The following is a 222,624-nucleotide window of genomic DNA, read 5'->3' on the forward strand; positions in this document are numbered from 1 at the left end:
CCCCTGCGGGGCCATCCTTGACACGGCCAGACGCCAGAGCTCCGATCCACCAAGGGTTTAAGGGGAGGCTCCATCCGCCGGGGCGGGTGGAGCCTCAAAAACTAAGTATCAACATACAATTCCACATGAGCACTCGATGAATATACACTTTCCTAAAGGACACAGCGGTTGGGGTTATTTTGACGAAGGACATATAATTGAATCTATAGAATACACAGATGGCCCGTACGTTCGCAATATTCCATATCCTTGCCACACCGAATTTCAACATGTTGCCGCAATGATGATCGGTCATTTCATGATTGAATTTGCGGGACTTGAGCGGAAAGTTCATGACGCCTTAATTCAAGCAATGCACCCCGATGACGACAGGTTAATACCAAATAATTTTTCAGCCGAACTCGAAATGTTTAGAAAATTGTTTGATGTCTTTCCAAAAGAAAGAGATGTGATTGATAAATTAATTCTAGATATTAAATCTTTGATTGACGACAGAAACGCCTTGGTGCACGCCAGTTTGAGCCCATTCTCCGAGCGAGAACATTTGCTTGAAGTTTCAAAATGGAATGGAAATTTCATGAAACAACCTGACAGGGCTGGAAATTTCATTCTACACGAAAGACGAACGTACACATTCGAGCAAATGAAAACTCTTATCTTTGAAACGCACCGCCTCACTCAGCAGGTGGGGGTATGCAAAGAGCGTCGCTTGCCGACCGCTATTAAACTGGCTCGCCCATCATCTGAGCCCATCTCACCCCAGCCCCGCTAAACCCGCCCCCACCCTTTCCCCATTCCCCCGCCGCCCCAAAGCGCCTAGGTAAGGCTCACCCTGAGCATAACGGGGAAGCATCCGAGACCGGACGAAGGCGATGGACGACGCGGGCATGAGCTTGCAGGCGACGATGACGGCGATGGGTCAGGCGGCTCGGCAAGGGGCCAACGCCCTGCGCGTGGCCACGCCCGCCCAGCGCACCGCCGCCCTCCACGCCATGGCCGCCGCCATCCGCGCCGACGCCGAGGCGATCCTCGCCGCCAACGCCCGCGACCTGGACAAGGCCGGCGCCGGCGGCCTGACCGCGCCGATGGTCGAGCGGCTGATGCTGAACCCCGCCCGCCTGGAGGGCGTGGCCGCCGGGGTCGAGGCCGTGGCCGCCATTCCCGATCCCCTGGGCGTGGAGACCGCCCGCTGGACCCGTCCCAACGGCCTGGACATCGCCCGGGTGCGCACGCCCATCGGGGTGATCGCCATGATCTTCGAGAGCCGGCCCAACGTCACCGCCGACGCCGCCGCCCTGTGCGTGCGCTCGGGCAATGCGGTGATCCTGCGCGGCGGTTCGGAGTGCATCCATTCCAACCTCGCCATCCACGCCGCCATCGCCAAGGGGCTGAAGGCGGCCGGGATCTCGACCGACGCGGTGCAGATCGTCCGCACGCCCGACCGCGACGCCGTGGGCGCCATCCTGTCGGGTCTGAATCGCACCATCGACCTGATCATCCCCCGGGGCGGCAAGAGCCTGGTGGCTCGCGTGCAGCAGGAGGCCCGGGTGGCCGTGCTGGGCCACCTGGAAGGTCTCAATCACGTCTTCGTCCACGCCGCCGCCGATCCCAAGAAGGCCGTCGAGGTGGTGCTGAACGCCAAGATGCGCCGCGTCTCGGTCTGCGGCTCGGCCGAGACCCTGCTGGTGGACCGCGCGGCGGCCGGCAAGCTGTTGCCGCCGATCGCCGACGCCCTGATCAAGGCCGGCTGCGAGCTGCGTGGCGACGGCCCCTCGCGCGCCATCGAGCCGTCGATGAAGGCCGCCGTCGAGGCCGACTGGTCGACCGAATATCTGGCGCCGGTGATCTCGGTGGCCGTGGTGGACGGGGTGGAGGGCGCGGCCGCCCACATCGCCGCCTACGGCTCGGGCCACACCGACGCGATCCTCACCGAGGACGCCGCGGCGGCCGACCGGTTCATCGCCCTGGTCGACAGCGCCATCGTGCTGGTCAACGCCTCGACCCAGTTCGCCGACGGCGGCGAGTTCGGCTTCGGGGCCGAGATCGGCATCGCCACCGACAAACTCCATGCCCGCGGCCCGGTCGGGGCCGAGCAACTGACGACGTTCAAGTATGTGGTTCGCGGGACCGGCCAGACTCGTCCCTGAGGCCGGTCGGCCTGCTGCGCAGCGGCTGGGGCTCCACCTGGAGCCCGGCATGCGCGTGGGGCTGTTCGGCGGCAGCTTCAACCCGGCGCACGAGGGCCACGCCCACGTGGCCGAGACCGCCCTGCATCGCCTGGAGCTGGACAAGGTGATCTGGCTGGTCTCGCCGCAGAACCCGCTGAAATCCTCGCACGAGACCAAGCCCCTGGCCGAGCGCATGGCCGGCGCGCGGCGGTGGGCGCGGGGGTCGGACATGATCGTGTCGGACGCCGAGACGCGGCTGGGATCGCAGTACACCATCGACACCCTGCGCGTGCTGCGGGCCCGCTATCCGCGCGTGAAGTTCGTCTGGATCATGGGCGCCGACAGCCTGGCCACCTTCCACCGCTGGCGCGGCTGGACCCAGATCATGCGCGAGGTCCCCGTGGCGGTGATCTCGCGGCCCTGGATCGCGCTGAAGGCCCGCACCTCGCCCGCCGCCCGCCGCTTCGCCTGGGCCCGCCGGCCGGCCAGCGCCGCCGCCATCCTGGCCGACGCCATGGCCCCGGCGTGGGTCTATCTGACGGGACCGCTGAACTACGCCTCGTCGACGGCGCTGCGGAAGCGGCAGGCGAAGGGGTAGAGGCGCCCCCTCGCGCTTTCATTTTTATTCGCCCGTCATTCCCGCCCTTGTGGCGGGAACCCCTCTGCCCGCCGCAGGTGCGTGAGGGTGGCGCGCTGGCGCGCCAAGGCATTTCACTTGCGAGCTGAAGCAGGGGTTCCCGCCACAAGGGCGGGAATGACGGGCGTTATTGAATTAGTCCGACGGTTGATCCACCCGCCGCCGCATATCGGCGTAGGCCGCCGCGATCAGCGCGGCCAGCGTCGGCTCGTCCACCGCCTGGCCCCACCTCAGCTTGACGTGCCGCATGCGTTTGCCGGTTCCTTCCAGCAGGCCCGCCGGGTCCGGCAGGGACGCGCCCTCGAAGAAGCCGACGGCGGCGTGGGCGGAAAGGGCGTCGACATAGGCGAAGGCCGCGTCCTGGACGCAGGCCGTCGGGCGACCGTCGTGCAGCAGTTCGCGCACGTCGCCGCCGCTGTCCCGCAGACGCTCGAACCAGGGCCGGATCATCAGGCGCAACGGGTCGTCGGACCGGGCCAGCCAGGCCTCCACCTCGGCGTCGCGGCGGACGGCGGCGGGAAATCGGAAGAGCGCGCTCCCCCCCTCACAGTGCCAGCTTGGCCGGTCGTGTCGAGGTGGGGCGAGGCTTAGAATCGCCCGCGACCACGAACCCCCTCATCTTTTCGAGTCTTCCGTGCTATGGGAGCTATTGCGCGAACCCCATCAAGGAGCATTTCCGCTGCGTAGCGACCCGGCGCCCACGGCGCACGAGGGAACGGTTTCCCCCGAAACCTCGACCAACGAATCCGAGCTGGACCTGAGTATCAAGGCCCTCGAAACCCTGATCCTGAACCGTCTCGACGACGACAAGGCCCAGGACATCGTCCACATCGACCTGACGGACAAGAGCTCGGTCGCCGACAGCCTGATCGTGGCGTCCGGCCGTTCGCACCGTCACGTCGGCGCTCTGGCCGATCACATCATCCGGGCCCTCAAGGAAAACGGCTTCGGCAAGGCGCGGGTCGAAGGCCTGCCGCACTGCGACTGGGTGCTGATCGACGCCGGCGACGTGGTGGTCCACCTGTTCCGCCCCGAAGTGCGCTCGTTCTACAACATCGAGAAGATCTGGGCCGTCGACGCGCCGCACCGGATGGCCTCGAACTAAGGCCTGTGTCCCCCGCGCACGGCGGGGGATGACGCCATGAAGATCACCCTCCTCACCGTCGGAAAGCTCGGCCGCATGGTCGAGGCGCAGCTGGCCGTGGACTATGCGTCCCGCGCCACCGCCTCGGGCCGCGCCCTGGCGCTCGGCCCGGTCGAGATCGTCGAGGTCGAGGCCCGCAAGCCCGGCAAGGCGGCCGAGGCCGAGGTGCTGCGTCCGCACCTGGAGGGCGCCTATGTCATCGCCTGCGACGAGCACGGCAAGGTGAGGAAAAGCCGCGCCTTCGCCGAGCACGTCGGCCGGCTGCGCGACGACGGCCATCGCAAGATCGTGTTCCTGATCGGCGGGGCCGACGGCCTGGATCCCTCCATCCTGTCGGCCGCCGACGAGACCCTGGCCTTCGGACCCCAGACCTGGCCCCACGCCCTGGCCCGGGCGATGCTGGCCGAGCAGGTCTATCGCGCCGTCACCATCCTGGCGGGCTCGCCCTATCATCGCGATTAGGCGGCCGGACGCCCCCTCCGTCGGGCTTCGCCCGCCACCTCCCCCGTTTCACGGGTGAGGAGAAGTTCAGCGCGGCTCCCTCCTCACCCGCATCGCGGGGGAGGTGGCGCGCTGCGCAGCAGCGTGACGGAGGGGGCGTCCCGCCGCTTGTGGCCACATCGGGATAAGGGCATTCATCCTCCCATGTCGCGCCGCGTCGTCCTGATCACCGCCAGCCTCCTGGTTGCCCTGCTGGGCGCCGGCGGCTTCGTCGCGGCTCAGGTCAGCCAGCGCGCCAAGGATCAGCAGGCCGCCGCCGACACCCGCCGCGAGATCGTCGACCTGCGCGGCGAGCTGGACGCCCTGGGCCGCCAGCGGATCGACGCGGGCGACGGCGTGGCCGAGAAGCGCGCCCGGCTGGAGGCCCTGCACCAGCGGGAATCGGCCCTGGTGGCCGAGCTGGGCCGTGACCGGGGCCAGCTGGCCCGGCTGCTTTCCGCCCTGCAGCTCTTCCGCCGCAACCCGCCGCCCGCCCTGCTGGTCAGTCCCGGCGACGCCCGCGACGCGGTGCGAGCCGCCATCCTGATCCGCGCCATGACGCCAGAGCTGCAGGCCCGGGCCGACGGCTACGCCCGCCAGGCCCGCGCCGTGGCCGCCACCCGTCGCGAGGCCGCCGCCGCGTCCGAGGAACTGTTCACCGCCGAAAGCCTGGTGGCCGACCGCCGGGGCGACCTGGAGCGGATGATCGTCGAGAAGACCCAGCTCGAGCGCGCCTACGCCCAGGAGGCCCTGACCGGCGACGACCAGGCCACCCTGGGAACCCTGACCGACGGCCTGGCGCCCAAGGCCGCCACCGGCCCGCTGGTCCTGACCTCTCCCGCCCCCGGCCCCCTGCTGCGCCGCTTCGGCGCGGCCATGCCGGCCGGCGGTCGCGCCGCCGGCCTGACGATCAGCACGGAAAAGGGTCACGCCGTGGCCAGTCCCGCCGCCGCCGTGGTCGAATATGCCGGGCCGCTGAACGGCTGGGGCGTGGTCTTGATCCTGCGCGCCCAAGGCGCCTACCCTGGCGGCGCCTACCATCTGGTGCTGGCGGGCCTGGACCAGGTTTCCGTCGGCGCCGGACAATCTGTCGCACCCGGCGCGACGGTTGGCCGGATGGCGAACCAGGGTTCTTCGGAGCCAGAACTCTATTTCGAGGTCCGCGAGGACGGTGCGCCGGTCGATCCGGAGCGCTGGTTGAAACAGGGATCGCGGTAAACGGCTTTTTCAGCGATGATGGCCGTGAAATGAACAAAGGCTCCGCCTAAGTATCGGGCGAAGCGACACGTTTAGATGCGACGCCTCGCGTCGCCAGGGAGCCTTTCAGGCCACATGCGCAAGTACCTGCTCATCGGTGTTTCGGCCTTCGTCCTCGGCGCGGGGACCATGGCCTATGTCAGCCCCATCGCCCAGGCCAACAGCACGGCGGCCGGCCAGAACTACAAGATGCTGGAGCTGTTCGGCGACGTGATCCAGATCGTCGACAACCAGTACGTCACCGAGGTCGACAACAAGAAGCTGATCGAGGCGGCGCTGGACGGCATGCTGACCAGCCTGGACCCGCATTCGGGCTATCTGGACGCCGACGCCTACGAGGACATGAACGACACCACCCACGGCGAGTACGGCGGGCTGGGCATCGAGGTCACCAGCGAGGACGGCGTGGTCAAGGTGATCTCGCCGATGGACGGCACGCCCGCCTCGCGGGCCGGCATCCAGGCCGGCGACTACATCACCGCCGTCAACGGCCAGTCGGTGCTGGGCCTGACGGTCAACGAGGCGGTCAAGCAGATGCGCGGCGAGGCCGGCCAGGCCGTGACCCTGACCATCGCCCGCGAGAAGACCGACCCGTTCGACGTCAAGCTGGTGCGCGAGGTGATCACCCCCAAGGCCGCCATCGCCCGCATGGAAGGCGACTACGGCTATGTGCGCCTGCCCGGCTTCAGCGAGAAGTCGACCTCGGCCCTCGAAACGTCGATCAACGACCTGAAGGCCAAGAACCCGCAGATGAAGGGCATGATCCTGGACCTGCGCAACAATCCCGGCGGCCTGCTGGACCAGGCCCGCAGCGTGGCCGACCTGTTCCTGGACGGCGGCGAGGTGGTCAGCCAGCGCGGCCGCGGCCCGCGCGACATCCAGCGCCTGAACGCCACCCCCGGCGACATCCTGGGCGGCATGAAGCTGGTCGTCCTGATCAACCAGGGCTCGGCCTCGGCGGCTGAAATCGTCGCCGGCGCCCTGCAGGACCGCCACCGGGCCGAGCTGGTGGGCATCACCAGCTTCGGCAAGGGGTCGGTCCAGAGCCTGATCCCGCTCAGCGGCGGCGCCGACGGCGCGGTCAAGCTGACCACGGCGCGCTACTACACCCCGTCGGGCCGCTCGATCCAGAAGACCGGCATCGCGCCGGACCTGGAAGTGGCCCAGACCCGCGAACAGGCCCAGGACATCGCCAACCGCGTGTGGTTCAGCGAGGCCAGCTTCAAGAACGCCCTGAACGCCGACGAAGGCAAGAACCGCCAGGGCGCCCACACCCCGGCCGAGGCCCCGCCGGCGGGCTTCGACGACAAGAAGGGCGACTTCCAGCTGCAGCGCGCCATCGCCGTGCTTCAGGCCGGTTCGGTCGCCGCCGTGCCGAAGCTGCCCAAGCCCGCCGCCAAGATCGCCGAAGTCACCGCCAAGGCCGCCGCGGCCAGCGGCAAGGGACCGGTGGAGAAGAAGTAGGACGAAATCCAGTCTTCCCTCCCCTTTATGGGGAGGGTGGACGCGAAGCGGACGGGTGGGGTCTGCTGACTCATCAAGCCCCACCCGACCCCTTCGGGGCCACCCTCCCCATAAAGGGGAGGGAATTCTGGATCTCCCGACCAATCCGTCGCACCCTTCATTAACCATATATTCGGCGCTTGCCCGCTAATCCCGGGGCATGGCCGTGACCTTCTCCCGCAAGCCCGCCTATAGCGCCGCCGCGCCCGCGCTCGGCCGGGGCGAGCGCACGTGGCGCGACAAGGTGCTGGCGGCCGCCGCCAATCCCTATATCGGCGCCAGCGCCGCGGCCCTGCTGTTCCTGTTGAGCCTGGGCCTGCTGATCCTGCTGACCGGCGATCCCAACAAGGGCTCGCCCCTGATCCGCGTGCCGCTGGAGAAGATCGGCGCCACCCACAACGTGCCCGAAGGCTGGCGCGCGGCCCTGCATCCCGAGAGCGACAAGGAAGCCCCGCTGCTGCCCGGCGTGCTGGACCTTTCCAAGCTGCCGTTCATCAGCCACGCCGAACCCGCGCCCGACGAGAACGCCGCCCTGGCCGCCGCGCCGCCGGTCGCCTCGGCCACCGGCCCCCTGCCCGCCGCGCCCATCGCCGGCCTCTACATGCCCGGTCCCGGCGGCGGGGTGCTGCCCACCATCGCCGCCGACGGCCGCACGCCCGCCGAGGCCTATGCCCGCCCGTTCACCGCCGACGGCCGCCCCAAGGTGTCGGTGATCATCGGCGGCTTGGGCCTGAACCCCCAGACCACCCGCGCGGCCATCGAGACCCTGCCGCCCGAGATCACCCTGTCGTTCGCCCCCTCGGCCGAAGGCCTGCAGGGCTGGATCGACCTAGCCCGCAACCACGGCCACGAGGTGTTGCTGGAAGCCCCCATGGAGCCGGTCGACTATCCGGCCAACGATCCGGGTCCCTACACCCTGATCACCGCCAACCGGCCGGAAGACACGGTCCACAAGATGGAATGGCTGATGTCGCGGGCCACCGGCTATTTCGGCCTGACCAACTATCTGGGCTCCAAGTTCGTCACCAGCGACACGGCCATGACCACCTTCACCCTGGCCCTGAAGAACCGGGGTCTGGCCTTCATCGACGACGGCCAGGCGTCCTTGCGGGGCGGTCCGATCCCCCGCGCCTCGGCCGACCGGATCATCGACGACGAACTGTCGGCCGGCTCGATCGACGGCCAGCTGAAGATGCTGGAGGCCGGCGCCGCCGGTCGCGGCCAGGCCCTGGGCTCGGGCTTCGCCTATCCGGTGACGATCAACCAGGTGCGCCTGTGGGCGGCCGGCCTGTCGGCGAGGGGCTTGCAACTGGCCCCCGCCTCGGCCATGGCCAAGCGATGAGCGCCGAAAAGACCGTCGACTATCCCGATCATCGTCCCAATGTCGGCGTGGTGCTGTTCCACCCGGACGGCCGCGTGTGGCTGGGAAAACGGCACAACCAGCCGCCCCCCTATAACTGGCAATTTCCGCAAGGCGGAGTCGACGACGGCGAGGATCTGCTGGTCGCGGCGCGCCGCGAGCTGGCCGAAGAGACCGGCGTCACCTCCGTCGACTATCTGGGCCGCACCGAGGGCTGGCTGATCTACGACTTCCCCGCCGATTTCGCCGGTTCGAAAAAGGCCCGTGGATTCAAGGGCCAGAAGCAGGTCTGGTTCGCTTTCCGCTTCACCGGCGACGAAAGCGAGATCGATCTGGAGGCCGACGCCCACGTCGAGTTCGACGCCTGGAAATGGGGCGCTCTCGACGAAACGCCCGAACTGATCGTACCCTTCAAACGCGCGGTATACGAACAGGTCGTTTCCGCGTTCGGTGGGTACGCGCGCGGGAGCTGATCTCGGGCGCTGGGGAGCACGGAATGGCGGACACGATCCTGCTGATCCACGGCTACGGTTGCGCCGGCGACGTGTGGGATCCCATGGCCGCGCGGCTGCGGGCCGAGGGCTACCGCGTCGTTGCGCCGACCATCCGCTCGGCCGTCCGCACGGTCGACGGCCCCCGGGCGGGCCTGGCCGGCCTGACCCTGGCCGACTACGTCGCCGAGATGAGCGCCCTGGCCCAGACCCTGGCCAAGGAGGACGGCGGCAGGAAGCCGATCGTCTTCGGCCATTCCATGGGCGGGCTGATCGCTCAGAAGATCGCCGAGGCCGGCCACGCCGACCGCCTGGTGCTGTTCGCCCCCGCCTCGCCGGCCGACGCCCGCGGCAAGCCCAAGCTCTCGCCCGTCTTCACCTTCCTCAACATGGCCCTGAAGTCCAAGCCCGAGACCCGGGCGGGCAAGATGTGGAAGCAGGGTTTCAAGTTCGGCGTCATGACCGCCGTGCCCGCCGCGCGCCACGACGCGCTGTACGCCACCATGGTCTACGACAGCGGACAGGTGCTGGCCGACCTGGCCTGGCCGCACAAGGATCCGAACAAGACCGCCCACGTGGACGCCACGAAAGTGACCGTTCCCGTGCTGGTCCTGGCCGGCGCTCTGGATCGCACCACGCCTCTCGAGGACGTGCGCCTCGTCGGCCGGAAGTACCCGGCCGCCGACCTCAAGATCTACCCCAACAACGCCCATTACCTGATAGACGAGCCAAACACGATGAGCATTCTCGACGACGTGATCGCCTGGCTGACGGGCAAGCCGAAAGCCGCTCCGGCCCCGACGCCGGCGCCCACGCCCGCCCCGGCGCCCGCGCCCGAACCGGTGAAGGCCGCCGAGCCCGCCCCGGCTCCGACGCCCGCTCCGGCTCCGGCTCCGGTCGAACCCGCGCCGGCTCCGGTCGCCGAGGCCGCTCCGAAGGCGCCGGCCAAGGCCCCGGCGAAGGCCCCCGCCAAGGCAAAGGCTGCTGCGGCTCCGAAGGCCGCTCCCAAGGCCGCCAAGGCCGCCGCGCCTAAGCCGGCCGCCAAGCCGCCGGTCGCGGCGATCACGCCCGAGCCGAAGGGTCCCAAGACCGCCGCCAAGGCGCCCGCGAAGGCCCCGGCGAAGGCCAAGGCCGCCGACAAGCCGGTCGACCAGTTCGGCCCCGGAACGAAGGGTCCCAAGCCCACGGCCAAGGCCGCTGCCGCGCCGAAGGCCGCCCCCGCTCCGAAGGTCGCCAAGGCGGCCGCGCCCGCCAAGACGGCTCCGGCGAAGGCCGCCACCCCGAAGCCCGCGCCCGCGAAGGCCGCTCCGGCCGCCAAGGCCCCCCCTCCCGCCAAGGCGAAGGCCGCGCCCGCTCCGAAGGCGGCGCCGGCCCCGAAGGTCGCCAAGGCGGAAGCCAAGCCCGCCGCCAAGCCCAAGGCGGCCGCTCCGGCGCCCAAGGCCGCTCCGGCCGCTCCGGCCGCCAAGCCGAAGGCCGAGGCCAAGCCCGCCGCGACCAAGGCGCCCGCCAAGACCGCCGCGCCGAAAGCCGCCGCGCCCAAGCCGGCGCCCAAGCCCAAGGCTGAAGCCGACAAGGCCCCAGCCAAGGCGGCGGCCGCCAAGCCCGCTCCGAAAGCGACCAAGGCGGCCCCTGCGGCAAAGTCGACCGCCAAATCTTCGCCATCGGCCAAGAAGAGCGTGTAGTCTGAAGGTTCGGCGTCCTGGCCGAACCAGTGGATGAGACGCGCGTGAGCAGTCCGGTGATCATGGTGCACGGCGCCTTCTGCGGCGGCTGGACGTTCGATACGTTCCGTCGACCGTTCGAAGCCGCCGGGCACGTCGTCCAGACTCCGGACCTGGTGGGTCATGGCGACGGCGCCCTGGTCGCCGGCCGCTCGATGGTCGACTACGCCAAGCAGATCGCGGCCCTGTGCAAGGCTTGCGAGACGCCGCCGGTGCTGATCGGCCATTCGATGGGCGGGCTGGTGGCCCAGATGGCCGCCGCCCGCGCCCCGGTCTCGCGGCTGATCCTGCTGGCCCCCTCCCCGCCCTGGGGCGTCTCGGGCTCGACCATCGAGGAGGCGGTCTCGGCCGTCAGCCTCTACGCCCTGGGCCCCTACTGGCTGCAGGCCATCGAGCCCGACTACGCCGTGGTGCGCCGCTATAGCCTGGACCGCCTGCCCCGCGACCAGCGCAAGGCCCTCTACGCCCGTATGACAGCCGAGAGCGGCCGGGCGCTGTGGGAGACCCTCAACTGGTTCATGGACCCGTTCATGACCACCAGCGCCGGCCCTGTCGGCGTGCCGACCCTGGCCATCGCCGGCGGCCAGGACGTGGTCCACCCGCCCGCCACCGTCCGCCAGACCGCCGCCCGCCTGGGCGGGGCCTGCGAGGTCTTCCCCCAGATGAGCCACTGGCTGCCGGGCGAACCGGGCTGGGAAGCCGTGGCCGAGGCCTGCCTGGACTTCATCGCCGAGGAAGGCCGCGCGGCGGCCTGAGCAAAACTCCGCTCATCCCGGCGAATGCCGGGACCCAGATCCCATAGCGGTGCGGATGACTGGATGAGCGTCGAGCCTTTGGCGTGAGCCCAGAGCCATTCCATCTGGGTCCCGGCATTCGCCGGGATTAGCGGATGGGTTAGGGCGCCGGGCTGAACAGCTTCAGCCCCAGGATACCCGCCACGATCAGGGCCAGGCAGACCAGTCGCCCCGCCGTGGCCGGCTCCTTGAACACGATCATGCCCACGACCGCCGCCCCGACCGCGCCGACGCCGGTCCAGACCGCATAGGCCGTGCCCAGCGGCAGCGACTTCACCGCCCAGCCCAGCAGGCCCAGCGACGTGACGAAGCAGATCCCGGTCAGCAGGGTGGGTATGGGGCGGGTGAAGCCGTGCGTGTATTTCAGGCCCACGGCCCAGCCGATCTCGAACAGACCGGCGACGAAAAGAGCGATCCAGGCCATGACGACCTCCCACAACACAATCGTGGGGTCGTCCCCGGAAAAGGCAAAAGGCGCGGGGTCGTCCCCGCGCCTTCCCTAGATAGCGTCCCGAAACCGGAGGGCAAGCCTCCGGCGAAGGGGCTTAGCGGCTGGTGGTGCTGTAGAGCACCTGGGCCTGCTCGTAGTTCTTGCCCACCGAGGTGTCGTCCAGCTTCTTCAGGCGCATGTAGACCAGGCCCGCGTGGCCGTCGGCCCAGGCGTCGTCCCACGAGACGGTGAAGCGCTTGTAGTCGCTGCCGATGGTCTGGTCGTTGCGGATCAGGCGCAGCTGCGGCTTGTTCTCCCAGGTCGCCCAGTCGTGCAGGGCGGTGGCCAGGGCCTGGGCCTGCTCGGTGGTCTGGGCGTACTGGATGGTGACGGTGCAGACGTTCTTGTTCGAGCCGGGGTTGTCGACGGCGATCTGGTACGGCTTGCCCGCGTCGGCGACCCACTGTTCCTTCTTCTTCTTCATGCCCGCGGCCTTGGTCAGGGCCACGATGTCGCCGCCGGCCACGGCCGGCTTGCAGACCTTGTCCATGATGCTCAGCAGCTGCAGCGAGAAGGGGTCGGTCGAGGGCGGCGGACGGACCGGCGCCACATAGGCCGGCTCGGTCCCAGCGGGGGGCGCGGCCACGGTCGGCGCGGCCTGGTCGGCGGGCGCGGGGGTCTGGGCGGCCGGATCGGCGGCCGGAGCCGGAGCGGCGGCGGCGGGCGCGGCCGGAGGAGTGGTCGTCTCCTGGGCGACGGCGGCGGTCGAAACCGCACCGAAGGCGATCAGGCTGGCGAGCGCAAGGCGCATGATGGAGTTATCCCCGTTAGGCAAGAGGTCGGCATTAAAACCGACAGGCGTTCCCTCGCAACCCTTATGGTGGCCGATTGCGGCCGAGATTGGGTCACAGGTGTAATTTTTCGCGCGACGGGGTGCGGCGTGACGCCTCGGGGGCGAAAAGCGAGGCTGGCCCAGACGCGAAACGGCCCGGGCGCTTGCGCGTCCGGGCCGTCGAGCTCGATGACGATGGAAGCGGTTTTAAGCCGCCTCGACCGCGTGTTCGGCCAGGATGGTGAAGCCGTCGGGGCCGACGTCGGCGAAGCCGCCCTGGATGTCGAACACCCGCACGGTCGAACCGTCGCGGACCGTGACCTTGCCTTCGCGCAGGGTGGTCATGAACGGCGCGTGGTTCGGCAGGACGCCGAAGTCGCCTTCCGTGCCCGGCGCGTCGACCTGGTCGACCTCCGCGGAGAACAGTTCGCGCTCGGGCGCGACGAGGGAGAAGTGAAGCTTGGCCATCAGTCGTGTGTCTCCACGGCGCCCAGGGCCGCTTCGATGTCTTCGTCGGTCTGGATCTCGGTCCCGCAGAACGGGCAGAAGCGGATGGTGGTCAGGACCGTGCCGGACTCGCCATTCTCTTCCCGGTGACCCAGGTTGAGGAGGATCAGACCGCTGTCATGCTCGATGAGGGAAGCCTCGGGGTCCGGGGACACCGCCTCTTCCAGCTCCTCGCAGCAGAAACCGACCTGATCCTCGAAGTCGGTCATCAGGCTTCAGCCGCCAGCTTTTCAGCCTTGGCGACGGCTTCCTCGATCGGGCCGACCATGTAGAAGGCGCCTTCCGGCAGGTGGTCGTACTCGCCGTCCACGATGCCCTTGAACGAGCGGATGGTGTCCTTCAGCTGGACGAAGGCGCCCGGCGTGTTGGTGAACTGCTCGGCCACGTGGAACGGCTGGCTCAGGAAGCGCTGGATCTTACGGGCGCGGGCGACCGTCAGCTTGTCCTCTTCCGACAGCTCGTCCATGCCCAGGATGGCGATGATGTCCTTCAGGGCCTTGTACTGCTGCAGCACTTCCTGGACCGAGCGGGCCACGTTGTAGTGCTCTTCGCCGATGACCAGCGGGTCCATGATCCGCGAGGTCGAGTCCAGCGGATCGACGGCGGGGAAGATGGCCTGGGCGGCGATGTCGCGCGACAGAACGGTGGTGGCGTCCAAGTGGGCGAACGAGGCGGCGGGCGCCGGGTCGGTCAGGTCGTCGGCGGGCACGTAGATGGCCTGGACCGAGGTGATCGAGCCCTTGTTGGTCGAGGTGATGCGCTCCTGCAGGTTGCCCATCTCGGTGGCCAGGGTGGGCTGATAGCCCACGGCCGAGGGGATACGGCCCAGCAGAGCCGACACTTCGGCGCCGGCTTGGGTGAAGCGGAAGATGTTGTCGACGAACAGCAGCACGTCCTTGCCCTCTTCGTCACGGAAGTATTCCGCGATCGACAGGCCGGTCAGGGCGACGCGGGCGCGGGCGCCCGGGGGTTCGTTCATCTGGCCGTAGACCAGGGCGCAGCGGCTGCCTTCGGTCGAGCCGTTGTTGGCCTTCGGGTCGACGTTGACGTTCGACTCGATCATCTCGTGATAGAGGTCGTTGCCTTCGCGGGTGCGTTCGCCCACGCCGGCCAGAACCGAGTAACCGCCGTAAGCCTTGGCGATGTTGTTGATCAGTTCCTGCATGGTCACGGTCTTGCCGACGCCGGCGCCGCCGAACAGGCCGATCTTGCCGCCCTTGGTGTAGGGGCACATCAGGTCGATGACCTTGATGCCCGTGACCAGCACTTCAGCGGTGTTGGTCTGCTCGGCGAAGGTCGGGGCGTCGCGGTGGATCGGGCGCGACAGGTCCGACTGGATCGGGCCCTGCTCGTCGATCGGCTCGCCGATGACGTTCATGATGCGGCCCAGGGTGCCCGGACCGACCGGAACGCGGATGGCTTCGCCGGTGTCGCGCACGGCCTGGCCGCGGACGAGGCCTTCGGTGGCGTCCATGGCGATGGCGCGGACGGTGTTCTGGCCCAGGTGCTGGGCGACTTCGAACACCAGGCGCTGGCCCGAAGCCTGGTTGACGGTTTCCAGGGCGTTCAGGATCGCCGGCAGCGGGCCTTCGAACTCGACGTCGACGACGGCGCCGATGACCTGGACCAGCTTGCCGGTGGCGGCGCCGATGGTGGCGGCGGCCTTCGGAGCCGAAGCCTTGGCGGCGGCCGGAGCCTTCGGAGCGGCCGGCTTCTTGGCGGCGGGAGCCTTGGGAGCAGCAGCGGCCTTGGGAGCGGCGGCAGCCTTCGGAGCGGCGGGCTTCGCGGCGGCCGGCTTGGCGGCGGCGGGAGCCTTAGCGGGAGTCTTGGCCATGGCGTTCAGGGTCTTTCGTGCGTCTTCTGCGGGCGTTTTATGGTTGCGGTGTCAGGATCAGACGGCTTCGGCGCCGGAGATGATCTCGATCAGCTCCTTGGTGATCTGGGCCTGACGGGAACGGTTGTACTCGAGGGTGTAGCGCTTGATCATGTCGCCGGCGTTGCGCGTGGCGTTGTCCATCGCCGTCATCTGGCTGGCGTAGAAGCCGGCCATGTTGTCGAGCAGGGCCGACAGGATCTGGACCGTCAGGTTGCGCGGCAGCAGGGTCTCGAGGATTTCCTCTTCCGAGGGTTCGTACTCGTAGACCGCGGCCGGACCCGACGAGGCTTCGGCGCCCTCGACCACGGCCGGGATCAGCTGCAGCGCGGTCGGGACCTGCTGCACCACCGAACGGAAGCGGCTGTAGAACAGGGTGACCACGTCGACGTCGCCGGCTTCGTAGAGCTTGGTGACGACGTCGGCGATCGGCTGGGCGACCGACAGGGTGAACTGGCGGTAGGCCGACAGGTCGAAGTTCTCGACGATGCGGTCGCTGTAGAGGCGACGCAGCTGGGCCGTGGACTTCTTGCCGACGCAGACGATCTTCACGTCCTTGCCCTGGGCGATCAGGCTGTCGATCCGCTCGCGCGCGGCGCGGACGATCGACGAGGTGAAGCCCCCGGCCAGACCCCGGTCGGCGGCGGCGACGATGATCAGGTGACGATCATCGCGGCCCGTGCCGGCCAGCAGGGCCGGAGCCCCGTCGCCGGACACGCCGGCGGCGAGGTTGGCGATCACGTTCGACAGCCGGCGCGCGTAGGGGCGCGCGGCTTCGGCCGCGTCCTGGCTGCGGCGGAGCTTGGCCGCCGCCACCATCTGCATCGCTTTCGTGATCTTTTGCGTCGCTTTGACGCTCGAGATCCGATTGCGCATTTCCTTCAAGCTGGCCATTCGGCGCTACTCTCTCCGAGCGTTCCGAGGGGGCTTAGGCGAAGGTCGACGAGAAGCTGTCGAGCACGCTCTTCAGAGTGCCTTCCAGGTCCTTGTCGAGGGCCTTCTTGGTGCGGATGCCGTCCAGCAGATCCTTGTGCTGGCTGTGCAGACGGGCCAGGAACTCGGTCTCGAAGCGGCGAACCGACGAGGTCGGGATCTTGTCCAGATAGCCGCGCGTGCCGGCGTAGATCACGCAGACCTGCTCTTCGACCGACTGCGGCGCGTATTGCGGCTGCTTCAGCAGCTCGGTCAGGCGTTCGCCGCGGGCCAGCATCTTCTGGGTCGAGGCGTCCAGGTCCGAGCCGAACTTGGCGAAGGCGGCCATTTCGCGATACTGGGCCAGCTCGCCCTTAATCGGACCGGCGACTTGCTTCATGGCCTTGATCTGGGCCGACGAGCCGACGCGCGACACCGAGATGCCGACGTTCACGGCCGGGCGGATGCCCTGGTAGAACAGGTCGGTTTCCAGGAAGATCTGGCCGTCGGTGATCGAGATCACGTTGGTCGGGATGTAGGCCGACACGTCGTTGGCCTGGGTTTCGATGATCGGCAGAGCCGTCAGCGAGCCCGAACCGTTGTCTTCGTTCAGCTTCGCGGCGCGTTCCAGCAGGCGCGAGTGCAGATAGAAGACGTCGCCCGGATAGGCTTCGCGGCCCGGCGGGCGGCGCAGCAGCAGCGACATCTGACGATAGGCGACGGCCTGCTTGGACAGGTCGTCATAGATGATCAGGCCGTGCAGGCCGTTGTCGCGGAACCACTCGCCCATGGCGCAGCCCGAGAACGGGGCCAGGTACTGCAGCGGGGCCGGCTCCGAGGCCGAGGCCACGACGACGATGGTGTATTCTAGGGCGCCGTGCTCTTCGAGCGTCTTGACGATCTGGGCGACGGTCGAGCGCTTCTGGCCGATGGCGACGTAGACGCAGTAGAGCTTGGCGCTCTCGTCCTTGCCGGCGTTGGCGGCCTTCTGGTTCAGGATGGTGTCGATGGCGACGGCGGTCTTGCCGGTCTGACGGTCACCGATGATCAGTTCGCGCTGGCCGCGGCCGACGGGGATCAGGGTGTCGATCGACTTCAGGCCGGTCTGCACGGGCTCGTGCACCGACTTGCGCGGGATGATGCCCGGGGCCTTCACGTCGACGCGGCGACGCTCGGTGTATTGGATCGGGCCCTTGCCGTCGATCGGCTCGCCCAGCGGGTTGACGACGCGGCCCAGCAGGCCACGGCCGACCGGCACGTCGACGATCTCGCCCAGACGACGCACTTCGTCGCCTTCCTTGATGGCCTGGTCCTGGCCGAAGATCACGGCGCCGACGTTGTCGCGCTCGAGGTTCAGGGCCATGCCCTTCACGCCGGCCTTGGGGAATTCGACCATCTCGCCGGCCTGGACGTTGTCCAGACCGTAGATGCGGGCGATGCCGTCACCGACGGACAGCACCTGGCCGACGTCGGACACGGCGGCTTCTTCGCCGAAATTGGCGATCTGCGACTTGAGGATGGCCGAAATCTCGGCGGCGCGGATGTCCATGGCTGTCTTGGGCTCTCTGCGTTTTTATCTTTGAGGCGGCTTATACGCTTAGGCGCGCTTCAGGGCGAATTTCAGGGAATCGAGCTTCGAACGGAGCGAAGCATCGAACAGGCGGGATCCGACGCGCACCTTGATGCCGCCCAGGATGGACGGGTCGACGCGGGTCGAGAGTTCGGGGGTCTTGCCGACGGCGGTGGCGACAGCGGCCGACACGCCCTTCAGCTGGGCGGCGGTCAGGGCCTTGGCGGTGACGACCTCGGCGGTGACGACGCCGCGATGGGCGGCCGACAGCTCGACGAAGGCGCCGATGGCGCCCAGCAGGTCGCCGGCGCGGCCGTTGCTGGCGACGAGGCCGAGGAACTTGGCGGTCAGCAGCTGGAACTTGGCCTTGGCGGCCACGGCGGTCAGGCCCTTGGCCTTGTCTTCCGCGGAGAACGCAGGGCTCTCGATCAGGCGGCGCAGGTCGGCGCTTTCGGCCACCATGCTCCGCAGCGATTTCAGGTCGGCTTCGACCTTGGTCAGCTGGTTGCTCTCGATCGTCAGTTCGAACAGGGACTGCGCATAGCGCTGACCCGCATCCGTCGCCTTGGTTTCGTCCGCCACTTGTTCCGCCCGGTGCGTTGCAATCGCCGCGAACGAGAAGTTTAACCCCCATCCCGGCTTAAAGGCTTGAGCGCGCTTTAGAAAAGCGCATGGACAGGCGGCGCTGACGCGCTGCCCTGTCCGAAGCCGCGCGCCTGATAACACGCAGCCTTCGCAGTCGCAACCAAGGCCAATGCGTAAGGAAGCGCGGCTTTTGGCGAATTTAGGGCTGAACGGCCGCCGCTCTGCGGAAGACCGCGGAGGCGATGGCCACCGGGCTTCCGTCCGCGGCCCGAACCTCGGCCTGGGCGAAGACCAGGCTGCGGGTCGAGCGCTCGATCCAGGCCTTGGCTTCAAGACCGGACCCGCCCCCCGCGCCGTAGTCGACGGTCATCGACGTGGGGACGGCGTCGGCCCCGGCGATCTGGCGCAGGGCGTCTTCCAAGAGGGCGGCGACGGAGTTGGTCATGGTCGATGCTTAATCCGTGGCCTGAAAAAGAAAAAGGGCGGCGGGACCGGCCCGCCGCCCCATCAGGCGAATGCTCGAGGAAACAGCCGGACGGGGCGCGAGACCCCTAAGCGTCCGGGTACTAAAGAGCCGCTACTTCGCGGCCGTCTGGACCGCCGCCTTCGCCGAGGCGTTGCAGCGGGTCAGGTCGTCGGCGTCCAGCGACTTGGTCTCGCCGCCGAAAGCGGCCACGCGGCCGACTTCCTTGGCGAGGGCCTTGCACGAGACGGCGGTCAGGGCCCGCGACGGGGCGGCGGCCGAAACGCATTCGGCGCCTTCGCAGACGAAGACCGCGCCGCCGGCGACGACCTTGGTCTTGGCGGCCAGCGGGTTTTCCAGGGCGACGGCGATGCGGCCATCGGCCAGGGCGGCGCCGCCGAGCAGGCAGGTGGAGAGAGCGGCGACAGCCGCCAGGGATTGGAGCTTCATAAGAGAGCCCTCCAGCGAGTACAGGGAGTTTGAAGATCGAAGATCGGCGAAAAGCTGTACTGGGCGCCCTGACCCGGGGATGTCGGCACCGGTATCCCCACCGATGCTTCGGATCAGAACTAAGCACTGCTTAGATATCAGCGTTCAGAAATAGCGCAAGCGGATTTTATTTCGCATGAGCATTTTTTAATGAAACGGGCATCTCGCCAATGCCCCACACGCTCGGTCTGGAGATGGGAGCGCCGATCGCCCCGGACAAGTTGGAGACCGGCGTTACGGCGGGGCGATATCGCCGAGGCGATCGCGCCCGCGCGGCCCTAAAGCCCCAGGATCGAGTCGATCCGGCTTTCGGCCTTGGCGTGGATCTGGCGTTCCTGGACCATGCCGTCCAGGCGCGCGTAGCGGCCGTCCTTGCCGACCTTGCGGCGGATGCCGTCGGCATTGACCAGGGCCGCCGGCTTGTCGCCGTCCATGACCTTGCCCATGATCGCAGCCAGCACGCCGCCGATCAGGGCCACCCCGATCGGTCCGGCCGCGTCCAGCCAGGTCTCGCCGAAGATCGCCTGCAGGCGCTCGATCAGCAGTTCGCGATTGGGCTGCTTTTCGATCAGGCCGATGAAGAAGCGCACCCCGGCCTCGACGCCGCCCACCAGGGACACGGCGATGACCACGCCCAGCCATCGCGGCTTGGCGTAGAGCCCGAGCACGGCTCCCAGGATTGCGCAGACGGCCATCACGATCATGGATCCTGCCTAGCGCATACGGGTGATCATCCGATTAAGAAAACCCCGTTCCCTCGCGGCACGGTTGGCGACCGCTCGGCCCCGGGCGCATGCTGGCCGCAAGGCTCACAGAAGCTTGCAAGGGAGACGCGGCCATGGACTTCAGCCTGCCGTCGGAACTGACCGCCTATCTGGCGACCCTCGACGCCTTCATCGTCAAAGAGATCGCCCCGCTCCAGGCCGAGCACGACAACGAGCGCTTCTTCGACCACCGCCGCGAATGGGCCCGCACCGACTGGGACGCCGGCGGCCTGCCCCGGCGCGAGTGGGAGGAGCTCTTGGCCAAGGCCCGGGGGATCGCCGACGCCGCCGGCCACTACCGCTTCGCCCTGCCGAAAGACTACGGCGGCCAGGACGGCTCCAACCTCTGGATGGCGGTGATCCGCGAGCACCTGGCCGCCAAAGGGCTGGGCCTGTTCAACGACCTGCAGAACGAGCACTCGATCGTCGGCAACAATCCGTTCGTGCTGATGGTCCGCGACTTCGGCCGGCCCGACCAGCAGCACCTGATCGGCGACATGCTGGACCGCCACGCCTTCCGCCCGACCTTCGGCCTGACCGAGCCCCATCACGGCTCGGACGCCACCTTCATGGAGACCCGGGCCGTGCGCGAGGAACGCCACGGCCAGGCGGGCTGGCGGATCGACGGCGAGAAGATGTGGACCACCGGCATGCACGCGGCCACCCACTGCTGCCTGTTCGCCCGCACCAGCGGCGAGGACGGCGATGCGCGGGGCATCACCTGCTTCCTCGTGCCCGCCCACGCCCCGGGGGTGAAGATCGAGGAATACCTCTGGACCTTCAACATGCCCACCGACCACCCCCGGGTCAGCTTCACCAACGTCTGGGTGCCGGACGAGGCGATGTTCGGCGCCGAGGGCGGGGGCCTGTCTCTCGCCCAGCACTTCGTGCACGAGAACCGCATCCGCCAGGCGGCCTCCAGCCTGGGGGCTGCGGTCTACTGCATAGAAGAGAGCATCAAGTACGCGCGCGCGCGCAAGCCGTTCGGCAAGGCCCTGGCCGAAAACCAGGCCATCCAGTTCCCCATCGTCGAGCTGTCCACCCAGGCCGAGATGCTGCGCCTGCTGATCCGCAAGACCGCCTGGGAGATGGACCAGATGACCAAGGTCGAGGTGGAAAAGCGCCTCTCCGACAAGGTCTCCATGTGCAACTACTGGGCTAACCGCCTGTGCTGCGAGGCCGCCGACCGGGCCATGCAGGTGCACGGGGGCCTTGGCTATTCGCGCCACAAGCCGTTCGAGCACATCTACCGCCACCACCGCCGCTACCGGATCACCGAGGGCAGCGAGGAGATCCAGATGCGCAAGGTCGCCGCCTGGCTGTTCGGCTATGTGGGACCCCGCAAGGCGGCGTTCGCGGAGCTGTAGGATCGGGGACACGCCGCAAGGGCGCGTCCCCGCTCGCGCCCCAACCCTGCCGTTTACGGGATGACAAATGCGCGCATTGCGAGAGAATGCGCGCCCAGGTCGTCATCGTGTTTGCGCCGGCGCGCCGCTGGCCCTTAGTGTGCTTCGACGACTGAACGGCTTTACGCCCGGATCCAATCAGGCCCGAAGGGACTTCATGCGGATGCTCAGAACCCTCACCCGTCTCGCCCCCGTCCTCGCCGTGAGCCTGTTCCTGGCCGGCTGCGGGATCAACACCATCCCCACCCAGGACGAGGCGACCAAGACCGCCTGGGCCGAGGTGCAGAACCAGTATCAGCGCCGCGCCGACCTGATCCCCAACCTGGTCAATACGGTGAAGGGCTATGCGGCCCAGGAGAAGGGCGTGCTGGTCGAGGTCACCCAGGCCCGCGCCAGCGCCACCCAGGTCAAGGTCGACGCCTCGACCATCACCGACCCCGCCCAGTTCCAGCAGTACGCCGCCGCCCAGGACAAGCTGTCGGGCGTGCTGGGCCGGCTGATGATGATCCAGGAGAGCTATCCGGACCTGAAGTCGAACCAGAACTTCATGGCCCTGCAGAGCCAGCTGGAAGGCACCGAGAACCGGATCACCATCGCCCGGCGCGACTACAACCAGACCGCCCAGGTCTACAACACCACTCTGCGGACCTTCCCCAGCATCATCTGGGCCAAGACCCTGTACGGCTCGCAGAAGCCCGCCCAGCTGTTCCAGGCCACGGCCGACGCCCAGTCGGCGCCGACCGTGAACTTCGACGCCCCGGCGGCGCACTAGGGTGAGCCTGGCCGCCGCCTCCTCTCTCCTCCCCCGTGCAACGGGGGAGGTGGCGCGACGCCATCGGCGTCGTGACGGAGGGGGCGTCCCGGCCGCCGCACGACGCCCCCTCCGTCATGTCGCGTATCCGCGCCATGCCACCTCCCCCGTTGCACGGGTGAGGAGTTGGGTGCTGGCGACGCTGGTCTTGTTCTTCGCCCTCCCGGCCCTGGCCGCCGGCCCGACCTTCCCGCCGCTGACCGGTCGGGTGGTCGATGACGCGAACATCCTGTCGCCCCAGGTCGAGACCGACCTGACGGCCAAGCTGGAAAACCTGGAGAAGACCACCGGCCGCCAGGTGGTGGTGGCCACCGTGCCGGACCTCCAGGGCTACGAGATCGAGGACTACGGCTACCAGCTGGGCCGCACCTGGGGCATCGGCCAGAAGGGGACCAACACCGGCGCCATCCTCTTGGTCGCCCCCAACGAGCGCAAGGTGCGCATCGAAGTCGGCTACGGCCTGGAGCCGATCCTGACCGACGCCCTGTCCAGCGTGATCATCCAGACGGTCGTACTGCCGAAATTCAAGGCCGGCGACCTGGAAGGCGGGGTCACGGCGGGGACCGACGCCGTCATCCAGCAGCTGTCCCTGCCCGACGAGGAAGCCAAGGCCAAGGCGCAGCAGGCCTTCCACGTCGCCGAGGACGCCAAGCCCGAGGCTCCCTCGCCCATCTTCGCCCTGATCGTGATCATCGTGATCATCGTCATCCTCAGCCAGATCTTCGGTCGGCGCGGGCGTCGCGGCGGCCTGGGCTCGGCCCTGCCCTGGATCATCCTGAACGGCATGCTGAGCGGCGGGCGAGGCGGCGGCGGCGGATGGGGAAGCGGCGGCGGCGGAGGCGGCGGCTTCTCGGGCGGCGGCGGGTCGTTCGGCGGCGGCGGATCTTCGGGGAGTTGGTGATGAAGACGATTTCCCAGGCCGACCGCGACCGCATCGCCCAGGCCGTGGCCGACGCCGAGAAAACCACCGCCGGCGAGATCCACTGCGTGCTGGCCCCCGAGGTGGGCGGCGACCGCGAGGACGCCATGGCCTGGGGCGCGGCCGCGGCCCTGGTCCTGCCGCCCATCGCCCTGTTCCTGGGCCTGGACCTGCAACGACCGACGCCGGGCTGGCCCCTGACCGAGTGGCAGGCGGCCCACGGCGCGGTAGCCGAGCTGGCGGCGCACGCGGCGGTGTCCAACTACATCGCCCTGCAGGCCCTGGTGTTCATCATCACCGCCCTGGTGGTGTCGATCCCGCCGATCCGCCGCCTGATCACCCCGCGACCGCTGAAGGCCGCGCGGGTCAAGCGGGCCGCCACCGCCCACTTCCTGGCCCAGGGCCTGCACCTGACGTCGGGTCGCACGGGCGTGCTGATCTTCGCCGCCCTGGCCGAGCACCGGGTCGAGGTGATCGCCGACGAGGGCATCCACGCCGCCGCCCCCACGGCGGTGTGGGACGAGGTGGTGGCCGACATGGTCGCGGGCCTCAAGAGCGGCCGCATCGCCGACGGCTTCGTGGCCGCCGTGGGCCGGGCCGGCGCCGTGCTGGCCGCCCACGTCCCGCCGCGTCCCGGCGACGTCAACGAGCTGCCCGACGGCCTGACCGTGCTGCCGCGCTAGAGGGGGCGGTTCGACGCCGACGCGCGTTCTAGGCGTGACGCCAGGAGGATCCCCATGAGCGACCCGACCGACTTCACCGCCTTCCTCGAGCAGCGCCGCCGCGTGGCCCAGGCCTATGTCAACGGCGACGCCGGCCCGCTGGGCGAGATCGCCGCCCAGGCCAATCCGGCCACTTTCTTCCCGCCGCACGGCGGGCGCGAGCAGGGCGCCGGCCACGTCACCGCCGTCAATGCGCGCGGCGCGCGCGGCTTCGCCCCCGGCGGCGAGACCACGCTGGAGATCCTGCACAGCCAGGCCGACGGCGAGCTGGCCTATTGGACCGGCCTGCAGCACGCCACGGTGCGCCTGGCGGGCAAGACCGAACCCGTCGAGATGCACCTGCGGATCACCGAGATCTTCCGCCGCGAGGACGGCGACTGGAAGATGATCCACCGCCACGCCGACGCCCTGGCCGAGGCGGCGGGCAAGTAGCCGCACGGCCGGGGACATGCCCTTGGGCGTGTCCCCATGTTCAGGCGCGGAGCTTGCGGTTGGGGACACGCCCATGGGCATGTCCCCGGTCGCTTTCCCGGTCGGTTCCTAGAACGACTTGCGGACCGTCACCCCGATCGTGCGGGGCTGGCCGATCGAGTAGCCCAGGCGCGCCCGACCGCCGCGCTCGCGGTCGAACGACAACAGGGCGTTCTCGTCGAACAGGTTGTTGGCGTAGACGATCACGTCCAGCCCGTCCTGCATCTGCAGGCCGGCGCTGAGATTGACGATCTCGTAGCTGGGCAGCTGCAGGTCCAGGACCGTGGGATTGTTACCCGAAGCCCCGCCGAACGGCAGGCCCGAGACGAAGGAGCGCGGATTGTTCTCCTGGTCGCTGGCCTGGGTGTAGCGGCTGCCCACGTGCTGGACCGAAGCGGTGATGTAGCCGTCCATGGTGGCCGACAGGTTCCGGGTATAGGTGGCGTTGATCGAGATCTGGAACTTGGGCACCGAGGGCAGGCGGTTGCCGTCCCGGATGCCGCCGATCACCGCGCCCGTGCCGTCCTTGACCGTGGAGTCGAACTGGGCCTCCAGCAGGCTGCCCGACACGCCGATCTCCAGGCCGGGCGCCGGGTGGGCGGTCAGCTCGCCTTCCACGCCCATGGTGTGGGCCTTGGGCACGTTGAACACCACGCGCGACGAGCACGAGCCGGCGTCCAGGGTGGTCTGCAGGTTCTTGATGTCGGTGTAGAACACCGCGCCGTTGAACGAGACGCCGCCGAAGCGCGACTTCACCCCGCCCTCGTAGTTCCACAGGGTCTCGTCGTCGTACTTCTGGTAGCCGCCGAAGATCGCCGCGTCCTGCGGGGTGCACAGCGGGATGTTCAGCGGGTCGTTGACCCCGCCCAGCCGGAAGCCCTTCGACGCCTGGGCGTTGAAGGTCATGCTCGGGCTGGCCTTGTAGCTGAGCAGCACCCGGGGGGTGAAACCGTCCGACGAGGTCTTGTCGGTCTGGTTGTCGCCGTTGGCGAACAGGCCGCCGGACTTGAACTGGCGGGTTTCGCTGAAGTCGTAATAGCGGCCGCCGGCGGTGATGGTCAGCTTGTCGATCTCGTAGCTGGCCTCGCCGAACACCGCCTTCTGCTTGATGTCGTAGGGCAGGTAGGCGTTGTAGGGCGAATTGGCCGGGAAGCCGTTGGCCACCGCCGCCGAGGTGCCCGCGCCCAGGGTGGCGTCGGTATAGGCGTCGTAGCCGGGGGTCGGCAGGCGCTGGTTATAGACCCGGTCGACCTTGGAGTAGAATCCGCCGACCACCCATTGGAACGGGCCGTCGGTGTCGGAGGCCAGACGCAGTTCCTGGGTGAATTGTTCGAGGTCGGTGGTGTCGACCAGCTTGGACGGCAGGGTCACGGCGGCGGCCGGGAAGCCCAGGTCCACCGAGACGCTGCCGGTCAGGGCGCTGGCGTCGCGGTTCACGGCGATCTTGCGGTCGATATAGCTGGTCACCGAGGTCAGATCGACGCCGTCGAAGCCGAACGAGGCGGTCAGGTCGCCCAGGAAGGTCTTGTCGCCGAAGCTCTCGTCCAGCAGCAGGTACTGCTGGCGCTCGCCCAGGGTGATGGCCGGGCGGGTGGTGGTGAACGGGTTGGCGAACAGGTTGAAGGCTTCCTGGCGATTGAAGCCGCCGGCCTTGATCTCCTGATAGACCACGCGCGGGGTGATCTTGATGTCGTCGGTCGGCTGGAACAGCAGCGCGGCGCGGGCCCCGCGGCGCGAGCCGTCGTTGACGTTGTTCTTGCGCGTGCCGCCTTCACCCAGGGCGTCGACGAAGCCGGCATATTCGGTGTCGTAGCCCACCACCCGCAGGGCGGCCTTGTCGCCCAGGGGCAGGTTGATCACGCCCTTGAGGTAGCCGCCGACATCGTCCTCGTCGACGGTGTTGAGATTGGCCTCGACCATGCCCTCGAACTTCTCGAGCTTGGGCTGCTTGGTGATGTAGCGGATCGTGCCGCCCACCGAGCCCGAGCCGAACAGCGTGCCCTGCGGGCCGCGCAGGGTCTCCACCCGGTTCAGGTCGAACAGGTCGATGTCGGGCGTGAACAGCGACAGCGAGATCACCGACTCGTCGAGATAGACCCCGACCTGCTCCTTCACGCCCGGCTGGTCGCGCACCACCTGGCCGGCCGAGACGCCGCGCACCGACACCTGGCTCTGGCCGGGACCCAGGTTCTGGATCGTCAGGCCCGCCACGTTGCGCGACAGGTCCTCCAGCGTCACCGCGCCGGACTTCTGGATGTCGGCCTCGGTCTGGGCGTTGATCGAGAACGGGATGCTCAGGATGGTGGCGTCGCGCTTGGTGGCGGTGACGATGATCTCCTCGACGGCGTCGGCCTTGTCCTGGGCCGAGGCGGCCACGGGGGCGGCCAGCAACGAGATCGCGGAAAGCGAAGTGGCGGCCAGCAGGGCGCGGCGCGCACGGGGGCGCTGGGTCTCTAGGCGCATGAATTCCTCCCAAACTCTTTTTCTAGTGGCTCTTTGATTTTCAGTGTTCGGCCACAACTGGAGCGTTCTTTGCGTCCACGGCTGAAGTCAATGTCAATCCAGCACGCCGCGCCCTGGCTGGTCGCCTTTCCATCAAGGCGTGGGATGCGGGCAACAATGCACCGCTTGTCTTGCGAAGATCGGGCAATCTTCACCCCGCGCGCGGGCTCTTTTTGCGGACGTTTACGCTTGGGGAAACGAAAGTCTCCGCCCAGGCCCGCCGGCGCCCACGTCGCTTTACGTGCGCGTGATCTTTCCCGCGCGGAAATCCCGGTCTAGGGTGCCGGCAATTCAAACTAACGTTTTAATGGGGAGTGCGCCCAATGCGCGAAGCGGTCATCGTCTCTTACGCCCGGACGGGCCTGGCCAAGTCCAATCGCGGCGGGTTCAACAACACCCACGGCGCGGCCATGGCCGGCCACGCCATCCAGCACGCCGTGTCGCGCGCCGGCCTGGACGGCGCCGAGGTCGAGGACGTCGTCCTGGGCTGCGGCGGCCCCGAAGGCGCCACCGGCATGAACGTGGCCCGCAACGCCGCCATCTGGGCCGGCCTGCCGGTCACCACCTCGGGCCAGACCGTCAACCGCTTCTGCTCCTCGGGCCTGCAGGCCATCGCCACGGCCGCCAACTACGTGCGCAACGACGGCGCGCCGGTCGCTGTCGGCGGCGGGGTGGAGTCGATCTCCCTGGTCCAGGGCGGCGGTCACATGAACCGCTTCCACCTGACCGAGGAGAAGCTGCTGAAGGAAAAGCCGGCGCTGTGGATGGCGATGATCGACACCGCCGACATCGTGGCCAAGCGCTACAACGTCGCCCGCGACTATCAGGACGAATATTCGCTGCGCAGCCAGCAGCGCATCGCCGCGGCCCAGGCCGCCGGCCTGTTCGACAACGAGATCGTGCCGATGGCCACCAAGATGAAGGTGGTCAACAAGGAGACCAAGGAAGAGAGCCTGGTCGACTACGTGGTCAGCAAGGACGAGTGCAATCGTCCGGAAACCACCCTGGAGGGCCTGGCCAAGCTTGAGCCCGTCAAGGGTCCGGGCAACTTCGTCACCGCCGGCAACGCCAGCCAGCTGTCGGACGGCGCGGCCGCCGTGGTGGTGATGGAGGCCAAGGAGGCCGCCAAGCGGGGCCTGGAGCCGCTGGGCCTGTTCAAGGGTTTCGCCATCGCCGGCTGCGAGCCTGACGAAATGGGCATCGGCCCGGTCTTCGCCGTGCCGCGCCTGCTGGAACGCCACGGCCTGAAGGTCGACGACATCGACCTGTGGGAGCTGAACGAGGCCTTCGCCAGCCAGTGCCTCTACAGCCGCGACCGCCTGGGCATCGATCCGGAGAAGTTCAACGTCAACGGCGGCTCCATCGCCATCGGCCACCCCTTCGGCATGACCGGCGCCCGCTGCGCCGGCCACCTGCTGCTGGAAGGCAAGCGCCGCAAGGCCAAGCTGGGCGTGGTGACCATGTGCATCGGCGGCGGCATGGGCGCGGCGGGTCTGTTCGAGATCTTCTGACGCGGCCGGGGACAGGCACATGTGCCTGTCCCCGATCGGGATCGGTAAGCTGAAACTTACTTGATGAGCCCCTGAATCCTGAATGGATTCAGGGGTTTTTCGTGTCTTCATGCCACGTCGCACAACCCAAAGATTGCCGCGAATTAATCACAACCCGGCTTGAGCTCCCAGGGAACGCCGTTATCTACGCCGCTCCACAACGCCCCTCGGCGCCAGACAGAAGACCAAGACCATGAGCGCCAAGGCCCTCTTCCCTCTCCTCGCCGTGCTGTCGGCGGTCATCGGCATGATGCTGCCCGTCCCCGATCGCGGGGTCGCGCCGACCCGGTCGATGATCGAGACCCTCGAGATCGGCTAGCGCCCCTCTTGAACGTCGGTAAACCGCAACCATCTTTGTTACCAATCAACCCACCCTCGGCGACGTCTCGCCGAACCAGGACCACCGCCATGGCTTCCGCCACCAAGGCTCTCTTCGCCCTCGCCGCCGTCGCCGCCGTCTCCATCGGCCTGCTGCTGCCCGTCCCGAACGCCGGACGGCAGGACCTGAACGCGCGCGGGCACTACGAGCTGATGGACGTGGGCAACTAAGCGCCCCAACCCCCACCGCCCGTCATCCTCGGACTTGTTCCGAGGACCCCTGTTTCAGCCAAGAAGAAAGAAGATCCGTAGAGCGGAGCGCTCGCGGGTTTCCGCCCAATCGCGGCGTCAGCGGACCGAGGGATCCTCGGAACAAGTCCGAGGATGACGGGTGGGAGGGGACGAGCGGGCGGGCTCTACGGCCTCGGCTGGCTGGCCAGTTCGGCCGGCGTCGCCGCGCAGCCCTTCAGCGCCTGGCCATCCACGGTCGCCTCGGCGCGATAGCCGTAGCGACGCTCCGACATGCCGTCCGAGCACGGCTCGGGGTCCAGCCGGAAGGTCAGGGTCCCGGCGCGCCACACGCCAGCGTCGCCATCGACCTTCACCCCGGGATTGGCGGCGGCCACGTCCGCCTGGCCCGCTCGCGACAGGACCAGGCCATCGGCCCGGATCTTCCCGCCCCAGAACGGCTCGGTTCCCACAAGGTCGAAGTCGCCGGAGAAGTCCGGTCCCGGCGGGGCCGAGGCCGGGGCGTCGGCCGGCGGCGGCGTGGCCCCCTCCGAGGCCCCCATCGGCGCCTCCCCGCACGCGACGAGCAGCAGCAGCGAACAGACGAGGGCGGCGGATCGAAGCATGGCGGGCGCTATCCTTGGCGTGGCGGCTCACGCTAGACTCGCCCGCGATGAATCGGAACGCCCCCCCTCCCAAGAATGGGCCCACCTTCTACGAGTTCTTCGCCGGCGGCGGGATGGCGCGCCTGGGGTTGGGCGAGACCTGGACCTGCGCCTTCGCCAACGACTTCGATCCGGTCAAGGCCGCCACCTATCGCGACAACTTCGCCGACGCAGCGGATCACTTCCACGAGGGCGACGTCTGGAAGGTCGCGCCCGCCGACCTGCCGGGCAAGGCGGACCTGGCCTGGGCGTCCAGCCCCTGCCAGGACTTCAGCCTGGCCGGCGCCCGGGCGGGACTGCAGGGCGGCCGTTCCTCGGCCTTCTTCGGTTTCTGGAAGCTGATGGAGGCCCTGTCCGCCGAGGGGCGCGGCCCCGACACCGTGGTGGTCGAGAACGTGGTGGGCCTGCTCACCTCGCACGGCGGCGCCGACTTCACCGCCCTGTGCCGCGCCCTGGCGGGCCAAGGCTATCGCTTCGGCGCCCTGGAGATCGACGCGGCCCGCTTCGTGCCGCAGTCGCGGCCCCGCGTCTTCGTGATCGCCACTCGCCTGCCGATCGACGATCTCGCCGGTCCCAGCCCCTTCCAGACCCGCGCCGTGCGCGAGGCCCACGCCCGCCTGCCCGCCGAGCTGAAAGCGCTGTGGACCTGGTGGGGCCTGGACGCCCCGCCGGCCCGCAACGCCGACCTCTCCGCCCAGCTCGAACCCGACGACCAGGTCGCCTGGCGCGCCGACCAGGACACCCAGGCGCTGCTGGCTCTGATGGCCCCCGCCCACCGCGCTGCGGTCGAGGCCCGCGTGCAAAGCGGCGAGCGCGCGGTCGGCGCCGTCTTCCGGCGGATGCGCGGCGGCGAGCAGCGGGCCGAGGTGCGGTTCGACGGCCTGGCCGGGTGCCTGCGCACCCCGCGCGGCGGCTCCTCGCGCCAGACCCTGCTGGTGATCGACAAGGGCCGGGTGCGCTCGCGCCTGCTGGGTCCGCGCGAGGGCGCTCGCCTGATGGGCCTGCCCGACGGCTATCGCCTGCCCAAGAGCGCCACGGCCGGCCTGCACGTGATCGGCGACGGCGTGGCCGCCCCAGTGGTGCGCTGGCTTTCCGAGCGGCTGCTGACTCCGCTCAGCTCGAGGAAATCTACGCCGCTCGCCGCCGAATGAGCCGCTGACACGCCAAACCCCACGGCCTAAGGTGGATTAAGGCCTTGAGGCCAGACCATCACACCCAAGCGAGACTTCCCATGGACGACGCCTCCTCGATCTACGACGCCGCGCGGTTCAAGCGCAGCGGGCGCGGCAAGATCTACGACTCGATCCTCGACACGGTGGGCGACACCCCGCTGGTCCGCCTGCCCCACCTGACCGCCGAGCTGAAGCCCAAGGGCACGGTCGTGGCCAAGCTGGAGTTCTTCAACCCGCTGGCCTCGGTCAAGGACCGCATCGGCGTGGCCATGGTCGAGTACATGGAAGCCAAGGGCGTCCTGAAGCCCGGCGGCACTATCGTCGAGCCCACCAGCGGCAACACCGGCATCGCCCTGGCCTTCGTGGCCGCCGCCAAGGGCTACAAGCTGACCCTGGTCATGCCGGAAAGCATGTCGATCGAGCGCCGCAAGATGCTGCTGCTGCTCGGCGCCAAGCTGGAGCTGACCCCGGCCGAGAAGGGCATGCGCGGAGCCGTGGCCCGGGCCCAGGAGATCATCGAGGCCACCCCCGGCGCGGTCATGCCCCAGCAGTTCGAGAACACCGCCAACCCCCTGATCCACCGTGTCTCGACGGCCGAGGAGATCTGGAACGACACCGCCGGCGCCGTGGACGCCGTGGTCTCGGGCGTGGGCACCGGCGGCACCATCACGGGCGTCGGCCAGGTGCTGAAGGCCCGCAAGCCGGGCCTCAAGATGGTGGCGGTCGAGCCCGAAGCCTCGCCGGTGCTGTCGGGCGGCGCGCCCGGCCCGCACAAGATCCAGGGCATCGGCGCCGGCTTCGTGCCGGGCATCCTGGATCGCGGCGTGATCGACGAGATCGTCCAGGTCAGCAACGACGACAGCTTCGCCATGGCCCGCAAGGCGGCCGCCAGCGAGGGCCTGACCGTCGGCATCAGCTCGGGCGCGGCCCTGACCGCCGCCTTCGACCTGGCCCTGCGCGACGAATATGCCGGCAAGCTGATCGTGGCGATCATCCCCAGCTTCGCCGAGCGCTACCTGTCGACGGCCCTGTTCGAAGGGCTCTAGTCCGGCGCGGGGGCATGAAGGTCGGGATCGTCGGCTGCGGCGTGGGCGGCATGGCCTCGGCCATCGCCCTGGCGCGCGCCGGCCACGCCGTCACCCTGCTGGAGGCCTTCGAGGCCCCGCGCCCGCTGGGCTCGGGCCTGCTGCTTCAGCCGACGGGCCTGGCGGCCCTGCGCGCCCTGAAGTTGGACGAGCAGGTCCGCGCCGCCGGGGCGGTGATCGGCCGGCTGGACGGCGTCGACAGCCGCGGCCGCAAGGTCATGGACCTGGACTACAATCACTGGAAGCCGGGCGGTCACGGAATCGGCATCCACCGCGGCGTGCTGTTCCAGACCCTGCACGACGCCCTGCCCGGCGCGGGGGTCGAGGTGGTGACGGGGGCCAGGATCGTCCGGGTCGAAAACCCCGCCCGCCCCGTCCTGCACGACGAACGCGGCCGGTCCTGGGGACCTTTCGACCTGGCGGTGATCGCCGACGGTTCGGCCTCGCCGCTGCGGCCGCTTCTGCGTCCCAAGGCGCGGGCGCCGGTCTATCCGTGGGGCGCGGTCTGGACCCACGTGGCCGATCCGGAGGACCGCTTCGGCGGCGCCTTGCGGCAGGTCTATCACCGGGCCGAGGTGATGGTCGGCGCCCTGCCGGTCGGCCGCGATCCGGAGGGCCGCTCGGCCACGGGACTGGCGATGTTCTGGTCGGTCCCCGTGGCCGGGCTCGACGCCTTCCTGGCCGGTGACTTCGCCGCCTGGCGGGACGAGCGCCTCAAGCCGCTATGGTCAGACCTGGCCGCCCTGCTGGCCGACCGCGACGACTGGAGCGGTTTCTCCCGCGCCCTCTATCGCGACGTCTCGGTGGGGCGCTGGAACCACGGCGCCTGCACCCTGCTGGGCGACGCGGCCCACGGCACCAGCCCGCAACTGGGCCAGGGCGCGAACCTGGCCCTGGTCGACGCGGTCGAGCTGGCCGAGCGCCTGGGCCGCGACAGCCGTCCGGTCGCCGTCTCGGTGAAGGCCTGGCAGGCCGACCGCCGCCGCCACACCGCCCTCTACCAAGCAGCCTCCAAGGCCCTGACGCCGCTCTTCCAATCGCACGGCGGCTTCTGGTCGGGGGTGCGCGACTGGCTGTTCACCCCGATGTCGGGCCTGCCCGGCGCGCGGCATGTAGCCGCCCGCTTGCTGACCGGAACCCTGCGCCTGGGCCGCTTCCCGCGCGTTACACGGCCATGACGCCCCCTAAGAGCACAGATGTCTACGACAGCGCCAAGCGCTCGGCGGTGATGGCGCGGGTCAAGAGCACCGGCACCAAGCCCGAGCTGCTGATCCGCAAGATCCTGACGCAGCTGGGCGCCCGCTACCGCCTGCACCGCAAGGACCTGCCCGGCTCGCCCGACGTGGCGATGCCCGGTCGGCGGCTGGCGATCTTCGTCCACGGCTGCTTCTGGCACGGCCATGACTGCGCGCGGGGTTCACGGGTGCCCAAGGCCAACCGCGACTACTGGCTGGCCAAGGTGGCGCGGAACACGGCGCGGGACGCCCGGAACGTGGCGGACCTGACGGCCGCCGGCTGGCGGGTGGAGACGGTGTGGGAGTGTGAGATGAAGGATCGGGAGGGGTTGAGGGGGAGGTTATCCGCGCTGCTCGACGAGACTCCACGCTTGCCCCCACCTGGCGGCTTCGCCGCCTGTCCGCCCCCATAGGGGGCGGAGCTTCCTCGCGCTGAACCTCGCCACCGGGGCTCTTCCCCCTATGGGGGAAGACGACCGCGAAGCGGTCCGTAGGGGGCAAGTGTCCGGTCGCCCTAAGCCGCCACCCGCTTCACGCCCGCCGGCAGCACCTCGCTCAGCGCCGCGTGCAGCTGGCTGGGATCTATCGGCTTGGCGACGTGGGCGTTCATGCCGGCCGCGTGGCAGGCTTCCCAGTCCTTGGGGGTGGCCGAGGCGGTGACCGCGATCACCGGGATGTCGCGGTTGGGACCCTCGGCGGCGCGCAGCTGGCGGGTGGCGTCGCGGCCGTCCATGCCGGGCATGTAGACGTCCATCAGCATCACGTCGAAGACCTCGGAATGCAGAAGCTCCAAGGCCCGCTCGCCGGACTCCGCCAGGGTGGGCTGGATGCCGAACGACTGCAGCACCAGTTCGATGGCCCGGCGGTTGACCACGTGGTCGTCGACCACCAGCACCCGCGCCCCCTCGATGGCCGCCCCGCCGACGACGTCCTCGGGGGCCTCGGCGGCCGCGACCTGGATCGCGAGCCGGAAGCGCGCGCCCTTGCCGGGCGTGCTGGTCACGGTCAGGTCCCCGCCCATCAGCCGGGCCAGCTCGCGGCTGATCACCAGGCCCAGGCCCGAGCCGCCGTGCTCGCGCACCACGCTGGAGGCCAGCTGGTCGAACGGGGTGAAAAGGCGCGACAGCTGCTCGTCGCTCAGGCCCGGCCCGGTGTCGGCGACCACCGCCTCCAGCACCAGGTGATCGCCCTCTTCGCGCGCGCTGAGCCGCACGGTGACCGCGCCCTGGACAGTGAACTTGATGGCGTTGGACAGCAGGTTGTTGAGCACCTGGCGCAGACGCATGGAATCGCCCGCCACCCAGCGGGGAAGATGGGCCGCGCCCTCGACCCGCAGGCGCAGGCCCTTCTTCTGGGCGTCCGGACGCCACAGGCGCAGGGTGTCGGCCATGGCCTGGCGCAGGTCGAACGGGGTGCGCTCGACCGCCATGCGCCCGGCGTCCAGGCGCGACAGGTCCAGAAGGTCGTTGAGCAGGGTGCGCATCATGGCCCCCGCGTCGCCGATCAGGGCCGCGTGGGTCTTGGAGGCCAGGTCCGGCACCTCGCTGTGCAGCCGGGCCGCCCCGGCCAGTATGGCGCTGATCGGAGTGCGCAGCTCGTGGCTGATCATGGCCACGAAGGCGGACTTGGCGGCGACGGCCTCCTCGGCCTCGTGGCGGCGGCGCTCGGCCTCCTCCTTGGCGGCGGCCTCGGCGGCCAGGGCGCGCTCCAGGGTGCGACCGGCCACCGTCACGGAGATGACCAGCAGCAGAATACCCAGCCACAGGGCGTCGGCCAGGCGCGCGCCCGGATTGTTGGCCCGGGCGATGAACGGCACGATCATCAGATAGATCACGTGCGGAGCCGCCGCCGAGATCGTCGCCGACCTCAGGCTGGAATTGACGATGATGACGTTGAGCAGGGCCCCGGCCAGCAGCAGGCCGCCCAGGGTCGGGGCGAAGCGCTCGTGCGAGGCGAACAAGGGCAGCGACAGAAAGCCGAAGATGGCCGAGGTGATCACCGGCATGGTCGCCACGGCGGCGCGCAGGACCCGGCTGCGGCGCGTCGGCGGCTGGCGCACCAGCGCCTGGATCAGCGACAGCTCCAGCACCTGGGCCGCCGCATAGGCGCCCGCCCAGACCCAGGTCCACCACATGCCGATGAAGACGTGCAGCATCAGGGCGATGGCGACAGTGGCCAGGACGCGCAGATACAGGTTGCCGCGACGCGCGATCGCGGCCCTCACCTCGCCCGACTGTTCCTTGGTGTCGTCCACGCCGCCCCCGGAAGCGCCCGGCCCCCGCCAGACGCGACAGCCCCATAGCATGAAATGCTTTGGCTAAGAGGGGGTGAAAGAACGCGATTCGTTCGCGTCTTCGTCGTCAGGGTACGGCCAAGACGTACCCCGGATGACCAGCGAAACGGGCATTTTGCGCCATTGGGCATGGCCAAGCTGGGATTCGTGATCACGAATTGCCCCATCGTACCGGCGGTCAGCCCGGGGGCGGCGGCCCCAGGGCGCGCGTCAGCGACAACGAGTCGCAGCCCGCCACGGCGATGATCTTCAGCCGCGCCCCGGCCCCGGACACGACGCTCACGGACGATTTTGGAACGCCCAGGGCCTTGGCCAGCAAGGCGATCAGGGCGGCGTTGGCCGCGCCCTCCACCGGCGGAGCGGCGACCCGAACCTTCAGATAGGGCCGCCCGTCGCCGTCCGTCGCCCAACCGTCGATGGCCTCGCGCCCGCCGCGCGGGGTGAGGCGCACGGCCAGGCGCGCGGCCTCGGCCATCGGATCAGTAATAGCCGCCGGACAGGCCCAGCAGGGTGCGTTGCAGGGCCGGCAGCAGGATGCTCTGCACGCCGGTGATGATCAGCAGCACGACGATGGGGCTGATGTCGACGCCGCCCAGCGGCGGGATGATCCGGCGGAACGGTCGCAGCACCGGATCGGTCACCCGGTCCAGGAACGTGCTGATCTGGTAGACCGCCCGATTGCGCAGATTGATGATGTCGAACGCCACCAGCCAGCTCAGCACGGCCGAGATGATGATCGCCCACCACAGCAGGCTCAGCAGCCCGCCTAGGATGAAGAAGACGAAGTTGATGATGGCGGCCATGAGCTTCCTGTCCGATTGTCCCGCTTCTTGCCGCGCCTTGTCGCCCCTGGCAAGCCAAGGCCGCCAGATCGGCCAACCGGGCGCTTGACGCGGTCGCCGCCCCAAAGTATCTCCGCGCTTCCTTGGGGCCGTAGCTCAGATGGTAGAGCGCCTCGTTCGCAATGAGGAGGTCAGGGGTTCGATTCCCCTCGGCTCCACCAAGGACCTCCAAAAACAAGCGCTTGGCTTCGGCGACCCTATCCGCGACAGCCGGAAGAAGCGCCGATAAGCGCTGGATAAGCGCCCGTCTCGCACTCCGCGAATGGTCGCCAGGCGGTCAGTCCACCGCGGTCAGCGACTGAACCTGGGCGCCCTGGCCCTCGAAGACCAGCGTTCTGGTCAGTCCGCCCCGGCGAATATTCACCTGGTTCACCTGGTCCGGATAGACATCGGCGAACATGCTGGCCTTGATGTCGATCTCGCCGAACACGTCAGGCGCGGGAATCTGGCCGGCATAGACCATGCGGACCTCGTCGGCGCCCAGGGTCATGTCCTTCAGGACAAGGGGCACGCCGGCGCCCTTCACCGCCACCGCGAACCGCGCGCCGATATAGGCCGTCAGCGCCTTGACCGCGTCCGGATCGTCCAGACTGGTCTGGGCGTCGGGCGCGATCTCGGCCAGGGCCGGCTCGGTGTCGTGGGTCTGGAACCGGTGGCTGACGGTGACGGCGCCGGTGCGGGCGTCGAGCTCGACGACGCTCAAGGCGCTGTGGCCCCGGTGCGCGGCCGCCGGAACCGGCGAGAGCAGAGCTCCCGCCGTCAGGGCGAAAACGACCGCGCGCCGGGACGGATCGGTCACTTGTCGTCCTTCTTGTCGTCGCCGTCCTTCTTGGGCGGATTGGGCAGGGTCGTGAGACCGCCCGGCTCGATCTTCAGATCGGCGTCCTTCATCCGGTTGGAGCCTTCCGGCGGCTTGCTGATCTTCAGCGTCGTGGGCGTGATCGCGCCCGCATAGACATTGTTGCCGCGATCGGCGTCGGCGGTCTCCCACATCGGGTCCAGCTCCGCGCCCTTGACCTGCTTGGGCGAGACATACTGCCAGGTCACGGTCTTGGGGTTCTTGCGCCAGATCTCGGCCGGGATGCGGATCGTCTCGGTCGTGCCGTCGGTGTAGTCCAGCTTCAAGATCACCGGCATCACCAGGCCACCGATATTGCTGAAGGTGAAGCGGTAGAAGTTGTCTTTCACCGCCTGGGCTTCGGCGTCTTCCGGTTCCAGATCGTCGCGCGCCGACTTGGCCTTCTTGCGAGCGCTGTCGGTGACCAGGAATTCGTCGGTCTGCGTATAGAAGTCGCGGGTCTTGGGATCGCGCTCGACCACCGTCTGGCCCTTGTTGCGGCTGACGGTCAGGGAGGCGGGCTCCTTCTCGCGCTCGGTCCGGCGGGTGGCGGATTCCAGCTCCGGATCGCCGCTGTCGAGACGGCCCTGGGTCACCTTGTCCAAGGCGATGTCGACGTGGTCGGTCGAGTAGAACCAGCCGCGCCAGAACCAGTCCAGATCGACGCCCGACGACTCTTCCATGGTGCGGAAGAAGTCGTACGGCGTGGGGTGCTTGAAGCGCCAGCGGTTGGAATATTCCTTGAACGCGCGGTCGAACAGCTCGCGGCCCATCACGGTCTCGCGCAGGATCACCAGGGCGGTGGCGGGCTTGCCGTAGCCGTTGGCGCCGAACTGCAGCACCGAGTCCGACTGGGTCATCAGCGGCACCTGGTCCTGGCTGACCATGTACTCGACGATGTCCTTGGGCTCGCCGCGGCGCGAGGGGAACTTGGCGTCCCACTGCTTCTCGGCCTGGAATTGGAGGAAGGTGTTGATGCCCTCGTCCATCCAGGTCCACTGGCGCTCGTCGGAATTGACGATCATCGGGAAGTAGTTGTGGCCGACCTCGTGGATGACCACGCCGATCAGGCCGTTCTTGGCGCGGTCGGTATAGGTCAGGGCGCCGGTCTTCTTGTCCTTCACCGGACGGCCGCCGTTGAAGGCGACCATCGGATATTCCATGCCGCCCTGCGGGCCGTTGATCGACTGGGCGACGGGGTAGGGATAGGCGAAGGTGAAGTCCGAATAGACCTTCAGGGTGTGGGCGATGGATTTGGTCGAATAGGCGTCCCACAGCGGCCGGGCTTCCTTGGGGAAGAACGACATGGCCATGACCAGCGGATATTCGGCCTTCGGATCGGCCTGCTTCACGCCCTGGGCGTCCCAGATGAACTTGCGCGACGAGGCCCAGCCGAAGTCGCGGACGTTCTTGGCCTTGAACACCCAGGTCTTTTCGCCGCCGGCCTTGGTCTTCTCCGCCGCGGCGGCCTCTTCGGGCGTCACCACATAGACCGGCTCGCTGGCCGTGCGGGCCTTGGCCAGGCGCTCGCGCTGGGCGGCGCTCAGCACCGCGCCGGCGTTCTGCAGCTCGCCCGTCGCCGAGACCACGTGGTCGGACGGCACGGTGAGGGCGACGTTGTAGTCGCCGAACTCCAGGGTGAATTCGCCGCTGCTGAGGAAGGCCTTGTTGTGCCAGCCCTCGTAGTCGGAATAGACGGCCAGACGCGGGAACCACTGCGAGATCTCGAAGATGCAGTTGCCGTCCTCGTCCTTGGCGGTGAAGCACTCGTAGCCGCTGCGGCCGCCGATGATCTTGGTCTCGATGATCGGGAACGACCATTCGATGCTGATCCTGGCCTCGCCGCCGTTGGCGCGCACGGCCTGGGGCAGGTCGACCCGCAGCAGGCTGTCGACCACGGTGAACTTCAGCGGACGGCCCTGGGCGTCCTTCACCGACTTGATCGTGAAGCCGCCTTCCCACTCCTGGTAGCGCTTGGCGCGCCGCACCTGGCCCAGGCTGATGCCGTCGCCCGACACCGTCTCGGTCATGTGGCTGATCGAGTCGCGCTTGAAGTCGTTCTGGTCGAGCAGCAGCCACAGATAGGGCAGGTCGTCGGGCGAGTTGTTGCGATAGTTGATCGTGCCCTTGCCGACGATCTGGCGGCCCGGCTCGTCCAGCCGCGCGGAGATGTCGTAGTCGACCTTCTGCTGCCAGTAGCGATAGCCCGGCGCGCCCGAGGCGTTGCGATAGTCGGTGGGGGTGGGCCAGTCCTCGCCTTCCAGCTGGCGGAACTTGTCCTCGAACGCGCCCTTGGTCTGGCGGATGGCGTCGGCGTGCGCGCCAGTCGCGCCCAGGGCAGCGGCGATCGCGCCGACCACGGCGTAACGAAGTGAATTCTTAAGCAAGGCAGCCCCCGATTTACTCGGGCGGGACATTATCGAAACTGTCGCGATTGGCGAGAGCGTCAAAAATTTTTACCCGACTTCCGGCCTTTCGCTCACAAATCGAGCTTCACGCCCACGCGAAAGGCGCGCGGTTCGACCGGGTGGAAGTGGAGGTCCTCCACGCCGCCGGCCGCCTCGCCCGGCAGGCGCGAGGCGTAGAAATAGGCGATGTCGTCACGCTTGGAGCCGGTCAGGTTCAGGCCTTCGACCATCAGGCTGAAGCGGTCGAACTTCTGAACGAACAGGCCGTTGACCAGGACGGTCGGGCGCGAACGGACGCTGTTGTCCTCCACCAGGGCCGCCGATCCCAGCCGACGATAGGTCAGGGAGAGGGTCGAGGCCCGGCCCAGCGACCAGGTGGCGCCGGCGCTCAGCACCGTCCCGACGGCGTTGGGAATGCGGTCGCCATCGGGCGGATCGCCGGCGAACCGCGCCCTGGTGGCGGCGTAGGAGGCCGTCAGGTTCAGCCGCGCGGTGGGCCGCCAGTCGGCCAGGGCCTCGAACCCCAGCCGGCGGGTGGCGCCGCTGGCCTCGGTGAAGCCGGCGTCGCCGACATAGACCAGTTCGGAATCGACCTTCAGCGCCCAGACGGCGGCCGTCAGGGTCAGGCCGTCGGCCCGCCAGCGCGAACCCAATTCGCCGCCGGTCGCGGCCGACAGCAGCGGCGCGCGATCGGCCGGCTGGCCGCTGACCGGATCGACGGCGATCACCGCACCCCGCGCGTCGTTGGAATGGAACCCGCGTCCGGCGTCGGCATAGAGCTCGAACCGCCGCGACACCCGCCAGGCCAGGGCCAGCTTGGGGCTGACCAGGGCGTCGGACACCCGGCCCGAATTGCGCGGATCGCCGGCCTTGACGTCCGCGACCATCAGGTCGGCGCGCAGGCCCAGGGTCGTATCGACCGGGCCCAGGCGACGCGAGGCCTCGCCCCAGCCGGCCAGCGACCACTGGGTCAGGGCGTCCTGGCGCACCGTCTGGCGTCGGACCCGGGCCGTGGTGCGGTAGAGGCCGACGGTCCCGATGTCGTCCACCCGCGCCGAACCACCCGTTCTCAAGGTCCAGCCACCGGGCTGGGCGCTCCAACGCTTGGTGATCGAGCCGCCATAGATCCAGCGGTCGTCGGCCTGCTCGAACTGGTCGCCATTGACCGGGTCATCGAGGAAATAGGTGAAGTTCGACCACAGGTTCAGCTTGTAGCGCTGGACATAGACGACGCTGTCCAGGCCCCGCAGCAGGTCGCGGCGGCGGGCCGAAAGCATGTAGCGCGCGGTCTTGCCGCCGTCGGTGGCGTCCACCGCGTCGAGGCGGCCCAGGGTTCCGTCCTCCACCGCCCGCAGCGGAATCTGGTCCGTGGCGTTCCAGCGCGCGTCATAGGCCAGGGCCGTGACCGACCAGCCGCCCACCACGGCGCGGCCCAGCAGGTTGACCTTGCGCAGGTCTTCCGGCGTCGCCCACGGGCCTTGCGAGGTGCTCACGTCGGCGGCGACGATGGCCTTGTCGGTCAGTTCCTTGGCGCCGAGCAGGCGATAGGCCTGGTTCTGGCCGATCCAGGCCTGCAAGCCGTCGCCGTGCAGGTGGTCGGCGGTCTCGAACGCCACCGCCCCGGCCGTGGCGAAGTCGCCGTTCTGGGCCGAGTAAGGCCCCTTGCGAAACGCGATGTCGTGGACGAATTCCGGCGTCAGCAGGTTCAGGTCCAGATAGCCCTGGCCATGGCCGTGCGAGGGCAGGTTCAGCGGCGCCCCGTCCAGCGAGGCGGCCAGGTCCGTGCCGTGGTCCAGGTTGAAGCCGCGCAGGAAATACTGGTTGGCCTTGCCGGCTCCGGAGTGCTGGGTGGCGGCCAGGCCGGGCACCACTTCCAGCAGCTCGCCGGGGCGCAGCAGCGGCCGTACGGCGAAGTCGCTATAGGCCACGCGGCCCTCGCTGGCCGACATCGCCTGGCCCAGGTCGTCGGCGCGCCGCCCCCAGACCGAAACGGCCTCGACCTCCTGGGCGCGCGCCGTCCCGGCCAGGGCCAGAAGGACGACCGCCCACGGCGCGACGGCGCCCCATCCAGAGTTAGATCCCATCGACGCGGCGGTCCCCCGACTTGGCTCAAGCTTCCTACTAGAAACTGACGAATCCGCACAACGTGGGATTGGGGCCTCCGATTGCAGCGCCCCTAGCGCCGGCGGCTCGAAGCGCCGTCGCCGGCGCGCGTGACGCGTCGCGAAATCGCGCCTGTGTGAAACCCATCGGGGGTCGTCTTCTGTTGTAGACGCGAGGGGCGCGCTCCTTTAGCCGCTAGCCTGCAACCGACGATGGAGGACGACGCGATGCTGAAGGACACCCAGAGGGCGCGGCCGACCATCACCGCCGATGGCGACATGATCCGCGAGAACGTGATCGACGGCCTGCGTTTCAAGGAAGTGCGCAACGTGGTGGCTCGCAACGGCGTGGTCACCGAGCTGTGGCGGCCCGAATGGTGGGGCGAGGACACCCGGCCCAAGCACGTGGTCTACGCCACCCTGGCGGCCTTCTCCGAGACCAACTGGCATTGCCACGGCCGGCAGAACGACCTGCTGTTCGTGGTGCGCGGCCTGATCAAGCTGGCCTTCTACGACGGCCGCGAGGACTCGCCCACCTACAAGACCCTGAACGTCATCCCGTTCAGCGCCGCCCGCCCCACCCTGATCCATGTGCCCTGCGGCATCTGGCACGCCCTGAAGAACCTGGACGGGTCGGAGTCGGCCTACGTGACCATGAACGACGCCCCGTTCAACTACGACGAGCCGGACGACTACAAGCGCCCGCCGGGCGACACGGCCCTGCCCCGTCCTTTCTGAATCACGCCCCTTCTGAGTCGAACATCCTTCCAGTGCCCTATCCTTTCGTCCTGACCGCCATCACCCGCGACCCGGCCCTGGCGGCGCTTTGCGACGCGGCCGGCGTCGACCGCATCGGCGTGGACATCGAGCGCCTGGGCAAGACCGACCGCCAGGGCCACGTGCCCAACGCCCGAATCTCCGACCACGAGCTCACGCACCTGCGCGACCTGGGCCGTGTCGTGCGCAACGCCGTCCTGTTCGCCCGCCTCAACCCGCTGCACGACGGCAGCGGGGACGAGATCGACCAGGCCCTGGACGCCGGGGCCAGGGCGCTGATGCTGCCCTTCTTCCACACGGCGGGCGAGGTCGAGCGGTTCGTGCGGCTTGTCGACGGCCGGGCCGAGGTGAGCCTGCTGCTGGAAACCATCGCCGCCGTCGTGCGCTTGCACGAGGTCCTGGCCGTGGACGGCGTCGGCGAGATCATCATCGGCATGAACGACATGAGCCTGTCCTGCGGCCTGCCGGACCTGCTGGAGCTGCACGGCTCCGACCTCCTGGACCACATCGCCGGCCAGATCCGGGCCAAGGGCGTGCCGTTCGGCTTCGGGGGCCTGGGCCGGGCCGGCGACGAGGACCTGCCCCTGCCGTCCGACATGGTGATCGCCCTGCACCCGCGCCTGGGCTCGACCCGGGCCTGGCTGTCGCGCTCGTTCTTCGGCGCCGATCCCACGGTCGGCGACATCGCCGCTGAGGTGACCGCCCTGCGGGAACGTCTGAGCTATTGGGCCGACCGCTCGCCCCAGGATCGCCTGGAGCAGCGCGACGCCCTGCGCCGACGTCTGACCGCCCTGCGAGGAACCGCATGAACGGCCCCGCCTACATCACCTATTTCGACCAGCGCTACCTGGCCCGGGCCCTGGTGATGCTGCGCTCGCTGCGGCGGGCCGACCCGCTGTCGATGATCTTTCCGCTGTGCCTGGACCGCCTGACCTACGAGACGGTGGCGGGCCTGCGCGACCCCAATATCGTGCCGATCGCCCACGAGGAGGTCCTGGCCTTCGAGCCCCGCCTGAACGAGCGCGCCGACCGCCCGCGCGGGGCCTTCTACGCCACCCACAAGCCCGTGCTGCCGCGCTACGTCATGGCCCGCTGGCCGGAAGTGACGCGGGTGACCCACGTGGACGCCGACACCCACTTCCACAGCTCGCCCGCCCCGATCTTCGCCGAGGCGCCGCAGGCCTCGATCCTGGTCTCGCCGCACCGCTATCCGGAGGGCCGCGACTGGTCGGCCTATTACGGGCGGTTCAACGCCGGCCTGATCTCGTGGCGCAACGACGACACGGCCAAGGCGTGCCTGGCCGAATATCTGGAGCAGTGCCTGGACCGGGTCGAGCCGAACGAGCAGGACGGCCACTTCATGAACCAGGGCTACCTGACGGCCTGGCCGCAGACCTATCCCGACGTCCACGTCATCCAGCATCCGGGGGCCAATCTCGGCCCCTGGAACGTGCTGAACCACACCCTGCGCAACCGGCGGATCGACGGCCGAGACGTGGTCAGCGTCGACGGCCAGCCGCTGATCTTCTTCCACTTCAGCCGGATGTTCCGCGATCCCGACGGCTTTTGGCGCACCGACTTCCTGGAGTTCGGCGAGGCCAACCTGGCCGTCGCGCTGCTGAAGATCTACCAGCCCTATTTCCGCGAGGTCGACGACCAGATGGCGCAGCTGGCGCGGATCGGCATGGCGCCCCTGCAGGTCGAGCGGCCCGACAATCTGGACGACTGCTTCTATCTGACCTGACCGGCGGCTGGACAAGCCCCGCGCGGCGCCGGACGTTCGCCCCCTGGGAACGGAGGGCGGCGTCTTGCGCAACGGAAAACGACGGGTGTGGGCGACGGCCCTCGGAGCGCTTTGCCTGTCAGCGTCGGGCGCCCAGGCCCTGGCCGCCGCGCCGGCCGGCGACCTGGCCCGCCAGAAGGCGACGGCCGCGCGGGTCCAGATCGTCCGCGACGACTGGGGCATCGCCCACGTCCACGGCAAGAGCGACGCCGACGCGGTGTTCGGCATGATCTACGCCCAGGCCGAGGACGACTTCCCGCGCATCGAGGCCAACTACCTGACCAATCTGGGCCGCACCGCCGAGGCCGAGGGCGAGAAGGCGATCTGGCAAGACCTGCGAATGCGGCTGTTCGTCGATCCCGCCGACCTCCAGGCCCGCTACGCCAAGAGCCCCGCCTGGCTGAAGGCCCTGATGACCGCCTGGGCCGACGGGCTGAACTACTATCTGGCCACCCATCCGCAGGTGAAGCCCAGGGTGCTGACCCGCTTCGAGCCGTGGATGGCGCTTTCCTTCACCGAGGGCAGCATCGGCGGCGATGTCGAGCGGATCTCGCTGGGCGAGCTGGAGGCCTTCTACGGCAAGCCGCAATTGCAGGCCTCGGCCGAGGTCAAGGCGCGGGAGTTCGCGGAGGCCATCGCGTTCCGTGAACCGACCGGCTCGAACGGCTTCGCCATCGCTCCATCCAACACCAAGGACGGCCACGCCCTGCTGTTGATCAACCCGCACACCTCGTTCTTCTTCCGGTCCGAGCAGCAGGTGACCAGCGACGCGGGACTGAACGCCTACGGCGCGGCGACCTGGGGGCAGTTCTTCATCTACCAGGGCTTCAACGCCCATGCCGGCTGGATGCACACCTCCAGCACGGTCGACGTGGTCGACGAGTTCGCCGAGACGGTGTCGCGCAAGGACGGCGCGCTTTTCTACAAGTACGGCGCCGACATCAAGCCGGTGGAAACCAAGACCGTCGAGATCGCCTATCGCCGGCCCGATGGAACGCTGGGGACGCGGACCTTCACGACCTACCGCACCCACCACGGCCCGATCGTGCGGGCGGCGGACGGCAAGTGGGTGGCCTTCGCCATGATGTACAAGCCGGTGGAGGCGCTGGAGCAGTCGTTCCTGCGCACCAAGGCGACCGACTATGCCGGCTTCCTGAAGGTCGCCGAGCTGAAGGCCAATTCGTCGAACAACACCCTGTTCGCCGACGACAAGGGCGAGGTGGCCTATCTGCATCCGCAGTTCATCCCGAAGCGCGACGACCGCTTCGACTACACCAGGCCGGTCGACGGGTCGGACCCGGCCACCGACTGGAAGGGCCTGCACGCCCTCTCCGAAGCGCCGCACCTGAAGAACCCGCCTAACGGCTGGCTGATGAACACCAACAACTGGCCCTATTCGGCGGCCGGTCCCTACAGCCCTAAGCCGGCCGACTATCCGCGCTACATGGACAGCGTCGGCGAGACGCCGCGCGGGGTCCACGCCACCCGGGTGCTGTCGGCCCGCAAGGACTTCACCCTGCCCACCCTGATCGCGGCGGCGTACGATCCGTACCTGACCGCCTTCGCCGACCTGATCCCGACCCTGTCGAAAGCCTATGACGAGACGCCCGACGGCGATCCGCTCAAGGCGCGTCTGGGCGCCCAGGTCGCGGCGCTGAAGGCCTGGGACCTGACGTGGTCGGAGGGCTCGACGGAGACCTCGCTGGCGGTGTTCTGGGGCGAGGCCCTGTGGGCCAAGTCCGCCGCCGAGGCCAAGAAGGCGGGCGTGTCGGTCTACACGTACATGGCCGAGCGCACGACCCCGACCCAGAAGCTGGCGGCCCTGGCCGAGGCCTCCGACCGCCTGGCGGCCGACTTCGGCGACTGGCGGACGCCCTGGGGCCAGATCAACCGCTTCCAGCGCAACGACGGGGCCATCGTCCAGACCTTCGACGACGCCAAGCCCTCGATCCCCGTGCCCTTCGCCTCGGGCCAGTGGGGCTCGCTGGCCTCGTTCGGGGCCAAGCGCTATCCGGGCACGAAGCGGTACTACGGGACCAGCGGCAACAGCTTCGTGGCCGTGGTCGAGTTCGGCCCGCGCGTGAAGGCGATGGCGGTCTCGGCGGGTGGCGAGAGCGGCGATCCGGCGTCGAAGCACTTCGCCGACCAGGCCGAGCGCTACGCCAAGGGCGACCTGCGGCCGGTGTACTTCTATCCGGACGAGCTGAAGGGTCACGTGGAGCGGACCTACCGGCCGGGCCTCCCTCTCCCATAGGGAGAGGGTTGGGGTGAGGGGTTACGGTGTCCGACGGAGGGCCGGCACGCCGTCAAGCCTCGTAACCCCTCACCCTCCCGTCGCTTCGCGACGGGTCCCTCCCTCTCCCTCTGGGAGAGGGCGCACAACAAAAAAGCCCCGCCGTCGCCGGCGGGGCTCTTCGTTTCGTCGGGCCGTGAACGCTTAAGCGTCGCGGCGGTCGCGCTTGGCCAGGACGCGCAGGCGCAGGGCGTTGAGCTTGATGAAGCCGCCGGCGTCGCGGTGATCGTAGGCCACCTTGCCCTCCTCGAAGGTGACCAGGTCCTGGTCGTACAGCGAGTACGGGCTGGTGCGGCCGATGACGGTGACGTTGCCCTTGTAGAGCTTCACGCGCACCTGGCCGGAAACCTTCTGCTGGCTGTAGTCGATGGCCGCCTGCAGCATCTCGCGCTCCGGCGTGAACCAGAATCCGTTGTAGACCAGCTCGGCGTACTTCGGCATCAGCTCGTCCTTCAGGTGCATCGCGCCCCGATCCAGGGTGATGGACTCGATGCCGCGGTGGGCGGCCAGGAGGATCGTGCCGCCCGGGGTCTCGTAGACGCCGCGCGACTTCATGCCCACGAAGCGGTTCTCGACCAGGTCCAGGCGCCCGACGCCGTTGTCGCGACCCAGTTCGTTCAGCTTGGTCAGCAGGGCGGCGGGCGACAGCGCAACGCCGTCGATGCCGACGGGGTCGCCCTTCTCGAAGTCGATGGTGATGATCGTCGGTTTGTCGGGCGCATCCTCCGGCGCGATCGTGCGCATGTGGACGAACTCGGGGGCCTCGACCGCCGGATCCTCCAGGACCTTACCTTCCGACGAGCTGTGCAGCAGGTTGGCGTCGACGCTGAACGGGGCTTCGCCGCGCTTGTCCTTGGCGATCTGGATCTGGTGCTTCTCGGCGAAGTCCAGCAGGGCCTCGCGGGACTTGAAGTCCCACTCGCGCCACGGGGCGATCACGTGGATGTCGGGCTCGAGGCCGTAATAGCCGAGCTCGAAGCGGACCTGGTCGTTGCCCTTGCCGGTCGCGCCGTGGCTGACGGCGTCGGCGCCCATCTTGCGGGCGATCTCGATCTGCTTCTTGGCGATCAGCGGACGGGCGATCGAGGTGCCCAGCAGGTACTGGCCCTCGTAGACCGTGTTGGCGCGGAACATCGGGAACACGAAGTCGCGGACGAACTCCTCGCGCACGTCCTCGATGAAGATGTTCTCGGGTTTCACGCCGGCCGCCAGGGCCTTGGCGCGGGCCGGCTCGATCTCTTCGCCCTGGCCCAGGTCGGCGGTGAAGGTGATGACCTCCGCGCCGTATTCGGTCTGCAGCCACTTGAGGATGATCGAGGTGTCGAGACCGCCCGAATAGGCGAGCACGACCTTCTTCACGGGCTTGGCGGCCATGAGCGGGGTCCTTCCGAGAAACACAAAGTCGCGGGTGTCCTCCGTCGGAGAAACACCGGGTCGCGCGGCGTTTAGCGCGGTTTTGCGACCATTGAAACGCTAGTGAGCGCTAAAGCTTGATCTGGCCTTCCTCGGCCAGCTGGTTCAGGGCGCGGCGCACCTGGGTCAGGTGCACGACGGCGAAGATCGCCGCCAGGATCGCCCGCACGCACAGCAGGATCACCGCCCACTCGGTCTCCTGCGGCCGACGGCTCTCGACCAGCAGCCACAGGCTCAGCAGGAAGGCGAAGGTGGGAACCGAGGCCAGGGCCACCGCGCGCGGCGCCCGCCACAGGGTCTTGCCCGACGGCGCCCATACCATCGGCACCAGCACGTCCCGCACCTTGCCCCAGGCCATGCGCGAGGCGCCGGCCATGATCGACAGGGCCAGCAGCCAGAGGACGTCGCCGATGACGCCGAGGACGTTCATCTAGACGGTCACCTGGGCGCCCAGCTCGACCACGCGGCCGGGCGGGATCTTGAAGAAGTCGGTGGGGTTTGTGGCGTTCTTCATCAGGAAGATGAAGATCCGGTCCTGCCACAGCGGCATGCCGCTGTTGGCCGACGGCACGATCGAGCGGCGCCCCAGGAAGAAGCTGGTGGCCATGATGTCGAACTTCACCCCCTGCTGCTTGCGCAGTATGGCCAGGGCCTTGGGCACGTTCGGGCTTTCCATGAAGCCGTAGAAGATCTCGACCTTCTTGAAGTCGGCGTTGATCGGCGTGGCGCGGACCCGGTCCTCGTCGGCGACGCGCGGCGTTTCGGCGGTGCGGACGGTCAGCACCACGTTGCGCTCGTGCAGCACCTTGTTGTGCTTGAGGTTGTGCATCAGGGCGACCGGGGTCATGTCCGGGTCTGAGGTCAGGAAGATCGCCGTGCCGGGGGCGCGGTGGGGGGCGCGGGCCCGCAGGATCTCCATCAGGTCGACCAGGGGCACCGAGTCGCGACGGGTCTTGTCGGTCAGGATCTGGGCGCCGCGCGTCCAGGTCCACATGATCAGCACCAGCACCGCGCCGAACACCAGCGGCAGCCAGGCGCCGTCCGGGATCTTCAGGGCGTTGGAGGCGATGAACACCAGGTCGATCATGGCCAGGGGCACCAGCAGGGCGGCGGTCTGCCAGAGGCTCCACTTCCACACCAGGCGCAGCACCACATAGGCCAGCAGGGTGTCGACGAACATCGCCCCGGTCACGGCGATGCCGTAGGCCGAAGCCAGCTTGTGCGAGCTCTGGAACATGACCAGCAGCACCAAGACGCCGATCAGCAGGAAGGTGTTGACCGCCGGGACGTAGATCTGGCCGGCCTGGGTCTCGGACGTGCGCTTGATGTCCAGGCGCGGCAGCAGGCCCAGTTGCACCGCCTGCTGGGTCATGGAGAAGGCGCCGGTGATCACCGCCTGGCTGGCGATGACCGTGGCGGCCGTGGCCATCAGCAGCACGGGCCAGTAGGCGAAGGTCGGGACCATGTCCCAGAACGGATTGTGCCGCGAAGCCGGGTGGTCCAGCACCATCGAGCCCTGGCCCAGATAGTTCAGGGCCAGGCAGGGGAAGGCCAGGTAGAGCCAAGCCGCCTGGATGGGCTTCTTCCCGAAGTGGCCCATGTCGGCGTAGAGCGCCTCGGCGCCGGTCACCGCCAGGAAGACGCTGCCCAGGATCACGAAGCCCAGGAAGCCGTTCTCCAACAGGAAGCGCACGCCGTACCAGGGATTGACGGCGCGGAAGATCGACAGGTCGTCGACCAGGTGGAACAGGCCCAGCGCGCCCAGGATCAGGAACCAGGCGGCCATGACCGGCCCGAACAGCGAGGCCATGCGGTGGGTGCCCTTGGCCTGGACCAGGAACAGGGCCACCAGGATGCCGGCCGAGATCGGCAGGATGTAGGGCGTCAGGGCGTGGCCGACATGCGGCGCGTCCTTCATGCCCTCGACCGCCGAAAGCACCGATATCGCCGGAGTGATGATGCCGTCGCCGTAGAACAGGGCCGCGCCGATCACGCCCAGGAAGAACACGGCCATCGAGCGCTTGCCCGCCGCCTTGCCCAGGGCCTTCTGCGCCAGGGCCATCAGGGCCAGGGTGCCGCCCTCGCCCTTGTTGTCGGCCCGCATGAAGAAGATGACGTACTTGATCGTCACGAACAGGGTCAGGGTCCACAGGACCAGCGACACCACGCCCAGGACCGCGTGCTCGGTGGCCGTGGTGCTGCGCGAATGGGCCAGGGCCTCGCGCATGGCGTAGAGCGGGCTGGTGCCGATATCGCCGAACACGACGCCCACGGCGCCGAGGGCGAGCGCCAGGAAACCGTGACCCTTCAGATCATGGCCGGCTTGCGGAGGGACGTCACAGGGAGCGGTGTTGGGGGCGGCGCTTTGGGAAGCGGGCGCGCCAGAGGCTTCGGAAGCCATTCAATCCCTCCGGGGTCGCCCTCGCAAAACGCGGTGCGGAGCCCCATATCGATCAAGCGGGGCGCGATACACCCAATCCTCGTCCGGTTCAATCGCGACCTGAACCGGTATAACGACGATACTTTTCGCCCGCGGCGGTTTTTCGCCGCGCCACTTTTCGATTGAACGCGCGAGCTACGCCCTTAGGGTCTTGCCACAGAAAAATGTCCGACAGTCAGAAATTCCCCGTCGCGGCCCACGCCCTGGCCTATCTGGCGCACAAGGACGCCTTTTCGGCGGACCGCGCCGTGGCCAGCGCCGAGCTCGCCGCCTCTGTCCCGACCAATCCGGTCGTGGTGCGGCGCGTGACCGCCATGCTGGGCAAGGCCGGGCTGATCGGCGCGCGCGCCGGGGCCAACGGCGGCGCCTGGCTGCTGAAGGCGCCCGAGGCCATTACCCTCGACGTCGTGCTGCGGGCCGTGAACGGCTGCGCCCACCTGGGCGTCGCGCCCAAGGGCGTGAAGGGCTGCCCGGTGGGCGAGAAAATCCCCGACGCCGTGCGTGGCGCGATGATCGCCGCCGACACCGCCGTGGCCGAACGGCTGTCCCAGATCACCGTGGCGGACCTGCTGAACGGCGCGTCTGTCGAGGCGGCGGCTTAGGAGCCTACTCCGCCGCCTGCGCCGCCAGCCGCTGCGAGCGCACGTCCAGCGCGGCCACCACCCAGATCAGGAACCCGCCCAGGGCCAGGGCCGCGCCGACATAGCCGGTCGAGGTCCAGCCCCAACCGGCGGCGATGGCCAGGCCGCCCAGCCACGGGCCCAGGGCGTTGGCGAAGTTGAAGGCCGAGTGGTTGAGAGCCGCCGCCAGGGTCTGGGCGTCGCCGGCCACGTCCATCAGCCGAGTCTGCAGCACCGCGCCCAGGCCGCCGCCGCAACCGATCAGGAAGACGACGGGCATCAGGGTCCACAGGCTGCCCGTGGCCGCCGGATAGAGGGCCAAGGCCGCCACGCTCCACAGCAGCACCCCGCCGATGGCCGGCATCTGGGCGCGGTCGGCGGCCCAGCCGCAGACCAGGGTGCCTGCCGTCATGCCCGCCCCGAACACCGCCAGCACCACCGGCAGGGCGGCCGAGGCGTGGGTCACCTCGCGCATGGTCGAGGCCAGATAGGTGTAGACGCAGAACATGCCGCCGAAGCCGATGGCCCCGATGCCCAGGGTCAGCCACACCCGGCCCTTGCCCAGGGCGCCCAGCTCGCGCAGCGGGCTGGCCCCGGCGTCGGCCGGCGCGCGAGGGGCGAAGAGGTAGACCGACGTCGCGGTCAGGGCGGCCAGCACGGCCACGATCACGAAGCCCCAGCGCCAGCCGATCCACTGGCCGACCAGATTGGCCATGGGCACCCCGACGATGGTGGCCACGGTCAGGCCGATCATCACCATGGCCACCGACTGGGCCCTTCGCTCCGGAGGCGCGACGCTGGCGGCGACCAGGGCCGCGACGCCGAAATAGGCGCCGTGCGGCAGGCCGCTGAAGAACCGGAAAGCCAGCATCCAGCCGAAGGTCGGCGCCATGGCGCTGAGCAGGTTGCCCACGGCGAACACCGCCATCAGGGCCACCAGGATGATCCGGCGCGGCAGGCGGGCGGCGGCCACGGCGATCACCGGCGCCCCCACCACCACGCCCAGGGCATAGGCGCTGATCGCGTGGCCGGCGGTGGGGGCGTCGACGCCCAGGCCGGCGGCGAAGTCGGGCAGCAGGCTCATCGAGGCGAACTCGGTGGTGCCGATCGCGAACCCGCCCAGGGCCAGGGCCGCCAGCACCAGGCCCGGCGCGTGGACCTTTTCCTGGACGACGTCGTCGGGAACGGGGGCCGTGGTCATGATCGCCGCCTTCTGGGTTTACGCACGCCGCAGGACGGACGCGGACACGCCTGCGCGGCGCGCCTTGGATTCATGCTGTTTGCTTGGTTCCTTGCCACATAAGGAATTGACAACGTTGTCACAAGGGGCATGCGAGCAACAGTCGCCACATTCCTCCGTTCGCCCAAGGACCGCTCCACCGCCGCTGAATCGGCTTGCAGAATAACTGCACCAACTTCTGTTGCGGATACCCCTGGAAAGTCGCCGAGCCGACCATACGTAATCGTCACGGTTTCAGTTTCGAAACCGACCAATGATTTTCAGGGCTCACGACAATGACCAAGGTCGCCATCGTTTATCACTCGGGCTACGGCCACACCGCCGTCCTGGCCGAAAAGGTCGCCGAAGGCGTCCGCGACGCCGGCCAGACCCCGATCCTGCTGCACATCGAAAACGCCGCCCAGGACTTCGCGCCGATCATCGACCAGATCAGCGGGGCCGACGCGGTCGTGTTCGGCGCGCCGACCTACATGGGCGACGTCTCGGGCGTGTTCAAAGTGTTCGCCGACGCCTCGTCCAGCGCCTTCTTCACCGGCGCCTGGAAGGACAAGCTGGCGGCGGGCTTCACCAACTCGCACAGCTTCTCGGGCGACAAGGCCCATGCCCTGGGCAGCCTCGCCATCCTGGCCGCCCAGCACGGCATGAACTGGATCAACCTGGGCCTGGCCCCGCCGAACGTGACCGCCGCCGAACGCGGCCCGGACACCATCAACCGGGTCGGCTCGTTCATCGGCCTGGCCGCCCAGTCCGACAACGCCTCGCCGGAGATCACCCCGCCGGCCGGCGACCGCGAGACCGCCCGCCTCCTGGGCGTGCGCGTGGCCGAAGCCGCCGTCCGCTGGACGCGCGGCGCCCAGCCGGCCCTCGAAGAAGCGGCCTAAACCGTCGCCGGGTCCTTCGCTGTCCCCCAGGGCGGAGGACCCGGCCCGCGGCGCTCCGGCGCCGCCCGAGGGGGCGCTTGAGCCCGAGCGCCCCCTCCCCTCTTTTCAGGGCTGAGCTGGACGCCCCCTCCGTCCGCTTCGCGGCCACCTCCCCCGTTCCACGGGGGAGGTGAGGTCGCCTCGGAGCCCTCCTCACCCGCGAAGCGGGGGAGGTGGCATGGCGCGGATACGCGACATGACGGAGGGGGCGTCCCGGCCCGCGCCTTGAACCAAATCACGGGCCGTGCTCGACTCCAGCGAAGTTTCGCTCTCTCGCTGGACCTCCGCATGGCCCGCCGTCTCGCCCTGATCACCGGCGCCTCCGCCGGCATCGGGGCCGCCTTCGCCCGCATCTACGCCAGCCACGGCTACGACGTGGCCCTGACCGCGCGGCGGCTGGACCGTCTGGAAAGCCTGGCCGCGGAGATCCGCCTGCGCTTCGGCGTCGAGGCCTATCCGATCGCCGCCGACCTGGCGCAGCCTGAAGCCGTGGACGCCGTGCTGGCGGCCGTCGAGGCCGAGGGCCGGGTGGTGGACGCCCTGGTCAACAACGCCGGCTACGGCCTGCCCGGCGCCTACGCCGCCACCCAGTGGACCGACCAGGCCGCCTTCCTGCAGGTGCTGCTGGTCTCGGTTTGCGGCCTGACCCACAAGGTGCTGCCGGGCATGGTCGAGCGTGGCTTCGGCCGCATCGTCAACGTCGCCTCCCTGGCGGGCCTGGCCCCCGGCGCGGCCGGCCACACCCTCTATGCGGCGACCAAGAGCTTCCTGGTGAAGTTCTCCCAGAGCCTGCACCTGGAGAACCAGGCCACCGGCGTCCACGTCTCGGCCCTGGCCCCCGGCTTCACCTATTCGGAGTTCCATGACGCCAACGGCACCCGCGCCCAGGTCAGCCAGTCGATCCCGTCCTGGCTATGGCTGGGCGCCGACGAGGTGGCGGCCGCCGGCTACGAGGCCGCCGAGGCCAACCGCGCCGTCTGCGTGCCCGGCTCGCCCAACAAGGCCATCGCGGTCTTCGCCAAGCTGATCCCCGACGACTGGGCGCTGGCCCTGATGGCCAGCCAGGGATCGCGGTTCAGGAAAATCTGACGCCTAGCGGTGATCCGCGTACGGCGCCTTGGCGTCCTGGCGGACCAGACCCTTGGTGGCGTCGCCCACCCCGATCAGCACGAACTGCACGGCCAGGGCGCAGAGGATCAGGCCCAGCACCCGCACCACGATGCTCATGCCGATGCGGCCCAGCACCTTGCTGATGATCGGCGAGGCCCAGAAGGTGGCGACCAGCACCACCGCCACCGCCGCGATCACCGCGCAGCCCACGGCCATGCCCGCCAGGCCGAAGCCCTTGGCCTCGCTGGCGTAGATGATCACCGTCGAGATCGCGCCCGGCCCGATCAGCAGCGGCATGGCGAACGGCACGATCAACCGCTCGAACCGCTGCTTGGCGTAAACCCGCGCCGACTGGCCCTCGATGCCCTCGGCCGCGTCGGCGAACATGGTGGTGAAGTCGTCGCGCACCATGTCCAGGCCCAGGATGAACAGGATGATGCCGCCGGCGATGCGGAAGGCCGGCATCGAGATGCCGAAGAACTCCAGCAGGCTGACGCCGGTGAAGAAGAAGAAGATCAGGAAGGCGGCCACGAACAGGCCGATATAGACCGCCACCATCCGCCGTCCGGCCGCAGCCGCGCCCAGGGTGGCGGCGGCGAACAGCGGCACGTTGCCGATCGGGTCGATCAGGGCGAACAGGGCGACGAAGAAGTTGACGGCGAGCTCGGCCTGGCTCATTCGGGGGACTTAGCCTTCAATTCGCGCGGAGACGCACCCTTCTTAGGGTGATGCGGTCGCACGCGCCACACCCGGAGCTTCGCCATGAACGCCGATCCGCGCCTGATCCTGCCGCTCGACCTGCCCAGCACCGCCGAAGCCCGCCAGATGGTCGAGACCCTGGGCGACGCGGTGTCGTTCTACAAGATCGGCCTGGAGCTGCTGGCCACCGACGGCATGGCCCTGGCGCGCGAACTGAAGGGCGAGGGCAAGCAGATTTTCCTCGATTGGAAGCTGCACGACATCGGCGCCACCGTGGAGCGCTCGGCCCGGGTGCTGGCGGGCGCCGGCTGCGACCTGCTGACCGTCCACGCCGAGCCGCAGGTGATGCAGGCCGCCGTGAAGGCCAAGGCCGGCTCGGACCTGAAGATCCTGGCCGTCACCGTTCTGACCAGCTTGACCGACGCCGACCTGATCGAGATGGGCTACGCCTTCTCGGCCCGCGATCTCGTCGCCCGCCGCATCCGCCAGGCGGTGGAGTGCGGAGTCGACGGCATCGTCTCCTCGCCGCAGGAAGCCGCCCTGGCCCGCGAGATCGCCGGTCCGGACTTCCTGGTGGTGACGCCGGGCGTGCGCCCCTTCTGGGCCGCCAAGAACGACCAGGCCCGCGCCGCCACCCCCGCCGACGCCCTGAAGGCCGGCGCCAGCCACCTGGTCTGCGGCCGCCCGATCACGGCGGCCAACGATCCGCGCGAAGCAGCGCTCAAGGTGGCGGCGGAGATGGCGGGGGTTTAGGTCAAAATCCCTCTCCCCTTGCGGGAGAGGGTGGCCTCCGAAGGAGGTCGGGTGAGGGGTCGCACGGGCCTTTCCGATAGGCCTATCAACCCCTCATCCGTCGGCTGCGCCGACACCTTCTCCCGCAAGGGGAGAAGGAAGACGATCAGAAATCCACCGCCAGGCCCTTGCGCTCCCAGTCGCCGAATCGGGTCGGTTCGGGGCCTTCGCGGCCGCCTTCTTCGGTGGGCAGGGCGGCGGCCTGTTCGGCGGCATGACGCGCGGCGGCTTCTTCCAGGGCGCGGCGAGCGGCCGGGGTCAGGGGCTTGTCGGGGGCCGCGCCGGGCGGCAGGTCGGTCTCGGACATGGCCCTCACATAACAGTCTTCGCGCCAAAAAGCTTGCGCTCGACCGCGCCTTTGGGGCACGGCGAGGCGGTGACTCAGGAACTCAACGACGGCCTCCCGGCCCGGGAAGGCGCCCTGGCCCTCGTCGAAGCCGCGCTTTCGCGGCGCGGGGGCCTGGACGAAGCCGCCTCGGCCAACACCTTCCGCTTTCTCGAACCGAGGGAGCGCGCCTTCGCGCGCGCCCTGGCCATGGCCACCCTGCGCCATCTGGGCCCCATCGACCGGGCCCTGGCCGGCAAGCTGACCCGCGAGCCGCCGCCCCGGGTCCGGAACCTGCTGCGCCTGGGCGCCACCCAGGCCTTCTTCCTGGAGGTGCCGGCCTTCGCCGCCGTGGCCACCAGCGTCGAGCTGGCGGGGGCGCACAAGGCCAGCCGGCCGTTCAAGGGCCTGGTCAACGCGGTGCTGCGCGGCCTCCTGCGCGACGGCGCGCCCTCGGCCGAGCCCGAGGCCCTGGCCCCGCCGTGGCTCTACGCCCGCTGGGCCGGCGCCTGGGGCAAGGAGACGGCCGACGCCGTCGCCGCCCAGATCGCCTTCGAGCCCGCCACCGACCTCTCCTGCAAGCCCGACGCCGACGCGGCGGTGCTGGCCGAGGCCCTGGAAGCCGAGATCCTGGTCGGCGGCACCTTGCGCACCCAACGCCGGGGCGACGTCTCCACCTGGCCCGCCTTCGAGGACGGGACCTGGTGGGTGCAGGACGCCGCCGCCGCCATCCCCGCCCGCCTGCTGGACCTCAAGGCCGGCGAGACGGCTCTCGACCTCTGCGCCGCGCCCGGCGGCAAGACGATGCAGATGGTCTCGGCCGGCGCGGCCACCGTCGCCGTCGACCGCTCGGCCGCCCGCCTTCAACGCGTGACCGAGAACCTGGCGCGCCTGGGCCTTAGCGCCGAGGTGATCGCCGCCGACGCCGGCGCCTGGAACGACGCGCGGACCTTCGACGCGGTGCTGCTGGACGCCCCCTGCTCGGCCACCGGCACCTTCCGCCGCCATCCCGACGTGCTGTGGGCCGCCCGCCCCGGCGACGTGGCCAGCCTCGCCGCCGTCCAGAGCCGGCTGCTGGACAGCGCCGCCGACCGCCTCAAGTCCGGCGGCCGCCTGGTCTATTGCGTCTGCTCTCTGGAGCCCGAAGAGGGCGAGGCCCAGGTCGAGGCCTTCCTGGCCCGCCGCCCGGACATCCGCCTGGACGCCATCGCCCCGGAGGAGGGCGGCGCCCCCGCCGCCAGCCTGACGCCGCGCGGGACCCTGCGCCTGCTGCCCCACCACCGCGCGGGCGGCCAGGACGGCTTCTTCGCCGCGCGCTTCATCAAGGCCTGACGGCGAACAACTCGACCGATGAGGTGTTTTAGTCAGGAAGCCGACCGTCACCGCCCGCGTTCGCTTGTGGCGCGAGCCTTTGACAGCTAAGCCAGGACACCATGACCGCGCCGCTGATCGCCCCCTCCATCCTCGCCTCCGACTTCGCCAAGCTGGGCGAAGAGGTCGCCGCCATCCAGGCGGCCGGCGCCGACTGGGTGCATGTGGACGTGATGGACGGCCATTTCGTGCCCAACATCACCCTGGGTCCCGACATCGTCAAAGCCATCCGGCCGCACGCCACGATCCCGTTCGACGTGCACCTGATGATCAGCCCGGCCGATCCGTACCTGGAAGCCTTCCGGGCGGCCGGGGCCGACCACATCACCATCCATCCGGAAGCCGGCCCGCACCTGCACCGCTCCTTGAAGCGCATCCGCGAACTGGGGGCCAAGGCGGGGGTGGTGTTCAACCCCTCCACCGGTCTCGACCACGTCGAGTGGATCCTCGAGGACGTCGACCTGCTGCTGGTCATGTCGGTGAACCCCGGCTTCGGCGGCCAGAGCTTCATTCCCGGCCAGCTGCGCAAGGTCGAGGCCCTGCGCAACATGGTCGACAAGGCCGGCCTCGACATCATCATCGAGGTCGACGGCGGGGTCACCCCGGTCACGGCCCCGCAGTGCGTGGCGGCGGGGGCCACGGCCCTGGTCGCCGGCTCGGCGGTGTTCAAGGGCGGGCCTTCCGCCTATGCCGACAACATCCGCGCCCTGAAGGGCGGCTGATCGATCGGCATGGACGGGGCTCCCGCGACAGCTTCCGCCCGTAAGTCCCCCGCCCTGGCCGGCGGCCCCAAGCCTATTGGCCGCAAGGCGCCCAAGGGGCTGTTCCTCAAGGCCCTGGGCGCGTCGATCAAGAGCAACCTCGAGCGCGAATGGTTCGGCTCGCCGCCGCATCGCGCCGCCATCAGCCGTCCGCGCCCGGTGGGTCTGGCCGTCCGTCCGCACGACCCCCGCCCCGTCGATCCCGAGCGCGGCCGCCAGCTGCTGGACGGGGTGCTGATCCTGGACGGCGGCGCCCTGCGGCTGGGCGAGACCGGCGATCCGTTCGACCAGCCCAGTCCCAGCCGGCAGTTCGCCACCGCCCTGCATAGCTTCGACTGGCTGCCGCACCTGCTGGCCGCCGGCCCCGGCTGGGCCCGCCTGGCCCTGCGCCTGCTGCAGGACTGGCGGCGGGTGTTCGGAACCTGGAACGCGTTTTCGTGGAGCGGCGAGCGTCTGGAGCGCCGCACCTTCCACCTGGCCTGCGCCGCCCGGGCCCTGTCGCCCGAGGCCTCCGACGCCGAAATCTCGGCCATGGCGCTCGACATCGCCCGGGGCGCCCGCCAGCTGCTCAAGGCCTCCGACGCGCCCGACCGCCGGCTGGAGCGCGCCGTGGTGGTGGCCCTCGCCGGCTGCGCCCTGACCGGCAAGGCCAGCGACCGCCTGATGGCCCAGGGCCTCAAGCGGGTGGCGGCCGAGCTGGACGCGATCGTCCTGGCCGACGGCGGCCACGCCAGCCGCTCGCCCGAGGCGGGGCTGGAGCTGTTGTTCGACCTGCTGACCCTCGACGACGCCCTGGGCCAGCGCGGCCGTCCGGCGCCCGAGGGCCTGGGCCGCGCCATCGACCGACTGAGCTCGGCGACCCGGTTCTTCACCCTGGCCGACGGCGCCCTGGCGGCCTTCCAAGGCGGCGAGGCGGTCGAGCCGCGCCGCGTGGCCGCCGCGCTCGCCCACGACGAGGCCGGTCCGCGCCCGCCGCAAAGCGCCCCGCACGTCGGCTATCAGAAGATGCAGGGCGGCAGCATCCAGGTGATGGCCGACGCCGGCCCGCCGGCCGTGGGCGTGCTCAGCGTCGCGGCCTGCGCCCAGCCGGCCGCGGTCGAGATCGTCTGCGGCAAGGACCGGCTGATCACCAGTTGCGGCTGGAGCCCCGAAGCCACCGGCGCCAACGCCTTCCGCCTGTCGGACGCGGCCTCGACCGTATCGGTGGGCGACGGCTCGGCCGGGCGGCCGCTGTCGGGCTGGCGGTCCGAGGCCCTGGGCCCCTGGCTGATCGACGGCGCGGCCTCGGTCGAGGTCAAGCGCCACGACGCCGACACCGGGGTATGGCTGGACGTGATCCACGACGGCTGGCGACGCCTGGGCCTGACCCACGCGCGGCGCCTCTATCTCGACCTCAAGGCCGACGAGCTGCGCGGCGAGGACAGCCTGCTGCCCATCGGCGCGGCCAAGGACGACGGCCCGCGCCGCTATCTGCCGTTCACGATCAGCTTCCACCTGCATCCCGACGCTCGCGCCTCCCTGGCCCGCGACGGCAAGAGCGTGCTGATCAAGGGGCCGTCGAACGTGGGCTGGTGGCTGCGCAACGACGCCGTCGACGTCAGCATCACGCCTTCGACCCATTTCGAGCACGGACACGCCCGGCGGGCGGGCGCCATCGTGCTCAAGAGCCAGGTACGCCCCGAGAAGGGCGCCAAGATCCGCTGGAAGCTGGCCCGGGCGGCGGACCACTAGGTTCCGCCCCCTGCGACATTAGGTCCCATGTGGTGGTCCGACCCACGGAATTCACAGCCATCGGCGCGTCCTGTAGCTCTCTTCGACCGCGTCGGCTGGAGGGAGGGGCGATGACGAGCCTTTCCGCGCTGCAGCCGATCCTGCGGACCGCCATCGATCCGGTGGTGGTGCTGGACCTGGCCGGCACGATCCTGGACTGGAACGCCCGCGCCGAGACCGCCTTCGGCTGGTCCCGCGACGAGGTGGTGGGCCAGAACCTCATCGACCTCCTGGCCCCCGCCCCGCGCCGCGAGGCTTATCGCCAGATCCTGCTGAACCGCTTCGCCCTGGCCGAGCCGCCGCTCAAGCGCCAGGGCTCGCAGCTGATGGGCGTGCGGCGCGACGGAGTCGAGATCCCCATCGAGATGTCGCTGGCCGCCTTCGGCGAGCCGGAAGAGACCGTCTATCTGGGCTTCATCCGCGACGTCACCGACCGGCTGGAGATCCATGAGCGGCTGCGCGAGAGCGAGCAGCGCTTCCGGGCCATGGCCGATTCCGCGCCCGCCCCGGTCTGGATGACGGCGGCCGAGGGCGGCGTCACCTTCGCCAACGAGGCCTTCGCCGCCTTCGCCGGGGTGCGGCCCGACCAGCTGCTGGGCGACGCCTGGATCGGCCTGATCCACCCCGACGACATCCCCGGCGTCGCCGCCAGGCGCGCCGCGGCGCGCGAGGGCCCGGACGCCTACGGCTTCGAGGCCCGCTTCCTGTGCGGCGACGGGGTCTATCGCTGGATGGTGGCCAACGCCCGGCCGCAGATCGACGCCCACGGCCACTTCCAGGGCTATATCGGCATGGCCATGGACATGACCGAGACCAAGACGGCCGAGGCCCGCCAGCGGCTGCTGATCAACGAGCTGAACCACCGGGTGAAGAACACCCTGGCCTCGATCCAGTCCATCGCCCGCCAGACCCTGCGGCCGGACGAGACGCCGGTGCATGTGCGCGAACGGCTGATCGACCGCCTGCTGGCCATGTCGGCGGCCCACGACGTCCTGACCCGCGAGAGCTGGGAGGGGGCGGGGCTGGAAGAGATCGTCCGCCAGGGCCTGGCGCCGTTCGTCGACGACCAGGACTCGGTGCGCATCGCCGTCGGCGGCCCGCCCCTGCGGGTGGGCGCCAGCACGGCCCTGTCGCTGGCCCTGGCCATGCACGAACTGGCCACCAACGCGGTCAAGTACGGCGCCCTGTCGACGCCCGAGGGCCGGGTGACCATCGCCTGGGAAGCGGAGGGCGAGCACGCCATCCAGACGTGGACCGAACGCGACGGCCCGCCCGTGACGCCGCCCAACCGCAAGGGCTTTGGGACGCGACTGCTGGACCGGGGGCTGTCGGCGGACCTGGGCGGCCAGCCGAAGCTGAGCTTCGAGGCCGAGGGGGTGCGGGCGGTGCTGCCGGTGAGACTGGGGTAGCTCACCCACTTGCCCCCACCTGACCGCTGCGCGGTCTGTCCGCCCCCGTAGGGGGCGGAGGACGGAAAGCGCGCGCCCTCTTCCCCCTCCGGGGGAAGACGACCGCGAAGCGGTCCGTAGGGGGCAAGTGATCGCCGCACGACCGACCGCAATTGACTCCCCCGCCCGCCCCCGTATTTTCCGCGCCGTTCGCGTGACTGGCGCTAGTGATGGGCAACCATCGGGGAGCGCGAACCTCATATGCCGCGCGCCTGGGCTCCCACACTGTTCTGAAAAGACCTCACAGGAGTCCGCCGTGCCCGCCGCCCCAGACTATCCGTCCGCCCCCGATCTCGTCGTCCCCAAGCGCGCCCTGCTGTCGGTCTCCGACAAGACGGGCCTGGTCGAGGCGGCCAAGGTCCTGCACGAGGCGGGCGTCGAGCTGGTTTCGACCGGCGGCACCAAGGCCGCCATCGCCGCGGCCGGCCTGCCGGTCAAGGACGTGTCGGACCTGACGGGCTTTCCCGAGATGATGGACGGCCGGGTCAAGACCCTGCACCCCATCGTCCACGGGGGCCTGCTGGGCGTGCGCGACGCGCCCGAGCACAAGCAGGCCATGGCCGACCACGGCATCGGCGGCATCGATATCCTCTACGTGAACCTCTATCCGTTCGAGGCCACGGTCGCCAAAGGCGGCAGCTACGCCGAGTGCGTCGAGAACATCGACATCGGCGGCCCGGCCATGATCCGCTCGGCGGCCAAGAACCACGGCTATGTCGCCGTCTGCACCGACCCGGCGGACCTGGCCGAGGTGCTGGAGGCCCTGAAGGCCGGCGGCGCGACTTCGTTGGAACTTCGCCAGACGCTGGCGGCCCGCGCCTATGCCCGCACGGCGGCCTATGACGCGGCGATCTCCAGCTGGTTCGCCGCCCAACTGGGGCAGGACTTCCCGGCCCGCAAGGCCATCGCCGGCGAACTGCGCCAGGTCATGCGCTACGGCGAGAACCCGCACCAGAAGGCGGCCTTCTACACCTTCCCCAATCCGCGTCCGGGCGTGGCGACGGCCAAGCAGCTGCAGGGCAAGGAACTCAGCTACAACAACATCAACGACACCGACGCGGCCTTCGAGCTGATCGCCGAGTTCGACCCGGCCCAGGGCCCAGCCGTGGCGATCATCAAGCACGCCAACCCCTGCGGCGTGGCCGTGGGCGCCACCCAGCGTGAGGCCTATGAGCGGGCCCTGGCCTGCGACCCCACCAGCGCCTTCGGCGGCATCGTGGCGGTCAACAGCCGCCTGACCCGCGAAGCGGCCTTGGCAATGGTCGAGATCTTCACCGAGGTGGTGATCGCCCCGGAAGCCGACGACGACGCCGTCGAGGTGTTCGCCGCCAAGAAGAACCTGCGCCTGCTGGTCACCGGCGGTCTGCCCGACGCCCTGTCGACCGGCGACACCTTCAAGAGCGTGGCCGGCGGTTTCCTGGTGCAATCCCGCGACGACGCTCGGATCAAGGCCTCGGACCTGAAAATCGTCACCAAGCGTCAGCCGACGGACGAAGAGGTGCGCGACATGCTGTTCGCCTTCACCGTGGGCAAGCACGTCAAGTCCAACGCCATCGTCTATGCCCGCGCCGGCCAGACCCTGGGCGTCGGCGCCGGCCAGATGAACCGCAAGGACTCGGCCCGCATCGCCGCCCTGCGCGCCGCCGATTTCGGCCTGGACCTGAAGGGCTGCGCCTGCGCCTCGGAGGCCTTCTTCCCGTTCGCCGACGGCCTGATCCAGGCGGCCGAAGCGGGCGCCACGGCGATCATCCAGCCGGGCGGCTCGATGCGCGACCCCGAGGTGATCGAGGCCGCCGACAAGCTGGGCCTGACCATGGCCTTCACCGGCGTGCGGGTGTTCCGCCACTAGAGCGAAGATCGGCGGGCGCGCCTGTGCTAGCTAGGGCGCCCGCCGATCCACGAAGCAGTCCCGATGTTTTCCAAGCCCCGCTCAGACCTCGTTCCCAACACCGCCGCCTATGAGAACGAGCCCCTGGTCAAGGCCACCGGCTTTCGGGAATACGACGCGCGCTGGCTGTTCGGGCCCGAGATCAACCTGCTGGGCGTGCAGGCCCTGGGCCTGGGCCTGGGGACCTATATCCACGAGCTGGGTCAGTCGAAGATCGTGGTCGGCCACGACTTCCGCGGCTATTCGCTGTCGATCAAGCAGGCCCTGACCCTGGGCCTGATCGCGGCGGGCTGCGAGGTGCACGACATCGGCCTGGCCCTGTCGCCCACCGCCTATTTCGCCCAGTTCGACCTGGACATCCCCTGCGTGGCCATGGTCACCGCCAGCCACAACGAGAACGGCTGGACCGGCGTGAAGATGGGCGCCCAGAAGCCCCTGACCTTCGGTCCCGACGAGATGGGCCGACTGAAGGAGATCGTCCTGGGCGGCGCCTTCGTCGAGCGCGACGGCGGCAAGCTGATCCGCGTGGAGGACGAGGCCGAGCGCTACATCGCCGACGTGGCCAAGCGCGCCCGGATCACCCGTCCCCTCAAGGTCATCGCCGCCTGCGGCAACGGCACCGCCGGGGCCTTCGCGGTCGAGGGGCTGACCCGCATGGGCGTCAGCGACGTGATCGGCATGGACACCGAGCTCGACTACACCTTCCCCAAATACAATCCGAACCCGGAAGACGCGGTGATGCTGCACGCCATGGCCGAGGCGGTGCGCGAGCACGGCGCGGACCTGGCCTTCGGCTTCGACGGCGACGGCGACCGCTGCGGCGTGGTCGACGACGAGGGCGAGGAAATCTTCGCCGACAAGATCGGCCTGATGCTGGCCCGCGACCTGGCCCCGCTGAACCCGGGCGCGACCTTCGTGGTCGACGTGAAGTCCACCGGCCTCTACGCCACCGACCCGATCCTGGCGGCCCACGGCTGCAAGACGGTCTACTGGAAGACCGGCCACAGCTACATCAAGCGCAAGAGCGCCGAGCTGGGCGCCCTGGCCGGCTTCGAGAAGAGCGGCCACTTCTTCATGAACGGCGATCTGGGCTACGGCTACGACTGCGGCCTGACCGCCGCGGCCGCCATCCTGGCCATGCTGGACCGCAATCCGGGCGTGAAACTGTCGGACATGCGCAAGGCCCTGCCGGTGGCCTTCACCTCCCTGACCATGAGCCCCCACTGCGCCGACGAGGTGAAGTACGGCGTCGTCGCCGAGGTGGTGCAGGAATACCAAGACCTGTTCGCCGCCGGCGGATCGATCCTGGGACGGAAGATCGTCGAGGTGATCACGGTCAATGGCGTGCGGGTCCACCTGGAGGACGGCTCCTGGGTCCTGGTCCGCGCCTCGTCCAACAAGCCCGAGGTGGTGGTGGTGGTCGAAAGCACCCGGTCCGAGGACGACATGCGCGCCCTGTTTCGCCAGGAGGTGAAGCCCCGCCTGGAAGGTCGGGTGGGCCGGTACAACCAGGAAATCTAGGCGTCGCCGGTCGTCGCCCCTATCTCCGATCCTTGAACCGTCAGTCGGGAGATCGACCGCCATGCTCAGCGCCGACTGGGGAGCCCAGCTCGCCGCCGCCTCCAAGGTGTTCAAGCCTGCGGGACCCGGCCCCTTTCCGGTGGCGCCGATCCTGCACGGCTGCGGGGGCAAGACCCCGTTCCTGGAGGCCTATGCCCAGGTCGCGGTCGAGGCGGGCTGGGCGGCCGTGGTGGTCGACAGCTTCGCCCCGCGCGGCATCTCGCCCCTGCGGGCCAAGCTGACGGTCTGCACGGGCGCCACCCTGCACGGCCTGCGCCGGTCGGGCGACATCTTCGCCATGCTGGCCTGGCTGGAAACGCAAGACTGGGCCGACGCTGGACGGGTGTTCCTGGCCGGCTGGAGCCACGGCGGCTGGTCGATCATGGACGGCTTTGCGATCGGCGACGGCGCGGCCCGGGCCACCGGCGTGACCGACGCCGACCCGGCCAGGCTGCGCGAGCGGGTCAAGGGCGCGCTGCTGGTCTATCCCTTCGCCTATTTCCCCTCCCTGACCGGCCGCCGAGGCTGGGGAGCGGGCGTCCTGCCGCCGGTCTATTCGGTGCTGGCCGGCAAGGACCAGGTGGTGGGCTGGAAGTCGCCCCAGGCGGCGCTGGAGCGACTGCGGCGCGACGGCCTGGCGGTGGACACCGTCTTCCATCCCGACGCCACCCACACCTACGACGACGACCGCGCCAACGACCCGCGCGCCCGCTACCGGCCCGACCTGTTCGCCCAGACCCGCGACTATTTCGCCAAGGCCCTGGCGTCGGTCGGCGCCTGAGACTCGCGCTCAACGCGCATTTCTCTTGCATAGATTGCAATGAAGATCGACGCATGCCAGGGTCGCGGCGCGTTGCCGGAGGTTCCCATGAAGCTGGCGCCGATCGCGCGGGCCGCCCTGGTCCTGACCCTGCTGTCGCCCCTGGCGGTGCTGCCCGCCTGCGCGCCGGTCTCGCCGCCGTTCAATCCGGCGGTCCAGAGCAACACCGCCGCCCTGAAGACCGACACCCTGGCCCTGCTGGACAAGGCCGGCGACTTCTATGCCGGGCACGCCGCCGAGGTCGACGCCCTGAACGCCCGCCTCGACGGGGCCGCGACGGTGGCGGCCAGCACGCCGCAGAACGCCCTGGCCGCCAAGCAGTGGGACCTGCTGCGCGATCCCGACCGCGCGCTGTGGGGCGGCACGATCAAGCTCTGGAAAACCCAGAACACCCTGGGCCTGGCGTTCCGCGAAGAGAAGAAGATCCAGATCCGTCGGGCCTTCGACTACATCCTGTGCCTGGAGGCCAACAAGCAGCAGGCCCAGTCCTGCGGCGCGATGCAGGGAGGCGGGGCGTGAGCCAGTTCGACGACTTCGTCGCGGCCGCCAAGGCCAACCTCACGGTGCTGGGCAAGGACAGCTTCGAGGGCTATTCGGCCCAGGTGAAGGCCTTGGCCCAGGACGCCCTCGACAAGGCCAAGATCAATCTCGCGCGCTGGACCGGCCAGCTGGCCGCCGGACAACTGACCAGGGCCGAGTTCGAGAACCTGGTCCGGGGCGAGACCGACCTGACCGAGATCGCCGGCTATACGGCCGCCGGCATGAGCCTGGCCGAGGCCCAGCGCCTGCGCGACGCGGTCACCCTGACGGTGATCGACACCGCGCTCGACACCTTCCTGAATCCGGCCCCGCCGCCGCCCTAGACCGCGACCGCCACCTTGGCCGGCTCGCGGCGCAGGGGCATGGGTCCGCGATAGGCCAGGCGCCACAGCCACTCCAGCGGCCCCATGGTGAACCGCGCCATCCACCAGCGCGACCACAGAATCTGCAGCAGCCAGATCACCGCCACGGCCGCCGCCAGGAACGGCCGGTCGACCTTGCCGTAGAGGCTTGGGCCCCGACCGCCGTACAGCAGCACGGTCATCAGGATCGACTGGGTCAGGTAGTTGGTGAAGGCCATCTGGCCCACCGGGGCCAGGATCGCCGGGATCGCCTTCCAGATCCGCGACCGCGCCGCCAGCACCATCAGCCCCACATAGCCCAGGCTGACCACCGGGGCGGTGGCGCTCTGCAGCCAGCGGGCCAGGCTGCGGATCGGCCAGCCGTGGTCGGGCAGCACGGTGTAGAGGGTCTCGGCCAGGCCCACGATCACCAGGGCGCCGAGGCCCGTCCCGACCAGGGCCTGGTAGACGCCGACCGACACCTTGCCGGTCAGGACGCCCAGCTTGTAGAGCCCCATGCCGACCAGCATCAGCGACAGCACCAGGATCGGCCAGGTCTGGGGCCAGTGGGCGAAGGACTCGAAGATCCAGGTCCCGTAGTCCTTGGCGTTCTGGACGAAGGACTGGCTGAAACCGCCCTGGTACTGGACGGTGTCGGCGTGGATGCTCGCCAGGAACTCGGCCATCTTCGCCGGCGGCGGATCGCCCCCGCCCTCGGCCGCGTGCTTGAGCATGGTCCAGGCGTTCCAGCCCGACAGCCCCAGGTGCAGGCCGATCCCCGCCTGCAGCAGCCGCTTGGCCGGCCAGCCGCGCGCCCAGATCGCCAGCAGGCCGACGATGGCGTAGGTGTTGAGCACGTCGCCCTGCCAGATGACGAAGCCGTGGAACAGGCCGATGGCCAGCAGGCTGACCAGGCGCAGGACCAGGATCTTCTGGCGCTCGCCGTCTCCGCCTTCGCCGCCCACCAGCAGGATCGAGGCGCCGAACAGCATGGCGAACATCGAATAGAACTTCTGCTGGAAGAACACCTGGGTGACCCACCACACCGCCACAGAGGCCGGGGCCATGCCGGGCGGCCACAGGGTCAGGCTGGTGGCCACCGAATGGGGCTCGGCGGAGATCGGGATGTTGCACAGAAGGATGCCCAGCACCGCCAGGCCCCGCAGCGAATCCAGCAGAACGATCCGATCCTTGGTCATGTACGCCCTCCCCCAACTGTAACCGGCGGCGATCCTGAACCGTGTCGCCGCCGACGACAACCCAGGGTTAGGCAGCTTCGGGTCCCTGGCGCGGCACGCGGGCCAGGACCACGGCGCCGGCCGCCAGGAACAGGGCCGAGACGGCCACGGCGATGCGCTGGTCGCCGACCAGGCGCGTGCCCACGGCGATGACCAGCGGGGCCATGAAGGCCGTCGCCTTGCCCGACAGGGCGTAGAGCCCGAACCACCGCCCGGTCTCGCCGGCCGGGGCCAGCTCGGCCATCCAGGCCCGCAGGGATGCCTGGGCCGGTCCGAAGGTCAGGCCCACGAACAGCGAAAAGCCCAGGAACGCCCGCTCGGGCAAGCTGGAGAACAGGGGCGCGCCCTCGACGGGCGGGGCCACCTTGATCACGAAGGCCAGGGTGTCGCGGCCCACCAGGCCGATGCCGAACGCCCCGAACAGCACCACGCCCGAGGCGATCAGCACCGTGGTCTTGGAGCCCAGCTTCTGGTCGACCCGGCCGCCGACGAAGGTGCCGATCCCGGCGAAGACGGTCAGGGCGATGGCGTAGAGGCCAAGCTGGGTGGTGGTCCAGCCGAACATGCCGGCGGCCAGCACGCCGCCGAAGGCTATGAAGCTGGAAATGCCGTCGCCAACCAGCATCCGGCCGATCAGGAAACGCAGCATCCACGGACGGCGCGGCAGAGAGCGGATCGTCGTCCACAGCTCGGCCAGCGGCTTGTGGCCGGCGATCTTGGGCGGCTGGGGCGCGACCAGGATCAGCGGCCAGGCGAAGACCAGGAACCAGACGGCGACCAGCGGCCCCACGATGCGGTCGGGCTCGTGCAGGGCCTTGGACAGACCCAGCATCGGGACCTTGGGCAGGGAGAAGCACAGCAGCACCACGAACAGGGTGATCAGCGCCCCGCAATAGGCCAGGGCCCAGGCCGTGCCCGACAACCGCCCCAGCTGGCCCGGTTTGGCGACCAGGGGCAGCAGGGCGTTCATCACCGAGGCGCTGAGCTCGGCCGCCACCCCGGCCACCACCAGGCAGACCAGGATCGGCAGGACGCGGCCCGCGTCGCCGGGCGTGGCCAGCCACAGGGCGGCGCTGGCCAGGACGAACGGAACCGACAGACCGATCAACCAGGCGCGCGGATTGCGCCGGGCGTCCAGGCTGGCCCCGACCAGCGGGCTGAACACGGCGATCATCAGGCCAGAGATCGCCCCGGCATAGCCCAGCAGGCTCTGCCCCCGCGCGGCGTCGCCGACGAAGCCGGCGGCGAAATAGGGGGTGAAGATGAAGGTGGCGATCAGCGCCCAATACGGCTGCTGGGCCCACTCGTAGAGCGCCCACGCCACCCGCTGCCGATCACCCTTGTCCATGTACGCGTCCCCCAAACCGGAGACGCTTATAACGATCCTTCTCCCCTTGCGGGAGAAGGTGTCGGCGCAAGCCGACGGATGAGGGGTCGCACGAACGAAAACCGCCGCGACCGGCCTTTCGGCTGATCGCGGCGGACAGGTCTTTCAACCCCTCACCCGACCCCGCTTCGCGGGGCCACCCTCTCCCGCAAGGGGAGAGGGATTTACGTCGCGCTCGCCAGGCCCCGCAGCGCCGCGTTGGCGATGGTCAGCTTGGCGAAGGTCCAGCCGCCGCCGGCCTGTTCGATGTCCTCGACCGTGCGCTTGGCGGCGCGGACGGCGTCGGGGCGCAGGGCGCTCCAGGAGGTCACCGCCGCCTTGGCCGAGACCTCGTCGTCGCCGGCCTGGGCGTTGGCGGCGAACTTCAGGACCGTCTGGGTGATGGCGGTCTGCTCGCCCAGCATGTCCTCGATCAGCCGGCGCACGGCCAGGCGCTCGAAGGCGTCGCCGCCGACGAACGAACCGGCAGCCGAGCGCAGGCGGTCGAAGCCGTAGGCCGCGCCCACCTGGTGATAGAGCCGCGCCACGTTCTCGACCGACCAGCTGGAGGCGTTGCCCAGGTCGACCAGATCGGCGGCCGTGGTCAGGGGCTGCAGCGCCGCCACCGCCTGGGCCAGGGCCTCGGGCGCGCCGTCGGCCACATAGGCCTTGGTCCGCTTGGCCGTGGTCTTCTGCTCGAACGGCGACAGGATCGACACGCCCAGGGCCGACAGCGCCTTGACCGACGGACCGTAGGCCTCGACCAGGGCCTTGACGGTTAGCTTGTCCTTGAACGCCCGACGGGCCAGCCAGAAGGTCAGGCTGCGCTGGGCGTAGGCCAGGGCCTTGTAGAGCGCCAGCTGGCCGCCGGCCGAGGCCTTGCCGTCCAGGGCCGAGACCTGGTCCCACAGGGCGTCGACGCCCAGGATCTCGCGGGCGGCGGCGAAGGCGATGACCAGGGCGGTCGTGTCGCAGCCGGCGGCGGCCTTCAGGCGGCTCGGGAAGGTCGGGCCGCACATGTTGATCATCTGGTTGTCGAGGACGGTGGCGATGATCTCGCGCTTCAGCCGGTGCTGCTGCATGGCGTCGGCATATTGGCCCAGGGCCGGCGGGAAATAGCCCTTCAGCGTCGCCTCGAACCACGGATCATCGGGCGCCTGGGAGGCGACGATGTCGTCGAACAGATCGATCTTGCCATAGGCCAGCAGCACGGCCAGTTCCGGCCGGGTCAGACCCTTGCCGGCCTGGGCGCGCTCGGCGAGAGCCGCCGCTTCCGGCAGCCCCTCGACGCGGCGATCCAGCCGCCCCTTGGCTTCCAGCCCGGCCATGAACTGGGCGTGGGAGCTGACCTCCGACACCGCGTCGCTCTCCATCAGCGACAGGGCCAGGGTCTGGTCGTAATTGTCGGCCAGGACGTGGCCGGCCACGTCGTCGGTCATGGTCGGCAGGAGCTTGTTGCGGCCCTCGCGATCCAGCTTGCCGCCGCGCTCCAGGATCCCGGTCAGGATCTTGATGTTGACCTCGTGGTCGGAGCTGTCGACCCCGGCCGAGTTGTCGATGGCGTCGGTGTTGATGTGGCCGCTCGCTTGAGCGAACTCGATCCGGCCGGCCTGGGTGACGCCGAGGTTCGCGCCCTCGCCGATCACCTTGACCCGCAGGTCCACGCCGTTGACGCGGATGGCGTCGTTGGCCTTGTCGCCGGCCTCGGCGTGGCTCTCGGTCCTGGCCTTCACATAGTTGCCGATGCCGCCGAAATAGAGGAGCTCGGCGCGGGCCTTGAGGATGGCGGTCAGCACCTCGCTCGGCGCGGCCGTCTCGCCCTTCAGGTCCAGCATGGCCCGCACCTCAGCCGACAGCGGGATCTGCTTGAGCGTGCGCGGGAACACCCCGCCGCCCTTGGAGATCAGGCCCTTGTCGTAGTCGTCCCAGGACGAGCGCGGCAGGCGGAACATCCGCTCGCGCTCGGCCCACGACTTGGCCACGTCCGGATCGGGGTCCAGGAAGATGTGGCGATGGTCGAAGGCAGCCAAGAGCTTGATCTGCTTGGACAGCAGCATGCCGTTGCCGAACACGTCGCCCGACATGTCACCCACGCCCACCACGGTGAAGGGCTCGGCCTGGATGTCCTTGCCCAGCTCGCGGAAGTGGCGCTTGACCGCCTCCCAGGCGCCCCGGGCGGTGATGCCCATCACCTTGTGGTCGTAGCCCACCGAACCGCCCGAGGCGAAGGCGTCGCCCAGCCAGAAGCCGTAGGACTCGGCCACGCCGTTGGCGATGTCGGAGAAGGTGGCCGTGCCCTTGTCGGCAGCGACGACCAGATAGGGGTCCTCGCCGTCATGCACCACCACGCCGGTCGGCGGGACGATGCGGTTGTCGGCGTCGATATTGTCGGTGATGTCCAGCAGGCCCGACAGGAAGGTCTTGTAGGCGCGGATGGCCTCGGCCTGGATGGCGTCGCGGTCGCCGCCGCGCGGCAGGTTCTTCGGATAGAAGCCGCCCTTGGAGCCGACCGGCACGATCACCGCGTTCTTGACCTGCTGGGCCTTCACCAGCCCCAGCACCTCGGTGCGGAAGTCGTCGCGGCGGTCCGACCAGCGCAGGCCGCCGCGCGCCACGGGACCGAAGCGCAGATGCACGCCCTCGACGTGCGGGGCCGAGACATAGATCTCGCGATAGGGCTTGGGGGCCGGCAGGTCCTCCAGCTCGCGCGAGGCGATCTTGTAGCTGATGTAGGGCTTGGGTTCGCCGTCGGGACCGACCTGGAAGAAGTTGGTCCGCTGGATGGCGCCGACCAGGGCGGCGATGCGGCGCAGGACGCGGTCGGCGTCCAGGCTTTCCACCGCCTGGAGGGCATCATTGATGCCGGCCTCGACGGCCTTGGCCTGCTCTTCGCGCGCGTTCAGGTCGGCGTGGACGGCCGGGTCGAACTTGATGCGGAACAGGTCGAGGATCAGGCGGGTGACGCCGGGATTGTCCGACAGGGCCTGCTCCTGCACGCCCTGGCTGGGGTCCAGGCCCGTCTGCTGGCGATAGCGGGCCAGGGCGCGGACCAGGGCGGCCTCGCGCCAGCCCACGCCCAGTTCCAGCACCAGGCGGTTGAAGCCGTCGCTCTCGGCCCGGCCGGTCCAGATGGCCACGAAGGCGGCCTCGAAGGCGGTCTTGATGTCGCCGAACGACAGGTGCTCGCCACGCTCGTCGCGCAGGGTGAATTCGTGGACCCAGACCTTGGGATGGCTGGTGTCCGAGGGCGTCAGCTTGAAGCCGTCCTCGATCAGGGCCTTCAGCCCCATGTGCTCCAGGATCGGCAGCACGTCGGCCAGGGGCGCGGCGGCGTCGGGGCGATAGAGCTTGAAGCGGAAGGTCAGCTTGTCGTCGTCGGCGTGGCGGAAGGCGCGGACCCGCACGGGCTCGCCCTGGGCCAGGTCGTCGACCACGGCGAGGTCGGCCAGGGCCTCGGCGGCGTCGTACTGGTCGCGATAGCCGGGCGGGAAGGCGCCCTGCCAGCGGGCCAGGGTCTGGGCCACGCGGCCCGGCGCCCCGCCGTCGCGAACGGCCGCCTCGAAGCGGTCGTCCCAGGTGCGGGCGGTCTCGGCGACGGCGGCTTCCAGGGCGGCCAGGTCCGGATCGCCGTGCTGGCCGGGCGTGACGCCCAGCACGTAGTGCACGCGGGCCAGGGGGGCGTCGGAGAAGCTGGGATAATAGGCGCTGACCCGGCCCTGATAGGCGTCGGCCAGGATCTTGCCGGCCCGCTCGCGCACGCCGCTGTCGTAGCGCTCGCGCGGCACGAACATCAGCACCGAGATGAAGCGGTCGAACGGGTCCTTGCGGGCGAACAGCCGCACGCGTGGCCGGTCGTAGAGGTGCAGCACCCCCAGGGCCATGGACAGCAGTTCGTCCTCGGAGATCTGGAACAGCTCGTCGCGCGGCCAGGTCTCCAGGATGTTGCGCAGCCGCTTGCCGCTGTGGCCTTCCGGATCCTTGCCGGCCTCGCTCAGCACGTGCGCGACCTTGCGGCGGATCACCGGCACCTCGTGAGCGGGGGTCTCGTAGGCCTCGGCGGTGAACAGGCCCACGAAGCGGACCTCGCCCGAGGGCTTGCCGTCGGCGCCGTACCGGCGCACCCCGACATAGTCCATGTAGCCCCGGCGGTGGACCTTGGAGCGCAGGTTCGACTTGGCCACCACCAGGGGCGCGCCCAGCAGCAGGTGGTCCCGGACCTGGGGCGACAGGATCGCCGGCTCGCTGCCCCGGCGCAGCACGGTCAGGGTCTGGTCGCGCAGCACGCCCAGGCTGCCCTCGGGCTGGTACAGCGGCTCCTCGGCCGCGTAGCCGCCGTCCGGCGTGCGGGGATAGTCGTAGACGCGCGCGCCCAGGAAGACGAAGCGGTCGCCCTCCAGCCAGTCCAGGAACGCCAGGCCCTCGGCGCGCTCGGCTTCGGGGATCGCCACGGGCGAGGCGCGCAGCTCGTCGATCGTGCGGTGGATCAGGGCCTTCATGGCGTCGAAGTCGTCGACCGCCAGCTGGACGTCGGCCAGGGCGTCGCGGACGGCGGCCAGCAGGGCCGCCTCGCGGTCCTCGCCCACCGGGGCCAGATAGACCTGGATCATCGAGCGGCCGTCGACCACCGGGTGGAACATGGCCCGCACCGAGAAGCCCTGCTCGGCGATGGCGCCCATGATGCTGTCGACCAGGAACGGACGGTCGGGCTGGACGATCTCCAGCAGGTCGCTCTTCAGGTCGGCCCCGTCCGCCCGAACGGCGTGGCGGATGCGGATGGAGAGGGGCTCCGAAGCCGTCTCGCCGAAGCGCCAGAACTCGGCCAGGGCGTGGGCGATGTCGGCGGGATCGAAGCCGGGCAGTTCCTCGGCCGACCAGTCTTCCTGGGCCTGGGCGGCGAACCGGGCCTGGGCTTCGGTGAGCGTCCCCTGCCCCAGGGCCGCGCCGAAGGCCGTGATCAGACCGTCGGATTGAGCCGTTGCCGCCTTGGGGTCAAGTTTTTCACCGACCATGGGATTTCCTCGCGAATTTTTGGCGACAACCTAGCCCTTTCAGGCCTGGTTTCAACCGAGACCTGGGAATACGGCGGAATATCTTACCGAGAAAATTCGAGGCCCGGACGCGGGAGCCGCCAGGCTCCGGACGCGGAAGCGCCGCCGGTTGGGGGGAAAACCGGCGGCGCGGGCCCGCCGGGGGGCGACGGGCGGTTCCGCATCGGACGCTCCAGAAAATCGGTCTGCGTCGCGCGGGGTCGGCGCGGGGGACCGCCGACAGGATCTAGATAGGAAGGCCATTTGGGATTTTAAGCCCCCTAGCCCGCGTTCTGTCGCGAAGGCGACTTTTTCTTCGCCGCGGCCGATTTCGACGCCCCGGGCGCCTTGCGGTCCAGGCCGTTGCCGCTGGGATCGCCGTCCTCCGACAGCATGATGGCGATCCAGCGGGTGCCCTCGAACTGGGCCATGATCAGCATCAGGGCCACGGTCAGGGGCGTGGACAGGAACATGCCCGTCACCCCCCACAGCGCGCCCCAGACGGCGAGGGACAGCAGCACCACCGTGGGGTCGATGTTCAGGCTGTCGCCCTGCATGCGCGGATAGATGACGTTGCCGACCACGAAGAAGATCAGCTCCAGCGCGCCGAACAGGATCAGGGCCGGCCAGAAGGTGTCGGGGAACTGCACCAAGGCGAACAGCGGCGGCAGGATGCAGCCGACCGCGCCGCCGATGATCGGGATATAGGCGGCCACGAAGATCAGGAAGGCCCAGAACAGGGCGTTGTCCAGACGCAGCAGCATCATCACCACCCAGGCGGCGACGGCGATCATCAAGCCGGTGACGGTCTGGATCCACAGGTACTGCTCCACCCCGTTGCGGATGCGCTGGAACAGCTGCATGGCCCCGTCGCGCTCGGCATGATGCGGATAGAGCGCGACGATCTTGCGATTGAAGCCCCGCCGCGAGGCGATGATGAAGCCCAGATAGATCAGCACCAGCACCGCGTTGGAGGCGAAGTTCTGCAGGCTCTGGGCCGCCGCGCCCGCGTACTTGCTGGGATTGAGCTGGTTGATCAGGTCTCCGATGGTCGGCGCCACCTTGATACCGACCAGCGAGGCGACCTTGGCGATCACCTCGTTCAGGCGCGGGGCGTATTCGCGCATCTGCAGCACGAAGCTCGTGCCATTGGCCGTCACCACCCAGACCGACCCGGCGAAGATGGCGATCGACAGGAAGATGGCGGCGGGCAGGGCCAGGGCCTTGGGGAAGCGCGGCAAGCGCTCGACCAGCACCCGGGCGAAGCTGTCGATCATCACCGCCAGGAACACCGCCATGGCCAGGGGGGTGAGGATGCCGCGCATCCAGTAGAGGGCGGCGGCGCCGAGGATGACCGCGATGAACACCAAGGCGTTGCGGCCGGTGATCGACGGAGACACGGTCATGGGCGAAATCTCTTTCTCGCGGCGTTCGTAAAAGACTGGCGCCACATTGACCGCGCCGATTGGCGCGGCGCAAGGCCAGGGCTAGGCTTAAGCCCCCAATGTGAAGGACGTTGCGTATGACCCTGGCGATCGGCGAAGGCGAAATCCTGCTCGGTGCTGGCGAAGGCCCCGTGGTTCAGCGGCTGGACCGCTCCAACCGGCACGGCGTTGTGGCCGGAGCGACCGGCACGGGCAAGACCGTGACCCTGCAGGTCATGGCCCAGGCCTTCGCCGACGCGGGCGTTCCGGTGTTCGCCGCCGACGTGAAGGGCGACCTGTCGGGCATGGCCATGGTCGGAACGCCCAACGAGAAGATGCAGGCCCGCGCCACCGCCATGGGCCTGACCCTGACGCCCTCGGCCCCGCCGGTGGTGTTCTGGGACCTGTTCGGCCAGAAGGGCCACCCGATCCGGGCCACCATCTCGGAAATGGGTCCCGTCCTGCTGTCGCGCCTCCTGGAACTGAACGACGTGCAGGAGGGCGTGCTGACCGTCGTCTTCCACGTCGCCGACCAGGACGGCCTGCTGCTGCTGGACCTGAAGGACCTGCAGGCGGCCCTGAAATACGTCTCCGACCACGCCGCCGAGATCGGCACCCAGTACGGCAACGTCGCCCCCGCCACCATCGGCGCGATCCAGCGCAAGCTACTGACCCTGCAGAGCCAGGGCGCCGACCACTTCTTCGGCGAGCCGGCCCTGAAGCTGGCCGACATCATGCGGACGGACGTCGCCGGGCGCGGCTATGTGAACCTGCTGGCCGCCGACCGGCTGATCCAGTCGCCCAAGCTCTATTCGACCTTCCTGCTGTGGCTGCTGTCGGAGATGTTCGAGGAGCTGCCCGAGGTGGGCGATCCGGATCGTCCCAAGCTGGTGTTCTTCTTCGACGAAGCCCACCTGCTGTTCAACGACGCGCCCAAGCCGCTGCTGGAGAAGATCGAGCAGGTCGTGCGGCTGATCCGGTCCAAGGGCGTGGGCATCTATTTCGTCACCCAGAACCCGGCCGACATCCCCGACGCGGTGCTGGGCCAGCTGGGCGCCCGGGTGCAGCACGCCCTGCGCGCCTACACCCCCGCCGACCAGAAGGGGCTGAAGGCCGCTGCCCAGTCGTTCCGCGCCAATCCCGCCTTCGACACGGCCGAGACCATCCAGGCCCTGGGCGTGGGCGAGGCCCTGATCTCGACCCTGGACGAGAAGGGCGCGCCCTGCGTGGTGCAGAAGACCACGATCCGCCCGCCGGCCTCGCGCCTGGGTCCGCTGACGCCAGAGGAGCGCGCGAGCCTGATGACCAAGAGCCCGGTCGCCGGCCTCTACGATCAGACCCTGGACCGCGAGTCCGCCTACGAGGTGCTTCAGGGCCGCGCCGCCCAGGCCCAGCAGCAGGCCAGCCAGGCCGCCGCCAGCGCCGAGGCCGAGCGCCAGCGCGCGGCGGCCGAGAAGGTGCGTCAGCGGGAAGAGGCGCGGGAAACACGGGCCGCGCCCCGGGCGCGCGCCTCGGGCGGCCGCCAGACCATGGTCGAGGCCTTCGCCGTCACCCTGGTCCGCACGGTCGCCAGCCAGGCCGGCCGCGAGATCATGCGCGGCCTGCTGGGCGGGATGTCGCGGCGGCGGTAGGGGGCCTTAAGCCGCCTTGCGGCGGCGCGGCTTCTTGGCGGCGGGCTCGGGGTCGGCCTGCGCCACCGGAGCCCATTTGACCGCCGCCTCGCTGGCCAGGGTCCAGGCCGACAGGGTGTCGACCGGGGCCGGACGGCCGATCGCATAGCCCTGCAGCTCGGCGCAGTTCTCGCCGCGCAGGAAGTCGATCTGCTCCTGGGTCTCGACGCCCTCGGCCACGACCGGGATCTCCAGGCTGCGGCCCAGGCCCAGCACGGCGCGCACGATCACGGTGGCGCGGTCGTGGCGGTGGATGTTCTCCACGAAGCTCTTGTCGATCTTGATCTTGTCGAACGGGAACGACTGCAGGGTCGACAGCGACGAGAAGCCGGTGCCGAAGTCGTCCATGGCGATCCGCACGCCCAGGGCCTTCAGGCGGCGCAGATTGTCCAGCGCGCGCTGATAGTCCTTGAACAGGGCGCTCTCGGTGATCTCCAGCTCCAGGCGCTTGGGCGACAGGCCGGTCTGGACCAGGACCTCGTGCACCAGGGTCGGCAGGTTGGGCTGGTTCAGCTGCAGCGGCGACAGGTTCACCGCGATGCGCAGCGGACGCTCCCAGGTGGCCGCGTCGGCGCAGGCGCGACGCAGGACCCACTCGCCCAGCTGGGTGATCAGGCCGCTTTCCTCGGCGACCGGGATGAACTCCAGCGGCGGGACCATGCCGCGCACCGGATGCTTCCAGCGCACCAGGGCCTCGAAACCGCAGACGTCGCCGTCGGCCGCCTTGGCCAGCGGCTGGTAGTAGACCACCAGCTCTTCGTCGATGATGGCCTGGCGCAGCTCGCGGGCCATGGTGCGACGCTCGCGAATCGACTCGTCCATCTCGCGCTTGAAGAAGCGATAGGCGCCGCGACCGCTTTCCTTGGCGCGGTAGAGGGCCATGTCGGCGTTGGCCAAGAGGGCCTCGGCCGTGCGGCCGTCGTCGGGGAACAGCGAGACGCCCAGGCTGGCGCCCATGGCCAGCTCCTGGCCTTCGTAGGCGGCCGGGGCCGACAGGGCCTCCAGCAGGCGGCCGGCCAGTTCGGCGGCGGCGGCGGGCTGGTCGCCGGCGGCCACCTGCACCACGATGAACTCGTCGCCGCCCAGGCGCGCGGCGAAGGACGGGGCCGTCAGGCTGTCCTGCAGGCGACGGGCGGTCTCCACCAGCAGGGCGTCGCCCGCCAGGTGACCGTGCAGGTCGTTGGCTTCCTTGAAGTGGTCCAGGTCGATGCAGATCAGCGACAGGCTCTCGCCCGAGGCCTCGACGCGGTCGAGGGCCGCGGCCAGGCGGACCTGCAGCGAATTGCGGTTGGGTAGGCCGGTCAGGCCGTCATGTTCGGCCAGGTAGCGGATCTTCTCCTCGGCCGAGCGGCGCTCGCGCAGGTCGCGCACGGCCAGCACGGTCAGGCCCGAGGTCTCCTGGCGGGCGCCGTCGTCCATCAGGCGCGAGAACACCTCCACCGGGATGGCGCGACCGCCGTCGGTGGGCTGCAGCACGCCCTCGCGGCGCTCGCCCTCGCGGGCCGCGCCTTTGTCGTCGAAGGTCAGCAACTGGCTCAGCGGCGTGCGCAGCAGGGCTTCCAGCTCGGTTCCGGCCAGCTCGCAGAAGGCGGCGTTGGCGTCGTTGATGCGGCCGTCCTGGATCACCACGATGCCTTCGTAGGCGGCGTTGGCCAGGCGGCGGATGCGGTCCAGGGCCGAGCGGCTGGTCGAGGACTCGATGGCCACCGCGCCCAGGCCGCCCAGGATGATCATGCCGGTGATCGAGGTCACGGCCAGGGTCAGTATGGCGCCCGACAGCATCTGGTCGGGCACGTTGATCGACGGATCGGGAACGATGGTGATCGCGCCCATGCCGATGAAGTGCAGGGCGCAGACGCCCAGGGTCAGGATCAGGCCGCCGCCGACCTGCTTGAGCAGGCTGCGGGCGCGCCCGGCGATCTGCAGGGCCGCGGCCGCGCCGATCACGCCCAGCAGCACCGACGAGGCGATGGTGGCCTGTTCCCACTGCACGAAGCCCTGGGTCACGAAGGCCGACATGCCGGTGTAGTGCATGGCCGCGATGCCCATGCCCAGGATCAGGCCGCCGGCGAAGTCGTTGGTGCGGCTGCGCTGGGCCGAGGCCACGGCGAAGCCGCCGGCCATGAACATCACCGCGATCATCAGCGACAGCAGGGTGCCCGAGGGGCTGTAGCCGGTCTTCAGGCCCGGGGTGTAGGCGACCATGGCGATGAAGTGGGTGGCCCAGACGCCCGATCCGGACACCAGGCCCGTCAGCAGCAGCCATGCGGCCCGCACCACCCCCTTGGCCCCGCGCATGCGCGAGTAGAGGCGGAACGCCGTGAAGCAGGCGGCGAAGCAGATCAGTCCGGCGACGACGACCAGACGAAGATCATGCTCCGTCGTCAGGCAGGTCAAAACCTTCAGCACGCACAGGCCCCCCAGGGAAATCCTGCTATCAATACCGGGGAAGATGCAAAAAAAGCGTTTCTCCGAAAACGCGTTATCCGGGTACGGATTTCCGGGTGCGATTTTACGCCCGGAACGGCGGTCTCAGGACGCCGCGCTCAGGGCCTTGCGCCGCGAGAGTTGGTGCTCGCGCCAGCTGATGAGCAGGGTCGAGGCCACCACCACCGCCGCCCCGGCCAGCACCGCCGGACTGGGCGTCTCGTGGAACAGCACCAGGCCCGCCACCACCGCGAACACCAGGCGGGTATAGTCGATGGGCGCCATCACCGCCGCCTCGCCCGCCTCCATGCCCTTGATGTAGCAGGCCTGGGTCAGGGTGCCGATCACGCCCATCAGGGCCAGCAGACCCAGGTCCGGCCAGGTGGGCCAGCGCCAGACGAACAGGGCCGGCGGGATCGCGAACACCAGGCCCAGGCCCGCGGCGTAGACCAGCAGGGTGAACGGCGAATGGTCGCGGGTCATCACCTTCATGCCGGTGATGGTCAGGGCGAACAGCAGGGCCGAGGCCAGGGCGGCGGCCTGGGGCCAGCCCAGCCAGTGAGCCGCGCCGCCCGCGCCCGGCTTCAGCATGATCAGCACGCCCAGGAAGCCGACCAGGGCCGCGCCGATCCGCAAGGGTCCGATAGGCTCGCGCAGCACCACCGCCGCCAGAGGCACCAGCCACAGGGTGCGGGTGAACGACAGGGCGTTGGCGTCGGCCAGGGGCAGTTCCTGATAGGCGTAGAACCCCAGGATCATGGCCAGCACCCCGGCGCTGGAGCGGAAGATCAGGATGCCCGGCCGGGTGGTGCGCAGGGCGCCGCGCCAGTCGCGGGCCACCAGGGGCAGCAGAACTATGGCCCCCGCCAGTTGCCGATAAAAAGTCTGCAGGGCGGCGGGATAGCCCGCCCCCAGAAACTTGATCAGGGTGGTCATGGCGGTGAACAGCACAGCCGAGGCCAGCATCCACAGCGCGCCGCGCAGGTTGGGCGTCAGGCGCGCCGCCAGACTCATGAAATCCGCCTCATTGCGCCTGCGAAGCGATCATCGCCGCCCGCATCTGCTCGGCCTGCTCGGGCGTGATGCCCATGGCCGCCAGCAGGGGCGACGGCGCGTTGGGATCCCAGGCGCTGCGGATGCCGATGGTCAGCCCGCCGTCGACCACGATGTGCGTGCCGGTGACGAACTCGGAATCGTCGCTGGCGAAATAGAGGGCGGCGCGGGCGATGTCCTCGGGCAGGCCGGCCTTGGGGATCGGCTGGATCTTGGGTCCGACCTCGGCGACGCGGGCGGCCATCTGGTCGGCGACCTCGCGCGGCAGGCCCATGGAGGCGCCGAAGATGGAGGTGGCGATCAGGCCCGGACAGATGGCGTTGACCCGGATCTTCTGGGGCGACAGCTCGGCCGCCGCGCACCGGGTCAGGTGGATCACCGCCGCCTTGGCCGTCGAATAGGCCAGGGGCCCGAAGCCCGCCTGCAGGCCGGCGATGGAGGCGGTGTTGATCACGCTGCCGCCGCCGCGTTCGACCATCAGCGGCAGGGCGTGCTTCATGCCCAGCACCGGGCCGCGCAGCAGCAGGGCGAAGGTGGCGTCCCAGCCCTCGGCGGTCATGTCGGCCAGGCCGTTGGGCGCGCCGCCGTGGCCGGCGTTGTTGAACAGGATGTCCAGACCCCCGAAGGCCTCCTGGGCCAGCTCGACGGCCGCGGCGATCTGGCTTTCGTGGGTGACGTCGCAGGGGGCGAAGCGGACCTTGTCGGGGAAACGCTTCTCCAGCATCTGGCCCTTCTCGGCCTGGACGTCGGCGGCCACCACGCTGGCGCCCTGGCTGACGAACAGCTCGACCGCGCCCAGGCCGATGCCCGAACAGCCGCCGGTGATCACCGCGACCTTGCCTTCCAGACGTCCCGTCATGCGCCGCTCCCTTGGGTCCGGCGCGGCCTCTGGGATCGGGCGGCTGCTCGGACACGGCCATCCTGGCGCGGCGAAGCGCCCGTGGCTAGGGATAAGTGAACAGCGTTCAGGCTTCCTGGCGGGCCGGCGACGGCGCGAAGCGGCTGGCCGCCAGGGTGAACAGCAGCCAGACCGCGCAGGGCAGCAGCACCACCGCCCAGGCCAGCACCAGGCCGACCAGGCCGAAGACGGCCGCGACCCGTTGGGCCACGTTGGGTCGCTCGCCCCTGTCGGCCGGCGACCGCGATTTGATGTTCAGGCTCATCGTTGTCCCCCCAGACCGTCAGAGCGCGTCAGATCCGTGGCCCGTGCATATTCGGCGCCAACGGGCTTGGGATTCTTGCGGGCCTCCGCCTGGCGGGCGATGGCGCGTCGCAGGTCGTGGAAGGCCGGCCCCATCAGGTGCCAGGGCTCCACGCAGTAGCGGGTGAACAGCCGCTGGGGATCGACCACCAGGCGGAACAGCCACTCCATGCCCACCTGGCCCATCCAGCGGGGCGCGGGGCGCTGGACGCCGGCCTCGTAGTCGAAGGCGCCGCCGACCGTGAAGGTCACGCAGGGACCCAGCTTGGGCTGGTTCTCCAGGACCCAGACCTCCTGGCGCGGCATGCCCATGCCCACCAGCACGATGTCGGGCTTGTAGGCGTTGATGGCCTCGATCACCGCCTGGTTCTCGTCCGAGCCCGACGTGACGTCGAAATAGCCGTGATGCGTCTGGATCTGGGCGCCCGGCCAGTCGGCCTGGATGCGCGTGGTCGCCTTCTCGCCGACGCCCGGGGCGCCGCCGACGAAGAACACCTTCCAGTTCTCCTTGATCGCCCGCTCCCAGAAGGCGTCGCGCCAGTCCAGATAGGTGCAGCGGTGGAACCGGCGGCTGGCCCGGCCCACGATGCGGGCCCAGAAGATCAGCGGCACGGAATCCACCTCGATCAGGTCGGACTTGCGGAAGAACTCGGCGATCTTCTCGTCGCGACGGATCAGGTACAGGCTGTGCAGATTGTGGTTGGCGACCACGGCGCTTTCGCGCGCGGCGATCTTGCGGGCCACGAAGTGAAAGACTTCCTCGGGACGCACCAGGTCCATAGACCCGCCCAGCACTTGCACACGCTCTTCCGGGCGCCTGTTCTGACGAAAGTTTTGACGCACCTCTGGAGAGAATGCGTCTCTCGCTGGGAGAAACATCTGACCGTGCTCCGACGACTGGCGCACAGGTCTAGAGGAATAGGCTTAGCTCTTTGCCAAAAAGGATGATTAGCGGGACTTAACCTTGAATTCCGTTATTCAACATTCATTCACCATCTAACCTTCTGGAGAGTCATGCGGATCGCCGAGATGGCGATAGTCTTGCGTAAACCATGACGATCCGCATGCGCCCCGATGTCGCGCTCTATTCGTTGACGACCACGACCTTGCCCATGGCCTTGCGGCTGGCGAGATGGGCGATGGCGTCGCCGGCCTTGGCCAGGGGGAAGCGTTCCGACACGTAGGGCTTGATCTTGCCGGCCGCGTAGAGGTCCATCAGCTCGCGCACGTTCTGGGCGTGGCCGGCCGGATCGCGCGCCACCGCCGCGCCCCAGAACACCCCGACGATGTCGCAGGACTTCAGCAGGGTCAGGTTCAGCGGGATCTTCGGAATGCCCGACGGGAAGCCGATCACCAGGAAGCGGCCGCCCCAGCCGGCGGCGCGGATGGTGGCTTCCGAATAGTCGCCGCCGACCGCGTCATAGGCCACGTCCCAGCCGTTGGGGCCGCAGGCGCCCTTGATCAGCTCGGCCAGGGCCTTCTGACCGTCCTTGTCGAACGGGCCGCGCGGATAGACCACCCCGGCGTCGGCGCCGTGCTTGATGGCCAGGTCCACCTTCTCCTGGCTGGAGCAGGCGGCGATCACCCGCGCTCCGGCCGCCTTGCCCAGCTCGACCGCCGCCAGGCCCACCCCGCCGGCCGCGCCCAGCACCAGCAGGGTCTCGCCGGCCTTCAGCCCGCCGCGATCCTTCAGGGCGTAATAGGAGGTGCCGTAGGTCAGGATGAAGGCGGCGGCCTCGTCGAAGGGCATGGCGTCGGGGATCGGGGTGCAGCGCGCCGGGTCGATCAGCAGCTTCTGCGCCATGCCGCCCCAGCCCGTCGAGGCCAGCACCCGCTGGCCCACCTTCAGGTCGGTGACGCCCTCGCCCACCGCCTCGATCACGCCGGAGACCTCGCCACCGGGGGCGAACGGGCGCTGGGGCTTGAACTGGTACTTGTCCTCGATGATCAGCACGTCGGGGTAGTTCACCCCGCACGCCTTGACGTCGATCACCACCTGGCCCGGGCCGGCCACGGGATCGGGCAGGTCCTCCAGCACCAGGGTCTCGGGTCCGCCGACCGCATTGCTGAGCACCGCCTTCATCTCGCCTCTCCCGTCTTTTGTCTTTAAGAGCGCCGGACGCTAGCGCAGGCCGACCGGCCAAGGAAGCAGAATGTCAAACAAACGTTTTACTCTCGCCCTGCACGGCGGCGCCGGGGCCAAGCGCGGCCATGACTACGCCGTCGAGATCGCCCACATGCGCGGCTTGGTCGAGGCGGCGCGCGACCGTCTGGCCGCCGGGGCCGGGGCCCTGGACGTGGCGGTCGAGACCGTGGTCGCCCTGGAGGCCAGCGGCCTCTACATCGCCGGCAAGGGCGCCTCGCCCAACGCCGACGGCGAATACGAGCTGGACGCCAGCCTGATGGACGGCGCCACCCTGCGCGCGGGATCGGTGGCGGCCCTGCAGGGCTTCGAGAGCCCGATCCTGGCCGCCCGCGCGGTGATGGAGAAGACCCCGCACGTGATGCTGGCCGGCGAGGGCGCCATGGCCTTCGCCCGCGAGCAGGGCCTCAAGGCGATTTCCGATCCCGCGTCGTGGTTCACCCACGCCGGGGCCTTCGAGGACAATACGGCGGCCGTCCTGCCCACCGGCACGGTCGGCTGCGTGGTCCGCGACGGCGAGGGGCGTCTGGCGGCGGCCACCTCGACCGCCGGGGTGTTCGGCAAGCTGCCGGGCCGGGTGGGCGACAGTCCGATCATCGGGGCCGGCGCCTGGGCCGACGGCCATGCGGCGGTGTCGTGCACCGGCCAGGGCGAATATTTCATCCGCACCGCCGTCGCCGCCCAGATCGCCCACCGGGTGCGGTTCGGCGGCGAGAGCCTGGAGGCCGCCGCCCAGGCCGCGATCCAGGGCGTGGCCGACCTCGGCGGCCATGGCGGCCTGGTCGCGGTGGACCGCGACGGCCATGTCGCCATGCCCTTCGCCTCCAGCGGCCTCAAGCGCGCGGCCCTGCTGCCCGACGGTACGATCGTCGCCGAGGCCTTATAGGCCGGGCAAAGCTTCACATCCCCGCGCTAGAACCCGCTGCCTCGCCTGAAGGCAGACGGCTCGATTTCCCTCACGGCAGGGCGGCGGGCGTTGAACGGCAAACCGGCGATCGATAAGGGTAACCGCATGCATGAACACGCTGGGCGCCGCGCCCGACCCGAAGACCTCGTCGACCTGGCCGCCCTGACCCGCGCCTATTACGACGTCCACCCCGATCTCTCGAACGTCGGCCATCGCGTCGCCTTCGGCACCTCCGGACACCGAGGCTCCAGCCTGGACGCGGCCTTCAACGAAGACCACATCCTGGCCGTCGCCCAGGCCATCGTGGAATATCGCGCCGCCCAAGGGATTAACGGTCCGGTCTTCGTCGGCCGCGACACCCACGGCCTGTCCGAGCCCGCCTGGCGCACGACGCTGGAGGTGCTGGTCGCCAATGGGGTCGAGACCCTGATCGACTCGCGCGACGGCTTCACCCCGACCCCGGCGGTGTCGCACGCGATCCTCGCCCACAACCGCCAGCATCCCGGCCAGGCCGACGGCATCCTGCTGACCCCGTCGCACAACCCGCCCCGCGATGGCGGCATCAAGTACAACCCCCCGTCCGGCGGACCGGCCGGCGGCGAGGCCACCTCGGTGATCGCCGCGCGGGCCAACCAGTTGCTGGAAGGCGGGCTGAAGGACGTCAAGCGCATCCCGTTCGAGCGGGCCCTGGCCGGCGCCGGGCGCTACGACTTCCTGGCCCATTATGTCGACGACCTGCCGGCCATCCTGGACCTGGACGTCATCCGCGCCGCCGGCGTGAAGATCGGGGCCGACCCGCTGGGCGGCGCCGCCGTCGACTACTGGGGCGAGATCGCCACCCGCCACAGGCTGGACCTGACGGTGGTCGACGGCACGGTCGATCCCTGCTGGGCCTTCATGCCGCTCGACACCGACGGCAAGATCCGCATGGACTGCTCCTCGCCCTCGGCCATGGCCAATCTGATCAACGCCATGAAGGGCGGCGCGGGCTACGACGTGGCCACCGGCAACGACGCCGACGCCGACCGGCACGGGATCGTCACCCCGGACGGCGGGCTGATGAACCCCAACCACTACCTGGCCGCCGCGATCGCCTATCTGTTCGCCAACCGCCCCGCCTGGAGCGCCGACGTCGCCGTGGGCAAGACCCTGGTGTCGTCCTCGATGATCGACCGCGTGGTGGCGGGCCTGGGCCGCCGCCTGCTGGAAGTGCCGGTCGGCTTCAAGCACTTCGTGCCCGGCCTGCTGGACGGCAGCGTCGGTTTCGGCGGCGAGGAATCGGCCGGGGCCTCGTTCCTGCGCCGCGACGGCACCGTCTGGACCACCGACAAGGACGGCCTGCTGCTGGCCCTGCTGGCCGCCGAGATCCAGGGCAAGACCGGCCAAAGCGCCAGCCAGCTCTACAAGGGGCTCACCGACCAGTACGGCGCGCCCGCCTATGCCCGCGTCGACGCTCCGGCCAACCGCGAGCAGAAGGCGCGCCTGGGCAAGCTCAGCCCCAGCGACGTGACCGCCACGGAACTGGCCGGCGAGCCGATCATCGCCACCCTGACCACCGCTCCGGGCAACGGCGAGGCGATCGGCGGGCTGAAGGTGACGACCCAGAACGCCTGGTTCGCCGCCCGCCCCTCGGGCACCGAGGACGTCTACAAGATCTACGCCGAATCGTTCCTGGGCCCCGACCACCTCAAGCAGGTGCAGGCCGAGGCGCGCGAGGTGGTGGCCGGGGCGCTGAAGGGCTAGGCGCGACGCTCTGTCGCAATCTGCGGTGGCGAATGCGAGGCCTGGCTTAACGGGTCGGTGACGCGGAGACGGCTTGATGAGTCCATGCTCAGCAACCTTTCCGTCCCGAACAAGCTCCTGGCGGCCTTCGCCGCGATGATCGCCATCTGCGGCGTCGCCAGCGGCGTCGTGGCGCTGGACCTAGTGTCCCTGCAGAAGGCCACCCGGCTGACCGACGAGTCCATGGCCCTGACCATGGCCAGCAGCCGCATGCAGGCGGCCGCCCTGGAGCAGCAGAACGCCATCCACGGCTATGTGGCCTCGGGCGAGGACGACTATGTCGGCCGCTTCGAGGCGGCCGAGGCCAAGTTCCAGGCCGACATCGCCGACCTCCAGAAGGCCGACGCCCGGGGCGACTATGCCGAGGCCGCCCGCAAGCTGGCCGACGCCAAGGCCCTGTTCGAGCAGGAAGCCCAGATGCTGATCGACATGTCGGCGACGCCCGAGGGCCGGGCCGCCGCCGGCGCCCAGGTGTCGACCACCGCCCAGCTGACCAACATCCGCCAGATCCTCAAGGAGATCGAAGCCCAGGAAGCCAAGGAAGAAGCCATGCGCTCGGCCAGCCGCCAGCGGGCCTTCGTGCGCACCTATATGGGCATCTTCGTGGGCGGAGTGCTGGCCCTGCTGGCTTCGCTGGCGCTGTCGGCGATCCTGAACAAGGCCCTGGGCCGTCCGGTCACCGCCCTGACCGGGGTGATGACCCGCCTGGCCGCCGGCGACAACACCGTCACCGTGCCCGACACCGCGCGCCGCGACGAGATCGGCGCCATGGCCAAGGCCGTGCTGACCTTCAAGGACGCCGCCATCGAGAAACTGCGCGTCGAGCAGCAGGTCGCCGACGAACGCGCCCGGGCCGAGGCCGCCCGCCAGGCCGCCGAGACCGAGCGCGCCGCTGTCCAGGCCGAGCAGCAGGCGGTGATGGAGATCGTCGCCGGCGGCCTGACCCGCCTGGCCCAGGGCGACCTGACCTACCGCGTCGACCAGCGCTTCCCGCCCGCCTACGAGCGCCTGCAGACCGACTTCAACGCCGCCATCGCCCAGATGGAGGACGCCATGCGCGTCATCGTCCAGGCCGCCGGCGGCATCGGCGCGGGCTCGGACGAGATCGCCACCGCCGCCGACGACCTGTCGCGGCGCAGCGAGCGCCAGGCCGCCAGCCTGGAGGAAACCGCCGCCGCCCTCGACCAGATCACCGCCACCGTCCGGCGCTCGTCGGCGGGCGCCGCCGAAGCCGCCAAGGTGGTGGCCTCGGCCCGCGCCGAGGCCCACCACACCACCGACGTCGTCCAGAACGCCGTCGCGGCCATGAACCAGATCGAGAAGTCGTCGCAGGAGATCAGCCAGATCGTGGGCGTGATCGACGAGATCGCCTTCCAGACCAACCTCCTGGCCCTCAACGCCGGGGTCGAGGCCGCGCGGGCCGGCGATTCCGGCAAGGGCTTCGCCGTCGTCGCCCAGGAAGTGCGGGCTCTGGCCCAGCGCTCGGCCGAGGCGGCGCGCGAGATCAAGGCCCTGATCTCGTCCTCCACCCGCCAGGTGGGCGACGGCGTCGCCATGGTCGGCCAGACGGGCCAGGCCCTCCAGGCCATCGTCGCCAAGGTGGGCGAGATCGACGGCCTGGTCGGCGAGATCGCCGCCTCGGCCTCGGAGCAGTCGGCGGGCCTGGGCCAGGTCAACGCCGCCATCAACCAGATGGACCAGACCGTCCAGCAGAACGCGGCCATGGTCGAGGAATCCACCGCCGCCAGCCACTCCCTGAAGGTCGAGGTCGGCGGCCTGGTCGACATGATCGGCCGGTTCCAGGTGAGCGGGACGGAAGGCCGGACGAGCGGCCGGCGGGTGCGGGCGGCCTGACGCAAGAGGAATGAAACTCCACGCATCCCTCTAAAGCGACGAGACCTCGCCTCCAGGGTTTGAGGAGAAGCCGAGCCTTCGTATGGTCCGGCCATGAAACACCGTCTGGCAGACCCCGTTCGACGCGACTACTGGTACGCCTTCGGCGCCACCGCTGTGTTCATGATCATCTGGGCCCTGTCGCCCATAGGTGACTTGGCCAATGGCCTTGCCGGTCGCGTGAACCCCGAACTGGCGAACTGGGCTTGGCCTATTGCAGGACTTTCCTTCTTTTGGCTGGTGCGGTTGTACCTTCGCTTGGCCCGCAAGCGACCATGGTCAGGCATGAGGACGGCCAATCGCTCTCCTGAACAGGTCGCCAGCTTTCTGAGAGGTTTCTTGGAAGGAACCAGTGGGGAATGGGACTGGGATGGGTTCGAGAGCACACCCATCACCGACCCGAAACTCGATTGGATCCGTAAAAGAGCAGCCGCTGCGGGACCGCCAGAGCCAGATCTGGACGTTCTTCGCGAACTCCTGGCCGAGGCCGAAGCCATCGCGCTTCAACGGGTCGTTACCTAGGTTCGTCCAGGTCCGCACATCCCCGTACCCAAAACCTAGCCACCGTCGTCACTTCCCCCTATACCGCCCGCCATGTTTGAAGGTCTCTCCCCCCTCGCCCGCGACGCTCGCGCCTGGCCGTTCGAGCAGGCGCGCGCCCTGCTCGCCCGTGTCCTGCGCCTGCGTCTGTCCGACGCCGAACGCGATCTCGCCGCCACGCTGATCAACAGCGGCAAGGCCGACGAAGCCGTGAAGACCTTCCCCGCCCTGGCCAAACCGGTGATCCTGGAGACGGGCTACGGCCCCTCGGGCCTGCCGCACCTGGGCACCTTCGGCGAGGTGGCGCGCACGACCATGGTGCGCAACGCCTTCCGCGCCCTGACGGACGACGCCATCCCCACGCGCCTGATCGCCTTCAGCGACGACATGGACGGCCTGCGCAAGGTTCCCGACAACATCGAGAACAAGCAGCCGCTGATCGAGGACCTGGGCAAGCCGCTGACCGTGGTCCGCGACCCGTTCGGCACCCATGACAGCTTCGGCGCCCACAACAACGCCCGCCTTCGCGCGTTCCTGGACGGCTTCGGCTTTGAGTACGAGTTCGTCTCGTCGACGCAGTGCTACAAGGGCGGCCTGTTCGACGCGACCCTGCTGACGGCCCTGGACCGCTTCGACGCCATCCAGAAGGTGATGCTGCCCACCCTGGGCGAAGAGCGCCGCGCTTCGTACTCGCCGTTCCTGCCGATCAGCCCCTCGACGGGCAAGGTGTTGCAGGTCCCCACGCTGGAGCGCAACGTCGAGAAGGGCACGATCGTCTTCCAGGACGAGGACGGATCGAAGGTCGAGGTCCCGGTCACCGGCGGCCACGTGAAGATGCAGTGGAAGCCCGACTGGGCCATGCGCTGGACCGCCCTGGGCGTCGACTACGAGATGAGCGGCAAGGACCTGATCGACTCGGTCAAGGCCAGCGCCCAGATCTGCAAGGCGCTGGGCGGGGTTCCGCCCGAGGGCTTCAACTACGAGCTCTTCCTCGACGAAAACTCGCAGAAGATCTCCAAGTCCAAGGGCAACGGCCTGTCGATGGAGGACTGGCTGCGCTACGGCGCGCCGGAGAGCCTGTCGTACTACATGTTCCAGAGCCCCAAGTCGGCCAAGAAGCTCTATTTCGACGTCATCCCCAAGGCGACGGACGAATATCTGCAGCAGCTGGACGCCTATCAGAAGCAGGAGCCGGCCAAGCAGCTGGACAACCCGGTGTGGTCGGTCCACTCGGGCCGCCCGCCGCAGTACGGCTCGCCGGTGTCGTTCAGCCTGATGCTGAACCTGGTCTCGGCCGCCAACGCCTCGGACAAGGCGATCCTGTGGGGCTTCCTGTCGCGCTACATCCCGGGCGCGACGCCGGAAAGCCAGCCGCTGCTGGACCGCCTGGCCGGTTACGCGACCAACTACTACGACGACTTCGTCAAACCGACGAAGGCGTTCCGCGCCCCTGACGATAAGGAGCGCGCGGCCATCGTCGACCTGCTGGCGCGCCTGAAGGCCCTGCCCAGCGACTGCCAGGACGCCGAGTTGATCCAGAACGAGGTGTTCGCGGTCGGCAAGGATCACGGCTTCGACCCGCTGCGCGCCTGGTTCCAGGCGCTGTACGAAGTGTTGCTGGGCCAGAGCCAGGGTCCGCGCTTCGGCTCGTTCGCGGCGATCTTCGGCCTGGACCGCACCACGGCCTTGATCGAGGAAAAGCTAGGCTGACGCCCGCTCGGTGAGCGGGCCCGCCGAAAATGTCGCGGCCTTGCCTCGTCCCGCATTGACGGCGAAGGGCCGGGCGTCCATTCGCCGCTTGGGGCAGTAGGGGACCTGACACCTTGGGCGACACCATTCTCGTGACGGGCGGCGCCGGCTATATCGGTTCGCACACCTGTCTTCGCCTCGCCGAGGCCGGGTTCACGCCCGTGGTCTACGACAATCTGTCCAACGGCTGGGAAAGCTTCGCTCAGTGGGGGCCGCTGGAGGTGGGCGACGTCCGCGACGCCGCGCGCCTGGACGAAGCGTTCGCCCGCCATCGCCCGATCGCCGTGGTCCATTTCGCCGCCCTGAGCGACGTGGGGCTGTCGGCCAAGCATCCCGGCGCCTTCTACGACAACAATGTCGGCGGCTCGACGGCGCTGATCGAGGCCGCGCGGCGGGCCGGGGTCGACAAGCTGGTGTTCTCCTCGACCTGCGCCACCTATGGCGACCCGGTGCGCCAGCCGATGGACGAGACCCATCCGCAGAACCCGCTCAGCCCCTACGGCCAGAGCAAGCTGATGGTCGAGCAGATCCTGGCCGACATGGAGCGCCGCGTCGGCTTCCGCTCGGTGGTGCTACGCTTCTTCAACGCCGCCGGGGCCGACCCCGAGGGGCGGATCGGCGAGAAGCACGAGCCGGAGACCCACGCCATCCCCCTGGCCATCGCCGCCGCCCGGGGCGAGCGCGACAAGTTCATGCTGTTCGGCCAGGACTACGACACCCGCGACGGCACCTGCGTGCGCGACTATGTCCACGTGCTGGACCTGGCCGACGCCCACGTGCTGGCGGTGCGCTGGCTGCTGGACGGCCATGCCGGCGCGGCCTTCAACCTGGGCACAGGCACGGGGGCCACGGTGCGCGAACTGGTCGCCGCCATCGAGCGCCGCTCGGGCCGCCCCTTCCCGCTGGAGCCGGCGCCGCGCCGCGAGGGCGACGCCCCCAGCCTGGTGGCCGACAACACCAAGGCCCGCGACCTGCTGGGCTGGACACCGCGCTACGGCCTGGACGAGATCATCGATCACGCCTGGGCCTGGCACGCCGGCGGCGCCCAGACGCTGAAGCGCTGATCCCAAACGGGGTATGGGCGCCCGCGACAGCATGTCGCTAGAGATGAACGAAAGCTGAATTGGCGGTTAAGGGTCTGTCCGCACTTCTGTGTCTAGTCTGTGACGATCAGAACCAAGGTTAGTCTCATGGCTTGCTTCACTCTTCGTCCCACGGACCGTTCGGAATTCGACTCGTTGCTCGGCGAACTGGCGTCCCAGTTCCCCGCCGCCCATGTCGAAGCCGCCCACAACGACAACTGGGCGTCCTATCGCGTCGACATCTCGTGCGACGCCCCGTGGGAAGGCGACCTGACCGCCTGGCTTCAGGCCAAGCACGCCGACTGCCCGCGCACCTAGGGACGATCCGCCCGGCTTGCGGGCCGGCCTCTACTGGCTGGCCCAGAGGATCCGGGCGATCCACTCCACCTCGGCCAGGTCCAGCACCCGGTCGCGGCCGTCGCGGTTCAGCGAGGCCAGCTCGACGCTGCGGGCCGTGACCCGCGCCAGCTCCTTGACCAGCAGCTCGCCGCCCGTGGTGCGCACCACCACCCGGTCGCCCCGGCGCGGTTCCACCGCCGGCGACACCAGCAGACGGTCGCCATCGCGGAAAACCGGCGCCAGATCGTCGCCCGAGATCTCCAGGGCATAGAGCCCCGCCTCCCCCGTCCCCGGAAAATCGATGGCGTCCCAGTCGGTCCCGACCGGCGCGCCGCTGTCGTCGAACACCCCCTCGGCGCCGGCCTGGGCGAAGCCGATCAGCGGCACGGCGCGCGGGGTGGGCGGGCGCACCCGCTCGGTCAGGGCCGCGAACTCCGAAAAGCCCACGCCCGTGGCTTCCAGCACCTTGGCCAGGCTCTCGGTCGAGGGCCAGCGCGGCCGCGAGTCGCCTTCGCCGCGTTTCGAACGATTGAAGCTGGTGGGATCCAGGCCCGCCATCTTGGCCATGGCCGACGGCGTCATGTCGAACCGCTTGGCCAGGGCGTCGATCGCCGTCCAGATCTCGGTGTGCGACAGTGACGACATGGCGGCCCGCCTCCTGGTCGTGATCCCGGAAAATAAGCCTAAGCCCTAGGAATGTAAACCTACACGCTTATAGCCAAGTTGACGTTTACGTAAGCGTTGACGTCAGAATGTCGCGGGCATAGGGTGATCGCCGATAACCAACCGGCCCGTCCGCGAAGAAGTCGGGCCTGCCCAGGGAGGGTTCGAATGTTGGCTGACCTGCGACGACCGGAGCGGACCTTTACGATCCGCCAGCTGTGCAACGAATTCAAAGCCACGCCCCGCGCGCTGCGCTTCTACGAGGACAAGGGCCTGCTGACGCCGGCCCGCGAAGGCCTCAACCGCGTCTATTCCCACAAGGACCGCGTCCGCCTGCAGCTGATCCTGCGCGGCAAGCGCGTGGGCCTGTCGCTGTCGGAAATCCGCGAACTGCTGGACCTCTATGACGAGAACGACGACGGCGCGGCCCAGATGGCCCGGTCGCTGAAGAAGTTCCGCGAGCGCGCCAACGCGCTGGAGCAGCAGCGCGAGGACATCGACGGCGCCCTGATCGAACTGCGCGAAGCCTGCGCGCGCCTGGAGCGCCGCCTGGCCGAGATCCGCCCCGACCTGCTGCCCCGCGCCGCCGACTACGACCAGATGCTGCGCGCCCGTCTCGACGGTCACGCGGACGCCGCGCTCGGCAAGTAGACCTTACATTCCGCTCGTTTCGCGCAAGACCGCCGAGACGAGCGGAGCCTTTCCCTTTTCCTTCCAGACGCCTGACCAGGACCGTTTCATGACCTACCAGCCGCCCGTTCGCGAACACGCCTTCCTCCTGCGCGACGTGCTCAACATCGACCAGCACGGCAACCTGCCGGGCTTCTCCGACGCGCCGTTCGAGACCGTCGAGCAGATCCTCGAGGCCGCCGCCCAGTTCACCGGCGAGGTCCTGGCCCCGCTGAACCCCGTCGGCGACAAGCAGGGCTGCGTCTGGAACAGCGACTTCACGGTCAAGACGCCGGACGGCTTCAAGGAAGCCTACAAGCAGCTGTGCGAGGGCGGCTGGACGGGCCTGGGTTCGGACCCGGCCTACGGCGGCCAGGGCCTGCCCCACGTCGTCAACCTGGCCTTCAGCGAGATGTCGAGCTCGGCCAACATGGCCTTCTCGATGTATCCGGGCCTGGCCCACGGCGCCTATTCGGCCATCCACACGGGCGGCACCGACGCCCAGAAGGAAACCTACCTGCCCAAGATGATCACGGGCGAGTGGACCGGCACCATGAACCTGACCGAGCCGCACTGCGGCACGGACCTGGGCCTGCTGCGCACCAAGGCCGTCCCGGTCGGCGACGGCAGCTACAAGATCACCGGCCAGAAGATCTGGATCAGCGCCGGCGAGCACGACATGTCGGACAACATCGTCCACCTGGTGCTGGCCCGCATCGAGGGCGCCCCGGCCGGCGTGAAGGGCATCAGCCTGTTCATCGTGCCCAAGTTCTTCCCCAAGGAAGACGGCTCGGTCGGCGCCCGCAACGAAGGCGTCAAGTGCGTGGGCCTGGAAGAGAAGATGGGCATCCACGGCAACGCCACCTGCGTGATGCAGTACGACGACGCCGTCGGCTATCTGATCGGCGAAGAGAACAGCGGCCTGAAGCTGATGTTCGTGATGATGAACGAGGCCCGCCTGGGCGTCGGCCTGCAGGGCATCGCCCAGGCCGAGGCCGCCTACCAGGCCGCCGCCGCCTTCGCCAAGGACCGCCTGCAAGGTCGCTCGCTGACTGGCCCGAAGAACCCCGACGGCCCGGCCGACCCGATCCTGGTGCACCCCGACGTGCGCCGCATGCTGCTGCAGTCCAAGGCCTTCATCGAGGGCGGCCGCGCGTTCCTGTTCTGGACCGCCCTGCACGGCGACCTGGCCCACCACCACCCCGACGAGGCGGTGCGCACCAAGGCCGAGGACTACATGGGCCTGATGACCCCGGTCCTGAAGGGCTACCTGACCGACAAGGGCTTCCAGGTCTGTTCGGACGCCATGCAGGTGCACGGCGGCAGCGGCTTCACCGAGCACTTCCCGGCCAGCCAGTACCTGCGCGACGTCCGCATCGCCCTGATCTACGAGGGCACCAACGGCGTCCAGGCCCTGGACCTGGTGGGCCGCAAGCTGGCCGCCAAGGGCGGTCGCGGCGTGATGACCTTCTTCCAGGAAGTCGACCAGTTCATCGGCGAGAACGACGGCGACACCGAGCTGAAGCCGTTCCTCGACGCCCTGGCCGGGGCCAAGGCCCAGCTGCAGGACGGCACCATGTGGCTGATGCAGAACGGCCTGCAGAACCCCGACAACGCCGGCGCGGCCTCGACCGATTACATGCACCTCTTCGGCCTGACGGGCCTGGCCTACATGTGGGCCCTGATGGTCAAGGCGGCCAACGCCAAGATCGCCGCCGGCTCGACCGACCCGTTCTTCACGACCAAGATCGTCACGGCGAAATTTTTCGTCGAGCGCATCTTGCCTGACGCAGGGGCGCATCTGGCCAAGTTGAAGACGGGTTCGGCGACCCTGATGGCGCTGCCCGCGGAGGCCTTCTGATCATGGGCGTGCTCAACGTCGAAAAGCCGGCCTTCATGGCCGAAGAGGACATCGCGATCTTCGAGGACGCGGTCGGCAAGTTCTTCGACGAGCACGCCCCTGAAAGCGTGGTGGCGACGTGGCGCAAGAACCACGTCGTCGACCGTGACATGTGGACCAAGGCCGGGGCGGCGGGCCTCCTCGGCCTTTCCACGCCCGAGCAATACGGCGGGGCCGGCGGCGACTATCGCCACGAGGTCGTGCTGATGGAGCAGCTGGGCCTGAAGGGCGTCGACGGCTTCGGCGCCAGCCTGCACAACGCCATCGTCATGCCGTACATCTTCGAATACGGCACCGAGGAACAGAAGCAGCGCTGGCTGCCGCGCCTGGCCACCGGCGAGCTGGTCGGCGCCATCGCCATGACCGAGCCGGGCGCGGGTTCCGACCTGCAGGGGATCAAGTCCTCGGCCAAGCAGGTCGGCAACCAGTACGTGATCAACGGCTCCAAGACCTTCATCACCAACGGCCAGACCGCCAATCTGATCATCGTCGTGGTCAAGACCGACCCGACCGCCGGCGCGCGCGGCACCAGCCTGATCGTCGTCGAGACCGACGGCGCCGAAGGCTTCGAGCGCGGCCGCAACCTCGACAAGCTGGGCCACGAGGCCCAGGACACGTCGGAGCTGTTCTTCAACGACGTGAAGGTGCCGACCGAGAACCTGCTGGGGACCGACGAGGGCCAGGGCTTCTTCCAGCTGATGGGCCAGCTGCCGCAGGAGCGGCTGAACATCGCCGTCCAGGGCATGGCCACCATCGAGCGGGCGCTGGCGCTGACCCTCGACTACGTCAAGCAGCGCAAGGCGTTCGGCAAGGCGATCATCGACTTCCAGAACACCCAGTTCGTGCTGGCCGAATGCAAGACCGAGGCGACCGTCGCCAAGGTGTTCGTCAACCACTGCATCGAGCAGCACCTGGCCAAGAAGCTGGACGCCGCCACCGCCTCGATGGCCAAGTACTGGGTCTCGGATCTGGAGAACAAGATCGTCGACCGCTGCCTGCAGCTGTTCGGCGGCTACGGCTTCATGAACGAATATCCGATCGCCCGGATGTATCGCGACAGCCGCGTGCAGCGCATCTACGGCGGCACCAACGAGATCATGAAGCTGCTGATCGCGCGGACGCTCTAGGCATGATGATCGAAGCCGCCTTCGCCCTGTGCCTGACCAACACGACCGACGCGGCCGTGCTGGGACAGGTGCGCGACGGCCGCTTCAAGACCACCTCGGCCAAGCTGTCGGGGACCAGCCTGACCTACCGCGAGCCGGTCGCCCAGACCGCCTTCCCGAAGGTTGAGGCCGGCCAGACCGCCTGCGCCGAGGTCGCCGCCGACCTGGTGAAGCCCCAGCTGATCGTCTGGTCAGCCCGGCCTACCCACTTGCTGCTCAACGGTCGCGAGGACGACGCGACCTGCCGCCTACCCAAGACCCTTCCGGCCGGCCGCAAGGTCGCCTTCGCCTATCGCAAGGGCCTGCTGGGCAAGGGCCAATGCAGGGAGATCCGCTGATGCCGCTCCTCGTCGCCCCGCCGCCGCCCGCACTGGTCGCCGTATCGACGGCCCCAGCGTCCGACGCACGCTCGGCCGTGGTCTGCGTACGCGCCGGCGGGCCGCGCCCGCTGTTCTTCAACGGCAAGCTGGTTCCCAAGCGCCCCGGCGCGTCGCCGCCCCCGGGCGCCTTCGAGACACCGCTGAAGGCCGGCGCCGAGCTGTGCCAGAACCTGCTGCGCTCGAAGATCGCCGACTGGACCCTGAGCGTGACCACGCCGGGCTTCAAGGCCTGCCCGCTGCCCGCGCCCGAGTTCGGCTATCGCATCACATACACGGCCAAGGTCTCGGCCCGGGGCGTCAGCTGTCCCCAGAGCGCCCGCGCGCCCATCGGCAGCTGGAAATGAACCCGCCCCTACGCCTTGTTGACGCTGTTGGCCTTGATCTGGGCCGCGCCGCGCGCGTCCAGGTCCTGGCGCGTGGCCATCAGGCTGAGCGGCCCGTCCAGGGTGGCGTTGACCGCGTCCATGCCCGGCGCGGCCACGCCCGGCTTGCGGGCGATCAGGTAGCGCAGGCTCAGGCGCTCGTTGTCGGCGGCGTCGGGCTGGGTGCCGTGCAGGGTGCAGGCATGCCACATGGCCGCGTAGCCGGTCTTGCCGGTCAGCAGGTGCTGGCGGGTCTGGACCTCGTGGCCGCGCCCGTCGCGGTACAGCCAGCCGGCCGCCCCTTCTTCGTTGGAAGTCTTGGTCAGGTCGTGCGGGAACAGCGTCCCGCCCAGCTTGTGGCTGTCCTCCAGCAGGAACAGCGGGGCGTCGTGCGTGCCGACGTCGTGCAGATAGACGTAGAGGGTGATGAAGTCGGCTTCCCGGTCCTTGTAGTCGATCAGGTCCTGGTGGAAGTCGATGCCGTAGAAATAGGTGATGTCGCGGAACGGCGGCCTCACATAGGCGCCCAGGTTGTTGACCGGGTTGCCGACGATGCGGGTCTTCAGCCAGTCGGGCACCACGCTGGCCGGCACGCCGCAGATCAGCTTCTTGAGCAGGATCTCGTAGCCGTCGCCCAGCAAGGCGGTCAGGGCCGAGACGATGGCCGGGTCCTTCTCGACGAAGGCCAGGTCGTCCTCGAAACGCTCCAGCAGGTTCCGGCCGGGCGCGGGGTTCACCCCTATATATTGCGGGTCGGCGTCGAACTCGGCTTCCGACAGGAACAGGTCCGCATCGAACGTGCGAAGGTTTCGGATCTTGGCCAGCAGCGCACTCGCCGCCGCCGGGTCCACGCCCTCGCCGAACACATGATAGCCGCGCGCGATGAAGTCGCCCACCACCGGGTGGTTCGTCTCCGTCGAGCGCTCCGCTGCCGTCATCGTCCTGATCTCCAAACCCCCGGAATCAGACGCCTCTTTGGTTAACGAACCATCCAAGCCTACGCAGGAAGGAGCCATACAATGGCCGACGCTTACATCTTCGACGCCGTGCGCACGCCGCGCGGCAAGGGCAAGAAGGACGGATCTCTGCACGAGATCACCGCCCTGTCCCTGGCCAGCCAGGTCCTGGAGTCGATCCGCGACCGCAACAACCTCGACACCTCGTATGTCGACGACGTCGTGCTGGGCTGCGTCTCGCCGGTGGGCGAGCAGGGCGCCGACATCGCCCGCACCGCCGTCCTGACCGCCGACTACGCCGAGAGCGTCGCCGGCGTGCAGATCAACCGTTTCTGCGCCTCGGGCCTGGAAGCGGTGAACATGGCCGCGGCCAAGGTCGCCTCGGGTGAAGCCCAGCTGACCATCGGCGGCGGCGTCGAGAGCATGAGCCGCGTGCCCATGGCCAGCGACGGCGGCGCCTGGCCGACCGACCCTTCCTCGGCCTTCAAGACCTACTTCGCCCCGCAGGGCATCTCGGCCGACCTGATCGCCTCGGTCTACGGCTTCAGCCGCGACGACGTCGACGCCTATGCCGTGGAAAGCCAGAAGCGCGCCGCGGCCGCCTGGGCCGACAACCGCTTCGCCAAGTCGGTGATCGGCGTGAAGGACCAGCTGGGCCTGACCATCCTGGCCCATGACGAGACCGTGCGTGGGAACACCACCATGCAGACCCTGGCCTCGCTGAACCCCTCGTTCCAGGGCATGGGCGACATGGCGTTCGACGCCGTGGTCACCCAGCGCTACCCGCAGATCGAGAAGGTCAACCACGTCCACCACGCCGGCAACAGCTCGGGCATCGTGGACGGCGCCGCCGGCGTCCTGATCGGCACCAAGGAAATGGGCGAGGCCCTGGGCCTGAAGGCCCGCGCCCGCATCAAGGGCGCCGCCTCCATCGGTTCGGAGCCCTCGATCATGCTGACCGGCCCGTCGCTGGTCACCGAGAAGCTGCTCAAGAAGCTGGGCATGGAGGTCAAGGATATCGACCTCTACGAACTGAACGAAGCCTTCGCGGCCGTCGTCCTGCGCATGATGCAGGCGCTGGACATCCCGCACGACAAGATGAACGTGAACGGCGGCGCCATCGCCATGGGCCACCCGTTGGGCGCCACCGGCGCGATGATCCTGGGCACCATGGTCGACGAGCTGGAGCGCTCGGACAAGGAAACCGCCCTGATCACCCTGTGCGTCGGCGCCGGCATGGGCACCGCCACGGTCATCGAACGCGTCTAAGATCTGAGGAATAGAGACATGGAAAACTTCAAGATCGAAGTCGACGGCGACGGTATCGCCCTGGTCACCTTCGACGTGCCCGGCCGCACGATGAACACCCTGACCGCCGCGGTCATCAAGGAAGTCGGCGAAGTCGCCGAGACCCTGAAGTCCGACGCCGGCATCAAGGGCGCGGTCATCACCTCGGGCAAGACGACCGGCTTCTGCGCCGGCGCCGACCTAGGCGAACTGGGCGGCAGCGGCGGCCTGGGCGGCGCCAGCGCCGGCGGCGAAGAGGGCCTGAAGGCCGCCTTTGAACTGGGCTTCGCGCTCAACAAGGCGTTCCGCGCCATCGAGACCTGCGGCAAGCCCGTGGCCGCGGCCATCAACGGCCTGGCCATGGGCGGCGGCCTGGAGATCACCCTGGCCTGCCACTACCGCGTCGTGGCCGACAATCCGAAGATCCAGCTGGCCCTGCCGGAAGCCAAGGTCGGCCTGCTGCCGGGCGCCGGCGGCACCCAGCGTCTGCCGCGCCTGATCGGCGTGATGGCCGCCGCCCCGTACCTGCTGGAAGGCAAGTCGATGAAGCCGGCCGAGGCCCTGGCCCTGAAGGTCGTGCACGAGGTCGTCCCCGCCGATCAACTGATCGAAGCGGCCAAGACCTGGGTCAAGACCAAGGGCGACCCGGTCGCCCCGTGGGACAAGAAGGACTTCAAGATCCCCGGCGGCGGCCCCTACACGGCCAGCGGCAGCCAGGTGTTCGTGATGGGCAACGCCATGCTGCGCAAGCAGACCTACGGCAACTATCCGGCCCAGCTGAACATCATGAAGGCCGTCTATGAAGGCCTGCAGGTGCCGTTCGACGCCGCCCTACGGATCGAGACCCGCTACTTCCTCAAGACGATGATGTCGCCCCAGGCCAAGGGCATGATCCGCACCCTGTTCCTCAGCCTGCAAGAGCTGGGCAAGGGCGCGGGCCGTCCGGCCGGCGTGCCGCACTACGACGTCAAGAAGGTGTCCGTGCTGGGCGCCGGCATGATGGGCGCGGGCATCGCCTATGTCCAAGCCATGGCCGGCATCGAGACCGTGCTGATCGACCAGACGCAGGAAGCCGCCGACAAGGGCAAGGGCTACGCCGAGGGCCTGGTCAAGAAGGCCGTCTCGCGCGGCAAGCTGACCCAGGAGAAGGGCGACGCCATCCTGGCGCTGATCCACCCGACGTCGGACTACGCCAACGTCAAGGGTTCGGACCTGGTCGTCGAGGCCGTGTTCGAGAACCGCGAAGTGAAGGCCGCCGTCACCAAGCTGGCCGAAGCCCAACTGGCCGACACCGCCGTGTTCGGTTCCAACACCTCGACCCTGCCGATCACCGGCCTGGCCGAAGCCTCGATCCGTCCGGAAAGCTTCATCGGCATCCACTTCTTCTCGCCGGTCGACAAGATGGGCCTGGTCGAGATCATCCTCGGCGAAAAGACCGACGAGGCGACCATCGCCAAGTCGATCGACTACGTGCTGAAGATCAAGAAGACCCCGATCGTGGTCAACGACAGCCGCGGCTTCTACACCAGCCGCTGCTTCGGCACCTTCGTGCAGGAAGGCATGGAACTGCTGGCCGACGGCTACGCCCCGGCCATCATCGACAATGTCGGCCGGGCCACCGGCATGCCCCGCGGTCCTCTGGAGATGCACGACGACGTCGCGCTGGACCTCTCCTACAAGATCGCCCAGCAGACCAAGAAGGACCTCGGCGACAAGTACGAGGAGCGCCCCTTCACCACGATCATCGAGAAGATGGTCGAGGGCGAGGGCCGCTACGGCCGCAAGAACGGCAAGGGCTTCTACGACTATCCCGAAAGCGGCCCCAAGGTGCTGTGGAAGGGTCTGGGCGAGCTGGCCCCGGTGAAGATCGACTCGGTCGACAAGGCCGGCATCGAGGAAATCCGCACCCGCCTGCTGTATCGCCAGGCCGTGGAGGCCGCGCGCTGCTTCGAGGAAAACGTGATTACCGATCCGCGTGAAGCCGATGTCGGCGCCATCCTGGGTTGGGGCTTCGCGCCCTGGACCGGCGGCCCCATCAGCCTGATCGACGGCGTCGGCGCCGCGAAATTCGTCGAAGTCTGCGACAGATTGGCGCAGCAATACGGTACGCGTTTCGCCCCGCCGCAGCTGCTGCGCGACATGGCCGCCAAGGGCGAGACCTTCTACGGCCGCTTCGGCGCCAAGGAAAAGGCCGCCGCCTAGGGCCGGTCGGGCCGGGGGCGCTCGCGCCTCCGGCTTTTCGCCAAACCTAAGCGGTTGATTCGAAAAGACTTCGATTCTGGAGGTCCATTTCGTGGACCGAAGGGATCGAGGATCGTCGAGCGAACCACACGGACGGGCCTGGCGGCGACGCCGGGCCCGTTTGCCGTTCAACCTCCTTTTTTCTCAAGGGGTTGCGGCGTAAGCGTTACTGTAAGGATCGGCGCTTATAGGATATGATCCTGTCAACTGGGGGTCGATCACAACGCCGCCGGCCAAACCCGCCGCTTAGCGCGACGGGGCCGAGTAGCTTTCAGCCGCGCCACTTGGGGGCAATGGGCGCGGCGCCTGTTCAAATCGCTTTTCTGACCGGAGCGCGCGTTCGCACGACGCCGCGCCCGTCGGGAACGCTTGCGCCAAGTCGGGGACTGCTTTGACATCGACCGAGATACGGACACGCCAGCCCGGGAGGCCCTTCGAGACGATCACCGCCCGCGCGGCGCGACGTCTCGGCGAAGGCCTGCTGTCGATCGCCGCCCGGCTCGAGACGACCGGGTCCCAGCGTATCGCCATCCTGATCCATGACCTGCGCGGTGGCGGCGCCGAACGCGTGACGTTGAACCTGGTGAGCGGCATGCTGGCGGCCGGACGCGAGGTCGACCTCGTGCTGGTCCGCGCCCAGGGCGCCTACATGAAAAATGTCCCGCCCGGCGCGCGGCTTGTGAACCTGAACAAGTCCAACGTTTTCAAAGCCGTTCCGGCGCTTGTAGGTTATCTGCGCCGGGAGCGCCCGCGCGCGCTGCTGTCCAGCCTGACCCATGTCAATGTCGCGGCCCTGATCGCCAAGGCCTTCGCCGGCGGCGCCACGCGGGTCGCCGTCACGGAGCATAACCAGATCAGCATCAAGGCCGCCGCGCCCAAGTCCCTGCGCAGCCGGCTGGTCTATTGGTCCGTGCCCCATCTCTACAGCCGCGCAGACCAGGTCATCGCCGTGTCGAATGGCGTGGCCGACAACGTCGCTCAGTTCGCCGAACTGGGGAACGGCCAGGTCAAGTGCATCTACAACCCCGTGTACGGCCAGCGATTGGCGGACGCCGCCGTCGCGCCGGTGGACCATCCCTGGTTTCAGGCCGGCCAGGCGCCGGTGATCGTCGCGGCCGGGCGCCTGCATCCGCAGAAGGGCTTCGACGTTCTGCTGAAGGCCTTCGCGATCATCCGCCAAACCACGCCCTGCAAGCTGGTCGTCATGGGCGAGGGCGAGGAGCGCGAGAGCCTCCAGGCCCTCGCCGGCGATCTGTCGATCGCCGATGACGTCTCGCTCATCGGCTTCGTGCAGAACCCCTACGCGATGATGACCGGCGCCTCGGTCTTCGTGCTGAGCTCACGCTGGGAGGGCCTGCCGACGGTGCTGCTGGAGGCCCTGGCTTGCGGCGTGCCGGTGGTGGCCACCGATTGTCCGAGCGGCCCGAGCGAAATCCTCGACGCGGGGCGGCACGGCATTCTGACGCCCGTCGAGGATCCGCAAGCCTTGGCGGCCGGCATCCTCGACGCCTTGAAGCAGCCGAGAGGCCGCGGCGTCGACCGGGCCAGGGCGTTCAGCACCGAGGCGGCGACCGCCGCCTATCTGGAAGTTCTCGAAGCCCCCTGACGACAGGGCTCCAGAACCCTTACGCCGCGCCCGAGGCCAGGCTTCGCGCCCGGCGCATGCCGTTGATCCACCGCCGGGCCGGCTGCTCGATGAAATAGAAGCTGGCCAGGCCGAAGACCACCGCCAGGGCCAGCAGGGCCAGGGTCGGGAACTGGCCGCGCAGCTTGTAGAACGGCTGCTGCCACAGATAGAGCGAGAACGACCACAGCCCGATCCGCACAAGGACCGGATGCTCCAGCACCAACCGCACGAAGCGCGGCGCATGCTCGATCGTCGCCACCGACACGGCCAGGCACGCCGCGCCCAGGCTGTACTTCACCACGTCGGGCACGGGATTGGTGCTGAGGACCAGGCCCGCCAGGCCCGCCACGATGGGCAGCCAGCCCGGCGCGCGGGTCCCGCGCAGGTGCAGATAGGCCGCCGCGCCCGACAGGATCGAGGCCACCCGCACGTCGGTGCGCCAGTAGACCTCGTAATAGGACCCGCCCAGGGCGGTCTGGACCATGCCGTTGATCATGCACGCGACGGCCAGTCCCACGATCAGCCACTTCACGTCCCAGGTCGCCCGCCGGGTGACGAAGGCCAGCAAGCCCAGCAGCACATAGGCCCACTCCTCGACGCACAGCGACCAGACGTGGTCGTAGATCGGCAGCAGCAGGCCCGGCCCGCCCAGATAGTTGATGGTGAAGGTCAGGGCGGCCACGATGTGCAGCAGGTCCACCTTCAGCAGGCCCGTCGCCCCGAAGATCGCGGCCGCGGCCAGGACGAACACGAACAAGGCCGGCCAGATCCGCGCCACGCGCCGCTTGAAGAATTCCGGCAGCGGGAAGCGCTCGACGAACAGGATCTCGGCCATCAGCCGGCCGCTGAGGACGAAGAACAGCTCGACGCCGAAGCGTCCGACCTGAAGCCCCGGCGTGCCCACATAGTGGCCCAGGAACACGGCCAGAATCGCCACGCCCCGCCAGCCGTCAAGGAACAGCAGCCGTTCACGGCCGTGAACGGTCGGCGTCGCCACTACAAACTCGGCCATGCCCTCAAATCCCTACGGCGTAGCCCCCGAGGGAGGAGGGACATTGGTTTGGGGCGACTTTGCGGCAGCTTGACCATGAAAGCCGCCTCGGGCCACGCGCCGGCCTGGGTATTGGCCGATCGGCTTGCTACAATCGCTCAAACCCTTTGCACGCTTGGGAGACGACATGAGCACGACGCGGTACGGCCTGGCTTTGACGGTCGTCGGCATGGTGGCCTTCGCCCTGGCCGGCTGCGGCGACCCCGCCCCCGACGCTCCGGCCTCGAGCGCCCCGACAGCGACCGCCGCGACCGCCACCACCGAACTGGGCGACCCGGTCACCAGCGCCGTGCTGGGCTCGGCCGAGCGCGCCATCCAGGGTCGTCATCCGGGCGCGGTGATCGTCCTGGCCGAGACAGCGATCAGCAAGACCACGGCCGAGCGCACGGTCTGCGGCCGCTATATCGCCGTCAAGCACAGCTGGCAGGGCCGCCGGTACTTCATCGCCAGCCCCGCCGAGCTGGCCGTGGTGGAAAACACCTCCCGGCGCTGGAAGGACACCTGCGAGGGCGCCGAGCCTATTCCCGGGGCCCTGACCGGCTCGGCCGTCGAGACCGCCGTCCAGGCCGCCGTCGCCCAGGCGCAATCCTAAGCCCCGCGCGGCGTCCGCGTGCGGACGCATGCCCGTTGGGCATCCTCGGTTTTGTCGGGTCCGGCGAGATCGTGGACGGTTGACCCTGTCATGAAGCCCCCATTAGGTTGGCGCCGCTTCGGCAGGGGATTGTGATGCTTTTCAATTCGAACGAATTTCTGTTCGTTTTCTTGCCGATTACCTACGCGATTTACCATTTCGCTCGGAAATACGCCGCGGGATCACTGTGCTTCGCCTTCCTGGCGGTGGCTTCGATTGTCTTCTACGCGATCAGCGACGTCCGCCATCTCTGGCTGTTCCTGGTCTCGATCCTGGTCAACTTCCTGTTCGGACGGCAATTGCTGTCCAAGCCCTCGCGCGCCCTGGTCACGGCCGGGCTCGTCTTCAATCTGGGCCTGCTGGCGGTGTTCAAATACGCCAACTTCGCCGTGGACCAGCTGAACCTCTTCGGCCTGAGCCTGCCCGAACCCAACATCGTGCTGCCGGTCGGCGTCTCGTTCTTCACCTTCACCCAGATCGCCTTCCTGGTGGACGCCTACAAGGGCAAGGTCCGCGAGCTGGACCTGACCCGCTACGGCCTGTTCGTCTCGTTCTTCCCCCACCTGATCGCCGGCCCGATCATCCACCACGCCGAGATGATGCCGCAATTCGAGAGCCGCCGGCGCCTGAACCTGTCGCGCTGGACCGCCATCGGCCTGATGCTGATGGCCGTGGGCCTGATGAAGAAGCTGCTGCTGGCCGACAAGGTGGCCGAGCTGTCCTCGCCGATCTTCGCGGCGGCCGCCAGCGGCGAGACCGTCCACTTCTTCCAGGCCTGGACGGCGACCCTGGCCTACACCTTCCAGATCTATTTCGACTTCTCGGCCTATTCGGAGATGGCCATCGGCCTGTCGCTGATGCTGGGCGTGCGCCTGCCGGCCAATTTCAACTCGCCCTACAAGTCGGTGAGCATCGTCGATTTCTGGCGGCGCTGGCACATGACCCTGTCGCGCTTCCTGCGCGACTACCTCTACATCCCGCTGGGCGGCAACCGGAACGGCAAGTTCGCCCGCTATCGGAACCTGATGCTCACCATGCTGCTGGGCGGCCTTTGGCACGGTGCGGGCTGGACCTTCGCCCTGTGGGGCGCGTTGCACGGCGGCTATCTGGTGATCAACCACCTGTGGAACGGCTCGCGCCCGGCCGACAAGCGCAAGCTGCCGTTCGGCCTGGGTCCGATCCTGACCTTCTTCGCGGTGATGATGGCCTGGGTGCCCTTCCGCGCCGAGAGCATGGCCGCCACCAAGACGATGTTCGCGGCGATGTTCGGCTTCAACGGCCTGGGCCTGCCGCTGGAGGTGCGGGGCCTGGCCAAGCATCTGCACCTGGACCTGACCCGGTTCGGCGTCACCTACTTCGCCGAGAACGACCGGATGATCTACTACACCAACTGGGCCTGGCTGCTGCTGGCCGCGGCCATCGCCTTCCTGGCCCCCAACGCCCTGCAGCTGACGCGCCGCTTCAATCCGGCCCTGGATTCGTCCGAGCTGCGCGAGACCTGGGGCCCGAAGCTGGCCCGGGTGGCGACCTGGCGTCCCGGCCTGTGGTCGGGGATCGCCGTCGGCGCGGCCATCTTCGTGGCCGTGAAGATCATCAATTCGGCCGCCTCGACCGAATTCCTCTACTTCCAGTTCTAGAAGCCCAGGCATGCGCAATCTTTCCAAGGCACGATCGGTCTACGCCAAGTTCCTGGTCGGCGCGGGGGTGGGCTTCGTGGGCCTGGCCCTGATCTGCACGGGACTGTTCGCCGCCCAGCTGGGCCGCCCGACCAAGGAGGGCGCCCAGCGCTGCGCCGTGGTCCAGGCCAAGCAGGACATCGCCGTCGCCGAGACCCGGCCCAAGATCCTGCTGATCGGCGGGTCGGGCGTGCACCAGGGCATCGGCGCCGACCTGATGTCGGCCCGCCTGAACAAGCCGGTGATCAACCTGGGGGCGTTCGCCGGCCTGACCGCCGACGAGCTGCTGTATCGCGCCAAGCAGTCGGCCCGCCCCGGCGACGCCGTGGTCCTGGCCCTGGAATACAAGTACTACAGCGGCCGCATGCCCTCGACCGTCGCGGTCGACTTCGCCATGACCTGCGGCGTGCCCTATTTCGAGCAGCTGCCGCTGCCGCAGAAGATCCAGTACATGATCGCCACCCCGGTCACCCGCCTGTGGGACGTGCTGCGGCACAAGCAGGGCGAGGATCTGGTCGCTCGCGCCCGCGCCCGGATGACGCCCAACGGCGACCGCCGGCGCGACCGGTCCGTCTTCGCGGCCCAGAGCAAGGCCTTGCACGAGCGGGTGTCGCTGTATCGGCCGATGTTCATCCGGGTCGACCAGAAGGGTCCCGAGGCCCAGGCCATCGCCAACTTCGTGACCTGGGCCAAGCAGCACGACGTCTGCGTGGTGGCCACCTGGCCCAACACCATCGGTTTCGCGTCCTACGCCGACGATCCGGCCTTCGACCAGATCCGCGCCCAGTACGCCGCCATCGACGTGCAGGTGATCGGCAAGCCCCAGGACGCCATGCTCGACGCGGGAATGTTCTATGACACCCAGTATCACCTCGATATTCCGGGCATCGAACAACGGACGCACCATTTCGTCGATGTTCTTCAGTCCACGCCCATTAACGATTCAACCTGTCGTGGTCGACTATAGGACCTGCTAACCGGCGCCGTAGAGCGATCCGGGAATGTCGAAATCTTGGGCTCGAAGCATCGTGGCGCCTGAATCAGGATTTTTCGCTTTGTTCCTCGGCTCCAGACCTTCATAAGCGACAATAGTGAGGGCGCGGCCGAGTGGGAAATGGGCCAACCGTCGTCACAATAGGGGTGGATACGCAAGCTAGGGTCTCGGCGACGAACCGCCGCCGGGCAACCAGGTCCGATCGCGCAACCGGTCCCCGGCGCGCGAGCGGCGAATGGTCTGTGTGTGGCGCGGCCCGACGGATCCGATCCGTTCGCTGGCGGCAAGATAGGTGATGAGACAGTAACGCCGATGACCACCGTGACCTCCGCCTCCCGCCCCCTCGACTTCGCCACCGTGCCGATCGGCGGCTTCCACACGGTGATCGCCACCGCCACCCAGTTCGCCGACCGCATGACCGCCGACTGCCTGGCCGCCCGCGCCGCGCGCGCCGCCGGCGCGCCGGTGCTGCCCAAGCTGGCCTTCTCGTCCAACGGCCAGGGCGTGTCCCTGGCCGGGGCGGATCCCGAGTTCCACGGCGTGATGAACGAAGCCGACTTCGTGCACGCCGACGGCATGTCGGTGGTGTTCGCTTCGCGCCTGCCCGGCCGGGCGCGCCTGCCCGAACGCATCGCCACCACCGACTTCTTCCACGACGCCGCCGAGGCGGCGATGAAGGCCGGGCTCAGCTTCTACATCCTGGGCGGCTCCGAAGAGCAGAACCGCACCGCCTACGACGCCATCCAGAAGCTGTATCCGACCCTGCGCCTGGCCGGCCGCCGCAACGGCTATTTCCGCCGCGACGAGGACGCCGCCGTCTGCGCCGAGATCGTCGCCTCCGGCGCCGACGTGCTGTGGGTGGGCCTGGGCAAGCCGCTTCAGGAGCGCTGGTCGGTGGCCAACCGCGAACGCCTGGCCGGCGTGGGCTGGCTGAAGACCTGCGGCGGCCTCTACGCCTTCCTCGCCGGCGAAGCCGTCCGCGCCCCGGCCTGGGCCCAGGCCGCCGGCCTGGAATGGGCCTGGCGGATGCTGCAGGAGCCCGGCCGTCTCGCCTGGCGGTATCTGGTCACCAACCCCCACGCCATGTACCTGATGCTCACGGCCCCGCCGCCCCGGCCGAAGGCAGAGACCAAGGGTCAATGTTAGAGAAAGCGTCGCGTCCGGTGTCCTCAGCGGTAACCTCCTCCAAGATCGCGGTCCTGCTGCACGACCTGCGCGGCGGCGGCGCCGAGCGCGTCACGCTCAAGCTGGTCAAGGGCATGCTGGCCGCCGGTCGCGAAGTCGACGTTGTCCTGGTCCAGGCCAAGGGCGAGTATCTGGACCTGATCCCCAAGGGCGCGCGCCTGGTCGACCTGAACCGCCCGCGCGTTCTGGACGCCGTCTCCGCCCTGGCCCGCTATCTGAAGGAAGAGCGGCCCCGGGCCCTGCTGGCCTCGCTGACCCACGTCAACATCCTGGCGGTGCTGGCCAAGCTGGTCTCGCGGTCGCCGACCCGCGTGGTGATCAGCGAGCGCAACCAGATCAGCCTGAAGGTCGCGACGGCCAAGGGCCTGCGCGAGAAGCTGACCTTCTTCATGGTCCCGGCGCTCTACCGCCTGGCCGACGACATCGTGGCGGTGTCCAAGGGCGTCGCCGAGGACCTGGAGCGCTACGCCCGCTTCAAGCCGGGCCGGGTCAAGGCCATCTACAACCCCGTCTACGACCAGAGCATGAGCCTGGCCGCGGCCGAGACCCCCGCCCACCCCTGGATGGCGCCGGGCGCTCCGCCGGTGGTGCTGTCGGCCGGCCGGCTGAACCAGCAGAAGGGCTTCGACGTCCTGATCGACGCCTTCGCCCAGGTGCGCCAGACCGCGCCCGTCCGGCTGGTGATCATCGGCGAGGGCGACGAGCGCGTCGCCCTGCAGAACCGCATCGACGCCCTGGGCCTGAAGGAACACGCCGACCTCGCCGGCTTCACCTCCAACCCCTATGCGATGATGTCGCGCGCGGCGGTCTACGCCCTCAGCTCGCGCTTCGAGGGCCTGCCGGGCGCCCTGCTGGAGGCCATGGCCTGCGGCACGCCGGTGGTCGCCACCGACTGCCCCAGCGGTCCCGACGAGATCCTGGAAGGCGGCCGCTACGGCGGGCTGGTGCCGGTGAACGACGCCCAGGCCCTGGCGGCCAGCATCGTCAAGGCGCTGGACGAGCCGCGCGGCCGAGGCCTGGCCCGCGCCCAGGCCTTCACCGTGGAAGCCTCGACCAACACCTATCTCTCCGTCCTGGAAGGCGCATGATCCCCGACCACGACACCGGGCGCCAGGGCGCGCGCGTGAACGACGCCGGGCCGCGCGCCCGGTCGGAGACCCCGTATGCGTAGTCCCCAGCCCACCGTCACCCGGTACGGCGCCGAGCGCGGCCCCGAATTCTACTACACCATCCTGGCCCTGCTGCTGCTGGCGGGCGCGATGGTGCCGGTGTTCACCGACCTGACGGGAAGCCGCAACGAGAGCTTCACCGACTCCAACCCCTACAAGCTGATGTCGACGATCGCGACCTTCGCGATCGCCCTGGGCCTGCTGGTGCGGCGGCTGGACGCCACCCGGCGCGTGCTCAGCGACAACATGCTGGTGCTGTGCCTCTTCCTGCTGCCGGTCGTCTCGGTGTGCTGGAGCGTTGACCCGGGCGTGTCGTTCCGCCGCTCGTTCGCCCACTTCCTGACCGGCGCCTTCTGCATCTATCTGCGGGTGACGTTCACGCCCCAGCAGCTGATGCGGCGCTTCATGATCGTGCTGCTGATCGCCGGGATCTGCAGTCTGCTCTACGTGGTCCTGGTGCCCTCGCACGGCATCCACCACGACATCGCCAACCCGGGAGCCTGGAAAGGCGTCTACGGCCACAAGAACTCGCTGGGCCGGGCCTGCGGCCTCAGCATCCTGATCGCCACCCTGTTCACCACCGAGAAGCGGTCCGACACCTATCTGCGCTACGCCCTGCTGGCGGTGGCCGGGGTGCTGCTGATCTTCTCGCAGTCGCGCACCAACTGGCTGATCCTGATGGCCTCGGCCTGCGTGATCCCGCTGCTGGACTTCCTGCGCAACGCCCGGGTCTCGCTGGGCATCCGCCTGACGGTCGTGCTGGTGGCCAGCGCCGTGCTGTTCTTCGCGATCACCGTCGGCGGCGACATGCTGCTGCACTCGCTGGGCCGCGACGCCACCTTCTCGGGCCGCACCACCCTGTGGCGCGGCGTGGAGACCATCGTCGTCGACAACTATCTGGAGCTGGGAGCCGGCTACGGCGCCTTCTTCACCGAGGCCGGGGCCGTCTACAAGCTGGCGCCCTATCTCGCCTACTGGACGATGATCCCCGACCACGCCCACAGCGGCTACATCAACACCTTCGCGGATCTGGGCCTGCTGGGCGTCGGCTTCCTGGCCTTCTTCCTGGTCAGCACCATCGTGCTGCTGATCCGCCGGATCGTGACCGAGCCCGACAACAAGATCTGGCGGGCCTATTTCGTCATCGTCTTCGCCTTCATCGTCTTCAACTTCAGCGAAACGGTGGCCTTCCGGCACAGCGACTTCGCCTGGGCCCTGGTGATCATGGCCCACCTCTACGCCACCCCCACCCGCGTCCGCGCCGCCGCCAAGAACTGGCGGGTCCGGATGGTCCCCGCCCGCTCGAACCCGCACATCGGCTAGGCCAGCGACATGACCTCGTCCTCCCTCTCGATCGGCTTTCCCTATGTCGGCGACCAGATGGGCGGCAGCAGCATCTCCTCGCTGCTGCTGGTCCGCGCCCTGATCGCGCGCGGCCACAAGGTCTACGCCCTGGTGCACGGCGAAGGGGTGATGAAGGACGCCTGCGTCGAGGCCGGGATGCGGATCGTGTCGCTGCCGCCGCTGTCGTCGGTGGCCACTGACGACCGCCCCGACCGCTGGCGGCCCCACCACCTGACGGCGGTGCCGAAGCTGGCCCTGGCCCTGCGCTCGCACGGCCTGGACCTGGTGCACGTCAACGACCTGGCCAGCCTGCGGGCCTGGGCCCCGGCCGCCGCCCTGGCGGGTCTGCCGCTGATCACCCACTGGCGCAGCAACTACAAGAAAAGCCTGTCGGTCGACATCGGCCTGCGGCTGTCGACCAAGGTCATCGCCATCGCTCGCTACAACCAGGCCGCCCTGCCAGCCTGGGCCCAGGCCAAGTCGGTGGTCGAGTACAATCCGGTCATCGAGTCCTATGACGATGCGGCCCGCGCCGAAGCGCGCGCCCGGATCCGCGACCAGCTGGGCCTGGACGACAAGACCAAGGTCATCGGCGTGTTCGGCGCCCACACCGTGCGCAAGCGCACCCACGTGCTGGCCGACGTGCTGCACGCCCTGCCCGACATCGACGGCGCGCCCGTCGTCGGCCTGGCCTGCGGCAAGAAGGCCGAGCCCTACGACCAGATCCTGGACCAGAAGATCGCCGAATACGGCCTGGAAGAGCGGCTGATCCGCCCCGGCTTCGTGACCCCGTCGGGCGACTGGATGGCCGCCTGCGACGTGGTCCTGGCCCCCGCCGAGCGCGAACCCTTCGGCCGCACCGCCTTCGAGGCCGCCCAGGCCGGCGCGCCCATCGTGATGTCGTCCGACAGCGGCGTGGCCGAACTGATCCAGGACGGCGTCGACGGCTATCTGGTGGCGCCCACCGACGTACCGCTGTGGATCGAGCGCTCGGCGACCCTGCTGCGCGATCCGGGCCTGGCCGCGACCATGGCGGCCACGGCGCGCAGCGGCCTTGGCCAATACGCGCCGGCCCCGCACGCCGAGCGCATCGAGAAGATCTACCGCGCCGTTCTCGGCCGATGAAACGGCCCCAGGGACATGACCCGCATGGCTGACCCCGCCGCTCAAATGGTCTCCAAGCCGCTGAAGATCGTGTGCGTGGCCTCGTTCCTGAACGTGGCGGGCGCGCCCGAGGCGATCCTGCGCCTGGGCCGGCAGCTGCGCCGTCGCGGCCACGCGGTCGAGAACTGGTTCCTCTACAAGAAGGGCGAGGTCCCGCTGGATCCGCGCTTTGACCGGATCCTGAAAGACACCCCCCGCCCCAGCCCGCTGCAGTATGCGGGCCTGTTCCTGAAGCTGGTGGCCGACCTGCGCCGCGAGAAGCCGGACGTGGTGGTGGCCTTCCTGCCGCTGGCCAATGTGATGGCCTTGACCGCCGCCCGCCTGGCCGGCGTGCGCGTGGCCGTCGCCTCCCAGCGTTCGCCCGGTGACACCTACGGCAGGATCATGCGGATCATGGACCGCGCCCTGGGCTCCATCGGCGTGTTCAGCCGCGTGGTCTGCGTGTCCGAGGCGGTCGAGCAGTCGTTCTCGACCTATCCCAAGCCCTATCGCGACCGGCTGTGCGTCGTGCACAACGGCATCGAGTGGACGCCCTCGACCCTGACCCGCGAGGCCGCCCGCGCCCGGTTCGACCTGCCGGTCGAGGGGCTGATCGTGGCGTCGGCCGGCCGGCTGTCGCCGCAGAAGAACTATCCCCTGCTGCTGGACGCCCTGGCCCAGGCGCCGGGCGTCACGGCGGTGATCGCCGGCGAGGGCGAGTTGCGCGAGGCCCTGGCCGACCAGGCCCGCGACCTGGGGATCACTGATCGCGTCCGCTTCCTGGGCGCCATCGCCCGCGCCGACATTCCCGACCTGCTGCGCGCCGCCGACGTCTTCGTGCAGACCTCGCTGTTCGAGGGCCAGAGCAACGCCCTGCTGGAAGCCATGAACGAGGGCATGCCGACCCTGGTGGCCGACATCCCCGAGCAGCGCGAGACCCTGACCGACGCCCGCACCGGCGAGGTGGTGGGCGAGTTGGCGCCGATCGGCCAGCCCGAGGCCTGGGCCCGGGTGCTGGTCGGGCTGCGCGACGACCCGGCCCGCCGCGCGGCCCTGGCCGCCGCCGCCAAGGCCCTGGTCGATAGACAATTCACCGTCGATCGCATGATCGCCGGCTTCGAGGCGGCCATGACGCCCCGTTCCGCGGCGCGCCCCGCGCCGCCCTCGTCCCAACCTGTAGAAGCGCTCGACCCATGAATCTGAAGAAGCAATTCATCTCGGGCTCGTTCTGGGTGATCGTCGGGCGCGGCTCCTCGAACTTCATGAGCTTCCTGGTGTTCGCCGTCATCGCCCGCTTCCTGGGGCCGGCCGACTTCGGCCTGGTGGCGTTCGCCGCGATCTTCATCGACATCTCGCGCGCCCTGGCGCTGTCGGGCATTCCCCAGGCCCTGATCCGGGGCGAGGAATGGGACGAGAAGGTCGCCTCCACGGCCTTCTGGCTGAACATCATCTTCTCGGTGCTGCTGGCCCTGATCCTGGCCGGCGCCGTCGGGCCGGTGCTGGGGCATTTCTACGGCCAGCAGATCGCCATCGTCATCGCTGTGCTGTCTCTGACCTTCGTCATCGAGTCGGTCAGCGCCGTGCACGAGGCCAAGCTGCGCCGCCAGTTCGGCTATCGCGCCCTGGCCAACCGCTCGCTGGTCGGCACCATCGCCGGCGGCGTGGTCGGCATCGGCATGGCCGTGACGGGCTTCGGCATCTGGGCGCTGGTCGGCAGCCGCCTGGCCAATTCGATCATCCAGTCGATCACCCTGTGGGCGACCGTGCGCTGGAACCCGCGCTTCACCTTCTCCAAGCAGCACGCCGGCGAGCTGATGTCCTACGGCGCCCACCTGGGCAGCTCGGCCATCCTCGGCAAGCTGAACCTCAAAACCGCCGAGATCGTCATCGGGGTGTTCGCCAACACCGTGGGCGTGGGCCTCTACCGCGTGGGCTCGCGCACCGTCACCATGATCAACGACGCCGTGGTGGCCCCGCTGCAGACCACGGCCCTGTCGGCCCTGTCGCGCGCCAACGAGCGCGGCAACCTGGCCAGCGCCTATCTGCGGATCATCAAGTCCTGCGGCCTGTTCGCCTTCCCGGTCTATCTGGGCACGGCGGTGATCGCGCCCGACTTCACCACCATCTTCTTCGGCGCCCGCTGGGCCAGCAGCGGCACGATCATGTCGATGCTGGCCATCGGCGGCGCGGCCCAGACGGTGCTGGCCTTCACCCACCCGGCCCTGGTGGCCGTGGGCCGCACGCGCTTCGTGTTCCTCAACAGCCTGTTCAACATGGCGATCAACGTCGCCATCGCCCTGATCATGGTCCGCTGGGGCGCCGAGGCCGTGGCGCTGGGCTACAGCATCCGCGCCTATGTGGCCATTCCGTTCGCCCTGTTCTTCCTGCGCAAGGCGCTGGAGCTGGAGCCCATGGACGTGTTCAAGGGCATCTTCCCCACCTTCTTCGCCGGGGTGGTGATGGCCGGCCTGCTGTACGTGGCGCGCGAGCACCTGCTGCAGCACCTGCACCCCATGCCCCGCATGCTGGCCATGGTCGCGGCGGGCGGCCTGATCTACACCGCCACCCTGTGGGTGGTGGGCCGCAAGTTCGTGCTGGAGATCAAGGACGAGGTCCAGCCGCTGCTGGCGGGCTTCCTCAACAAGAAGAAGAAGGCGCCCGTCACGGCCGGCGAATGACCTTCGCGTCCCTGACCGCGAGGCCATAAAACGGACGAACCGACCAGGGAACGTCGAGACGGGCTGAAGGGGGCGTGTTTGGACAAGGCGCGTTCATGAGCACTCCGGCATCCCGTCTCGGTCGCCTGGTCGCGGTCCTGCTATGCGGCGCATCGGGACTGGCCGGGACCGCCTTCGCCCAGTCGGATCCGCCCGCGCCCGTTCCTGCGAGTGAGCCGGTCGTCGCCGGGGCCTCGACCAAGGGGGGCCTCGTCCCCGACACCCGGATCGTCCATGTCGTCAATCTGCACGACGACGGCCCCGGCTCGCTGCGCGAGGCGTTGGACCTGAAGGGTCCCCGGGTGATCGTCTTCGACGTGGGGGGCGCCATCGCGCTGAAGAGCGATCTCAAGCTCCACGAGCCCTATGTCACCCTCGCCGGCCAGACCGCCCCGGCCCCGGGTATCAGCCTGTGGGGCGGGCCGCTGCGCATCCGCACCCACGACGTGGTGATCCAGCACATCGCCGTGCGCTCGGGTCCCGCGGACACCGCCAAGATCAACGGCAACCGCGACGCCATCAGCATCGACGGCAATTCCAAGTCCGGCGAGGCCAACCACTCCTACCAGGTGCGGCTGGAGAACGTCAGCGCCAGCTGGTCGGTCGACGAGGCCATGAGCCTTTGGTACCCCACCACCCGCGACGTCACCGTCCGCCACAGCATCGTCGCCGAGGCCCTCAGCAACGCCGGGCACCCCAAGGGCAAGCACTCGATGGGCCTGTTGATCGGGGCCAATGTCCAGGCCGTGGCGATCACGGGCAACCTGCTGGCCAGCAACATGTTCCGCAACCCCGTGGTGGGAAAGGGAACCTCGGCCTTCGTGGCCAACAACTACATCGTCAATCCCGGCCAGAACGCCATCCACTTCTACGGCCGGGGGTCGGAAGCTCCCACCCGCGCCACCGTGATCAACAATGTCGTGGAGGCCGGCCCCGACACCAAGAAGACCATCTCCGGCGTGCTGGTCCCCATGGGACTGAAGGGCGAGGACGCGGACGACCAGGTGTTCGTCGACGGCAACCTGACCGAGCTCGGCCCCCGGGGGCAGGCGGTCAAGACCGGCCCCGGCCTGACCCCGGCGGAACAGCCCCCTGTCCGGAGCCTGGACTGGACCCTGAACCCGGCCGACACGGTCAAGGCCGACGTCCTGCGCTACGCCGGCGCGCGACCGGCCGACCGCGACCCGACCGATCGGCGGCTGATCGCCCAGATCCAGGCCGGCGAGGAGCGGATCGTCGACCGCCCGCCCGAGACCGGAAACTTCAAGACCGTGAAGCGGCGCGTGGCCAGGGTTCCGCGCGATCCCCTGGCCGCCGGCCCCGACGGGCGCACGCGGCTGGAAGTGTGGCTCTGCGACCAGCACTTCGCCGTCGGCGGCGCACCGTCGCAGGACTGCCCAGTACGCTAACTTGGCCGCTAGACCGCCGGCTGCGCCTGACGCTGACGGGCCGCCTCGGTCCGGCGACGCCAGACCTCGCTGAAGAAGCTCATCAGGCGGCGCTCCACCAGCACGTGGACGGCGTAGCCGCCGGCGATCATCAGGGCGACCAGGATCGGATAATAGACGATCGTCGCCAGCGGCGAGGCCAGGTGCAGCTTGAGGAACACCTTGTCGACGATCCAGCCCACCAGCCAGTGGACCAGATAGATCGAGTAGGACGCATCGCCCAGGGCGGTCAGCAGGCGTCCGCCGGGCGTCGCCTGGGGTCCGGCGCCGCCGGCCGTCACCAGGCCGAAGACGATGGCGCCGCACAGCACGCCGGCCAGCAGGACCTGACCGGTCAGCACGTCCATCGTCGCGGCGAAAGCCGGCACGACCAGGCCGCCGGTGAACAGCACCACCGTGGCGACCGCCGAGAGGGCCAGGCCCCATCGTGGCCGCCAGCGCTGGCTGAGGAAATAGACGGCCGCGCCGACCGCGAACTCGAAATAGCGCGGGCTGAGATACGGCGCCGCATAGCCCTGGGCGGTGAACACCCCGGTGTTGTTCATCACGATCAGGGCGGCCCAGAGCCCGATCAGGGCCCAGCCGATCCGCTTGCTGAGGATCAGCAGCGAGAAGATCGCGTAGAACGACACCTCGAAAACCAGGGTCCAGGCCACGCCGATGACCTGGCCGTTGGGGACATTGGGCAGCAGGAAGAAGCAGCGGATCAGGCTGGCCGGATCGCGCGCGGTGCCGTCGCCGGCGCTGGGCACAACGAAGTACAGCGGGATCACCAGGGCGAACAGGATCCAGTACAGCGGATAGATCCGCGTGGCCCGGCGATAGGCGTAGCGCGCCAGGGCGGCGGGCCGGCCGATGTCGGCGGCATGGATGTAGAAGATGATGAAGCCGCTGATCACGAAGAACAGGTCCACGCCCAGCTTGCCGAACTGGAAGACGTGGAAGCCCGTCAGGCTCTCGGCGTGCTTGGCCACCCGCTCGGAGGCGTGGAAGCAGCACACCGAGATAGCCGCGATCGCCCGGCCGCACTGCAGCCAGTCGAGCTTCTGACGCTCCGACTTGGCCGGCGCGGAGACGAGGGTCGGCGTTTCTTCAACCATCCTGCCCTCGCTCCATCCGTTCCCTGGCCGCCCCCGACCTCATCCTATCGACCGTGGAAGGTCGGCCACCACTCGGCGAACCGCCCCAGGCCTTCCTTCAGCTTCACCTTGGGCTTGTAGCCGGTCAGGGCGTTGAGCTTGGAAACGTCGGCATAGGTGGCGGTGACGTCGCCCGGCTGCATGGGACGCATGATCTTGACCGCCTCGCGGCCGATGGCGGCCTCCAGGGTGGTGATCATGTCCATCAGGCCGACCGGATCGTTGTCGCCGATATTGTAGATCTCGTGACCGCCACGGGCCGGAGGATTGTCCAGAATCCCGACGATTCCGTCGACGATGTCGTCGATATAGGTGAAGTCGCGGGCCATCTTGCCCTCGCCATAGACCTCGATGGGCTCGCCCTTGAGGATCTTCTGGGTGAAGCCGTAATAGGCCATGTCGGGGCGGCCCCACGGACCGTAGACCGTGAAGAACCGCAGGCCCGACATCGGGAAGCCGTAGAGCTTGGCGTAGCTGATGCTCATCAGCTCGTTGGCGCGCTTGGTGGCCGCGTACAGCGACACCGGCGCGTCGACCGGATCGGTCTCCTTGAAGCCCGCGCCCTCACCGGCGCCCAGGGACTGGGGCCGGTCGCCATAGACCGAGCTGGACGAGGCGTAGACCAGGTGGGTCACGCCGTTGTGCCGCGCGGCCTCCAGGATCGACAGGTGGCCGGCCAGGTTGGAGCGCTGGTAGGCGAACGGATTGTCGATCGAGTAGCGAACCCCGGCCTGGGCGGCCAGGTGCACGATGCGCTTGGCGCCGCTGGAGCGGACCAGCTCCAGCACCGCCTCGGCGTCGGCGATGTCCATGCGGACCATGGTGAACCCCGGCCGCCCGTCGAGACGGGCGGCGCGGGCGGCTTTCAGGGCCGGGTCGTAATAGTCGTTGAAGACATCGACGCCGATCACGGTCTCGCCACGGTCGAGCAGGCGCTCGGCCACGTGCATGCCGACGAAACCGGCTGCGCCGGTGACGATTACCGGCCCGTCGCTCATGCGCCCCGCCCGATCGAGGCGTAGGTGAAGCCGGCGCGGACCATTTCGGCGGGCTTGTAGACGTTGCGCAGGTCAACCACGACCGGAGCCTTCAGCAGGCTCTTCAGGCGGGTCAGGTCCAGGGCGCGGAACTGGTCCCACTCGGTGATGATCAGCAGGACGTCGGCGCCTTCGGCCGCCTCATAGGGGCCGCCGACGAACGTGACGTCCGGCATCATGTGCGACGCTTCCTTGGCGCCTTCCGGATCGAAAGCCTTGACCGTGGCGCCCTTGGCGATCAGCGCCGGCAGGATATCCAGGCTGGGCGCGTCGCGCATGTCGTCGGTGTTGGGCTTGAAGGTCACGCCCAGCACGCCGACGGTCTTGCCCGACAGGTCGTCGGAGCCGAGCACGGCGGCGACCTTCTCGGCCATGGCCTTCTTGCGCGAGTCGTTCACCGTGACGGTGGTCTCGATCAGCTTGGTGGGCGCGCCGTACTGCTGGGCCGTGCGCACCAGGGCGATCGTGTCCTTGGGGAAGCACGAACCGCCGTAGCCGGGGCCGGCGTTCAGGAACTTGCCGCCGATCCGCTTGTCCAGACCGATGCCGCGAGCGACCTGCTGCACGTCGGCGCCGACCTTTTCGCAGAGGTCGGCCATCTCGTTGATGAAGGTGATCTTCATCGCCAGGAAGGCGTTGGCCGCGTACTTGATCAGCTCGCTGGTGCGGCGGCCGGTGAAGATGATCGGCGTCTCGTTCAGCGACAGCGGGCGGTAGAGCTCGCGCATCACCGCCTGGGCGCGTTCGTCGTCGGTGCCGACCACCACGCGGTCGGGACGCTTGAAGTCCTCGATCGCCGCGCCTTCGCGCAGGAACTCGGGGTTGGAGACCACCGCGAACTGGGCGTCGGGACGGACCTTCTTGATGATGGCCTCGACCTCGTCGCCGGTGCCGACCGGCACGGTCGACTTGGTGACCACGACGGTGAAGCCCTCGATCAGGCCGGCGATCTCCTCGGCGGCCGCGTAGACGTAGGAGAGGTCGGCATGGCCGTCGCCCCGGCGGGTGGGCGTGCCCACGGCGATGAACACCGCGTCGGCTTCCTTGATGGCCTGGGCGCCTTCGAGGGTGAAGAACAGCCGGCCTTCGCGCACGTTGCGCGCCACCAGGTCGTCCAGGCCCGGCTCGAAGATCGGGATCTCACCCTTCTCCAGCCGCTCGATCTTGCTCGGATCCTTGTCGATACAGGTCACCACGTGACCGAAATCGGCGAAACACGCCCCAGACACCAGGCCGACATAGCCCGTGCCGATCATCGCTACGCGCATAGTATCCCCACTTTTAAAGACCCCCGCCCAATGCAGCGGGACAAAAACAGTCGCGAACCTAGTCGCTTAAATCGACGGCGCGAGGCAACCGGGAACCGCTCGAAACCGAGCGGGCTCTGGCGGCCCAGGTTGAAGCGCCGTGGGTTTAGGCGGGTCGGCCCAGTTGAAGTGCAGACGCGAGAAATCGCGTCCGGGCGGCTAGAAGAACCGTTCGCCGATGCGAATGGTGTCGCCAGGCGCGACGGTGGTCGAAGGCGAAAGCTGAGTTTTCGTCTCCGTGCTTTCACCGTTGCGCTTGATGAAGACCTTGCTCTTGTCGGCCCGGTAGGTGTAGCCGCCGGCGGTCGCCACGGCGTTCAACACGGTCAGGCCCGACGTATAGGGATAGGTGCCCGGCTTGGTCACCTCGCCCAGGATGTAGAACGGACGGAAGCCCAGAACCTCGGCGCTGACGCGCGGCTCCTTGAGGTAGCCGTCGCTGAGCGCCTTCTGCACGGCTTCCTGGAACTGGCCGACGGTCAGGCCCGCGGCCTTGACCTCGCCGACCAGCGGCAGGGAGACCAGGCCAGAGCCCGTCACGAAGAATTCGCCGGAGAGATCGGGCTCGCCATAGACGGTGACCCGCACCTTGTCGCCGGAACCCAGGCGGTAATCCAGCTCGGAGATCACCGACTCGGGCGCGCCGGGCGCCGCGTAGGTGGGCGCCGGAGGCGGCGGCGCATCCTGAGCCAGGGCGGGCGCGGCCATCAGGCCGATAAGAGCCGCGCACAACGACGACGCGAACACATTCCAGAAAGGTCGAGCCATAGTCATCGGTTAAGAGTTCTCAAGATTACATCAGTCCCTATAGAGCGATGTCATGACATGGGTATGTGACGACGACAAGGCGAAGCGCTACCCGAGGTGAGACTTTCGCGCCTGAAGCACAACGGGCGGACTCTCGGTCAAACGAACGGCGGTCAATACGCCCGTCGCATAGGCGCCTGTGTCGATATTGATGCGATCTTTCCCCAGGAACGGCTCGGCGTCCGGCGTGTGGCCGTGCACCACCACGCAGCCCAGGCGGTGCGGCAGACTGAGGAAGTCGTTGCGGATCCACATCAGATCCTCGGGCTCCTGCTGCTCCCACGGCACGCCCGGCCGCACGCCGGCGTGGACGAACAGGTAGTCGCCATATCGCGCCGACAGCTCCAGCCCTTTGAGGAACGCCAGGTGCTCCGCGGGCAGGGCCTCGCGGAACTGGGCCTGGACAACGCGCCAGCTTTCGGGGTCTCCGCGCCCCGGCGGGCGAACCACGCCGTAGGAGGCCAGGGTCTCGCCGCCGCCGAACTCGACCCAGGCGGGCCCCGCCTCCGACGACTCCAGGAACGACAATAGAGTCTGTTCGTGATTGCCCATCAGGACGCGCAGCTCGAAGCCGCTTCTGCGGTCGGCCGCCGACTTCAGGGCGATCAGCCGATCGATGACGCCCTTCGACGCCGGACCGCGGTCTATATAGTCGCCCACGAAGATCAGCACCGGCAGCTCGCCCCGGCCCTGGCCGGCCACGTCGCGCGCGATGGCGTCCAGCAGCATGTCCAGCAGCTCCAGCTGACCATGCACGTCGCCCACCGCATAGATCAGCCGACCGCCCGTGGACACGGCGGCGGAACTGGCCGCGGAGCGAGCCTTGGGACGGAGAAAGTTGAAGCGCATCACCTGGCCAATCGGCGCCGTCGGGCGCCAGCGTTCGACGGCGGCAACTTGCCCCACCCCTTCGCGCCAATCAACCGCCGCCGTGGCCGTTAAGGATAAATAAACCTCGTCGATAAATCTACAATTTACGTAAATACAAAGTCGTTCATTAATCAATAACAGACAAATAACCAAAGAACTTTTACTAGTTATTACCACATCTTTTGAGCCGATATTCAGGCGTTAATTGCATTTTGGTCTCGCATTCAACAGCGAGACTTCCATGTTCACCCGTCGCCAGCTAGTTACTATCGTTAGCGCGACCGCAGCTCTGCTGAGCAGCACGGCGGCTTATGCGGGCTCGCGTCCCTTCATGCCTCAGGGCGGCGCCATGGCGCCCCCGCCCGGCTTCACCGACCTCTGCGAGCGCGGCGGGATCCCCTGCGGATCGCTGCAGGCGGTCGCGGCCTCGGCGGAACTGGCCGCGACCGACGCGGTCCAGGTCACCTCGTCGATCGGCGGCGCCTCGTCGTTCCCGCAGCTGGCGCGCGCGCAGCGGGCCGAGGCCCAGGTCCAGCCGCACGGCGGCCTCCAGGCCTATCGTCCGGAGATCGCCGAGGACTTCGTCACGGCCGAGCGCCGGATCGTGGCGGCGTTCGAAACGACCGCCCCGGAAGCGCCCGCCACGGTCGCCGCTCCCACGGTCCTGGCCGTCGCGGACGAGAACCCCATGCTGCGCCAGGCGCAGATGAAGATGATCAACGCGGTCAATCGCGACGTGAACCGCGAGGTCCGCAAGGCCACCGACTTCGATCTCTACGGCATGCCCGAGTACTGGTCGCTGCCGCGCGTCATCAACGGCAAGATGTACGGCGACTGCGAGGACTACGCCCTGGAGAAGCGCCGCCGGCTGATCGAGGCCGGGGTTCCGGCCAAGGCCCTGTCGATGGCCGTCGCCGTCACCGCGCGCGGCGAGACCCACGCCGTCCTGATCGTGCGCTTCGAGTCCGGCGACTGGGTGCTGGATAACCTGACCCCCTGGGCCACGCCCTGGGAAGAGCTGAACTACACCTGGATCCAGCGCCAGGTCGCCGAAACCGGCGCGTGGGTGTCGATCAGCTGATCCGGTCCGGATCCGAAACGGACAACGCCCAAATAAAAGGCCCCCGCGACTTGGTCGCGGGGGCTTTTTCTCGTTGGGACCCGGGCAAGGCATGGAAACCGGACAAAGAAAACGCCGCCCCGAAGGGCGGCGCATGTCAGGTCCGAAAGTCTGAAGGCTTGGGCTAGAACGCCAGGCGGACCAGGGCCACCAGGCCTGACCAGCAGGCGCCGGCGACCATCGCGGTCAGCATCCAGCCCGCCAGGCGGGGCAGACGGCGCGAGGCGCGCGCCGTGGCGGCGCGGGGCGCGGGGATCAGTGAAACGTTGGCCTGAATGGTGGACATGGGGGTCGCTCCTCTGAACTTGGAGCTTAGATCACGAGCCCTAACCCTGGCCTAACGAACGTGATTTACGCATCTTCATCATAATCTATGGTTAAGCTGAGGTTTATATGCGACGCGGCCGCTGCATTGCGGTAGAGAGAATTTGGGCTGCCTCTGGACCATACTCTGGGCGGATTTGTAGGGGATTGTGCGGTGACGGGGAGCTTGAATACAGAAGTCATGCAGCACGCTACGACCCAGTTCCTTCCGCGCGTCGCGGTCGATCCGATCAAACGCTTCTGCGATTTTTGCGCGGCGTTGCTGTTGTTGGTGTTTTTCGCACCTGTGCTGTTGCTCACGGCGCTGCTGATCAAGCTGGAGTCCCCCGGACCCGCTCTGTTCCGGCAGACGCGCGGCGGACTCAACGGCCGGCCGTTCACCATCTACAAGCTGCGCTCGATGCGCTGCGAGGAAAACGGCCCCAGCGTCGTCCAGGCCCAACGGGGCGATGACCGCATCACCAAGATCGGCAAGCTGATCCGCATGGCCAGCGTCGATGAATTGCCCCAGCTGCTGAACGTGCTGAAGGGCGACATGTCGCTGGTCGGCCCCCGGCCGCACGCTCAGGCCCACGACGATTACTACGGCGCGCTGATCCCCAGCTACAATCAGCGCTTCATGGCCCGCCCGGGTCTGACGGGCCTCGCCCAGATCAAGGGCCTGCGCGGCGCCACCGGCGAGGTCGAGGAGATGTCCCAGCGGGTCAAGGCCGACATCGACTATATCGACAACTGGACCCTGTTCACCGATCTGCGGATCATGCTGCTGACCGTGCCGCACCTGCTGCTGGCCGAGAACGCCTACTAGGCCAAGCCTTTCGATCGGGCCCTCCAGCGGAGACGCCCGATCCCTCCCCAATCCATCGGTAAGATCGCGCTCAGCCCTCGATGGGACCGCGCTCAGCGCGTGGGCGCGACCGTCTGCAGTGCGCCGATCTGCAGGGCCAGGCCGATGCGGCCGGCGGGATCGCGCAGCGCGTTGGCCATGGCCACGAAGCGCGCGGGCTGGCCGGTGCGCCGCCATTCGGCCTTGACGTGATAGGCCGTCTGCAGGCGCGCCGCCTGGGTCAGGCGGCCCCAGTGCTCATAGGCGAAGACGGTCCGCTGGTCGAACAGGCTGGACTGCAGCGGCGCCACTTCGAACGAGCGCTCCAGCGCCTGGTTGGAGCCCTCGTCGTCGCCCGCCGCCGACTCGATCGCCGCCCGTCGCAGCCAGGCCGCGCCCGACGCGGGTCGCAGGGCCAGTTCGCGCACGCTGAGCCGCCGCAGGCGCGCCAGCTCCGCCGGAGCGGGGTTGGGACGAGCCAGACCCAGCTCGACGGCGCGCGCCAGGGCGTCCGCCGGCGCCGTCGGCCAGGCGGTCAAATCCCCGTCCAGCTTGGCCGCGACCAGTGGCGCGCCGGCCAGCACCGCGCACAGGATCGTCACGCCCGCCACCCCGGCCAGCGGCCAGGACCGCCATGCGAAGATCGCGCCGCGATTGCGCGACCGAGCCGCGCAGAGGCTGCCGACCACGCCCAGGATCATGGCGCACAGGGCCTGGACGGCCGGCGTCTGCAGCGCGAAGTCCGTCACGCCATGGGCCAGGAACACCACGGCGCCGCAGACCGCCGCCCGCGCCCACATGCCGGCGGTGCTGTCGCTCAGCCCGCCGCGCAGGATCGGCCAGATCAGGCTGACGAACAGCGCCAGCATGGCGACCGAGCCGACGATCCCGCCCTCCTCCAGCCATTGCAGGTACAGGTTATGGGCGGCGCGAACGTCGTAGAGGATCGACAGCGCCGGCCCGCTGACCACCAGCTGGTTGACGGTCGGGAACGAGCCCAGTCCGAAGCCGCTCCAGGGCGACGACAGGAACGCCTCCCAGTGCGGGTTGAAGATGATCGAGCGGACCTCGACGTCGCGGCCGGTAAGGCTGAAGCGGCTGCTCAGCAGGCCCGCGCTGCGCAGGGCCACGGCCCCGACCAGCAGCACCGCGGCGGTGGCCAGCAGGCCCGCCCCGCCCTTCAGGGTCTGGCGCTGGGCGAACAGGGTCCAGATCAGGAACAGGCCCAGGCCGAACAGCGAGGCGATCACTCCGGCGCGCGAGGCGGTCATCAGCAGCACCGTGGCCAGCAGCCCGACCACGCCCAGCCAGGTCATGGCCTCCAGGTCGCCCCGCCGCAGCACGGCCAGGCCCGAATGGCGGCGGAAGCGGCTCACCACGGCGGCCGTCGCCAGCAGCATGCCCGCGCCGAAGGTGGTGGCGGCGGTGTTGGGGCTGAGCAGGGTGGCCGACAGGCGTTCGGCCCGCCGCACCCCGACATGGTCGGCGAAGGCCACCGCCGCATAGGCGCCCAGGGTGGCGACGGCCGCGCGAAGCGACCACATCGCCCGCGCCTCGGAGGCGCCGACGATCCGGGCCGCCACGAACAGGCAGGCCAGGCCGAAGAGTTGCAGCAGGTTCAGCAGCAGGGCCGAACGGTCCAAGGCTAGGCTGCCGGACTGGCCGGGCAGGTAGCTCCACACAGGATGCGCGCCCCCCGGCCCCCAGGGCGTCAGCGGCCAGACCACGGCGGCGAACAGCAGGGCGAACAGGGCCGCCTGGACTCCGAGGCCCTTCAGGCGCCCCAGGTCTCGGCGGGCCCAGTCGCAGGTGGCCAGCAGGATCAGAAGATAGGCGCCATAGACCCCGGCGAACACCGCAGCCGAGGCCAGGTCGCTGGCGCCGAAGGCCACCACCGCGCAGAACACCACGGCCACCAGGGCCAGGGCGGCGAGCTTTTCCGACAGCGCCAGCTTGCGCGCCCGGCGGCGGGGCGTCCGGTCGCCTTGAGCGGCGACCGAGCGCTCCGCGACCGGATCAGTCGGCATAATACTTGCGGTAGCTCTTGTAATAGTAGTTGGCGTCGCCGTAGCCGTAACGGCCCTGGGCCTTCAGATCGACCTGGGTCAGGGCCACGCCGGCCACGAACACGCCCTGGCCTTGCAGCAGCGACAGGGCCGAGGTGATCGCCTTGACCGGGGTCTTCTTCCAGCGCGCCAGCATGACGACGGCGTCGGCCGACGGCGCCAGGATGCGGGTGTCGGCGATGGCCAGCAGCGGCGCGGTGTCCAGCAGAACCGCGTCGAAACGGCCCCGCAGTTCCTGCAGCAGACGGCTCATGGCCGCCGAGCCCAGCACGTCGCGCGGGGTGTTGGCCGACTTGGTCAGCGGCAGAACCTTGGCGCCGCTGGCGTCCTGGATCAGGGCCTGGTCCAGCGTGCACTGGCCGTTCAGAACCTCGATCAGGCCGACGGTCGGCGGTTCGGCCAGGAAGCGGTTGATGGCACTCTGGCGCAGGTCGCAGTCGACGACGACCACGTTCGCGCCCGAGGTCGCCAGGGTGCGGGCCAGGGAGAAGGTGGTGGTGGTCTTGCCTTCGCCGGGCAGGGACGAGGTGATCGCGATCACCTTCACCGACTCGCCGATCTTGGAGAACAGGATCGCGGCCCGCAGCTTGCGGAAGCTTTCGGCGAAGCCCGAGAGCGGCTTGGTCAGCAGGTAGTCGGCGGGGCTGACCTTGCGGGTCAGCTTGCCCTCGACCGCCGAGCTGAGCAGCGGCACCGAGCCCAGATAGGGCAGGCCCAGACGGCGCTCGACCTCGTCCTCGGTGAACAGGCCGGCCATCAGGATCTCGGCCAGCATCACCGCGCCCAGGCCCGCGCCCAGCGCCGCGGCCAGGCCCAGCATCAGGTTCACGGACGGCTTGGGATAGCTGGGCGAGGTCGGGATCTTGGCTTGCGACACGACGCGCGCGTCGGGCTGTTCGATGCCCTCGCTGGTGGTGGTCTGCTTGAAGCGGGCCAGCAGGGACTCGTACAGCGCACGGACCGACTCGGCCTTGCGCTCCAGCTCGCCCAGACGGATGCCGGCGCGGTTGTTGCCGGCCAGGGCGCCGCGCGAGGCCGAGACGCTGCCCGCCATCGAACCGGTGCGCTGGCGCGCCACCTGGGCCTGGGCCTCGAGGTTGGAGATGATGCGGCGGATTTCGGCCTGGATCTGTTCGTCGATGTCCGCCAGCTCGCGCTTGGCCTTCAGCAGGTCGGGGTGGCGATCGCCGTAGCGGCCGCTCAGGTCGGCGACCTTGGCGCTCTGCTCGGCGCGCTGCGTGCGCAGGCGCTGGACGACCGGCGAGTTCAGCGACTCGCCCACGTCCTCGCCGTTGCTGCCACGAGCCAGCTGGCTCTTGGCGATGGCCAGGCGGGCGTCGGTCTCGGCCTGCGAGGCCCGGGCCGTGGCCAGTTGCTGGTTGAGGCCCGAGATCTCCTGCTCGGTGAGGGTCGCGCCCTCGGCGCTGAGCAGGTTGTTGGCGATCTTGTACTGCTGGACCTCGGCCTCGGCCTGCTGCAGCTGGTCGCGCAGTTCGCCGACGCGCGAGTTCAGCCACTCGTTGGCCTTGGCCGTGGCGTCGAACTTGGCTTCCAGCTGTTCGGTCAGATAGAGGTCGGCGAAGGCGTTGGCCAGCTTGGACGCCTGCTCGGGATTGGGGTGGGTGTATTCCACCGAGATCAGATAGGTCAGGCCCGCGCGGCGGACCTTCAGCCCGTCCAGCACGTGGTCGACGACCCGCTCGCGGCGACGCTGGATCTCGGCCGGCGGCAGGGCCGACGTCGGGGTCACCGACTTCTTGAGCCAGGGCAGCCAGGACTTCAGGCCCTGGGACTGCTCGAGATACGGATTGAAATAGGGATCCTGGTCCAGCTTCAGCTGGGTGACCACGCGGTTGGCCAGCGAGCGCGAGCGCAGCACCTCGACCTGGGTGTCCATGGTCAGGGAGTCCGCCGGCAGGCCCGAGAGCACGGCGCTCATGTCGGTCACCTGCTCCTTGCGCGGATCCAGCATGACCTGGGCGGTGGCCGTGTAGCGGGGGGTCTGCTGCAGGGTGAACAGCAGCACCGCCACGAAGACCACCAGCGCCACCGCCGCGAACAGACGCAGCCGGCGGCGGAAGGTGGCGATCAGAACGTTGAGATCAAGCGTCATCTCTCCGGCGTTTGACGCCGGAGAGATTTGGGTCTCGTAAGCTGAGCCGTCCATGAAAACTCTCGATGGGCGCGGAGGGGGGAGCCTCCGAACGCTGTCCTAGAACTGTAGGGCGACAGAAGCCGCGAGCTTGTTGTCGGTGAAGGACGTTCCGTGGGCCACACCCGACGAGTCTTGCTTCAAATAGGTGTACGTAAGGAAAAGACCGACGCGACGGTTCAGCAGATAGGCCGCCGCGGCGCTCGCACCGGTACGCTTGTCGGTGCGATCGATCTTTTCGTAGTTGTCCTTGCTGTAGTTGGCGTTGGCCGACAGCAGGACGTTCCGCAGCAGTTCGTGGTCGACGCTGACGCCGACGGCGTTCGAGATGTAGCCCGGCGCGCCGCTGGCGACGGCTTCCTCGATCGTCCGGCCGCCGGTGGCGGTCACGGTGGTCAGGGGCGTGGGGAACCACTCCACCTTACCCTCGCCGCTGAAGCCGTCGATCTTGCCGTACGACGGGTTGTCGTAGGTCTGCTTCATGTAGCCGACGGCGATGTCGCCGCGGACCAGGTCGCTGATCTCGAAGTTGGCGCCGACCGTGGTGACGTAACCGTCCGAGTCGCGGCCGGCGATGGCCAGATCGTAGTCCTTCTTGTTGCCCAGCGCCTGGAAGTACAGGGCGGTGTCCGGGCTGACGGCGTATTCGACCTTGCCGCCGTAGTAGAACTCGTTGCGGTCGCGGGTGTCCTGCTCGACCACGCCGCCGATGATGTTGGTGCCGTCATCGTAGTCGTAGTTCAGGTCGTTCAAGCGGCCCGACAGGCGCAGGCGGTTGAATTCCTTCACGCCCGACACCTTGCTGGTGACCAGGCTGTATTCGATCGGCTTCACCGCGCCGACCGGCGACTGCGGCGAGGTGCGCGGTTCGGACAGGGACTGATACTGCACCGAGCCCGAGACGCTGGAGCCGCGCACGATGTCCAGGCGGCCGTTGACCGCCAGGGTGTACTCCTCGGTGTTCTCCGTATCGAAGTCCGAGTAGCGGTTGATCGAGGCCGAGGCGAAGGCGCCCAGGGCGTTACGCGACCAGTTGGAGCGCACCGCGACTTCCGGCTTCACGCGCCAGATGTTGTCGCTCTCTTCGTTCGCCTTGGTGGCGTAGATGTTGTCGTTGTGCTCCAGCGCCACGGTGACGCGCGGATACAGCGTGAAGCCGCCGGTCTTGACACCCACGGCCTCATAGTCCGGGCGCGGACGCTCGCGGACACCGACGTTCTTGTCGCGCTTGAAGTTCGTCGCCTGGCTCTGGGCCAGCGACGCGGCCTGGGTCTGAGCCAGGACGACCTGCGGAATCGACACGGCCAGAGTGGCCGCGATCGTCGCGGAAAGAATGTATTTCATTGTCCTATCCCCACCTTTTGGAAACGCACGTCTCCGCTAGGACTTCGCCACAAACACACAAAAGCAGTTCGGTCGCCCGCCTACCTCAGGCGACCAGGCGCTACTAGCCGCCGCAGTACGTGGCCACGACACCCGCGCAGGGGTCGAAGGCGGCCGGGGTTCCGGTCGCGCCGCCGGCGCCTTGCAGGTTCACCAGCACGCTGACCGACGGATCGCCGTTGGTCGCGCCGGTCACCGTCGCCGTTTGGCCGGTGGCCTTCAGCTGAGCCAGCACCGCCGGATCGTTGGCGACCTTGGAGGCGAATTGCGGCGCCACCTTGGCGGCGACCTTGACGGCCACGCCGGCGCTGATGACGCCGCTCTTCACGGCCATGATCAGGGCGTTGGCGATCACTTCCGGCGTGGCGCCGCTGGTCGACAGCGCCTGGCTGACCGAAGCCTCGATGGCGGCCAGCTTGGCGTCGGGCGTGAGCCCTTGGAAGCCGTCCACCGAAGCGGCGTCGCGCGCGGCGCCGCCAATGACGCTTTGCAGCGAAGACGCGGTGGCCGCGGCCTCGATGGCGCGGGCCCAGACCACGGATTGGCCGACCGGGGCGATGACCAGGGCCAGGCCGACGGCGACAGCACTCAGATGACGCGATGACATGGCGAGTTCCTCACTTTGAATGTCCCCAGCGATATAATGCCGCAGGCGCGAACACTCCAGCATTATTTATAGACCGTTAGGAATGAATGGCTTGTGACTCAGGAATTGCACTGGAACAGGCCATTTTCCCCGTCCGACTGACGGGAAAGTAGCAGGTTGGCAGCATAACCCGCATCCTGTGGGCGGTGATTAACTGTACCACTCGCGCAAAAATCGCATTCGCCTTGCGGGCGATTTAAAACAACTGATCAAGTCCTCGGGACGATTTGAACATAGGTTAATCATACCACGAATGACCGCGAATGACCGCGAGTCTAGCGGCGGGTGCGACGTCGACGCCTGAGCATCCGCAGCACGACCTGCTCCACGCTGGGCCAGATCAGCAACGCCACGAAACCCAGAATGATCAGACCGGCCAACAACACAGGTTCGCTCCAGACAATGCGCGCCGATAACACGCCGGTGTGACGATCGTCTCCCCGGTCCCGCCGGAAACCGCGCGCCACGCGCGATTCCGCGTGGGGCGCCCACAACCCGGGCGGGATTTGCGTCGCCGCCGCCCGATTTGACGCCCGACTGGGTCGCCGCCGCTACAGAGCGGACATGGTCTGGCCGCAAGCCCACGCTAGCAGGAGCCGCACCGGCGTCGGGCCGCGAAGGAGAAGCCGTGCGCCCGCCGCTGTGTTTCAGATCATGAGTTCGAGGTCATGAGACGCCGCGCGCGACGCCGGCTGATGCTGATCGGCGCGGGCTCGCTGGCCCTGCACGCGGGACTGGGCTGGATCCTGCTGGCCGGCGTGCGTCCGATTCCGACCCAGGTCGATCCCCAGAGCCTGATCGTCCAGCTGGTGAACGATGCCCCGCCGCCCGCGCCCCGCGCCGCCCCGGCCGAGGCCGCCCCTCGCCCCGCCGCCGCGCCCTCGCCGCATGCCACGCCGCGCGCGGCGCCTCCGGACGCCCCCAAGGCCCCCTCCGTCTTGCCCGTTTCGCCCGTTGCGCCGCCCGGCGTGGTCGCCCCGCCAGGCTTCACCGCGCGCGGAACCCCGACCGGCGGCGGCGAGCCCCTGCGCCAGGCCGCCCGCCAGAGCGCCTGCACCGAGGCCGACGTCGTCAAGCTGACCAAGGCCGAGCGCGAGGCCTGCGCCGAGCGGCTGGGCGCCAGGAACAAGAACGGCCCGGCCCTCTACGCCGCCATCGATCCGGACAAGAAGGACGCCTTCGACGGCGACTGCAAGAAGGACGACGACTGGTGCCTCTACCGCGCGGGCAAGGGGCCATATCCGGGCCTGTTCGCCATCGGCAAGAAGCGGAAGATCAAGGGATGGGACTGAGCGGCCCTGCCCCGATCCTTGACCGAGAGCACGGTTTTCGATCACCAGGCCCGAGAACGAGGTCTAGGGCGCGACACGCGCCGCCAACTGGGGTTAGGCTGCACGCATGAGTTCCGCCCACACTGGATCCGAAGGGATCGACAAGCGCGCCAGTCCGCGTTTCCCCGCCACGCGCAAGGTCTATCTCGTCAGCGGCCGCAAGGCCTCCAAGTGCTCGCTGATCGACATCGCCGAGGGCGGGGCCCGCATTTCCGTCGCCGGCCTGACCGACCTCACCGAAGAGATGATCATGGTCGACGGCGGGGTGTCGCGCGTGCATCTGAGCCGCGTGGTCTGGCGCTCGGACCGCGAGGCGGGCCTGCAGTTCGTGGCCTCGGAGTCGTTCTCCGGCCCGGCCGGGGGCAAGGACGGCGCGCTGGACATCGCCACCCGCTTTTCCATGAAACTGGCGCGCTGAACGAAAAAAGGCCCCGCCTTCCGGCGGGGCCTTTCTCGTCTTGGATCAAGTCCTGGGTCTTACCAGGCCTTGCTGAGGGTCACGAAGGCGCGACGCTCGACTTCCAGGCCGGCCGTCTGGCGCTGGTGGTCTTCCGACAGGCCTTGGCCGCTGACGGCCAGGGTGATGCCGTGGTCGAAGCCGTAGGCCACGCGACCGCCCAGGGCGATGTAGCTGTCGACCTTGGCCAGGGTCGGCGCGCCGCCCGTGAACAGGTAGGCCTTGTGGTCACCCGTATAGTGGGCGAAGGCGTCGGCCGACCATTGGGCGTTGCTCCAGCCGAACCCGACATTGGCGCGGACTTCCGGCGTGGTCGCCGAATAGGCCACGTAGCGCAGCGTGGGCGAGAAGCCCGTGGCCGGCTGGTCGTCGACGTCGGTGAAGGTCCAGTCGGCGTTCCAGTGATAGCCGCCCTGGATCTTGCCCGAGGCCGTCAGCTCCACGCCCCACATCTTGCTGTCGCCGACGTTGCGGTAGGAGATCAGCGGCAGGCTGACCAGGGTCGGGGCCACGTCGATCTGGGCCGAGGTGGGCGAACCCTTCACGTCCTCGGTCTTCTGGCTGAAGACGCTGACGCCGGCCTTGGCGTTCAGGCTCGTGACGTTGCGCTCGTAACCGATCTCGTAGTTGGTGACGATCGCCGGATCCAGGGTCGGATTGCCGATGACGCCGACCGTGTAGGGACCGGCCTGGACCTTCAGCTGCACCGCGCCCAGATCGACCAGGGTCGGCACCTGCACGCCGCGCGCGGCGGTCAGCTTGAAGGTGTCGTTGGCGGTCGGGCGATAGACGGCGCCGAGGTTGTAGCTGGCTTCCTTGATCGAGCGATCCCAGTAGGCGTTGGTCACCGGCGGATAGCCGGTCGGGAACGTGCCTTCGCGCGACAGCGACAGGTCGTCGTAGCGGCCCGCGGCGGTCACGGCCAGCTTGTCGCTGATCGCCCAGTTCCACATGCCCGAGACCGAGACGACCTCGTAGCTCAGCTTGCCGCCGGCCAGCGGGGCCGTGTTGACCTCGTTCTTGCGGTACTCGCCGCCGACGCGGAAGGTGTGCTTCGCGCCGATCTTGAACAGGTCCTGGACGCTGACGACGTCCAGCTTGTTCTCGAAGCGGGCCTTCTGACCGACGACGGTCTGCTTGGCCGTCAGGTTGGTCTCATAGGCCGACAGTTGCAGCAGGCCCAGCTTGGTGTCGGACGACAGGGTGCCCTTGACCGAGGTGGTGACGTACTTGCTGGGCGAGTAGGCGTAGTTGGAGACCGCCTCGCTGATCTGGACGTTCGACCACGAACCTTCGATGCGCAGCTCGGTCTTGTCGGTCAGCTGGGCGATGGTGTCGAGGTTGGCCGAGACGCGGGCCGGGTCGGTCAGCTGGCTGGCCAGGACGCCCGAACCGGGGCGGTTGCCGTATTCGTCCATCTGGGCCGCGCCGGCCGTCAGGCGGGCGAAGACGCGGTCGCCCAGCTTCACCGACTTGCCGATCGACACTTCGCCGTAGCCGTTGGCGCCGCCGGTGACGTTGACGAAGCCGGTCGAGTCGAACTTGGGGTTCTGGGTGATGATGTTGACCACGCCGCCCACGGCGTTGAAGCCGAACAGGGCGCTGTTGGGGCCCTTCACGACTTCGATCTGGCGGATTTCCGACAGCTGCACCGGCAGGGCGGCCCAGGCGGTGTAGCCGTAGTGGTCCAGATACACCTGGCGGCCGTTGATCAGCACCAGCAGGCGCGGCGACATCGCCTGGGCATAGCCGCGGACGCTGACGTCCGAGGCGCCGGCGCCCCAGTTCAGCACGTCCAGGCCGGCAACGCGGCTGAGGATGGTCGGCAGGTCGACGGCGCCCGAGCGCTTGATGTCGTCGGCCGAGATGATGTCCATGGCGACCGGAACTTCGGTCGAGCGCTGGGGCGAACCGGTGGCGCTGGTGGTGACCGGCTCGTTGAACAGCTGCTCCATCGACCCGTAGTCGATCGACTGGGCATGGGCGGCCGAAGCGGCCAGGATGGTGGCGAGAGTGGCCGAAACGCCGGCCAGAAGAGTCTTTTTCATGATTTTGTCTCTGGGCTCGGTTGGGATCAGACTTCGCGGATCATCATGCGGAAGGCGGCCTTGAAGACCGCGCCCACGGCGGCGGCGGCCGCGCGGTTGACGACGATCTCGACCTTGGGGTCGGCCGAAACGCTCATCACGCATTGGCCGCTGGTGGCGCAGGAAGTGTCCGAGCCGATGGTGATGATCTTCTTGGCCTTGGCGGCCGCGCCGACGTTCACGCCGGTGGTCACGTAGAGGGCGGCCACGCCCGAGACGCCCGAGACGGCCGAGGCTTCGACCGGCTTGGCGGTCAGGGTCACGGCGCCGGCGCTCATGCCGCCGCCGATGGCGGCCATCACGGCGTTCTTCTCGGCGACCGAGGCGGGCTTGGACGGATCGAAGACCACGCCCAGCACGGCCTTGCCGGTGGGGCCGTCTTCCAGGAAGGTCAGGGCGCGGCCGGCGACCTGGATGTCCTTGGCCGCGTCGGCATGGGCGGCGCTCAGTGGCGCCAGAGCCAGGGTCAGTGCGCAGAGCGCCACGACGCCCCGGGTGTTGTTTTTCGACATTCTTGCATCCCCTGCCCGAGTTTTCTTCCGGGCTTCACGAGGGGCCTGATGTCGCGTTGCAGGTAAACAAGACTGTAACGACAATCACATAACGCCGGTATAATTCCTGTGTTGATCAGCCGACATTGCGTATTCCAACTGCATAATTTGCAACCTAGGGCCACAAGTAAACTTGTCTTGTCCTGTATATTTCAATTCTACTCACAACTTTTGCGCTGCAAAATCCGTCAATTAACGAATATTAACCGACATCGACATCTATTGAACTGGATTTGCTTCTTAAGAAACAGAATTATTTGACCGCACATCTGAAGATCGACCAGTTTTGGCCGGTCAAAGATCCGAGAACGGACATTTTGTCGCAATGCGGCGGAAAACCCCCGTCGCGACGTTCGGCCGCAACACCGAGCCGCGAGTAAAACTCGGAACTCGCGAGAAACGCACGCGGCCGCGCGACCCTGTTCGAGCCGAGCCATGCCGGCGACAGGGCGGGGATTTCGATTTTCGAAGGAAGGTGGTGCCGCTTACAGGACTCGAACCTGTGACCCCCTCATTACGAATGAGGTGCTCTACCAGCTGAGCTAAAGCGGCGCGCTTCGTCCTTGGGGGAGCCCCAAAGGACACTGGTGTTCCCGACGCCAAATCACCGACCCGGCGCGAGGAGGGGCCTATTTAGCGGCGCGAGGGCCGCTTGCCAAGCGTCGGCGTGAACCGGTGTTGCGACGGGGCGCCGGGGTGGGCTTTTCCGGTTCCGGCGGCGGGGGCGCGTCGAACATGTCCTCGCCCATGCCGGGGTCGTCCGGGATGGGCATCAGGGCCCCGCCGGTCTCGGCGGCGCGCACGAAGGGCGTGGATTCGGCATAGGCCGAGGGCAGCTGCGGCAGCTCGCTCATCGTGCGTTCGCGGCGCTCGAAACGGGGATGGATCAGCTCGCCGGTCTCGGCGTAGCTGACCGTCAGCCGGGCCCAGTCGTCACGGGCGTAAGCGAAGGCGCGGCCTTCGGGGTCGAGGTCGGACCAGTCGGGCTCCTGGGGCGCGGCCACGCCCCGGGCGACCCAGGCGCGGGCCTCGTCGGCCTGGCCGTTGGCGTAGGCGACGCGGGCCATCAGCCCGGCCACCCGCGCGGTCAGCGCTTCTTCCGGAAGAAGCCGGGCGGCGGCGCGGGCCGCCACGGCGTCGCCGCCGATCAGGGCGCTCTCGACCTTCAGGAGGCGGCTCTCGCGCGCCTCGGGCTTCAGATTGGCCAGGCTGGCCAGGCGCGTGGACCGCGCCTTGGGCGTCTCGCTGGTCTTCAGGTCGCGATAGGCCAGCCAGAGGGCCGGATGGGGCGCCTGTTTCCAGGCCGACTCGATCAGGCTTCCCGCCTTGCCGGCCTTGCCGTCGGCGGCCTGCAGGCGGGCGGCCATCACCACGCCCGGCGCGAAATCGGGCTTGAGCCTGGCCGACTGGACGGCGAAGTCCAGGGCCTGGGCCAGGACCTTGGGATCGTCGGACTCCTCCAGGTCGGCGGCGGAGGCGGCCAACAGGGCCGCGCGGGCCCGCTCGGCGACCAGGGGCGGCACGATCTTGCGGTCCAGCGCGCCCTGGACCAGGTCCAGCGCCGCTCTCCAGTCCCCCGCCTCCAGCCGCGCCTCGAGAAGCGCGCGCCAGGCCCAGCGGGCGGTTTTGGCCAGACCGTAGGCGGTCTCGGCGTGACGCAGGGCCAAGGCCTTGTCGCCCTCGGCCAGGGCCGTCTGCATCAGGCCGCGCAGGCCGGCCAGGCGCATTTCGGGAAAGCCCAGCATGGCGTTGTAGGCCTGGCGGGCGGCGACGTGGTCGCCGGCCGCCTCGGCGGCCTGGGCGGCCAGGACACGGACCAGCCCCGGGGCGTCCTCGGCCAGCTCGGACGCCTTCTGGGCCAGGCGGCGGGCTTCGGAGCCGTCGCCGGCGGCCACGGCCAGGAAGCCGCGCGACAAGGCCTCGACACCCTGCTTGCGCTTGGCCTCGGCCCGGGCGCGGGCGGCGCGCTGGGGCGCCTCGACCACCCACAGCAGGGCGCGCCACAGGATCGTGGCCAAAAGGGCGGTGAACAGGGTCAGCAGGGCGGCGGCGGCGGCCGTCATCTCGACCCGCCAGCCCATCCAGTCCAGGCTGGCCGCACCCGGCTCGCCGGTCAGGGCGACCATCGCCACGGCCAGGGCCGCGACCAGGAAGAAGACGAAGGCCGCGCGGATCATGGGGCCACGGACCTCGCGGCGGCGGCGTGCGTCACCTGGACCAGGCCCGCCAGGGCGTCGGCGCGGATGGCGGCGATGTGGCGATCGACCTCGACGCGGCGCTCGGCGGCCGAGCGCCACGAGGCCAGAACCGTCTGGGCGGGCAGGGGCAAGGTTTCGGTGGCGGCCAGGGCGCCCTCGATGTCGCCCTCGTTCAGCAGCTTCTGGGTCCGGGCCAGCACGGCGTCGGGGCTGGAGCCCTGGGTCGCGCCGACCTGGCGGATCGAGACGATGGTGGACAGGGCGTGGCGCAGCTTGGCCAGGAAGTCGGCGTTGTGGCCGGGATCGCGGGCGGCGACCGAGGCGCGGCCGCTCAGGGTCTCGAACTCGGCGGCCAGGCCCGCGCGTGTGGGCGCGCCGGACTGGGCCAGGCGCCCCAGGGCCCGCAGGTCGGGCGAGGCCGGCAGGATGCGCTCCAGGCCGGCCAGTTCCTCGGCGAACGGCCGGGCGGTGCGGGCGGCGTCGGCCAGGGTGGCGGCGGCCAGGGCCGCGCCGGCCGCGTCCAGCGCCTCGCGCTGGCCGGTCTCCAGCACCGCGACCCGGCCTTCCAGCTGGGCCACCCCTTCCGGCGCCGACGGCGGCGCGGCGATGGGGTCGGGCGCGCCATAGGTCGACGCCGGCCGGCCGGCCAGGGGCGCCGGCGTCGCGGCGGGCCGCTCGACCGTCGCGGGCGGCGTCTTGGGCGAGAACCAGGTCGGGCCGAACCTGGCCAGGGCCGCGCCGGCCGCCACGCAGACGATTCCGAAGACGATCAGCGCCCAGAACCCCGGTCCCAGCAGGCGACGGCGCGCGTACAGCGCAGGGTCGCGGGGGGTCTCGGTCTCAACGGGATCGGTAGCGAGCGTCATGCGCCATTCGTGCCCCACGCCGCCGCGCCGTGCAATCGTTCAGCTAGGCCGTTAGCAGGTCGAGAAGCGCGGTTTCGTTCGGATGCGGCGCGGACGCCACGGAGGCCAGGCCGCTGGCTTGAACCAGCGTCCCGAGCGGCGCGGCGACGGCCGCCGACAGGCACAGGGCCCGCAGGCCGGGGGCGGGACGGGCTTTCAGCACCTGCGCCAGCTTGCGCGCGGCGCGGGGCGAATGCAGCAGAACGGCCGCCAGATCGCCAAGCCCCGCCAGGGTTTCGGGCGACGGATCGCGGTCGACGGTCTCGTAGACGGCGACGCGCCGCGCGCTCAGGCCGGCGTCGGTGAGGGGCGCGACCAGGTCGCCGGCCGGCTCCAGGGCGCTGGGGTGCAGGACCACGCCGCCGGGGCGTCGGGCGGCGATCAGGGCCGCCAAGGCCGCGACGTCGCCGTCGGCCGAGACGACCTGCGTGAACCCCGCCTCGCGCGCCGCCGCCGTCGTGCGGTCACCGACCGCGAACGCCGGAAGGCTCCGTTCGGTCTCCAGCCGGGCGAAGGCGGCCACGCCGTTGACGCTGGTGAACGCCAGGGCCGCTACGCCGGCCAGGTCGATCTCCGGCGACAGGTCGCGGACCTCCAGCAGAGGATCGACCACCGCCTGGAAGCCCAGAGCGATCAGCCGCGCGGCGGTGGCCTCCGCGCCCGGCGAGGCCCGGGTGACCCAGATCCGCCGCGCGCCTTCGGCCATGGCCTATTCCGTGAGGATCAGGGCCGGGCCGCCCTCGGCGCGGACCGCGTCGCCCAGCTCCAGGCCCAGGGCCCGGGCCTCGTCGGCGGCGTCCTGGCTGGACAGGGTCACCGAGCCTTCGCGGCGGAAGCGCTGGACGCCGTCCGGGGTCAGGGCCTCGACGATCAGGGTCAGGGAAAGGCCGTCCAGACGCGCGTGGGCGCCAACGGCGGTGCGGCACGAGCCTTCCAGGGCGTAGAGGGCGCCGCGCTCGGCGGCGACGGCCAGGGTGGTGTCCTGGCAGCGCACGGCCTGCAGCCAGGGCTGGTCGAGGTCGCCCTCGCGGGTCTCGATGACCAGGGCGCCCTGGCCCGGGGCGGGCGGAGCGGCCAGCGGGTCCAGCCAGCTGCGGGTCAGGTGGCCCAGGCCCAGGCGGTTGAGGCCCGACTGGGCCAGCAGGATGGCGTCGGCCTCGCCGCGTTCCAGCTTGGCCAGGCGGGTGTCGACGTTGCCACGCAGCATCACGACCTCCAGGTCGGGCCGCACGTGCAGGGCCTGGGCCTGGCGACGCAAGCTGGCGGTGCCCAGGCGCGCGCCCTTGGGCAGGTCTTCCAGCCGCTCGGCGACATGGCTGATGAAGGCGTCGCGCGGATCTTCCCGCTCGGGCGTGGCGGCCAGCACCAGCCCCGGCGGCAGTTGCGCCGGCATGTCCTTCAGCGAATGGACGGCGCAGTCGATGCGGCCGTCCAGCAGGGCCTCCTCGATCTCTTTCGTAAAGAGGCCCTTGCCGCCGATCTCCATCAGGCGGCGGTCCTGGATACGGTCGCCGCTGGTGACGATGGGGATCAGCTGGGCGTAGGCGTCGATGTCTTCACCGCCACCCCACCCGAGGGCCTTGGCGATGCGGGCCTGCATCAGGCCGGACTGGGCCAGCGACAGCTTGGAGCCGCGCGCGCCGATACGGATGGGTTGCCGGGACAAGGTTCGAACGTTACCTGCAAGGTCGAAATTCGCCTTCGCTGCTACAGGAGCGGCGGGGCGCCCGCAACCAGATGACCCCCTTAAGGAAAATGGCCCTCACCATTCTCGGCCTGGAGACCAGCTGCGACGAGACCGCCGCGTCCGTCGTGCGCCGGGACGACGACGGCCACGTGGAGGTCTTGTCCTCGATCGTCGGCACCCAGTTCGAGCAGCACGCCCCGTTCGGCGGTGTGGTGCCCGAGATCGCCGCCCGCGCCCACGTGGAGGCCATCGACAGCGTCGCCGCCGAGGCCATGCGCGCGGCGGGCCTGTCGTTCGACGCCCTCGACGGGGTCGCCGCCACGGCAGGTCCCGGCCTGGTGGGCGGGGTGATGGTCGGCCTGGCGTTCGGCAAGGCCGTGGCCCTGGCCCGCGACCTGCCGCTGGTGGCGGTCAACCACCTGGAGGGCCACGCGGTCTCCGCGCGCCTGGGGGCCGACATCGCCTATCCGTTCCTGCTTCTTCTCGTCTCGGGTGGCCATTGCCAACTTTTGGAGGTGGCGGGGGTCGGCGCCTGCACCCGCCTGGGCACCACCATCGACGACGCGGCCGGCGAGGCCTTCGACAAGATCGCCAAGAGCCTGGGCCTGCCCTATCCGGGCGGCCCGGCCCTGGAGAAGCTGGCGGCGAGCGGCGATCCGACCAAGTTCGACCTCCCGCGCGCCCTGCTGGGCCGAAAGGACTGCGACTTCTCGTTCTCGGGCCTGAAGACCGCCGCCGCGCGGTTGGCGGAAAAGATCACCGACGAACAGAGCCGCGCCGACCTGGCCGCCGCCGTCCAGTTCGCCATCGCCCGCCAGCTGTCGGAACGCACCGACCGAGCCATGAAGCTCTATGCCGCCAATCACCCTGGCGAGCCGCTGCGCTTCGTCGTGGCCGGCGGGGTGGCGGCCAACGGCGCCGTGCGCGCCGCGCTCCGGAAGAACTGCGCCGACAACGGCTTTTCCTTCGACGCCCCGCCCCTGGCCTATTGCACCGACAACGCCGCCATGATCGCCCTGGCCGGGGCCGAGCGGCTGGCGGCCGGCATTTCCGACGACCTGGACGCCGTGGCGCGTCCCCGCTGGCCGCTGGACGAGGCGGCGGCGTTATCCAATCCGAGCAACAGTTTCGGACGCAAGGGAGCCAAGGCATGACCTTCAAGCACGTCGGCGTCATCGGCGCCGGAGCCTGGGGTACGGCGTTGGCGCAGGTCGCCGCCCGGGCTGGACTGCAAGTCACCCTGCAGGCCCGCGAGCCCGAGGTCGTGGCCTCCATCGCCGCCGGCCGCGAGAACACGATGTTCCTGGCGGGCGTGAAGCTGGAAGAAGCCATCACCGCCTCGGCCGACATGGCCGCGCTCTCGGCCTGCGACCTCATCCTGGCCGTGCCGCCCGCCCAGCACCTGCGCTCGGCGATCACCGCCCTGAAGCCGCACCTGAAGGCGGGCGTGCCGGTGGTGCTGTGCTCCAAGGGCGTGGAGCAAGGCACGCTGAAGCTGATGAGCGACGTGACCGCCGAGGTGCTGCCGGACGCGCCTATCGCCGTGCTGTCGGGCCCCAGCTTCGCCGGCGAGGTGGCGCGCGGCCTGCCCACCGCCGTCACCCTGGCCTGCGACGACGAGGCCCTGGGCCAGAAGATCGGCCAGGCCATCGCCATCCCGACCTTCCGCCCCTACTGGGCCGCCGACGTGATCGGGGCCGAGGCCGGCGGGGCGGTCAAGAACGTCCTGGCCATCGCCTGCGGCATCTCCGAGGGCAAGGGCCTGGGCCGCAGCGCCCATGCCGCCCTGATCACCCGCGGCTTCGCCGAACTGACCCGCCTGGCCGTGGCCCTGGGCGGCAAGGCCGAGACCGTCGCGGGCCTGTGCGGCCTGGGCGACCTGGTCCTGACCTGCTCCAGCCCCCAGTCACGCAACATGAGCGTGGGCCTGGCCCTGGGCGGCGGCCAGACCCTGGAACAGGCCCTGGCCGGCAAGGTCTCGGTGGCCGAGGGCGTGGCTTCCGCGCCCGCCGTGCGCGCCCTGGCCCGCTCGCTGAACGTCGAGACCCCGATCTGCGAGGCCGTCGCCGCCATCCTGGCCGGCGAGGTCGATGTTGACAGCGCCATTCTGGGCCTGCTGTCGCGGCCCCTGAAGGCCGAAGCCTGACCCCCTTCTGAAAAGGACCCGCCCCATGCCGCTCTACGCCATCATCTGCAAGGACAAGCCCGGCGCGCTCGAGACCCGCCTGGCCACCCGCCCCACCCACCTGGACTACCTGAACAACAGCCAGAACCTGAAACTGGCCGGCGCCCTGCTGGACGACGACGGCCAGCCGATCGGCTCGATCATCGTGGTCGAGGCCGAAGACAAGGCCGCCGCCCAGGCCCAGGCCGACAACGACCCCTTCACCGCCGCCGGCGTGTTCGAGAGCGTCGAGGTCCACACCTGGCGACTGGCGATCGGCAGCCTTTGAGCCGAACCGACCCCGCCAACCCCGCCCGCCCCGCGCCCGGGACCGTGCTGTGCCCCCTGGACGAGATCGCCTCGCCCGGGTCTCGCGGTTTCCGGTTCCGGGTCGAGGAGGCGGTGTTCGCCGGCTTCGTGATCCGGCGGGGCCAAGACGTGGTGGGCTATGTCGACAGCTGCCCCCACGCCGGCTGGCCGCTGTCGGGACCCAACGGCCGGTTCCTGACCCGCGAGAACGACCTGATCCTGTGCGCCGGCCACGCGGCCCTGTTCCGCATCGACGACGGGATGATGGTGGCCGGCCCCTGCGAGAACGTCGCCCTTTCGCCCTGGCCCGTGCGGATCGTCGACGGATCGATCGTCACGGCCTGAGCGAACGCCGGTCGCCAAAGGCGGCGACCAGGGCTAGGGTCCGCGCCCAGGGGCAAAGGGGGCGCGCCATGGACATCATTCTGCTGCAGCCGGGCGATCCGGACATCGTCACGCCGTGGGCCTATCCCAAGCTGGACGGCCTGCCAGCCGCCGCGCCCGGCGGCTTCGATCCCAGCCTGTGCGTGCCGCTGACCGCCTTCGGCCAGGACCTGAAGGCGCCGGCCTCGGCGGCCGCCCCGCCGCCGCCCAGCTTCACCCTGGTCAAGTCCGTCGACGCCCTGTCGGTGAAGCTCTACGAATTCTGCCTGCGAGCCCGGCCCCTGGGCGTGGGCCACGAGCGTCCCACCTGGCTGCACCGGATCAGCGGCGGCGCCCTGGCGCTGAGCATCGCCCTGCGCGACGCGGCGATCAGCGACATCCAGCTGCAGGGCCAGGCCGACGGCTCCACCGTCGAGCGCCTGACCCTCACCCCCAGCGAGATGCTGTGGACCTATCACGTCCCGACCGGCGGGACGCTGTTCACCGGCTGGAGCACGCTGCAGAACCGGCCGATCGCCAGTTTCACCACCTGACCGTTCCTTAACCCCTTGGCTCTAGGCTTTCCGGCGACTGAAACCGGGACAAAGCGCCATGGCCGACGGCAACGCCACGAACTTCGACGCCGACCTGACCGACGCCCACGACGCGCGGGGCCTCGGCGCCAAGCTGCGCTCGTTCGCCAAGGTCAATCCCCGCTTCGCCCCGGACCTGGCCCGCACCATGCTGGCCAAGCGCGACCACGCCGTGGTCGAGGCCTTCAACGCCCACAGCGAGGCGGTCGGCTACGAGTTCACCTCGGGCTGGGCGTCGAACAACATCCCGTTCGTCACCCCGCTGCTGCGCGAGTTCTCGGCCAAGCGCGGGGACCTGGCGCCGTTCCGCTATCTGGAGATCGGGGCCTATGAGGGCCGCAACCTCGCCTTCATGGACTGGCTGATCCCGAACCGCCTGGACGTGACGGTGATCGATCCCTGGTTCGACGAGGCCCTGAACCCGGAAGAAAAATACCACGCGGTCGAGCCGCGCTTTCATCGCAATATGGCCAAGACCGGCTTCCGCTCGATGAAGGCCCACAAGGGGTTCTCGACCTACGAGCTGCCCAAGATGCTGGCGGCGGGCGAGCAGTTCGACCTGATCTATGTGGACGGCAGCCACACGGCCCTGGCCGTGCTGATCGACCTGTGCTTCTGCGCCAGCCTGCTCAGCGTGGGCGGCATGATGGTGCTGGACGACTACTGGCACGACATCAGCGAGATCGGCGGCCCGGGCGTGAAGCAGGCCACCGACCAGTTCTACGCGGCGTTCGGCCGGTATTTCGAGATCACGGCCGTGTACCGCCAGGTGGCCCTGACGAAGATCGCCGAGATTCCGCGCTAACCCCCTCCGGCCCTCCGGGCCACCTCCCCCAGAGGGGGAGGATTGGAGCGCCCAGATGCTCCCCCTCTGGGGGAGCTGTCGCGTAGCGACTGAGGGGGCCTACGGCCTCTTCTCCGCCGAGAAGTCGGCGATATCCTCGATCAGCGATTTCGCCGCCTGGGCCACCAGCGCCCCGCCCTTTTCGGGCGTGGCCTGGGCCGGATCCGAGCCCATGCGTCCGTCGGCGTAGCGGGCGCGGAAGTCGAGGGCCTCACGGATCGGGCCGGTGGGGGCGATCTTCGGCTCGTACGACACCGACTTGATGCTTTCCGGATAGGCCCACTGGGTCACGGCGATCTCGGACGGGGTGGCGTGGCTGCCGTGGCCGACCGGGAACTGCTGGTTGGCCAGGCTGAGCACGCCCTTCAGGTCCCACCAGTTCTTCAGCTTCAGGGCGAAGGGGCAGCGCTCCTTGCGGAAGCTGTACTCGGCATAGATCTCCGAGAAGGCCGCCTCGATGGTGGCGACGTTGCCGCCGTGACCGTTGAGGAAATAGATCTTCTCGAAGCCGTGGGCGCCCAGCGAGCGCACCCAGTCGCCGATGGCGGCGATGAAGGTGGTCGGCCGCAAGAAGATGGTGCCCGGAAAGGCCAGGTGATGCTGGGCCATGCCGACATTGAAGGTGGGCGCCACCAGCACCGTCTCGGAAAGCTTGGACGCCTCGTGCGAAATGATCTCCGGACACAGCCAGTCGGTGCCCAGCAGACCCGTCGGCCCGTGCTGCTCGTTCGACCCGATCGGCACCACCACCGTCTTCGAAGTGGCGAGATAGGCCTCGATCTCGGGCCAGGTCGAAAGGGCGAGCAGCATGGCGGGACTCCGGGGCGCGCCGAGGGGGCGCGGACTATTGGTTGGGACGGCTTTACGCCCATCCAAAGGCCATGCCGACCAAATTCCCCAATGGTCTTCTTGCGCACCGCCCTGCCCTGCGCGTAACTCCGCCGCAACGAGGCCCAGGGGCCAAAAGACCAAGGGAGTAGACGGGCGTGAGCGACGGACAGGTTTTTCCGGTTCCCGAAGAGTGGGCGGCCAAGGCCCATATCGACGCCGCCGGCTATGACGCCGCCTGGAAGCGGGTGCAGGAAGACCCGGAAGGCTATTGGCGCGACCTGGCCCGGCGCCTGGACTGGATCACCGCGCCGACCAAGATCAAGGACGTCTCCTACGCCAAGGACGACTTCCACATCCACTGGTACGCCGACGGGGTGCTGAACGCCTCGGCCAACTGCCTGGACCGCCACCTGCCGCATCGCAAGGACGACGTGGCCCTGATCTTCGAGGGCGACGAGCCGGACGTCTCGTTCAAGGTCACCTACGGCGAGCTGCACGCGCAGGTCTGCAAGATGGCCAATGTCCTCAAGGACCTGGGCGCCAGGAAGGGCGACCGGATCACCATCTACCTGCCGATGATCCCCCTGGCGGCGGTGGCCATGCTGGCCTGCGCGCGGATCGGGGCGATCCACTCGGTGGTGTTCGGCGGCTTCTCGCCGGACTCGATCGCCGGCCGCATCCAGGATTGCGAGAGCCGGCTGGTGATCACCGCCGACCAGGGCCGCCGCGGCGGCAAGAAGATCCCGCTCAAGGCCAATGTCGACAAGGCGCTGGAGCAGTGCCCGGACGTCGACAAGGTGCTGGTGGTTCGCTGGACCGGCGCCGAGGTCCCGCTGGTGGAAGGCCGCGACGTGGTCTGGAACGACGTCGAGGCGGCCGCCTCGGCCGACTGCCCGCCCGAGCCCATGAGCGCGGAAGACCCGCTGTTCATCCTCTACACCTCCGGCTCGACGGGGAAGCCCAAGGGGGTGATGCACACCACCGGCGGCTATCTGATCTGGGCCAGCTGGACGCACGAGGCGGTGTTCGACTATCGGCCCGGCGAGGTGTTCTGGTGCACGGCCGACGTGGGCTGGGTCACCGGCCACAGCTATGTCGTCTACGGCCCGCTGGCCAACGGCGGGACCAGCCTGATCTTCGAGGGCGTGCCCAACCATCCCACCCCGGCCCGGTTCTGGGAGGTGGTCGACAAGCACCAGGTCGAGATCTTCTACACCGCCCCCACCGCCCTGCGCGCCCTGATGCGCGAAGGCGACGACTGGGTGACCCAGAACGATTTGTCGTCCCTGCGCCTGCTGGGCAGCGTCGGCGAGCCGATCAATCCGGAGGCTTGGCTCTGGTACCACCGCACGGTGGGCAAGGACCGCCTGCCGATCGTCGACACCTGGTGGCAGACCGAGACCGGCGGGATCCTGGTCTCGCCCCTGCCCGGCGCCACGGCGCTGAAGCCCGGCTCGGCCACCAAGCCCCTGCCGGGGGTGAACCTCCAGCTGGTCGACGCCGAGGGCAAGGTCCTGGAGGGGGCGACCGAGGGCAACCTGGTCATCACCGACAGCTGGCCGGGCCAGATGCGCGGCGTCTATGGCGACCACGACCGCTTCTTCGCCACCTACTTCTCGGCCTATCCGGGCAAGTACTTCACCGGCGACGGCTGCAAGCGCGACGAGGACGGCTATTACTGGATCACCGGCCGGGTCGACGACGTGATCAACGTCTCGGGCCACCGCCTGGGCACCGCCGAGATCGAAAGCGCCCTGGTCGCCCACGACGCCGTGGCCGAGGCCGCCGTGGTCGGCTATCCGCACGACATCAAGGGCCAGGGCGTCTACGCTTATGTGACGCTTAAGTCGGGGGTTGTAGCGACCGACGAGCTCCGACGAGACCTAGTCCTGTGGGTGCGCCAGGAGATCGGCCCGTTCGCCGCGCCCGACGTGCTGCAATGGGCCCCCGGCCTGCCCAAGACCCGCTCGGGCAAGATCATGCGCCGCATCCTGCGCAAGATCGCCGAGAACGAGCTGGGGAGCCTCGGCGACACCTCCACCCTGGCCGATCCGTCGGTGGTGGACGACCTGGTGAAAAATCGGGCCAACGCCTGATGCGCGACCGCTGAAAACTCGGCTAGGCTCGGGCCATGCGTGGCCTGGCCCTAGTCGTTGCGGTGGTGATGCAGGCGGCTCCCGCGCTCGCCTGGAGCCAGGCGGTCAATCCCGACTGGCTGCGCAGGATCGAGAGCGGCGACATCGCCCTGGAAGCCCATGCCGATCCCGGCGGGCGCGGCGGGGCGGTGCGGGCGATGATCGACATCAAGGCCCCGCCCCAGGCGGTGTGGTCCACGATCCTGGACTGCGAGCGGGCCGCGCGGATGACGCCCAGCGTCAAGCGCTGCACGGTGCTGTCGCGCGACGCCGCCGGCCGGATGGAGCTGCGCGAGCACGTGGTCAAATGGAGCTTCCTGTTGCCGGCCCTGCACTCGACCTCGCGCCTGACCCTGGAGCCCTACAAGCGCATCGGTTTCCGCTGCGAGGGCGGCGACATCAAGGACTGCGAGGGCCAGTGGCTGCTGGAGCCGCTGGAGGGCGGAGCGGCCACGCGCGTCACCTACGAGAACCGGGCCGTGGCGCCGTTCGGCATGCCCAGCGGCCTGGCCACCCTGGCCATGCGCCGCGACGTGCCCGCCGCCCTGCGCGCCCTGCGCCGCGAGAGCGTGGCGGCGGCGCGATGACCTCCACGCCTGAGCCCCCCATTCCCGAAGGACTCTGGCTGTTCGACGGGGTCTGCAACCTGTGCTCGGGCTCGGTCCAGGCGGTGCTGGCCATCGACCGCAAGGGGCTGATCCGCTTCACCCCGATCCAATCCGCCTATGGACGAAAGCTGGCCCTGGACCACGGGATCGACCCGGACCAGCCGACCAGCTTCCTGTTCCTGGACGGCGGCCGGGCCCTGGAGAAGAGCACCGCCATCCTGGCCCTGCTGCGCCGCCTGGGCTGGCCGTGGTCGTGGCTGGCGGTGGTCGGTGCCTGCCCCAGGTCTGGCGCGACCGGGCCTATGACTGGCTGGCCGCCAACCGCTACCGGCTGATGGGCAAGCGATCGACCTGCATGCTGCCGACGCCCGAGCAGAAGGCCCGCTTCGTCCTGGAGCCGCCCCTTCCATGAACGACGACCGAAAACGCATTGTCCTGGTCGGGGCCAGCGGGGTGTTCGGCCGGCGGCTGGCGGCGATGATCGCCCGCTGGCCCGACGTCGTGCTGGTGCTTGCGGCCCGCAACCTGACGCCGCTGGAGGCCCTGGCGGCGGAGCTGGGCAAGACGCCCGCCAAGATCGAGGTCGCGCGCCTGGACCGCCTCGATCCCCAGGGCCTGGCGGCGCTCGCCCCCTGGGCCGTGGTCGACGCGGCCGGGCCGTTCCAGGGCCAGGACCACGCCTTCCCCCGCGCCGTGCTGGCCGCCCGCGCCCACTACATTGACCTGGCCGACGCCCGCGACTTCGTGGCCGGCTTCGAGACGGCCCTGGGCGGCGCGGCCCATGCGGCCAAACGCTGGGCGATCACCGGCGCCAGCTCGACCCCGGCTCTCAGCCACGCGGCCCTGGACGCCCTGACCGCCGGCTGGACCCGGATCGACCGCGTCGAGGCCGCCATCTCGCCCGGCGCCCGCGCGCCGCGCGGCCTGTCGGTGATCCGCGCCATACTGGCCTGGGCGGGCGCCCCGGTGCGGGTGTTCAAGGACGGCCATTGGACCATGCGGCCCGGCTGGAGCGATCCGCGCCGCCTCGCCTTTCCGGGCCTGGGCCGCCGCTGGACGAGTCTCGCCGAGACGCCGGACCTGGACCTGCTGCCCGCCCGCTTCCATGCCCGCCGCGACGCGGTCTTCCGCGCGGGGCTGGAGCTGCCCGTCCTGCATCTGGGTCTGTGGCTGCTGAGTCTCCTGCGCCGCATCCGGCTGGTCCCGACGCTGGAGCCCCTGGCCGTGGTGCTGGGCGAGGCGGCGGGCCTGGTCGCGCCCCTGGGCTCTGACCGGGGCGGCATGGTCGCCGCCGCCGAGGGGCTGGACGCCGACGGCGCCCCGCGCCTGGCCCGCTGGAGCCTGGCCGCCGAGGCCGGCGCCGGTCCCCACACCCCGGCCGCCCCGGCGGCGGCGACGCTGCGCGCCCTGCTCGACGGCCGGCTGGAGGGCGAACCCCGCGCCACGCCCTGCGTCGGCCTGGTCGATCTGCCCGCCATCCTGCACGAGCTGCGCGATCTGCCGATCCGCACCCGGCTGGAAAGCCAGGCCCCGGAGACGCCGGGCCTCTTCCCCCGCCTGCTGGGCGAGCGCTGGGCGGCCCTGCCCGACACCGTCCGCGCCGCTCACGCCGGCGTCGAGACCGTGGTCCTGACCGGCCAGGCCCGAGGCCGGGGCGCGCCGGGCCTGGCCGCCCTGGTCCGCCGACTGCAGGGCATGCCCCCGGCCGGCCGCCACGCCACCACTGTCACGATCACGCCGGAGCGCGGCGGCGAGCGCTGGACCCGACGCTTCGGGACCCGCACCTTCGGCTCGATCATCCGGCCCGCCCAGGACGATCCCTGGACCTTCGAGGAGACGGTCGCGCCCCTGACCTTCCGCTTCACCGCCGCGCCCTATCCGGGTGGTTTTTCCTGGACCTTCGAGGGTTGGCGCCTGGGGCCGATTCCCCTGCCCCGCGCCTGGGCGCCGCTCGTGCGGGCCCGCACCTTCGGCCGAAACGGCGCCTACCGCTTCCGCGTCCTGGTCGCCCATCCGTGGCTGGGCGTGATCTTCGGCTATGCCGGACGCCTTTCATGACAACACCGTAAGCTTGGCGCCCCGGGACCGGATGATAGGGTCGCGCCCTTGAGTTTGTCGGAGCCCCGTCCCCATGATCCGTCCCGCCGCCAAGGCCGCCCTCGTCGCGCTGGCCCTTTCGACCACCGCCCTGTCTCCGATGGTCCACGCTCAGACGAAACCGACGCCCGCGACCGCCGGCGTGACGGTGCCGCCCATCGTCTACAAGGAACGGACCCTGGCCAATGGGCTGAAGGTCTACACCTCGCGCGACGCGACCACGCCCAACGTCACGGTGCAGGTCTGGTACGGCGTCGGCAGCAAGGACGATCCCGAAGGCCGCTCGGGCTTCGCGCACCTCTTCGAACACCTGATGTTCAAGTCGACGCGCAACATGCCCAACGAGTTCTTCGACCGGCTGACCGAGGACGTGGGCGGCTTCAACAACGCCTCCACCGCCGACGACTACACCAACTATTACGAGGTGGTGCCCGCCAACCACCTGCAGCGCCTGCTGTGGGCCGAGGCCGAGCGCCTGGGCTCGCTGGTCATCGACGAGGCCGTGTTCAAGTCCGAGCGCGACGTCGTGAAGGAAGAGCTGCGCCAGCGCGTCCTGGCCAATCCCTACGGCCGGTTCTTCGCCCTGAACATTCCCCAGGCCTCGTTCGACAAGCACCCCTACAAGCGCCCGGGCATCGGCTCCATCGAGGAGCTGGACGCGGCCACGGTCGACGACGTGCGCGCCTTCCACCAGGCCTATTACCGGCCCGACAACGCCGCCCTGATCGTGGTCGGCAATTTCGACGACAAGCAGCTGGACGCCTGGATCGACCAGTATTTCGCCCCGCTGAAGACCCCCGCCACGCCGATCAAGCCGGTCACGGTGGTGGAGCCGCCGCGCACCGCCGCCAAGGTCGTCTCCACCTACGGCCCCAACGTGCCGCTGCCCGCGGTGGCCATGACCTGGCTGGCCCCGGCCGCCGCCGATCCCGACACCCCGGCCCTGTCGGTGCTGGACGCCATACTGTCGGCCGGCAAGTCGTCGCGCCTCTACAACAGCCTGGTCTACGACCAGCAGATCGCCCAGCAGATCTTCTCGTCGGGCCCCGACAACGCCCAGCCGGGCCTGTTCTATGTCGGCGCGATCATGGCCGGCGGCGAGAGCGTCGAGAAGGGCGAGGCCGCCCTGTCGGCCCAGGTCGCCAAGCTGCGCACGACCCCGCCCACCGCCGCCGAACTGGCCGAGGCCAAGGCCGGCCTGCTGGCCGACGCGGTGCGCGGCCGCGAGACCATCGACGGCCGCGCCTCGGCGATCGGCTACGCCCTGCGCACCGAGGGCGACGCCGCCCGCGCCAACACCGATCTGGTCGCCCTGCAGGCGGTGACCGCCGCCGACGTCCAGCGCGTGGCCCGGAAGTACCTGGCCGACGACCGCAGGACGACGATCCGCTACCTGCCGGAATCGGCCCGGCCGGCCGGCGCCAAGGACCCGTTCGAAGCGCCCAAGCCGACCGCCTCGGTCAGCTATGACGGCCCCGTCACCACCCTGGCCCCCGAGGCCGAGCGCGTGGCCCCGCCCGCGCCCGGCCAGCCGGTCGCCCCGGTCCTGCCCACGGCGGTCGAGAAGACCCTGGCCAACGGCCTGCGAGTGATCGTGGCCAAGTCCAGCGACCTGCCGCTGATCACCGCCGACCTGACCGTCAAGGGCGGAGCAGGTTCGGACCCGGCCGGCCTGGCGGGCGTCTCGGCCCTGACCGCCGAGCTGCTGACCGAGGGCACCAAGACCCGCACCGCCACGGAGGTGGCCGCCGCCACCGAGGCCCTGGGCGCCAATCTGGAAGCCGGCTCGGGCTGGGAGGCCTCGTCCCTGACCCTGGACGTCATCGCCGACAAGGTGCCCCAGGCCCTGGCGATCATGGCCGACGTGGCCCGCAACCCCGCCTTCAAGGCCGAGGAGCTGGACCGGGTGAAGGCCGAGGCCTTGGACAGCCTGTCGGTCGCCTTCCAGCGTCCGGGCAGCGTCGCCGGCTTCATCGTGCCCACCGTGATCTACGGCGGCTCGGGCTTCGGCCACGTGGCCGGCGGCACGCCCGCCTCCCTGCCCAAGATCCAGCGCGACGCCCTGGTCAAGACCCACGCCGCCAACTGGCGTCCCGACAACGCCATCCTCGTGCTGACCGGCGACCTGACGCCCGAGCAGGGCTTCGCCCTGGCCGAAAAGGCGTTCGGCGGCTGGGCCAAGCCGGCCGGTCCGCCGCCGGCCCCGGTCAAGGGCCCGACCGCCTACGCGCCCCGGAACCTGGTCGTCGACCTGCCCGGCACGGGCCAGGCGGCGGTGATCGTGGCCAAGCCGGCCATACTGCGCGCCGACCCGCGCTACTATGCCGGCCTGGTGACCAACGGCCTGCTGGGCGGCGGCTATTCCTCGCGCCTGAACCAGGAGATCCGCATCAAGCGAGGCCTGTCCTACGGCGCCGGCTCCAGCCTGTCGCCGCGCGCGGCCATCGGCGGGTTCACCGCCAGCGTCCAGACCAAGAACGAGTCCGCCGCCCAGGTCGTCGGCCTGATCAAGGACGAGCTGACCCGCCTGGGCGCCGAGCCGGCTTCGACCGCCGAGCTGTCGGCCCGCAAGTCCACCCTGATCGGCGACTACGGCCGCGACCTGGGCACTTCGGGGGGTCTCGCCGACACCCTGGGCTCCCTGGCCCTCTACGGCGTGCCGCTGACCGAGATCCAGGCCTATACGGCCAAGGTCGAGGCGGTGACCCCGGCCGAGGTCCAGGCCTTCTCCAAGAGCGTGCTCGATCCGGCCCAGTCCAGCGTCATCGTGGTGGGCGACGCCAAGACCTTCGGCGACACGGTCAAGGCCGCCCTGCCGGGCGCGACGGAGATCCCCGTCGACCAGCTGGACCTGGACAGCCCGAGCCTGACGAAGAGCAAGTAGACCTTGCGGGAACCGGGGACATGCTCATGTGCATGTCCCCATCCGTTGGTTCGTCCATGAGTTCCCGATGACCGATCAGACCCCGCCCGACGCCGCCGCCCAGCTGGCCTCGCCCTCCTACCGCCTGGCGGCCCTGGACCAGGATTTCCTGCTGGGCGAGTCCATGCGGGGCGTGCGGTTCCTGCTGGAGTTCGCCAAGGCCGACGAGGCCCTGAAGGCCTGGGGCGTGCGCTCGACCATCGTGGTGTTCGGCAGCGCCCGGGTGCGCGAGGACGGTAGCGACGAGCAGGCCCGCTGGTACCGCGAGGCCCGGCGGTTCGGCGCCATCGCCAGCGAGCGCGGCGGGGCGATCCATGCCGAAGACGGGGTGCGCGACAACGTCATCGCCACCGGCGGCGGGCCGGGGATCATGGAGGCGGCCAATCGCGGGGCCTTCGACGCCGGCGCGCCGTCGGTCGGGTTCAACATCACCCTGCCGCACGAGCAGTCGCCCAATCCCTACGCCACGCCGGACCTGTCGTTCCGCTTCCACTACTTCGCCATGCGCAAGATGCACCTGGCGATGCGGGCCAACGCCCTGGTGGTGTTCCCCGGCGGCTTCGGCACCTTCGACGAGTTGTTCGAGATCCTGACCCTGCGCCAGACCGACAAGGCCCCGCGCATCCCCATCGTGCTGTTCGACGAGGCCTATTGGCGCTCGGTGATCAATTTCGACGCCCTGGCCGCGCACGGCATGATCGCCGCCTCGGACCTGGAGCTTTTCCGCTTCGCCGAGGACGCCGAGGGGGTGTGGAAGAGCCTGCTGGCCTGTGGGCTGAAGCCGGGGGATTCCATCGAGCTGGAGAGCGACCAGGTTCCGCCCGCCGAACCGCCGGTCTAGGTTCGCGCTCATGACCGAAGTCGACGTCGCCATCATCGGAGCCGGGGCCGCCGGTCTCGCCGCCGCCTCGGCCCTGGCGGGCGCGCCCCTGACCACCCTCGTGCTGGAGGCGCAAGGACGCGTCGGCGGCCGGGCCCACACGATCGGCCACGAGGGCCTGCCGCTGGATCTCGGCTGCGAGTGGCTGCACTCGGCCGACCGCAACCCGCTAGTGGACGCCATCGCGGCTCTGGGCCTGACCATCGACAAGACCCCGCCGCCCTGGGCCCATCCGGAGGCCACTCCCACCCTCGACGCCGAGGAGCGCCGGGCCTATGGCGCGGTCTTCGCGGCCCTGGACGAGAAGGTCGAGGCGGCGGCGCGGGAGGCCGGTGCCAAGAACGAGGATGGCCCCGTCTCGCGGCTGCTGGACCCCCACGACCGCTGGACCCCGCTGCTGAACGCCTTCAGCGCCTATTACAACGGCGCGGAGTTCGACCAGGTCTCGATCCAGGACTACGCGGTCTACGAGGACAGCGAGGTCAATTGGCGGGTGCGCGAGGGCTACGGGACCGGCATCGCGGGCCTGGCGCCGGCGGGCGTGCGGATCGTCCTGGACTGCCCGGTCAGCGTGCTGCGCCACGACGGGCCGCGCCTGGTGCTGGAGACGCCCAAGGGGACGATCTCGGCGCGGGCGGCCGTGGTCTGCGTCTCCACCGGCGTGCTGGCGGCCGGCGCCTTGCGCATCCTGCCCGAACTGCCCGCCAAGCTGGCCGCCGCCGAGGGCCTGCCATTGGGCCTGGCCGACAAGGTGTTCCTGAGCCTGGCCGAGCCGGAGGCCTTCGGGGTGGAGACCATGGTCTATGGCGATCCCCGGCGGACCGCGACGGGGTCGTACCACCTGCGGCCGCTGGGCCGACCGATCATCGAAGCCTTCTTCGGCGGCGCCCATGCGCGCGGGCTGGAGGCGGAGGGTCCCGGCGCGGCGGCGGCCTTCGCCGTCGAGGAACTGGTGGGCGTCTACGGCTCGGACCTGCGGCGCCGGGTGTCGGTGATCACCGAGACGGGCTGGTCGCGCGATCCCTGGGCCCTGGGCTCGTATTCGCACGCCCTGCCCGGACGGGCGGGCGAGCGCGCCGCCCTGGCCGCGCCGGTGGACGGCCGGCTGTTCTTCGCCGGCGAGGCCTGCTCGCCCCATTCCTTCTCCACCGCCCACGGCGCCTGGCAGACGGGGCTGCGGGCGGCGCGGGAGGTGTTGGAGACCCTGCTCTAGGCCTTGGGCTTGGCCAGCAGGTCGCGGATCTCGGTCAGCAGCTTTTCCTCCGGCGTCGGGGCCGGCGGGGCGGAAGGCGCGGGGTCCTCGGCGTCGGCGCGGCGGATCTGGTTGACCAGCTTGACCAGCAGGAACACCACCGCCGCCACGATCAGGAACTGGATCACGGTGTTGATGAAGGCGCCGTACTGGATGGCCACCAGCTCGACCGCCTCGGTGGCCGGGTTCTCGGGCTTGAGCACCCATTGCAGCTTGGAGAAGTCGAGCCCGCCGGTCAGCAGGCCGATGGGCGGCATGATCACCTGGTCGACCAGGCTCTTGACGATGCCGTTGAAGGCCGCGCCGATGATGACGCCGACGGCCAGGTCGATGACGTTGCCGCGCGCGATGAACTCGCGGAATTCCTTCAGGATGCTCATGCAGGCCTTCTCCGACGCTTGAAAGCTCCGGAAGCTGAAGGCGTTCGGCCCGGGCGGTCAAGCGCGGCCGAAGGATCGTTTACAATCGAGGACGGACTATTCGTCGGCGTTAAGGCGACCGCGCAGTTCCTTGCCGCTCTTGAAGAACGGCACGTGCTTGGCGCGGACGTCGACGGTTTCGCCGGTGCGCGGATTGCGGCCGGCGCGGGCCGGGCGCGAGCGCACCGACAGGGCGCCGAAGCCGCGCAGTTCGACCCGGCCGCCTTCTTCGAGCGCACCGATCATGCGTTCAAGGATGACGCCGACGACGCGTTCGACGTCTTTCTGGGTCAGGTGCGGATTCTCGTTCGCGAGCCTGGCGATGAGTTCGGACTTGATCATCGATATCCCCGACGCGCCAAAGCGGTTCCGGGGAGGCGGACCCGGCGCGCGTGCGACCTTTGCCCAAGCCGGCCTGAGTCTTCAAGGGGAAAGCGCGCGACTCGCGTCGGGTTTGCGACGAACGGGGTTAATAGCCGCGCCGGATGAAACGGCCAGTTTAGGTCGAGTGCGGGGCGCGTCGAGGTCAGCGGCGGCCCGCCCAAGCTCACTCAGAGCAACGCGCAAAGAAAACGGCGGCCGGATCGCTCCGGCCGCCGCTTCCCGTTTCTGAAGCTAATCTTCGCGAAAAGCGCGAATCTTAGTCCTTGGTGGCCCGCTCGCGCAGGGCCGCGCCGAGGATGTCGCCCAGCGAAGCGCCGGAGTCCGACGAGCCGAACTGCTCGATGGCTTCCTTCTCTTCGGCCATTTCCAGCGACTTGATCGACATCGAGACGCGGCGCGCGGCCTTGTCCACGTTGGTGATCTGAGCGTCGACGCGGTCACCCACGGCGAAGCGCTCGGGGCGCTGTTCCTGACGGTCGCGCGACAGGTCCGACTTGCGGATGAAGGCGGTCATCAGGGCGTCGTCTTCACCGAAGCGCACTTCGATGCCGCCGGTGGTGACTTCCGTCACCGTGACGGTCACGGTCTGGTTCTTGCGGTAGGTGTCGCCCGACATCGGATCGCCGCCCAGCTGCTTGATGCCCAGCGAGATGCGTTCCTTCTCGACGTCGACGTCCAGGACCTTGGCCTTGACGATGTCGCCCTTCTTGTAGCGCGACATGGCTTCTTCGCCCGAGGCGCTCCAGTCGATGTCCGACAGGTGCACCATGCCGTCGATGTCGTTGTCGAGGCCGATGAACAGACCGAATTCGGTCGCGTTCTTGACTTCGCCTTCGACGGTCGAGCCGACCGGGTGGGTTTCGAGGAACGAATCCCACGGGTTGGCCAGGGCCTGCTTCAGGCCCAGCGAAACGCGGCGCTTGGACGGATCGACGTCCAGCACGACCACGTCGACTTCCTGCGAGGTCGAGACGATCTTGCCGGGGTGGACGTTCTTCTTGGTCCACGACATTTCCGAGACGTGCACCAGGCCTTCGACGCCGGCTTCCAGCTCCACGAAGGCGCCGTAGTCGGTGATATTGGTGATGCGGCCCGTGAACTTGGCGCCGACCGGGTACTTGGCTTCCACGCCGTCCCACGGATCCGACTGCAGCTGCTTCATGCCGAGGCTGATGCGCTGGGTGTCCGGGTTGATCTTGACGATCTGGACCTTCACGGTGTCGCCCACGGCGAGCACTTGGCTCGGGTGGTTGACGCGCTTCCAGCTCATGTCGGTGACGTGCAGCAGGCCGTCGATGCCGCCCAGGTCGACGAACGCACCGTAGTCGGTGATGTTCTTGACGACGCCTTCGCGGATTTCACCCTCTTGCAGCTGCGACACCAGTTCGGTGCGCTGCTCGGCGCGGGCTTCTTCCAGGATGGCGCGACGCGAGACGACGATGTTGCCGCGCGGACGGTCCATCTTGAGGATGGCGAAGGGCTGTTCCTTGCCCATGAGCGGGCCGACGTCGCGCACCGGGCGGATGTCGACTTGCGAGCCGGGCAGGAAGGCCGAGGCGCCGCCCAGGTCGACGGTGAAGCCGCCCTTGACGCGACCGACGATGGCGCCGAGCACGGGTTCGTTCTTGGCGTAGACGCCTTCCAGACGGGTCCAGGCTTCTTCGCGCTTGGCCTTTTCGCGGCTGATGACCGCTTCGCCCAGGGCGTTTTCGAGGCGTTCCAGGAAGACTTCGACGGTGTCGCCGACCTTCACGGTGGCCTTGCCGGCTTCGTCGACGCCGAATTCCTTCAGCTGGACGCGGCCTTCGGTCTTCAGACCGACGTCGATGATCGCGAAGTCCTTCTCGATCCCGACGACCTTGCCCTTGACGACGGTGCCTTCAGCGAAGTCGCGGCCGCCCATGGAGTCGTTGAGGAGCGCTTCGAAATCGTCGCGCGTGGGGTTGAAGCTCATATCGTCAGCCATGCTGATCTTTGGTCTCTAGGTTGTGGGAAGCCCTGCGGTGAGCGCCGCCACGTGACGGTTCTCGGGATTCCAGGTGTGTGGATTTTTGATGCGAACCGGCGCTTCCTAAGCGGCGGCGAGGCGGGCGGTGGATTAGCCCTTGGGGTTTCCCCACCGGGCGCGCGCCGTCTCGACGATGCGGCGGGCCGCATCGAAGGCCTGGGATATAGTCATTTCCGACGTATCAAGCAAGACGGCGTCCGGAGCCTGCGTCATCGGCGCGTCCTTGCGGCCGCCGTCGCGCTCGTCGCGCTTTTTGATGTCGGCCAGGATCTCCTCGAAGGTCACGCCCTCGCCCTGGCCGGTCAGCTGCTTCCAGCGGCGCTCGGCGCGCACCTCGGGACGGGCCGTGACATAGAGCTTGGCTGGGGCCTCAGGGGCGATGACCGTGCCGATGTCGCGACCGTCGATCACGCTGCCGGGCTCGCGCAGGGCGAAGTCGCGCTGCAGGTCGAACAGGGCCGAGCGCACGCCCGGATGCACGGCCACGCGGCTGGCGGCCTCGCCCGCATGGCGGGTGCGGACCTCGGGCCGTTCCAGCTCCGACAGCCGCAGGCCCCGCGCGGCGGCTTCGGCGGCCACCGCGTCGTCCAGGTCGCCGTTCGCGTCCAGCAGGCGCACGCCCACGGCCCGGTACAGCAGGCCCGTGTCCAGCATCGGATAGCCGTAGAGCTCGGCCAGGCGCGAGGCGACAGTGCCCTTGCCCGAGGCGGCCGGGCCGTCGACGGCGATGACGAAGGGGACCATGGCTCAGGCCTCCTCGATGGTCCCGCCCAGGCCGCGCATCAGTTCGGCGAAGCCGGGAAAGCTAGTGGCGATCATGCCGGGCTCGTCGATCTCGACCGGCGCCTGGGCGGCCATGCCCAGGATCAGGTGGCTCATGGCGATGCGGTGATCGCCGTGGGTGATCACCTTGCCGCCGCCGCGCACCGGATGGTTGCCGCCCTTGGTCCCGACCACGGTCATGCCCTCGGGCTCTTCCTCGACCGTGACGCCGCAGGCCAGCAGGCCGGCCGCCGTCAGGGCGATGCGGTCGCTTTCCTTGACGCGCATCTCGCCGATGCCGCGCATGACGGTGGGACCGTCGGCGAAGGCCGCGGCCACGGCCAGGATCGGATACTCGTCGATCATCGCCGGGGCCCGTTCGGGCGGCACGACGACGCCCTTCATGTTCGGAGAATAGCGGGCGGTGATGTCGCCCACCTGTTCGCCGCTGGCCTCGCGGACGTTCGAGATCACGAGATCCGCGCCCATTTCCTGGAGCGTCGTGAACAGGCCCGTGCGCAGTTCGTTGAGCATCACGCCCTCGACCGTCACTTCCGAGCCCGGCACGATCAGGCCGGCCACCAGCGGGAAGGCCGCCGACGAGGGATCGCCCGGCACCGCCACGTGCGTGCCCTTCAGCTTCTGGCCGGCCGGCAGGCGGATGTGGCGGCTGGTGTGGCCGCCCTCGGCGCGGTCCTCGACGATCACCTCGGCCCCGAACGCGCGCAGCATGCGCTCGGTGTGGTCGCGGGTGGCTTCCGGCTCGATCACCTCGACGCCGCCCTCTGCGTGCAGCCCGGCCAGCAGCACGGCCGACTTCACCTGGGCCGAGGCCATCGGCAGCTTGTACGAAAGGCCCCGCAGGTTGCCGCCCTTCAGCGTCAGGGGCAGGCGGCCCTTGTCGCGGCCGAGCCAGGTGGCGCCCATGCGGGCCAGCGGGTCCAGCACCCGGCCCATCGGGCGCGAGCGCAGGGAATTGTCGCCGGTGAAGGTGGCGCAGAGCGGGAAGCCCGCCGCCGCGCCCATGATCAGGCGCACGCCGGTGCCGGCGTTGCCGCAGTCGACCACGTCCGAAGGCTCGACGAAGCCGCCCTGGCCCTCGATCCGCCAGCGGCCCACGCCCTCCTGCTCGACCCGCGCGCCGAAGCTGCGCATGGCCTCGGCGGTCGCCAGAACGTCGGCGCCCTCCAGCAGACCTTCCACCGTCGTGGTGCCCGAAGCCAGGGCGCCGAGGATCATCGAACGGTGCGAAATCGACTTGTCGCCAGGGGCCCGAACGGTTCCACGCAAGGCCGCGCCGGGCGTGCTCTTCAGTCCAGCCGTCGTCATGCCGAAACCGGCTCCTTGAACATGGTGGTTTTCGCGAGGGGTTTGCTTTTGACAGCGGCCCCTCGTCATGGCAAGTGACCGGCCGCTTTTCCCATCTGGATCAAAGGGTCGCCGCCTTGGCCAATCCCGAATTGGGCGCAAAACAAATTTGCCCCAACTGCCAATCGAAGTTTTACGATCTGAACCGTCGCCCGGCCACGTGCCCGAAGTGCGGCGAGACGTTCGATCCCGAAGAAGCCCTGAAGTCGCGTCGCGTGCGCGCCCGGGCCGTCACGCCTGACTACGACGCCGACGACGAGAAGCCGTCGGTCGCGCCGAAGGAGCAGGACGGCTACGAGGACGAGGTCGACGAGACCCCCGAAATCGACGAAGCCGCCGAGGAAGTCGTCGAGGCCGACGACGACGACACCGATCCCACCGCGGCTCCGGCCCCGGGCGGCGACGACCTGGGCGTCGACTTCTCGGAAGACGACGAGCTGGCCGAAGAGGACGACGCCGACGTTCCGTTCCTCGAGGACGAAGACGACGAAGACGTCCTGGACGACGAAATCGAAGGCCTGCCGGGCGCGGACGACGACGACTGATCTCGTCCGGGTTCGCCGGAAAATCTTCACCGAACAGCGGTCGAAAAATTTTCCGAAAAAAGTTCGCCGGGAGGGTTGATCCAAAAATCCTCCCGGCATAGGTTCCGCGCCTCTTCGGGGGCCACCCACTCGGAACCGCCGGAGAGACTGAGGAATTCTCAAGTGACCCACCGGGAAACTTGAGCAAACCTTGGGGCTATAGCTCAGCTGGTAGAGCGCTTGAATGGCATTCAAGAGGTCAGCGGTTCGACTCCGCTTAGCTCCACCAAAACGGCCGCTTCCCTAAAGGGAGCGGCCGTTTCCATTTCCGGCGCCCGCCTGAACGGCGCCGCGACCTCCCAGACAAAAAACGACTTCCGGCTGCGCCTGGGCCTGGCGAAGGGCTGCAAGCCGCCCGCCGCCCCGCAGAACGTCAGCCTGCCGGCGGCGCCCAAGGCGCTAGCCACGCAGCCCCGCCGCCAGGTTGCGGGTGCGGCGGATCACCGTGACCAGGCCGCCAGCCGCGATCACCAGCAGGCCGCACAGCAGCATCTGGCCATCGCCGCCCCACAGGGGCTCGAACATCGAGACCAGGCAGAAGGCCGTCAGGGTCGCCATGCGCTGTTGCTTGGCCATGGGGCCGGAGAAGTCGGCGGGGCGTCCCAGGCCTCGTCCCAGTTCGCGGACATAGGCGGTCAGCACCGCCAGCACCGCGGCGATCCATCCGAGGGTCGCGCCGCCGGCCAGGCCCGCCGCCTGGACGCCGTAACCGGTCCCGGCCAGCAGCAGTACGTCCGACACCCGGTCGGGCAGTTCGTTCCAGATGGGTCCGGCCGGTCCCGCCCGGCCGTGCTCGACCGCCACCAGCCCGTCCAGCAGGTTGCACAGCAGCCGCGCCTGGATGCAGGCCGCCGCCAGCAGCAGGGCCAGCGCCCGCGCCAGCCAGCCGTCCATCGCCCCGGCCGTCATGACCAGGGCCGCGCCCAGGGCGGCGAAGGCCACGCCCATGGCCGAGATCGTGTCCGGCCCGACCTTGGCGGCGGCCAGACGGGCGGCCGCGCGCCTGGCGAAGGCGGCGTCGCGCACCTTCAGCGGGCGGCGGTTGTCGGGATCGTCGGCCATGCGGCGCTCCTGTGGTCGGAAACCAGAACTAGGCTATAGCTGAACACGCTGCATGGGCAGGAGCCGCATGGATCTCGTCGCCGCCGTTCGCGCCTTCTTCGCCGCCCAGCCGCCCGTGCTGCTGCTGGGCCTGGCCGGCGTGGTCGCCCTGCTGAGCGTGGCCGGGGCCATCGCCACGGTGCTGACGGCGCTCAAGCCCGGCGAGGCCCACCGCGAGCTGCGCCAGCGGATCGCTAGCTGGTGGGTGATGGTCGCCCTGCTGGCCGGCGCCCTGCTCCTGGGCTGGCAGGCCACGGTGGCGGTCTTCGCCCTGGTCTCGTTCATGGCCCTGCGCGAGTTCCTGTCCCTGGCCCCGATCCGCAAGGAGGACCGCCCCGCGATCCTGGCGGCCTATCTGATCCTGGTCGCGGCCTACGGCTTCATCGTGGCCGACCGCTACATGTTCTACCTGGTGTTCATCCCGGTCTGGACCTTCCTGGGCCTGCCGTTCCTGATGGCCATGCTGGGCCAGACGCGGGGCTTCCTGACCACCGCCGCCACCTTCCACTGGGGCCTGGTGACCTGCGTCTACAACCTGGGTTTCGCCGCCTTCCTGATGCGCGCGCCCGACACCGAGACGCTGCCCGCCGGGGCGGCCGGCCTGGTGTTCTTCCTGCTGCTGTTCACCGAGTTCAACGACGTGGCCCAGTACGTGGTCGGCAAGCTGATCGGCCGCCGCAAGATCGCCCCCACCGTCAGCCCCAACAAGACCTGGGAGGGCTTCCTGGGCGGCTGGCTGGCCACGGGCCTGCTGATCTGGTTCGTCGGGCCGGTGTTCACGCCCCTGGCGGGCCACGGCCTGCTGATCGTCGCCCTGGCCCTGCCGGTGGCCGGCTTCGCGGGCGACGTGACCATGAGCGCGGTCAAGCGCGACATCGGGGTCAAGGACACCAGCCACGCCATCCCCGGCCACGGCGGGGTGCTGGACCGGTTCGACAGCCTGACCTTCACCGCCCCGCTCTATTTCCACCTGCTGGCGCTGTTCGCGCTGAAAAAGTTCTGAGCGTGGGCTGGCCGCGCCTCCTGCTGCTGGTGCTGGTGGCCCGGCCGCTGGCCCTGTTCCTGACCGGGGCCGACGTCACCGGCCGCGAGCATCTGCCGTTGAAGGGCCCGGCCATCGTGGCGGCCAACCATTCCAGCCACATGGACACCCTGCTGCTGCTGACCATCTTCCCCGCCCGCGCCGTGGCCCGGGTGCGGCCGGTGGCGGCGGCCGACTATTTCCTGCGCGACCCGGTGATCGGCTGGTTCTCGCGGCGGGTGATCGGCATCGTGCCGGTGGCGCGGATGAAAGCGGGAACCGGTGAAGACGTCCTGGCCCCGGCCCGCGAGGCCCTGGCGGCCGGCGACATCGTGGTGGTCTTCCCCGAGGGCACGCGCGGCGACGGCGACGAGCTGGGCCGGCTGAAGAGCGGCGTGGCGCGCCTGGCCGAGGCCTTTCCCGAGGCGTCCGTCACCCCGGTCTGGATCCAGGGCGCCGGCCGCGTCCTGCCCAAGGGCGAGGCGATCCCCGCGCCCCTGAACTGCGCGGTGCTGGCGGGTCCGCCCCTGGCGTGGACGGGCGACCGCCACGGCTTCATGGCCGACCTGCGCGAGGCCCTGCTGGCCCTGAAGGCCCAGGCCCCGCCCCTACGCTGGTCCTAGCGCCGGGATCCGCGCCCAGCGCCGCAACGGCGCCCAGCGGGCGGCGAGCTCGGCCATGGCTACGTAGCCGGCCAGCATCAGCGGCGCGACCACCAGGGTCTCGGGCGGGAAGGGATGGGGCGCGTCCGGCTTCAGCGACATCGGCTGGACCAGCAGCAGGATCAGGATGTTGTTGGCCGCGTGGGCGCCGATGGCGAACTCGATCCCGCCCAGCCGCAGGGTCATCCAGGCCAGGCCGATCCCCATGGCCAGGCGCACCAGGAAGGCGTCCAGGTTCGGGTCGAAATGGATGGCCGAGAACAGCACGCCGCTGACCACCAGCACCACGCGCGGATCGCTCAGAAAGGCGCCGGACGCCTTCAGCAGCCAGCCGCGGAACACCAGCTCCTCGGCCGCGGCGGCGACCAGCAGCAGCGCCACGACCATCACCGCATAGGCCAGCCGTCCGGCCAGGTGGGGGCTGATCGCCAGGATCGGCGCGCCCGGCGCCTTGGGGTCGAGCGCGGCCGAGGCCAGCAGCAGCGGCCCGATCACCACCGCGAACAGGCCAAGGCCCAGCAGCATAAGCTCCCAGCGGAAGCGGGGGGCGGCGGTGAAATAGCTGCTCAGGCGGCGACGATGCAGCACGGCGGCCACGCCGACGAAGGCCAGGGCCATGGCGCCGTTGGCTGCGGCCAGCAGGCCCAGCACGAAACCGACCTGGGTCAGGGTGGCGGGGGTCTCGGCGCGCCCGATCCGCGCCATCAGGTCCTCGGCCAGGGCGCTTCCGCCGCCGACCACGAAGCCCAGATAGACCACGATGCCGCCGATCAGGGCCGCCAGGATAGCGGCGATCACGCCGACCGGCAGGGTCAGAACCAGCCGCCCGACCCGGCGGTCGTCCGCCGTCAGGTCCGCCAGGAACGGCGACCGTCGAAGCTCTGCTGGCGCCATGGTTCCCGATCCAATCCCTGGCGCATCGCTAGGCGTTCGCGCCGCCGCGCGCAAGACGTCGCCGCGATACGCCATGCACGACTTGCCCCGCCCGCCCGCACACGGCACACATCGCATCGAAAAGTGGGGCGCGTATGACCAAAGACATCACCGACAAGGAACACCAGCACCTTCACCGCCTGATCCTGTTCTCGGACGCGGTGTTCGCGATCGCCATCACCCTGCTGGCCATCGAGATCCATCCGCCCGAGCATTGGCATGGCGTGGCGGACCTGTTCGGCCAGATGCAGCACAAGCTGCTGGCGTATGCGGTCAGCTTCGGCGTGATCGGCATCTATTGGATCAGCCACCGCCGCACCTTCTCGCGCCTGCGCAAGGCCGACGGCGCGCTGGACGTGCTGAACCTGGTGATGCTGGGCCTGCTGGCCCTGCTGCCCCTGGGCACGGAACTCCTGTGGGAGCAGGGCACGGCCCCGTCGATCTTCGTCTATGTCGGTCTGGTGACCTCCATCGGCGTGGCCCACGCGGCGGCCTGGGCCTATGCGGCCTTCATCGGCAAGCTGGCCGAGCCCATGCCGACGATCGAGAAGCTGTACGTCCTGCTGCGCGTGGCCCTGCTGCCCGGCCTGATGTGCAGCCTGACCTTCTTCAGCCTGGTCACCCGCACGCCCTGGGGCTGGGCAGGCATGGCCGTAGTCGTGGGGGCGCTGTCGTTCATCAACCGCCTGATGAAGCGGGCCAAGCTCGCCATCGCCGAGGACTGAGCCTTGCGCATCGTCTCGGGCCAGTATCGCGGCAAGGCCATCGCCACCCCGCCGGGCGACACCACCCGTCCCACCTCCGACCGCGCCCGCCAGGCGGTGTTCAACATCCTGGAACACGCCGCCTGGGCCCCGGAACTGCACGGGGCGCGGGTGATCGACCTGTTCGCCGGCTCCGGCGCCCTGGGCTTCGAAGCGATCTCGCGCGGGGCGGCCTTCTGCCTGTTCGTCGAGACCGACGACGCCGCGCGCGGGGCGATCCGCCAGAACGTCGACGCCTTCGGCCTGTTCGGCCACACCAAGGTGCACCGCCGCGACGCCACCGACCTGGGCGCCATCCCGGCCAGCGCCGGCAAGCCCTTCGACATCGCCTTCCTGGACCCGCCCTACGCCAAGGGCCTGGGCGAAAAGGCGATGGCCCAGCTGGTCGCCGGCGGCTGGCTTAACCCCGGCGCCGTCGTCATGTTCGAACGCGGCCGCGACGAGCCCGACCCGGCGCCGGAGGGCTTCGAGCGGCTCGACGCGCGGGAGTATGGGGCGGCGAAGGTGTTCTTCTTCCGGCTGGCCTGAACCACCCGTCACTCCCGTCATCCCCGCCTTGTGCCCCGGATGACGTTGGTCTGGAGGCGCCGCCGCGGCCACGGCTGGGGACACACCCATGGGTGTGTCCCCGACAGCGGGCTCGGACCTACTTCTTCGCTTTCGCGGCCGTGGTCTGGCTCACCTTCACCGGAGCCCCGTCGCTGCGGGCCTCGGCGACCAGGCTGGCGCAGTCGGCGTCCTTGGCCTCGCCGCCGGTGACGAAGGGCAGGATGGCGGCCAGCGGCGTGACCAGCGCGCCCAGCGCCGCGGCGACGCCGCCCTGGGCCACGGCCCCGCCGGTCTCCAGACCCATCTTGGGCGCCATGAACGGCCCCTTGATGGTGATCGGGATGAACAGACGCACCAGGCGCGGCTTCTTGCTGTCGCCGTCGATCTTCAGGTCCAGTCGCTCGTTCTCCAGGTCGATGGTCCCCTTGCCGCGCGCCAGCACCACGCCGGTGTCGGCGACGATCTGGTTGGAGCGCATCACGCCGTCCTTGACCGTGAAGTCGGCCACGGCGCAGCGGACGCTGGTCTCCTTGTTGCTCTTGCTCAGCAGCAGGAGCAGGCCCTTGGAGGCGTTGACGCCCAGCAGTTCGGCGAAGGCCTGGCGGATCTCGCCCTTGGGCGAGACCACCGTCACCTGACCGTTGGCCGTGGAGGCGGCGCGGTGCACCGAATTGCCGTAGCCGGTCAGCTTGGCCCGGGCCATCACCCCGCCCTCGATGGCCGGCTTGCCGTCGTTCCTGATGGTGATGAAGTCCTCGAGCTTGGCGTTGGTCAGGCGCATGTCCAGATCCGTGCGCGGCACCTTGGGATTGGCGTCCAGCCGCACCTTTCCGGCCAGATCCCCGCGCGAGAAGGTGAAGGCGATGGGGTCCATGGTCAGCACGCCCTTCTCCAGCGTCAGGTCCAGCCGGACCTTCTTGAGGGGGAGGTTGGGCGCGTTGACCGCCAGGGCGCGGTACTTGACCTTGGCGTCCATGGCCTTGACGCGGTCGACCTGCAGGGTGGCGTCGGGCAGCAGCCGCTGGGTGGCGTCGCGCTGGGCGGCCTCGACCTTCTGGCCGGCCGAGGCGGTCTCGCCCCGGCCCGTGGCGGGGGCGGCGCCGACCAGGCTGCCCAGGTCGTCGAAGTCCAGCCGCTTGGACTGCAGGTCGGCCTCCAGATAGGGCCGGTCCTTGCCGGTCAGCACGAAGAGGTCGCCCGAGACGTCGCTGTCGCCGATGCGACCGTTCAGCTTGTTGAAGTCGAACCGGCCGCCCTTGCGGGTCAGCGCCCCGCTGATCCTGTAGGGCGGGGTGTTGGGCAGGGTCAGGCCCGTCAGGGCGTAGAGGCGGTTCAGGTCGGGACCGGCGACGCTGAGCTGGGTCTCGAAGCGGCCCAGGTCGAAGGGCTTGGTGATGTCGCCCTTGGCGGTGATGTGGGTCGAGCCGGCGTCGACCTTGGCGTCGAACGGATAGGGCTGATCGGGCGAGATGTTCAGCAGCGGGCCGCCGGTGACCAGGGCGGTGAACGGCGAGCGGTTCAGCTGGCCCTTGCCCTCCAGCACGAACTTGCCCTGGCCGTCGCCCGTGGCGTGCTCGTTGGAGCTGACCGTGCCCAGGAAGAAGATGTCGCGCTGCAGGTCGGCGTAGCGCAGCTGGCCGTCGTTGATGATGAAGTGCTGGATGGCCGGCAGCTTCAGCGGCTTCTTGGGGGCGTTGGGATCGCCGAACGCCCAGTTGGCCTTGCCGCCGGGCTCGCGCAGCAGCTTTACGTCGGGACGGTCCACCGCCAGCAGCGGCATGATCACGTCGCCCTTCAGCAGGGGCAGCAGCTTGATCTGCACGGCGATGCGGTCGACCTTGGCCATGGGCACGCCCGCGGGCGAGCCCTTGGGATCGGCCTTGGCCGCCCAGTCGGGTTGGGCGATGCGCACGCTATAGGCCTCGGCCTTGGGCGAGAACGACCAGGGATGGACACGCAGGTCGCCCTCGATCACCACCTCGCGGTCCAGCCGCGCCGAGGCCAGCCGTCCGACCGGGCCGCGGAACCAGTTCCAGTCGAAGATGACCAGGAAGACGACGATGGCCGCCGTCAGCAGGATCGCGCCGGCCATGCCCCAGCGCGCGCCCGGCGGCAGGCCGCGAAGGCGCGTCAGGAAGCTTGGGGGCGGATTGGGCGCGAGAGTCGACAGGGCGGAACCTCCGGATACCCGTCCACAACGCGCGGACGGGGTCCTTATGTTCCGAAACCGGACTCTCGCGGGCCGGTGCTAGTAGACCAGCTTCAGGCTGCCCACGGCGATGGCGGCCACCACGAAGGCGACGATCGCGGCGATTTCATAGCCCTTGAAGAGCGGCTTGTTCGGCGTACGCATGAATTACTTTCCCCCTGTCCCGGAATGGTGCGTCCAGTCCCCACCGACGCAACCTCCGGGCCAAAAACACGAGTCGTTACGGCAGCTTGCCCCTATGGACGCTTGCCTGGCCAGACCAGGAAGCCGTCCGCGTCGCGACCGGCGACGCGGTAGATCGGATAGCCACGATAGGGGTCCCACTGTCCGTCGGAATCCCGACTCCAGCCGCCGTATCGGTCGCCGCGCAGACCATCTGCCCGTGGGCGGTCCTCGACCTGCAACGGCCGGCGGCCGTAGCCCCAGCGGTCGAAGTCGCTCCAGCCGCTCTGGCCGGCGCATTCGATGCGCTCCCAGCGATAGGCGCCGCCCGGGCCGGTGACCCGCCGCGTGACGCACTCGCCCGGCCGGGTGTCCGGCGGCAGCTGCTGGGGATCCAGATAGAGGCCCGGCCGGTCCTGCGCGTGAAGCGCCGATCCGGCCATCAGGCCGGCGGCGAGAACGAGCAAGGACAGGACGCGTCGGGTCATGGCGAAAACTCCAGAAGGTTAACAAGCCAGAGCCCGGGCCGCCTTGCGTGCGGTTTCACCCTTCACGCGAGCGTGACCATGACGATTGCCAGAGCCGCGCGAGCGGCCTAGCCTGGATCAAACAGTTGTTTGAGGGGGCGCATGGCCATCGAGGCGGTGATCTGGGACTTCGGCGGGGTGTTCACGACCTCGCCGTTCGAGGCCTTCCGGCGCTACGAGGCCGAACGCGGCCTGCCCCAGGACTTCATCCGCCGGGTCAACGCCGCCGACCCCGACGCCAACGCCTGGGCCCTGTTCGAGCGCAACGAGATCGACGCGGCGGCCTTCGACGCCATGTTCCTGGAGGAGGCCACGCGGCTGGGCCATCCGGTGCGCGGGGCTGACGTGCTGCCGCTGCTCTCGGGCGACGTGCGGCCACGGGTGGTGGCGGCGCTGGCGGCCTGCAAGACGCGGTTCAAGGTGGGCTGCATCACCAACAACGTGGTCACCGGCCACGGCACGGGCATGGCCGGCTCGGCGGAGAAGGCCCAGGCCATCGCCGGGATCTTCGAGCAGTTCGACGCGGTGATCGAAAGCTCCAAGGCGGGCGTAAGGAAGCCCGATCCGCGCATCTATCAAATGATGTGCGAGTTGATCGGGGTGGCGCCGGAAGCCTGCGTCTATCTCGACGACCTGGGGATCAACTGCAAGCCGGCCGCGGCCCTGGGCATGACCGCCATCAAGGTCTCGACCGAGGACCAGCTCTTGGAAGACCTTGCGGCGGCGACCGGATTGGCGTTCTGAAGGATCAGTCCGCTTTCAGGAGCCCGCCATGTCCCGCCCCGCCAAGATCGGCGCCGCCGCCGCCCTTTCCCAGCTGCAGGGCTGGACCGCCGTGTCCGACAAGGACGCGATCAGCAAGACCTTCAAGTTCGACGACTTCAACGCGGCCTTCGGGTTCATGACCCGCGTGGCCCTGAAGGCCGACGTGCTGGACCATCACCCGGAGTGGTTCAACGTCTACAACCGGGTCGAGGTGGTGCTGACCACCCACGACGCCGACGGGGTCAGCGAGCTGGACGTGACGATGGCGAAGTTCATGGATTCGGTAGCTTAAGGGCGCCGCGACGCCCCCTCCGCCCGCTTCGCGGACACCTCCCCCGTTGCACGGGGGAGGAGGACAGTTCAAACTATCGTTTGAATTATAATCGGGAGGACGCCGAAATGGCGCAGAGCACGGGCCGGGTCGCCGGCAAGAAGGCCTTCATCACCGGCGGGGCCCAAGGCCTGGGCGCGGCGGCCGCGCGACGGCTCGCCGAAGAGGGCGCCAAGGTCAGCCTGGCCGACATCAACTTCGCCGGAGCCCAAGCGGTCGCCGACGAGATCAACGCCGCCCACGGCGCGGGCACGGCCTTCGCCTTCGAACTGGACGTCACCCAGGAAGACCAGTGGATCCAGGCCCTGGAAAAGGCCGACGCGGCCATGGGCGGCATCTCGGTGCTGCTCAACAACGCCGGCGTGGCGGGCGACAAGCCGCTGGAGCAGATGGAGTTCGATCTCTGGAAGAAGATCATGTCGATCAATGTCGACAGCGTCTTCCTGGGAGCCAAGCACGCCCTGAAATACATGCGCGCCCATCAGCCGGGCTCGATCATCAACATCAGCTCGATCGCCGGCCTGATCGCCAACCACAACTCGCCCGCCTACAACGCCTCCAAGGCCGGGGTCTGGCTGCTGAGCAAGAACATCGGCCTCTACTGCGCCAAGATGGGGCTGGATATCCGGTCCAACTCGATCCACCCGACCTTCGTCGACACCCCGATCCTGGACCCGCTGAGCCAGCGCCTGGGCAAGGAAGAGGCCCACGCCAAGCTGGGTCGGCAGATCCCCCTGGGCCACATCGGCGAACCCAACGACATCGCCAACGCCGTGCTGTACCTGGCCAGCGACGAGAGCAAGTTCATGACCGGCGCCGAGCTGAAGCTGGACGGCGGCATCTCGGCGATGTGAGGAACGCCCCTTCTCCCCTTGCGGGAGAAGGTGTCGGCGAAGCCGACGGATGAGGGGTCTCTCAAGCGGAAAACGCCGCGACCGGCCTTGAGGCTGGTCGCGGCGTTTCTGTTCTTCAACCCCTCACCCGACCTCCTTCGGAGGCCACCCTCTCCCGCAAGGGGAGAGGGATTTGAGATCAGCGCGGCGCCCGCTTGGCCAGGATCCGCTGCAGGGTGCGACGGTGCATGTTCAGCCGCCGGGCCGTCTCCGAGACGTTGTGGCCGCACATCTCGTAGACCCGCTGGATATGTTCCCAGCGCACGCGGTCGGCGCTCATCGGGTTTTCAGGGGGGGCGGGGGCGGCGTCCTTGGCGGCCAGCAGGGCGCGGGCCACGTCGTCGGCGTCGGCCGGCTTGGAGAGGTAGTCGATGACCCCGGCCTTCACCGCCGCCACGGCGGTGGCGATGTTGCCGTAGCCGGTCAGCATGATCACCTTGGCGTCGGGCCGCGCGTCGCGCACCGCCTCGACCACCTTCAGCCCCGTGCCGTCCTCCAGCCGCATGTCGAGCACGGCGTGGGCGGGCGCGTGACTTCGCAGCGAACTCATCGCTTCAGCGACCGAGGCGCAAAGCGTCACCGCAAATCCTCGCTGCTCCAGCGCTCGACCCAGTCGCGTCCGCAGCGGCGCGTCGTCGTCAAGAAGAAGCAGGGACTTGTCGGGCAAAGCCGCGACCATTTCACCGATATCCGCCATGAAATTCAGCGCCTCCCCGCGCCAACACTCAACTGGGCTTCGAGTAAGCCATCTTGTTGCCCAAATTCGAAGGACCGCAAGTGTTTCATTACAGTTCGCTTGCTCCAACCATGGCCGGCGCTTCCAGGGCCGACCTCGGCCAGCGCGCCGCGACCACCGCGCCGCCGCGCCGTCCGTTCTTGAAATCCACGGTGGCGCCGGTTCGTTCCAACAACGTCTTGGCGATGAAGAAGCCCAGGCCCATGCCGATGTGGCCGGTGCGCGATCCCTCCGCCCCCGGACGCGAGGTGACATAGGGCTCGCCCAGCTTGGCCAGGATCTCGGGCGAGAAGCCGGGACCGTCGTCGCGCACCTCGATCACCACCGCCCGCGTGTCGAACCGGGCGATGACGATCACCTCGGCCCGGGCGAAGTCGACGGCGTTCTCGACGATGGTGGTCAGGGCGTGGAGAATCTCGGCCCGCCGCCAGATGTCGGGGGCGGAATCGCCGGGCGGACCGTTGACCACGGCCTCCACCCGGATGCCGTGGATCATGTGCGGCTCGATCACCTCGTGCACCAGCTGGACCAGGCTGATGCGCTCGTGCACCGCGTCCTTGGCCTCGGGCATCTCGGTCAGGCGGGCCAGGATCTCGCGGCAGCGGGCGGCCTGGCCGATCATCAGCTCGGCGTCCTCGCGGGTCTGCTCGTCCGGCGCGTTGCGGATCATCTCGCGGGCCACGACCGAGATGGTGGCCAGGGGCGTGCCCAGCTCGTGGGCGGCGGCGGCGGCCAGGGCGCCCAGGGCCGACAGGCGCTGCTCGCGGGCCAGCACCGTCTCGGTGACGTTGAGCGCCAGCTCCATCCGCGCCGACTCCGTGGCCGCCTGCCAGGCATAGGCCCCGGTCACGGCGATCCCCAGCACGCGCGAGGCCACGATGGTCATCATGGTCAGGGCGCCGGGCATGGGCGGCGGCCCCGCCGCCGGCCGATAGGGCAGGGGCATGTAGACGAAGGCCAGCACCAGGCAGCAGGCCACCGCCAGGGCCCCCAGCCCCAGGGCGAAGCGCGCCGGCAGGGTGGCGGCCGCCAGGGTCACCGGGGCGATGATCAGCAAGGAGAACGGATTGATGATGCCGCCGGTCAGGTACAGCATCCCGGCCAGCTGCACGATGTCGAAGGCGATCTGGGCGGTGGCCTCGCCCTCGCGCGCCATCCGCTGGCCGCCGAAGGCCAGGCTGATCAGCACGTTCACCCAGGCCGACGCGGCGATCAGCGCGAAACACAGGCCGTAGGGCACCTGCAGGTCCAGCACCACCCCGGCCAGGAGCACGGCGATCGTCTGGCCGGCCACCATCAGCCAGCGCTGGGCGATCAGGGTGCGGAGCCTCAGGCGTCCGCGACGGAGCCCTGGTCCGGCCCAGGACCAGTCCTCGTCTTGCGCCGCCTCCCCGTCAGGCTTATCGAGCCCCGGACGAGGCGAACTGTGCGGCGCATTCTTCAGAGACGCGTCTGCCATGTCGCACCATAAGGCCAGAGCTTCCCGTCTGGCGAGAGCGAAAGGTCAAACGCCCATGCCCCGTAACCGGTTGATCGCCATTTTCGCCGGCCTGGGCGCCGTCGTCCTGGCCGGCCTCCTGATCTTCCGGGCCGGCGTCTTCGCGCCCGCCCCCGCCCCGTCCCTGGTGGGCGGCCCCTTCCAGCTGGTCGACCAGAACGGCAAGCCGACCACCGAAGAGACACTGAAGGGCCAGTGGCACGCGGTGTTCTTCGGCTTCACCTACTGCCCCGACGTCTGCCCCGGCACCCTGCAGGCCCTGGCCGCCGCCAGCGACCAGCTGGGTCCCAAGGCCAAGGACCTGAAGATAATCTTCATCTCGGTCGATCCGGGCCGCGACAATCCCGAACAGGTGAAGGCCTTCCTGTCGGGCGACAACCTGCCCAGGAACATCCTGGGCCTGACCGGCACGCCGGAGCAGACCGCCGCCGCCGCCAAGGCCTATCGCGTCTACTACAAGACCGTCGGCGAAGGCCCGGGCTACAGCGTCGACCATTCCACGGCCATCTATCTGATGGATCCCAAGGGCCGCTTCAGCAAGGTGATCGCCTACAACCTGCCGCCCGAGGAGATCGCGCGCCAGATCAAGGACGCCATGGCCGGAAACTAGGCGGCGAAGGGTCCGGGACGGCCCCGCGACCCTGTACCGCTACCGGAAGGCTGTACTCTCTTAGGGTTTGGCGTGTTATGTTGCGTTGCAACATACTGGATCAGCCCATGCTGTACGCCCTGCACGAGGCCAGTTTCTACGCCTCCACGCCCTGGCGCCTCGCCGCCCGCGCCGCCCGCGACTTCTGGGGCTCGCCCCTGAACCCGGCCGCCGACACCGATCTGGGTCGCCGCATGCACGCGGGCGCGGACCTGTTCTCGAACGTCACGCGCCGCTACGGCAAGCCCGACTGGCGCATCGACAGCATCAAGGTCGGCCAGGTCGACGTGCGGGTGCGCCCCACCGTGGTCTGGGAAAGCCCCTGGGCCCGCCTGATCCAGTTCGACCGCGACATGGCCGACATGCGCCGGGCCGGCAAGTTCCAGCTGGACCCCGCCGTGCTGATCGTCGCCCCCCTGTCGGGCCACTACGCCACCCTGTTGCGCGGCACGGTCGAGGCCTTCCTGCCCGACCACGCGGTGTTCATCGTCGACTGGGTCAACGCCCGCGAGGTCTCGGTCCTGGAGGGCCGGTTCGACTTCCACGACTATATCGACCACATCCGCGACATGCTGCGGGTGCTGGGGCCGCGCCCCAACGTGGTGGCCGTCTGCCAGCCCGGCCCGCCGGTGCTGGCCGCCGCGGCCCTGATGGCCGAGGACGGCGATCCCTCGCGCCCGGCCAGCATGACCTTCATGGGCTCGCCCATCGACGCGCGCCTGTCGCCCACGGTCACCAACCAGCTGGCCGAGGACAAGCCGTTCACCTGGTTCCAGTCCAACATGATCTACACCGTGCCCCCGCCCTATCCGGGCATGGGCCGGCGCGTCTATCCGGGCTTCGTCCAGCTGGCCAGCTTCATGAGCATGAACGCCGAGAAGCACCAGGCCGCCCACCAGCGCTACTTCCAGGACCTGGTGAAGGGCGACGGCGACAGCGCCGACAAGCACCTGGAGTTCTACGACGAATATCTGTCGGTGCTGGACCTGACCGAAGAATTCTACCTCCAGACCATCGACATCGTCTTCCAGCAGCACCTGCTGCCCAAGGGCGAGCTGTCGCATCGCGGCCGCCTGGTGCGGCCCGACCTGATCACCGACATCGGCCTGATGACGGTGGAGGGCGAGAACGACGACATCTCCGGCATCGGCCAGACCCAGGCCGCCCACGGCCTCTGCTCGGCCCTGCCCGAGGATCTCAAGGAAGACTACGTCCAGCCGGGCGTGGGCCACTACGGCGTCTTCAACGGCCGCCGCTTCCGCGAGGAGATCTATCCCCGGGTGCGTGACTTCATCCTCAAGAGCGACCCGAACTTCGGGGGGTGAGGCGCCGCACAAGACCCTCCCCCTGTGGGGGAGGTGATCGCGAAGCGATCGGAGGGGGGAATGATCGGATCGCCGGTCTCGCCGCTCGCCACCTCCGCATTATCCCCCCACCAGCCTTCGGCCGCCTCCCCCACAGGGGGAGGATCTGACATGACCTTGCGCGACGCACGCCGAGGCGCGATCTAGGGGGCATGAACCTCTTCCGCCCGCAACGCTACGCCGACGGCGACCGTCTGGAGGTGAGCGGCTGCGCGGTGCGGCTGAAGGTCGACGGGCGGGCCCGGCGGATCTCGCTGCGGGTCGACCGCGCCAAGTCCGAGGTGGTGGCCCTGGCCCCCTCGCCGCGCCGCCTGTCCGAGGCCGTGGCCTTCGCCCACGAGAAGGCCGACTGGATCGCCGGCCAGCTGGCCGCCCTGCCCGACCGCCAGGTCATCGCGCCGGGCGGGATCCTGCGCCTGCTGGGCAAGCCCTATCGGCTGGAGGTCGGCCCGGGCCGGGCCCGGATGACCGACGAGGCCCTGATCGCCCCCGACGACAGCACCTGGTCGCTGAAGATCATCCGCCTGGCCAAGCGCGAGGCCCTGGCGCGCCTGACCGAACGCACCGCCCACCACGCCGCCGCCCTGGGCCGTCCCATGCCCAGCGTCGCCGTCGCCGACCCCAAGGCCCGCTGGGGCTCGTGCCGCCCGGCCCGGCCCGGTCACCCGGCCGCGATCCGCTACAGCTGGCGCCTGGTCCTGGCCCCCTACGCAGTGGCCGACTACGTCGTGGCCCACGAATGCGCCCACCTGATCGAGGCCAACCACGGCCCGCGCTTCTGGGCACTGTGCGAAAAACTGGCCGGCGACCCCGCGCCCCACCGGCGGTGGCTGAGGGCGCATGCGGCGGAGCTGCACGCGATCTCGGCGTAGAGGCGGCGCTCCTCCTCACCCGTGAAACGGGGGAGGTGGCTCGGCGCGCAGCGACGAGACGGAGGGGGCTCTATCCCGAGCGGATAGCGATCAGACTCCAGCGATTTCAATCGCTTGAAATTTCTCGACCTAACTTATCCCCATTCCCCAGACCCGCCGTATCCTGATCCCACCTCGCAGCAGGGAAAGGGCGCATGGCCAGCGACCGATGCGGCGGCGGGGAGCGATCGAGCGGGACTGGGCTGGAGGGGGTTACTCCAGCGTGTCCGGGGACTTCCATCGTTGGGGAGCCCGCCCGCCGTCGGCGTCGAACGGGGATAAAGCGCGTGTTTTGCCCATAGGCCCGCGCCCCCGGCGTCCGGGACCGTCGGAAACGGCGGAACCGGGTCCGGCTAAGCCTCAACAGGGCTGCCTACCGGAAGCTGGCGGATAACGATTGCGCGGAGCGAACGGGCTTCGTCGAAACGGTACACACATTCAAACACTCCGGACGTCGTCCGGCGCTCCGCGTCCCTTTCCTCCAACTCACAGCCGCTGGCGTGAGATCACACCCACTTGCCCCCACCTGACCGCTTCGCGGTCTGTCCGCCCCCGTAGGGGGCGGAGGACGCGCGCTCCGCCATCACAATCGCGTCCTCTTCCCCCTCCGGGGGAAGGAGGGCCGAAGGCCCGAAGGGGGCAAGTGTTCGCCGCATCGGAGGAACCAGGAATGCCCGCTCTACCCCCGCAACACCTCGTCCACCCACGCCGGCACCACCTCCGTCGCCGGTCCATAGCGCCGCTCGTCGAAGACACGGGCGTTGTCGGAGGGCTCCAGGTTGATCTCGCAGGTGCGGACGCCCAGCCGCCGCGCCTGGGCCGCGAAGCCGGCGGCGGGATAGACCGAGCCCGAGGTGCCGATGGCCACGAACAGGTCGGCCTCCTCCAGGGCGTCCTCGATGCCGTGCATGAACAGCGGAACCTCGCCGAACCACACCACATGCGGCCGGGCCGAGCCGGTGACGCCGCAGCGCGTGCACACAGTCTCGCCGCTCAGCGGCCCCTCGTCCGGCCAGGTGGCCTCGCAGGCGTGGCAGCGGGTGACCCGCAGCTGGCCGTGCATGTGGACCACGTCGGTGCAGCCGCCCTGCTCGTGCAGGTCGTCGACGTTCTGGGTGCACAGGAAGAGGCGCCCGCCCTTGGCCGCCAACCCCTTTTGCAGCCTGGCCAGGGCCGAATGGGCGGCGTTGGGGGCGGCCTTGGCCAGGTTCTCGCGGCGAGCGTTGTAGAAGGCGCGCACCTTGGCCGGGTCCTTGGCGAACCCCTCGGGCGTGGCGACCTCGGAAAGATCGTATTGGGTCCAGATCCCACTGGTGTCGCGGAAGGTGCCAAGGCCGCTCTCGGCCGAAACCCCGGCGCCCGTCAGGACAAAGACGTTCAGGCCCATCGGCGGCCCCAAGGCGACGTTTCTCCCGCCCCGCCGGGCGCTTTCCTTGAACCTGACGCCGTCGTCATTTTTAATTTGACCCCGCGAGCGCTTTGAGTTGACAGTGTTTAGATAGGCCAGAGACCCGCGTTAGACGGATCCTGTCCAGCCCCCTTAGGCGAGGACACCACCATGACGGACAAGAACATCACCAAGGACGCCATGTACGACGCGGTGGCGCCCGACGACTTCGAGTCGATGCTCGAGCTGGAGCGCTACAACAACCGCTCCACCGCCTTCGACAAGATCATTTCGGCGACCCACGACCACTTCTGGGATCCGCTGGACAAGACCTATATCGACTACGACGAGCCGTTCGACATGGAGAACCAGGCCCTGGTGCCCGAGGATCTCGTGATCGCCCTGTCCACCGACTACGTCTCCAATCACCTCAGCGATCCCAAGCAGCGCATCCGCTTCATCAACCAGTCGGTGCTGCGGAGCTTCTCGTCGATCCTGCACGGCGAGCAGGGCGCGCTGAACCTGTCGGCCTCGCTGTGCCATGTGCTGAAGGACCAGGGCGCCCAGGAATACGCCGCCAACCAGACCCGCGAGGAGGCCCGCCACGTCACGGCCTTCGCCAAGTACATCAAGGCCCGCTGGGGCAAGCCGGTCGAATGCGGCCCGGCCCTGAAGAGCCTCCTGGTCGAGATCATCGGCGCGCCCGAGGTCTACAAGAAGATCATCGGCATGCAGATGCTGGTGGAAGGCCTGGCCATGGGCGCCTTCGCCACCTTCTACAACCAGATCCACGATCCGCTGGGCAAGAAGATGCTGCAGCTGGTGATGACCGACGAGGCCTTCCACCACAAGTTCGGGAAGATCTGGGCCGACCGCACCGTGCCCAAGCTGACCCCGGAAGAGCACGCCATCATCGAGGACTGGGCGGCGCACTGCTTCCAGACCCTGCTGTTCAACCTGGTCTCGCCCCACCAGCAGCTCGACCTCTACGCCGAGTTCGGCCTGGATCCCGACAAGGTGGTCGAGGAGTACGGGAAGATCATGACCGACGACGTGCGCCGCGAGCACATGAAGGAGCAGACCAACATCTTCCGGGTGCTGGTGAAGACCCTGCTCAACGCCGGCATCATCACCGAGCGCACCAAGGCCTTCTACGCCATGTACGTCGACCTGGAGGAGCTGAAGGGCGAGGGCGAGCGTATGGTCGGCGACGACATCGCCGAGGAAGGCATCCGCCACCTGCAGGCCATCAACTTCAAGGACCGCGCCGTGCCGGTGACCATCGCCGCCGAATAAGGCACGCTTCCGTCCGGTCTCGGAGCGCCTCGCCGGAACCCCGGCGGGGCGCTTTGCGTTTCTGGCGGCTTGTGGGGCAAGGTGGCGTCATGCGTGGACTTCCAATCCTTCTCAAGGCTGGCCTTCTCGCGGCCGGCCTGCTGGCGATCCAGGCGCCGGGAGCGGCTGTCGCCGCGGCCCAGCCGCCCACCAAGGCCGTGGCCGCCAGCTTCTATTCGGGCCGCTGGTACGAGATCGCTCGTACCCCCAACGCCGGCCAGCGCGACTGCGAGGCCCCGACCACCGAGTTCACCGAGAAGGTCGGCGGCGGCTTCGCCGTGCACCAGGTCTGCCGCCGGGGCTCGGCCTCGGGCGCGGCCAAGGCCTTCGACACCACCGGCCGGATCATCGCCAATTCCCAGAACACCCGCTTCACGATGAACTTCCTGGGCGGGCTGAAGAAGCAGGAATACTGGGTGCTGGACTGCGCCGACGACCACTCCTGGGGGATCATGGCCACGCCCGGCGGCAACTTCGTCTGGCTGCTGTCGCGCAAGCCGGTGATGGACCCGGCCGCCAAGGCCCAGGCCCTGGCTCGTGTGAAGGCCCTCGGCTACGCCAAGCTCGAATATCCTCAGCAGCCCCCCAGCTAGACGAGGGTCCGACGATGCTGATCCGCCGCCTTCCCGGCCTCGCCGCCGCCCTGCTGCTGACGACCGTGGCCGTCGGCGCCTGCGTGGCCGGGCCCAGCGGCAATCCGCATCCGCCGCAGCCGGCCAAGCCGGTGGACCTGCAGCGCTATGCCGGCCTCTGGTACGAGGCCGCCCGCTACGACATGCGGTTCGAGAAGGGCTGCGACGGGGTCACCGCCGAATACTCCAAGCGTCCCGACGGCCTGATCCGGGTGGTCAACACCTGCCGCCACGGCGGCCCGACCGGTCCGATCAAGGTCAGCGAGGGCAAGGCCAAGGTCGCCGACACCGTCACGGGCGCCAAGCTGAAGGTCTCGTTCTTCGGCCCGTTCTTCGTCGGCAACTACTGGGTGCTGGACCATGCCGACGACTACAGCTGGTCGATCGTCGGCGAGGGCTCGGGCCGCTATCTGTGGCTGCTCACCCGCCAGCCCCCGACCCCGGCCCAGTTGAACGCCCTGACCGACCGGGCCCGGGCCATGGGCTACGATACGTCGATGCTGCGAGTGACTCGGCACGCGGCGCGATGACCTCTTGATCGGCGAACAAAGCTGGAACATGATTCCGGAATGGACGTCGTCATCGACCTTCGCCCCTCGCGGCCCGAGACCACCGATCAGGTGACGCGGGGCGCGGCGCGGTTCCTGGTCTCGCTGGGCTATGCGCCGCTGGCGGAAGTGACTCTGCCCAATGGCCGCCGGGCCGACCTGATGGCGCTGGGCCCCAAGGGCGACGTGCTGATCGTCGAGGTGAAGTCGGGGCTGGAGGACTTCCGGGTCGACCGCAAGTGGCCCGAATACGCCCCCTATTGTGACGCCTTCTATTTCGCCGTCTCGCCGGACTTTCCCGAGGGCATCCTGCCCGACGAGCCGGGCCTGATCGTCGCCGACGGCTTCGGGGGAGCGGTGGTGCGCGAGGCGCCGGTCGCGCCCTTGGCCCCGGCGCGGCGCAAGGCGCTCACCCTGGCCTTCGCCCGGATGGCCGCCCTGCGGGCCGCCGGCGTCGTCGCCGAACGGCTATCTCTCTAGCGGTCGAAGTTGCGGGCCAGCAGGAAGCCGAACACCGCTCCGGCCACGAAGGCCCCGACGGCCACGGCGACCGGACGCTCCTCGGCCACCGCGTGGGCCGCCTTGGCCTTCTCGACGCTCCAGGCCTTGCCGACCTCGGCCTTCTCGGACGCCCAGGTCTTGCCCACCTCGGCCTTCTCGGCGGCATAGGCGCGGGCGACCTCGGTCTTCTCGGCCACGGTCTCGACGGCCTTGTCCACGGCGGCCTTGGCGCGCTTGACGCCGGCCTTGGCCGAAGACTTGGCGGAGGCCTTGGGGGCCGGGGTCTTGATCGTGAAGTCGGTCATGCGAAATCCCGTGGGTGGAAGGTGGCGCCAAGAGGTCTAACACGCCTCGCCGCGAAATGTTTCCTCCGGCCGCGACCGTTTCAGTTGTCGCGCACCACCTTGAGCACCGCTTCGCCATAGCGGTCGAGCTTGCCCTGACCCACGCCGCCGGCCTTGGCCAGGGCCGCCGGGGTGCCGGGACGGGCCGCGGCGATCTCGGCCAGGGTGGCGTCGTGGAAGATGACGTAGGGCGGCACGTGCTGCAGGGCCGCCTCCTCGCGCCGCCAGCTTCGCAGGGCCTCGAACAGGGCCTGGTCCTCCAGCGGCACGGTCAGGGCCTGGCGCTTGCGGGCCGTCTTGCCCGCGCCCGAGCGGCCCGGACCGTCGGCGGTCACCGGCTGCTGGCGCACGGCCACCTGGCGCTCGCCGCGATAGACCTGGCGCACGCCCTCGCCGTCGCCCAGGCCGATCAGCGGCCGGCCGTCATTGGGGTCTTCTTTCAGCAGGCCCTCGAACACCAGGGTGTCGATCAGGTCGCGCCAGCCTTGCGGGCTGAACTCCTTGCCGATGCCGAAGGTCGACATGGTGGCCTCGGCCGGCGTCACGTCCTTGGTCTTGCCCAGCAGGTGATCGACCAGCCGCCCGCGCCCGAAACGCCCGCCCATGCGGTGGGCGGCCGACAGGGCCTTCTGGGCCGCCTGGGTGGCGTCGATCCCGACCGGCGGCGAGACGCAGATGTCGCAGACCCCGCAACGCTCGACCCCCTCTTCGCCGAAATAGCGGCGGACGGCGGCGGCGCGGCAGGTGACGCCCTCGAGCATGGCGTAGAACTGGCGGAGCTTGCGCAGCTGCACCGCCTTGACCTCGTCGGGCGCGCTCTGGGCCTCGATCCGGCGCACGGCCCAGGCGAGATCGGCGGAGCTGTAGAGGGTGATGCCCTCGGCCGGCTGGCGGTCGCGGCCGGCCCGGCCGATCTCCTGCCAATAGGCCTCGATGGCGGCCGGCGGATCGGCGTGGATCACGAAGCGGACGTCGGGCTTGTCGACCCCCATGCCGAAGGCGATGGTGGCGACCATCACCGCCTCCTCGGCCTCCAGGAACTCCTCCAGCCGCCGGGCTCGCACGGCCTTGTCGAGGCCGGCGTGGTAGGCCAGGGCCGGAATGCCCTCGGCGATCAGTTTTTCGGCCAGTTTCTCGGTGGAGTCGCGGCTGCCGGCATAGACCACGCCGGCGCGGTTGGGACGCTCGGTGACCAGTTCGATGACCCGGTCGTGGCCCTTGCCCTTCTTGCGCTCGGCGTTCAGGGCCAGCTCGTGGCGGGCGAAGCTGTCGACGAACTCGGCCGCGCCCTGCAGGCGCAGTTCGCTGCGGATGTCGTCGCGGGTCCGGGCGTCGGCGGTGGCGGTGACGGCCAGGCGCGGCGCGTGGGGGAACACCTCGGCCAGGCGGCCCAGCATCCTGTATTCGGGCCGGAAGTCGTGGCCCCACTGGCTGACGCAGTGGGCTTCGTCGACGGCCACCAGCGACAGGGGCAGGCGCGACAGCCGCTCCAGCATCGAGGGCTGCATCAAGCCTTCGGGCGACAGATAGAGCAGGTCCAGGCGCCCGTCGTCGATCCGCCGCCAGATCTCGGCGCGCTCGGCGGGCAGGGTGTTGCTGTCCAGCCGCTCGGCCGCCACCCCGGCCTGCTGCAGGCCCGCCACCTGGTCGGCCATCAGAGCGATCAGCGGCGAGACCACCAGACCCAGGCCCGGACGGACCAGGGCGGGGATCTGGTAGCACAGGCTCTTGCCGCCACCGGTGGGCAGCACGGCCAGGGCGCTGCGCCCGGCCAGCAGCTCGCCGATCACCCCGGCCTGCAGGCCCCGGAAATCCGAGTGGCCAAAGGTGCGGCGCAGAACCTCGCGCGCCGCCTCGAGCGAGGGGGCGGGCTGGCCGAACGTGGAATCAGGCTGGTCGTACACGGGTGTCTTTTGACAGCGCCCGGCCCCCGGGCCAAGCGCGGCGCCACGATCTGGCCGTCAAATCAGGATCAAAAGCGGACATCGGCTCCATGGGTTTCGAAACCAAGGCCGTCAGCCTTCTCGGGGCGCGACCGGAAGGCGAAACGAACCATGAACACACCCGGTGTGCAAGGCACGTGAAGAAGCGTTCATCTCTCGTCAATCTTGTCGCGCGTTCTGTGGGCTTCGGTTAAACGGATTGCGGCGCGACCCCGGGATACCCGCGCCTTTTCGGGATTAAGGACGACATGGCCAACGGCGCCTTCGGCGGAAACAAGCCGGCGAGACCTCAGCGCACGCCGCTGCAGGCCCTGCTCTACTGGACGGTCGTCCTGGGCGTCTGGGGCCTGATCTTCATCGTGGCCTTCTTCGCGGTGTTCGCCAGCGACCTGCCCGACACTTCGAAGCTGTACGACGTCAAGCGCCAGCCCTCGATCAACTATCTGGACCGGTCCGGCGCCCTGCTGGCCGTGCGCGGCAGCCAGTACGCCCCGCCGGTCGACCTGGACGCCCTGCCCGAATATGTGCCGGCCGCCTTCGTCGCCATCGAGGACCGCCAGTTCTATCACCACATCGGGTTCAACCCGTGGGGCATCATGCGCTCCCTGGCCTGGAACCTTTCCCACAGCGGCGGTCCCCAACGCGGCGGCTCGACCATCACCCAGCAGCTGGCCAAGAACCTGTTCCTGAGCCCGGCCCAAAACTATCGCCGCAAGGCCCAGGAGCTGATCCTGGCCGTCTGGCTGGAGCTGAAGTTCAGCAAGAAGCAGATCCTGGCCCTCTACATGAACCGGGTCTATTTCGGGGCCGGGGCCTACGGCATCGAGGCCGCTTCGCAGCGCTATTTCAACAAGCCCGCCAGCCAGCTGACGGTCGGCGAGGCCGCCCTTCTGGCCGGTCTGATGAAGGCTCCGGCCCGCTATTCGCCGGTTTCGGCCAGCGACCGCGCCGCCCGCCGCGCTACCGTGGTGCTGGACGAAATGGTGCGCATGAAGGCCATCACCCCCGAGCAGCGCGACCAGGCCTTCGCCGAACCCGTGCGGGTGTCGGCCACCCTGGCCAACCAGCGCGCCCAGTACTTTACCGACTATGTCGACGCCCAGGTACGCTCGCTCGTGGGCGAACCGACGGAAGACCTGGTGGTCGAGACCACCTTGGACCTGCCGATCCAGGTGGCCGCCGAACGCGCGGTCCAGGTCGGGGTCGACGGGCACAAGACCCAGGGCGTGCAGCAGGCCGCCCTGGTGGCCATCGACGGCGAGGGCCGCATCCGCGCCTATGTCGGCGGCGCCGACTATGGCGAGACCCAGTTCGACCGCGCCACCAGCGCCCGCCGCCAGGCCGGCTCGGCCTTCAAGCCGTTCGTCTATCTCACCGCCATGGACCAGGGTCGCAATCCCAGCGTCGTGGTCAATGACGAACCGGTGAAGATCGGCAACTGGGAGCCCAAGAACTACACCAACAAGTATCTGGGCCCGATGACCCTGCAGACGGCTCTCGCCCAGTCGATCAACACGGTCGCCGCGCGCCTGGCCAGCGAGGTGGGCACCAGCAACGTGGCCGCCACGGCCCGGCGCCTGGGCATCACCAGCAAGATCCAGCTGGACCCGTCGATGGCGCTGGGCGCGGTCGAGGTCTCGCCGATGGAAATGGCCCAGGCCTACGCCCCGTTCGCCAACGGCGGCTTCCTGGCCAAGGGCTACGGCATCGAGCGCATCCGCACCAGCAGCGGCAAGGTCCTGTACGACCACAATGTCGACAAGGGCCTGCGCCCGGCGGTGATCGGCTCGCCGTCGCTGCAGTACATGAACCAGATGATGCGCCAGGTCGTGGCCTCGGGCACCGGGGCGCGGGCCAAGGTCGCCGGCTACGACATCGCCGGCAAGACCGGCACCACCAGCGATTATCGCGACGCCTGGTTCGTCGGCTACACGGGCGGCTTCGTCACGGCGGTGTGGACCGGCAAGGACGACAACACCTCGATGAAGAAGGTCACCGGCGGCGGCGCCCCGGCCGAGATCTGGCACAACTTCATGGCCGCGGCCCTGCCGCGCCTGAAGGCCACCCCGATCCCCGGCGGCGTCATCGAACCCCCGCCCCCGGCCACCGACGACCCCATCGGCGACATCCTGACCGGCCCGGTGGGCCCCGAAGGCCCGGCCGCCGAGACCCCGGCCCCGGGCACCCCGGCGCCGGAGCAGTTGCCCTACTGATCGGGTAGATCTCAAGTCACTTGCCCCCTTCGCGCCTTCGGCCCTCCTTCCCCCGGAGGGGGAAGAGGACGCGGTTGTAGCGGCGGCGCGGCGTCCTCCGCCCCCTACGGGGGCGGACAGGCGGCGCAGCCGCCAGGTGGGGGCAAGCGGGTGCGCTCTCACGCCAAACTGGCCATGAGCTGGATGGGAAGGGTGCGAAGCGCCCGGGCCTCGCCCGGATGATTTGCAGTTTTGAATACCGTTTCGACGAAGTTCAGACGCTTCGCGTGGACCGTTTTCCGGAAGCCTTCGGATCGCGGATTTTTAACCCGCTCCGATGGAGGCCCCCGACGGGCGGGATGCTGGCACATCCCGGACCGCAGAGGCGATTTCAGCCCCTGCCTGTTGCGCATCGTCTTTCGGCCCCGTGGGGATGCTCCCCTCGTCCGGCCCGACCCGCCGCGAGCCCAATCCAAGGCTCCGACACGCCGACCGACCCGAAAGGCCCCACCAGACCGGCCGACGGACGCTCCCCGCTCGACCACCCCTGAAAGCCGTTCGGTCGCCGGCCGGACGCCCTTCCCATGCTTTCAGGTGACATCAGGATACGGGAGGTCCGGAGAGTGGGGATAACTTAGCTCGAAAAACTTCAAGCGATTGAAATCGCTGAACTCCGGTCGCCATCCGCCGGGGATAGAGCCTGCTGATGGGGACACACGCATGCGTGTGTCCCCACCTTCGGGCGCGGCGCCTCCAGGCTCAGCGGACGACTTTGGGGACACGCACTCACCCCGAATCTCATGCCAACCGGCCGACTCCCTGCCGTGAGTGCATGTCCCCCAGATCGCCGCAGCCATCACACCACGCCCTTGGCCCGCAGGGCCGCGATGGCGTCGGGGGGCAGCTTGACCACGTCGCGCAGCACCGCCTCGGTGTGCTCGCCCAGGGCCGGGCCCGGCCATCGGACGCCGCCGGGGGTGTCGGACAGGCGCGGGAAGGCGTTCTGCATCTTCACCTTGCCGAAGACGGGGTGGTCGACCTCGACGATGGACTCGCGGGCGAGGAATTGCGGGTCCTTCAGCATGTCGGGGGCGCGATAGACCCGGCCGACGGCCAGGCCCGCGTCCTCCAGCAGCGGCAGCAGGTCCTCGATATCTTGCTCGACGGTCCAGCCGCCGATGGTGGCGTCCAGCTGGGTCTGGTTCGCGCCCCGGGCGGCGTGGTCGCGATAGCGCTCGTCCGTGGCCAGTTCGGGCCGGCCCATGGCGTCGCACAGGCGCTTGAACAGGGTGTCCTGGTTGGCCCCGATCAGGATCAGCTCGCCGCTTCGGGTGGGATAGACGTTGGACGGGGCGATGCCGGGCAGGATCGCGCCCGACCGCTCGCGGACATAGCCGGAGAGGTCGTATTCGGTGATCAGGTTCTCCATCACCGTCAGCACGCTCTCGTAGATCGCCGCGTCGACCACCTGGCCCCTGCCGGTGCGGTGGCGGGCGTGGATCGCCATCATCACCCCGAGCGCGGCGTTGAGGCCCGCCAGGCTGTCGCCGATCGAGATCCCCGCCCGGGCCGGCGGCCGGTCGGCCTCGCCGGTGATGTGGCGAAGACCGCCCATGGCCTCGCCGATCAGGGCGTAGCCGGCGCGGTGCGAATAGGGGCCGGTCTGGCCGAAGCCCGAGACCCGGGCCATGACCAGGCCGGGATTGGTCCGGGCCAGATCCTCGTAGCCCATGCCCCATTTTTCCAGGGTGCCGGGACGGAAGTTCTCGACCACCACGTCGGCGGTGTCGATCAGGGCGCGGGCGATGTCGCGGCCCTCGGGCAGGCGCAGGTCGAGGGTCACCGAGGTCTTGTTGCGTCCGATCACGGGCCACCAGGGCGACTGGCCCTTGGGCTTGGTGCGGCCCCACTGGCGCATCGGATCGCCGGCCTTGGGGTCTTCCAGCTTGATGACCTCCGCGCCGAAATCGCCCAGCACCTGGCCGCAGAAGGGCCCAGCGATCAGGGAGCCCATCTCGACGACCCGCAGGCCCTTCAGCGGCGATTCGGCCATGCGTTTTCTCTCCCCGGCTCACGGAACCATCACGGGCGCGTGAGGTTGATTAGGCCTCTTAGGCGCAAGCGCGGCGCCGGACGATCAACGTTCTAGAAAAACGCGCAGGGAAAGAAAGCCATGACCCGTAAGCTTCTCATCGTGGGCGCCGCCATCGCCGCCCTCAGCGTCGCCGCCTGCGGCCAAAAGCCGGACGAGACCAAGGGCGCCGCCACCCCCGCCGAACAGGCCGCGACCCCGGACGCCAACCCGGCCGCCACCGTCCCGACCCCGTCGGACGAGACCAAGGCCGACGTGTTCGTCGCCAAGGCCGCGGCCAGCGACATGTTCGAGATCGAAGCCGCCAAGCTGGCCGCCAAGCGCTCGACCAACGCCGAGGTCAAGAAGTTCGCCGCCATGATGGAAAAGGCGCACACCAAGACCACCGAGGACCTGAAGGCCGCCATCGCCGCCTCGGGCGCCTCGATCACCCCGCCGACCATGCTGCCGGAAGACCTGCAGGGTAAGCTGGACGACCTGACCAAGGCCGACGACAAGGACTTCGACAAGAAGTACGCCGACAGCCAGGTCGACGCCCACCAGGCGGCCCTGAACCTGCTGCAGCGCTACGCCCAGGACGGCGACACCCCGGCCATCAAGGCCTTCGCCGCCGCCACGGCCCCCGCCGTGCAAGAGCACCTGGACAAGGCCGAAGGGCTGAAGAAGGGCTTCGTGAACTAAGCCGACTTCTACGGTATCGCGTAGGCGACCGTCGCCTTGGCGGCGGCTCGCCCGCGCGATTCCGACCAGATCAGCACCTCGACCGTGGCGATCTTCCGGCCCAGCTTGAGCAGGTTCGCCTCGGCATAGAGATCGCCCGGCTTGCAGCCGCGCAGGAAGTGAATGGTCAGGGACGAGGTCACGGCCATGGCCACCTCGCCGATATGGGCCAGGATCACCGCATAGGCCGCCGTATCGGCCATGGCCATCTGGGTGGGTCCCGAGATCAGGCCGCCCGGCCGCAGCGCCCGGCTGGCGAAGGCCTGGCGCATCAGCACCCGCCCCGGCTCGGCCTCGACCACCACCGGCAACTGCTCGCCGACCTCCGGAAAGGCCTTGGCCAGGAAGGCGTTCAGCGCCGCCCCGTCGAGCTTGAGCTCGGTCTCGCCGCCCGCGTCCCCGCTCACTTGAGCTCGACCTTGACCGTGTTGTCGTCGCCGTTGCGGTCGATGACCATGTTGTAGGGGTCCACCCCCGCCGCCTTGGGCAGGGTCTTGGTCACGAAGGTCAGGGTCTGGGTCCCGGACCGGATCGGCCGCCGCTCGAAGGCCACGACATTGCCGGCCCCGAAGCCCTTCTTGCCCGGCTCCAGGGTGAACAGGCCGATGTCCATCGGCTCGCTCATCGGCGCCTCGGCCTCCTGGCCCCGGCCCTGGGCGTAGAGCTTCTTGGCCGTGACCGTCAGGGTGACGTTGTAGAGGCCGTCGGCGCGCTGGCGGGCGATCGCCGCCGTGGTCTTCAGGTCGTAGAGGGTGATCTTCTCGAAGAGGTCGGTGATCAGGTTCTGCTTGTCGGCGGGGGCGTGGCGGCGCAGGACCGCGACCAGCTCCAGGGTGGTGGGATAGGGCGGACCCTTGAAGGCGTAGGCGGCCAGCATCTCGCGCAGGGCGGCGTTGACGTTGTCCTCGCCGATCTCCCGGGCCAGGCGGTACATCACCAGCGAGCCCTTGTTGTAATAGATGTAGGGCTGCTCCTCGACCCGGCCCAGCGGCAGCTCCTCGACCACCTCGCCGCCCCGCGAGCGCAGGTAGCGGTCCAGCTCGTACTTGAGGAACTTGCGGATCATCGGCTCGCCGTAGGTCTTTTTCATCACCATCAGGGCCGAGTACTGCGACAGGGTCTCGCTGAGGGCCGCGCCGCCCTGCTGGTCGGCCCCGATCAGCTGGTGAGCCCACCACTGGTGAGCCACCTCGTGGGCGCCGACATAGGCGATCATGTCGATCTTGGTCGGGTCCTCGTACTTGGAGACGAAGCCCAGGTTCTCGGACCAAGGGATGGTGTTGGCGAACGACTGGGCGAAGTTGCCGTAGGCCGGGAACTCCAGGAACCGCACCTGGCGGAACTGATATGGACTGAAATTGGCCTGGTAGTAGTCCAGCGACCGCTTCATGGAGTCGGTCATCCGGTCGATGTTCCAGGCATGGGCCGGGGTGTAGTAGACCGACAGCTGCACGCCCTTGTAGGGCACGGTCCTGACCGCGTAGCGGGCCGACTGGATCGAGAAGAAGTGCAGGATCGGGGCCTCGGTCACGAACCGCGCGGTGCGCCGCTCGCCGGCCTTGCCCGCCGGACCGCTCATGGCGGCGGTCTCATGCCAGACCCGTTCGGAAACCTTGTAGCCCGGAGCCATCGGCGTCTGGTCGGCGCGGGTGGTCACGGTGATGTCGGCGGTCACCCAGTCGCTGTCGTGGCGCAGGCCGTTGACGTCGCGCGAGGCCACGTCGCCCAGCTTGGGCGGGCGCAGCTCGTCGGGCTCCAGATGGTTCTCGCGCCGCTTGGTGCGGTCGCGCAGCAGGCCGCCGCGGTCCATGCCCAGGGTCGGGGCCAGCTGGGTGTCGTTGATGAAGGTGCCGTTGTCGACCATCAGGGTGTCGGCACCGCTGTTGCGGAAGCCCATGGCCACCCGGGCGGTGCTGAACGACATCATCCGCCGCTCGCCCGGCCTCATCGGGGTGTCGAAGGCGAAGATGCGGTAGTTGAAGCGCTCGAAGGTCCGCTTGGGCCGCGCGCCCTGGATCGACAGGGCCAGCACCTTCAGGTCGCGGTCGAACCGCACATGCACCTCGCGCAGCGGCTTGCCGGTGCGGTTCTCGATCTCGTAGACGCCCTTGGTGTCGATGCGGGGCATGTCGGGCCGGATGTCGACGTCCAGCTTGACCGCCACGACCTTGGGCTGGGGCGTGTTCTCGTAGCGCAGCAGGGTCCGCTCCAGGTCGGCGGTCCAGCGCTCGTTGCTCTTGGCGGTGCGGTACTCGTTCCAGACGTTGGTGTTCATGTAGATGAACCCGCCGACCCCGACGAACGCCACCAGGGCCGCGCCGGCGATCAGGCCCGGCACGCCCGTCAGGCGGCGCGGCAGGGCGGAAAGGCGCGGCCACAGCCGGCTCTCGGTCCCGCGCCGCCACAGCCCGTGGCACAGCACCAGCAGCACCACCGCGAAGGCCGTCCAGTAGAGGCGGAACCACCAGGCGCCGATCCAGAACCGGCTCTGGCCGTTGAAGTCGGAGATCGGGGCGATCGGGGCGTTGTCGTAGAGATAGAGATTGTGCTCCAGCCCCCAGCTGGACGCGACGATGGTGGCGATGATGTAGAGCACCATCAGCCCCCAGCCGACGAACTTGTGCGGCGACAGCACCTGCAGGAACACCGCCATCACGGCCACCAGGATGCAGTCCACCGCCTGGGGCAGCACCCACCAGACCAGATAGTGGAAGAGCTCCAGGTGGGCGTAGCCCTTGATCAGCTGGACGACCACCGCCGTGGCCACCCCGGCCAGGAAGGTGGACAGCAGGACCAGGCTGATCGCCAGGGTCTTGGGCGCCACGAACGCCCAGTCGGGGATCGGGGTGACGTCGATCAGCTCGTGGGTCTTGCGGTCCTGTTCGCGCCAGACCAGCTCGCCGGCGTAGAACGAGGCGATGATCATCGAGATGAACGGGAAGATGCCGTTCAGGGCCTGGGTCATCACCCGGGTGACCGGATAGATCGCCCCGCCATAGAGGCTGTCGTCAGTGACGTGCCAGAGATTGAACACCGACAGGGCCGCGGCCAGGCCCACCAGCACCAGATAGGCCGGGCTGAGGAACACCTGGCGGGCGTCCAGCCGGGTGCGGGCCCAAAGCTGCGCCCAGCGCGTCGCCTGGCCGAAGGCGGGGACGCCGTGAGTGATCTCGGTCGGGCGCGCGGTCTCGGCCTCGCCGGGCTTCTCGCGCTTGACCCGGGTGGCCCCGTCGCCCTTGCGCAGGCCGTAGAGCCAGTAGGCCGAAGCGACGATGGCCAGGGAGATGGCCGTCCAGATCAGGCGGTTGGCCAGCAGGTAACCGGCCAGGGCCGGGACCTGGCTGTTGCGCTCGGCCGCCGTCCAGTAGCGCACCGCCAGGCCGTAGGCGCCGCCGCCGAAGGGCTCCCAGAGGGCGGCCACGGTCTCCAGCCCCGGCTGGCGCAGCAGGGTCGAGCTGATGAACGAGGCGATCATGAAGACGATGACGCCGACATAGGTCCACATCATCGACCGGGTGAGCGTGGTCACCGCGAAGAACACCGCCGAGGTCAGCAGCAGCGACGGCAGGGCCAGCACCACATAGGCGAACAGATAGTGGGTCAGCACGAACGGCCCGACGCTGTCGGGATCGACCCAGGGCATCGCCGCGCCCAGGGCCATGCCGGCCGGCACCGCCAGGAACGACAGGGCCGCCGCCGCGAAGGCCCCCGCGAACCGGCCGTAGAGATAGTCGAAGCGGCTCAGCGGCGTGGAGCGCAGTATGCCGTCGAAGCCGGTGTCCTCGTCGCGGGTAATGATGTTGGCCACGAACGCGGCGGTGATGAACATGTAGACCAGGGCCAGGAACAGGTTCCCGCTGGCGATCACGGTGGCGGCGTTCTTGTGGACGTTGGCCGTGGAGCCCAGCTGCACGATGTTCGGCGCGGCGACCGCGGCGAACGACAGCAGGAAGAAGATGATCACCCCCACCCAGAAGACGGGCTGGCGCGCCTGGTAGCGGAATTCGAAGGCGGCGACTTTTCCGAACATCCTCAACGCCTCTAGGCCGCGCACCGGGTCGTGGCGAGGGTCGAGAAATAGACGTCCTCCAGCCCGCCCTCGACGCGGGCGAAGCCCTCGCCCGGATCCTGGTCGGCCAGGACGTGGATCACCGTGCGGCCGGCCAGCAGGCGGGTGGAGATCACCTGGTGGCGGGGCTTGACCGCCTCGAGTTCGGCCTTGTCGATGATCTTCTTCCAGATGCGGCCCGACAGCTGGCGGACGAGATCGGCCGGGGCGCCTTCCTTGACGATGCGGCCGTCGCAGATGATCGCCATGGCCGGGCAGAGGTCCGACACGTCCTCGACGATGTGGGTCGACAGGATCACCACCACGTTCTCGCCGATCTCGGCCAGGAGATTGAGGAAGCGGTTGCGCTCTTCCGGGTCGAGGCCCGCGGTGGGCTCGTCGACGATGATCAGGCGCGGATCGCCGATCAGGGCTTGGGCGATTCCGAACCGCTGGCGCATGCCGCCCGAGAAGCCGGCGATGGCCTTCTTGCGCACGTTCCACAGATTGACCTGGTTCAGCAGGCTCTCGACGACGTCCTTGCGCTCCTTGGCCCCGGCGATCCCCTTCAGCACCGCCATGTGGTCCAGCATGTCGTAGGCGGAAACACGCGGATAGACGCCGAAGTCCTGGGGCAGATAGCCCAGGGTGCGCCGCAGGAGGTCGGGCGACTTCAGGACGTCGATATCGCCGAAGCGGATATGGCCCGAGGTCGGGGCCTGCAGGGTGGCGACGGTGCGCATCAGGGTCGACTTGCCCGCGCCGTTGGGGCCCAGCAGGCCGTACATGCCGCGCGGGATCGTCAGGCTGACCTCGTCGAGGGCTTTGACGCCATTGGCATAGACGTGGGTCAGGTTCTCGATGATCAGCATCGTCGGACAGAATCCCCTTCGACGTCGAGCGTGACGGGTTTTCGCCACAATTGCTTCCCCGTTCATGACTCGTCGTCACCAACCAGGGCAAGTGAAAGAACGTTTAGACGCCATACTTCGCCAGGGTGTTTCTGGATCATGTCCTCGCGAAGGTGACTTTTGGACCCGGCGGTTTGGGTCTAATCAGGCGCCATGACGACCTTCGCCTTCCCCCCGCCCGCCCCGTCCACGGTTCCGGTCGACGGAACCGACGCCGTCTTTCCGGTCCGCCGCATCCTGTGCGTGGGCCGAAACTACGCCGCCCACGCCCGCGAGATGGGCGCCGACACCCGCGACCCGCCGTTCTTCTTCGCCAAGCCGGCCGACGCCGTGGTGACGGGCGACCAGGTCCCCTACCCCGTGGCCACCCACGACCTGCACCACGAGATCGAGCTGGTGGTGGCCCTCAAGTCCGGCGGCGCCAACATCGCCGTCGAGGACGCCCTCTCCCACGTGTTCGGCTACGCGGTCGGGGTGGACCTGACCCGCCGCGACCTCCAGGCCGCCGCCAAGGCCAAGAGCCACCCGTGGGACGCGGCCAAGGGCTTCGACGCCAGCGCCCCCATCTCGGCCATCGTCCCGGCCGAGCGCGCCAGGCCGGACGGCGCGATCACCCTGACCGTCGGCGGCCAGCCGCGCCAGGACGGCCAGATCGCCGACATGATCTGGACGATCCCCGAGATCATCGCCGAGGCCTCCAAGCTGTGGACCCTGGCGGCCGGCGACCTGATCTTCACCGGCACCCCCGAGGGCGTGGCCGCCATCGGCCGGGGCGACCGGGTCCTGGGACGGGTCGAGGGCGTGGGCGAACTCGCCTTCACCGTGGTCTGAGGCGCATGACCCTCGTCCTCCACAGCGCCTGGCGGTCCAGCGCCGCCTACCGGGTGCGGATCGGCCTGAACCTGAAGGGCCTGGCCTATGACATCGCCCCGGTGAACCTGGTCAGCGGCCAGCATCAGGAGCCGGCCTTCGCCGCCCTCAACCCCCAGAAACTGCTGCCGGCCCTGGAGGCCGACGGCCGGGTGCTGACCCAGAGTCTGGCCATCCTGGAGTGGCTGGACGAAACCCATCCCGCCACGCCCCTGCTGCCGGCCGATCCGTTCGACCGCGCCACCGTGCGGACCATGGCCCAGATCGTCGCCAGCGACATCCACCCGATCAACAACCTGCGCATCCTCAAGACCTTGACGGGCCTGGGCCTGAACGAGGCGGCCCGCGAGGCCTGGATCGGCCGCTGGATCGCCGACGGCTTCACGGCCCTGGAGGCGATGATCGCCCAGTACGGCAAGGGCTTCGCCTTCGGCGACACGCCCGGCCTGGCCGACTGCTGCCTGGTCCCGCAGGTCTACAACGCCCGGCGGTTCAAGACCGATCTGACGCCCTTCCCCGCCATCCGCGCCGTCGACGCGCGGTGCGCCGACCACCCGGCCTTCGCCGCCGCCCATCCCGATCAACAACCGGACGCCATCCATGCTTGAAGACCTGAAGAGCAACAATCTGGCCTGGTCCATCCGCAAGACCGAGGCCGATCCCCAGTTCTTCAAGCGGCTGGAGGGCCAGCAGAGCCCTGAATATCTGTGGATCGGGTGCAGCGACAGCCGCGTGCCGGCCAACGAGATCGTGGGCCTGGACCCGGGCGAGCTGTTCGTCCACCGCAACGTGGCCAACCTCGCCCCGCCGCAGGACGCTAACTACCTGTCGGTGCTGCAGTTCGCGGTCGACGTCCTGAAGGTCAAGCATGTGATGGTGGTGGGCCACTACGGCTGCGGCGGGGTGGCGGCGGCCATCGACGGCAAGCGCCGGGGCCTGGTCGACCACTGGCTGCATCCGATCCGCGAGGTCCATGCCGAACACAAGCACGAGCTGGAAGCCATCGGCGACGAGAAGGCCATGCTCAACCGCCTGTGCGAGCTGAACGTCGCCCGCCAGGTGCGCAATGTGGCCTCCGACGTCTTCGTCCAGGACGCCTGGGCGCGCGGCCAGTCGCTGTCGGTGCACGGCTGGGTCTATTCGCTGTCCAACGGCCTGGTCACCGATCTGGAGGTCGGGATCTCCAGCCTCGAGGAATACCAGACGGCCATGGCGACGGGCCGCTGACCGTGGCCTCCCCCGCCGACCTGGCCCGCCTGGAGACCCTGACGGACCACGCCGAACGCGACGCCTTGGCCCAGGAGCTGGGCGAAGCGCGCACGCCGGGCCTGGCGCCGGTGCTGGCGCGGCTGATCCAGCGCCCCGACCTCGCCGACCACCGCGCGACCCTGGTCCACGTGCTGGGCTTCCACGACGGCTCGGCCCATCTGCCGCTGTTGGCGAGCCTGGTCGTGGACGGCAACCGGGAGGTCGCCCACGAGGCCTTCGAGATCGTCGACACGGTCGACGCCGCCGACGAGGACGACGTCGAACAGGCCCTGGCCCTGGTCAAGGCGGCCCGCCCGTCGGAGGACTGGCGGCGCGAGCTGCTGGAGGATCTGGCGGAGTTGCTGGAGTAGGCGCGCCGCATCCTTCGTGTGCCCCGTCGCTCCCCACAATCTCCCGTCATTCCCGCCCTTGTGGCGGGAACCCCTCTGTCCGCCGCAAGGGCGAAGGTGTGGCGCGCCAGCGCGCCAAGGCGCTTCACGTACGAGCTGAACCAGGGGTTCCCGCCACAAGGGCGGGAATGACGGCTGAAAGGGTAGGGATCGACTGATCCGCCCCTGGCTCCTATCCGCCGCGCCTGATCGCCGCAGCCCGCTGAAATCCGCCGCCGCGCTCACCAGTTCGTCACCTTGTTGCGGCACGGTGAGCCCATGGACGCCTTCCTCCAGACCCTGCATGACCTCGTTGTCGAGCACCGCCTGCTGGTGTGCGTGATCCTGGCCGTCGTCACCCTCTTGGAAGCGCTGATGCTGGTCGGGGTGCTGATCCCGATCATGGCCGTGATGCTGACCGCCGGCGCCCTGATCGCCACGGGCTCGCTGCATCCGGTCGAGGTCGTGGTCTGGTGCAGCCTGGGCGCGGCGGCGGGCGACGCCATCTCCTATCTGATCGGCCGGCGGATCGGCACGAGGGCCGTGCGCCATCCGGCCGTGGCCAAGCATCGCCGCACGGTGGCTCGCGCCCGGCTCTACACCCGCCGCTACGGCGTCCTGGCCCTGCTGGTCGCCCGCTATCTGGGGCCGCTACGCCCGTTCGTGCCGATGGCCGCGGGCATGACCCGGATGCGCGACTGGCTGTTCCACGTCGTCAACACCGCCTCGGCCCCGCTGTGGGTGATCTCGGTGCTGGCCCCCGGCTACCTGGCCGCCCGCCATCTGGACGCCTGGCGGCCCGACCCGATGCTGCTGACGGCCGTGACGGTCGGCGGCCTCCTGCTCGCGGCCACCGTCGTGATGGTCCGCAACACCTCGCTCGGTCGCGTTTTCAGCCGCCCCCTCTAGCCGGCCGGCGCCTTGATCCGCACTCGCGCCGAGGCCGCGCGGCCCTGGCCATCGACCACCTTCAGCCGATAGAAGCCCGGCGCGGCCGGACGCCAGATCACCTTGCCGCTGACCGGATCGGCGCCCAGCGGCGCGCCGGCCACATACCAGGTCAGGCCCTCGCCGCCCGCCGCCATGACCAGGCCGCGCGACCTTGGCCCCACGTCGTCGACCTGCACGGTCGCCCCGTCGGGCGGGAAGATCAGGCGAGGGCCTTCGCTGGCCTGTTGCAGCCGTTGTAGGGCGCCGGGCGCGGCCTTGGGGGCGATGGGGCGCGGGGCGATGGCCGGGGCGTCGATCACGTCGGCGACGTCGAACAGCAGGGGCAGGGCCGCGTCGCGCCCGGTGAGGCCCCCGCGCGCCCCGCCATCGGCCCGGCCCGTCCAGACGATGATCACGTGGCCGCCCACCACCCCCGCCGCCACCGCGTCGCGAAAGCCGTACGAGGTGCCGGTCTTGAAGGCCATGGCCGGCCCGCCCAGGGTCAGGGCCGAGGGGGCGCGACCGCGCGGCGCGGGGGCCTCGCGCAGGATGTCCAGCACCTGGGCGGCGGCCTCGGGGCGGACGATGCGGGTTCCGCCCTGCCGCTCGCGGGCCCTGGCCTGGTCGGTCGTGAAGGCCAGCGGCTTGGCCATGCCGCCGTCGCCCAGCGCCGCGTAGAGCACGGCCATGTCGCGCGGGGTGATCCCCGCCCCGCCCAGGGCCAGGGCCAGGCCCGAGGCCTTGATCGCCGTCTTGGGTCGCACGAGCCGCACCCCCGCGCTCTCGATCCGGGCGGCGAAGGCGTCGGGACCGATCTTCTCCAGCGTGGCCACGGCCGGCACGTTCAGCGAATAGGCCAGGGCCTCGCGGGCAGTGACCTTGTCGTGGAACACGTGGTCGAAATTCTCGGGCTGGTAATCGGCGAAGCGGGTGGCCGCGTCGTCGATCTGGGTGTCGGGCGCCAGGGCCCCGTCGTCGAAGGCGAAGGCGTAGATGAAGGGCTTGAGAGCCGAGCCGGGCGAGCGGATGGCGCGGGTCAGGTCGATCCAGCCGCCGGGCCGGTCGCGTCCCGCGGAGCCGACCAGGGCGCGCACCGACCGGTCCTTGATCCGCACCACCAGTATGGCGGCGGTGACGTCGGGCCCCTGCGCGACGGCCACGGCGCGGGCCATGGGCTCCAGCCGGGTCTGGAGGCCGGCGTCCAGGGTCGAGACCACGCTGGGCTGGCTGGCCGGCGCGGCCAGGGCCAGCTCGCCCGCCAGCTGCCAGGCCAGGGCCGGGAAGGCGCCACGCTTCGGCAAGGGTTCGGCCTCGGCTTCGGAGGCGGCGGCCTCGGTCAGGACGTGGGCGCGCACCATCTTGTCCAGCACCGCGCGGCGGGCGGCGCGGGCGGCCTCGGGATGGCGGTCCGGGCGGCGGGCCTCGGGCGACTGCGGCAGGGCGATCAGCAGGGCCTGCTCGCCGTCGGTCAGGCTGGAGGGCTCATGGCCGAAATAGGCCAGGCTCGCGGCCCGCACCCCCTCAAGGTTGCCGCCATAGGGAGCCAGGGTCAGGTAGAGGGCGAGGGTCTCCTGCTTGGTCAGCCGCGCCTCCAGCTGGGCGGCGCGGACCATCTCGATCAGCTTGGAGCCCAGGTTGCGCGGCCGGGGCTCCAGCAGGCGCGCCGTCTGCATAGTCAGGGTCGAGGCGCCGGACGTGGGGCGGCCATGGACCACCGCAGAGCCGACCGCGCGGACCAGGGCCAGGGGGTCCACGCCCAGATGACCGTAGAACCGCGCGTCCTCCACCGCGATCAGGCGCTTCTGAAAGGTCGGGTCGGTGCGCGCCAGATCGGCCCGCACCCGCCAGCGGCCGTCCTCGACCGGCAGGGCGCGCAGCCAGGCGCCGCGATGGTCCAGCACCACGGGCGAGGAGCGCTTGGCCCGGGCCATGTCCGGCGGGAAGGCGGCGCTCAGGGCGAAGAGCACGACCTGGACGGCGAGGAAGGCGACCAGGACGCGGGTGAGGCGGGGGATGGTGAACATCGGAAACGTCTTGGCGAGCCTACTTGCCCCCTCCGGGCCTTCGGCCCTCCTCCCCCATAGGGGGAAGACCCGCGCCGTGCGAGCTCCGCCCCCTATGGGGGCGGACAGACCGCGAAGCGGTCAGGTGGGGGCAAGTCGCGATCCCTAACCTCCCGGCGCCACGTTGATCCGCCCCGCGTCCGAACGCGCATTCAGGCTGGGCCGGTACATGTCCTTGGCCGTCGCCCCCGGCAGGAAGAACTCGCCCGGCGTCACCGCCCGCGCCACATACGCCATGGCGAAGGGCTTGTTGCCCTCCAGGTCCAGGGCGGCGATGTAGCGGTCGTCGCGGCTTTCCTGGACGTCGGGATTGGTCAGCTCGCCCAGGAACTTGAACGGACCGTTCTGGGCGTCGTCGGCGCCCAGTGTGGTCTCGATCTCGAAGCCGGCCGGCAGGGCGTCGTCGACTACCAGGGCGGTCGAACGGGCCTGCATCGAACGACCCGAGACCAGCACGATCACCCGGTCGCCCTGGTGGATTTGGGCCGGATCGACCGCCCCGCCGCTCATCGAGAACAGGCGCTTGGACACCGACAGACCGTTGGCCTCGGCCCCCGGGGCGGCGACCGGCGTGCCGCGCACGCTGACCGTCCGCCAGATCGCGCCCTTGCCCTTGTTGACGAAGCGGGCGTCGGCCAGCTTGCCCACCGCCCAGCGCGGCGTACCCCCGGCCGGCGGCAGGGCGCTGACGCCCTGGGCGTCGATGGTGATCGGGCCCGAGGCCTTCAGCAGTTGCGACGCCGCGAACAGCAGCTGGGCCTGCTCCTGGGTGTTGAGGCTGTCGGGATCGCGGACGACGCCTTCCAGACGGCCCTGCAGCTGGCGGGCCACGTCCATCTGGCCGGCCTGGGCGGCGAGCGCCGTGACGGCGGCGACGTCGCGCAGCGGGCTCTGGTACCAGTCGGCCTCGTCGCGCCAGCCCAGCGACTTGACCGCCTGGCGCATGGCCGAGCGGGCCCGGGCCTGGTCGCCCATCAGGGCCAGGCCGGCGGCCACCTGGGCCTTGGCCAGGGGCTGGTCCTCGTCCTTCATCTGCACGTCGTGCCACCAGCGCAGCCGCGCCAGGTCTCCGCGACCGGCCTTGGCCATCACATAGAGGGCGTAGGCCGAAGCGCGGCGGCGCATGCGCTCGGTGGCCTTCTTGGACTCGTCGGGCGAACGGCCCCACCACTCCGGATATTCCAGGCGGTAGGAGACCGAGCTCCAGCCGTCGGGACGGCTGATCTGGCGCATGGCGTTCAGGGCCTTGTCCATCGCCTCGTCCGGCACGGCCACGCCCTGGGCCTTGGCCTCGACCAGGAAGTCGGTGGCGTAGGCGCCCAGCCAGGCGTCGGCCTCGCCGTCGCCCACGCGCCAGAGCCCGAAGGCGCCGTCCAGGGTCTGGCGGTCCAGCAGCTTGCCCACCGCCCCGGCCAGGATCGCCGGATTGCGTTTCAGCTTGGGATCGCTGGAGACGCTCTGGGCGTAGAGCAGCGGATAGGCCGTCGAGACCAGCTGCTCGGTGCAGCCGTAGGGATAGCGCTGCAAGGCCACGGCGATCGCCGAGGGGTCGAAGCCCTTGAACGGCGAGTAGCTGACCTGGAGGGTGATGTCGCCCGCCGCCAGGCCCGACAGCAGGTGGTAGTCGGGGGTGTAGCTGGCTCCCGGCTGCTGCAGCTCGGTGGTGGTGCGCACCACGTCGCCCCAGCCCAGGCGGGTCTGGATCGGATAGTCCTTCGACGTCTGGAAGCCCGGACCGGCCACCTTGAAGCCGATCTTGCCGATCCCGGTGACGTTGGGCGCCAAGAACGGGATCTTCTCGGCGATCCGCTGGCCGAGCACCAGGGTGATCACCTTCTTGAAGGCCACGGCGATGCCGTTGGTCGACCAGGCCTCGACAGTGTAGGCGCCCGCCTTGCCCTCGACATTGTGCAGCTCCAGCGTCGCCATCGGCTTGTCGCCCGGGGCCAGGAAGCGCGGCAGGTTGAGATCGGCCACCACCGGCTGGCGCACGGTCAGGGGCTTGGAGCCCGAGCCGACGGCGTTGTCGGTCCAGGCCACGGCCATGATTCGCAGCTCGCCGTTGAAGTCGGCGGCCGGCAGTTTCACCACCGCCTTGCCGTCCATGCCGGTCTCGATGATGCCGGACCACAGGGCCACGGTCTTGATCGGCGTCACCGTCAGCCCCTCGCCGCCCAGCTCGTCGGCGCCGAAATTGACGTTGGCCGGCGCGCCCATGTTCGGATCGAGCAGGCGGCCGTAGTCGTCGCGATAGTTCAGGGTCAGGGCCCGCTTGCCGAAGTACCATTTGGCCGGATCGGGGCTGTCCTGGCGGGTCAGGCGCAGAATGCCTTCGTCGACGGCGGCGATGGTCACCTTGGCTTTCTGTCCGAAGCCCAGGCCGTTGACCTTGATCGGCACCTCGACCGGGACCTTGCTGTCGATCTTCACAGCCGTGCCGATGTCGACCGTCAGCTTGCGGCCCTTGGGCTCCAGCGGCACGTAGATCAGGCCCAGGGCCCGCTTGGGCTTGGGCGAGCTGACCGGGTCGCGCGGCTGGATCACCGTGACCATCACATAGGCCCCGCCGCCCCAGGCGGCCGAGGTCTTCAGGCGCACGGTCGTGCCGTTCTCGCCGACGCTCATGGTCTTGAAGTCGATCAGGCGGTCGGTGGCGACGGCCACCTGGGCCTGGCCGGCATAGGGCGACTTCAGGGTGATCTCCACCGTGTCGCCCTGGGCGTAGGCCTTGGTCCCGGCAGTGACCCGCACGAAGTCGGGGGCCTCGCCTTCCTTGGCGGGCGAGCCCCAGCCGGAGGAGAACTTGGTGACGGTCTTGGACCCGTCCGGCCCCTCGACCACCAGGCGATAGTCACCCCAGCCGAGGCGCCGGTTGAAGCGCGCGGGCGAGCCGGCGCCGATATTGACCGTGGCCTTGGCCACCACCGCGTCGCGGCTGGTGCGCCGCCATTGCCAGCGGCCGTCCTGCTGGAACCAGTCGTAGTTCCAGTTCTCGCTGATCAGGGTGTAGGTCGCCGTCGAGGCGATCCGCGCGCCGGCGGCGTTGACCGCGATCATCTCGAGACTCACCGGCGGATCGCCGCGCCCGGCGTCGCCCTGCTCGACCTTGACGCCGTAGTACACGGGCTTGCCGCGCACCTTCAGCTCCAGGCCCTCGCGCACGGGACGCCCGCCCGGTTCGAACACCGAGGCCGTCACCGCCGCCACCAGCGGCTGAGCGGTGTCGCCGGCTTCGGTGGTGGCGAGATTCAGGAGGGCGTGGCCGTCGCCGTCGGTGACGGTGGTCCCCAGCTCGACAAACTTCTCCTCGAAGGGCGAGAGGTCATCGCCCCATTCGTAGCCCTTGTACTGCGGGAAGGGATCGGTGTCGGTGCGCAGCCGCGCTTCCCCTTGCGTCTGCAGGCCCGCGCCCGGCGCGCCGTAGAGGAAGCGGGCCGACACGTCGATCCTGCGCTCCTGGCCGGCCGCGACCGGCACGGACTCCTGGCCCGTGGCGGTGACCGCCAAGCGCTGCGGGGCGAAGTCCTCGACGCTGAAGCTGAACGAGCCGGCCTCGGCGTCGCTGCCTTCCATCTTCAGCACCGCCGTCCAGCGGCCGCGCGGGGCGCTGCGGGGCAGGGCGATGTCGGACAGCACGGCGCCGGCGTTTGCCTGGCTGAAGTAGTAGCGCTTGAACTCCACGCCCGAGGGCCGCTTGACCAGGATGTAGCCCTTGCGGTCGCTGACCGCCTTGGCCAGGCGGTCGCGGACCATGGTGGTCAGGTGCACGGTCTCGCCGGGGCGGTAGATGCCCCGGTCGGCATAGAGATAGCCGTCGATGTCGCTGGAAAGCGCCCGGCCGCCCTCGGACTCGGTGCGGCCGCCGACGCCCTGCTTGGAAAGGTCCACGGGCGAACGGTCCAGATCCAGCACGGCCAGGTCGCCCTGCTCGCCATAGGCCATGACCATCTTGGCGCGAGAGGCGCCGTCGCCTTCCAGCAGGGTGTGGGCGAAGCGCACGCGGCCGTCGGCGTCGCTCTTGGCCACGGCCAGATCCTCGCCGTCCTTGGCCACCAGGGCGACCTTGACGCCCGCCACGGTCTTGGCGGTCTTCAGCGAGCGGACCACCACGTCCAGGGACTCGGCGCCGTCGTAGCCGATCAGGGCCATGTCGGTGAACATGATCCAGCGGCGGGCCTGGGCCGGGGTGGGGTCGCCCTCCCCGTCCGGATCGCGGCCGCCCGAGGCGTCGCGCGCCTTGATGACATAGCCGCCCGGCTTCATTTCCTTCAGCACCGCGCCCAGCGGGAAGACGGTGGTCGCCTTCTGGCCGGCCGGACCGTCGACGGTGATCACGCCCTTCCAGACCTGGCGGCCCTCGTCGTCGGGGCTGTCGTCGCCATAGTCGCTGGCATAGTCGCCCTCGCCGGTGGGATCGGGGGCGCTGATCGACTTGCGCACCAGGTTGCGGTCCGACACGCACCAGACCTCGATGGCCAGCTTGGAGACGTTCATGGTCTCCAGCGCCACGCCGTCGGACTCCTCGCGCGGCAGGATCACGCCGTCGCCGGCGAAGCCGACATACGGGGGCTTCTCGCCGAAGGTGAAGTCGACGTCGGCATTGGCGCCCAGGGTCTCGCCGTTCTTGCCCGGCAGGCCCTTGAGCAGGGTGACGCGATGGTCGGCGAAGCCGACGCCGCCGATGCACAGCTCGTCGTCCTTCACGCGCACGGCCGGCTGGCGGCCCAGATCGGGCGAGATCAGCACGAAGTCGGCATAGGCCTTGGACGGGTCCAGCGGCTTGCTCATCCGCACGCAGGCCATCGGCTCGGCGCCGGAGCTGTCGATCCGGCTCTGCCAGACGGCGAAGCCCTCGGGCTTGGGGATGCCTCGGCGCGGCGCGGACTTGCCGCGCGGCTTGCCGAACAGCGACCAGGCCTGGCCCTTGGGCGCCTCGCCCACGGCCGCCGACTTGGCGCCGAACCAGCCGAGGTCGGAGACCTTGCCGACCGCGAAGCCGCCCCCGAACCCGACCACCAGGGCGCCGACGGCGACGACCGCCAAAGGCGACTTCAGGCCGGGCGGGATCTTGGTCTTGAAGCTTTGCCAGCCCGAGGCCAGGCGGCTGCCGAAGGTCCCGCGACCGCCTTCCGGCGGCGTCTCGTCCATCGACATCGGTCGTCCCCCAACTCTGGCGTGTTGGGGGGACTTGAGCCTAAGCCGGGCAAAGGGTCAACGAGCAGAGTTCGGTGATCGCGTTCATATTTTTCCCTCTCCCCTTGCGGGAGAGGGCAGCCAAAAACGGCTGTCATCCCGGACGAGCGCGCAGCGCGAAGATCCGGGACCGACGCGTGAACTCAGAGCTCCAGGTCGGTCCCGGATCGGTGGCCCTGCGGGCCTTGTCCGGGATGACAGACCTTTGCGCCGCACGCCCTACGCGTCGAACGCCACCTTGCCGCTGGCCAGGTCGTAGGTGGCCGAGACGATCTTCAGGTGGCCCAGGTCCAACTTCTCGGCCAGCACCCCGTCGGCCACCTTCAGGCGGGCGGCGGTGTCGCGGACGTTCTGGCGGATGGCCGCGTCCTGCAGGTCGGTCGGGTGCTTGTCCTGGGCCTCCAGTACGGCCGGGATGATCGGCAGCACCATGTTCAGCAGCGCGCCGTGAAGGTCGGCGTGCTTGGTGGCCACGTCCACCGCCGCGCCGACGGCGCCGCACTTGGTGTGGCCTAGCACCACCACCAGCGGAGCCTTCAGGTGCTCCACCGCATAGACGATCGAGCCCAGGCCCTCCTGGCTGACGGTCGAGCCGGCCACGCGCACCACGAACAGTTCGCCCAGATTGCAGTCGAAGATCAGCTCGGGCCCGACCCGGCTGTCGCTGCAGCCGACGATCACCGCGAAAGGCGCCTGGCCCTTGGCCAGCTCGGCCATGCGGGCCACGCCCGGCAGGGCGATGCTGGCGCCGCCTCGGGCGAAGATGTCGTTGCCGTGCTTGAGGCGGCCGAGAGCCTCGTCCGGGCTGACGCGCGGCGGCTCCACATGCACGGCCTCGACCGGCTCGGCGGGCTCCAGCGGCTTGACCTGCGCCAAGGCCTTGTCGAGCGCGGCCTTGTCGGTGGTCTGGGTCTTCAGGGCCCGGCGGGTGCGGCGGCCTTTGCGGGTCAGAACCGAGGGCCTCGGATCGTCGCCCTCGGCGAACGCCAGGGCGGGCGCGGCCAGACCGGCCAGCGCGCCCAGCAGCATGCGTCTCGAAACCATCTCATCCCCCGACGAGCAAAGTGGCTAGTTCGCCTACTCCTGGCAGGGGAAGGTTAACCACAACCCAAGGCGGGGGTCTGCCTAAAGCGGCAATTCGACACGTTTGACCACGGTGCGCATGGCGATGGACGAGGAGACCCGCACCACGCCGGGAATGCGCGTCAGCCCCTGGGCGTGCACCCGTTCCAGGTCGTCGACGTCGCGCACCACCAACCGCAGCAGATAGTCCGAGCCGCCGGTCATCAGATAGCACTCGGCCACCTCGCGGACGTTGGCGATGGCCTTCTCGAAGGCGCTGAGCGTCGCCTCGGCCTGGGACGACAGGGTGACGGTGACGAAGACGCTGAGCGGCAGGCCCACGGCCCGCTCGTCGATCACCGCGGCGTAGCGCCCGATCACCCCGGCCTCCTCCAGCGCCTTCACCCGGCGCAGACAGGCGGATTCGGAAAGATTAACCGCCTCGGCCATTTCCACATAGCTGGCCCGCCCCTTGCGCTGGAGCAGGTGCAGCAGCTTGCGGTCGAAGGCGTCGAGGTCGGCCGCAGGTTTCTTCACCGAAAAGGCTCCGTCGCAATGGATTCCTGCATATCACGAATGCGACCGCACGAAATCCCCCAGGAACCTGCGTTCGCTCAGGCGTAAACCAGCTTCAAAGACCATTTGGAGGAGATGATCATGCGTGTTGGCGTGCCTTCCGAGATCAAGCCGGGCGAGCATCGGGTCGGCCTGACCCCCACCGCCGTCCGCGAATATGTCGGCCACGGTCACTCCGTCCTGGTCCAGGCCGGCGCGGGCCTGGGCGCCGGCTATGGCGACGACCTCTACGTCAAGGCCGGGGCGACCATCGCGCCCGACGCCGACGCGGTGTTCGAAGGCGCCGAGCTGATCATCAAGGTCAAGGAACCCCAGAAGGTGGAATGGGAGCGCCTGACGCCCCGCCACATCCTCTTCACCTACCTCCACCTGGCGCCCGATCCGGCCCAGACCGAGGGTCTGCTGGCCTCCGGCTGCGCGGCCATCGCCTACGAGACCGTCACCGACGCGCGCGGCGGCCTGCCGCTGCTAGCCCCGATGTCGGAAGTGGCCGGACGCATCGCTGTCTTCTCCGCCGCCGAGACCCTGCTCAAGCACAACGGCGGCATGGGCCTGCTGCTCTGCGGCGTGCCCGGCGTGCCCCCGGCCCGCGTGGCGGTGCTGGGCGGCGGCGTGGTCGGCTCCAACGCCGCCCGCATGGCCGCGGGCCTGGGCGCCGAGGTGGTGGTGCTGGAGCGCTCGATCCCCCGCATGCGCGAACTGGACGACCTCTATCAGGGCCGCATCCTGACCCGCTATTCCACCTTCGCCGCCGTCGAGGAGGAGATCCTCAAGGCCGACGTGATCATCGGCGCCGTCCTGACCGCCGGGGCCGCCGCCCCCAAGCTGGTCAAGCGCGAGCACCTGTCGAAGATGAAGCCGGGCTCGGTGCTGGTCGACGTCTCGATCGACCAGGGCGGCTGTTTCGAGACCAGCCACCCGACCACCCACGCCGAGCCGACCTATACGGTGGACGGCGTGGTGCACTACTGCGTGGCCAACATGCCGGGCGCCGCCCCGCGCACCTCGTCCGAGGCCCTGGGCAACGCCACCCTGCCCTTCGGCCTGGCCCTGGCCGATCACGGCCTGGACGCCCTGAAGACCAACGCCCACCTGGCGCGGGGCCTCAACGTGCTGGCCGGCGAGCTGACCCACCCGGCGGTCGCCCAGGCCCTGGGCAAGACCTCGGTCGATCCCTACGGCGCCTGGAAGTAGCGCCCGAAAACGAAGCGGCCTCCGTCCCTGTCCGGGGCGGAGGCCGTTTCAGCGCGGCTGGGGACACACGCATGCGTGTGTCCCCGACCTCGTATCAGGACGTCATCAGCTCGCGCTTGGAGAGCTTGGTGGTGAACTTGCCGTCCACCTCGGTCAGGCTCGACATCGGCACCGTCACCGACTTGCCTTCCAGCAGGATCTGAGCGGAACCGCCTTCGATCTTGTAGATCGGGGCCAGCTTCTTGCCGTCAACGTCGTAGAGCAGCTTGCCGACCAGCACCTTTTCCAGGGCCGATTGCGCGGAAGCGGCGCCGACGCCGACCATGGTGGAAACCGGCAACACAGCGCAAAGCGCGACGACCAGGCCAAACTTCTTCATGTTTCTCCCCATTTTGATCTTCTGACTGACTGTAGCTGCGACGTTCGAAAAGGCGTGGCGACCAAACGCCTCAGCCCGTCACCGTCAGGCGGCGAAGCGGCCCAGGTCCTGGTGGCTCTCCACCAAGTCCAGCACGTCGTGCATCGAAAACCCAGGGTCTGCGAGATACAGTGCGTCATATATCGTCCGGGCGAAGGCGAGATCGGCCGGGGTCTTCACGCGCCAGTCGTAATGCGACCAGTCGCGGTGGGTTTTCAGGTGCGCCTGGCGGAAGCGGTCGGGCCGCTCGCGGATGGCGGCGGTGGGCGAGATCATCGCCAGGGGGTCGCGCACCTCGGCGGCGGCGACACGCAAGGCCTCGACCGTGATCACCTCGACCTCCAGCCCGGCCGGATAGGTGCGCTGCACACGGTTGGAGGTGTAGGCCGCGCCCGTCGTCTGGGCCAGGCGCACGGCCTCGTCGACCACGCCCGGATCGACGAAGGGCGCGTCGCCCTTGATCCGCACGATGTGGCTGACCGGACCGGCGGCCTCGGCGCAGCGGGCGATGCGGTCCAGGATGTCGCTGCCCGAGCCGCGATGCACGGCGTAGCCGCGCGACACCACCAAGCCGGCCAGGCCGTCGTCGGCGGCGTCGCTGCTGGTGGCGACGATGATCTTGTTGAGGCGGCGGGCGGCGCGCAGACGCTCGAGCTGGCGCAGGATCATCGGCTGACCCTGGAGGGTGGCGACGGCTTTACCCGGCAGGCGCTTGGAGCCCATGCGGGCCTGGACGACGGCGAGGATCATGGCGTTTTGCTCCCTCTTTCTTACTCAGCGCTTCTTCGAGGCTGAGGCTTGATTCGCCTGTTCGTCAGGCGACCCAACGTCGCGGGTCCAGGGCCACCGGATCGTCGATGGCCATGTCGTCCCAATCCAGATCGGGCGGGGGGCTGGAAGCGGCGGCGACCACGGCCGAAAGCTCGGCGGCCGAGGTGACGCCCACGAGGACGGCGCTGGCCTCGACGCGCGACAGGGCGAAGCCCAGGGCGGCCTGCAGCGGATCGGAACGGCCCTCGGCGATCATCCGGCGCACCTTCGACAGGCGGCCCGAGGCCCCCTTCAGCTGGGCGGGAACGCGGTCGGGCGGCAGAAACAGCAGGCCGTTGAGGAAGATCGAGCGCAGTTGCACCTCGATCCCCATGCCGGCGATGCGCTGCAGCGAGCCGTCGGCCAGCAGGCGCTGGTCGAGCAGCGAGGCCGGAGCTTGCAGGATGTCGGGCTTGAAGCGGCGGGCCACGCCCACCGGATCGTCGCTGGCGTGGGCGGCCACGCCGATCTTGGCGAACAGGCCCTCGTCGCGCAGACGGGCCAGGCGGTCCCAGACCGCCGCGCCGTGCGGGCAGAACAGCTCGGCGGGCGAGGAGACGATGATGGCGTCGGCGCGTTCCAGGGCCAGGCGGCGCAGGGCGGCGCGGGCCTCGGCCTCGACATAGTCGGGACCGCGGTCGGCGCGGGCGGCGGCCAGGGTGACGCGGAACGGCACGGGACGCGGAATCAGGTCGCCCAGCACCTGCTCGGCGCGGCCGTAGTTGCCCGACACGTCCAGCACCGAAAGCTTGGCGCGGGCGGCGATGTTCAGGATGTCGCGGGCTTCCATCTCCGGCGACCGGGCGCGCGGCGACGCGCTCATCCCATCCAGTCCGAACTGGGCGGCGGCAAGACCGAGCTTGGAAACCGAAAGCGACATGGAAATCCGTACGGATGAACACCAATGAGGCGAACCGTACGCTCCAAGGTTTGAAGAAGGCGTTTCTGGAAACTTGCCGAGGCGTTAATGTCGGCCGCGATGGACCTGCCCGACCGCGCCGACATCGACGCTCCCGACGCGCTTTCCGCCGATGCTCCGGACTGGCCCGTGCATGGCCTGGCCGACGACATGCGGCCGTTTCTGGAGACCGCCCTGGCGCGGGGCCCGGCGGCGCTCGCCACCATCGTCGCCCTGGGCGACGGCGGGCCGCGCCCGGTCGGAACCCAGATGGTGTTCGGTGAAGGGCTTCGGGCCGGCTTCCTGTCGGGCGGCTGCATCGAGGCCGATGTCGAGGACCACGGCCGGGCCTGCATCGCCGACGGCCGGCCCCGGCGGCTGGTCTATGGCGAGGGCAGCCCCTGGCCCGACATCCGCCTGCTGTGCGGGGCGCGGATCGAGATCCTGGTCGAGCGCATCGATCCCGACGACACCGCCGCCCGCGACCTTTTGACTCTGGCGGCGGCGCGGGCTTCGGCGCTGTGGATCAGCGACGGCGTCCGCCGCGTGTGCGGTCCGATCCGCCGCCCGCCCCAGGCCTGGCCCGAGGCCTTCGTGCGCCGGTTCGACCCCACGCCCCGGCTGATCGTGGTGGGCGGCGACCCCACCGCTCTCGCCATGGCCGGGCTGGGCGCGCAGTCGGGTTTCGAGACCCATCTGGTGCGTCCCAAGGGCCCGCTGACGCCGCCGCCCCTGCCCGGCGTGGCCTATCGCCGCGACGACATTCCCTCGGCCCTGGCGGCCATCGGCCTGGACGCCTGGACGGCGGTGGCGATCTGCGGTCACGACATCGAACTGGACCACGCCGCCCTGCTGGCTGCCCTGCCCTCGCCCGCCCCCTATGTGGGCCTGCTAGGCGCCCGGCGGCGGCTGGGCGAGCGGCTGGAGCGCCTGCGAGCCGACGGGGTTTCCGAGCACGACCTCGCGAAACTGCGCGCGCCCATCGGCCTGGACCTCGGCGGCAAGGCCCCGTTCGAAGTGGCCGTGGCGGTGATCGGCGAGATCATGGCGACGCGGAACGGGCAACCGGCTTTGGCGCGGCGGATGGCCTGAGAGGCGGCCCACCAAGCGACGGCGACGCCTCGGACTTCCTCCGAATTCGAAGCTTATCCATAACGTCGCACCATGCGATGATGCACCCTATGCGCGCATGATCTGCGCGCGCGAACGTGGATCGGAAGCCTTCCAGAATGTCCCTCTCCCAAGAGACCATTGGAGCCGTTGGAGCCGTCGCCGCCGCCCTCGTCGCGGCGATCATCTCCGTCGTGGGATTGATCCTGGCCAAGGAGCAGAAGACGTCCGAGTTCCGACAGGCCTGGATCGACGCCCTGCGCCTGGAATGCGCGGAGGCGGTCTCTCAATTCCTCGCCCACGCCGGACATCGCGGCTTCGGCGGGCACGCCAAATCCGACACCGCGTCCACGGCGGCCCTGGGTTATCGAAAGGCGGCCGCTGCCATCAGGCTGCGCCTCAACCCGAAAGAGCCGCCGTCGAAGGCGGTCTTGGACGCGCTGACGGCTATGGAGGCTCTCATGAACGCGGGCAGGTTCAACTTTCAGCAGAATGTCGCGGCGACGGATGCGCTAGTCGCCAAAGTTCAGCCCGTGTTGAAGTCGGAATGGCGCCGTGTTCGTCGCGGAGAACCGGCATTTCGGATCGCCTGGGCTGTCTCCTTAGCGATGATCGCCGGCTCGACTGCGATTCTAGCGTTCTTCCTCAAGTCCTAGCGGTCTCATAGCCGATCGATCGCCCTACTCGGCCCGCCAATCCCCGGACTTGCCGCCCGTCTTCTCGACCAGGCGCACGGCTTCGATGACCATGCCCTTCTCGACGGCTTTCAGCATGTCGTAGATCGTCAGGCAGGCCACCGAGACGGCGGTCAGGGCTTCCATTTCCACGCCGGTCTGGCCCTTCAGCTTGACACGGGCCATCACCGCCAGGCCGCCCTCGGCCGGCTCGACCGAGACCTCGACCTTGCTCAGCGCCAGGGGGTGGCAGAGGGGGATCAGGTCGGAGGTCTTCTTGGCGGCCATGACGCCGGCGATCTCGGCCACGGCGCGCACGTCGCCCTTGCGGCCGGTTCCGGAGACGGCCAGCTCCAAAGTGGAGGGGCGCATGCGCACAAAGCCCACCGCGATGGCCTCGCGGGCCGTCTCGGCCTTGTCGGAGACGTCGACCATGCGGGCCCGGCCCTGGTCGTCGATGTGGGTAAGACGGGTCACTGCTCCAACAACCTCGGCATCAGTTCGACCATGTTGCAGGGCTTGTGGCGGCTGTCGAGCTGGGCCGCGATCACCTTGTCCCAGCCGTCGCGCACCGCGCCGTTGCTGCCCGGCAGGCAGAAGACGAACACTCCGCCGATCAGGCCGGCCGTGGCGCGGCTCTGCAGGGTCGACAGCCCCACCGACGCGTAGGAGACCATGTGGAAGATCACCGAGAAGCCGTCGATCCTCTTGTCGAACAACGGCTCCAGGGCCTCGGGGGTCACGTCGCGGCCGGTCAGGCCCGTGCCGCCGGTGGTGACGATGGCGTCGACCTGGCCCGAGGCGATCCACTCGCGGACCTGGCTACGGATCTGCTCGACGTCGTCGCGGACCACCGCCCGGCCGCCCAGTTCGTGACCGGCGGCCTTCACGCGATCGACCAGCACCTGGCCGGATGTGTCGCTTTCCTCGTCGCGGGTGTCGGAGATGGTCAGGATCGCCACGCGGACCGGGGTGAACGGAAGGTCCGGCTTGATACCGCCGCCCGGGGTGAGACCGGCTGCCGACATGCTCTATCTCCTAATCCCAACGCTGGGCGTCGGTCCTATCCTGAGCCGTGGGCTCGATCCAGCGCTCGCCGTCCGGCCCGACCTCCTTCTTCCAGAAGGGGGCGCGGCTCTTGAGCCAGTCCATCAGGAAGTCGCAGGCCTCGAAGGCGGCGCGGCGGTGGCCCGCGGCCGTGGCCACGAAGACGATGGCCTCGCCCGGGGCGATGTGTCCGATCCGGTGGACGATGCGGTAGTCGTGCAGGCCGAACCGCGCCTTGGCCAGCTCGGCGAAGTCGGCGATGGCCGCGTCGGTGAAGCCGGGATAGGCCTCCAGCTCCAGCGCCTTGGCCTGGCCGTGCTCGGCGCGGGCCAGGCCCACGAAGCTGGCCACGGCCCCGGTCTCGTCGCGGCCGGCGCAGAAGGTGGTGAGAAGCGCGCCGGGCTCGAAGGCCTGGGCCGTCAGGGTGATGGACGGGAAGACGGTCATCCGCCGCTCATGGGAGGCAGGAAGGCCACCTCGGTCGCGGCGACCAGGGCCGCCTCGCCCCGGACAATGGCCTTGTCGACGGCCACCTGCACGCCCGGACCGGCCAGGGCCTCGCCCAGTGCGGCATCTTCGGCGGCCAGCAGGCCCCGCAGGGTGGCCAGGGACGAGGCCTCGATGGTCTTGGCGCGCCAGCCGGCCTGGTCGGCCAGCCGTCCGAACAGCAACACCCGCGCCATGGCCTATCCGCCGGTCGTGGACATGTGGCGCGCCACGGCGGGCCGGGCGGCGTCGATGTGGAAGTCGTGACCCTGGGGCTTGGCCCCGATGGCCGCGAAGATCGCCCGCTCCAGCCCCGCGTCGTCGGCCCCGCCGCGCATCACCGCCCGCAGGTCGCTGGCGTCGTCACGGCCAAGGCACGTGTGCAGCGTGCCGGTGCAGGTCAGGCGCACCCGGTTGCAGGCCTCGCAGAAATTGTGGCTGAGCGGGGTGATGAAGCCCAGGCGCCCGCCCGTCTCCTCGACCCGCACATAACGGGCCGGGCCACCAGTGGCGTAGGCGAGATCCGTCAGGGTCCAGAACGACGACAGGTCCCGGTGCACGTCCTTCAGCGACAGGAACTGGTCGGTGCGGTCTTCCTCGACCTCGCCGAGCGGCATGGTCTCGATCAGGGTCATGTCGGCGCCCAGGCCGTGGGCCCACTGGATCAAGGCCGGCAGCTCGGCGGCGTTGTCGCGCTTGAGGGCCACGGCGTTGATCTTGACGCGGATGCCCGCCGCCAGGGCCGCGTCGATCCCGGCCAGCACCTTGGCGAGGTCGCCGCCCCGGGTGAGCTTGCGGAAGAGGTCGGGCTTCAAGGTGTCGAGCGAGACGTTGATCCGCCGCACGCCCAGCCGCGCCAGGTCGGCGGCATGCTGGGCCAGCTGGGTGCCGTTGGTGGTCAGGGTCAGCTCGTCCAGCGCCCCCGAATGCAGATGGCGCGACAGCCGCTCGACCAGGGTCATGATGCCCTTGCGGACCAGGGGCTCGCCGCCGGTCAGCCGCAGCTTGCGTACGCCTAAGGCCACGAAGGCCGAGGCCAGGCGGTCCAGCTCCTCCAGGCTCAGGACCTCGGCCTTGGGCAGGAAGGTCATGTGCTCGGCCATGCAATAGGTGCAGCGCAGGTCGCAGCGGTCGGTGACCGAGACGCGCAGATAGGTCACCGCCCGGCCGAAACCGTCGATCAGGCGCGGCGAAGTCGAGATCGCTTGCGCGGGGCTGGCGTCATAGGGCGTCATACGGGCTGTAAGATAGGCGCGGGACGGCATGGCGGAAAGAGAAAGCACGCGACTGGAGGCCGTCGTCCTGGCGGCGGGGGCCGGGCGCCGTTTCGGGGGGCGCAAGCTGACCGCCCCGTTCGAGGGCCGGCCGCTGATCGCCGGCGCCCTGGACGCGGCCTTCGCCGCCCCGGTCCGGCGGGTCTGGCTGGCCGTCGGCGACGATCCCGAACCGGCGACCGCGGCCCGGGACCACGCCCGGGCGCTGGGTCGCGGCTCCGACCTGGTCGTGGTCCCGGTCGCCCAGGCCGCCGAGGGCATGGGCGCCTCGCTGCGGGCGGCGGTGGCCGCCCTGCCGGACGACGCCGCCGGAGCCTTCGTGTTCCTGGGCGACATGCCGCGCGTGCCGGCGGGCCTGGCGGAAGAGCTGGCCCAGGCCCTGGCGTCGGGCTTCGACCTGGCCGCGCCGCGCCTGGAGGGCCGGCGCGGTCATCCGGTGCTGTTCGGGCGGGCCTGCTTTCCGGCGCTGCTGGCGCTGGAGGGAGACGCGGGAGCCCGCGAGCTGATCGCCGGGGCCGGGGACCGGCTGGCGCTGGTGGAGACGTTCGATCCGGGCGTGGCGTTCGACGTGGACCGGCCCGAAGACCTGGCTTGAGAATCGTCAGGCGGGCTCGCGGCGGCTCTCGCGCCAGCTGGTCCAGGTGCCAAAGGCGATGCAGGCCAGGACGCCGTAGCTCCACATGGCCATGCCCATGATCAGCGTGCCCAGGGTCACGCGCAGGTCGATCATGACCGCCACGTGCGAGGCGACGATGATCGCCATGAAGGCCGACAGTATGACCGTCCAGATGCGCCGCATCCGCATCGAGATCCAGACGAAGCCGATCAGCGAGGCCACGTCGACCGCCAGCACGCCGTAGTCGGGATTATAGGCGTTGGCGCGATAGACCAGGATCGAGCCCAGCCAGCCGGCCAGGCACACCGCGCCGGCCCAGCGCGCGGCCTTGTCGCCGCGCCACATCGCCAGGCCGCAGATCAGGACGGCCATGATCAGGGAGATGAAGGTGTGTAGCTGCACGACAAAGGACGCCCGATCGGAAAATCGAGCGTCACCATGCCTCAGACGAGAGGTCTAGAGAAGCAACCTTGGGTCAGTGCCGGGTGCGGCGACCTTCCCAGAGGATGGACCGGACCTCTTCGATGATGCTCAGGGCGGCGTCGGCTTCGCCGGCCTCCTCGAGGGCGACCAGCTGGGGCATGAGCACGGACAGAATCCGTCGCTGCACGGGTCCCAGGGTTCGCAGGTGGTGGCGGAATTCGTCCAGCTCGTCGGTCATGGCGTCCGGCTGCATGGTCTGAGCGGTGCTCATGAGACCTCTCCAAGAATGCGAAGCGGGCTCGCGCCGTGTGCGGACGGCGCGAGCTCCGGATCAGGCGGCGCGGCCGCCGGTCACGGCGTGCAGGCCGTTGGTGCGCGGCGGGTCGCCCGGCTTGTCCAGGTCGCCCAGGGCCAGGGCCCCGCAGCCGATCTGGCTGCGCACGGTGGCCAGGGCGCTGTGGGTCTCGATGATCGTCCGGCGCGCGGAGACGATGTGGGCCAGGGTCTCGCCCAGGTTGGCGACGGCTTCCTGGCCGAGCACGGCCGACAGCTTGGTCTCCATCCGCAGCGTGGGCAGCAGGCCCATCAGCTCGGCGGTTTCGCGCAGGGCGGCGTCGATCGCGGCTTCGGCGCGCATCAGCTTCTCGGCCCCGGCGCGGGCGGCTTCGGTACGTTTCATGGCATGACTCTCCCGATCGCACGGGTCCCCCCCGCACGTTGAAGTCTGTGAAATTGTCTGTGGAGTTTCGGCGTCAGTGCGCCGTCGGCGGGCTCCAGCCCTCGCGGAACCGCTGAAGGGCGTAGAGGAATTCATGGGCCCCCATCGTGACCGTCCCGAGCAGGATTCCGCCCAGGGTCGCGACCGCGAGGATCAGACCCAACCACTGCAGAGGAGTCAGGTCATCGCGCCAACTCCTTCCATACGGAGAGGCGTGTCGTCCGCCAGGAAGGCGGTCGCCGCGAGCACCCTCAGCAGCAGCTTCCCGGGCGGGTCGCCCGCCGCCTGCGCCTTGCGCAGGGCCGAGACCGTCTCCGCCACCAGCCGGCCGCGTTCCGGCGTCCCGGCCATCAGCATCAGTCCCTCCTCGAGCGACTGCCAACTCGCGATGAAGAAGGTCGAGGCCGGGTTCGAACTGTTCGGAGTAGATGTCGTCATGGCTGCTCTCGCTGTTGAGGCGAGAAGAGCCCTCGGACCGGGCCGTGGCTAGGTCAGGCGATTGCTTACGGTAGTCATTACCGGGGTCGGTTTCCCAGGCCACGAAGGCCAGGGCCGCGTCGCGGCGATTGAGGCCGCCCACCCGCCGCCGCGCGCTGAGCACGTGCATCTCGACGGTCTTGGGCGAAAGCCTCAGCAGGCGGGCGATCTCCTTGGACTGTCGATGCTGAGCGATCAGGCGCAGAATCTCGCGCTCGCGAGGAGTCAGTCGCTCGAAGCCAAGAGTGTCGCCGGAGTCCACCATGGCGCTAAAATGGTTCGACGCTCGCCCCACGTCCAGCAAGACTTGACCAAACACGCCTCGACGATGCGTGTTCAGTCAAATGCGTATCGAATTTCGCTAAGACGGTAGTTTCTACTCTCGAAGATCGACGTTCAGACCCCGGCGCGGACGAACGGCAGGCGGGTCGTCGCCGCGCCCGACAGGGCCAGCAAGGCGTTGGCCACGGCCGGACCGATCACCGGGGTGCCCGGCTCGCCAACCCCGCTGGGCGGATTGCCCGACGGCAGGATGTGGGTCTCCACGGTCGGCGCCTCGTTCATCCTCAGCACGCGGTAGGTGTCGAAATTGGTCTGGTCGACGGTCCCGTCGGTCAGGGTGACCTCGCCGTAGAGCACCGCCGACAGGCCGTAGCAGGTTCCGCCCTCCATCTGGGCGGCGATCTGGTCGGGCGAGACCGCCACGCCGCAGTCGATGGCGGTGACCACGCGGCCCACGCGCGGCTTGCCGTCCACCAGCTTGACCTCGGCCACCTGGGCGACCACCGAGCCGAAGCTCTCGTGCACCGCCACCCCGCGGGTGAAACCCGCCGAGGGCGTGGGACCGGCCTTCTCGACCGCCAGGTTCAGCACCGCCAGGTGCCGCGCCCCGGCCGGACCGGCCTTGGCGTAGAGGGCGCGGCGGTACTCGACCGGATCCTTGCCGGCCTTGCGCGCCAGCTGGTCGACCGTGTGCTCCATGACGAAGGCGGTGTGGGTGGCCCCCACCGAACGCCACCACAGCACCGGCACCCCGGCCTCGGGCAGGGCCAGCTGGGCGTCGACCACGGGCGTGGCCTTCAGATAGGGCGAGCCCGACACCCCCTCGATGGCCGATTCGTCCGGCCCCTTGGAGGGCATGGGCGAGCCCTTCATGATCGACTGGGTGACGATGCGGTGGCGCCAGGTCGCCGGATAACCGTCCTTGTCCAGGGTCACCTTGACGGCGTGGTGGACCAGCGGACGGAAGTAGCCGGCCCGCATGTCGTCCTCGCGGGTCCAGATCAGCTTCACCGGCCGGCCGCCGCCCACGCGCTTGGCGATCTCGACGCACTCGGCCACGTAGTCGGACTGGAAGTTGGCGCGCCGGCCGAACGAGCCGCCAGCATAGAGGGTCTCGATCTCGACCGAGCCGGGCAGGGTCTTGACGATCTTGGCCGCCGCCATCTGGTCCAGGGTCTGGGCCTGGGAGCCGTGGATCAGCTTGACCTGATTGCCGTCGACGATAGCCACGCAGTTCATCGGCTCCATGGTGGCATGGGCCAGATAGGGGAAGTCGTAGGTGGTCTCCAGCACCTGGGCGCCCTCGGGCGCGGGCGTCGCCGCGTCGCCCTTGGAGTCGAAGGGCTCCCACTTGATGTCCTGGCCGGGACCCTTGCCGGCGGCGATGTCGCGCCACTGGCCGGCGATGGTCTCCGACGAGCGGTCTTCGACCTTGCCCTCGTCCCACTCGATCTTCAGCGCCTCGCGGCCCATGCGGGCGGCGTAGGTGGTGGCGGCCACCACCGCCACGCCCGTCGGGATCTCATAGACGTCGACGACCCCGGCCACCTTCTTGGCCTCGGCGGCGTCGAAGCTCTTCACCGCGCCGCCGAAGCGCGGGGCGTGGGCGACCACGGCCACCAGCATGTCGGGCAGCTGGACGTCCTGGGTGTAGCGGGCCGTGCCGTTGCTCTTGATCAGGCTGTCCTTGCGCCGCACGCGGTCGGTGCCGATCAGGGTGAAGGTCTTGGGATCCTTCAGCGGCGGGTCCTCGGGCGGCGTCACCTTGGCGGCGTCGGCGATCAGCTCGCCGAAGCCCGCGCTCTTGCCGCCGCCACTGACCACGCTGTCCTTGACGGTGATCTGGCCGACCGGGACGTTCCATTTCGTCGCCGCCGCCTGCACGAACATCGCCCGCGCCCCGGCCCCGGCCTTGCGCAGCTGCTCCCAGGAATTGGAGATGGCCGACGAGCCGCCGGTCAATTGGATGCCCAGGGCCTTGTTGCCGTAGAGCTTGGCGTTGGCCGGAGCGTGCAGCACCTTCACCCGCGTCCAGTCGGCGTCCAGTTCCTCGGCGACGATGGCGCCGAGGCCCGCGTGATTGCCCTGGCCGAATTCGATGTGCTTGGACAGCACGGTGACGGTTCCGTCCGGATCGAAGCGGATGAACGGCCCGAAGGCGCCGACATCGACCTGGGAGCCGGCGCTCATCATGTCGGCGGGCGAGCAGCCGACCAGCAGGGCGCCGCCGGTCACGGTGGCGGCCACGATCGTGGCGCCGACCACCACGTCGCGGCGGCTGGGGCCTTCCTTCAGAGGATCGCGGAAAGGCGCGTTCATTGGCCCGCTCCCCGGCTGGTCGAGCCCGAGGCCGCGGCGATATCGTCGTCGATGTCGTTGGAAGCGACGGGCTTGGCGGCCGGGGCGGCCACCACCGGCGCGGCGACCAGGCCGGCGGCGTCCTTGATGGCGGCGCGGATGCGCTGATAGGTGCCGCAGCGACAGATGTTGCCGCTCATGGCCTCGTCGATGTCCTGGTCGCTGGGCGACGTCTTGTGCTCCAGCAGGGCGGCGGCGGCCATGATCTGGCCCGACTGGCAGTAGCCGCACTGGGGCACGTCGTGCCGGACCCAGGCCTGCTGCACCGGGTGCGTGCCGCCCAGGCTCTCGATGGTGGCGATCTTGGCGCCCGACAGCGCCGCGATCGGCGTCACGCAGGAGCGCACCGGGTCGCCGTTGACGTGGACCGTGCAGGCCCCGCACTGGGCCAGGCCGCAGCCGAACTTGGTGCCGGTCAGGCCCAGCTCGTCGCGCAGCACCCACAGCAGGGGGGTTTCGGGGTCGGCCTTGACGGTGACCGCCTTGCCGTTGATGTCCAGGGTCGACGTCATGGGCTCTCGCCTCCCAGGGGAAAAGCGGGCCCGACGACCCGGCTCAAGCGGAATCTAACACCGCTAAGACCCAAACCCGCCAGTGAAATCTTGGTTCAGGCAGGCTAGCCTGACGGCGACGTTCGTTGCTTTGGTCAGGACCGCGCCTTGGATTCCTTCCCCGCCTATTTTCCCCTGACCGGCCGCAAGGTCGTGATCGCCGGCGTCGGCGAGGCCGCCGACAACAAGGCGCGGCTGTTCGAGGGCTCGCCGGCCACCCTGGTGCGGGTCGATGGTCCCGCCGCCTTCCTGCCGGGGACCTATGCCGGCGCCGTGCTGGCCTTCGTGGCGGGCGACGACGAGGTCTTCCTGCAGGCGGCGGCCGGAGCGGCCCGGGCGGCGCGGGTGCTGGTCAATGTGGTCGACCGGCCGGCGATGAGCGACTTCAGCACCCCGGCGGTGATCGACCGGGGTGAGGTGGTGGCGGCGGTCGGCACGGGCGGCGCCTCGCCCACCCTGGCCACCAAGCTGCGCAACGACATCGAGGCCCAGGTGCCCGAGGGCTCGGGCCGGGTGGCGGCCCTGCTGCGCAAGTTCCAGGACGAGGTGCGCGGCGCCCTGCCCGCCATGCACGAGCGCCGGGCCTTCCTGCGCGACGCCGTGGTCGGCGAGGCGGCCCAGGCCGCCATGGCCGGCGACATGGACAAGGCCGGGGCGCTGTTCCGCCAGGCCCTGGCCAAGGGCGGCGGCCGCCAGGGCAAGGTGCGCTTCATCGGCGGCAAGGGGCCTTCGGACCTGCTGACGCTGCGCGCCCTGCGGGCCCTGGGCGCGGCCGACGCCCTGATCGCCGACGAAGGGACCGACGCCGAGATCCTGGGCATGGCCCGCCGCGACGTGCAGCGGCTGGATCCGGCCCAGACCGACGCCGAAGCCCTGATCGGCCTGGCCGGCGAGGGCAAGCAGATCGTCCGGCTGGTGGTCAGCCCCGTCGACCCCGCTCTGGTCCAGGCCCTGGCGGCAGCGTCGGTGGCGGTCGAGGTGATCTGACCGGCTACAGCTGGTCCAGCGCCCGGTCCTTGGTCTCGGGCAGCAGGAACAGGGTCGTCAGCACGCTGATCAGGGTGAAGAACACCGGGTACCAGAGCCCGGCATAGATGTCGCCGACCGCCGCGACGATGGCGAAGGCGCTGAACGGCACGAAGCCGCCGATCCAGCCGGTGCCGATGTGGTAGGGCAGCGACAGGGCCGTGTAGCGCACCTTGGTCGGGAAGAGCTCGACCAGGGCCGCGGCCAGCGGGCCGTAGAGGGCCGTGGCGCCGACCACGAAGACCAGCAGCACGCCGAACACGCCCCAGACGTTGATCCGCGCCGGATCGGCCTTGGCCGGATAGCCGGCCTGAACCAGGGCGGCCTTGATCGCGGCCTCGCCGGCGGTCTTCACCGCCTTGGCCTCCTTGGCCGGCAGGCCCTGGGCGCTCTGGACCGCGAGGCGGGCCTGGCCCACCTGGACCGTCGCCGCCGAGCCGGCCGGGCCGGGCTGGTTGGCGTAGGAGATGCCGGCGTTGGCCAGGGCGCTCTTGGCGATGTCGCAGGACGAGACGAAGGCGGCCTTGCCGATGGGGTCGAACTGCAGGGCGCAGTCGCCGGGATCGGCGGTGACGGTGACCGGCGCGCGGGCCGAGGCCTCGGCCAGGGCCGGGTTGGCGGCCCGCTCCAGCAGGTGGAAGCCGGGGAAGTAGAAGACCAGGGCCAGGGCCATGCCGCCCAGCATCACCGGCTTGCGGCCGATCCTGTCCGACAGGGCGCCGAAGAAGACGTAGAGCACCGCGCTGACCGCCGCCGCGCCCATCATCAGGCCGTTGATCACACCCGGCGAGACCTTGAGGAACTTCTCCATGAAGGTCTGGATGTAGAAGAAGGTGGTGTACCAGACCGCGCCTTGCGCCGACATGACGGCGAAGAAGGCCAGCAGCACCAGCTTCAGGTTCTTCCACTGGCCGAAGGCCTCGGCATAGGGGGCCTTGGACGCCGCGCCCTCCTCCTTCATCTGGGCGAAGGTCGGGCTTTCGCTGAGCTTCAGCCGCATCCAGACCGAGACGGCCAGGAGACCGATGGAGACGGCGAAGGGGATGCGCCAGCCCCAGGCGTCGAAGGCGTCCGGCCCGACGCTCTCGCCCAAGGCCCAGCGCGTCGCGAGGATCACCAGCAACGCCGCGAACAGGCCCAGCGACGCCGAGCTCTGCACCCAGGCCGTGGCCCGCCCGCGCTGGTTCGGCGGCGAGTGCTCGGCCACATAGATCGCCGCCCCGCCGTATTCGCCGCCCAGGGCGAAGCCCTGCACGCAGCGCAGGAGGATCAGCAGGATCGGCGAGATGATCCCGGCCTGCTGGTAGGTGGGCAGCAGGGCGATGGCGAAGGTGGCGCCGCCCATCAGCAGCACCGTGGCCAGGAACGCGCCCTTGCGCCCGGCCTGGTCGCCGATCTTGCCGAACACCAGGGCGCCCAGCGGCCGGAAGGCGAAGCCCACCCCGAACAGGGCCAGGGCGGCCACGTAGCCTGCGGTCTCGGACAGGCCCGTGAAGAAGGTCTTGGAGATGACCTGGGCCAGGCTGCCGAAGATGAAGAAGTCGTACCACTCGAAGGCCGTGCCGGCGGAGGACGCCGCCACCACCGTGCGCATCGAGGCGCGATCCTCACCCTGGGTCTGGGCCGTCATGCTGTGGTTTCCCCCGCGTTCTTGGGAGGAGCATTAGCCACGCGGGCGGAGCCTACGCAACCGCCGCCTCGTCCCCCACCTCGCCGCCGGCCAGGCGGACGATCTCGGCGATCAGGGCGGCGGGGGCGATGGGCTTGGCGGCGACGCCGTCCATGCCCGCGGCCAGATAGGCGGCGCGCTGGTGCGACATGACGTTGGCGGTCAGGGCGATGATCGGGGTGCGGGCGGCGGGGCCCGGCAGGTTGCGGATGCGGCGGGCGGCCTCCAGCCCGTCGATGCCCGGCATCTGCACGTCCATCAGGATCAGGTCGTAGCCGCGTGGCGCGCAGGCCACCCCGTCCAGCCCGTCCTCGGCCGTCTCGACGCTGGCGCCCAGCTGCTCGAGGATGCGGCGGGCGACCAGGCGGTTGGTGGCGTTGTCCTCGACCACCAGGATCTTCAGCCCCTGCAGCAGGTCGTCGGCCACCTCGGCCTCGGCGGCGCGGACCTGGGCCGGCGGGGCGGCGATGGTCAAAAGGAAGGTCGAGCCCTCGCCCTCGCGGGACGAGAAGCCCACCTCGCCGCCCATCATCTCGGCCAGGCGGCGGGTGATGGCCAGGCCCAGGCCCGAGCCGCCGAACCGGCGGGTGGTCGAGGCGTCGGCCTGCTGGAAGCGCTCGAACAGCCGCGTCTGGGCCTCGGGCGCTATGCCGACCCCGGTGTCGATCACCTCGAAGGCCACGCGCGGCTCGCCCTCGCCCTCGAACCGCCGCACGCGCAGGGTCACCGAGCCCTTCAGGGTGAACTTCACGGCGTTGCCGACCAGGTTGAACAGCGCCTGGCGCAGACGGCTGGGGTCGGTGAGGATCAGACCCAGATCGGGCGCGTCGACCCTCAGCTCCAGCCCCTTGTGCTCGGCCTGGCCCCGCAGCAGCCGCGCCACGCTGGCGGCCAGCTCGCTGGGATCGACCGGCTCACGGGTGACGTCCAGCCGCCCGGCCTCGATCCGCGAGAAGTCGATCACGTCGTCCAGCAGGGTCGACAGCATGCGGCCGCAGGCCAGGGCCTCGCCCAGCAGGTGATTGGCCTCGCCCGGCAGCTTCTCGCGCTTGAGCAGGTGCATCACCCCCATCACCCCGTTCATCGGCGTGCGGATCTCGTGGGACATGTTGGCCAGGAACTGGGCCTTGGCCTCGTTGGCGGCCTGGGCGGCGCGCTCGGCCTCGACCAGGGCCAGCTCGGCGCGCTTCTTTTCGTCGATGTCCAGGATCAGGCCGAAGGCCTTGGCGACCCGGCCGGTCGCGTCCATCCGCACCTCATGGAAGATCCGGATCCACTTCTCGCCGCCGCCGGGGGTCATCACCCGAACATCGAACGAGCGGCCGCCGCCCGTGCTGAGGTGGCCGTCCTCGTGGCGCTGCCAGTCCTCGGCCACGGCGTAGACGCTGGCCACGTCGCCCGGGTGGATCATCGGCCACACCGCGCTGCGCACGTCCTCGTAGGTGACCCGGCGGCCCAGGATGCGATGGAATTCGGGCGAACCCCAGAAGGCCTTGCCCGCGTGGTCGATCTCGTAGACCCCGGCCTGGGCCGCGCCCAGGGCCACGCGCAGCCGGCGGGCGTTGGCCCGGGCCTCGCGCCGCGCTTCGGACAGGGCCGTGACGTCGTCCATATAGGTGATGACCCCGGCGATCTCGCCGTCGGCGTCGCGCCAGGGACGGGCCTCCCAGCGCAGGGTGTGGGTCTGGCCCTTGCCGTCCTGCAGCTGGTCTTCGCGGCGCAGGACGGTCTCGCCGGCCAGGGCGCGCTCGACGGCCTGCACGAAGCGGGTGCGCGTGCCGTTGGTCAGCTCGTGCAGGCTGCGGCCGATCACGCCCTCCTCGGTGGCCTGGAAGATCTCCAGAAAGCGCGGACTGACCACCTGCAGGCGCAGGTCGGTGTCGTAGAGGGCCACGGCGAAGGGCGCCTCCTCGACCAGGCGACGGGCCTGGCGCTCGCCCCAGACGGCGGCGTCGCGGGTGCGGGCCACGTCGGTGACGTTCTGCGAGATGCCCTTCAGGGCGTGCAGGCCGTCGGCGCGCGGCTCGGTGCGGAAGGTGGCGCGATAGGTGAACCACTGCTCGCCCGCCCCGCGCAGACGGTGCTCGATCGTGCCGCCCTCGCCGGTGCGCACGGCGCGGTCGAAGGCTTGCTGAAGCTCGTCGCGCTGGGTGGGCTCCAGGCGGTCGAAGAACTGGTCGGGCTGGGCGATGTCCTCGGGCTCCAGGCC

At 69.3% G+C, this 222,624-nt stretch carries 206 protein-coding genes, 3 tRNA genes, 2 pseudogenes and 1 riboswitch (1 of these 212 only partly in view); of the genes and pseudogenes, 114 read left to right on the forward strand and 97 right to left on the reverse strand.

Features of this window, described 5'->3' with window-relative positions; genetic code table 11:
- The first annotated feature begins 136 nt into the window (after nt 1-136).
- The 3 genes from AC07OA_RS20215 to AC07OA_RS20225 all read left to right on the forward strand — a co-directional run bounded on the left by AC07OA_RS20215 (nt 137) and on the right by AC07OA_RS20225 (nt 2,766).
- Nucleotides 137-772, forward strand: coding sequence for a hypothetical protein (locus AC07OA_RS20215; RefSeq protein WP_494665621.1), 636 nt, complete (start codon nt 137-139; stop codon nt 770-772).
- Between the two features lie 100 nt (nt 773-872).
- Nucleotides 873-2,147 carry a glutamate-5-semialdehyde dehydrogenase gene (locus AC07OA_RS20220; protein WP_494665622.1) on the forward strand — a complete coding sequence of 425 codons (1,275 nt, stop codon included), beginning with the start codon at nt 873-875 and terminating at the stop codon, nt 2,145-2,147.
- Nucleotides 2,113-2,766, forward strand: a complete 654-nt coding sequence (locus tag AC07OA_RS20225) for a nicotinate-nucleotide adenylyltransferase (RefSeq protein ID WP_494665623.1) — start codon at nt 2,113-2,115, stop codon at nt 2,764-2,766. Before AC07OA_RS20220 ends, AC07OA_RS20225 begins: the two co-directional genes overlap by 35 nt.
- Nucleotides 2,767-2,940: 174 nt before the next feature.
- Here AC07OA_RS20225 and AC07OA_RS20230 read toward each other — a convergent pair whose 3' ends face one another.
- Nucleotides 2,941-3,297: a DUF1801 domain-containing protein gene (locus AC07OA_RS20230; RefSeq protein WP_494665624.1), complete on the reverse strand. Its 357-nt coding sequence runs from the start codon at nt 3,295-3,297 to the stop codon at nt 2,941-2,943.
- A gap of 187 nt (nt 3,298-3,484) precedes the next feature.
- Between AC07OA_RS20230 and rsfS the strand changes: the two genes are divergently transcribed.
- From rsfS to AC07OA_RS20270, 8 genes are all read left to right on the forward strand, one after another.
- A complete protein-coding gene (rsfS, locus tag AC07OA_RS20235) occupies nt 3,485-3,910 on the forward strand; it encodes a ribosome silencing factor (RefSeq protein ID WP_494665833.1) in 426 nt (141 codons plus the stop codon).
- A gap of 36 nt (nt 3,911-3,946) precedes the next feature.
- On the forward strand, nt 3,947-4,411 hold the full coding sequence (gene rlmH, locus AC07OA_RS20240; protein ID WP_494665625.1) for a 23S rRNA (pseudouridine(1915)-N(3))-methyltransferase RlmH: 465 nt from the start codon (nt 3,947-3,949) through the stop codon (nt 4,409-4,411).
- 183 nt (nt 4,412-4,594) lie between these two features.
- A complete protein-coding gene (locus tag AC07OA_RS20245; RefSeq protein ID WP_494665626.1) occupies nt 4,595-5,647 on the forward strand; it encodes a murein hydrolase activator EnvC family protein in 1,053 nt (350 codons plus the stop codon).
- A 114-nt stretch (nt 5,648-5,761) separates the two neighbouring features.
- Nucleotides 5,762-7,150 carry a S41 family peptidase gene (locus AC07OA_RS20250; protein ID WP_494665627.1) on the forward strand — a complete coding sequence of 463 codons (1,389 nt, stop codon included), beginning with the start codon at nt 5,762-5,764 and terminating at the stop codon, nt 7,148-7,150.
- A 199-nt stretch (nt 7,151-7,349) separates the two neighbouring features.
- On the forward strand, nt 7,350-8,531 hold the full coding sequence (locus tag AC07OA_RS20255; RefSeq protein ID WP_494665628.1) for a divergent polysaccharide deacetylase family protein: 1,182 nt from the start codon (nt 7,350-7,352) through the stop codon (nt 8,529-8,531).
- The gene (locus tag AC07OA_RS20260; RefSeq protein WP_494665629.1) at nt 8,528-9,022 is read left to right on the forward strand and encodes an RNA pyrophosphohydrolase; all 495 of its coding nucleotides are present in this window, start codon (nt 8,528-8,530) and stop codon (nt 9,020-9,022) included. Before AC07OA_RS20255 ends, AC07OA_RS20260 begins: the two co-directional genes overlap by 4 nt.
- A 23-nt stretch (nt 9,023-9,045) precedes the next feature.
- Nucleotides 9,046-10,722 (forward strand): alpha/beta hydrolase, encoded by a 1,677-nt coding sequence (locus tag AC07OA_RS20265; protein WP_494665630.1) that lies wholly within the window; start codon nt 9,046-9,048, stop codon nt 10,720-10,722.
- A gap of 44 nt (nt 10,723-10,766) precedes the next feature.
- On the forward strand, nt 10,767-11,516 hold the full coding sequence (locus tag AC07OA_RS20270; RefSeq protein WP_494665631.1) for an alpha/beta fold hydrolase: 750 nt from the start codon (nt 10,767-10,769) through the stop codon (nt 11,514-11,516).
- 139 nt (nt 11,517-11,655) lie between these two features.
- Here AC07OA_RS20270 and sugE read toward each other — a convergent pair whose 3' ends face one another.
- The 11 genes from sugE to AC07OA_RS20325 form a co-directional block, all read right to left on the reverse strand.
- Nucleotides 11,656-11,979 carry a quaternary ammonium compound efflux SMR transporter SugE gene (gene sugE / locus AC07OA_RS20275; protein WP_494665632.1) on the reverse strand — a complete coding sequence of 108 codons (324 nt, stop codon included), beginning with the start codon at nt 11,977-11,979 and terminating at the stop codon, nt 11,656-11,658.
- A gap of 121 nt (nt 11,980-12,100) precedes the next feature.
- Nucleotides 12,101-12,796 (reverse strand): hypothetical protein, encoded by a 696-nt coding sequence (locus AC07OA_RS20280; RefSeq protein ID WP_494665633.1) that lies wholly within the window; start codon nt 12,794-12,796, stop codon nt 12,101-12,103.
- A 228-nt stretch (nt 12,797-13,024) separates the two neighbouring features.
- A complete protein-coding gene (locus AC07OA_RS20285) occupies nt 13,025-13,285 on the reverse strand; it encodes an ATP synthase F1 subunit epsilon (protein WP_165184121.1) in 261 nt (86 codons plus the stop codon).
- A complete protein-coding gene (locus AC07OA_RS20290; protein WP_494665634.1) occupies nt 13,285-13,533 on the reverse strand; it encodes a hypothetical protein in 249 nt (82 codons plus the stop codon). The genes AC07OA_RS20285 and AC07OA_RS20290 overlap by 1 nt, the downstream gene beginning before the upstream one ends.
- Nucleotides 13,533-15,158: a F0F1 ATP synthase subunit beta gene (gene atpD / locus AC07OA_RS20295; protein ID WP_494665635.1), complete on the reverse strand. Its 1,626-nt coding sequence runs from the start codon at nt 15,156-15,158 to the stop codon at nt 13,533-13,535. Before atpD ends, AC07OA_RS20290 begins: the two co-directional genes overlap by 1 nt.
- A gap of 57 nt (nt 15,159-15,215) precedes the next feature.
- On the reverse strand, nt 15,216-16,091 hold the full coding sequence (locus tag AC07OA_RS20300; protein ID WP_494665636.1) for a F0F1 ATP synthase subunit gamma: 876 nt from the start codon (nt 16,089-16,091) through the stop codon (nt 15,216-15,218).
- 34 nt (nt 16,092-16,125) lie between these two features.
- On the reverse strand, nt 16,126-17,658 hold the full coding sequence (gene atpA / locus AC07OA_RS20305) for a F0F1 ATP synthase subunit alpha (RefSeq protein WP_494665637.1): 1,533 nt from the start codon (nt 17,656-17,658) through the stop codon (nt 16,126-16,128).
- Between the two features lie 48 nt (nt 17,659-17,706).
- Nucleotides 17,707-18,261, reverse strand: coding sequence for a F0F1 ATP synthase subunit delta (locus AC07OA_RS20310; RefSeq protein ID WP_494665638.1), 555 nt, complete (start codon nt 18,259-18,261; stop codon nt 17,707-17,709).
- Between the two features lie 202 nt (nt 18,262-18,463).
- Complete coding sequence (locus AC07OA_RS20315) at nt 18,464-18,709, reverse strand: PaaI family thioesterase (RefSeq protein WP_494665639.1); 246 nt, start codon at nt 18,707-18,709, stop codon at nt 18,464-18,466.
- 132 nt (nt 18,710-18,841) lie between these two features.
- On the reverse strand, nt 18,842-19,177 hold the full coding sequence (locus tag AC07OA_RS20320) for a DUF8200 family protein (RefSeq protein WP_494665640.1): 336 nt from the start codon (nt 19,175-19,177) through the stop codon (nt 18,842-18,844).
- Nucleotides 19,178-19,494: 317 nt separating this feature from the next.
- Complete coding sequence (locus tag AC07OA_RS20325) at nt 19,495-19,920, reverse strand: hypothetical protein (RefSeq protein ID WP_494665641.1); 426 nt, start codon at nt 19,918-19,920, stop codon at nt 19,495-19,497.
- A gap of 134 nt (nt 19,921-20,054) precedes the next feature.
- On the opposite strand from AC07OA_RS20325, the gene AC07OA_RS20330 reads away from it, so the two are divergent.
- From AC07OA_RS20330 to AC07OA_RS20350, 5 genes are all read left to right on the forward strand, one after another.
- Entirely contained in the window at nt 20,055-21,347 is a 1,293-nt protein-coding gene (locus AC07OA_RS20330) for an acyl-CoA dehydrogenase family protein (RefSeq protein ID WP_494665642.1), read from the forward strand.
- Between the two features lie 196 nt (nt 21,348-21,543).
- Entirely contained in the window at nt 21,544-22,158 is a 615-nt protein-coding gene (locus tag AC07OA_RS20335; protein ID WP_494665643.1) for a LemA family protein, read from the forward strand.
- A 181-nt stretch (nt 22,159-22,339) separates the two neighbouring features.
- On the forward strand, nt 22,340-23,098 hold the full coding sequence (locus AC07OA_RS20340; RefSeq protein WP_494665834.1) for a TPM domain-containing protein: 759 nt from the start codon (nt 22,340-22,342) through the stop codon (nt 23,096-23,098).
- The gene (locus AC07OA_RS20345) at nt 23,098-23,799 is read left to right on the forward strand and encodes a TPM domain-containing protein (RefSeq protein ID WP_494665644.1); all 702 of its coding nucleotides are present in this window, start codon (nt 23,098-23,100) and stop codon (nt 23,797-23,799) included. The genes AC07OA_RS20340 and AC07OA_RS20345 overlap by 1 nt, the downstream gene beginning before the upstream one ends.
- A gap of 54 nt (nt 23,800-23,853) precedes the next feature.
- On the forward strand, nt 23,854-24,270 hold the full coding sequence (locus AC07OA_RS20350) for a YybH family protein (protein WP_494665645.1): 417 nt from the start codon (nt 23,854-23,856) through the stop codon (nt 24,268-24,270).
- 108 nt (nt 24,271-24,378) lie between these two features.
- On the opposite strand, the gene AC07OA_RS20355 is transcribed toward AC07OA_RS20350, so the two are convergent.
- A complete protein-coding gene (locus AC07OA_RS20355) occupies nt 24,379-26,772 on the reverse strand; it encodes a TonB-dependent receptor (protein ID WP_494665646.1) in 2,394 nt (797 codons plus the stop codon).
- Nucleotides 26,773-27,134: 362 nt separating this feature from the next.
- On the opposite strand from AC07OA_RS20355, the gene AC07OA_RS20360 reads away from it, so the two are divergent.
- The 3 genes from AC07OA_RS20360 (at nt 27,135) to AC07OA_RS20370 (ending at nt 28,910) form a co-directional block, all read left to right on the forward strand.
- Nucleotides 27,135-28,322 carry an acetyl-CoA C-acyltransferase gene (locus tag AC07OA_RS20360; protein WP_494665647.1) on the forward strand — a complete coding sequence of 396 codons (1,188 nt, stop codon included), beginning with the start codon at nt 27,135-27,137 and terminating at the stop codon, nt 28,320-28,322.
- A 232-nt stretch (nt 28,323-28,554) separates the two neighbouring features.
- A complete protein-coding gene (locus AC07OA_RS20365) occupies nt 28,555-28,680 on the forward strand; it encodes a hypothetical protein (protein ID WP_494665648.1) in 126 nt (41 codons plus the stop codon).
- Between the two features lie 89 nt (nt 28,681-28,769).
- Nucleotides 28,770-28,910 carry a hypothetical protein gene (locus tag AC07OA_RS20370; protein WP_494665649.1) on the forward strand — a complete coding sequence of 47 codons (141 nt, stop codon included), beginning with the start codon at nt 28,770-28,772 and terminating at the stop codon, nt 28,908-28,910.
- 185 nt (nt 28,911-29,095) lie between these two features.
- On the opposite strand, the gene AC07OA_RS20375 is transcribed toward AC07OA_RS20370, so the two are convergent.
- Nucleotides 29,096-29,533 (reverse strand): COG3650 family protein, encoded by a 438-nt coding sequence (locus AC07OA_RS20375; RefSeq protein ID WP_494665650.1) that lies wholly within the window; start codon nt 29,531-29,533, stop codon nt 29,096-29,098.
- A 47-nt stretch (nt 29,534-29,580) separates the two neighbouring features.
- Here AC07OA_RS20375 and AC07OA_RS20380 point away from each other — a divergent pair, with 47 nt between their 5' ends.
- The 4 genes from AC07OA_RS20380 to AC07OA_RS20395 all read left to right on the forward strand — a co-directional run bounded on the left by AC07OA_RS20380 (nt 29,581) and on the right by AC07OA_RS20395 (nt 33,477).
- Nucleotides 29,581-30,723 carry a DNA cytosine methyltransferase gene (locus AC07OA_RS20380; protein WP_494665651.1) on the forward strand — a complete coding sequence of 381 codons (1,143 nt, stop codon included), beginning with the start codon at nt 29,581-29,583 and terminating at the stop codon, nt 30,721-30,723.
- An 80-nt stretch (nt 30,724-30,803) separates the two neighbouring features.
- On the forward strand, nt 30,804-31,790 hold the full coding sequence (gene cysK, locus AC07OA_RS20385; RefSeq protein ID WP_494665652.1) for a cysteine synthase A: 987 nt from the start codon (nt 30,804-30,806) through the stop codon (nt 31,788-31,790).
- 14 nt (nt 31,791-31,804) lie between these two features.
- Nucleotides 31,805-33,007: an FAD-dependent oxidoreductase gene (locus AC07OA_RS20390; protein WP_494665653.1), complete on the forward strand. Its 1,203-nt coding sequence runs from the start codon at nt 31,805-31,807 to the stop codon at nt 33,005-33,007.
- Nucleotides 33,004-33,477, forward strand: a complete 474-nt coding sequence (locus AC07OA_RS20395) for a very short patch repair endonuclease (RefSeq protein ID WP_494665654.1) — start codon at nt 33,004-33,006, stop codon at nt 33,475-33,477. The genes AC07OA_RS20390 and AC07OA_RS20395 overlap by 4 nt, the downstream gene beginning before the upstream one ends.
- A 101-nt stretch (nt 33,478-33,578) precedes the next feature.
- Here the strand turns inward: AC07OA_RS20395 and AC07OA_RS20400 are convergent, their stop codons facing one another.
- The 3 genes from AC07OA_RS20400 to AC07OA_RS20410 all read right to left on the reverse strand — a co-directional run bounded on the left by AC07OA_RS20400 (nt 33,579) and on the right by AC07OA_RS20410 (nt 36,160).
- Nucleotides 33,579-35,369, reverse strand: a complete 1,791-nt coding sequence (locus AC07OA_RS20400; RefSeq protein WP_494665655.1) for an ATP-binding protein — start codon at nt 35,367-35,369, stop codon at nt 33,579-33,581.
- A 166-nt stretch (nt 35,370-35,535) separates the two neighbouring features.
- Entirely contained in the window at nt 35,536-35,832 is a 297-nt protein-coding gene (locus tag AC07OA_RS20405; RefSeq protein ID WP_494665656.1) for a DUF167 family protein, read from the reverse strand.
- Nucleotides 35,833-35,836: 4 nt separating this feature from the next.
- On the reverse strand, nt 35,837-36,160 hold the full coding sequence (locus AC07OA_RS20410; RefSeq protein WP_494665657.1) for a YggT family protein: 324 nt from the start codon (nt 36,158-36,160) through the stop codon (nt 35,837-35,839).
- Nucleotides 36,161-36,284: 124 nt separating this feature from the next.
- Between AC07OA_RS20410 and AC07OA_RS20415 the strand changes: the two genes are divergently transcribed.
- Nucleotides 36,285-36,360 (forward strand) — tRNA-Ala (locus AC07OA_RS20415).
- Between the two features lie 116 nt (nt 36,361-36,476).
- On the opposite strand, the gene AC07OA_RS20420 is transcribed toward AC07OA_RS20415, so the two are convergent.
- From AC07OA_RS20420 to AC07OA_RS20430, 3 genes are all read right to left on the reverse strand, one after another.
- Nucleotides 36,477-36,998 carry a DUF6702 family protein gene (locus AC07OA_RS20420; protein ID WP_494665658.1) on the reverse strand — a complete coding sequence of 174 codons (522 nt, stop codon included), beginning with the start codon at nt 36,996-36,998 and terminating at the stop codon, nt 36,477-36,479.
- Entirely contained in the window at nt 36,995-39,454 is a 2,460-nt protein-coding gene (locus AC07OA_RS20425; RefSeq protein ID WP_494665659.1) for a M1 family metallopeptidase, read from the reverse strand. Before AC07OA_RS20425 ends, AC07OA_RS20420 begins: the two co-directional genes overlap by 4 nt.
- Nucleotides 39,455-39,516: 62 nt before the next feature.
- Nucleotides 39,517-41,529: a TonB-dependent receptor gene (locus tag AC07OA_RS20430; RefSeq protein WP_494665660.1), complete on the reverse strand. Its 2,013-nt coding sequence runs from the start codon at nt 41,527-41,529 to the stop codon at nt 39,517-39,519.
- 246 nt (nt 41,530-41,775) lie between these two features.
- On the opposite strand from AC07OA_RS20430, the gene AC07OA_RS20435 reads away from it, so the two are divergent.
- The 5 genes from AC07OA_RS20435 to AC07OA_RS20455 all read left to right on the forward strand — a co-directional run bounded on the left by AC07OA_RS20435 (nt 41,776) and on the right by AC07OA_RS20455 (nt 46,548).
- Nucleotides 41,776-42,285 (forward strand): hypothetical protein, encoded by a 510-nt coding sequence (locus AC07OA_RS20435; protein ID WP_494665661.1) that lies wholly within the window; start codon nt 41,776-41,778, stop codon nt 42,283-42,285.
- A gap of 32 nt (nt 42,286-42,317) precedes the next feature.
- Complete coding sequence (locus AC07OA_RS20440) at nt 42,318-43,133, forward strand: aldolase/citrate lyase family protein (RefSeq protein ID WP_494665662.1); 816 nt, start codon at nt 42,318-42,320, stop codon at nt 43,131-43,133.
- A complete protein-coding gene (locus AC07OA_RS20445) occupies nt 43,130-44,068 on the forward strand; it encodes a hypothetical protein (RefSeq protein ID WP_494665663.1) in 939 nt (312 codons plus the stop codon). The genes AC07OA_RS20440 and AC07OA_RS20445 overlap by 4 nt, the downstream gene beginning before the upstream one ends.
- Nucleotides 44,069-44,132: 64 nt before the next feature.
- Complete coding sequence (locus AC07OA_RS20450; RefSeq protein ID WP_494665664.1) at nt 44,133-46,361, forward strand: penicillin acylase family protein; 2,229 nt, start codon at nt 44,133-44,135, stop codon at nt 46,359-46,361.
- 13 nt (nt 46,362-46,374) lie between these two features.
- Nucleotides 46,375-46,548 (forward strand): hypothetical protein, encoded by a 174-nt coding sequence (locus AC07OA_RS20455; protein ID WP_494665665.1) that lies wholly within the window; start codon nt 46,375-46,377, stop codon nt 46,546-46,548.
- On the opposite strand, the gene AC07OA_RS20460 is transcribed toward AC07OA_RS20455, so the two are convergent.
- The 3 genes from AC07OA_RS20460 to AC07OA_RS20470 all read right to left on the reverse strand — a co-directional run bounded on the left by AC07OA_RS20460 (nt 46,545) and on the right by AC07OA_RS20470 (nt 50,214).
- On the reverse strand, nt 46,545-47,774 hold the full coding sequence (locus AC07OA_RS20460; RefSeq protein ID WP_494665666.1) for an argininosuccinate synthase: 1,230 nt from the start codon (nt 47,772-47,774) through the stop codon (nt 46,545-46,547). The two genes, AC07OA_RS20455 and AC07OA_RS20460, sit on opposite strands and share 4 nt — an antisense overlap.
- Before the next feature lie 109 nt (nt 47,775-47,883).
- Nucleotides 47,884-48,243, reverse strand: a complete 360-nt coding sequence (locus tag AC07OA_RS20465) for a hypothetical protein (RefSeq protein ID WP_494665667.1) — start codon at nt 48,241-48,243, stop codon at nt 47,884-47,886.
- Entirely contained in the window at nt 48,244-50,214 is a 1,971-nt protein-coding gene (locus AC07OA_RS20470; protein WP_494665668.1) for a potassium transporter Kup, read from the reverse strand.
- A 203-nt stretch (nt 50,215-50,417) separates the two neighbouring features.
- Here AC07OA_RS20470 and AC07OA_RS20475 point away from each other — a divergent pair, with 203 nt between their 5' ends.
- The gene (locus AC07OA_RS20475) at nt 50,418-50,855 is read left to right on the forward strand and encodes an Rrf2 family transcriptional regulator (RefSeq protein ID WP_494665669.1); all 438 of its coding nucleotides are present in this window, start codon (nt 50,418-50,420) and stop codon (nt 50,853-50,855) included.
- A gap of 4 nt (nt 50,856-50,859) precedes the next feature.
- Here AC07OA_RS20475 and AC07OA_RS20480 read toward each other — a convergent pair whose 3' ends face one another.
- A complete protein-coding gene (locus tag AC07OA_RS20480) occupies nt 50,860-52,074 on the reverse strand; it encodes an MFS transporter (RefSeq protein WP_494665670.1) in 1,215 nt (404 codons plus the stop codon).
- A gap of 314 nt (nt 52,075-52,388) precedes the next feature.
- On the opposite strand from AC07OA_RS20480, the gene AC07OA_RS20485 reads away from it, so the two are divergent.
- Nucleotides 52,389-52,994 carry a flavodoxin family protein gene (locus AC07OA_RS20485; protein ID WP_494665671.1) on the forward strand — a complete coding sequence of 202 codons (606 nt, stop codon included), beginning with the start codon at nt 52,389-52,391 and terminating at the stop codon, nt 52,992-52,994.
- A gap of 327 nt (nt 52,995-53,321) precedes the next feature.
- Nucleotides 53,322-54,122 carry an SDR family NAD(P)-dependent oxidoreductase gene (locus AC07OA_RS20490; RefSeq protein ID WP_494665672.1) on the forward strand — a complete coding sequence of 267 codons (801 nt, stop codon included), beginning with the start codon at nt 53,322-53,324 and terminating at the stop codon, nt 54,120-54,122.
- A gap of 3 nt (nt 54,123-54,125) precedes the next feature.
- Here the strand turns inward: AC07OA_RS20490 and AC07OA_RS20495 are convergent, their stop codons facing one another.
- Complete coding sequence (locus AC07OA_RS20495) at nt 54,126-54,821, reverse strand: MarC family protein (RefSeq protein WP_494665673.1); 696 nt, start codon at nt 54,819-54,821, stop codon at nt 54,126-54,128.
- An 84-nt stretch (nt 54,822-54,905) separates the two neighbouring features.
- On the opposite strand from AC07OA_RS20495, the gene pyrF reads away from it, so the two are divergent.
- Complete coding sequence (gene pyrF / locus AC07OA_RS20500; protein ID WP_494665674.1) at nt 54,906-55,595, forward strand: orotidine-5'-phosphate decarboxylase; 690 nt, start codon at nt 54,906-54,908, stop codon at nt 55,593-55,595.
- 145 nt (nt 55,596-55,740) lie between these two features.
- On the opposite strand, the gene AC07OA_RS20505 is transcribed toward pyrF, so the two are convergent.
- A complete protein-coding gene (locus AC07OA_RS20505; RefSeq protein ID WP_494665675.1) occupies nt 55,741-55,941 on the reverse strand; it encodes a DUF1674 domain-containing protein in 201 nt (66 codons plus the stop codon).
- A gap of 69 nt (nt 55,942-56,010) precedes the next feature.
- Here AC07OA_RS20505 and AC07OA_RS20510 point away from each other — a divergent pair, with 69 nt between their 5' ends.
- The 9 genes from AC07OA_RS20510 (at nt 56,011) to AC07OA_RS20550 (ending at nt 66,440) form a co-directional block, all read left to right on the forward strand.
- Nucleotides 56,011-57,291 carry an RsmB/NOP family class I SAM-dependent RNA methyltransferase gene (locus AC07OA_RS20510; protein ID WP_494665676.1) on the forward strand — a complete coding sequence of 427 codons (1,281 nt, stop codon included), beginning with the start codon at nt 56,011-56,013 and terminating at the stop codon, nt 57,289-57,291.
- A gap of 101 nt (nt 57,292-57,392) precedes the next feature.
- Nucleotides 57,393-58,052 (forward strand): ribulose-phosphate 3-epimerase, encoded by a 660-nt coding sequence (gene rpe, locus AC07OA_RS20515; RefSeq protein WP_494665677.1) that lies wholly within the window; start codon nt 57,393-57,395, stop codon nt 58,050-58,052.
- A 9-nt stretch (nt 58,053-58,061) separates the two neighbouring features.
- Complete coding sequence (locus tag AC07OA_RS20520) at nt 58,062-59,822, forward strand: heparinase II/III family protein (RefSeq protein WP_494665678.1); 1,761 nt, start codon at nt 58,062-58,064, stop codon at nt 59,820-59,822.
- Between the two features lie 110 nt (nt 59,823-59,932).
- On the forward strand, nt 59,933-61,270 hold the full coding sequence (locus tag AC07OA_RS20525; RefSeq protein ID WP_494665679.1) for a sensor histidine kinase: 1,338 nt from the start codon (nt 59,933-59,935) through the stop codon (nt 61,268-61,270).
- 183 nt (nt 61,271-61,453) lie between these two features.
- Nucleotides 61,454-61,534: riboswitch (ZMP/ZTP riboswitch) on the forward strand.
- Nucleotides 61,535-61,565: 31 nt separating this feature from the next.
- Nucleotides 61,566-63,158, forward strand: a complete 1,593-nt coding sequence (gene purH / locus AC07OA_RS20530; protein WP_494665680.1) for a bifunctional phosphoribosylaminoimidazolecarboxamide formyltransferase/IMP cyclohydrolase — start codon at nt 61,566-61,568, stop codon at nt 63,156-63,158.
- A gap of 63 nt (nt 63,159-63,221) precedes the next feature.
- The gene (locus AC07OA_RS20535) at nt 63,222-64,718 is read left to right on the forward strand and encodes a phosphomannomutase/phosphoglucomutase (protein ID WP_494665681.1); all 1,497 of its coding nucleotides are present in this window, start codon (nt 63,222-63,224) and stop codon (nt 64,716-64,718) included.
- A 61-nt stretch (nt 64,719-64,779) separates the two neighbouring features.
- Nucleotides 64,780-65,538, forward strand: a complete 759-nt coding sequence (locus AC07OA_RS20540) for a dienelactone hydrolase family protein (RefSeq protein ID WP_494665682.1) — start codon at nt 64,780-64,782, stop codon at nt 65,536-65,538.
- An 87-nt stretch (nt 65,539-65,625) separates the two neighbouring features.
- Nucleotides 65,626-66,096: a hypothetical protein gene (locus AC07OA_RS20545; protein WP_494665683.1), complete on the forward strand. Its 471-nt coding sequence runs from the start codon at nt 65,626-65,628 to the stop codon at nt 66,094-66,096.
- Nucleotides 66,093-66,440, forward strand: a complete 348-nt coding sequence (locus AC07OA_RS20550) for a hypothetical protein (RefSeq protein ID WP_494665684.1) — start codon at nt 66,093-66,095, stop codon at nt 66,438-66,440. The genes AC07OA_RS20545 and AC07OA_RS20550 overlap by 4 nt, the downstream gene beginning before the upstream one ends.
- Here AC07OA_RS20550 and AC07OA_RS20555 read toward each other — a convergent pair.
- The 4 genes from AC07OA_RS20555 to AC07OA_RS20570 all read right to left on the reverse strand — a co-directional run bounded on the left by AC07OA_RS20555 (nt 66,437) and on the right by AC07OA_RS20570 (nt 75,495).
- Nucleotides 66,437-67,657 carry a DUF418 domain-containing protein gene (locus tag AC07OA_RS20555; protein ID WP_494665685.1) on the reverse strand — a complete coding sequence of 407 codons (1,221 nt, stop codon included), beginning with the start codon at nt 67,655-67,657 and terminating at the stop codon, nt 66,437-66,439. The genes AC07OA_RS20550 and AC07OA_RS20555 overlap by 4 nt on opposite strands.
- Before the next feature lie 67 nt (nt 67,658-67,724).
- Nucleotides 67,725-69,044 carry an MFS transporter gene (locus tag AC07OA_RS20560; RefSeq protein WP_494665686.1) on the reverse strand — a complete coding sequence of 440 codons (1,320 nt, stop codon included), beginning with the start codon at nt 69,042-69,044 and terminating at the stop codon, nt 67,725-67,727.
- A gap of 203 nt (nt 69,045-69,247) precedes the next feature.
- Complete coding sequence (locus AC07OA_RS20565) at nt 69,248-74,071, reverse strand: NAD-glutamate dehydrogenase (RefSeq protein WP_494665687.1); 4,824 nt, start codon at nt 74,069-74,071, stop codon at nt 69,248-69,250.
- A 299-nt stretch (nt 74,072-74,370) separates the two neighbouring features.
- Complete coding sequence (locus AC07OA_RS20570) at nt 74,371-75,495, reverse strand: AI-2E family transporter (RefSeq protein WP_494665688.1); 1,125 nt, start codon at nt 75,493-75,495, stop codon at nt 74,371-74,373.
- Nucleotides 75,496-75,611: 116 nt separating this feature from the next.
- Between AC07OA_RS20570 and AC07OA_RS20575 the strand changes: the two genes are divergently transcribed.
- Nucleotides 75,612-77,144, forward strand: coding sequence for a helicase HerA-like C-terminal domain-containing protein (locus tag AC07OA_RS20575; RefSeq protein WP_494665689.1), 1,533 nt, complete (start codon nt 75,612-75,614; stop codon nt 77,142-77,144).
- A 6-nt stretch (nt 77,145-77,150) separates the two neighbouring features.
- Here the strand turns inward: AC07OA_RS20575 and AC07OA_RS20580 are convergent, their stop codons facing one another.
- The 6 genes from AC07OA_RS20580 to AC07OA_RS20605 form a co-directional block, all read right to left on the reverse strand.
- The gene (locus tag AC07OA_RS20580) at nt 77,151-79,613 is read right to left on the reverse strand and encodes a bifunctional diguanylate cyclase/phosphodiesterase (protein WP_494665835.1); all 2,463 of its coding nucleotides are present in this window, start codon (nt 79,611-79,613) and stop codon (nt 77,151-77,153) included.
- A 102-nt stretch (nt 79,614-79,715) separates the two neighbouring features.
- Nucleotides 79,716-80,624 (reverse strand): DMT family transporter, encoded by a 909-nt coding sequence (locus AC07OA_RS20585; RefSeq protein ID WP_494665690.1) that lies wholly within the window; start codon nt 80,622-80,624, stop codon nt 79,716-79,718.
- Nucleotides 80,625-80,634: 10 nt separating this feature from the next.
- Nucleotides 80,635-81,522: an SDR family NAD(P)-dependent oxidoreductase gene (locus AC07OA_RS20590; RefSeq protein ID WP_494665691.1), complete on the reverse strand. Its 888-nt coding sequence runs from the start codon at nt 81,520-81,522 to the stop codon at nt 80,635-80,637.
- A 106-nt stretch (nt 81,523-81,628) separates the two neighbouring features.
- Complete coding sequence (locus tag AC07OA_RS20595) at nt 81,629-81,826, reverse strand: hypothetical protein (RefSeq protein WP_494665692.1); 198 nt, start codon at nt 81,824-81,826, stop codon at nt 81,629-81,631.
- Nucleotides 81,823-82,743, reverse strand: coding sequence for a WecB/TagA/CpsF family glycosyltransferase (locus tag AC07OA_RS20600; RefSeq protein ID WP_494665693.1), 921 nt, complete (start codon nt 82,741-82,743; stop codon nt 81,823-81,825). Before AC07OA_RS20600 ends, AC07OA_RS20595 begins: the two co-directional genes overlap by 4 nt.
- 205 nt (nt 82,744-82,948) lie before the next feature.
- On the reverse strand, nt 82,949-83,947 hold the full coding sequence (locus AC07OA_RS20605) for an NADPH:quinone oxidoreductase family protein (protein WP_494665694.1): 999 nt from the start codon (nt 83,945-83,947) through the stop codon (nt 82,949-82,951).
- A gap of 70 nt (nt 83,948-84,017) precedes the next feature.
- On the opposite strand from AC07OA_RS20605, the gene AC07OA_RS20610 reads away from it, so the two are divergent.
- From AC07OA_RS20610 to AC07OA_RS20640, 7 genes are all read left to right on the forward strand, one after another.
- Nucleotides 84,018-84,893 (forward strand): isoaspartyl peptidase/L-asparaginase family protein, encoded by an 876-nt coding sequence (locus AC07OA_RS20610; RefSeq protein WP_494665695.1) that lies wholly within the window; start codon nt 84,018-84,020, stop codon nt 84,891-84,893.
- Between the two features lie 126 nt (nt 84,894-85,019).
- Complete coding sequence (gene pgm / locus AC07OA_RS20615) at nt 85,020-86,657, forward strand: phosphoglucomutase (alpha-D-glucose-1,6-bisphosphate-dependent) (RefSeq protein ID WP_494665696.1); 1,638 nt, start codon at nt 85,020-85,022, stop codon at nt 86,655-86,657.
- A gap of 84 nt (nt 86,658-86,741) precedes the next feature.
- Nucleotides 86,742-88,550, forward strand: coding sequence for a methyl-accepting chemotaxis protein (locus AC07OA_RS20620; protein ID WP_494665697.1), 1,809 nt, complete (start codon nt 86,742-86,744; stop codon nt 88,548-88,550).
- 93 nt (nt 88,551-88,643) lie between these two features.
- Nucleotides 88,644-89,111 (forward strand): hypothetical protein, encoded by a 468-nt coding sequence (locus AC07OA_RS20625; RefSeq protein ID WP_494665698.1) that lies wholly within the window; start codon nt 88,644-88,646, stop codon nt 89,109-89,111.
- 72 nt (nt 89,112-89,183) lie between these two features.
- Entirely contained in the window at nt 89,184-90,839 is a 1,656-nt protein-coding gene (locus tag AC07OA_RS20630) for a lysine--tRNA ligase (RefSeq protein WP_494665699.1), read from the forward strand.
- 113 nt (nt 90,840-90,952) lie between these two features.
- Nucleotides 90,953-91,942: a UDP-glucose 4-epimerase GalE gene (galE, locus tag AC07OA_RS20635; RefSeq protein ID WP_494665700.1), complete on the forward strand. Its 990-nt coding sequence runs from the start codon at nt 90,953-90,955 to the stop codon at nt 91,940-91,942.
- 174 nt (nt 91,943-92,116) lie between these two features.
- Nucleotides 92,117-92,278, forward strand: coding sequence for a hypothetical protein (locus tag AC07OA_RS20640; protein WP_494665701.1), 162 nt, complete (start codon nt 92,117-92,119; stop codon nt 92,276-92,278).
- A 30-nt stretch (nt 92,279-92,308) separates the two neighbouring features.
- Here AC07OA_RS20640 and AC07OA_RS20645 read toward each other — a convergent pair whose 3' ends face one another.
- Nucleotides 92,309-92,944 carry a S24 family peptidase gene (locus AC07OA_RS20645; RefSeq protein WP_494665702.1) on the reverse strand — a complete coding sequence of 212 codons (636 nt, stop codon included), beginning with the start codon at nt 92,942-92,944 and terminating at the stop codon, nt 92,309-92,311.
- 189 nt (nt 92,945-93,133) lie between these two features.
- On the opposite strand from AC07OA_RS20645, the gene AC07OA_RS20650 reads away from it, so the two are divergent.
- From AC07OA_RS20650 to AC07OA_RS20670, 5 genes are all read left to right on the forward strand, one after another.
- On the forward strand, nt 93,134-93,613 hold the full coding sequence (locus tag AC07OA_RS20650; protein ID WP_494665836.1) for a MerR family transcriptional regulator: 480 nt from the start codon (nt 93,134-93,136) through the stop codon (nt 93,611-93,613).
- An 88-nt stretch (nt 93,614-93,701) separates the two neighbouring features.
- Nucleotides 93,702-95,492, forward strand: a complete 1,791-nt coding sequence (locus AC07OA_RS20655; RefSeq protein WP_494665703.1) for an acyl-CoA dehydrogenase C-terminal domain-containing protein — start codon at nt 93,702-93,704, stop codon at nt 95,490-95,492.
- Nucleotides 95,493-95,494: 2 nt separating this feature from the next.
- Nucleotides 95,495-96,658 (forward strand): acyl-CoA dehydrogenase family protein, encoded by a 1,164-nt coding sequence (locus AC07OA_RS20660; protein WP_494665704.1) that lies wholly within the window; start codon nt 95,495-95,497, stop codon nt 96,656-96,658.
- A 2-nt stretch (nt 96,659-96,660) separates the two neighbouring features.
- Nucleotides 96,661-97,035, forward strand: coding sequence for a hypothetical protein (locus AC07OA_RS20665; RefSeq protein WP_494665705.1), 375 nt, complete (start codon nt 96,661-96,663; stop codon nt 97,033-97,035).
- Nucleotides 97,035-97,421 carry a hypothetical protein gene (locus tag AC07OA_RS20670; protein ID WP_494665706.1) on the forward strand — a complete coding sequence of 129 codons (387 nt, stop codon included), beginning with the start codon at nt 97,035-97,037 and terminating at the stop codon, nt 97,419-97,421. The genes AC07OA_RS20665 and AC07OA_RS20670 overlap by 1 nt, the downstream gene beginning before the upstream one ends.
- A gap of 8 nt (nt 97,422-97,429) precedes the next feature.
- Here the strand turns inward: AC07OA_RS20670 and AC07OA_RS20675 are convergent, their stop codons facing one another.
- On the reverse strand, nt 97,430-98,377 hold the full coding sequence (locus tag AC07OA_RS20675) for a phytanoyl-CoA dioxygenase family protein (RefSeq protein ID WP_494665707.1): 948 nt from the start codon (nt 98,375-98,377) through the stop codon (nt 97,430-97,432).
- 81 nt (nt 98,378-98,458) lie between these two features.
- Between AC07OA_RS20675 and AC07OA_RS20680 the strand changes: the two genes are divergently transcribed.
- The 3 genes from AC07OA_RS20680 to AC07OA_RS20690 all read left to right on the forward strand — a co-directional run bounded on the left by AC07OA_RS20680 (nt 98,459) and on the right by AC07OA_RS20690 (nt 103,529).
- Entirely contained in the window at nt 98,459-99,664 is a 1,206-nt protein-coding gene (locus AC07OA_RS20680; RefSeq protein WP_494665708.1) for an acetyl-CoA C-acetyltransferase, read from the forward strand.
- A gap of 18 nt (nt 99,665-99,682) precedes the next feature.
- Nucleotides 99,683-101,884 carry a 3-hydroxyacyl-CoA dehydrogenase NAD-binding domain-containing protein gene (locus AC07OA_RS20685; protein WP_494665709.1) on the forward strand — a complete coding sequence of 734 codons (2,202 nt, stop codon included), beginning with the start codon at nt 99,683-99,685 and terminating at the stop codon, nt 101,882-101,884.
- A 430-nt stretch (nt 101,885-102,314) separates the two neighbouring features.
- Entirely contained in the window at nt 102,315-103,529 is a 1,215-nt protein-coding gene (locus tag AC07OA_RS20690; protein WP_494665710.1) for a glycosyltransferase, read from the forward strand.
- 19 nt (nt 103,530-103,548) lie between these two features.
- On the opposite strand, the gene AC07OA_RS20695 is transcribed toward AC07OA_RS20690, so the two are convergent.
- The gene (locus AC07OA_RS20695) at nt 103,549-104,562 is read right to left on the reverse strand and encodes an acyltransferase family protein (protein WP_494665711.1); all 1,014 of its coding nucleotides are present in this window, start codon (nt 104,560-104,562) and stop codon (nt 103,549-103,551) included.
- Nucleotides 104,563-104,728: 166 nt separating this feature from the next.
- On the opposite strand from AC07OA_RS20695, the gene AC07OA_RS20700 reads away from it, so the two are divergent.
- The 10 genes from AC07OA_RS20700 (at nt 104,729) to AC07OA_RS20745 (ending at nt 116,869) form a co-directional block, all read left to right on the forward strand.
- Complete coding sequence (locus tag AC07OA_RS20700) at nt 104,729-105,193, forward strand: hypothetical protein (RefSeq protein WP_494665712.1); 465 nt, start codon at nt 104,729-104,731, stop codon at nt 105,191-105,193.
- Nucleotides 105,194-105,438: 245 nt separating this feature from the next.
- Nucleotides 105,439-106,869, forward strand: a complete 1,431-nt coding sequence (locus tag AC07OA_RS20705; protein ID WP_494665713.1) for an MBOAT family O-acyltransferase — start codon at nt 105,439-105,441, stop codon at nt 106,867-106,869.
- A gap of 10 nt (nt 106,870-106,879) precedes the next feature.
- The gene (locus tag AC07OA_RS20710) at nt 106,880-107,875 is read left to right on the forward strand and encodes a hypothetical protein (RefSeq protein WP_494665714.1); all 996 of its coding nucleotides are present in this window, start codon (nt 106,880-106,882) and stop codon (nt 107,873-107,875) included.
- A gap of 339 nt (nt 107,876-108,214) precedes the next feature.
- Entirely contained in the window at nt 108,215-109,048 is an 834-nt protein-coding gene (locus tag AC07OA_RS20715; RefSeq protein ID WP_494665715.1) for a WecB/TagA/CpsF family glycosyltransferase, read from the forward strand.
- Nucleotides 109,049-109,065: 17 nt separating this feature from the next.
- Complete coding sequence (locus tag AC07OA_RS20720) at nt 109,066-110,175, forward strand: glycosyltransferase (protein WP_494665716.1); 1,110 nt, start codon at nt 109,066-109,068, stop codon at nt 110,173-110,175.
- A gap of 75 nt (nt 110,176-110,250) precedes the next feature.
- The gene (locus AC07OA_RS20725; protein WP_494665717.1) at nt 110,251-111,579 is read left to right on the forward strand and encodes an O-antigen ligase family protein; all 1,329 of its coding nucleotides are present in this window, start codon (nt 110,251-110,253) and stop codon (nt 111,577-111,579) included.
- A gap of 9 nt (nt 111,580-111,588) precedes the next feature.
- Complete coding sequence (locus AC07OA_RS20730) at nt 111,589-112,725, forward strand: glycosyltransferase family 4 protein (RefSeq protein ID WP_494665718.1); 1,137 nt, start codon at nt 111,589-111,591, stop codon at nt 112,723-112,725.
- Nucleotides 112,726-112,749: 24 nt separating this feature from the next.
- Nucleotides 112,750-113,940: a glycosyltransferase family 4 protein gene (locus AC07OA_RS20735; protein WP_494665719.1), complete on the forward strand. Its 1,191-nt coding sequence runs from the start codon at nt 112,750-112,752 to the stop codon at nt 113,938-113,940.
- The gene (locus AC07OA_RS20740; RefSeq protein WP_494665720.1) at nt 113,937-115,421 is read left to right on the forward strand and encodes a lipopolysaccharide biosynthesis protein; all 1,485 of its coding nucleotides are present in this window, start codon (nt 113,937-113,939) and stop codon (nt 115,419-115,421) included. The genes AC07OA_RS20735 and AC07OA_RS20740 overlap by 4 nt, the downstream gene beginning before the upstream one ends.
- Before the next feature lie 95 nt (nt 115,422-115,516).
- Complete coding sequence (locus AC07OA_RS20745) at nt 115,517-116,869, forward strand: hypothetical protein (RefSeq protein WP_494665721.1); 1,353 nt, start codon at nt 115,517-115,519, stop codon at nt 116,867-116,869.
- 8 nt (nt 116,870-116,877) lie between these two features.
- Here AC07OA_RS20745 and AC07OA_RS20750 read toward each other — a convergent pair whose 3' ends face one another.
- The 5 genes from AC07OA_RS20750 to AC07OA_RS20770 form a co-directional block, all read right to left on the reverse strand.
- Nucleotides 116,878-118,008 (reverse strand): acyltransferase family protein, encoded by a 1,131-nt coding sequence (locus AC07OA_RS20750; RefSeq protein WP_494665722.1) that lies wholly within the window; start codon nt 118,006-118,008, stop codon nt 116,878-116,880.
- Nucleotides 118,009-118,052: 44 nt separating this feature from the next.
- Nucleotides 118,053-119,045 carry an NAD-dependent epimerase/dehydratase family protein gene (locus AC07OA_RS20755; protein WP_494665723.1) on the reverse strand — a complete coding sequence of 331 codons (993 nt, stop codon included), beginning with the start codon at nt 119,043-119,045 and terminating at the stop codon, nt 118,053-118,055.
- Entirely contained in the window at nt 119,042-120,352 is a 1,311-nt protein-coding gene (locus AC07OA_RS20760; protein ID WP_494665724.1) for a UDP-glucose dehydrogenase family protein, read from the reverse strand. The genes AC07OA_RS20755 and AC07OA_RS20760 overlap by 4 nt, the downstream gene beginning before the upstream one ends.
- Before the next feature lie 198 nt (nt 120,353-120,550).
- Complete coding sequence (locus AC07OA_RS20765; RefSeq protein ID WP_494665725.1) at nt 120,551-121,099, reverse strand: polysaccharide biosynthesis/export family protein; 549 nt, start codon at nt 121,097-121,099, stop codon at nt 120,551-120,553.
- Nucleotides 121,100-121,246: 147 nt separating this feature from the next.
- Nucleotides 121,247-121,993, reverse strand: a complete 747-nt coding sequence (locus AC07OA_RS20770) for a metallophosphoesterase family protein (protein WP_494665726.1) — start codon at nt 121,991-121,993, stop codon at nt 121,247-121,249.
- A 316-nt stretch (nt 121,994-122,309) separates the two neighbouring features.
- Here AC07OA_RS20770 and AC07OA_RS20775 point away from each other — a divergent pair, with 316 nt between their 5' ends.
- Nucleotides 122,310-123,149: a transglutaminase-like cysteine peptidase gene (locus AC07OA_RS20775; RefSeq protein ID WP_494665727.1), complete on the forward strand. Its 840-nt coding sequence runs from the start codon at nt 122,310-122,312 to the stop codon at nt 123,147-123,149.
- A 163-nt stretch (nt 123,150-123,312) separates the two neighbouring features.
- Here the strand turns inward: AC07OA_RS20775 and AC07OA_RS20780 are convergent, their stop codons facing one another.
- Entirely contained in the window at nt 123,313-123,474 is a 162-nt protein-coding gene (locus tag AC07OA_RS20780; RefSeq protein ID WP_494665728.1) for a hypothetical protein, read from the reverse strand.
- A gap of 219 nt (nt 123,475-123,693) precedes the next feature.
- On the opposite strand from AC07OA_RS20780, the gene AC07OA_RS20785 reads away from it, so the two are divergent.
- Entirely contained in the window at nt 123,694-124,320 is a 627-nt protein-coding gene (locus AC07OA_RS20785) for a sugar transferase (RefSeq protein ID WP_494665729.1), read from the forward strand.
- A 92-nt stretch (nt 124,321-124,412) separates the two neighbouring features.
- Here the strand turns inward: AC07OA_RS20785 and AC07OA_RS20790 are convergent, their stop codons facing one another.
- The 4 genes from AC07OA_RS20790 to AC07OA_RS20805 all read right to left on the reverse strand — a co-directional run bounded on the left by AC07OA_RS20790 (nt 124,413) and on the right by AC07OA_RS20805 (nt 130,546).
- A complete protein-coding gene (locus tag AC07OA_RS20790; RefSeq protein ID WP_494665730.1) occupies nt 124,413-126,365 on the reverse strand; it encodes an O-antigen ligase family protein in 1,953 nt (650 codons plus the stop codon).
- Nucleotides 126,355-128,571 carry a GumC family protein gene (locus AC07OA_RS20795; RefSeq protein ID WP_494665731.1) on the reverse strand — a complete coding sequence of 739 codons (2,217 nt, stop codon included), beginning with the start codon at nt 128,569-128,571 and terminating at the stop codon, nt 126,355-126,357. The genes AC07OA_RS20790 and AC07OA_RS20795 overlap by 11 nt, the downstream gene beginning before the upstream one ends.
- 45 nt (nt 128,572-128,616) lie before the next feature.
- Nucleotides 128,617-129,900: an outer membrane beta-barrel protein gene (locus AC07OA_RS20800; protein ID WP_494665732.1), complete on the reverse strand. Its 1,284-nt coding sequence runs from the start codon at nt 129,898-129,900 to the stop codon at nt 128,617-128,619.
- A gap of 103 nt (nt 129,901-130,003) precedes the next feature.
- Nucleotides 130,004-130,546 carry a hypothetical protein gene (locus AC07OA_RS20805; RefSeq protein WP_494665733.1) on the reverse strand — a complete coding sequence of 181 codons (543 nt, stop codon included), beginning with the start codon at nt 130,544-130,546 and terminating at the stop codon, nt 130,004-130,006.
- Nucleotides 130,547-131,253: 707 nt separating this feature from the next.
- On the opposite strand from AC07OA_RS20805, the gene AC07OA_RS20810 reads away from it, so the two are divergent.
- Nucleotides 131,254-131,877, forward strand: a complete 624-nt coding sequence (locus AC07OA_RS20810; protein WP_494665734.1) for a hypothetical protein — start codon at nt 131,254-131,256, stop codon at nt 131,875-131,877.
- Between the two features lie 106 nt (nt 131,878-131,983).
- Nucleotides 131,984-132,334 (forward strand): PilZ domain-containing protein, encoded by a 351-nt coding sequence (locus AC07OA_RS20815; RefSeq protein ID WP_494665735.1) that lies wholly within the window; start codon nt 131,984-131,986, stop codon nt 132,332-132,334.
- Nucleotides 132,335-132,393: 59 nt separating this feature from the next.
- Here the strand turns inward: AC07OA_RS20815 and AC07OA_RS20820 are convergent, their stop codons facing one another.
- The 7 genes from AC07OA_RS20820 to hemC form a co-directional block, all read right to left on the reverse strand.
- Nucleotides 132,394-134,421, reverse strand: coding sequence for a TonB-dependent receptor plug domain-containing protein (locus tag AC07OA_RS20820; RefSeq protein WP_494665736.1), 2,028 nt, complete (start codon nt 134,419-134,421; stop codon nt 132,394-132,396).
- 26 nt (nt 134,422-134,447) lie between these two features.
- Nucleotides 134,448-134,972 (reverse strand): hypothetical protein, encoded by a 525-nt coding sequence (locus AC07OA_RS20825; protein ID WP_494665737.1) that lies wholly within the window; start codon nt 134,970-134,972, stop codon nt 134,448-134,450.
- Between the two features lie 515 nt (nt 134,973-135,487).
- Nucleotides 135,488-135,563: transfer RNA gene (locus AC07OA_RS20830), tRNA-Thr, on the reverse strand.
- 77 nt (nt 135,564-135,640) lie between these two features.
- Nucleotides 135,641-137,188: a heme biosynthesis protein HemY gene (locus AC07OA_RS20835; RefSeq protein WP_494665738.1), complete on the reverse strand. Its 1,548-nt coding sequence runs from the start codon at nt 137,186-137,188 to the stop codon at nt 135,641-135,643.
- Nucleotides 137,185-138,075: a COG4223 family protein gene (locus AC07OA_RS20840; RefSeq protein WP_494665739.1), complete on the reverse strand. Its 891-nt coding sequence runs from the start codon at nt 138,073-138,075 to the stop codon at nt 137,185-137,187. Before AC07OA_RS20840 ends, AC07OA_RS20835 begins: the two co-directional genes overlap by 4 nt.
- Nucleotides 138,076-138,118: 43 nt before the next feature.
- Complete coding sequence (locus tag AC07OA_RS20845) at nt 138,119-138,820, reverse strand: uroporphyrinogen-III synthase (protein WP_494665740.1); 702 nt, start codon at nt 138,818-138,820, stop codon at nt 138,119-138,121.
- Nucleotides 138,821-138,823: 3 nt separating this feature from the next.
- Complete coding sequence (gene hemC / locus AC07OA_RS20850) at nt 138,824-139,780, reverse strand: hydroxymethylbilane synthase (protein ID WP_494665741.1); 957 nt, start codon at nt 139,778-139,780, stop codon at nt 138,824-138,826.
- A 71-nt stretch (nt 139,781-139,851) separates the two neighbouring features.
- On the opposite strand from hemC, the gene tsaD reads away from it, so the two are divergent.
- From tsaD to AC07OA_RS20880, 6 genes are all read left to right on the forward strand, one after another.
- The gene (gene tsaD / locus AC07OA_RS20855; protein ID WP_494665742.1) at nt 139,852-140,955 is read left to right on the forward strand and encodes a tRNA (adenosine(37)-N6)-threonylcarbamoyltransferase complex transferase subunit TsaD; all 1,104 of its coding nucleotides are present in this window, start codon (nt 139,852-139,854) and stop codon (nt 140,953-140,955) included.
- A complete protein-coding gene (locus AC07OA_RS20860) occupies nt 140,952-141,947 on the forward strand; it encodes an NAD(P)H-dependent glycerol-3-phosphate dehydrogenase (RefSeq protein WP_494665743.1) in 996 nt (331 codons plus the stop codon). The genes tsaD and AC07OA_RS20860 overlap by 4 nt, the downstream gene beginning before the upstream one ends.
- Nucleotides 141,948-141,972: 25 nt before the next feature.
- Nucleotides 141,973-142,254: a YciI family protein gene (locus AC07OA_RS20865; protein ID WP_494665744.1), complete on the forward strand. Its 282-nt coding sequence runs from the start codon at nt 141,973-141,975 to the stop codon at nt 142,252-142,254.
- Nucleotides 142,251-142,619, forward strand: coding sequence for a Rieske (2Fe-2S) protein (locus tag AC07OA_RS20870; protein WP_494665745.1), 369 nt, complete (start codon nt 142,251-142,253; stop codon nt 142,617-142,619). Before AC07OA_RS20865 ends, AC07OA_RS20870 begins: the two co-directional genes overlap by 4 nt.
- A 68-nt stretch (nt 142,620-142,687) precedes the next feature.
- Nucleotides 142,688-143,191 (forward strand): Hcp family type VI secretion system effector, encoded by a 504-nt coding sequence (locus tag AC07OA_RS20875; RefSeq protein ID WP_494665746.1) that lies wholly within the window; start codon nt 142,688-142,690, stop codon nt 143,189-143,191.
- 58 nt (nt 143,192-143,249) lie between these two features.
- The gene (locus AC07OA_RS20880; protein WP_494665747.1) at nt 143,250-144,035 is read left to right on the forward strand and encodes a class I SAM-dependent methyltransferase; all 786 of its coding nucleotides are present in this window, start codon (nt 143,250-143,252) and stop codon (nt 144,033-144,035) included.
- A gap of 99 nt (nt 144,036-144,134) precedes the next feature.
- Here AC07OA_RS20880 and AC07OA_RS20885 read toward each other — a convergent pair whose 3' ends face one another.
- Nucleotides 144,135-144,884 (reverse strand): creatininase family protein, encoded by a 750-nt coding sequence (locus AC07OA_RS20885; RefSeq protein WP_494665748.1) that lies wholly within the window; start codon nt 144,882-144,884, stop codon nt 144,135-144,137.
- 176 nt (nt 144,885-145,060) lie between these two features.
- Between AC07OA_RS20885 and acs the strand changes: the two genes are divergently transcribed.
- The 7 genes from acs to AC07OA_RS20920 all read left to right on the forward strand — a co-directional run bounded on the left by acs (nt 145,061) and on the right by AC07OA_RS20920 (nt 154,761).
- Nucleotides 145,061-147,001 carry an acetate--CoA ligase gene (gene acs / locus AC07OA_RS20890; protein ID WP_494665749.1) on the forward strand — a complete coding sequence of 647 codons (1,941 nt, stop codon included), beginning with the start codon at nt 145,061-145,063 and terminating at the stop codon, nt 146,999-147,001.
- Between the two features lie 35 nt (nt 147,002-147,036).
- Nucleotides 147,037-147,627: an SRPBCC family protein gene (locus tag AC07OA_RS20895; protein ID WP_494665750.1), complete on the forward strand. Its 591-nt coding sequence runs from the start codon at nt 147,037-147,039 to the stop codon at nt 147,625-147,627.
- Nucleotides 147,624-147,983 carry a thiol-disulfide oxidoreductase DCC family protein gene (locus AC07OA_RS20900; RefSeq protein ID WP_494665751.1) on the forward strand — a complete coding sequence of 120 codons (360 nt, stop codon included), beginning with the start codon at nt 147,624-147,626 and terminating at the stop codon, nt 147,981-147,983. Before AC07OA_RS20895 ends, AC07OA_RS20900 begins: the two co-directional genes overlap by 4 nt.
- Before the next feature lie 73 nt (nt 147,984-148,056).
- Nucleotides 148,057-149,706, forward strand: coding sequence for a DUF4166 domain-containing protein (locus AC07OA_RS20905; RefSeq protein ID WP_494665752.1), 1,650 nt, complete (start codon nt 148,057-148,059; stop codon nt 149,704-149,706).
- Between the two features lie 73 nt (nt 149,707-149,779).
- Complete coding sequence (locus AC07OA_RS20910; protein WP_494665753.1) at nt 149,780-152,629, forward strand: M16 family metallopeptidase; 2,850 nt, start codon at nt 149,780-149,782, stop codon at nt 152,627-152,629.
- A gap of 67 nt (nt 152,630-152,696) precedes the next feature.
- Nucleotides 152,697-153,509, forward strand: a complete 813-nt coding sequence (locus AC07OA_RS20915; RefSeq protein ID WP_494665754.1) for an LOG family protein — start codon at nt 152,697-152,699, stop codon at nt 153,507-153,509.
- Between the two features lie 10 nt (nt 153,510-153,519).
- Complete coding sequence (locus AC07OA_RS20920) at nt 153,520-154,761, forward strand: flavin monoamine oxidase family protein (protein ID WP_494665755.1); 1,242 nt, start codon at nt 153,520-153,522, stop codon at nt 154,759-154,761.
- Here the strand turns inward: AC07OA_RS20920 and mscL are convergent.
- The 5 genes from mscL to aroA all read right to left on the reverse strand — a co-directional run bounded on the left by mscL (nt 154,758) and on the right by aroA (nt 159,702).
- On the reverse strand, nt 154,758-155,180 hold the full coding sequence (gene mscL, locus AC07OA_RS20925; protein WP_494665756.1) for a large-conductance mechanosensitive channel protein MscL: 423 nt from the start codon (nt 155,178-155,180) through the stop codon (nt 154,758-154,760). The genes AC07OA_RS20920 and mscL overlap by 4 nt on opposite strands.
- 96 nt (nt 155,181-155,276) lie before the next feature.
- Entirely contained in the window at nt 155,277-155,561 is a 285-nt protein-coding gene (locus AC07OA_RS20930) for an integration host factor subunit beta (protein WP_007676040.1), read from the reverse strand.
- Nucleotides 155,562-155,859: 298 nt separating this feature from the next.
- Entirely contained in the window at nt 155,860-157,569 is a 1,710-nt protein-coding gene (gene rpsA / locus AC07OA_RS20935) for a 30S ribosomal protein S1 (protein WP_494665757.1), read from the reverse strand.
- Nucleotides 157,570-157,701: 132 nt separating this feature from the next.
- Complete coding sequence (cmk, locus tag AC07OA_RS20940) at nt 157,702-158,355, reverse strand: (d)CMP kinase (protein WP_494665758.1); 654 nt, start codon at nt 158,353-158,355, stop codon at nt 157,702-157,704.
- A gap of 3 nt (nt 158,356-158,358) precedes the next feature.
- Nucleotides 158,359-159,702, reverse strand: a complete 1,344-nt coding sequence (gene aroA / locus AC07OA_RS20945; protein WP_494665759.1) for a 3-phosphoshikimate 1-carboxyvinyltransferase — start codon at nt 159,700-159,702, stop codon at nt 158,359-158,361.
- Between the two features lie 116 nt (nt 159,703-159,818).
- Here aroA and AC07OA_RS20950 point away from each other — a divergent pair, with 116 nt between their 5' ends.
- Both AC07OA_RS20950 and AC07OA_RS20955 read left to right on the forward strand, forming a co-directional pair.
- The gene (locus AC07OA_RS20950) at nt 159,819-160,286 is read left to right on the forward strand and encodes a TIGR02300 family protein (protein ID WP_494665760.1); all 468 of its coding nucleotides are present in this window, start codon (nt 159,819-159,821) and stop codon (nt 160,284-160,286) included.
- Between the two features lie 192 nt (nt 160,287-160,478).
- Nucleotides 160,479-160,554, forward strand: a tRNA-Ala gene (locus tag AC07OA_RS20955).
- 170 nt (nt 160,555-160,724) lie between these two features.
- Here the strand turns inward: AC07OA_RS20955 and AC07OA_RS20960 are convergent.
- The gene (locus AC07OA_RS20960) at nt 160,725-161,387 is read right to left on the reverse strand and encodes a CDP-alcohol phosphatidyltransferase family protein (RefSeq protein ID WP_494665761.1); all 663 of its coding nucleotides are present in this window, start codon (nt 161,385-161,387) and stop codon (nt 160,725-160,727) included.
- A 67-nt stretch (nt 161,388-161,454) separates the two neighbouring features.
- On the opposite strand from AC07OA_RS20960, the gene AC07OA_RS20965 reads away from it, so the two are divergent.
- Together AC07OA_RS20965 and AC07OA_RS20970 are read left to right on the forward strand one after the other, a co-directional pair.
- Nucleotides 161,455-162,429: a phosphatidate cytidylyltransferase gene (locus AC07OA_RS20965; protein WP_494665762.1), complete on the forward strand. Its 975-nt coding sequence runs from the start codon at nt 161,455-161,457 to the stop codon at nt 162,427-162,429.
- Between the two features lie 2 nt (nt 162,430-162,431).
- Nucleotides 162,432-163,070, forward strand: coding sequence for a lysophospholipid acyltransferase family protein (locus AC07OA_RS20970; protein ID WP_494665763.1), 639 nt, complete (start codon nt 162,432-162,434; stop codon nt 163,068-163,070).
- On the opposite strand, the gene AC07OA_RS20975 is transcribed toward AC07OA_RS20970, so the two are convergent.
- Nucleotides 163,056-164,003: a CPBP family intramembrane glutamic endopeptidase gene (locus tag AC07OA_RS20975; RefSeq protein WP_494665764.1), complete on the reverse strand. Its 948-nt coding sequence runs from the start codon at nt 164,001-164,003 to the stop codon at nt 163,056-163,058. The genes AC07OA_RS20970 and AC07OA_RS20975 overlap by 15 nt on opposite strands.
- A 134-nt stretch (nt 164,004-164,137) precedes the next feature.
- Here AC07OA_RS20975 and AC07OA_RS20980 point away from each other — a divergent pair, with 134 nt between their 5' ends.
- Nucleotides 164,138-164,767 (forward strand): TMEM175 family protein, encoded by a 630-nt coding sequence (locus AC07OA_RS20980; RefSeq protein ID WP_494665765.1) that lies wholly within the window; start codon nt 164,138-164,140, stop codon nt 164,765-164,767.
- 3 nt (nt 164,768-164,770) lie between these two features.
- Entirely contained in the window at nt 164,771-165,334 is a 564-nt protein-coding gene (gene rsmD / locus AC07OA_RS20985) for a 16S rRNA (guanine(966)-N(2))-methyltransferase RsmD (protein WP_494665766.1), read from the forward strand.
- Between the two features lie 118 nt (nt 165,335-165,452).
- On the opposite strand, the gene AC07OA_RS20990 is transcribed toward rsmD, so the two are convergent.
- From AC07OA_RS20990 to AC07OA_RS21000, 3 genes are all read right to left on the reverse strand, one after another.
- Nucleotides 165,453-167,447, reverse strand: coding sequence for an AsmA family protein (locus AC07OA_RS20990; RefSeq protein ID WP_494665767.1), 1,995 nt, complete (start codon nt 167,445-167,447; stop codon nt 165,453-165,455).
- Between the two features lie 156 nt (nt 167,448-167,603).
- On the reverse strand, nt 167,604-167,708 hold the full coding sequence (locus AC07OA_RS20995) for a hypothetical protein (RefSeq protein WP_494665768.1): 105 nt from the start codon (nt 167,706-167,708) through the stop codon (nt 167,604-167,606).
- A gap of 92 nt (nt 167,709-167,800) precedes the next feature.
- Nucleotides 167,801-168,214 carry a hypothetical protein gene (locus tag AC07OA_RS21000; RefSeq protein ID WP_494665769.1) on the reverse strand — a complete coding sequence of 138 codons (414 nt, stop codon included), beginning with the start codon at nt 168,212-168,214 and terminating at the stop codon, nt 167,801-167,803.
- 141 nt (nt 168,215-168,355) lie between these two features.
- Between AC07OA_RS21000 and AC07OA_RS21005 the strand changes: the two genes are divergently transcribed.
- The 4 genes and pseudogenes from AC07OA_RS21005 to AC07OA_RS21020 all read left to right on the forward strand — a co-directional run.
- The gene (locus AC07OA_RS21005) at nt 168,356-168,997 is read left to right on the forward strand and encodes an HAD-IA family hydrolase (RefSeq protein WP_494665770.1); all 642 of its coding nucleotides are present in this window, start codon (nt 168,356-168,358) and stop codon (nt 168,995-168,997) included.
- Between the two features lie 28 nt (nt 168,998-169,025).
- Complete coding sequence (locus AC07OA_RS21010; RefSeq protein WP_494665771.1) at nt 169,026-169,310, forward strand: 4a-hydroxytetrahydrobiopterin dehydratase; 285 nt, start codon at nt 169,026-169,028, stop codon at nt 169,308-169,310.
- A 107-nt stretch (nt 169,311-169,417) separates the two neighbouring features.
- Nucleotides 169,418-170,203: an SDR family oxidoreductase gene (locus tag AC07OA_RS21015; protein ID WP_494665772.1), complete on the forward strand. Its 786-nt coding sequence runs from the start codon at nt 169,418-169,420 to the stop codon at nt 170,201-170,203.
- An 18-nt stretch (nt 170,204-170,221) separates the two neighbouring features.
- A pseudogene (locus tag AC07OA_RS21020) lies at nt 170,222-170,374 on the forward strand (hypothetical protein); the annotation flags it as partial.
- A gap of 7 nt (nt 170,375-170,381) precedes the next feature.
- Here the strand turns inward: AC07OA_RS21020 and spdR are convergent.
- Nucleotides 170,382-170,939, reverse strand: a complete 558-nt coding sequence (gene spdR / locus AC07OA_RS21025) for a stationary phase response regulator transcription factor SpdR (RefSeq protein ID WP_494665773.1) — start codon at nt 170,937-170,939, stop codon at nt 170,382-170,384.
- A gap of 88 nt (nt 170,940-171,027) precedes the next feature.
- Nucleotides 171,028-172,437, reverse strand: a complete 1,410-nt coding sequence (locus tag AC07OA_RS21030) for an ActS/PrrB/RegB family redox-sensitive histidine kinase (RefSeq protein WP_494665774.1) — start codon at nt 172,435-172,437, stop codon at nt 171,028-171,030.
- A gap of 55 nt (nt 172,438-172,492) precedes the next feature.
- Here AC07OA_RS21030 and AC07OA_RS21035 point away from each other — a divergent pair, with 55 nt between their 5' ends.
- From AC07OA_RS21035 to AC07OA_RS21045, 3 genes are all read left to right on the forward strand, one after another.
- Nucleotides 172,493-173,086 (forward strand): SCO family protein, encoded by a 594-nt coding sequence (locus tag AC07OA_RS21035; RefSeq protein WP_494665775.1) that lies wholly within the window; start codon nt 172,493-172,495, stop codon nt 173,084-173,086.
- Between the two features lie 107 nt (nt 173,087-173,193).
- A complete protein-coding gene (locus AC07OA_RS21040) occupies nt 173,194-174,450 on the forward strand; it encodes a polyhydroxyalkanoate depolymerase (RefSeq protein ID WP_494665776.1) in 1,257 nt (418 codons plus the stop codon).
- A 191-nt stretch (nt 174,451-174,641) separates the two neighbouring features.
- On the forward strand, nt 174,642-175,361 hold the full coding sequence (locus tag AC07OA_RS21045) for a M48 family metallopeptidase (protein WP_494665777.1): 720 nt from the start codon (nt 174,642-174,644) through the stop codon (nt 175,359-175,361).
- 718 nt (nt 175,362-176,079) lie between these two features.
- Here AC07OA_RS21045 and AC07OA_RS21050 read toward each other — a convergent pair.
- Nucleotides 176,080-176,787, reverse strand: a complete 708-nt coding sequence (locus tag AC07OA_RS21050) for an NAD-dependent deacylase (protein WP_494665778.1) — start codon at nt 176,785-176,787, stop codon at nt 176,080-176,082.
- A gap of 171 nt (nt 176,788-176,958) precedes the next feature.
- On the opposite strand from AC07OA_RS21050, the gene AC07OA_RS21055 reads away from it, so the two are divergent.
- The 4 genes from AC07OA_RS21055 (at nt 176,959) to mmcB (ending at nt 179,782) form a co-directional block, all read left to right on the forward strand.
- Nucleotides 176,959-178,083: a ferritin-like domain-containing protein gene (locus AC07OA_RS21055; protein WP_494665779.1), complete on the forward strand. Its 1,125-nt coding sequence runs from the start codon at nt 176,959-176,961 to the stop codon at nt 178,081-178,083.
- Between the two features lie 89 nt (nt 178,084-178,172).
- Entirely contained in the window at nt 178,173-178,715 is a 543-nt protein-coding gene (locus AC07OA_RS21060) for a lipocalin family protein (RefSeq protein ID WP_494665780.1), read from the forward strand.
- A 14-nt stretch (nt 178,716-178,729) separates the two neighbouring features.
- Complete coding sequence (locus tag AC07OA_RS21065) at nt 178,730-179,284, forward strand: lipocalin family protein (protein ID WP_494665781.1); 555 nt, start codon at nt 178,730-178,732, stop codon at nt 179,282-179,284.
- 39 nt (nt 179,285-179,323) lie between these two features.
- The gene (gene mmcB / locus AC07OA_RS21070) at nt 179,324-179,782 is read left to right on the forward strand and encodes a DNA repair putative endonuclease MmcB (RefSeq protein ID WP_494665782.1); all 459 of its coding nucleotides are present in this window, start codon (nt 179,324-179,326) and stop codon (nt 179,780-179,782) included.
- Here the strand turns inward: mmcB and AC07OA_RS21075 are convergent.
- Nucleotides 179,779-180,108 carry a hypothetical protein gene (locus AC07OA_RS21075; protein WP_494665783.1) on the reverse strand — a complete coding sequence of 110 codons (330 nt, stop codon included), beginning with the start codon at nt 180,106-180,108 and terminating at the stop codon, nt 179,779-179,781. The two genes, mmcB and AC07OA_RS21075, sit on opposite strands and share 4 nt — an antisense overlap.
- 80 nt (nt 180,109-180,188) lie before the next feature.
- Nucleotides 180,189-182,051 carry a DNA helicase RecQ gene (gene recQ / locus AC07OA_RS21080; RefSeq protein ID WP_494665784.1) on the reverse strand — a complete coding sequence of 621 codons (1,863 nt, stop codon included), beginning with the start codon at nt 182,049-182,051 and terminating at the stop codon, nt 180,189-180,191.
- Between the two features lie 287 nt (nt 182,052-182,338).
- On the opposite strand from recQ, the gene AC07OA_RS21085 reads away from it, so the two are divergent.
- Entirely contained in the window at nt 182,339-184,303 is a 1,965-nt protein-coding gene (locus AC07OA_RS21085; protein ID WP_494665785.1) for a transglycosylase domain-containing protein, read from the forward strand.
- A gap of 835 nt (nt 184,304-185,138) precedes the next feature.
- Here AC07OA_RS21085 and AC07OA_RS21090 read toward each other — a convergent pair.
- A complete protein-coding gene (locus AC07OA_RS21090; RefSeq protein ID WP_494665786.1) occupies nt 185,139-186,335 on the reverse strand; it encodes a CaiB/BaiF CoA transferase family protein in 1,197 nt (398 codons plus the stop codon).
- 120 nt (nt 186,336-186,455) lie between these two features.
- Between AC07OA_RS21090 and AC07OA_RS21095 the strand changes: the two genes are divergently transcribed.
- Nucleotides 186,456-187,055, forward strand: coding sequence for a DUF4142 domain-containing protein (locus AC07OA_RS21095; RefSeq protein WP_494665787.1), 600 nt, complete (start codon nt 186,456-186,458; stop codon nt 187,053-187,055).
- A gap of 8 nt (nt 187,056-187,063) precedes the next feature.
- Here AC07OA_RS21095 and AC07OA_RS21100 read toward each other — a convergent pair whose 3' ends face one another.
- Genes AC07OA_RS21100 through AC07OA_RS21110 form a run of 3 tightly spaced genes read right to left on the reverse strand, consistent with a single transcriptional unit; the run spans nt 187,064 to nt 192,014 of the window.
- Nucleotides 187,064-187,501: a PaaI family thioesterase gene (locus tag AC07OA_RS21100; RefSeq protein WP_494665788.1), complete on the reverse strand. Its 438-nt coding sequence runs from the start codon at nt 187,499-187,501 to the stop codon at nt 187,064-187,066.
- Nucleotides 187,498-191,124, reverse strand: coding sequence for an ABC transporter permease/M1 family aminopeptidase (locus AC07OA_RS21105; RefSeq protein WP_494665789.1), 3,627 nt, complete (start codon nt 191,122-191,124; stop codon nt 187,498-187,500). The genes AC07OA_RS21100 and AC07OA_RS21105 overlap by 4 nt, the downstream gene beginning before the upstream one ends.
- Before the next feature lie 11 nt (nt 191,125-191,135).
- The gene (locus AC07OA_RS21110; RefSeq protein WP_494665790.1) at nt 191,136-192,014 is read right to left on the reverse strand and encodes an ABC transporter ATP-binding protein; all 879 of its coding nucleotides are present in this window, start codon (nt 192,012-192,014) and stop codon (nt 191,136-191,138) included.
- Nucleotides 192,015-192,206: 192 nt separating this feature from the next.
- Here AC07OA_RS21110 and AC07OA_RS21115 point away from each other — a divergent pair, with 192 nt between their 5' ends.
- The 5 genes from AC07OA_RS21115 to AC07OA_RS21135 all read left to right on the forward strand — a co-directional run bounded on the left by AC07OA_RS21115 (nt 192,207) and on the right by AC07OA_RS21135 (nt 195,469).
- The gene (locus AC07OA_RS21115) at nt 192,207-192,884 is read left to right on the forward strand and encodes a fumarylacetoacetate hydrolase family protein (RefSeq protein ID WP_494665791.1); all 678 of its coding nucleotides are present in this window, start codon (nt 192,207-192,209) and stop codon (nt 192,882-192,884) included.
- A gap of 5 nt (nt 192,885-192,889) precedes the next feature.
- Nucleotides 192,890-193,531: a maleylacetoacetate isomerase gene (maiA, locus tag AC07OA_RS21120; protein ID WP_494665792.1), complete on the forward strand. Its 642-nt coding sequence runs from the start codon at nt 192,890-192,892 to the stop codon at nt 193,529-193,531.
- Entirely contained in the window at nt 193,524-194,150 is a 627-nt protein-coding gene (locus AC07OA_RS21125; RefSeq protein WP_494665793.1) for a carbonic anhydrase, read from the forward strand. The genes maiA and AC07OA_RS21125 overlap by 8 nt, the downstream gene beginning before the upstream one ends.
- Before the next feature lie 2 nt (nt 194,151-194,152).
- Nucleotides 194,153-194,542 carry a HEAT repeat domain-containing protein gene (locus AC07OA_RS21130; protein ID WP_494665794.1) on the forward strand — a complete coding sequence of 130 codons (390 nt, stop codon included), beginning with the start codon at nt 194,153-194,155 and terminating at the stop codon, nt 194,540-194,542.
- A gap of 297 nt (nt 194,543-194,839) precedes the next feature.
- Nucleotides 194,840-195,469 carry a DedA family protein gene (locus AC07OA_RS21135; RefSeq protein WP_494665795.1) on the forward strand — a complete coding sequence of 210 codons (630 nt, stop codon included), beginning with the start codon at nt 194,840-194,842 and terminating at the stop codon, nt 195,467-195,469.
- Here the strand turns inward: AC07OA_RS21135 and pbpC are convergent.
- The 4 genes from pbpC to AC07OA_RS21155 form a co-directional block, all read right to left on the reverse strand.
- A complete protein-coding gene (gene pbpC / locus AC07OA_RS21140) occupies nt 195,466-197,514 on the reverse strand; it encodes a penicillin-binding protein 1C (RefSeq protein WP_494665796.1) in 2,049 nt (682 codons plus the stop codon). The genes AC07OA_RS21135 and pbpC overlap by 4 nt on opposite strands.
- Nucleotides 197,515-197,658: 144 nt before the next feature.
- Nucleotides 197,659-202,707, reverse strand: a complete 5,049-nt coding sequence (locus tag AC07OA_RS21145) for an alpha-2-macroglobulin family protein (protein WP_494665797.1) — start codon at nt 202,705-202,707, stop codon at nt 197,659-197,661.
- A 258-nt stretch (nt 202,708-202,965) separates the two neighbouring features.
- The gene (locus AC07OA_RS21150) at nt 202,966-203,790 is read right to left on the reverse strand and encodes a carbonic anhydrase (RefSeq protein WP_494665798.1); all 825 of its coding nucleotides are present in this window, start codon (nt 203,788-203,790) and stop codon (nt 202,966-202,968) included.
- A gap of 81 nt (nt 203,791-203,871) precedes the next feature.
- Nucleotides 203,872-204,345, reverse strand: coding sequence for an Lrp/AsnC family transcriptional regulator (locus AC07OA_RS21155; protein ID WP_494665799.1), 474 nt, complete (start codon nt 204,343-204,345; stop codon nt 203,872-203,874).
- A gap of 120 nt (nt 204,346-204,465) precedes the next feature.
- On the opposite strand from AC07OA_RS21155, the gene ald reads away from it, so the two are divergent.
- Nucleotides 204,466-205,578, forward strand: coding sequence for an alanine dehydrogenase (gene ald / locus AC07OA_RS21160; RefSeq protein ID WP_494665800.1), 1,113 nt, complete (start codon nt 204,466-204,468; stop codon nt 205,576-205,578).
- Between the two features lie 94 nt (nt 205,579-205,672).
- Here the strand turns inward: ald and AC07OA_RS21165 are convergent, their stop codons facing one another.
- The 3 genes from AC07OA_RS21165 to AC07OA_RS21175 form a co-directional block, all read right to left on the reverse strand.
- Nucleotides 205,673-205,957 (reverse strand): hypothetical protein, encoded by a 285-nt coding sequence (locus tag AC07OA_RS21165; protein ID WP_494665801.1) that lies wholly within the window; start codon nt 205,955-205,957, stop codon nt 205,673-205,675.
- 84 nt (nt 205,958-206,041) lie between these two features.
- The gene (locus AC07OA_RS21170; protein WP_494665802.1) at nt 206,042-206,746 is read right to left on the reverse strand and encodes a glycosyltransferase family protein; all 705 of its coding nucleotides are present in this window, start codon (nt 206,744-206,746) and stop codon (nt 206,042-206,044) included.
- Between the two features lie 64 nt (nt 206,747-206,810).
- The gene (locus AC07OA_RS21175; protein WP_494665803.1) at nt 206,811-207,686 is read right to left on the reverse strand and encodes a bifunctional regulator KidO; all 876 of its coding nucleotides are present in this window, start codon (nt 207,684-207,686) and stop codon (nt 206,811-206,813) included.
- Nucleotides 207,687-207,773: 87 nt separating this feature from the next.
- On the opposite strand from AC07OA_RS21175, the gene AC07OA_RS21180 reads away from it, so the two are divergent.
- Both AC07OA_RS21180 and AC07OA_RS21185 read left to right on the forward strand, forming a co-directional pair.
- Nucleotides 207,774-208,796, forward strand: a complete 1,023-nt coding sequence (locus tag AC07OA_RS21180) for an XdhC family protein (protein WP_494665804.1) — start codon at nt 207,774-207,776, stop codon at nt 208,794-208,796.
- Nucleotides 208,797-208,933: 137 nt separating this feature from the next.
- Nucleotides 208,934-209,470, forward strand: a complete 537-nt coding sequence (locus AC07OA_RS21185; protein WP_494665805.1) for a hypothetical protein — start codon at nt 208,934-208,936, stop codon at nt 209,468-209,470.
- Nucleotides 209,471-209,494: 24 nt separating this feature from the next.
- Here AC07OA_RS21185 and moaC read toward each other — a convergent pair whose 3' ends face one another.
- Genes moaC through moaA form a run of 5 tightly spaced genes read right to left on the reverse strand, consistent with a single transcriptional unit; the run spans nt 209,495 to nt 212,256 of the window.
- Entirely contained in the window at nt 209,495-209,965 is a 471-nt protein-coding gene (gene moaC / locus AC07OA_RS21190; protein ID WP_494665806.1) for a cyclic pyranopterin monophosphate synthase MoaC, read from the reverse strand.
- The gene (moaB, locus tag AC07OA_RS21195) at nt 209,962-210,516 is read right to left on the reverse strand and encodes a molybdenum cofactor biosynthesis protein B (protein WP_494665807.1); all 555 of its coding nucleotides are present in this window, start codon (nt 210,514-210,516) and stop codon (nt 209,962-209,964) included. Before moaB ends, moaC begins: the two co-directional genes overlap by 4 nt.
- Before the next feature lie 10 nt (nt 210,517-210,526).
- On the reverse strand, nt 210,527-210,982 hold the full coding sequence (locus tag AC07OA_RS21200) for a molybdenum cofactor biosynthesis protein MoaE (protein ID WP_494665808.1): 456 nt from the start codon (nt 210,980-210,982) through the stop codon (nt 210,527-210,529).
- Nucleotides 210,979-211,218 (reverse strand): MoaD/ThiS family protein, encoded by a 240-nt coding sequence (locus tag AC07OA_RS21205; RefSeq protein WP_494665809.1) that lies wholly within the window; start codon nt 211,216-211,218, stop codon nt 210,979-210,981. Before AC07OA_RS21205 ends, AC07OA_RS21200 begins: the two co-directional genes overlap by 4 nt.
- Nucleotides 211,219-211,221: 3 nt before the next feature.
- Nucleotides 211,222-212,256, reverse strand: a complete 1,035-nt coding sequence (gene moaA, locus AC07OA_RS21210; RefSeq protein ID WP_494665837.1) for a GTP 3',8-cyclase MoaA — start codon at nt 212,254-212,256, stop codon at nt 211,222-211,224.
- Nucleotides 212,257-212,284: 28 nt separating this feature from the next.
- Between moaA and AC07OA_RS21215 the strand changes: the two genes are divergently transcribed.
- Complete coding sequence (locus AC07OA_RS21215) at nt 212,285-212,890, forward strand: nucleotidyltransferase family protein (RefSeq protein WP_494665810.1); 606 nt, start codon at nt 212,285-212,287, stop codon at nt 212,888-212,890.
- Nucleotides 212,891-212,896: 6 nt separating this feature from the next.
- On the opposite strand, the gene AC07OA_RS21220 is transcribed toward AC07OA_RS21215, so the two are convergent.
- From AC07OA_RS21220 to AC07OA_RS21250, 7 genes and pseudogenes are all read right to left on the reverse strand, one after another.
- A complete protein-coding gene (locus AC07OA_RS21220; RefSeq protein ID WP_494665811.1) occupies nt 212,897-213,313 on the reverse strand; it encodes a hypothetical protein in 417 nt (138 codons plus the stop codon).
- Between the two features lie 73 nt (nt 213,314-213,386).
- Nucleotides 213,387-213,605, reverse strand: coding sequence for a hypothetical protein (locus AC07OA_RS21225; protein ID WP_494665812.1), 219 nt, complete (start codon nt 213,603-213,605; stop codon nt 213,387-213,389).
- Between the two features lie 60 nt (nt 213,606-213,665).
- Nucleotides 213,666-214,013 (reverse strand): hypothetical protein, encoded by a 348-nt coding sequence (locus AC07OA_RS21230; RefSeq protein WP_494665813.1) that lies wholly within the window; start codon nt 214,011-214,013, stop codon nt 213,666-213,668.
- A 216-nt stretch (nt 214,014-214,229) separates the two neighbouring features.
- Nucleotides 214,230-214,490 (reverse strand): hypothetical protein, encoded by a 261-nt coding sequence (locus AC07OA_RS21235; RefSeq protein WP_494665814.1) that lies wholly within the window; start codon nt 214,488-214,490, stop codon nt 214,230-214,232.
- A gap of 121 nt (nt 214,491-214,611) precedes the next feature.
- Nucleotides 214,612-214,794: pseudogene (locus AC07OA_RS21240) on the reverse strand (LuxR C-terminal-related transcriptional regulator); the annotation flags it as partial.
- A gap of 131 nt (nt 214,795-214,925) precedes the next feature.
- Complete coding sequence (locus tag AC07OA_RS21245; protein WP_494665815.1) at nt 214,926-217,130, reverse strand: xanthine dehydrogenase family protein molybdopterin-binding subunit; 2,205 nt, start codon at nt 217,128-217,130, stop codon at nt 214,926-214,928.
- On the reverse strand, nt 217,127-217,681 hold the full coding sequence (locus tag AC07OA_RS21250) for a (2Fe-2S)-binding protein (RefSeq protein WP_494665816.1): 555 nt from the start codon (nt 217,679-217,681) through the stop codon (nt 217,127-217,129). Before AC07OA_RS21250 ends, AC07OA_RS21245 begins: the two co-directional genes overlap by 4 nt.
- A 147-nt stretch (nt 217,682-217,828) precedes the next feature.
- Between AC07OA_RS21250 and AC07OA_RS21255 the strand changes: the two genes are divergently transcribed.
- On the forward strand, nt 217,829-218,707 hold the full coding sequence (locus tag AC07OA_RS21255) for a precorrin-2 dehydrogenase/sirohydrochlorin ferrochelatase family protein (RefSeq protein ID WP_494665817.1): 879 nt from the start codon (nt 217,829-217,831) through the stop codon (nt 218,705-218,707).
- A 4-nt stretch (nt 218,708-218,711) separates the two neighbouring features.
- Here AC07OA_RS21255 and AC07OA_RS21260 read toward each other — a convergent pair whose 3' ends face one another.
- Entirely contained in the window at nt 218,712-220,376 is a 1,665-nt protein-coding gene (locus AC07OA_RS21260) for an MFS transporter (RefSeq protein ID WP_494665818.1), read from the reverse strand.
- 52 nt (nt 220,377-220,428) lie between these two features.
- On the reverse strand, nt 220,429-222,624 hold the 3' portion of the coding sequence (locus AC07OA_RS21265; RefSeq protein WP_494665819.1) for a PAS domain S-box protein. 498 nt of this gene lie beyond the right edge of the window; 2,196 of the gene's 2,694 nt are visible here — the last part of the coding sequence; its start codon lies off the right edge, out of view — the gene reads right to left on this strand; its stop codon occupies nt 220,429-220,431.

Source organism: Caulobacter sp. GW821-FHT09B08 (genome assembly GCF_059418225.1).

What these genes read in the sequence shown, in the direction of transcription:
- AC07OA_RS20215 (WP_494665621.1), top strand. Translation starts at nt 137, where the DNA reads ATGAATATACACTTTCCTAAAGGACACAGCGGTTGGGGTTATTTTGAC.
- AC07OA_RS20220 (WP_494665622.1), top strand. Translation starts at nt 873, where the DNA reads ATGGACGACGCGGGCATGAGCTTGCAGGCGACGATGACGGCGATGGGT.
- AC07OA_RS20225 (WP_494665623.1), top strand. Translation starts at nt 2,113, where the DNA reads ATGTGGTTCGCGGGACCGGCCAGACTCGTCCCTGAGGCCGGTCGGCCT.
- rlmH (WP_494665625.1), top strand. Translation starts at nt 3,947, where the DNA reads ATGAAGATCACCCTCCTCACCGTCGGAAAGCTCGGCCGCATGGTCGAG.
- AC07OA_RS20245 (WP_494665626.1), top strand. Translation starts at nt 4,595, where the DNA reads ATGTCGCGCCGCGTCGTCCTGATCACCGCCAGCCTCCTGGTTGCCCTG.
- AC07OA_RS20250 (WP_494665627.1), top strand. Translation starts at nt 5,762, where the DNA reads ATGCGCAAGTACCTGCTCATCGGTGTTTCGGCCTTCGTCCTCGGCGCG.
- AC07OA_RS20255 (WP_494665628.1), top strand. Translation starts at nt 7,350, where the DNA reads ATGGCCGTGACCTTCTCCCGCAAGCCCGCCTATAGCGCCGCCGCGCCC.
- AC07OA_RS20260 (WP_494665629.1), top strand. Translation starts at nt 8,528, where the DNA reads ATGAGCGCCGAAAAGACCGTCGACTATCCCGATCATCGTCCCAATGTC.
- AC07OA_RS20265 (WP_494665630.1), top strand. Translation starts at nt 9,046, where the DNA reads ATGGCGGACACGATCCTGCTGATCCACGGCTACGGTTGCGCCGGCGAC.
- sugE (WP_494665632.1), bottom strand. Translation starts at nt 11,979, where the DNA reads ATGGCCTGGATCGCTCTTTTCGTCGCCGGTCTGTTCGAGATCGGCTGG.
- AC07OA_RS20280 (WP_494665633.1), bottom strand. Translation starts at nt 12,796, where the DNA reads ATGCGCCTTGCGCTCGCCAGCCTGATCGCCTTCGGTGCGGTTTCGACC.
- AC07OA_RS20285 (WP_165184121.1), bottom strand. Translation starts at nt 13,285, where the DNA reads ATGGCCAAGCTTCACTTCTCCCTCGTCGCGCCCGAGCGCGAACTGTTC.
- AC07OA_RS20290 (WP_494665634.1), bottom strand. Translation starts at nt 13,533, where the DNA reads ATGACCGACTTCGAGGATCAGGTCGGTTTCTGCTGCGAGGAGCTGGAA.
- atpD (WP_494665635.1), bottom strand. Translation starts at nt 15,158, where the DNA reads ATGGCCAAGACTCCCGCTAAGGCTCCCGCCGCCGCCAAGCCGGCCGCC.
- AC07OA_RS20300 (WP_494665636.1), bottom strand. Translation starts at nt 16,091, where the DNA reads ATGGCCAGCTTGAAGGAAATGCGCAATCGGATCTCGAGCGTCAAAGCG.
- atpA (WP_494665637.1), bottom strand. Translation starts at nt 17,658, where the DNA reads ATGGACATCCGCGCCGCCGAGATTTCGGCCATCCTCAAGTCGCAGATC.
- AC07OA_RS20315 (WP_494665639.1), bottom strand. Translation starts at nt 18,709, where the DNA reads ATGACCAACTCCGTCGCCGCCCTCTTGGAAGACGCCCTGCGCCAGATC.
- AC07OA_RS20320 (WP_494665640.1), bottom strand. Translation starts at nt 19,177, where the DNA reads ATGAAGCTCCAATCCCTGGCGGCTGTCGCCGCTCTCTCCACCTGCCTG.
- AC07OA_RS20325 (WP_494665641.1), bottom strand. Translation starts at nt 19,920, where the DNA reads ATGATCGTGATGGCCGTCTGCGCAATCCTGGGAGCCGTGCTCGGGCTC.
- AC07OA_RS20330 (WP_494665642.1), top strand. Translation starts at nt 20,055, where the DNA reads ATGGACTTCAGCCTGCCGTCGGAACTGACCGCCTATCTGGCGACCCTC.
- AC07OA_RS20335 (WP_494665643.1), top strand. Translation starts at nt 21,544, where the DNA reads ATGCGGATGCTCAGAACCCTCACCCGTCTCGCCCCCGTCCTCGCCGTG.
- AC07OA_RS20345 (WP_494665644.1), top strand. Translation starts at nt 23,098, where the DNA reads ATGAAGACGATTTCCCAGGCCGACCGCGACCGCATCGCCCAGGCCGTG.
- AC07OA_RS20350 (WP_494665645.1), top strand. Translation starts at nt 23,854, where the DNA reads ATGAGCGACCCGACCGACTTCACCGCCTTCCTCGAGCAGCGCCGCCGC.
- AC07OA_RS20355 (WP_494665646.1), bottom strand. Translation starts at nt 26,772, where the DNA reads ATGCGCCTAGAGACCCAGCGCCCCCGTGCGCGCCGCGCCCTGCTGGCC.
- AC07OA_RS20360 (WP_494665647.1), top strand. Translation starts at nt 27,135, where the DNA reads ATGCGCGAAGCGGTCATCGTCTCTTACGCCCGGACGGGCCTGGCCAAG.
- AC07OA_RS20365 (WP_494665648.1), top strand. Translation starts at nt 28,555, where the DNA reads ATGAGCGCCAAGGCCCTCTTCCCTCTCCTCGCCGTGCTGTCGGCGGTC.
- AC07OA_RS20370 (WP_494665649.1), top strand. Translation starts at nt 28,770, where the DNA reads ATGGCTTCCGCCACCAAGGCTCTCTTCGCCCTCGCCGCCGTCGCCGCC.
- AC07OA_RS20375 (WP_494665650.1), bottom strand. Translation starts at nt 29,533, where the DNA reads ATGCTTCGATCCGCCGCCCTCGTCTGTTCGCTGCTGCTGCTCGTCGCG.
- AC07OA_RS20380 (WP_494665651.1), top strand. Translation starts at nt 29,581, where the DNA reads ATGAATCGGAACGCCCCCCCTCCCAAGAATGGGCCCACCTTCTACGAG.
- cysK (WP_494665652.1), top strand. Translation starts at nt 30,804, where the DNA reads ATGGACGACGCCTCCTCGATCTACGACGCCGCGCGGTTCAAGCGCAGC.
- AC07OA_RS20390 (WP_494665653.1), top strand. Translation starts at nt 31,805, where the DNA reads ATGAAGGTCGGGATCGTCGGCTGCGGCGTGGGCGGCATGGCCTCGGCC.
- AC07OA_RS20395 (WP_494665654.1), top strand. Translation starts at nt 33,004, where the DNA reads ATGACGCCCCCTAAGAGCACAGATGTCTACGACAGCGCCAAGCGCTCG.
- AC07OA_RS20400 (WP_494665655.1), bottom strand. Translation starts at nt 35,369, where the DNA reads ATGCTATGGGGCTGTCGCGTCTGGCGGGGGCCGGGCGCTTCCGGGGGC.
- AC07OA_RS20405 (WP_494665656.1), bottom strand. Translation starts at nt 35,832, where the DNA reads ATGGCCGAGGCCGCGCGCCTGGCCGTGCGCCTCACCCCGCGCGGCGGG.
- AC07OA_RS20410 (WP_494665657.1), bottom strand. Translation starts at nt 36,160, where the DNA reads ATGGCCGCCATCATCAACTTCGTCTTCTTCATCCTAGGCGGGCTGCTG.
- AC07OA_RS20425 (WP_494665659.1), bottom strand. Translation starts at nt 39,454, where the DNA reads ATGTCCCGCCCGAGTAAATCGGGGGCTGCCTTGCTTAAGAATTCACTT.
- AC07OA_RS20430 (WP_494665660.1), bottom strand. Translation starts at nt 41,529, where the DNA reads ATGGGATCTAACTCTGGATGGGGCGCCGTCGCGCCGTGGGCGGTCGTC.
- AC07OA_RS20435 (WP_494665661.1), top strand. Translation starts at nt 41,776, where the DNA reads ATGCTGAAGGACACCCAGAGGGCGCGGCCGACCATCACCGCCGATGGC.
- AC07OA_RS20445 (WP_494665663.1), top strand. Translation starts at nt 43,130, where the DNA reads ATGAACGGCCCCGCCTACATCACCTATTTCGACCAGCGCTACCTGGCC.
- AC07OA_RS20460 (WP_494665666.1), bottom strand. Translation starts at nt 47,774, where the DNA reads ATGGCCGCCAAGCCCGTGAAGAAGGTCGTGCTCGCCTATTCGGGCGGT.
- AC07OA_RS20465 (WP_494665667.1), bottom strand. Translation starts at nt 48,243, where the DNA reads ATGAACGTCCTCGGCGTCATCGGCGACGTCCTCTGGCTGCTGGCCCTG.
- AC07OA_RS20470 (WP_494665668.1), bottom strand. Translation starts at nt 50,214, where the DNA reads ATGGCTTCCGAAGCCTCTGGCGCGCCCGCTTCCCAAAGCGCCGCCCCC.
- AC07OA_RS20475 (WP_494665669.1), top strand. Translation starts at nt 50,418, where the DNA reads ATGTCCGACAGTCAGAAATTCCCCGTCGCGGCCCACGCCCTGGCCTAT.
- AC07OA_RS20480 (WP_494665670.1), bottom strand. Translation starts at nt 52,074, where the DNA reads ATGACCACGGCCCCCGTTCCCGACGACGTCGTCCAGGAAAAGGTCCAC.
- AC07OA_RS20485 (WP_494665671.1), top strand. Translation starts at nt 52,389, where the DNA reads ATGACCAAGGTCGCCATCGTTTATCACTCGGGCTACGGCCACACCGCC.
- AC07OA_RS20490 (WP_494665672.1), top strand. Translation starts at nt 53,322, where the DNA reads ATGGCCCGCCGTCTCGCCCTGATCACCGGCGCCTCCGCCGGCATCGGG.
- AC07OA_RS20495 (WP_494665673.1), bottom strand. Translation starts at nt 54,821, where the DNA reads ATGAGCCAGGCCGAGCTCGCCGTCAACTTCTTCGTCGCCCTGTTCGCC.
- pyrF (WP_494665674.1), top strand. Translation starts at nt 54,906, where the DNA reads ATGAACGCCGATCCGCGCCTGATCCTGCCGCTCGACCTGCCCAGCACC.
- AC07OA_RS20505 (WP_494665675.1), bottom strand. Translation starts at nt 55,941, where the DNA reads ATGTCCGAGACCGACCTGCCGCCCGGCGCGGCCCCCGACAAGCCCCTG.
- rpe (WP_494665677.1), top strand. Translation starts at nt 57,393, where the DNA reads ATGACCGCGCCGCTGATCGCCCCCTCCATCCTCGCCTCCGACTTCGCC.
- AC07OA_RS20520 (WP_494665678.1), top strand. Translation starts at nt 58,062, where the DNA reads ATGGACGGGGCTCCCGCGACAGCTTCCGCCCGTAAGTCCCCCGCCCTG.
- AC07OA_RS20525 (WP_494665679.1), top strand. Translation starts at nt 59,933, where the DNA reads ATGACGAGCCTTTCCGCGCTGCAGCCGATCCTGCGGACCGCCATCGAT.
- AC07OA_RS20535 (WP_494665681.1), top strand. Translation starts at nt 63,222, where the DNA reads ATGTTTTCCAAGCCCCGCTCAGACCTCGTTCCCAACACCGCCGCCTAT.
- AC07OA_RS20540 (WP_494665682.1), top strand. Translation starts at nt 64,780, where the DNA reads ATGCTCAGCGCCGACTGGGGAGCCCAGCTCGCCGCCGCCTCCAAGGTG.
- AC07OA_RS20545 (WP_494665683.1), top strand. Translation starts at nt 65,626, where the DNA reads ATGAAGCTGGCGCCGATCGCGCGGGCCGCCCTGGTCCTGACCCTGCTG.
- AC07OA_RS20555 (WP_494665685.1), bottom strand. Translation starts at nt 67,657, where the DNA reads ATGACCAAGGATCGGATCGTTCTGCTGGATTCGCTGCGGGGCCTGGCG.
- AC07OA_RS20560 (WP_494665686.1), bottom strand. Translation starts at nt 69,044, where the DNA reads ATGGACAAGGGTGATCGGCAGCGGGTGGCGTGGGCGCTCTACGAGTGG.
- AC07OA_RS20565 (WP_494665687.1), bottom strand. Translation starts at nt 74,071, where the DNA reads ATGGTCGGTGAAAAACTTGACCCCAAGGCGGCAACGGCTCAATCCGAC.
- AC07OA_RS20570 (WP_494665688.1), bottom strand. Translation starts at nt 75,495, where the DNA reads ATGACCGTGTCTCCGTCGATCACCGGCCGCAACGCCTTGGTGTTCATC.
- AC07OA_RS20575 (WP_494665689.1), top strand. Translation starts at nt 75,612, where the DNA reads ATGACCCTGGCGATCGGCGAAGGCGAAATCCTGCTCGGTGCTGGCGAA.
- AC07OA_RS20585 (WP_494665690.1), bottom strand. Translation starts at nt 80,624, where the DNA reads ATGAGTCTGGCGGCGCGCCTGACGCCCAACCTGCGCGGCGCGCTGTGG.
- AC07OA_RS20590 (WP_494665691.1), bottom strand. Translation starts at nt 81,522, where the DNA reads ATGACGGGACGTCTGGAAGGCAAGGTCGCGGTGATCACCGGCGGCTGT.
- AC07OA_RS20595 (WP_494665692.1), bottom strand. Translation starts at nt 81,826, where the DNA reads ATGAGCCTGAACATCAAATCGCGGTCGCCGGCCGACAGGGGCGAGCGA.
- AC07OA_RS20600 (WP_494665693.1), bottom strand. Translation starts at nt 82,743, where the DNA reads ATGTTTCTCCCAGCGAGAGACGCATTCTCTCCAGAGGTGCGTCAAAAC.
- AC07OA_RS20605 (WP_494665694.1), bottom strand. Translation starts at nt 83,947, where the DNA reads ATGAAGGCGGTGCTCAGCAATGCGGTCGGCGGACCCGAGACCCTGGTG.
- AC07OA_RS20610 (WP_494665695.1), top strand. Translation starts at nt 84,018, where the DNA reads ATGTCAAACAAACGTTTTACTCTCGCCCTGCACGGCGGCGCCGGGGCC.
- pgm (WP_494665696.1), top strand. Translation starts at nt 85,020, where the DNA reads ATGCATGAACACGCTGGGCGCCGCGCCCGACCCGAAGACCTCGTCGAC.
- AC07OA_RS20620 (WP_494665697.1), top strand. Translation starts at nt 86,742, where the DNA reads ATGCTCAGCAACCTTTCCGTCCCGAACAAGCTCCTGGCGGCCTTCGCC.
- AC07OA_RS20625 (WP_494665698.1), top strand. Translation starts at nt 88,644, where the DNA reads ATGAAACACCGTCTGGCAGACCCCGTTCGACGCGACTACTGGTACGCC.
- AC07OA_RS20630 (WP_494665699.1), top strand. Translation starts at nt 89,184, where the DNA reads ATGTTTGAAGGTCTCTCCCCCCTCGCCCGCGACGCTCGCGCCTGGCCG.
- AC07OA_RS20645 (WP_494665702.1), bottom strand. Translation starts at nt 92,944, where the DNA reads ATGTCGTCACTGTCGCACACCGAGATCTGGACGGCGATCGACGCCCTG.
- AC07OA_RS20655 (WP_494665703.1), top strand. Translation starts at nt 93,702, where the DNA reads ATGACCTACCAGCCGCCCGTTCGCGAACACGCCTTCCTCCTGCGCGAC.
- AC07OA_RS20660 (WP_494665704.1), top strand. Translation starts at nt 95,495, where the DNA reads ATGGGCGTGCTCAACGTCGAAAAGCCGGCCTTCATGGCCGAAGAGGAC.
- AC07OA_RS20665 (WP_494665705.1), top strand. Translation starts at nt 96,661, where the DNA reads ATGATGATCGAAGCCGCCTTCGCCCTGTGCCTGACCAACACGACCGAC.
- AC07OA_RS20670 (WP_494665706.1), top strand. Translation starts at nt 97,035, where the DNA reads ATGCCGCTCCTCGTCGCCCCGCCGCCGCCCGCACTGGTCGCCGTATCG.
- AC07OA_RS20675 (WP_494665707.1), bottom strand. Translation starts at nt 98,377, where the DNA reads ATGACGGCAGCGGAGCGCTCGACGGAGACGAACCACCCGGTGGTGGGC.
- AC07OA_RS20680 (WP_494665708.1), top strand. Translation starts at nt 98,459, where the DNA reads ATGGCCGACGCTTACATCTTCGACGCCGTGCGCACGCCGCGCGGCAAG.
- AC07OA_RS20685 (WP_494665709.1), top strand. Translation starts at nt 99,683, where the DNA reads ATGGAAAACTTCAAGATCGAAGTCGACGGCGACGGTATCGCCCTGGTC.
- AC07OA_RS20695 (WP_494665711.1), bottom strand. Translation starts at nt 104,562, where the DNA reads ATGGCCGAGTTTGTAGTGGCGACGCCGACCGTTCACGGCCGTGAACGG.
- AC07OA_RS20700 (WP_494665712.1), top strand. Translation starts at nt 104,729, where the DNA reads ATGAGCACGACGCGGTACGGCCTGGCTTTGACGGTCGTCGGCATGGTG.
- AC07OA_RS20710 (WP_494665714.1), top strand. Translation starts at nt 106,880, where the DNA reads ATGCGCAATCTTTCCAAGGCACGATCGGTCTACGCCAAGTTCCTGGTC.
- AC07OA_RS20715 (WP_494665715.1), top strand. Translation starts at nt 108,215, where the DNA reads ATGACCACCGTGACCTCCGCCTCCCGCCCCCTCGACTTCGCCACCGTG.
- AC07OA_RS20725 (WP_494665717.1), top strand. Translation starts at nt 110,251, where the DNA reads ATGCGTAGTCCCCAGCCCACCGTCACCCGGTACGGCGCCGAGCGCGGC.
- AC07OA_RS20730 (WP_494665718.1), top strand. Translation starts at nt 111,589, where the DNA reads ATGACCTCGTCCTCCCTCTCGATCGGCTTTCCCTATGTCGGCGACCAG.
- AC07OA_RS20735 (WP_494665719.1), top strand. Translation starts at nt 112,750, where the DNA reads ATGGCTGACCCCGCCGCTCAAATGGTCTCCAAGCCGCTGAAGATCGTG.
- AC07OA_RS20740 (WP_494665720.1), top strand. Translation starts at nt 113,937, where the DNA reads ATGAATCTGAAGAAGCAATTCATCTCGGGCTCGTTCTGGGTGATCGTC.
- AC07OA_RS20745 (WP_494665721.1), top strand. Translation starts at nt 115,517, where the DNA reads ATGAGCACTCCGGCATCCCGTCTCGGTCGCCTGGTCGCGGTCCTGCTA.
- AC07OA_RS20750 (WP_494665722.1), bottom strand. Translation starts at nt 118,008, where the DNA reads ATGGTTGAAGAAACGCCGACCCTCGTCTCCGCGCCGGCCAAGTCGGAG.
- AC07OA_RS20755 (WP_494665723.1), bottom strand. Translation starts at nt 119,045, where the DNA reads ATGAGCGACGGGCCGGTAATCGTCACCGGCGCAGCCGGTTTCGTCGGC.
- AC07OA_RS20760 (WP_494665724.1), bottom strand. Translation starts at nt 120,352, where the DNA reads ATGCGCGTAGCGATGATCGGCACGGGCTATGTCGGCCTGGTGTCTGGG.
- AC07OA_RS20765 (WP_494665725.1), bottom strand. Translation starts at nt 121,099, where the DNA reads ATGGCCGCGCCCGCCCTGGCTCAGGATGCGCCGCCGCCTCCGGCGCCC.
- AC07OA_RS20775 (WP_494665727.1), top strand. Translation starts at nt 122,310, where the DNA reads ATGTTCACCCGTCGCCAGCTAGTTACTATCGTTAGCGCGACCGCAGCT.
- AC07OA_RS20780 (WP_494665728.1), bottom strand. Translation starts at nt 123,474, where the DNA reads ATGTCCACCATTCAGGCCAACGTTTCACTGATCCCCGCGCCCCGCGCC.
- AC07OA_RS20785 (WP_494665729.1), top strand. Translation starts at nt 123,694, where the DNA reads ATGCAGCACGCTACGACCCAGTTCCTTCCGCGCGTCGCGGTCGATCCG.
- AC07OA_RS20790 (WP_494665730.1), bottom strand. Translation starts at nt 126,365, where the DNA reads ATGCCGACTGATCCGGTCGCGGAGCGCTCGGTCGCCGCTCAAGGCGAC.
- AC07OA_RS20795 (WP_494665731.1), bottom strand. Translation starts at nt 128,571, where the DNA reads ATGGACGGCTCAGCTTACGAGACCCAAATCTCTCCGGCGTCAAACGCC.
- AC07OA_RS20800 (WP_494665732.1), bottom strand. Translation starts at nt 129,900, where the DNA reads ATGAAATACATTCTTTCCGCGACGATCGCGGCCACTCTGGCCGTGTCG.
- AC07OA_RS20805 (WP_494665733.1), bottom strand. Translation starts at nt 130,546, where the DNA reads ATGTCATCGCGTCATCTGAGTGCTGTCGCCGTCGGCCTGGCCCTGGTC.
- AC07OA_RS20810 (WP_494665734.1), top strand. Translation starts at nt 131,254, where the DNA reads ATGAGACGCCGCGCGCGACGCCGGCTGATGCTGATCGGCGCGGGCTCG.
- AC07OA_RS20815 (WP_494665735.1), top strand. Translation starts at nt 131,984, where the DNA reads ATGAGTTCCGCCCACACTGGATCCGAAGGGATCGACAAGCGCGCCAGT.
- AC07OA_RS20820 (WP_494665736.1), bottom strand. Translation starts at nt 134,421, where the DNA reads ATGAAAAAGACTCTTCTGGCCGGCGTTTCGGCCACTCTCGCCACCATC.
- AC07OA_RS20825 (WP_494665737.1), bottom strand. Translation starts at nt 134,972, where the DNA reads ATGTCGAAAAACAACACCCGGGGCGTCGTGGCGCTCTGCGCACTGACC.
- AC07OA_RS20835 (WP_494665738.1), bottom strand. Translation starts at nt 137,188, where the DNA reads ATGATCCGCGCGGCCTTCGTCTTCTTCCTGGTCGCGGCCCTGGCCGTG.
- AC07OA_RS20840 (WP_494665739.1), bottom strand. Translation starts at nt 138,075, where the DNA reads ATGACGCTCGCTACCGATCCCGTTGAGACCGAGACCCCCCGCGACCCT.
- AC07OA_RS20845 (WP_494665740.1), bottom strand. Translation starts at nt 138,820, where the DNA reads ATGGCCGAAGGCGCGCGGCGGATCTGGGTCACCCGGGCCTCGCCGGGC.
- tsaD (WP_494665742.1), top strand. Translation starts at nt 139,852, where the DNA reads ATGACCCCCTTAAGGAAAATGGCCCTCACCATTCTCGGCCTGGAGACC.
- AC07OA_RS20860 (WP_494665743.1), top strand. Translation starts at nt 140,952, where the DNA reads ATGACCTTCAAGCACGTCGGCGTCATCGGCGCCGGAGCCTGGGGTACG.
- AC07OA_RS20865 (WP_494665744.1), top strand. Translation starts at nt 141,973, where the DNA reads ATGCCGCTCTACGCCATCATCTGCAAGGACAAGCCCGGCGCGCTCGAG.
- AC07OA_RS20875 (WP_494665746.1), top strand. Translation starts at nt 142,688, where the DNA reads ATGGACATCATTCTGCTGCAGCCGGGCGATCCGGACATCGTCACGCCG.
- AC07OA_RS20880 (WP_494665747.1), top strand. Translation starts at nt 143,250, where the DNA reads ATGGCCGACGGCAACGCCACGAACTTCGACGCCGACCTGACCGACGCC.
- AC07OA_RS20885 (WP_494665748.1), bottom strand. Translation starts at nt 144,884, where the DNA reads ATGCTGCTCGCCCTTTCGACCTGGCCCGAGATCGAGGCCTATCTCGCC.
- AC07OA_RS20895 (WP_494665750.1), top strand. Translation starts at nt 147,037, where the DNA reads ATGCGTGGCCTGGCCCTAGTCGTTGCGGTGGTGATGCAGGCGGCTCCC.
- AC07OA_RS20900 (WP_494665751.1), top strand. Translation starts at nt 147,624, where the DNA reads ATGACCTCCACGCCTGAGCCCCCCATTCCCGAAGGACTCTGGCTGTTC.
- AC07OA_RS20905 (WP_494665752.1), top strand. Translation starts at nt 148,057, where the DNA reads ATGAACGACGACCGAAAACGCATTGTCCTGGTCGGGGCCAGCGGGGTG.
- AC07OA_RS20910 (WP_494665753.1), top strand. Translation starts at nt 149,780, where the DNA reads ATGATCCGTCCCGCCGCCAAGGCCGCCCTCGTCGCGCTGGCCCTTTCG.
- AC07OA_RS20915 (WP_494665754.1), top strand. Translation starts at nt 152,697, where the DNA reads ATGACCGATCAGACCCCGCCCGACGCCGCCGCCCAGCTGGCCTCGCCC.
- AC07OA_RS20920 (WP_494665755.1), top strand. Translation starts at nt 153,520, where the DNA reads ATGACCGAAGTCGACGTCGCCATCATCGGAGCCGGGGCCGCCGGTCTC.
- mscL (WP_494665756.1), bottom strand. Translation starts at nt 155,180, where the DNA reads ATGAGCATCCTGAAGGAATTCCGCGAGTTCATCGCGCGCGGCAACGTC.
- AC07OA_RS20930 (WP_007676040.1), bottom strand. Translation starts at nt 155,561, where the DNA reads ATGATCAAGTCCGAACTCATCGCCAGGCTCGCGAACGAGAATCCGCAC.
- rpsA (WP_494665757.1), bottom strand. Translation starts at nt 157,569, where the DNA reads ATGGCTGACGATATGAGCTTCAACCCCACGCGCGACGATTTCGAAGCG.
- cmk (WP_494665758.1), bottom strand. Translation starts at nt 158,355, where the DNA reads ATGGTCCCCTTCGTCATCGCCGTCGACGGCCCGGCCGCCTCGGGCAAG.
- aroA (WP_494665759.1), bottom strand. Translation starts at nt 159,702, where the DNA reads ATGACGACGGCTGGACTGAAGAGCACGCCCGGCGCGGCCTTGCGTGGA.
- AC07OA_RS20960 (WP_494665761.1), bottom strand. Translation starts at nt 161,387, where the DNA reads ATGGCCGACGATCCCGACAACCGCCGCCCGCTGAAGGTGCGCGACGCC.
- AC07OA_RS20965 (WP_494665762.1), top strand. Translation starts at nt 161,455, where the DNA reads ATGGATCTCGTCGCCGCCGTTCGCGCCTTCTTCGCCGCCCAGCCGCCC.
- AC07OA_RS20975 (WP_494665764.1), bottom strand. Translation starts at nt 164,003, where the DNA reads ATGGCGCCAGCAGAGCTTCGACGGTCGCCGTTCCTGGCGGACCTGACG.
- AC07OA_RS20980 (WP_494665765.1), top strand. Translation starts at nt 164,138, where the DNA reads ATGACCAAAGACATCACCGACAAGGAACACCAGCACCTTCACCGCCTG.
- AC07OA_RS20990 (WP_494665767.1), bottom strand. Translation starts at nt 167,447, where the DNA reads ATGGCCGGCGCGATCCTGCTGACGGCGGCCATCGTCGTCTTCCTGGTC.
- AC07OA_RS20995 (WP_494665768.1), bottom strand. Translation starts at nt 167,708, where the DNA reads ATGCGTACGCCGAACAAGCCGCTCTTCAAGGGCTATGAAATCGCCGCG.
- AC07OA_RS21000 (WP_494665769.1), bottom strand. Translation starts at nt 168,214, where the DNA reads ATGACCCGACGCGTCCTGTCCTTGCTCGTTCTCGCCGCCGGCCTGATG.
- AC07OA_RS21005 (WP_494665770.1), top strand. Translation starts at nt 168,356, where the DNA reads ATGGCCATCGAGGCGGTGATCTGGGACTTCGGCGGGGTGTTCACGACC.
- AC07OA_RS21010 (WP_494665771.1), top strand. Translation starts at nt 169,026, where the DNA reads ATGTCCCGCCCCGCCAAGATCGGCGCCGCCGCCGCCCTTTCCCAGCTG.
- AC07OA_RS21015 (WP_494665772.1), top strand. Translation starts at nt 169,418, where the DNA reads ATGGCGCAGAGCACGGGCCGGGTCGCCGGCAAGAAGGCCTTCATCACC.
- spdR (WP_494665773.1), bottom strand. Translation starts at nt 170,939, where the DNA reads ATGGCGGATATCGGTGAAATGGTCGCGGCTTTGCCCGACAAGTCCCTG.
- AC07OA_RS21030 (WP_494665774.1), bottom strand. Translation starts at nt 172,437, where the DNA reads ATGGCAGACGCGTCTCTGAAGAATGCGCCGCACAGTTCGCCTCGTCCG.
- AC07OA_RS21035 (WP_494665775.1), top strand. Translation starts at nt 172,493, where the DNA reads ATGCCCCGTAACCGGTTGATCGCCATTTTCGCCGGCCTGGGCGCCGTC.
- AC07OA_RS21040 (WP_494665776.1), top strand. Translation starts at nt 173,194, where the DNA reads ATGCTGTACGCCCTGCACGAGGCCAGTTTCTACGCCTCCACGCCCTGG.
- AC07OA_RS21045 (WP_494665777.1), top strand. Translation starts at nt 174,642, where the DNA reads ATGAACCTCTTCCGCCCGCAACGCTACGCCGACGGCGACCGTCTGGAG.
- AC07OA_RS21050 (WP_494665778.1), bottom strand. Translation starts at nt 176,787, where the DNA reads ATGGGCCTGAACGTCTTTGTCCTGACGGGCGCCGGGGTTTCGGCCGAG.
- AC07OA_RS21055 (WP_494665779.1), top strand. Translation starts at nt 176,959, where the DNA reads ATGACGGACAAGAACATCACCAAGGACGCCATGTACGACGCGGTGGCG.
- AC07OA_RS21060 (WP_494665780.1), top strand. Translation starts at nt 178,173, where the DNA reads ATGCGTGGACTTCCAATCCTTCTCAAGGCTGGCCTTCTCGCGGCCGGC.
- AC07OA_RS21065 (WP_494665781.1), top strand. Translation starts at nt 178,730, where the DNA reads ATGCTGATCCGCCGCCTTCCCGGCCTCGCCGCCGCCCTGCTGCTGACG.
- mmcB (WP_494665782.1), top strand. Translation starts at nt 179,324, where the DNA reads ATGGACGTCGTCATCGACCTTCGCCCCTCGCGGCCCGAGACCACCGAT.
- AC07OA_RS21075 (WP_494665783.1), bottom strand. Translation starts at nt 180,108, where the DNA reads ATGACCGACTTCACGATCAAGACCCCGGCCCCCAAGGCCTCCGCCAAG.
- AC07OA_RS21085 (WP_494665785.1), top strand. Translation starts at nt 182,339, where the DNA reads ATGGCCAACGGCGCCTTCGGCGGAAACAAGCCGGCGAGACCTCAGCGC.
- AC07OA_RS21090 (WP_494665786.1), bottom strand. Translation starts at nt 186,335, where the DNA reads ATGGCCGAATCGCCGCTGAAGGGCCTGCGGGTCGTCGAGATGGGCTCC.
- AC07OA_RS21095 (WP_494665787.1), top strand. Translation starts at nt 186,456, where the DNA reads ATGACCCGTAAGCTTCTCATCGTGGGCGCCGCCATCGCCGCCCTCAGC.
- AC07OA_RS21105 (WP_494665789.1), bottom strand. Translation starts at nt 191,124, where the DNA reads ATGTTCGGAAAAGTCGCCGCCTTCGAATTCCGCTACCAGGCGCGCCAG.
- AC07OA_RS21110 (WP_494665790.1), bottom strand. Translation starts at nt 192,014, where the DNA reads ATGCTGATCATCGAGAACCTGACCCACGTCTATGCCAATGGCGTCAAA.
- AC07OA_RS21115 (WP_494665791.1), top strand. Translation starts at nt 192,207, where the DNA reads ATGACGACCTTCGCCTTCCCCCCGCCCGCCCCGTCCACGGTTCCGGTC.
- maiA (WP_494665792.1), top strand. Translation starts at nt 192,890, where the DNA reads ATGACCCTCGTCCTCCACAGCGCCTGGCGGTCCAGCGCCGCCTACCGG.
- AC07OA_RS21125 (WP_494665793.1), top strand. Translation starts at nt 193,524, where the DNA reads ATGCTTGAAGACCTGAAGAGCAACAATCTGGCCTGGTCCATCCGCAAG.
- AC07OA_RS21135 (WP_494665795.1), top strand. Translation starts at nt 194,840, where the DNA reads ATGGACGCCTTCCTCCAGACCCTGCATGACCTCGTTGTCGAGCACCGC.
- pbpC (WP_494665796.1), bottom strand. Translation starts at nt 197,514, where the DNA reads ATGTTCACCATCCCCCGCCTCACCCGCGTCCTGGTCGCCTTCCTCGCC.
- AC07OA_RS21145 (WP_494665797.1), bottom strand. Translation starts at nt 202,707, where the DNA reads ATGTCGATGGACGAGACGCCGCCGGAAGGCGGTCGCGGGACCTTCGGC.
- AC07OA_RS21150 (WP_494665798.1), bottom strand. Translation starts at nt 203,790, where the DNA reads ATGGTTTCGAGACGCATGCTGCTGGGCGCGCTGGCCGGTCTGGCCGCG.
- ald (WP_494665800.1), top strand. Translation starts at nt 204,466, where the DNA reads ATGCGTGTTGGCGTGCCTTCCGAGATCAAGCCGGGCGAGCATCGGGTC.
- AC07OA_RS21165 (WP_494665801.1), bottom strand. Translation starts at nt 205,957, where the DNA reads ATGAAGAAGTTTGGCCTGGTCGTCGCGCTTTGCGCTGTGTTGCCGGTT.
- AC07OA_RS21170 (WP_494665802.1), bottom strand. Translation starts at nt 206,746, where the DNA reads ATGATCCTCGCCGTCGTCCAGGCCCGCATGGGCTCCAAGCGCCTGCCG.
- AC07OA_RS21175 (WP_494665803.1), bottom strand. Translation starts at nt 207,686, where the DNA reads ATGTCGCTTTCGGTTTCCAAGCTCGGTCTTGCCGCCGCCCAGTTCGGA.
- AC07OA_RS21180 (WP_494665804.1), top strand. Translation starts at nt 207,774, where the DNA reads ATGTCGGCCGCGATGGACCTGCCCGACCGCGCCGACATCGACGCTCCC.
- AC07OA_RS21185 (WP_494665805.1), top strand. Translation starts at nt 208,934, where the DNA reads ATGTCCCTCTCCCAAGAGACCATTGGAGCCGTTGGAGCCGTCGCCGCC.
- moaB (WP_494665807.1), bottom strand. Translation starts at nt 210,516, where the DNA reads ATGTCGGCAGCCGGTCTCACCCCGGGCGGCGGTATCAAGCCGGACCTT.
- AC07OA_RS21200 (WP_494665808.1), bottom strand. Translation starts at nt 210,982, where the DNA reads ATGACCGTCTTCCCGTCCATCACCCTGACGGCCCAGGCCTTCGAGCCC.
- AC07OA_RS21205 (WP_494665809.1), bottom strand. Translation starts at nt 211,218, where the DNA reads ATGGCGCGGGTGTTGCTGTTCGGACGGCTGGCCGACCAGGCCGGCTGG.
- moaA (WP_494665837.1), bottom strand. Translation starts at nt 212,256, where the DNA reads ATGACGCCCTATGACGCCAGCCCCGCGCAAGCGATCTCGACTTCGCCG.
- AC07OA_RS21215 (WP_494665810.1), top strand. Translation starts at nt 212,285, where the DNA reads ATGGCGGAAAGAGAAAGCACGCGACTGGAGGCCGTCGTCCTGGCGGCG.
- AC07OA_RS21225 (WP_494665812.1), bottom strand. Translation starts at nt 213,605, where the DNA reads ATGAGCACCGCTCAGACCATGCAGCCGGACGCCATGACCGACGAGCTG.
- AC07OA_RS21230 (WP_494665813.1), bottom strand. Translation starts at nt 214,013, where the DNA reads ATGAAACGTACCGAAGCCGCCCGCGCCGGGGCCGAGAAGCTGATGCGC.
- AC07OA_RS21235 (WP_494665814.1), bottom strand. Translation starts at nt 214,490, where the DNA reads ATGACGACATCTACTCCGAACAGTTCGAACCCGGCCTCGACCTTCTTC.
- AC07OA_RS21245 (WP_494665815.1), bottom strand. Translation starts at nt 217,130, where the DNA reads ATGAACGCGCCTTTCCGCGATCCTCTGAAGGAAGGCCCCAGCCGCCGC.
- AC07OA_RS21250 (WP_494665816.1), bottom strand. Translation starts at nt 217,681, where the DNA reads ATGACGTCGACCCTGGACATCAACGGCAAGGCGGTCACCGTCAAGGCC.
- AC07OA_RS21260 (WP_494665818.1), bottom strand. Translation starts at nt 220,376, where the DNA reads ATGACGGCCCAGACCCAGGGTGAGGATCGCGCCTCGATGCGCACGGTG.